Here is a 221,859-nt window from a genome sequence, read left to right as displayed (position 1 = left end):
GAAGCGGCTCTGCTCCTTGATGTGCTCCAGGGCAGAGAGCTTCTTGTTCTTGGTGATGGTCAGGGTATCGGTCATGAAAAGGGTGCAGGCTTCCTCGCGAGGGCGTGTTTCGCCTTCGCGGAGCAGGTTCAAAAAAGGGCGGATGGGGCGGATGCAGGCGTTCGCGGCCGAGGCCGCTCCCACAGCGCGGGCGGTCAATCAGTACACGTCGCGGGCATAGCGGCCTTCCAGCAGCAGGGTCTTCACCCACTGCGCGGCGTCTTCGGGGCTCTTGCCGCCATGTTCCGCCGCGATGTCGGCCAGTGCCCGCTGCACGTCGCCCGCCATGCGCTCGGCGTCGCCGCACACGTAGAAGTGCGCGCCGCCCTGCAGCCATTGCCAGACCTCGGCCCCCTGCTCGCGCAGGCGCTGCTGCACGTAGATTTTTTCGGACTGATCGCGTGAGAAGGCGACATCCAGGTGCGTGAGCGCGCCGTCCTTGGCCGCCTGCAGCCATTCGGTCTGGTAGAGGAAATCGCTGTGGCGGTGCGGGTTGCCGAAGAACAGCCAGTTGCGGCCCGTGGCACCGTCGCTCTGGCGCTGCTGCACGAAGGCGCGAAAGGGTGCCACGCCGGTGCCGGGGCCCACCATGATCACGTCGCGCGCGCCGTCGGCGGGCAGGCGGAAACGCTCGTTGGCCTCGATGAATACCGGCACCTGCGCACCTTCCTGCGCGCTGCACAAATAGTGGCTGCTGGCGCCCCAGCGGGTTTCCTCGTCCTTTTCGAACTGCACCAGCGCGATCGTGAGGTGCACCTCTTCATCCACCTGGGCCTGGCTGCTGGCGATGGAATACATGCGCGGCGCGAGCGGGCGCAGGGCCGTCACCAGGGCGTTGGCATCCCACGCCGTGGGCCAGGCGCGCAGCAGGTCCATGAGCTGCTGGCGGTTGAGCAGCGGTGCCAGTTCGGCATTTTTTTCCGGCTGCAGCAAGGCCTTGAGCGCCTCGTGGCCACCGCGCTCGGCCAGCGCAGCGACGAAGGGGCGCGTGACCAGCGTGAGCTCGCGCCGGTGCGTGAGCCATTCGGCGAGCGGCAGGGTCTCCTTGCCTTGCGTCACGGGCGTGCTGCCGTCGAGCTGCAGCAGTTGCAGCACGCGGTGCACGAGTTCGGGGGCCTGCGTGGGCCATACGCCCAGCGCGTCTCCGGGCTGGTAGTGCAGGCCGCTGCCTGCCAGCGAGAGCTCGATGTGGCGCACATCTTTTCCGCTGTGGCTCCCCACGATGCGCTGGTTCACCAGTACCTCGGCGAGGAAGGGGCGTTCACGCGACCACGAGGAATGCGTGGGGCGCAGCGTGAGCACTTCGGCACCGGGTGCCGGAACGACCGTTTGCTGTTGTGGTGCAAGCAAGTTGCGCGCTTGCTGCAGCGCGGTTTCGGCCCAGGGCGTGACGACGTAGTCCAGGTCCACATCGGCATCGGCGCGGTCCAGCACGCGCTTGGCACCCAGCGCGGCCAGGCGCTCGTCGATGCGCCGGCCTATGCCGCAGAAATCGACGTAGCTTGAATCGCCCAGCGCCAGCACGCTGTAGGAGAGCTCGGGCAGTTGCGGTGCGCGCTTGCCCATCAAAAATTCATAGAAGCCGCGTGAGTCGTCCGGCGGCTCCACGTCGTCGCCTTCGCTGTGCGTGCTGATCACGAGGTAGAGGAATTTCTCTTTCTTCAGCTCGCTCGTGCGGTAGGCATCGGCGCGCACGGTGCGCACCGGCAGGCCCGCGGATTTCACCTCGGCGGCAAGCTTTTCGGCCACACGCTTGGCGTTGCCCGTCTGGCTGCCATAGACGATGGTGAGCTGCTGCTGTACTGCCGTGTTGGCAGCGGCGGCCACCGGTGTGGCGGTGTGGGGTGTGGCGCTGCGCCCGCGTGCGGCGGCGCCCGCCATGAAGCCCGCCAGCCATTCCAGCGCCGGGCTGTCCAGCCCCCGCACCAGGTCCGCGGCGGTTTGCGCTTTCTCGCGCGAGATCGGCAGCACGTCGGGCAGGACGTCGGCAATCTGTGTCATGGAAACCCTCTCTGAGTCAAGCAAACGAGGCCCGCAATGCAGGCGTTTTCACAAATGTAGGCAAGCTCTTCTGCAATGGGAAGAATTGATTTTTCATAACTTAAGCAGTGGATCGAATAAAGAAAATTTCTAGCTGCTCGCGCTTGCCCATCAAGCGTTAGAGCCGAAAAACACCCTCGCTCTGGAAGGCCGCGCAATGAAGTGCCGGCAGCCGCGCGCGCGCAGGCGGTCGAACTCCTGGCTGGGCATCACCACCTCGATGATTTCCTGCGTGTCCTCGCGTGTGAGTTCAAGCTGCGCCAGCGGCCCCAGCGCCTGCGCACGCAGCAGGTTCACGCGCAATTCGCTGGCGTGCGCGGGGCGGTATTGCGGTGCGCAGGGCTCGATCTGAATCTCGTGCGGGCGCACGTAGGCGGTGCCTGGTGCATCGTGCGATGCGTCGCCGCCCGGCAGTGCAAAGTGCATGTTCCCCGAGCGCAACTGCCCGCCCTGCACCCGGCCATGAAACAGATTCATGTGCCCGAGAAAGCCGCAGACAAAGGCCGTGGCCGGTTCGTCGTACACCGCCTGCGGGCTGCCGCGCTGCTCTACCTGGCCACGGTTCATGATGACGATTTCATCCGCCACTTCCAGCGCCTCTTCCTGGTCGTGCGTGACGAAGATGCTGGTCACATGCAGCGTGTCGTGCAGGTGGCGCAGCCAGCGGCGCAGTTCCTTCCTGACCTTGGCGTCCAATGCGCCAAAGGGTTCATCGAGCAGCAGCACGCGCGGCTCCACGGCCAACGCGCGGGCCAAGGCGATGCGCTGGCGCTGCCCGCCCGAGAGCGCGGCGGGGCGGCGGTCGGCCAGCCAATCGAGCTGCACCAGTTGCAGCAGGTCCATCACCTTGGCGCGGATGGCGGCTTCGCTCAGGCGCTCGCGCGGGGGCTTCATGCGCAGGCCGAAGGCGACGTTGTCGAACACCGTCATGTGCCGAAAGAGCGCGTAGTGCTGGAACACGAAGCCCACCTGGCGCTCGCGCACATCGGCGTGCGAGGCGTCTTCGCCGCCCAGCAGCACCTGGCCGCTGTCGGGCTGCTCCAGCCCGGCGATGATGCGCAGCAGCGTGGTCTTGCCGCAGCCCGAGGGGCCGAGCAGGGCGGTGAGGTGCCCATCAGGGAAGGTAAGGGACACATCGTTCAGCGCCGCGAAGCTGCCGAAGCGTTTGTGGATGGAGCGCACTTCCATGCTCATGCCAATTCCTTTTGCAGCAGCGTGGCCTGTGCGCGCAAGCGCCATTCGGCCAGGGTTTTGAGCGCCAGCGTGGCCAGCGCCAGCAGCGCCAGCAGCGCGGCCACCGAGAAGGCGGCTGCGCCGTTGTATTCGTTGTAGAGAATTTCCACGTGCAGCGGCAGCGTGTTGGTCAGCCCCCGGATATGGCCCGAGACGATGGAGACCGCGCCAAACTCGCCCATGGCCCGCGCATTGCACAGCACCACGCCGTAGAACAGCCCCCAGCGGATGTTGGGCAGCGTCACATGCCAGAACACGCGCCAGCCGCTGGCGCCCAGCACGACGGCGGCTTCTTCCTCCTCGCTGCCCTGCGACTGCATCAGCGCGATCAGCTCGCGCGCCACGTAGGGGAAGGTGACGAACACCGTGGCCAGCACGATGCCAGGCACGGCAAACAGAATCTGCAGATCGTGTTCGTCCAGCCATGCGCCGAACCAGCCCGCGCTGCCAAACAGCAGCACCCAGGCCAGGCCCGCGATCACCGGCGAGACGGAAAACGGCAGGTCGATCAGCGTGGTGAGCAGCCCCTTGCCGGGGAAGTCAAAACGCGCAATCGCCCATGCCGCGCAGATGCCGAGCACGAGGTTGAGCGGCACCGCGATCAGGCTGGCGGTGAGCGTGAGGCGGATGGCGGAGAGTGCATCGGGCTCGGTGATGGCGGCCAGGCTGGCAGCCCAGCCCTTGGCCAGCGCCTCGCAAAAGACGGCGGCCAGCGGCAGCAGCAGAAAGACCACCAGAAAGCCGAGGCTGAGCGCAATCAGCCCCCGGCGCAGCCAGATGCCCCGCCGGTTCATGCCGCCCTCCGGCCCAGCGCGTGCGTGCGGCTTGCGCCCTGCAGCAGATTGATCGCCAGCAGCAGCGTGAACGAGATCGCCAGCATGGCCACGGCAATCGCTGTGGCACCGGCCACGTCGTACTGCTCCAGGCGTGTGACGATGAGCAGCGGCGCGATCTCCGACACCATGGGCATGTTGCCCGCGATGAAAATCACCGAGCCGTATTCGCCCGCCGCCCGCGCAAACGCCAGCGCAAAGCCGGTGAGCAGCGCGGGCAGCAGCGCGGGCAGCACCACATGCCAGACCACCTGCGCACGGCTGGCACCCAGGCTGCGCGCGGCCTCTTCGTATTCGGGCGCAAGGTCTTCGAGCACCGGCTGCACCGTGCGCACCACGAAGGGCAGGCCGATGAAGATCAGCGCCACGACGATGCCCGCAGGCGCAAAGGCAATCTGCAGGCCCAGCGGCGCGAGCCAGCGCCCCAGCCAGCCCTGCGGCGCGTACAGCGTGGCCAGTGCAATGCCCGCCACGGCGGTGGGCAGCGCAAAGGGTAGGTCCACCAGCGCGTCAATCAGCTTCTTGCCGGGGAAGGGATAGCGCACCAGCACCCAGGCCGTGAGCCCGCCAAAGACCAGATTCACCAGCGCCGCCAGCAGTGCGCTGCCAAACGAGAGGCGGATGGACGCCAGCACCCGCGGGCTGGAAATGCTGTGCCGGAACGCCTCCCAGCCGGGGCTGGCCGCATTCAGCACCACGGCCGCCAGCGGCAGCAGCACCACGAGGCTGAGCCAGGTGATGGTGAGCCCCAGCGTCAGCGCACGCCCCGGCAGCACGGCGGGCGCGCGGCGGGTGAATCGCATCAAGCGGGGCAGGGCAAGCGCGGCCATGGTCATGCTGCCCGCCAGATCTGATCGAACACGCCGCCCTCGGCAAAGTGCCGCTGTTGTGCGCTGGCCCAGTCGCCCGCCACGTCTTCCAGCGTGAAAGTGGCAAGCTGCGGCAGCCCCGTGCCGGATTGCTGCACAGTGCGAAAGTAGTGGCGTGCCGCGAGCTGCTGCGCCTTGGGTTGGTAGAGGGCTTCAAGATAGGCACGGGCGATCTGCCCCGTGCCGCGCCGCTCGGTCACCTGCTGCACCTGCGCCACGGGCAAGGTGGCCAGAATGCTGTCCGGCGGCGTGACCACTTCTATCGCCTGATCGCCAAACACCTGCAGCGCCAGATGCGCCTCGCTCTCCCACGCCAGCAGCACATCGCCCATGCCACGCACGATGAAGCTCATCGCCGCCGAGCGCGCGCCCGTGTCAAGCACCGGCACACGCGCAAAAAGCTGGCGCATGAAACCCTGCGCCGCCCGCTCGCTGCCACCGGTGCGCAGCGCATGGCCCCAGGCGGCAAACCAGTTCCAGCGCGCACCGCCGGAAATTTTGGGGTTGGGCGTGATCAGCGTCAGGCCGGGCAGCAGCAGATCGTCCCACCCGCGAATCCCGTGCGGATTGCCCTTGCGCACCAGAAACACGATGGTCGACGCCATGGGGCAGGCCTGCTGCGGCAGCGCCTCGCGCCAGCGGCCATCCACCAGACCTTGCCGTGCCAGCCGGTCCACATCGGGCGCCAGCGCCAGCGACACCACATCGGCGCGCAGGCCATCGAGCACCGCACGCGCCTGCGCGCCCGAGCCGCCGTGCGACTGGAGGATGGCAAGCGGCTCGCCCGTCCGCTCCTGCCACTGGCGTACAAACAGCGCGTTGTAGTCCGCGTAAAACTCCCGCGTCGCGTCGTACGCGGCGTTGAGCAGCGTGCGCTCACCCGCCAGCGCCTTGGCGAAGGGCGCGAGGGCGAGGGGCAGGGTAAGCCAGTGGCGACGCAGCATGCACGGAGGGGCTGTGGTGAAGGTCCGTGAGCTTAGAAAGCGCCGCCTGCAAAACCAACAACATGTTTGCTTGAACCATATGCGCCGTCGGCCTTAGAAAAAGCCGCAATATGCGTAAGCGCGCCACCCGGCGCGGCCTGGCATCAGATGCCGACCCGCGGCCAGAGGTAGATGAGGCCCGCGGTCATCACCAGATAGCGTGCGAATTTGCCCACAGCCATATAGGCCACGCAGGGCCAGAACGGCAGGCGCAGCCAGCCGGCCACGGCGCACAGCGGATCGCCCACCACGGGCAGCCAGCTGAGCAGGCAGGCGCGCGGCCCAAAGCGCTTGAGCCAGGCCAGCGCCTTGCCCTCGCTGCGCTTGCCGCGCCAGTGCTCCACCGCCTCGTGCGTGCCCAGGCCCATCCACCAGGAAATCGCGCCGCCCGCGGTGTTGCCCGCCGTCGCCACGAGGATCGCGGGCCAGAACAGCTGCGGGTTGATCTGCACCAGCGCAAACACCGCAGGCTCCGACCCCAGCGGCAGCAGCGTGGCGGAAAGCAGCGCGATCAGGAACACCGTGGCCAGGCCGTTGTGCGGCAGCGCAAGCCAGTGGGCGAGGGCGAGCATCCAGGGTTCCATGGGGCTGGAAGTGTAGGTGGGATGGTCGCGGGGTTGCCCAAAAAACAGGCAACTACAATCACCCCCTTCGCAGGCCACTCACCCTGCCTGCCGCGCCCCCATGAACCCGCTCACCCTCGGCCCCGTCACCTTCCCGAACCGCGTTTTTGTCGCGCCCATGGCGGGGGTGACGGACCGGCCCTTCCGGCGCCTGTGCCGCGAGCTCGGTGCGGGCCATGCGGTGAGCGAGATGGTGACCTCGCGCAAGGATCTGTGGGACAGCCTCAAGACCTCGCGCCGCGCCAACCACGAGGGCGAGCCCGGCACCATCGCGGTGCAGATTGCGGGCACCGATGCGGCCATGATGGCCGAGGCGGCGGCCTACAACATGGATCGTGGCGCGCAGCTCATGGACATCAACATGGGGTGCCCGGCCAAGAAGGTGTGCAACAAGTGGGCCGGTTCGGCGCTGATGCAGAACGAGGCGCTGGCGCTGGAGATTGCCGAGGCGGTGGTTGCGGTGTGCGCGCCGCGTGGCGTGCCCGTCACGCTCAAGATGCGCACCGGCTGGTGCGATGCGCACAGGAATGCGGTGCAGCTTGCGCGCCAGTTTGAAGGCGCGGGCATCCAGATGCTGACGGTGCACGGCCGCACGCGCGAGCAGGGTTACCGGGGCGAGGCGGAATACGCAACGATTGCCGCGGTCAAGCAGGCGGTGCGCATTCCCGTGGTGGCCAATGGCGACATCACCGGCCCGCGCAAGGCGCAGGCGGTGCTGGCCGCCACCGGTGCCGATGCGCTGATGATCGGCCGCGCAGCCCAGGGCAGGCCGTGGATTTTTCGCGAGGTGGTGCATTACCTGGATACTGGCGAAGAACTCGCGCCGCCGCTGGTGGCCGAGGTCAAGCGCCTGCTGCTCGCGCACCTGGAGGAGCATTACAGCCTCTACGGCGAATCGACCGGCGTGCGCAGCGCGCGCAAGCACATTGCCTGGTATGTGCACCAGCTTCCCGGCGGCGACGCGCTGCGCCGCCACATCAACACCGTGCAGGACAGTGCCACGCAGTGGGCGGCCGTGCGCGCCTATTTCGAGCTGCTGGAGCAGCAGATGGAGCGCCTGCCGCAAGCGGGCGAAGCAAGCGAATTGACGACCAACGAGAGCGCGGAGGACGTGCACGCATGAGCCCCGCCAACACCAACATCGAAAGCTGCGTGCGCGAAAGCCTGCTGCGCTACTTCGAAGACCTGGGCGGCGAAGCGCCCGAGGACATGTACGACATGCTGCTGCGCCTGGTGGAAAAGCCGCTGCTGGAAGTGGTGATGCACCACGCGGGCCACAACCAGTCGCGCGCGGCCGAGTGGCTGGGCCTGAACCGCAACACACTGCGCAAGAAGCTGGGCGAACATCGCCTGCTGTGAATGCCTTTTGCTGACCTGATGGGCGATGTGTCTCGGGCTCCTTCCCCCTCTGGGGGAAGGCAGGGATGGGGGCCTGGTTTCGCAGACCAAAGAGTTGGTTCAGGTGCGCGGTTGGCCCCCACCCCAACCCTCCCCCGGAGGGGGAGGGAGTTGAATAGTTTGATAGCTGCCAACGCTTGATGGATAAGCGATGGAGCCGGATTTTGTTTTGAAAATCGGGAGTATTGAAAGTGACGACTGCGTTGATTTCCGTCTCGGACAAGAGCGGCATCGTGGACTTTGCCAAGGCGCTGCACGCGCTGGGGGTGAAGCTCGTTTCCACCGGCGGCACGGCCAAGCTGCTGGCGGCCGAGGGCCTGCCGGTCACCGAGGTGGCCGAGGTGACGGGTTTCCCCGAGATGCTGGACGGCCGCGTGAAAACCCTGCACCCCAAGGTGCATGCCGGGCTGCTGGCGCGCCGCGATCTGCCCGAGCACATGGCGGCAATCCAGGCGCACGGCATCAATACGATTGATCTGCTGGTCGTGAACCTCTACCCGTTTGAAGCCACGGTGGCCAAGGCGGGCTGCACGCTGGCGGATGCCATCGAGAACATCGACATCGGCGGCCCCGCCATGGTGCGCAGCGCGGCCAAGAACTGGAAGGACGTGGGCGTGGTGACCGACGCGGGCCAGTACGCTGATGTGCTGGCCGAGCTGAAAGCGCAAGGCAAGCTCTCGGATGCGCTGCGCTTCAAGCTCTCGGTGGCCGCGTTCAACCGCATCGCGCAGTACGCCGGGGCGATCAGCGATTACCTCTCGTCGGTTGAATTCGAGCCGGAAAAGCTCTCCGAGAGCTACGTGCCGCAGCGCGCGCGCTTCGCTGCCCAGAGCAACGGCATCTTCACCAAGGTGCAGGATCTGCGCTACGGCGAGAACAGCCACCAGAGCGCGGCGCTGTACCGCGACCTGTACCCGGCGCCTGGCGCCATCGTCACCGGCGAGCAGTTGCAGGGCAAGGAACTCTCCTACAACAACATCGCCGATGCCGATGCCGCCTGGGAATGCGTCAAGAGCTTCAAGCTGCCCGCCTGCGTCATCGTCAAGCACGCCAACCCCTGCGGCGTGGCCGTGGGCACGAGTGCGCGCGAGGCCTATGCCAAGGCCTTCCAGGCCGACCCCACCAGCGCCTTCGGCGGCATCATCGCCTTCAACCGCCCCGTGGACGGCGCGGCGGCCGAGCAGGTGGCCAAGCAGTTCGTCGAGGTGCTGATGGCCCCGGACTTCACGGCCGAGGCGCTGGCGGTGTTCAAGGCCAAGGCCAACGTGCGCCTGGTGAAGATCGCGCTGCCGCCCGGCGGCGACACGGCCTGGACGCAGGGGCGCAACGCCGTGGACGCCAAGCGCGTGGGCTCGGGCCTGCTGCTGCAGACCGCGGACAACCACGAGCTGCAGCTCGCCGATCTCAAGGTCGTCACCACGCGCCAGCCGACGCAGGAGCAGATCCAGGACCTGATGTTTGCCTGGAAAGTCGCCAAATACGTCAAGAGCAACGCCATCGTGTTCTGCAAGGGCGGGATGACCATGGGCGTGGGCGCGGGCCAGATGAGCCGGCTCGATTCCGCGCGCATCGCCAGCATCAAGGCCGAGGCCGCGGGCCTGTCGCTCAAGGACACGGTGGTCGCCAGCGACGCCTTCTTCCCCTTCCGCGATGGCCTGGATGTGGTGGTGGATCACGGCGCGAGCTGCGTGGCGCAGCCCGGCGGCTCGATGCGGGACCAGGAAGTGATAGACGCAGCCAACGAGCGCGGCGTGGCCATGGTGTTCACGGGAGTACGCCATTTCCGCCACTGAAGCCGCCGCACAACCCGCCGCGCCCCGCGTGCGGCAGGTCATCACCCTCAACCACCTGCTCCTGGGGCTGCTCGTCGTGGCCATCTGGGGCAGCAACTTCGTCGTCATCAAGGTGGCGCTCGCGTCGTTTCCGCCGCTGTTGATGGCGGCGCTGCGCTTTGCCACGGCCACGCTGCCCGCGATTTTCTTCTTCCGCCGGCCGCCGGTGCCCTGGCGCAACCTCGCGGGCTACGGGCTCCTGATCGGCGGCGGGCAGTTCAGCCTGCTGTACCTGGCGATGCAGTCGCAGATCTCGCCGGGCCTGGCCTCGCTCGTGGTGCAGGCGCAGGTGCTGTTCACCGTGGTGCTGGCGGTGCTGCTGGAGGGCGAGCGCGTGCGCTGGTTCCAGCTCGTCGCGGCGGCGCTGGCGCTCTCGGGCTTTGCGGTGATCGGGCTGCACACCGATGGCAGCACCACCTGGCTGGGCATCGCGATGACGCTGGGCGCCGGCCTGTGCTGGGCGCTGGGCAACATGGTCGGGCGCCAGGCCGGGCGGGTGAACATGGTGGCCTACATGGTCTGGACCAGCGCCTTCTCGGTGCCGCCGCTCATCGTGCTGGCGCTGCTGTTTGAAGGCGGCCCGGTGCCGCTGTGGCATTCGATAGAGGCCGCGCCGCTGCTTGCCTGGGGCGCCATCCTCTGGCAGTCGATGGCCAACACCATCCTGGGCTATGGCCTCTGGGCCTGGCTGCTGTCGCGTTACGACGCCGCCACCGTCACGCCGATGGCGCTGCTGGTGCCGGTGTTCGGCATGGGCAGTTCGGTGGCGCTGCTGGGCGAGCCGTTTCCGCCGTGGAAGGGCGCGGCGATGCTGCTGGTGATGGCGGGCCTGAGCATCAACGTACTCTGGCCGCGCATCCGCCAGCGCCTGATCCGGGGCTGACGGCTCCGGGTTTTTGAGTCAAATCGGGCCGTGACGACCGGCTGGCGGGCGCTGGCAGCTATCAGTTTGCGAGTTCACGAAATACCTCGCGCGCCGCGGCCACGGTGGTGGCGATGTCTTCCCCGGTGTGCGCGGCGCTCACGAAGCCCGCCTCGTAGAGCGCCGGTGCGGTGTAAATGCCGCGATCGAGCAGCCCGTGGAAGAAGCGGTTGAAGCGCGCCCCGTCGCTCTGCAGCACCTCGGGGTAGTTGCCGGGCAGCGCGGGCAGCAGGAAGTAGCCCATCATGCCGCCCTCGCTGTCGCCGCAAAACGGCACGCCTTCTGCCTTCGCGGCCTGCGCGAGACCGGTGATCAGCGCGCGGGTGCGCTCTGCCAGTGCCGCGTAAAAGCCCGGCTTGCCCACCTCGCGCAGCGTGGCGAGGCCGCAGGCCGTGGCCACCGGGTTGCCCGAAAGCGTGCCCGCCTGGTAGACCGGCCCCAGCGGCGCGAGCTGCTCCATCACGTCCCGGCGCCCGCCGAAGGCCGCCAGCGGCATGCCGCCGCCCACCACCTTGCCGAGCATGGTGAGGTCGGGCTGGAAGCCCGCGATTTCTTTGGCATACAGGCTCTGCGCACCGCCGAGCGCCACGCGAAAGCCGGTCATCACCTCGTCGATGATGAGCAGCGCGCCGTGCTTGGTGCACAGCGCGCGCGCCGCGCGCATGAAGGGCACGCTGGCGCGCACGAAATTCATGTTGCCCGCGATCGGCTCCATGATCACGCAGGCAATCTTGTCGCCGTGCAGCGCGAAGGCGGCTTCGAGCTGCGCCACGTCGTTGTATTCGAGCACCAGCGTGTCCTGCACCACCACCTCGGGCACGCCGGCGCTGGTGGCATGGCCGAAGGTGGCCAGGCCCGAGCCGGCCTTGACCAGCAGCGCGTCCGCATGGCCGTGGTAGCAGCCGTTGAACTTGACGATCTTGCTGCGCCCCGTGGCGCCGCGCGCCAGGCGGATGGCGCTCATGCCGGCCTCGGTGCCCGAGCTCACCAGGCGCAGCCGCTCGATCGATGGCACATGGCGCATGATGGCCTCGGCGAGTTCGCTCTCGCGTTCGGTCGGCGCGCCGAACGACAGGCCCAGAGCGACGGCGCGGTGCACCGCTTCGAGCACGGCCGGGTGGCCGTGGCCCAGGATCATCGGGCCCCAGGAGCCGATGTAGTCGATGAGCCTGCGCCCGTCGGCGTCCCAGAGGTAGGCGCCCTGGCCGCGCGTGATGAAGGACGGCGTGCCGCCGACGGCCCGGAAGGCGCGCACGGGCGAATTGACGCCGCCGGGAATCAGCGCCTGGGCGTGGTGAAAGAGCGAGAGGTTGTGGTCGGTGGTATCGGTCATGGCCTGCATTTTGAACGGTGTCGGCGGGCCCGCGGCTGCGCCGCGGGGATGAAAACTGTTGCGCATACCAAGCGTGCTCCCATTTTTGTGCCATCTGCTCCTTAGAATCGTTGCATTCAGGGCAAAGCGCCTATAAGCTTGCCCGGACAGGGACTTGGCGCGGCTTTTGAAAGATGCGCGCAGCAGAACACTACAGGAGCGGGACAAATTGGCGACAGCGACTACCGGTCCCACGATCAAGGTGCTCGTGGTGGACGACAGCAACACGATCCGGCGCAGCGCCGAGATTTTTCTCAAGCAGGGTGGGCATGAGGTGCTGCTTGCCGAGGACGGGTTCGACGCGCTGTCCAAGGTGAACGACTACCAGCCGCAGCTCATCTTCTGCGACATCCTCATGCCCAAGCTCGATGGCTACCAGACGGTGGCCATCATCAAGCGCAATCCGCAGTTTGCCGGTACGCCGGTGGTCATGCTGTCCTCCAAGGATGGCGTGTTCGACAAGGCGCGCGGGCGCATGGTGGGCTGCCAGGATTACCTCACCAAACCGTTCACCAAGGACCAGCTGCTGCAGGCGGTGCAGCAGTTCGGCCGCGCGCAATCAGGAGTTCAATGATGGCAATCAAGAAAGTATTGGTCGTGGATGATTCCAAGACCGAGCTGATGTTTCTGACCGATCTGCTGCAAAAGGAAGGCCTGCAGGTGCAGACGGCGGAGAACGCGGACGAGGCCTACCAGCGCCTGGCCCAGGACAAGCCCGACCTCATCCTGATGGATGTGGTGATGCCGGGCAAGAACGGTTTTCAGCTCACGCGGGCGCTGACGCGCGATCCGCTCTACGCGGACATTCCCATCCTCATGTGCACCAGCAAGAACCAGGAAACCGACCGTGTCTGGGGCATGCGCCAGGGTGCGCGCGGCTACATCACCAAGCCGGTGAATGCGGCGGAGTTGCGCGAAAAGATCGGCGCGCTCGCCTGATGCGCCGCGGCACCCGACATGGCTGAACGAGAAACACTCAGGGAAGTCCAGATGCGGCTGCTCGCGCGCTTGCGGGCCGCGGAGGGGGCGGATGTGGCCGTGGCGTCCTGGCTGGCGGTGGAGTGCGCGGGCCAGCGGCTCCTGCTGCCGCTGGCGCAGGCCGGGGAGATCTTTTCATGGTCCGGGGTGCAGCCGGTGCCGCACGCGCGGTCGTGGTTCCTCGGCGTGGCCAACCTGCGCGGCGTGCTCAACGGCGTCATCGACCTGGCCGTGTTGCTGGGCTCGCCGCAGCCGCGGACGGAGCAGGCGCTGGCCGGCTGCGCGCTGCTGACGTTGGGCGCGGTGCTGGAGGTGAATGCCGCGTTGCTGGTGGACCGTTTCATAGGCTTGCGCGGCACGCAGGATTTCGCCGGCGACGAAGAGCCGGTGCCGGGTGCCGCGGCCTGGATAGGCGCGTGCCGTCTCGATGCGCAGGGTGAACGCTGGCAGATCATCGATTTGCAGACGCTGGCGCGCGATGCCGCATTTTTGAACATCAGCGCCTGAGTTTCGGGCGCTTTTTGCTTGACTGGAAGAAAGACTATGGCCTTGGTAGATGCGTTGAACCGGCTGGTGCGGCGGGCGCCTGCGGAGACGGAGGCGGAGCCCAGCCGCATCGATCTGGGGGTCGATCCGCAGCATGGCGAGGGGCTGTCCATGGTGTTCCAGGCCGATGGCGTCGAGAGCGTGCAGGGCGGACTGCCACCCGCTGCCGGCGAGCCGGCACAGCCCGCGCAGGACGACGAAATCGCGCTTCCCCTGATGGGCCGTGCCTCGGTCGCGGTGCACCAGCGGCGCCTGCTGGTCCTGCTGGGGCTGGGGGTGCTGATTCTGGCGATCTTCGGCGGCTGGCTGGCGCAGCGCGCGCAGACCTCGGCACGCCAGCTCACGGCGGTGGGCGAGGCCTTGATGCAGTCACAGCGCATGGTCAAGGCCTTTGATGCGGCCCTGCTGGGCCAGCAGACGGCTTTCGCGGAACTGGCCGACAGCGCCAAGGTGTTTTCGCGCAACGTCCAGGCGCTTTCCGCCGGGGATGCGCAAGCCGGCATCAAGCCGCTGGGCGCGAGCTTCCGCGGTGAGCTCGATGACCTGCGGCCGGTGGTCGAGCGGGTCGAACGCTATGTGGCGGCCATCCAGGGCCAGGCGGCCACGCTGGTCGACGCCCGCAAGGCGGTAACCGCTCTCAATGGCGACAGTGGAGAGTGGCTGCGCGCCGCGCGCGCCCTGGTGGCGCGTGCGCATCAGGGTATCGATGCGGGCGGGCTGGATGCCTCCAATCGCCTGGCGGTGCTCACCCAGCGCACGGCCCTGGATGCCAACCTGGTGTACGGCGGCGCCGGTGTCGGCCTGCAGGCCCAGCTGGAGCAGGATGTGACCGATTTCAAGGTGCTGCTGCAGCGCGTGCCCGAGCTCTCGAGCGGGCCGGGCCGGGTGCTGACGGAGCTCTACCAGGCCAATGAGCCGCGGGTGCTGCAGTTGCTCAAGAGCGCCGATGCGCTCTCGGCGTCGCGCGCGGCGCAGGCGGTGCTGGCGCGCGACAGCGAGCCCACGCGCGAGCACCTGCAGACCATGCAGACCCGGCTGGCCGCGCAGTCCGGCTACGGCCCCGGTGAACTGGCGCTGCTGTTCGTGCTGGCGCTGTTCGTGCTGGCGTGCGGCGTGGGCATCGCGTATGTGCAGGTGCTCGGCGGCCGCCAGCGGCAGCAGCGGGCCGAGGCCGAGCAGGAAGCGGCGCGCCAGCGCGAGCAGGAGGCCAAGCGCATCAACGATGCCAATCAGGCGGCCATCCTGCGCCTCATGAACGAACTGCAGACGGTGGCCGAAGGCGACCTTACACAGGAAGCGACCGTGACCGAGGACATCACCGGCGCGATTGCCGACTCCGTCAACTACACGATCGAGGAGCTGCGCGTGCTCGTGGGCAGCGTGCAGAATACCGCCGCAAGCGTGGTCCGGACGACGACCGACGTGGAAGGCACGTCCACCGAACTGCTGGCGGCATCGAGCGAGCAGCTGCGCGAGATCAGGGAGACCGGCCAGTCGGTGCTGGACATGGCGGCGCGCATCAACGGCGTTTCCGGCCAGGCGCAGCAGTCGGCGGCCGTGGCGCACCAGTCGCTGCAGGCGGCCGACCAAGGCCTGAAGGCGGTGCAGAACGCCATCGGCGGCATGAACACCATCCGCGACCAGATCCAGGACACCTCCAAGCGCATCAAGCGCCTGGGCGAATCCTCGCAGGAAATCGGCGAAATCACCGAACTGATTTCCGACATCACCGAGCAGACCAACCTGCTGGCGCTCAATGCCGCCATTCAGGCGGCGTCCGCCGGCGAGGCGGGGCGCGGCTTTTCCGTGGTGGCCGAGGAGGTGCAGCGGCTGGCCGAACGCTCGGGCGATGCGACGCGGCAGATCGCGGCGCTGGTGAAGGCGATTCAGACGGACACGCAGGATGCCGTGGCAGCCATGGAGCGCTCGACACGCGGTGTCGTCGAAGGCGCGCGCCTGTCGGACAGCGCGGGCACGGCGCTTACTGAAATCGATAGCGTCTCGCGCAAGCTGGCTGAGCTTATCGAGAGCATTTCGGGCGCAGCACTGCAGGAAGCCAAGCTGGCCAACGGGGTGGCCGAGAACATCCAGCACATCTTTGCCGTGACCGAGCAGACCGGCGAGGGCACGCGGGCCACGGCCCACCAGGTCAGGGAGCTGTCCCGGATGGCCGAAGAATTGCACCAGTCGGTGGCGCGCTTCAGGATCGCCTGAGCCCGCCGGACCTGCTTCAGACCAACACACTCGGAGGGCCAGCGATGCCACCCACGGGGACAAGCAACATGCCGGTGCGCGACGTTCATCACGAAGAACAGGACCTCGGGCCGCTGGCGTGGGTGCATGCCGAGCTGCGCAAGACGCTGGACAGCGCCGTCAAGCAGTTGCAGCACTTCGCGCACGAGCTGGAGAGCGCGGGCCAGTCCGATCTGGCGGCCTCCGATCCGGCGGCCTTGCGCACCGTGCGCCAGATGCTGCACCAGTGCGCCGGCGCGCTGGTCATGGTTGGCATGGCGCAGACGGCGGTGGTGCTGCAGGCGATGGAAGCGGCCGTGCACCGCTTCGTGCAGGAGCCCGAGCGTTGCGACGGCGCTGCGGTAGCGGTGCTTGAAAGCACCAGCTTTGCGGTCGTTGAATACCTGGACAGCATCCTTGCCGGCAAGCTGATTTCCCCGGTCGCGCTGTTCCCGCAGTACCGCCAGGTGCAGGCGCTGGCCGGCGCTGCCAGCGTGCATCCCATGGACCTGTGGCCCGCGGAGCGGCGCGTGCGCGAGCCGGTGTTCCCGGGCAGCGTGCTGCCGCTGCCCTACGGCACGGAAGTGCGCTCGCGCATGGATGCGGCGGTGCTGCGCATCGTCAAGAACGGTGACGCAGCCGCGGCGGTGGAAATGCAGCACCTGAGCATGGGGCTGGCGGCAGCCCAGCAGGAAACGCCGCTGCGCATCTTCTGGAAAGTCTGCGCCGGATTCTTCGAGGCGCTGGGCCGCGGGTGGCTGGGCATGGATGCCTATGCCAAGCGCACCACCTCCCGCGTGCTGATGCAGTACGCGACGCTGGCCCGCGGCGGTGCGGCGGTGGACGAGCGGCTGCAGCAGGAGCTGCTGTTTTTCTGCGCCCAGGCGCGCATGCCCGACGATGCCGCCGGCGTGACCGCGCTGCGCTCGGTGCGCAGCGCCTGGGCCATGCAGCGCCAGGCGCCCGTGGACTACGAATCCGCGCGCTTCGGGCTCTTTGACCCGACCTTGCTGGCGCAGGCGCGCAAGCGCATCGCCGCAGCCACCGAAACCTGGTCGGCGCTGGCGGGTGGCGATACCCACAAGATCAAGCAGGCGGTGGACCAGTTCAGCCTGGTCTGCGATTCCCTGCGCAAATTGCAGCTGGACAGCGAGCCCCTGGCCGCCGCGCTTCTGCGCGCCGTGGCCGTGCCGCTGCATTCCACCCAGGCGCCGCCCGCGCCGCTGGGGATGGAGGTGGCGACGGCCGTGCTGTACCTGCAGGCGTCCTTCGAAGAGCTGGACGCGGCACGCGAGCACATGGCCGATCGCGCCGGCCGCCTGGCGGCCCGGCTGGATGGCGTCGTGCTGGGTGGCCAATCCCAGCCGCTCGAGCCCTGGATGGAAGAGCTGTACCGCCGGGTGAGCGACTATCAGACCATGGGCAGCGTGGTCGGCGAACTGCGCATCACGCTGGCGGACATCGAAAAGTCGCTGGACGACTTCTTCCGCAATCCGTCCGAGACGGCGCCGCTGAATGCGGTCCCGGGCGGCATGCAGCAGATGCGCGGCGTGCTGTCGGTGCTGGGGCTGGACCAGGCTTCCACCGCCGTGCTGCGCATGCGCGATGTGGTCGAGCGGCTGTTGACCGGCGGGGTGGAGGAGGCAGACCGCCCGGGCGTGTTCGAACGCCTGGGCAACAGCCTTGGCGCGCTGGGTTTTCTGGTGGATATGCTGGGCTACCAGCGCACCATGGCCGCCAAGCTGTTCGTCTACGACGAGGCGCTGGGTGAATTCCGCTTTGTCGCGGGGCCTGGGCCGCGCGCCCGCATGGAAGATGAGCCCCACGAGGTGCCGGAGCTGCTGGCCGCGCGGGCACCGGAGCCGGCGGCGGCGCCGGTCGTGCAGGCCGCGGCGCCCGAGGCGGCTGCGCCGCTGGCCGAGGCAGCCGTGCCAGAGCCCTCCGGATCGCCGGCCGCAGCCGAGCCTGAGCCGGATGCCGCACCCCTGGATGCTGCGCCGCTGGCTGAGACAGCCGATCGGGCGAACGCCCCGGCAGGGGTGGCCTCGGAGGCGCCGGCCGCTGCCGCGCTGGACCCCGAGCTGCTGGAAATTTTCATCGAAGAGGCGCGCGAGGTCGTGGCCAACGGCCTGGCAGCGGTGCAGGCCCTGCAGCAGGAACCGGGTGACATGGGCGCGCAGGCGGCGCTGCGGCGTGCCTACCACACGCTCAAGGGCAGCTCGCGCATGGTCGGGCTGGATGCGTTTGGCGAGGCCGCCTGGGCCATGGAAGAGGTGTTCAACGATTGGCTGGTGCATGAAAAGCCGGCATCCGCACCCCTGCTCACGTTGTCGCACGACACGCTGACGGCCTTTGGCGGCTGGGTGCAGGACCTGTCCGCAGGCGCCGCGGGTGCCTGGAGCGCCGAAGGCTTTCGCACCGCGGCCGACGCCATGCGTTCCGAGGGCGTGCTGGTGCCATGGTCGCGTGCAATGCCGTCGGAGCAGGCAGCAGTCCAGGTGCCGGCCGAGCCGGCGGCCCGCGACTCCGGGTTCGGCTTCGCCGATACCGTCATCGATGAGGACCTGGCGTCCAGCGTGCTGGATGTCACGCAGGCACCGCCGCCGGGCCGGCCATTGCTGCCCGAGGACGCGTTTGCGCCCGGTGCCGCGGAGCCCCAGGCCCTGGAGCGCTCCGCCGAGGCGCCCTCTGCGCCGCTGGAGTCGCTGGAGCAGGATGCGCTGCCCGCGATGGCTGAGCACGATGCCAGGCAGATTGGCGAGCTGCGCGTTCCGGCGGCGCTGTACAACGTCTATCTGAACGAGGCGGACAACTGGTCCGCGCGGCTGGTGTCCTGCGTCCAGGACTGGGCCGACGCACCCGCCTCCCCGGTGCCGGAAGACGCGGTGGCCTTGGCGCATTCGCTGGCGGGCAGCTCGGCAACGGTGGGCTTCATGGCCTTGTCGCACCTGGCGCGCATGATGGAACACGCGCTGCAGCATCTGCAGCTGCTCGGCGGCGGCCAGCCCGAGCATGTGCGGGTCATGACGGGAGCGGCCGACGAGATTCGCCGCCTGCTGCACCAGTTTGCCGCCGGTTTCCTCAAGGATGTGCATCCGCCGGTCGTCGAACAGCTCGAGGCCGTGCTCGGAATGGAGCTTTCGAGCGGTGCGCAGCCATTGGATGCGGATTCCGTGCAGGACGACCCCGAGTTCGAAGCCACGCTCATCAGCCGGCTGCAGGAGTGGCGCGATTCGCAGAACAACGAGCACTCACAGCCTGCGGAGCCGGCGCCCGAGCCGCTGGCCGCCGAGCCGTCCCTCCCGTCGCCTGCGCAGGCTGCGGATGCCCAGGCGCAGGACGATCCTTTCCTGCAGGAACAGGCGATCGACGATGCCATCGCCCAGGCCATCGCGGCCGATGCCGACGAGGATGACATCGACCTGATCGACACCATCGATCCGGATCTTTTCCCGATCTTCGAGGAAGAGGCGCAGGAGCTGCTGCCCCAGCTCAGCGGTGCCTTGCGCCAGTGGTCCGGCCATGTGGACGATCTCGATGCGCGGCGCGAGCTGCTGCGCGCGCTGCATACGCTCAAGGGCAGCGCCCGTCTGGCGGGCGCGCTGCGCCTGGGCGAAATGGCGCACCGCATGGAATCGGCGGTCGAGGCCATCGACATCGAAACCGCGGCGGCGGTGGATGTCGAGCCCTTGATGGCGCGGCTGGATGCGCTGCAGACGACGTTCGATGCCTTGCGCGCCATTGGCGCGCAGGGGCTGGCCGAGCCCGCCGCCGCCGAGGCATCCGCTGCCGCGCCTGACGGACAGGGCCCGGCACCAGCGCAGGGCGACGCGCTCTTGGCGGCGCCTCTGGTGGCGCCGGTGGCGGTCGTGCGGCCGGTCGAACTGGTGCGCGGCACCGCGCGGGCCGCCGGTCAGCAGGTGCGCGTGCGCTCGCAGCTGCTGGACCGCATGGTGAACGATGTGGGTGAGGTGCTGATTGCGCGCTCCCGGCTTTCCACGCGCATCGAGCAGATGCGTGGTTCGCTGGACGATCTGAGCGGCAATCTTGAACGCATGCGCGCCCAGTTGCGCGATGTGGAGCTGCAGGCGGAGTCGCAGATGCAATCGCGCCAGGCCCAGGCGCGCGACAGCACGGCCGGGTTCGATCCGCTGGAGTTCGACCGCTTCACACGCATGCAGGAGCTCACGCGCATGATGGCCGAGTCGGTCAACGACGTGGCCACGGTGCAGCGCGCCCTGCAGCGTTCCATAGAGGGAGCCGAGGACGACCTGATTGCCCAGGGCAGGCAGGCGCGCGAGCTGCAGCGTGAGCTGCTGCGCACGCGCATGGTCGAGTTCGATTCGGTGGCCGAGCGGCTGTACGCCGTGGTGCGGCAGGCGGCGCGCGAAACCGGCAAGCAGGTGCGGCTTGACATCGTCGGCGGCGCCCTGGAGCTGGATCGCGGCGTGCTTGAGCGCATGGTGCCGGCGTTCGAGCACTTGCTGCGCAACTGCGTGGGGCACGGCATTGAAGAAGGCGCGGTGCGCGAGGCGGCGGGCAAGCCGGCGGCGGGCGCCATCGCCATCACCGTGGGCTACGAGGGCAATGACGTCTCGGTGGAATTCCGGGACGACGGCGCCGGCCTGGACATCGAACGCATCCGCGAGCGCGCGTTGGCCCAGGGGCTGATAGAACCGCAGGATGCCGTCGATGCGGCGCGCGCGGCCGAGCTGATCTTCCTGCCGGGGTTTTCCACGGCGACGGAATTGACCGGGCTGTCGGGCCGGGGCATAGGCATGGACGTGGTGCGTGCCGAGATCCAGGGCCTGGGCGGGCGCATCGAAACCACGACCACGCCAGGGCAGGGCTCGTCGTTTCGCATGGTGCTGCCGCTCACCACGGCGGTCACCCAGGTCGTGATGGTGCGCGTCGCAGCCATGTCCCTGGGCATCCCGGCCAACGTCATCGAAGTCGTGCGCCGCGCGCCCGCGGCAGAGCTTGCGGCCGCCTACGCCTCGGGCCAGTACCAGGATGCGCCGCTGTACTGGGCCGGCGCGCTGCTGCAGATCTCGGCCGGCAGTGTCGAGGTGGCCGACAAGACGCGCCCTGTGGTCATCGCCCGCAGCGCGTCGCAGCGCCTGGCATTGCATGTGGATGAGGTGCTGGGCAACCAGGAAGTGGTGGTCAAGAGCCTGGGGCCCCAGCTCTCGGGCCTGCCGGGGCTGACCGGCATGACCGTGCTGGCGTCGGGCGCCGTGGTGCTGATCTACAACCCGGTGGCGCTGGCCAATGTCTACGGCGAGCAGGCACGCGCCAGCATGCGGGCTCCGGGCGCCGCGGTGGCGCAGGCGCAGGCGGGACTGGCCGCGCCGGCGGCGTTGCAGTCCACGCAGGCTGTGCCGCTGGTGCTGGTGGTGGACGATTCGATCACCGTGCGCCGCGTGACCCAGCGCCTGCTGCAGCGCGAGGGCTACCGCGTCGCGCTGGCGGCCGACGGCCTGCAGGCGCTGCAGCGCCTGCGCGAGGAGCGCCCGGTGGTGGTGCTCTCGGATATCGAGATGCCGCGCATGGACGGGTTCGACCTGGCGCGGGCCATCCGGGCCGATGGCGCGCTGGCGAATCTGCCCATCGTCATGATCACCTCCCGCATGGCCGAGAAGCACCGGGAGCACGCGGTGGAACTGGGCGTCAGCCACTATCTGGGCAAGCCTTACTCGGAGGAAGAGCTGCTCGGGCTGGTGCGGCGCTATGCGGAGGTGGAAACCGTGCCTTGAGGCGCTGACGTCCGGCCGGGCGATGCCGGACATGCCCTGCCGGCAAGCGCCACAAGGGCCAATGAGAGAGAGGGGAAACCATGGCAAATCCAGCAGGCGTGCCTGACGAACGGCTTCTGACCTGGCTCGCGATGACCGCCAAAAGCGGCGCGTCCGATCTCTTCCTGCTGGCCGGCGCGCCGCCGACGGTCAAGCACCGAGGGGAGTTCCACCCCTTGAGCCCGCAGCCTCTGGAGGCGCAGCAGGTCCGCGCGCTGGCGCTGTCGCTGCTCACGCCGGAGCAGCGCCAGGAGTTCGAGCTCAAGCAGGAGCGCGATCTGGCATTGGAGGTGCCGGGCGTCGGGCGCTTTCGGGTCAATTTGCTGTTTCAGCGCGGCAGCGTGGGCCTGGTGGCCCGGCATGTGCCGGCCACGGTGGCGCCACTGCGGGAACTCGGGCTGCCGGCGGTGCTGGGCCAGCTCGTGCAGCACAAGAGCGGATTGATCCTGGCCGTGGGCGCGGCGGGCTCGGGCAAGACGACGACGCTGGCCAGCATGATCGACCAGCGCAACCGCACGGCGACGGGCCACATCCTGACCATCGAAGACCCGATCGAATACCTGCATGCGCACCGCAAATCGCTGGTATCCCAGCGCGAGGTGGGCACCGACACGCATTCCTACGACGAGGCGCTGCGCCATGCGATGCGGGAGGCGCCCAACACCATCATGATCGGCGAGATCCGCGACCGCAACTCGCTGCAGCATGCGATGCACTATGCCGAATCCGGGCATCTGTGCCTCTCCACGCTGCATGCCGCCAACGCCAGCCAGGCCATCCACCGCATCCTGAATTTTTTCCCCGATTCGGCGCATCGGCAGGTGCTGATGGACCTGTCGCTGAATGTGCGCGCCATCATCGCCTTGCGCCTCATCCGCAGCGCCGCGGGCGCGCTGGTGCCGGCGACCGAAGTCATGCTGCAGACGGCGCGCATCGCCGACCTGATCCGCAATGGCGAAATTGACGAACTGCGCGGCGCCATCAGCCGCGGCGGCGAGCCGGGCATGGGCAGTTTTGACCAGTCCCTGTTCGAGCTCTATCGCCAGGGGGTGATTTCCGAGCAGGATGCGGTGGCCAATGCCGACAGCCGCACCGACATGACGGTGCGCATCCGGCTGTCGCAAGGCCATGACCCGGGAGCCAGCCTGCCGGGGGACACGGGGCTGCTGGCGGCGTGGTCGGCCGAGCAGGGTCAAAAGCAGAAGGGGGCGTGACTGCCTGGCGCTTGCGCGCTGCCAGGAGGCAGGTGGCGCCTGCGCGCGTGGTGCAAACCGTAAAATGCCCGGCATGCCCGACGCAGCGTTCACCGACCTCACGAACCACTTTCTCATCGCCATGCCGGGTATGCGCGATGCGACCTTCGCGCACAGTGTCGTTTACCTGTGCGAGCATGGTGAGGATGGCGCCCTCGGGCTGGTCATCAACAAGCCGAGCGACCTGGACATGGGCGATTTGTTCGCGCGCGTCGACCTGTCATTGGGGCGGGCGGATCTGGCGCATCAGCCCGTGTTCCATGGCGGGCCGATACAGGTGGAGCGCGGCTTTGTGCTGCACGATGTGATGCCGACCGAGGAATTCGAACCGGCGCACCCTGCCGAGAGAGGGCCGGAGCTGACCGACGCGCCGACGCCCTACGCCTCCACGCTGGCGATTCCCGGGGGGCTGGAGATGACCACCTCGCGCGACGTGCTCGAGGCGCTGGCGCAGGGTGCGGGTCCGCGCCGCGTCCAGGTGATGCTGGGCTATGCCGCCTGGGCCGGCGGGCAGCTGGAATCGGAACTGGCCGGCAACGCCTGGCTGACCGTCGCGGCCGATCCGGACGTGATCTTCGATACGCCGATAGCGCAGCGCTACGACAGCGCCCTGGCCTTGCTCGGGGTGCAGGCCTGGATGCTGTCCCCGCAGGCCGGGCGCGCATGATGGCCACCACCGCGGCGGCGGACTGCCAGTCGTTTTTGGCGTTCGACTACGGACTCAAGCGCACCGGCGTGGCGGTGGGCACGCGCCTGCTGGGCACGGCATCACCGCAAAAGAGCATCCATGCCGAAGGCAAGGCGCGCTTCGTGCAGGTGGCCGAGCGCATCCGCGAATGGCAGCCCGACGCGCTGGTGGTGGGCGTGCCGTTTCACCCCGACGGCGCCGAGCACGAAAACACCCTGCGTGCGCGCCGCTTTGTGCGCCAGCTGCAGGGGCGCTTCGGCCTGCCGGTGTTCGAAGTGGATGAACGCTACAGCACCACCGAGGCCCTGGCCAGCGGCGCACGCGATGCCGATGCCGCGTCCGCCTGCATCATCCTGGAGCAATTCCTGAGGAGCCTTGAATGAACCATGCCACCGGCCATCTGGCGCTGGATGCGGAGGCGCTGTATGCGCAATTGCTGGCCGGCGTGCGGCCCGCGCTGCGCCCGGACACGCGGCTGGCCGGCATTGCCTCGGGCGGTGCCTGGCTGGCCGGGCGGCTGCAGCGCGACCTGAATCTGCCGGGCAGCGCCGGCGTGCTTTCCTCGGCCATGCACCGCGACGACTTCGCCCAGCGCGGGCTTGCCAGCAGCGCGCAGACGCAGCTGCCCTTTGACGTCAACGGCGCCGACATTCTGGTGCTCGATGACGTGCTCTACACCGGCCGCACCATTCGCGCGGTGCTCAATGAGCTGTTCGATTACGGCCGTCCGGCCCGTGTGCGCCTGGCGGTGCTGGTCGATCGCGACGGGCGGGAGCTGCCGGTGGCGGCCGAATTCGCCGCGGCGCGCATTGCGCTGCCCGCCAGCCAGCACCTGGCATTGGCCCGCAGCGATGCGGGCATGTTTCATTTCGACGTGAAAGAGGTCTGAGCGTGCCCAGCGTTCGCAATCCCCAGCTCAACCGGCATGGCGAGCTCATCCATCTGCTGTCGCTTGACCAGCTGCCGCGCGAGATCGTGACGCATATCCTGGATACCGCCACGAACTTCGTCAGCGTGAACGACCGCGAGGTCAAGAAGGTGCCGCTGCTGCGCGGCAAGAGCGTGTTCAACCTGTTTTTCGAGAACAGCACGCGCACCCGCACCACCTTCGACATCGCCGCCAAGCGCCTTTCGGCGGATGTCTTCACGCTGGATATCGGGCGCTCGTCCACCTCCAAGGGCGAGACGCTGCTCGATACCGTGGACAACCTCTCGGCCATGGCCGCCGACATCTTCGTCGTGCGCCACAGCCAGTCGGGCGCGCCCTACCTGATCGCGCAGCATGTGGCGCCGCACGTGCACGTGGTCAATGCGGGCGATGGACGGCATTCGCACCCGACGCAGGGGCTGCTGGACATGTACACCATCCGCCACTACAAGAAGGATTTCTCCAGCCTGGCGGTGGCGATCGTCGGCGACGTGCTGCATTCGCGCGTGGCGCGCTCGGACATCCACGCGCTCAAGGTGCTGGGCTGTCCCGACGTGCGCGTGGTCGGGCCGCGCACGCTGGTGCCGGGCGATTTCGCCGCGATGGGCGCGCGGGTGTTCCACGACCTGGAAGAGGGCATACGCGACGCCGATGTGGTCATCATGCTGCGGCTGCAGAACGAGCGCATGAGCGGCGCGCTGCTGCCCTCGAGCCAGGAATATTTCAAGACCTTCGGCCTCACGCCGCAGAGGCTGCGTGCCGCCAGGCCGGATGCCATCGTGATGCACCCGGGGCCGATCAACCGCGGCGTGGAAATCGATTCCGCCGTGGCCGACGGCCCCCAGGCCGTGATCCTCTCGCAGGTCGGCTTCGGCATCGCCGTGCGCATGGCGGTGATGGCCATCGTCGCCGGGAACGAAGCATGAGGTTTCCTGTATTGATAGCTGTCAGCGCATGCTGGACAAGCGCTAGTGGCCTATTTCGTTCAAAACCATGAAGATGCTCATTCAGAACGGCCGGGTGATGGATCCGGCCACTGGCCTGGACAAGGTCTGCAGCATTGCGCTGGCCGCCGGCCGCATCATTGCGCTGGATCGCGTGCCCGAAGGCTTTGCGCCCGCGCGCGTGATCGATGCTGGCGGCTGCCTGGTCCTGCCCGGCCTGGTGGACCTTGCCGCGCGCCTGCGCGAGCCGGGTTACGAGCACGAAGGCATGCTGGCCTCGGAGATGGCGGCGGCCGTGGCCGGCGGCGTGACCAGCCTGGTCTGCCCGCCCGATACCGATCCGGTGCTCGATGAGCCTGGCCTTGTGGAGATGCTGAAGTTTCGCGCCGAGAAGCTGCACCAGGCACGGCTCTTCCCGCTGGGGGCGCTCACGCGCGGGCTCAAGGGCGAGGTGCTGACCGAGATGGTGGAGCTTACCGAGTCAGGCTGCATCGGCTTTGGCCAGGCCGAGGTGCCGATGGCCCGCACCCAGGTGCTGCAGCGCGCGCTGCAGTACGCGGCCACGTTTGGCTACACCGCCTGGCTGCGCCCGGTGGACATGTACCTGGGCGGTGGTGTCGCGGCCAGCGGCGCGATCGCCATGCGGCTGGGGTTGTCGGGCGTGCCGGTGGCGGCCGAGACCATTGCGCTGCAGGCCATCTTCGACCTGGTGCGCGCCAGCGGCGCTCATGTGCATCTGTGCCGGCTCTCCAGCCGCGCGGGCGTTGAGCTGCTGCGCGCCGCGAAGGCCGAAGGACTGCATGTCAGCGCCGACGTCAGCATCAACTCGCTGATGCTGACCGACGAGGCGATCGGCTATTTCGACAGCCGCGCGCGCGTCACGCCGCCGCTGCGCCAGGAGCGCGACCGCGCCGCGCTCTCGGACGCACTGGCCGACGGCACCATCGACGCCCTGGTGTCCGACCATGCGCCGGTCGACGAAGACGCCAAGATGCTGCCGTTTGGCGAGGCCGAGCCGGGCGCCACCGGCCTGGAACTGCTGCTGCCCGTGGCGCTGGCCTGGGCAGCAAAAGAGCGTGTCCCGCTGCCGCGTGCGCTCGCCGCCATCACGGCAGGCGCGGCCGGTGTGCTGGGCCCCGCGCTCGGCACCCTGCAGGCCAGCGTGGGCCGCATCGTCGAAGGCGGCGTGGGCGATCTGTGCATCGTCCAGCCTGATGCGCGCTTTGAAGTCTCGCGCGCTGGCCTGGTCAGCCAGGGCAAGTACACGCCGTTTGAAGGCCAGACCTTGCCCGGCCGGGTGCGCTGCACCCTCGTGGGCGGGCAGGTCGCGTTCGAGCGCTGATGGCGCGGTTTCCGATTCCCTTTGTCTGGCTGCCATGAACGTCACCATCTACCACAACCCCCGCTGCAGCAATTCGCGCGGCGCGCTGGCCTTGCTGCGCGAGCGCGGCGTCGAGCCGGTGATCGTCGATTACCTCGGGCACCCCCTGGACGCCGCGCGCCTCAAGGCGCTGGTTCAGCGCATCGGCGTGCCGCTGCGCGAACTGTTGCGCACCAAGGAGGCTGCGTATGCCGAGCTCGATCTGGGCAACCCGGCGCGCACCGAAGACGAGCTCTACGCCGCCGTGGCGGCCCACCCCATCCTGCTCAACCGCCCCATCGTCGTGACGTCCAAGGGCGCACTGCTGTGCCGCCCGCCCGAGCGCGTGCTGGAGCTGCTGTGATGGATCAGCTCACGATCCGCCGCCCCGACGACTGGCATCTGCACGTGCGCGATGGCGCGCAGCTGGCAGCCGTCGTGCCGCACAGCGCCACGCAGTTCGGCCGCGCCATCATCATGCCCAACCTGCGTCCGCCGGTGACCACTGCCGCGCAGGCGCTGGCGTACAAGGAACGCATCCTGGCCGCCGTGCCGCCGGGCGTGCGCTTTGAACCCTTGATGACGCTCTACCTCACGGACAAGCTACCGGTGGATGAAATTGCCCGCGCGCAAGCGGCGGGCATCGTTGCCTGCAAGCTCTACCCGGCGGGCGCCACCACCAACAGCGATGCGGGGGTAACGGACATCCGCAAAATCGAGCCCGTGCTGGACGCCATGCAGAAGGCGGGGCTGCTGCTGCTGGTGCACGGCGAAGTGACCAGCCCCGAGATCGACATCTTCGACCGCGAGGCGGTGTTCATCGAGCGTCAGCTGATCCCGCTGCGCGCGCGCTTTCCCGAGCTGAAAATCGTCTTCGAGCACATCACCACGCGCGAGGCGGCGCAGTACGTGGCTGACAGCGATGCATACACCGCCGCCACGGTCACCGCGCACCACCTGCTCTACAACCGCAATGCCCTTTTCACCGGCGGCATCCGCCCGCACTACTACTGCCTTCCGGTTCTCAAGCGTGAAGTGCACCGGCAGGCGCTGGTGCGGGCCGCCACCAGCGGCAGCGGCAAGTTCTTCCTTGGCACCGACAGTGCGCCGCATCCGTCGCTGCTCAAGGAACACGCCAGCGGCTGCGCCGGCTGCTACACCGCGCATGCCGCGGTCGAGCTGTATGCCGAGGCGTTTGACGCGGCCGGGGCCCTGGATCGGCTGGAAGGCTTTGCCAGCCTGCATGGCCCGGCGTTCTATGGCCTGCCGGTGAATGCCGGCACCATCACGCTGCGGCGTGAATCCTGGGCCGTGCCCGAGCGCTTCGCGTTTGGCGATGGTGAACTCAAGCCGCTGCGCGCGGGAGAGCAACTACCCTGGCGCGTTGTCGCGCAGGCGACATTCGAGGCGACTTTGCTTGCCTGACCAAGGGGAAACCCGCAAGCCGACAGGCTAGGCGCCGCAGCGCCAGCAGGCACAATGGCCGCATCCGGCCTTCCACGCTTGAATCCACAAGATTTTTCACTGGGCGCGCCGGTACCCTTTGTTGACATTACTGGAGTTTGCTTATGAAGAAACTGTTGCTTGCGGCTGCTGTCTCCTTTCTGGCTACCGGCGCCGCATTCGCGCAGGCGACCGATACGCTGGCCAAAATCAGCGAGCGCGGCGCCGTGAACCTGGGTGTGCGCGATTCATCCGGTCTGGCGTTCACGCTGGGCGGCGGCAAGTACGTCGGCTTTCACACCGAGATGGCCGAGCGCATCGTGGACGACATCGGCAAGCAGCTGGGCAAGCCGCTCAAGATCAACTACCAGGTCATCACCTCGCAGAACCGCATCCCGCTGATCCAGAACGGCACCATCGATTTCGAGTGCGGCTCCACCACCAACAGCGCCGCGCGCCAGAAGGACGTGGACTTTGCCTACACCACCTACGTGGAAGAAGTGCGCATCGCCGTGAACAAGAAATCCGGCATCCACTCCATCAAGGATCTGAACGGCAAGACCGTGGCCACGACCACGGGTACCACCTCGGTGCAGACGCTGCGCAAGAATGAGCGCGCGCAGGGCATCGACTTCAAGACCATTCAGGGCAAGGACCACGCCGACAGCTTTCTGCTGCTGGAATCGGGCCGCGCGGACGCGTTCGTGATGGACGGCTCCATTCTGGCCGCCAACATCGCCAAGGCCAAGAACCCCAAGGATTTCGAGCTCACGGGCGAGGTGCTGTCGGTCGAGCCGATTGCCTGCATGCTGCCCAAGGGCGATGCCAAGCTCATGAAGGCGGTGGACGATTCCATCGAGCGCCAGGTCAAGGATGGCTCGCTGGCCAAGCTCTACGACAAGTGGTTCATGCAGCCGATTCCGCCCAACAACGTGAACATGAACATGCCCGCTTCCGAGAGCACCAAGAACGCCTGGGCGCACCTGAACAACAAGCCGATGGAAGACTACGGCAACAAGTGATGGCCGCTTCACGCATGTGAGATGAGCTGTACGACGCCCACCTGGCCTTGAGGCCGGTGGGCGTTTTGTCCAGGCTGGGCAAAGCATGGGGAGAATGAAAACATGGCAATGGACTGGCAGGTGTTCTGCAAGGACACGCTCGATCAGAACGTCATAGCCGGTTGTTTTGGGCATGGCAAGGAATACACCTACCTGGACTGGCTGCTCAATGCCTGGGGCTGGACGGTGTCCGTCTCCCTCACGGGGCTGGCCATTGCGCTGATCGTCGGCTCCATCGTCGGCGTCATTCGCACCCTGCCGGACAGCCCCTGGCTCAGCCGCTTCGGCAACGCCTGGGTGGAGCTGTTTCGCAACATTCCGCTGCTGGTGCAGATTTTTCTCTGGTATTTCGTGGTGCCCGCCCTGGTGCCGCCGATGAAATCGTTCCCGCCCTTCATTCTGGTGGTGCTGGCGCTGGGCCTCTTTACCTCGGCGCGGATCGCCGAGCAGGTGCGCGCCGGCGTCCAGGCCCTGCCCAAGGGGCAGCGCTACGCCGGCATGGCCATGGGTTTCACCACGGTGCAGTACTACCGCTATGTGCTGCTGCCCATGGCGTACCGCATCATCATTCCGCCGCTCACCAGCGAGTCGATGAACATTTTCAAGAACTCGGCCGTGGCGTTTGCCGTCTCCATCCCCGAGCTCACGCAATACGCCCTGCAGGTGGGCGAGGAGACGGCCCGCCCGATCGAGGTCTACCTGGCCGTCACCGTCCTCTACGCCATATCGGCCTTCGTGATCAACCGCATCTTCGCCTTCATCGAGAAGCGCTCGCAGGTGCCCGGCTTCGTGGCCGCCGGCACCGGCGCGGGAGGCCATTGACATGCTCAATCTCGACTTCTCATTCGTCAACTGGGGCTTCATCCAGGGCTTCATCCTCCAGGGCCTGTGGTTCAGCATCATCCTCACGGCCGTGGCCACCGCGGGCGGCATCTTCTTCGGCACGCTGCTGGCGCTGATGCGGCTGTCGGGCCAGAAGTGGCTGATCCTGCCGGCGGCGTTCTACGTGAACGTGATGCGCTCGGTGCCGCTGGTGATGGTGATCCTGTGGTTCTTCCTGCTCGTGCCCTTCATCATCGGGCGGCCGGTGGGGGCCGAGTATTCGGCCTTCATCACCTTCATCGCGTTCGAGGCGGCGTATTTTTCCGAGATCATGCGCGCGGGCATCCAGTCGATTCCGCGCGGGCAGGTGTTCGCCGGCATGGCCGTGGGCATGAGCTATGCGCAGAACATGAAGCTCGTGATCCTGCCGCAGGCGTTCCGCAACATGGTTCCGGTGCTGCTCACGCAGACCATCATCCTGTTCCAGGACACCTCGCTGGTGTACGCCATCGGCGCCTACGACCTGCTCAAGGGTTTCGAGACCGCGGGCAAGAATTTCGGCCGGCCGATCGAAACCTATCTCATGGCCACGGTGGTGTACTTCGCCATCAGCTATTCGCTCTCTTCGGCGGTCAAGCGGCTGCACAAGAAGATCGCCATCATCCGCTAAAGGAGTCCGGCATGGCCGACAACATGATTCAGCTGAAAAACGTCTCCAAATGGTATGGGCCCGTCCAGGTGCTGCACGATTGCAACCTGAACGTGGACAAGGGCGACGTGGTGGTGGTCTGCGGCCCCTCGGGCTCGGGCAAGTCCACGCTCATCAAGACCATCAACGCGCTGGAGCCGGTGCAGCAGGGCGAGATCGTCGTCAACGGCACCAAGGTGACCGATGCCGCCACCAACCTGCCCAAGCTGCGCAGCAAGGTGGGCATGGTGTTCCAGCACTTCGAGCTGTTCCCGCACCTCTCGGTCACCGAAAACCTGACGATTGCGCAGGTGAAGGTGCTCGGGCGCAGCCAGGACGACGCCCGCACGCGCGGCCTGAAGATGCTCGACCGCGTGGGCCTGATGGCGCACAAGGACAAATTCCCCGGCCAGCTCTCGGGCGGCCAGCAGCAGCGCGTGGCGATTGCGCGCGCGCTGTCGATGGACCCCATCGTGATGCTGTTCGACGAACCCACCAGCGCGCTCGACCCCGAGATGGTGGGCGAGGTGCTGGACGTCATGGTCAAGCTCGCCAGCGAGGGCATGACCATGATGGTGGTCACGCACGAGATGGGTTTTGCCCGCAAGGTCGCCAGCCGCGTGATCTTCATCGACGTCGGCGGCCATATCCTGGAAGACTGCTCAAAGGACGAATTCTTCGGCCACCCCGAGAACCGCCAGCCGCGTACCAAGGACTTCCTCAGCAAGATCCTGCAGGGTTGATATCTCCTGAAAAGAGAGCCGCCCCCGCTTGCTGAGTAAGGTCTGGAGCCGGTTTTTGTTCTGAATTGCGCGCGCAACAGGCCGGCGGCGTCATCATCCCTCATCCAGATCGGACAGCAGCGGGGTCGTAGGCACATTGCTGACGTCCTGGTGCAGAAACGCGATCAGGAACTGCACGCCGATCAGCAGTGGCAGCGCCGCCAGCATCACCGTGCCGCTGGACGCCACCCGCCCTGTCACCACGCTGTGCACCCACTCGGCGATGCCAAAGGCCAGGCCCAGCACGGTCAGCAGCGCGCCCATCAGGCTGTACAGGCTGCCCAGGTTGAAGTCGCGCACCAGGTAGAGGTAGACATAGCGCTTGCCGAAGCGCTGGAGGTGCTTGAGCAGAAACTCGGGCAGCACCTTGGACACCTTCAGGTTCGACTGTTCGTCGGCGTACACGGCGGCCATCGGCACGTCGCGCACCACGGCGCGCGCGATATTGAGGCGGAAAAGCATGTCGCTCTCGAAGAAATAGCGCTGCTCGATCTTGTCCAGCGGCAGCCGGCGCAGCGTACCCGCGTGGATCGCGGTGTAGCCGTTGGTCGGGTCCATGATCGGCCAGTAGCCCGCGCTCAGCTTGGTGATGAACGACAGCGCCGCGTTGCCGAACAGGCGCAGGCGGGGCATCGATCCGAGTGATTCGGGCTGATAAAAGCGGTTGCCCTTGGTGTAGTCCGCCAGGCCCCGCTCGATCGGGCGGGTGAAGTGCGGGATCAGCGCCGGGTCCATCTGCCCGTCGCCATCGACCTTGACCACGATGTCCATGCCCTCGTCGAGTGCCGCGCGATAGGCCGTGACGATGGCACCGCCCACCCCACGATTCTCGGCATGAAACAACACGCGCACGCGCGGATCGGTGCTGTTTGCCTCGATGTAGCGTCCGCTGCCGTCCGGGCAGGCATCATCCACCGCATAAATGGCCTCCACTTCGGGGCCGATGGCGGCGATCACGCCCAGCACGTGCTGCGTGACCTTGTAGCAGGGAATGGCGACGGCGATGCGCATGGCGGGCCGCCTCACGATTGCGCGGCAAGCGCTACGCCAGCCATGATGAGCGCTCCGCCCGCGAGGGTGCGCCAGTGCAGCGGCTCACCCAGGAAGGCCCAGGCCAGTGTCGGCACGATCAGAAAGGCCAGGCCCATGAATGGGTAGGCCAGGTGCAGCGGGGCGTGTCGAAGGATCCAGATCCAGCCCAAGGTGGTGATGCCGTACAGCGCAAGGGCGGTGATGAGCCAGCCGTTTTGCAGCAAACTGGAAAAGGAAAAAACCGCAGGTAGAGCAACTGCGGCCTTTTTGAACAAAAGTTGGCCGACAGATATTCCCAATACGCATATCAAAGTGTATATGGCAAGTGTTATTTGCATGGCTAAATGAATTTTCAGTGACGCGGCGGCGCATGAATCCGCCATGCTATAGATTTTTGGTTTCTGGTTTTATATTTTTGATTGGTGCATAAATCGCTGGCAATAACGCAAGTGGAGCCGTGAAGAAGGCTAATAAATACCTGTATTCTCCTGCGATAGAAAAACTGAAAACCGCAATTAATTGCAATAATAAGGTTGTGCATATTGTGAAACCGGCCATATCGCGTGCGCGCCATGTCCTTGAGATGCCGATTGCAATAAGCCAAAGCCCCAACCATGGTGTCCAAAAAATGACGCGATATTTGAAAGTGAAATCAAACCATTCGGATAAATATTTGTGCAAAATTCCATTACGAAATTTGACTATGGATTTGGATTTTGTTTGTGGCAATATATGCTCAGCATTTTTTATGCCTGGAAAGCCGCCATCGGCGAATGCTGCGTATAGAAAAATATTAACACGACTCGCGGCAAATGCCGGGAAATTGTGCCAAAGATTATATTTAAAAAATTCGTGAACAATAATTTGCTTTGCGCTTTTTGGAAGCGCCATCAGTGCGGGGCCTTTTGGGAAAAAAACCAATGGATCCCAGTAATAGTGATCATAATATTTCAGAATATTTTCAACCGTTTCCCCGTGGGAGCGGAGTGCATCGATGGTTTTATTGGTTACTCGAGGTTCGTTGTTTTCCCATAGCCCCATGGGGCGATTTTCGAGAAAACCAACTGTCTCATACAAAGCAACAGGAAATACAGTTCCTATTTTTCCCCATTGTTTTACGGCCAATTGTGCATATAATGCGACCATAAGCCAAGGTATAACAATCATTGCGAGCTTGATTCGTTCACGACGCGAAAGGATATATGCCAAAACCAATATTGCGATGATATTTATAATTCCATTTGGTCGCGAAAACAAAGAAAATGGGATCGTGATTAGCAGTATGCAGGCCGCGGCGCTATCAATTTTCTTGTTTTGATGGATGCGCCAGATTTCAAATAGCATTGCTGCTGTACTGATCGCATAAATACCGTCGGAATACAGGCTGGAAGCGTAATACACAACGCTTGGTGCCAATGCCACGAAAAGCAAACAATACAAGAAACTCTTGTACATCATCTTTTGGAGCATCCAACTCAAAACGCGTGCGCACACGATGGCACAGAGCAGAAGTTGTATGGCTATCGGAATCTCTACTAATCGCCAAGGCCCGTATGTCGCTATTGCATAGAGGGCCCAAAATGCAGGCTTCCCGGATTGGAATTCCTGGTTGCTCTCGACTTCTAAAATTGTCGCGAGGCTATCTTGTCCAAGAATTCCCGGCCACGAGGCTATCCACCATGCAACATACAAGATGGACAAGAGGAAAAACAGCACGCAAAAATGCTGAAATTGCGTGAGTCGGAAAAATTTCTTCAGTATCGCTTGTGTCAATGGTTTTTCTCCGGAATTTTTGACTTGGACGGTTTCCACTTCAAAGCCTGTTTTTCGATTCCGTGCCAGCTTGTGTAGGCAAGTACAGTAGTTACTCCTAGAGCCAGCATGAGAGTCCCCGCGAAGCCGAGTGTGGGCCACGTATAGAAAGTGACGGTTTGCTGTACCGGGAATGCAATCAGGTACGCGCCGTACGATGGATCTCCCCACCGGCCGAAGCGGCGGATCACCGGCGTAGAGCGGGTGCCCATGTACAGAATCACCAGCGGCAGCGTCGCGAGCGTGGCGGTGTAGCGCCACCTCGCCCACCAGAGGAGCAGCCCCAGTGCGCCCAGGCCAAGCAGCCACGCCAGCGGGCGGCGCTCCCAGCGCTGCTTGAGCAGGAACAATGCCGAGCCGCACAGAAAGAACGCGCTGAGTTCTCGCCCGTAATGCACATGCCCGGTTACGTCGGCGCTGCTCTTGAACAGGAACCAGGCCAGGTAGACGGCGATGAGCGCCAGCCAGATGGTGCGCCAGCGCAGCAACTGCAACAAGCCGGCAAGAGCCAGCACCACGTAGCAACGCACTTCCAGCGGAATGGTCCAGAGTGAGCCATTGACGCCCCCCGCATAGGGGTTATTGGTGAAGACGCCGGGCAGCACGTAGTGAATCTGCATCTTGAGGATGCGCAGATAGTCGAGCGTGGCGGGATGTTTCCAGTAGTCCCCCAGGGGCAGCGCCGTCACCCAGGCCCCCAGGCCGTAGGCAGTGAGCACCACAATGACCGTCAGCGCGGGCCACAGTCGCAGAATGCGCCGGGCGGCGAAGCGCAGAACGTTGGGGTCGTTGTACCAGCTGCTGGTGACGAGATAGCCGCTGACCACGAAAAACACGATTACCGCCAGGCCACCCCAGCTGTGCAGCCCGAGGAAGGAGGGCTCGGGCCGGCCGGTCAGCGCGAACTGGTGGCTGTAGAGCACCAGGAACGCGGCGACGATGCGTATGGCATCGAAGTTGTTGTAATGGCTGCGGTCTGCGCGGGCACTGCTTTCAGCCCTCGCATCGCGCACCGAGGGCGCCACATCCATCATCAGCCCGCCTGCAGCGCCAACCCCGCGTGTTCCCTCAGCGGATGAAAGTGAATCTTCGGAAATCGCTCCTGCGCCAGCCGCACGTCATACGGGCTGGTGCACAGGTAGGCCAACGCATCGGCCGCGTCGTGCGCCATGCGCAGCGGGTAGGCGTTCTCGAACTCGCGCAGCTCGGCGGGCGTGTTGGCCGTGATCCAGCGCGCGCCGGTGTACTGGCAGCCCTCCAGGCGCACGTCGCAGTCGTATTCGGTCTTCAGGCGGTGCTGCACCACCTCGAACTGCAGCTGGCCGACGGCGCCCAGCAGCATGTTGCCGCCGGCGTCGGGCTTGAAGACCTGGATCGCGCCCTCTTCGCCCAGCTGCATCAGGCCCTGCTGCAACTGCTTGGTGCGCAGCGGGTTCTTGAGCACCACGGTGGTGAACATTTCGGGCGCGAAGAAGGGCAGGCCGGTGAACTGCAGGTTGGGACCGTCGGTGATCGAGTCGCCCAGCTGCACGCCGCCGTGGATGGTGAAGCCGATGATGTCGCCGGCGTAGGCCTCGTCGACGGCCTCGCGCCGCTGGCTCATGAAGGTGACGACGCTGGTGGGGCGCAGCTCCTTGCCGGTGCGCTGCACCTTCATCTTCATGCCGGGGGTGTATTTGCCGCTGGCCACGCGCACGAAGGCGATGCGGTCGCGGTGGTTGGCGTCCATGTTGGCCTGCACCTTGAAGACCACGCCCGAGAAACTCTCGTCCTCGGGGCGGATGGTGACTTCCTCGCGCTGGCGGTTCACCTCCTGCCAGGCCTTGCGCGGGCCGGGCGGGGGCGACATGTCCACCACCGCGTTGAGCACTTCCTGCACGCCGAAATTGTTCACGCCCGAGCCGAAGAACACCGGGGTGAGCTGGGCGGCCAGGAATTGTTCGTGGTTCCATGCGGCCGATGCGCCGACGGCCAGCTCCATGCTCTCCAGCGCTTCGTCGAAGGCGCTGCCGAAGCGCTGGCGCAGCGTCTCGGTTTCGGTGAGCGGGATGACCTCGAAATCCTGCGGGCGCTTTTCCGTGCCGGCCTGGAACACCGTCATCGTGCGGGTGCGAAGGTCGATGATGCCGCCAAAGGTCTTGCCGTGGCCCACGGGCCAGGTGATGGGGCAGCAGGGCATGCCCAGTTCGCGCTCCACTTCGTCCAGGATGTCGAGCGCGTCGCGCACTTCGCGGTCCATCTTGTTGACGAAGGTGATGATGGGCGTGTCGCGCTGGCGGCAGACCTCGATCAGGCGGCGCGTCTGCGATTCCACGCCGTTGGCGGCGTCGATCACCATCAGCGCCGAATCGACGGCCGTGAGCACGCGGTAGGTGTCCTCGCTGAAATCCTTGTGGCCGGGGGTGTCGAGCAGGTTGATGACGTGCTCGCGGTAGCTCATCTGCATGACCGACGAGGCCACTGAGATGCCGCGCTGCTTCTCGATCTCCATCCAGTCGCTGGTCGCGTGGCGGCTGGCCTTGCGACCCTTCACCGCTCCGGCGATCTGGATCGCGCCGGAAAAAAGCAGTAGTTTTTCGGTCAGCGTGGTCTTGCCGGCGTCGGGGTGGGAGATGATGGCAAAGGTGCGGCGGCGCCGGGTTTCAGAGGCAAAGGACACGGGGTTCTCGGTGGATCAATTCAGGTGGTGGGGCAGGTCGGACGACTGATGCAGCACGCGCACTACGGTGATGTGGTCGGGGTGTTCGGTGTAGAAGATGGCGAAGGGGAATCGGCGCAAAGTCCAGAAACGCAATGGTGTGGCATCACCTTGAAGCGCGTATCGGGTGGATCCGGTGCCCGGATGCTCGGCAATATGGTTCAGCGCAGCATCTACTTCATCCCTGAAACGCTCGGGCAGGGCCAAATTTGCGACATCGAAGTAGTAAACAAAGGCTTGCTCCAGGTCTCTGGTGGCCTGGGTAGATAGAGCAACAGGCGTCACAAACTCGCCGTGGCCTTGATGGCACGGGCTGCAGCGATGCGGGCAGTCCAGTCATCGCGCAGTTCGCTCCAGGGGCGTGGATCGATACCTGAATCAACACCCTCCTGAATCAGTGCCCGAAACCGCTCCTCGGATGCGCGCTCTTCGTCGCGGCGCACCAGGTCGCGCATGTATTCGCTGGTGCTGCTGTAGCCGCGCGCCTGCACGCGGGCATCTACAAAGGCCTTCAGCTCATCGGAAAGCGAGATGTTCATGGTGACGGTGCTCATGGCGCTCCATTGTAAAAGCTTGGCAAGGTTTGCCAAAACATGCGCCGGTATAATTTGCGCCTCATTTCCGAGGAGCGTTGCAGCACCCCAAGCCGGGTGCGAGGCTCGGAAATCCTTTCCTCTGCAACGACGCTCACCCACGCTGTGCCGGTGCGGTGATTGCTCTTGTCGGTGCCCGGTGGCGTGGTTCAACTTCTACCGTGAAGGACCCCACCATGAGCGCTGTTCCCGTTTCCCACCCCGATCAGGCGATTGCCGATATCACGCTGGCCGCCTGGGGCCGCAAGGAAATCGCGATTGCCGAGACCGAAATGCCCGGCCTGATGGCCATCCGCGAGGAATTTGCCGCGAGCCAGCCGCTCAAGGGCGCACGCATCGCGGGCAGTCTGCACATGACGATCCAGACGGCGGTGCTGATCGAAACGCTGAAAGCCCTGGGCGCCGACGTGCGCTGGGCCTCGTGCAACATCTTCTCGACGCAGGACCACGCGGCCGCCGCGATTGCCGCAGGGGGCACGCCGGTGTATGCGATCAAGGGCGAATCGCTCAAGGATTATTGGGACTACACCCACCACATCTTCGAGTTCGGCGCCAAGGGCGCGAAGGGCGAGGGCCCGAACATGATTCTGGACGATGGGGGCGACGCCACGCTGCTCATGCATCTGGGCCAGCGCGCGGAGAAGGATGCCTCGGTGCTGGCGCATCCGGCGAGCGAGGAAGAGCGCATTCTGTACGCCGCCATCAAGGCCAAGCTGGCGCAGGACGCCAGCTGGTACACGCGCAAGAGCGCCGAGATCCTCGGCGTGACCGAAGAGACGACCACGGGGGTGCACCGCCTCAATGAAATGTCCGCCAAGGGCACGCTGCTGTTCCGGGCGATCAACGTCAACGACTCGGTGACGAAATCCAAGTTCGACAACCTCTACGGCTGCCGCGAATCGCTGGTGGACGGCATCAAGCGCGCCACCGACGTGATGATCGCCGGCAAGGTGGCGCTGGTGGCCGGCTACGGCGACGTGGGCAAGGGCTGCGCGCAGGCGCTGTCGGCGCTGCGCGCCCAGGTCTGGGTGACCGAGATCGACCCGATCAACGCGCTGCAGGCGGCGATGGAGGGCTACAAGGTCGTCACCATGGAATACGCCGCCGCCAAGGCCGACATCTTCGTGACCACCACCGGCAACAAGGACGTGATCCGCCACGAGCACATGGCGGCGATGAAGAACGAGGCGATCGTTTGCAACATCGGCCACTTCGACAACGAGATCGACGTCGCCTCGCTGGAAAAATACCAGTGGGAAGAGATCAAGCCGCAGGTCGATCACATCATCTTCCCCGACGGCCACCGCATCACGCTGCTGGCCAAGGGGCGCCTCGTGAACCTGGGCTGCGCGACGGGTCACCCCAGTTATGTGATGAGCAGCAGCTTTGCCAACCAGACGCTGGCGCAGATCGAGCTCTTCACCAAGCCGGCGGAATACGAGGCGGGCAAGGTCTACGTGCTGCCCAAGCTGCTCGATGAAAAAGTGGCGCGCCTGCAGCTGAAAAAATTGGGCGTGCAGCTCACCACGCTCACGCCCGAGCAGGCGGCTTACATCAATGTGCCGGTGCAGGGGCCCTACAAGGCCGACGCCTACCGTTATTGAGGCGGGGGCGTGATGGCTGTCCCTGTCAGTTTTGAATTCTTCCCGCCCAAGACGCCCGAAGGCGTGGGCAAGCTGCGCGTGGTGCGCGAGCAGCTCTATCGGCTCCAGCCCGAGTTCTGCTCGGTCACCTACGGCGCGGGCGGCTCCACGCAGGCGGGCACCTTTGCCGCCGTGCAGGAGATTCTGGCCGAAGGTGTGCCCGCGGCCTCGCATTTTTCCTGCATAGGCGCCACGCGCGAGAAGGTGCGCGAGCAGCTCGCCGAGCTCAGGGCCATGGGGGTGAATCGCCTGGTGGCGCTGCGCGGCGACCTGCCCAGCGGCTACGGCATGGGGGGCGCGTTTCAGTACGCGAGCGACCTCGTGGCCTTCATCCGTGAAGAGACCGGCAGGCATTTTCATATCGAGGTGGCGGCCTATCCCGAGACGCATCCGCAGGCGCGTTCGCCCGAGGCCGACCTCAAGGCCTTCGCGGCCAAGGTGCATGCCGGGGCCGATGCGGCGATCACGCAGTATTTCTTCAACGCCGATGCGTATTTCCGCTTCGTCGATGAAGCCCGCCGCGCGGGGCTGGATGTGCCCATCGTTCCGGGCATCATGCCCATCCTCGGCTCCACCCAGCTGCTGCGCTTTTCGGATGCCTGCGGCGCCGAGGTGCCGCGCTGGCTGCGCCTGCGGCTGCAGGGCTTTGGGGATGATGTGGCCAGCATTCGCGCCTTTGGCCTGGATGTGGTGGCGCGGCTGTGCGAGCAGCTGGTGGCTGGCGGCGCGCCCGCGCTGCACTTCTACACCATGAACCAGAGCGCGGCGACGCTGGAGCTGTGCCATCGTCTGGGAGTGGGGCCCGCGTGATGCGTGCGCCGCGCCTGGCGTCTGTCTGTGCCTTGGTCCTGTTGCTGGTGGCCTGCGCGCTGCCGGTGCCTGAGAGCACCGATGCTGCGCCGGACGTGCCGCGCCGCGCGGTACGGCTGCCTGAGCAGACGGCGCAGCCTGTGGAGCGGCCATTCACGCCGCCAGCGTCTGAAGTGGCACAGGCCCCTGCGCCGGCTGCGCCGCCCGAGGTTGAATCGGCAAAGCCGGAGTACCAGTTGCTCGACCAAGGGCTGGCTTCGTGGTACGGCCCTGGCCTGCACGGGCGGCGCACGGCCAGCGGCGAGCGGTTTGATCGCATGGGTTTCACTGCCGCGCACCGCACGCTGCCGTTTGGCACCAGGGTGTGCGTGCGCAGCCTGGTCACCGGCAAGACGGTGATGGTGCGCATCAACGACCGCGGGCCGTTTGGCGGTGCGGGCGATCGTGTGGTGGATCTGAGCCAGGCGGCTGCGCAGGAGCTGGGCATGATCGGCCTCGGCATCAAGCCCGTGGAACTGTGGCTGGTGGACGACGACGGCGAGGATTGCGTGCCCGCGCTGGGCGAGGACGTCGGGGCGCAGCAGGCGGAGCGCAGTCTGGAGCCCGCGAGCCGCTCGCCTTCGCCTGCTGCTGCCCCGCTGGGGCTCAAGAAGGCATCCGGCCAGGGGCTGAAACGCAAGTAGCCACAGGGGGCGGCCTTCAGCCCGTTTCCAGCAGGTGGCTGGCGTGGTCGTCCTGCGCCAGCAGCTCGGCCATCTGCGGCAGCGCCGCCTGCAGCTGCTCCTGCAGCAGATACGGCGGGTTCACCAGAAACATGCCGCTGCCCGGCAGGCCCGGGCGCTGCTCGCTGCCGTCTTCGAGCTTGCGCACGCGCGCCGATTTCACGGTGAGGGTGGCATGCAGCCAGGGCTTGCCCGCGCGCGCGGCCAGCGCCTTCAGGCGCCGGGGCAGTTCGTGCGCTTCGGGCCGGGCGATCACGGGGTACCACACGGCGTAGCAGCCGGTGGCAAAGCGCTTGATGGCTTCCTGCAGCAGGGCGTGCACGCGGGCGTAATCACTCTTCAATTCATAGCTTGGATCGCAGAGCAGCAGGGCGCGGCGGGGCTGTGGAGGCAGTAATTTCTTGATGCCCTCAAAGCCGTCTTCGGAGTACACGGTGATTTGCCTGTCCGCCTCCAGCTGCGCCACGTTGCGTACCAGCGTAGGCAAATCGCTGGGGTGAATTTCAAACAGCCGCAGCCGGTCTTGCGGGCGGAGAAGCCGCTGGGTGATGAAGGGTGATCCTGGGTAAATGCGCAGCGCGCTTTTGCTGTTGAAGCTGCGCACCACCTCCAGATAATCCTGCAAGGCGGGCGCCAGATCGGCAGCCCCGGAGAGGCGCTGCACGCCCTCGAGCGCCTCGCCGCTGGTGCGGGCGTAGTCGCCATCGAGCCGGTACAGGCCCGCGCCCGCGTGCGTGTCGATCACGGTGAGCCCCGTCTCCTTGAGCGTGAGGTGGCGCAGGCAGGCAATGAGCACGGTGTGCTTGAGCACATCGCCGTGGTTGCCGGCGTGAAAGGCGTGGCGGTAACTGAACATGGGCGGCAATGGTAGCCGCACGGGGACATGCGTTCTGTGCCATGCTTGAACTCCTGACGAAAGAGAACCATGCGCAGTGCCATCCTGAACCTTGAAGCCTCCAAAATCCGCGAAGTCGCCAATGCGGGCATGGGCCGCGCCGATGTGCTGCCCTTCTGGTTTGGCGAGAGCGACGAAACCACGCCCGAAGTGATTCTCGCCGCGGCAATAGCCTCGCTGCAGGCGGGCGAGACGTTCTACGCGCACAACATGGGCCTGCCCGAGCTGCGCGAGGCGCTGGCCGACTACAGCTCGCGCCTGCATGGCGGCGCGGTGGCGGCCGAGCGCATCGCGGTGACCTCGGGCGGCGTGAATGCGCTGATGCTCGCGATGCAGGTGCTGGTGGATGCGGGTGATGAGGTCGTGGTGGTCACGCCCGTGTGGCCCAACCTCACCGGGCAGCCGCAGATCATGGGCGCGCAGCTGCGCTGCGTGGCCCTGCAGCCGCAGGAAGACGGCGCGTGGACGCTGGATCTGGCGAAGCTGCTGGCGGCCATCACGCCGCGCACGCGCCTCTTGGTGCTCAACTCGCCCAACAACCCCACGGGCTGGACGCTCACGCGCGCCGAGCAGCAGGCCATCCTGGACCATTGCCGCGGCACCGGCACCTGGATTTTGTCCGACGAGGTGTACGAGCGGCTGTACTACCGGGACGACACCGAGAGCCGCGCCGCGCCGTCGTTTCTGGACATCGCGGCGCAAGACGACCGGCTGGTGGTGGTGCAGAGTTTTTCCAAGGCCTTCCTCATGACCGGCTGGCGCCTGGGCTGGATGGTGATGCCGCCCGCGATGGCGGCGCAGATGGGCAAGGTGATCGAATTCAACACTTCGTGCGCGCCGGTGTTTGCGCAGCAGGGAGCGCTGGCGGCGCTGGAGCATGTGGCGGAGATCACGCCGCGCATCGTCGCCCACATGCGCGCCTGCCGCGATGCGCTGGTGCCCGCGCTGCAGGCCTTGCCGGGGGTGCGCACGAGCCGTGCGCCGGGCGGGATGTACGCCTTTGTCCGCATCGATGGGTTTGCCGATTCACTGCAGCTGGCCAAGCGCCTGGTGCTGGAGGCAGGCCTGGGCCTTGCACCCGGCGCGGCATTTTCCGCCGAGGGGGAAGGCTGGCTGCGCTGGTGTTTCGCCTCCAAGGACGCGGCACGGCTGGCGCTGGGGGTGCGGCGGCTGGACGATTGGCTGGCGCGCGGCCGTACGTAGCCGGGACGAGGCGCTGAGCAGCGTAGCTGACCTGTAGCTGGATCACCCAGCGGCCTTGCGCAACGCCGCATCGGCCCCGATGCGGGGCGGCTCAGCGCGCGAGCAGCCCGAGTTCTCGCAGCCGCCGCGCCAGGCCGTCCGCGAACTGACGGTAGCCCTCGGCATTGGCGTGCACCCGGTCGGAGCGCAGGCGCGCGTCGCCGAGCACTTCGGACCAGCCGCCCGCGTACAGGGGCATCTCCAGCTCGCTCGCCAGTTCGGCGTAGAGCGGGTGATCGCTCAGCTTCCCGGTGCTGGCGGCGAGCAGCGAGAACTGCGGCACCGCGATCAACACCACCTGCGCGCCGCTGTCCAGCGACATTCGGCAGGCGGCGCGGAGATTGTCCTTGGCGGCGCTGGCGCTCGTCTGGCGCAGGAAATCATTGCCGCCCAGGCCGATCAGCACCAGCGCCGGATGGTGCTCGACCAGCAAGTCGGGCAGGCGTGCGAGCGCCTGCGCGCTGGTGTCGCCCGAGACGCCGGCATTGACCAGGTTCCAGCCGCTGAGCTCCCGCAGCACGGCGGGATAGGCGTGCTGCGGATCGGCGCCCACGCCCTGCGTCAGCGAATCCCCCAGCGCGAGCACCGTGGCGCCCGCGGGGACGGCCTGCGCCTTGGGTGCGCGCCGGCCGCAGGCGGCCATGGCGCCGAGCGCCAGCGCGGCCAGCAGCAGGCGGCGCCGGTCGGCGGGGATGGGTGTACGGATGGTTTTCAAGCCAAATCGGGCTCAAACGCTTATGCAGAAAGCGTGAGCAGCTATGCTTTTCAATGAATCCGCATGCCGGGCTCGGCACCCGGGAAGGGTTCAAGCACGTAGATGCCGGGGTGCGATTTTTCATCCGCATGGCTGGCGGCAAGCACCATGCCCTCGCTCACGCCGAATTTCATCTTGCGCGGCGCGAGGTTGGCCACCAGCACGGTGAGCTTGCCTTGCAGCTGCTCGGGCTGGTACATGCTGGAGATGCCCGAGAAGACATTCCTCAGCCGCCCTTCGCCCGCGTCCAGCGTGAGCCGCAGCAGTTTGGTCGAGCCCTCCACCGCCTGGCATTCGACGATCCTGGCGATGCGCAGATCGATCCTGGCGAAATCGGCGATCGTGATCGTGGGGGCGATCTCCTCGCCGCCGGGCAAGACCTTTTCCGGCTCGGGCAGGGCAAACAGCGCATCGAGCTGCTCCACCGTCACGCGCTGCATCAGATGCTGGTACTGGCCAATCGCGTGGCCAGTGCCCAGCAGGCTTTGCGCGTCGGCGAAGGAGAGTGGCGCAATCTGCAGGAAGCCTTCCACCTGCGCCGCCGTGGCGGGCAGCATGGGTTTCAGGTAAATGGTGAGCAGGCGGAAGGCCTCGATGCAGGTGGTGCAGACATCGTGCAGGCGCGCGTCCTGCCCTTCCTGCCTCGCGAGTTCCCAGGGCTTGTTGGCGTCCACATAGCTGTTCACCCGGTCGCACAGCAGCATGGTGTCGCGCGCCGCGCGGGCGCTGTCGCGGTCTTCGTAGGCCTGCACGATGGCGGCTTGCTGCGCGTGCAGTTCGGCCAGCAAGGCCTGCCCGTCGCTGCCCACGCTGCCAAGCCTGCCACCAAAACGCTTGGCGATGAAGCCTGCGGCGCGTGACGCAATATTCACGTACTTGCCGATCAGATCGGCGTTCACCCGGGCCATGAAGTCCTCGGGGTTGAAGTCGATGTCCTCGTTGCGCCCGTTGAGCTTGGCGCCCAGGTAGTAGCGCAGCCACTCGGGATTCATGCCCAGCGCCAGGTACTTGAGCGGATCGAGGCCGGTGCCGCGGCTTTTGCTCATCTTCTCGCCGTTGTTCACCGTCATGAAGCCGTGCACGCAGATTTTGGTCGGCGTCTTGCGGCCGCTGAATTTCAGCGTGGCGGGCCAGAACAGCGTGTGGAAGGTGATGATGTCCTTGCCGATGAAGTGGTACTGCTCCAGGGCCGGGTCGGCCATGTAGGCGTCGTAATCCTCGCCGCGCTTGTCCAGAAGGTTCTTGAGTGATGCCAGATAACCAATGGGCGCATCCAGCCAGACGTAGAAATACTTGCCTGGCGCATCCGGGATTTCGATGCCGAAATAGGGCGCGTCGCGCGAGATGTCCCAGTCGCCCAGGCCCTCGCTGGTGCTGCCATCGGGGTTGGTGCGCGTGCCGAACCATTCCCTGATCTTGGCGGCCACTTCGGGCTGCACGTGAAAGCCGTCCTGCGTCCACTCTTTCAAAAACTGCACGCAGCGCGGGTCCGAGAGCTTGAAGAAGAAGTGCTCCGAGGTCTTGAGCTCGGGCCTGGCGCCCGAGAGCGCGGAGTAGGGGTTGATGAGTTCGGTGGGCGCATAGACCGCGCCGCAGACCTCGCAGTTGTCGCCGTACTGGTCCTTGGCGTGGCAGCGCGGGCATTCGCCCTTGATGAAGCGGTCGGGCAGGAACATGTTCTTCTCCGGGTCGAAGAACTGCTCTATGGTGCGGGTTTCGATCAGGCCGTTGGCCTTCAAATCCAGGTAGATCTGCTGCGCGAGCGCGTGGTTTTCCGGCGCGTCGGTGCTGTGCCAGTTGTCAAACGCGATGTGAAAGCCGTCCAGGTATTCCTTGCGCCCGGCGGCGATGTCGGCGACGAACTGCTGCGGCGTCTTGCCGGCCTTCTCGGCCGCGATCATGATGGGCGCGCCGTGCGCGTCGTCGGCGCCGACGAAATTCACCTGCGAGCCCGCCATGCGCTGCGCCCGCACCCAGGTGTCGGCCTGGATGTATTCCATGATGTGGCCGATGTGGAACTTGCCGTTGGCATACGGCAGCGCGGTGGTGACGAAGATCTTGCGGGCGGACATGGGTGGCGACTGGCTTTGCGAAACCGGTCATTGTAGGAAACGCTGCCGCGTGCTGTTCAAGGCTTGCTGGCCTGTACGGGCAGCGTCCAGCCGAAGAACGCCAGCACCTCATCGCGCCGCGCCGCCACATCGGCCCGGCCCAGCGCCATCAGCTCCTGCGTGTAGTGCTCCTCGAACAGCAGATAGCTGGCCAGTGCGGCGCTGCGCACTTCCTGTTTTTTTGACGACACGCCTATGGTTCCCAGCAGCGTGCGCAGCGCCACCGGCAGCCGATCGACGTGGCGGGTGGCGATGGCGTCCAGGCGCTGGGATGGCGCGATCACCAGCAGTTCCAGCGGCTTCAGCGCGCTGCTGGTGCGCGCTTGCGGGGGGATCAGCGACAGCGTCTTGTTGATGCGCTGCATGCGCTCCACGTCCACCCAGAGGGCGTCGAGGAAGATGTTGGAGAGCGCATGGCCGGCGATCTGCGCGAGCGACGGATAGCCGCTGGAGGGCGCGGCCGTCGGATCGCTCCCGGATTCGTGCATGCGCCCCGCGCCGATCACCAGGATGCGCTCCGCGCCAAGATGGATCGCCGGTGCGATCGGGGCGGACTGGCGCATCGAGCCGTCGCCAAAATACTCCGTGGCGCCGTCGATGTCTATGCCCTGGGCGGGAAAGATGAAAGGAATGGCGGACGATGCCAGCAGGTGCTCGTGGCGTATCTCGTCGCGCACCGAACGCCGCTGGGTGCGCACCCAGGGCACGAGCCGGTCGCTGGCTTCGAAGAAGGTGATGTGCTCGCCCGAGCTGTAGCTGGACGCCGTGATGGCCAGCGCGTGCAGATGGCCTTCGCGCATCAGCAGGGGCAGGCGGATGAGGGGCACGAGCTGCTGCAGCAATTGCAGCAGCGGGCCGTTGTCCAGCAATGAGCGCGGCCGTAGGCGATGCCAGCGCGCGACCACCCAGCCGAGCGACAGCAGCGACAGCCAGCTGGCACCGCTGCGCAGCATGCTGATCGAGTCCGAGCGGTAGACGTTGTGCGGATGAAAATGGCTCCAGACGCGCGCCAGACGCCGCACCGCGCGATCGAACTGGTCCGCCCCGCAGGCCAATGCGGCCGCGTTGATCGCCCCGGCCGAGGTGCCGGTCATGACGGGGAAAGGGTTGGCGTGGTTGTCCGGCTCGCATTGGCGGCGCAGGTCCGAGATCGCCTGCAGCACCCCGACCTGGTAGGCCGCCCGGGCTCCGCCGCCGGTCAGCACCAGCCCCGTCAGTGGTGGCGCGGCGCTGGCGTTGGAAAGAGGCGGGGCTGGCATGGAGGGCGGCGCGGACGCCGTGCTGTCACGGTGCAGCGGTTATAGAAGATTTTGCGCTCGCCGGACCCCGGGGTTACCCCGAGTAAAATTCCGGCTTCTCGCGGTTCGCACCACACCAAGCGCGGCCCGCTGCCTCACAAGTCCTTCCCACCAGGAGCCTGCATGCTGTTTGGAAAATTATTGCCCCGCGAGGGCAATTTTTTCGAGATGTTCAACCAGCATGCCGATCGCATCGTGGAGGCGGTGGAGGCGTTTTCCTCATTGGTGGCGGACTATGCAAACCCGCAGCAGCGCGAGCGCCACCAGCAGGAGGTTGACGATGCCGAGCGCGCCGCCGACCGCGTGACGCACGAGGTGAACCGGGCCTTGCACCGCACCTTCATCACGCCCATCGACCGCGAGCAGATCCATTCACTCATCAACACCATGGACGACGTGGCCGACCTGCTGCAGGACACGGCCGAAGCCATGGCGCTCTATGACTTGCAGCATGTGACCGAGGAAATCCGGCACCTCACGGAGCTGTGCGTCACGTGCTGCGGCCTGGTGCGCGATGCGGTGCGCATGCTGGGGCGCATCGCGGAGCCGGCGGTGACGGAGCGCGCGCTCAAGGTCTGCGAGGAGATCGACCGTGTCGAGGGCGAGGCGGACCGCGTGCTGCGCAGCGCGATGAGCAAGCTGTTTCGCGAAGCGGTCGATGCGCGCGAGATCATCAAGCTCAAGGAAATCTACGAGCTGCTCGAAACCGTGACGGACAAATGCGAGGACGTGGCCAACCACATCGAGGGCGTGATCCTCGAAAACTCCTGAAGCATCGCTTCTTCATCACTTTCCCTGCACCATGGAAACCGTTCAGGCCGCCCTCTGGGTCGTGATTCTGCTGGTTGGTCTGGCCGTCGCGTTCGATTTCATGAACGGCTTTCACGACGCGGCCAATTCGATTGCCACCGTCGTCTCCACCGGCGTGCTCAAGCCGTCGCAGGCGGTGGTGTTTGCGGCGTTCTTCAACGTCATTGCGATTTTCGTGTTCCACCTGAGTGTCGCGGCCACCATCGGCAAAGGCATTGTCGACATCCATGTGGTGGACACGCACGTGATCTTCGGCGCGCTCGTCGGCGCGATCAGCTGGAACATCATCACCTGGTACTACGGCATTCCCAGCAGCTCCTCGCATGCGCTGATCGGCGGCATCGTCGGGGCCGTGATCGCCAAGACGGGCGCGGGCGCGCTGGTGGCCAGCGGCATCTTCAAGATCGTGGCGTTCATCTTCATCTCGCCGCTGCTGGGCTTCATCCTGGGCTCGATGATGATGGTGCTCATGGCCTGGCTCCTGCGGCGCGCGCGTCCGCAGCGCATCGACCGGTGGTTCCGGCGCCTGCAGCTCATCTCGGCCGGCGCCTACAGCCTGGGGCATGGCGGCAACGATGCGCAGAAGACCATAGGCATCATCTGGCTGCTGCTGATCGCGACCGGCTATGCCTCCGCCGGGGATGCCGAGCCGCCCATCTGGGTCATTCTGGCCTGCTACAGCGCGATGGGACTGGGCACCATGTTCGGCGGTTGGCGCATCGTCAAGACCATGGGGCAGAAGATCACCAAGCTCAAGCCCGTGGGCGGGTTTTGCGCCGAGACGGGCGGGGCGCTGTCGCTTTTCCTGGCCACCTGGCTGGGCATTCCGGTCTCGACCACGCACACCATCACCGGAGCCATCGTGGGCGTTGGCTCCACCCAGCGTGCCAGCGCCGTGCGCTGGGGCGTGGCGGGCAATATCGTCTGGGCCTGGATACTCACCATCCCGGCGAGTGCATTCATCTCCGGCATCGCCTACTGGGCGAGCCTGCAGATGTATTGATCTCTCAATATGATAGCTGCCCGCGCTTTGGCGAAAAGCGCTGGAATGCTTTTTACTGCGATATCTTGCGAGCCTCTTCGAGCTGGTATTCCCAGAAATGCTCGAAGCCGAAGGCAATCGTCGCCATCAGCACCCCCGCACCCACCAGCAGCGCGGCGGCAACGCCCATCACCGTCAGCCAGTAGGTGCGTCCAGCCGGATGGTCCGGCGCCGCGCCGGGGTTGAAGCGTGCGTTCCATCGGTCCTGCGGCATCAGGCCGTACACGATGGCCGTCAGCGCGCACACGGCGATGATCAGGCCCAGCAGCGGAATCAGCGCCCAGCTGAGCTGGTCATCCACGCCGAGCTGCTGGATGCGTTCGACGCCGACGATTCCGAGAGCGGTCGGGATAGGGAACAGCCAGCCGAGCCAGTCGCCCAGGCCGCGCAGATAGAAGCGGTGCAGTCCGAGCGGACCGCCCAGGAAGGCAAGCCAGGTGGTGAGGGTCTTGTTTTTCATGGGTGTGATTATTCCTCCGAAATCATCCCGCTATAATGCCGGGCTTTGCAGCGTGTCGCTGGCCGGGTGGCCAGTCGCGTGTCTCAAGCGCAGCAAGAACTGCCGCAATGTCAGCGGCAACCACCCGAAGGATTCAACCATGGTCGTGATTCGACTCTCCCGCGGCGGCGCCAAGGGCCGTCCGTTCTTCAACATCGTCGTTGCCGACAAGCGCGTGCGCCGCGACGGCAGCTTCATCGAGCGCGTGGGTTTCTACAACCCCTCCGCCAAGGGCGGCGAGGAAGGTCTGCGTCTGGTGCAGGATCGCATCACCTACTGGAAGAGCGTGGGCGCGCAGGCGTCTCCCACCGTGGATCGCCTGATCCGCCAGGCCGCCAAGCAGGCTGCCTGATCACTCCTGGCGCCAGCCAGCACGGGCTTCGTCGGGCGCACTGACGGGCCCGTTTTGTTTTTCAACGCGCATGATCGATTTCCCCGAACTGCCCTTTGCCGAACTGCCGCACGACGCCATAGAGGTTGGCCGTGTCGGCGAGGCCTGGGGCGTCAAGGGCTGGTTCAAGGTGGTGCCCTTCAGCAGCGCGCCAGAGGCCTTGCTGGCGGCGCCGCAGTGGTTCCTGCTGCCCGCAGAGCGCGGGGCGAAGAGCCCGTTCGGGCGTTGCGTGAGCCTCGGCGTGCAGCAGGCGCGTCCGCACGGCGATGCGGTCGTGGCGCAGGCGCAGGAGGTGCAGGACCGGGCGCAGGCTGAATTGCTGCGCGGCGCGCGCATTTTCATTCCCCGTTCGGCGTTTCCGCAGACGCAGGACGACGAATACTACTGGGTTGACCTGATCGGCCTTGCGGTCGCCAACCGCGAGGGCGTGCAGCTGGGCACGGTCCGGGATTTGCTCGCCTCCGGGCCGCAGACCACGCTGGTGCTGGCAGGCGAGCAAGGTGGCAAGCCCTGTGAGCGCCTGGTTCCCTTTGTTTCCGCCTTTGTTGATCAGGTGGATCTCGCGGGCCGGCGCATCACGGTCGATTGGCAGCCGGATTACTGAAGAGGTCTCGGCGTGCGTTTTGATCTCATCACGCTGTTCCCCGAGCTGTTCGCCCCTTTTCTCGCAAGTGGCGTCACGCGCCGCGCCTATGCCTCGGGGCAGGTGGCGGTGCACCTGTGGAACCCGCGCGATCATGCCGAGGGCAACTACCGCCGTGTCGATGACCGTCCGTTTGGCGGCGGCCCGGGCATGGTGATGATGGCGGAGCCCCTGGCGCATTGCCTCGCGGCCATCCGCGCCGATCGCAACGAAGCACGCGAGGTACAGGCGCCGATGGTGCTGTTTTCTCCCGTGGGAGAGCGGCTTGGCCAGGCGGGCGTGCAGGCCTGGGCGGCCGGCAGCGGCGCCATTTTGCTCTGCGGCCGCTACGAAGGCATCGATCAGCGCTTCATCGATGCCCATGTCCAGCGGCAAATCAGCCTGGGTGATTTTGTCCTTTCCGGCGGCGAGGTGGCCGCCATGGCGCTGCTCGATGCCGTGGCGCGCCTGCAGCCGGGCGTGCTGCACGACGAGGACAGCGCCAGGCAGGACAGCTTCAGCCCGCAGCTTGACGGTTTGCTCGATTGCCCGCACTACACCCGTCCTGAAGCGTGGCGGGGGCGCGAGGTGCCGGCGGTGCTGCTTTCGGGCAACCACGCGCAGATTGCGCAGTGGCGCCGCGGCCAGCGGCTGCGCCTGACGCGGCAGCTGCGCCCGGACCTGCTGGATGCGGCGCGCGCCGATGGGCTGCTGACGGAGGATGACGAAACCAGCCTTCGCTTGCTATAATCAGCGGCTTTTCGATCCTCTACCCGGCCGTCATGGCAATGGCCATGGCCTACAAGGCGCCAATCGGGGCGCCGCTGCCAATCTTGGCGCGGGCATGATCGATGGATGACACCATGAACCTGATCCAGACCCTTGAGCAAGAGGAAATTGCCCGCCTCAACCGCCAGATCCCTGATTTTTCCGCCGGCGATACGCTGATCGTCAGCGTGAACGTCGTCGAAGGCACGCGCAAGCGCGTGCAGGCGTACGAAGGCGTGGTGATTGCCAAGCGCAATCGCGGCCTGAACAGCAGCTTCATCGTGCGCAAGATCTCCAACGGCGAAGGCGTGGAGCGCACCTTCCAGACCTACAGCCCGCTGATCGCCAAGATCGAAGTCAAGCGCCGTGGCGACGTGCGCCGCGCCAAGCTGTACTACCTGCGCGGCCTGAGCGGCAAGCGCGCGCGCATCAAGGAAAAGCTGCCTTCGCGCGTCAAGGTCAGCGACGCTCCCCAGGCCTGATGGGCCTGGCTGCCACGACCATGCTGGCAGAGCACCCAAAGCCGCTACAGCGCGCAGGCCTGTAGCGGTTTTGTTTTCCCGAGAGCCCGTGCAGAAGTCCGCCGCTCCTTTCACGCTCCCGCGCTTTGATCCGCGCAGGCTGCCATTCGTGGGGGAGCCGGATGCGCTGCCCCCGGTCGCTGACGCGGCGCAGACCGTGGCGGCGTTGCGCCAGCGCTTTGCGGCACCGCCGGCCTGGGTGCCGGAAATTCAGCGCGAGCCGAAATTCCTGGACCGCGCGCCGGCCCATGCGGCCGTGCTCGTGCCCATCGTGCTGCACGCGCGCCCCACGGTGCTGCTGACGGAGCGCACCCAGCATCTGTCCACGCATTCGGGACAGGTGGCCTTCCCGGGCGGACGCAGCGATCCGCAGGACCGGGATGCCGCTGCGACTGCGCTGCGCGAGGCGCGCGAAGAAGTGGGGCTGGACAGCGGCGGGGTCGAGGTGCTCGGCAGCCTGCCGGACTATGTGACCGGATCGTCCTTCATCGTGACGCCGGTCGTGGCGCTGGTGAGGCCCGGTGCGCGCCTGCACGCCAACCCGGACGAAGTGGCCGATATCTTCGAGGTGCCGCTGCAATTTCTGCTTGATCCCGCGCACCACCGGCGCCAGGCGTTCGAATGGCAGGGGCAGCGCCGCGAGTGGTATGCGATGCCCTACCAGGATGGCGGCAGGACACGCTTCATCTGGGGTGCCACGGCGGGCATGCTGCGCAATTTCTATCGATTCATGAGCGCCTGAAGGGCGCGTTCGGCGGGCGCGGCTCGCTATCATTGTCCGCATGAGTTTTTTTGCCATCCTGCTGGCCCTGCTGATCGAGCAGGCGCGCCCCCTGGCGCGCAGCAATCCCATCCATGAAGGATTGCGTGCCTGGGCGCTGTCGGCGCGGCGCAATTTCGACGCTGGCAGCCCGCCCCATGGCTGGCTCACCTGGGCGCTGGCGGTGGGCGTGCCGCCGCTGGCGGTGCTGGCGGTGTATTGGGCGCTGCTGCATTTCGTAGGCTGGCCGCTGGCGCTGGTCTGGAATATTGTGGTGCTCTACATCACGCTGGGTTTCCGCCAGTTCAGCCACCATTTCACCGCTATCCGTGATGCGCTCGAAGAGGGCGACGTGCAGCGCGCGCGCGAAGGCCTGGCGCGCTGGAAACAGGTGGAAGTGGATCAGCTGCCGCGCAGCGAGATCGTGCGCCACGTCATCGAGTACTCGGTGGTCGCTGCGCATCGCCATGTGTTTGGCGTGCTGGCGTGGTTTGCCGGATTTGCGGCGCTGGGGCTGGGACCCAGCGGGGCGGTGCTCTATCGCATGGCGGAATTCGCGGCGCGCCACTGGGGCGCGGGCGCACCGTTGCCTGAACACCCGCCCAGCCAGGCGCTGGTGAGGGCGGCGGAGCGGGCATGGATGGTGATCGACTGGCTGCCCGCGCGCCTGACCGCGCTGTCCTTCGCCGTCGTCGGCAGTTTCGAGGATGCGATCGAAGGCTGGCGCTTTCACGCGCAGCGCTTTCCCGGTGACAACGATGGCGTGGTGCTGGCGGCGACGGCCGGTGCGATCGGCGTGCGCCTGGGCGGCGTGGCGCTGCGCGGGCGTGGTGCCGCGAATGCCGGTTTTGAAGCCGGTGGCGCGTTGGGTGACAGCGATGCCACGCCCGGCCAGGAACCGCAGGTGGCGCACCTGCGCAGCGTGGTGGGGCTGGTGTGGCGCTCGGTGGTGGTCTGGATGCTGCTGCTGGCGCTGCTCACGCTGGCGCGGCTATTGGGCTAAAAATATAAGAAAAAACAGTCTCAAGCGCTTATGCAGCAAGCGCTGTAAGCTATGAAAACAGGAATTTCCCGCATGTCCATCCCTTCGCTGTGCAGCCCCGTCGTGGAGCGGCTCGAACCTTATGTGCCCGGCGAGCAGCCGCGCATCGCGGGCCTGGTGAAGCTCAACACCAACGAGAACCCCTATCCGCCGTCGCCGCGCGCCATCGCGGCCGTGGAGGCGGCCGCACGCGAGGGCCTGCAGCTCTACCCTGATCCGCAATCGCTCGCGCTGCGCGAGGCGCTGGCGGCAGCCCATGGGTTGCAGACGGATCAGGTCTTTGTCGGCAACGGCTCGGACGAAGTGCTGGCGCATGCCTTCTTCGCATTCTTCCAGCATGCGGGCGAGCGGCTTCTGATGCCCGATATCACCTACAGCTTCTACCGCGTGTACTGCGGGCTGTGGGGCATCGGCGCCGAGCTGCAGCCACTCGATGCCGGGCTGGCGGTCGATGTGGGCGCCTTGGCCGCGCGTGCTGCGCAAGGGCCGTGCGCAGGCATCGTGCTGGCCAACCCGAACGCGCCCACGGGCATGGGTTTGCCGCTGGCGCAGATCGAGCGGCTGCTGGCGGCTTGCCCGCAGCGCGTGGTGCTGGTCGATGAAGCCTATGTGGATTTCGGCGGCGAGAGCGCCGTGGGGCTCATTGCACGCCATCCCAACCTGCTGGTGGTGCACACGCTGTCCAAGTCGCGCTCGCTCGCCGGGCTGCGGGTGGGCGCGGCCTTCGGGGCGCCGCCGCTGATCGACGCGCTCACACGCGTGAAGGACAGCTTCAACTCCTACCCGCTGGACCGCCTGGCCCAGGCCGGCGCGTGCGCTGCCGTGCAGGACGTGGCGTATTTCGACGCAACCCGCCACGCCGTGATGCACAACCGCGACGGTCTGGCGCGCGCTCTCCAGGAGCTGGGCTTCGAGGTACTGCCCTCGCAGGCCAATTTCCTTTTCGCGCGCCATCCGGGGCGCGACGGCGCGCAACTGGCCGCGCTGCTGCGCGAGCGCGCGGTGCTGGTGCGCCACTTCGCGCGGCCCGAGCGTATTGCGCCCTACCTGCGCATCAGCGTGGGCACGCCCGCGCAGTGCGATGCGCTGGTGCGGGCGGTGGCGGCCATCCTGGCGTCAAACCGGTAGCGCCACCAGCGGGTTGCCGTTCATCGGATCGTCCTTCTTCGACGCCAGCGCCTTTTTCAAGTCCAGCCCCAGCGCCTTGGCCACGCCCGCGCCGTAGGCCGGGTCGGCCGCGTTGCAGTTGCGGATGTGGCGGAATTTGACGAACTCGGGCGCGTCGCCCATGGCGCGGCCGGTGTTGCCGAACAGCGCTTCTTTCTGTGCATCCGTCATCAGGCGGAACAGGTTGCCCGGCTGCTGGAAGTAGTTGCTGTCGTCCTGGTGGTAGCTCCAGTGCTTGGCGTCGCCGTTGATCTTGAGCGGCGGCTCTTCAAACTGCGGCTGCGCCTGCCACTGGCCGAAGCTGTTCGGCTCGTAGTGCGGCAGGCCGCCGTAGTTGCCGTCCACCCGGCCCTGGCCGTCGCGGTGGTTGCTGTGCACCGGGCAGCGCGCCTGGTTGACCGGGATCTGCTGGTAGTTGGCGCCCAGGCGGTAGCGCTGCGCGTCGGCGTAGTTGAATAGGCGCGCCTGCAGCATGCGGTCGGGCGAGGCGCCGATGCCGGGCACCAGGTTGCTGGGCGAGAACGCCGATTGCTCCACGTCGAGGAAGAAGTTCTCGGGGTTCTTGTTCAGCTCGAACACGCCGACCTCGATCAGCGGGTAGTCGCCATGCGGCCAGACCTTGGTGAGGTCGAAGGGGTGGTAGGGCACCTTCTCGGCGTCCGCCTCCGGCATGACCTGCACGTACATCGTCCACTTCGGGAAGTCGCCGCGCGCTATGGCCTCGTACAGGTCGCGCTGGCTGCTCTCTCTGTCCTTGCCGACCAGGGCCTCGGCCTCGGCGTCCGTCAGGTTTTGGATGCCCTGCTGGGTCTTGAAGTGCATCTTGACCCAGAAGCGCTCGCCCGCATGGTTCCAGAAGCTGTAGGTGTGCGACGAGAAGCCATGCATGTGGCGGTAGCTGGCCGGGATGCCGCGGTCGCTCATCACCACGGTGACCTGGTGCAGGGCCTCGGGGATCAGCGTCCAGTAGTCCCAGTTGTTGCTGGCCGAGCGCAGATTGGTGCGCGGGTCGCGCTTGACGGCCTTGTTCAGGTCGGGGAACTGGCGCGGGTCGCGCATGAAGAACACCGGCGTGTTGTTGCCCACCATGTCCCAGTTGCCCTCTTCGGTGTAGAACTTGAGGGCAAAGCCGCGGATGTCGCGCTCGGCGTCGGCCGCGCCGCGCTCGCCGGCCACGGTGGTGAAGCGGGCGAACATCTCGGTCTGCTTGCCCACCTTCTCGAAGATTTTGGCGCGGCTGTATTGGGTGATGTCCTTGGTCACGGTGAAGGTGCCGAACGCGCCCGAGCCCTTGGCGTGCATGCGGCGCTCGGGGATCACCTCGCGCACGAAGCCGGCCAGTTTTTCATTCAGCCAGTTGTCCTGCGCCAGCAGCGGGCCGCGCGGGCCGGCGGTCAGGCTGTCGCGGTTGCTGACCACGGGGGCGCCGAAGTCGGTCGTCAGGTGGGTCACGGGGCACTTGGGGGATTTATCCTGCATGAGATGCTCCAACAGAAGGGTTTGCAAAGATCGGCGAAACCGATGGGAGCATCGTAAGAAAAATCGTGTGCCTGGTGTTTGAGTATTCTTGATCGCGGCGATAGGCAATGGCACGTTCGCGCCCGGCGTACCGCTGTCCCTGTCAATAGGGCCGTGTGCTCAGCTCTGCGAACAATTCGCGGTAGATGCGATGGCGCGGCGGGCTGATGAGGCCGGGCGCCCGCCCCTCCGCCACCTGCGCCAGCACCGCGCAGCCGGGCTCATGCAGGTGGGTGCAGTTGTAGAAGCGGCAGCCCCCCAGGTGCAAGGCCATGTCAGGCATCAGCCGCGCAAGATCCGTGGCTGCGATGTGGTTCAGACCGAAGGACTGAAAGCCCGGCGAATCGATCAGCGCGCTGCGCCGCGCGTCCTCCAGCCAGTACAGCGTGGTGGTGGTGGTGGTGTGCCTGCCCGAGCCGAGGGCCTGCGAGATCTCGCCCGTCTGCGCCGCCGCGCCCGGCACGAGCAGATTCACCAGCGTGCTCTTGCCCACGCCCGAAGGGCCGAGCACCAGCGTGGTCTTGTCCGCGAGCAGCGCCAGCAGGGCGCCGCGATCGACCGCGCCCGACTGCGTGAGCGAAAGCGGCAGCACGCGGTAGTGGTGCGCGCCCTGGCCATCGCCGCCCATGTGGCGGTAGGGCCAGAGCCGCTCCCAGGCGCTGGCGAATGGCGTGACCAGATCGCTTTTGTTGAGCGCGATCAGCGGCGTGACGCCGGCCGCCTCGCAGGCGATCAGCGCGCGCGCCAGCAGGCTTTCGGAAAACACCGGTTCCGCGGCCAGCAGGATCAGCACCTGATCGAGGTTGGCGGCGAACGATTTGCTGCGTACCTCGTCCTGGCGGTAGAGCAGGTTGCGGCGTTCGAGTACCTGCTCCACCGTGCCTTCACCGTCCCCATGGCGGGCACTTTGCCAGAGCACTTGATCCCCGACCACGGCCTGGCTTTTCTTGCCGCGCGGGTGGCAGATGCGCCGCTCGCCGTCGGGCGTCTCCACGACGCAGTGGCGGCCGTGCGCGGCCACCACCAGGCCGGGCGCGGCAGTCACGTGAGCAGGGCGTCCATCTGGCGGGCGCACGCGATGTCGGTCGCCGAAATGCCGCCGACATCGTGCGTGTTCAAGCACACGACGCAGCGGTTGTAGTGCACGGAAAGGTCAGGATGGTGGTCCTGCGCATGCGCGATGAAGGCGATGGCGTTGACGAAGGCCATGGTCTCGAAGTAGTTGGCGAAGTGGTAGGTCTTGGCAATCGCCACCTGCGCGCCGTCGCCTTGCAGTGCCCAGCCGCTCAGATCTGCCAGCTGCGTTACGATTTCCGTAGCTGTCAGCGCACGCCTGGTCTGCGCTGACCAGTCCTTTTTAGGGAAAGAAGACGTCATGGTGTTGCCGGTGCGAGATGTGCCAGACGCTCGCTGGCCGGTGGGTGGGAGTAATAGAACGAAGCGTACACCGGGTCGGGCGTGAGCGTGGAGGCGTTGTCCTGGTAGAGCTTGAGCAGCGCGCTGCGCAAGTCGTCGCGGCTGGCCTGCGCCGCCGCATAGGCATCGGCCTGGAACTCGTCGCGGCGCGAGAGCTGGGCCAGCAGCGGCGTGACGAAGACGGTGAACACCGGCAGCGCCAGCATGAACAGCAGCAGCGCCAGCGCGTCGTTGGGCGCGCTGCCATCGAGCGTCAGGTTGGGCTGCACGCCCAGGCCGGTGTAGAACCAGGCGCGCGTGCACAGCCAGCCCAGCAGCGCGAAGCCGAGCAGGCTGATGACGAACAGGCCGACCATGCGGCGCAGCACATGCTTGTGCTTGAAGTGTCCGAGCTCGTGCGCCAGCACCGCCTGCACCTCGTCGGGCGAGAGCTGCTTGAGCAGCGTGTCGAAGAACACCACCCGCTTGGCGCGACCCAGCCCGGTGAAATAGGCATTGGCGTGCGCACTGCGCCGGCTGCCGTCCATGACGAAAAAGCCGCTGGCCTTGAAACCGCAGCGCTGCATCAGTGCCGCGATGCGGCTCTTGAGACTTTCGTCTTCCAGCGGCTGGAAGCGGTTGAACAGCGGTGCGATCCACAGCGGATAGGCCACCATCATCACCAGATTGAAGGCCACCAGCACGCCCCAGGCCCAGAGCCACCACAGCGTGCCCGCCGCCCGCATGAGCCAGAGAATCAGCGCGGCCAGCGGCAGACCGATCAGCGCGCCCACCAGCGTCGATTTGGCGAGGTCCGAAAGCCACAGCCCCGGCGTCATCTGGTTGAAGCCCCAGCGCTGCTCGACCACGAAAGTCTTGTACCAGCCCAAGGGCAGGTCGATGAGCCCGCCGATCAGGGCGAAGCACGCAAGCAGCGCCAGCTGCTGCCACATGCCGCCGCCCAGCCAGCCGAGCAGTGCCTGGTTGAGCGCATTCAGGCCGCCCAGCAGCGTCCAGCCCAGCAGCACGCAGCTTCCGACGGCCAGCTCCTGCAGGCCCAGGCGTGTCTTGGCAATGGTGTAGCCCGCCGCACGCCGATGGGCCGCCAGGCTGATGTGGCCGGCGAACGCCGCCGGCACTTCGCCCTGGTGCCGCGCCACCGATCGTATCTGGCGACTGGCAAGCCAGACCTTGAGCAGCAGCCCGGCGACGAGCGCCGCGGCGAACAGGTAGGTGAACAGCAGCGAAGGAGAGAGCAGTGACGGCATGGGGGTGCCAGTGTAGGGCATGGGCTGCAAGGCATTGGGCAAGGCATTGGGTGTGTGGCCCCAAGACAGTAATGTCCCCTTTGCCCCAAGTAGAAGTGTCCCCTTCGATGCTGTTGGAGGACGCAGGTGCAGGCACAGGACAAGCTGATGAGTCACAAGGAAGTGCAGCGTCTGCAGGTGCTCAAACGCCTGCAGCATGAGGGACTGACGCAATCGCAGGCAGCCCAGCAACCGGCGCATCGACGAGGCGCAGCAGGCGCACTACGTGCAGCTGGTGCGCACGCATTACGCCGGCTTTGGCCCGCAACTGGCCCACGAGTACCTTGCGCGTGAACACGGCTCTGGCTTCAGCGTGGCGCGGCTGCCGAGCAGGGTTTTCTTGGTAGATTTTTTCGATCGCGTTTTCTGATTTCATATGGTTTCACCGTTGTTTACCCCTCAATTCAACAGTTAACTGGTAGCACTGGCTGCCGATAATCCAACGTAAACAACCATTCATCCGCGGCACTTACGTGTGCGGTGCAGACTGTGCCTCCACCTTCTGTTCTGGTCGATATCGAAAGGCTCCGCGTGGGCATGTTCATCCAGCTCGAAATGGGCTGGATGAACCATCCGTTCCCGACGAGCAACTTTCGCATTGCTTCCGTGGAGCAGATTCAGATATTGCGCGGCCTGGGGGTGACCCAGTTGCGTTACGTGCCGTCCAAGAGTCTGGTGGTGGATTCGGACGAGCGTCCGGCACCCGACGATGCTTCGTTGCCGATGCAGGCGGGGCCATCTTCGGCTGCTGGCGCGCAGCAGGACGCCGAAACCCTGGAGCCGATGCTGGATTCTCCCGATCGCCATGAAGTCGTGCAGGCCAGGTGCCGGACACGCTTCAACCAGGCGGCGTCGCTTTATGCGGAGGTGGCGGAGACGGTGGATTCCGCCCCCGTCGCCGCGCGTGCTCAGGTCGAGGCGCTGGCGCGGGCGGATGTGGCAGAGTTGCTGCAATCGGAAAACTACACCGTGCATTTGCTGACGGGCATCATCGGTCAGCACCAGGGCAACCATTGCGTCAATGTGATGGTGCTGTCCCTGCTCCTGGGGCGGGCTCTCGGCCTGGGGGCGCAGGCCCTGGAGCATCTGGCGGCGGCCGGACTGCTGCACGACATCGGCAAGATTCACTTGCCGGCGCACATTGCGCAACCGGGTGCCCCGCTGTCGGCGAGTGACAAGCGGATCTATGAAGAACATGTGATTCGCTCGGTTGCATTGGCACAGCGCATGGGGTTTGGTGCCGATGTCCTGCTTGCCATAGGGCAGCACCACGAGATGGCGGATGGCAGCGGCTATCCGCGGCGGGTCGAGGCGGCGCAGATGGGCCAGTTCGGGAAAATCCTGGCGCTGGTCAACCGTTATGACCGGCTCTGCAACCCCCTGCACGGCGAATCGTCCCACACGCCGCATGAGGCTTTGGCGCGGCTGTTCGCGCAGGAGCGCAAACGCTTTGATGCCACGACGGTGCTGGCTGCCTTCATTCGCCTGATGGGGGTGTATCCGCCGGGCTCGCTGGTGCAGCTCAACGACGGGCGCTATGCGCGCGTGGTTGCCAGTAATTCACAGTCCCCGCTGCGGCCCCATGTGCTGCCGTTTGTGGTGGGTGTGTCGCGGCGTGACGCGCGGGTCGTCGATCTTGGCAGTCATCAGGAGCAGGGAATACGCCGTAGCGTGAAGTTCGATGCCTTGTCGGATGAGGCGCTTGAATTTTTCTTGCCGGGTCAGCAGCTGTGCTACTTCTTCGATCGCGTGCAGCCCGTTGATACGGTGCGGGAGGGGGTGGCATGACCGCTCAGGCTGCCTTGGTCACCTGGAAGTCCGTGGCGGATGCCCTGGACCTGGCGGCATGGCTGGTGCATGGTCCCTCGCTGCGCATCGTCCACGCCAATGCGGGCGCTGGCCGTCTGGTGGGCCGCGATCCCCAGGCCATGGTTGGCAGCCTGGTGCTGGAGCTCGCGTGCACGCCGGAAGACCAGATATTCTGGGGCCAGAGCGTCCAGGACCTTGCGCTCGGGATTGCGTCGCGCTCCAGCGTCCAGCAGGCCGGCCGCGACGAGCTGATTGCGGTGGATCGCCATGTCACGGCGCTGCGTGGCGAGGGGACGCAGGATTTGCTGCTCATGACGATGCGCGATTGTTCGCGCGAGGAAGCGGCGGAGCGCGCATTGCTGGGTCAGATTGCGCAGTTGGGTTCAACCTTGGACGCTGCGGCCGATGGGATGCTCAGCTGCGATCTGCAAGGCGGCATTCGCGCTTTCAACCACGCCTGGGCAAGGATATGGCAGTTGCCCCGGAGCTTGCTGATTCAGCGCAATGACGCCGCGATCGCCGCACACATGCAATCGCTGGTACAGGATCCGGCGGCCTATGGAGAGCGCCTGAGCGCGCTCGCGCAGGACCCGATGCATGAGGCGCGCGATGTGCTGCATCTGGCTGATGGCACGGTGCTGGAGCGGCGCGCGGTGCCGCAATGGACCAACGGTCATCCCAGCGGTCGCGTGTTCACGTTCCGCGATATCACGCTGCAGGTGCGGCAGCAAGCCGAGCTGCGCCTGGCGGCGCAAGCCTTCGAATCCAGCCTGGATGCCATTTTTGTGGCCGATCAAGCCGGCGTGGTGGTTCGGGTCAATCCCAGTTGCGAACAGCTGTGGCTGACGGACAGCGCTGCGGTGGTGGGCGTTCCTGTGCTGCAGTTCCTCAGCGCGCTGCCTGAACGCGGACGGCTGATGGAGCAGGTGCGTCAAGCCTGGAGCCAGGGCAATGTGTGGGAAGGCGAGCTTTTTCTGCCCCGTCCGGGTGCCGGCACCACGGTGGTGCGGCTGTCATGGGTGGCGCTGCGCGATGCCGCTGGCGCGCTCACGCAGTCGATTGGCTTCATGCAGGACCTGACGCCGCAGCATGCGGCCGAGAGGCGCGTCGAGGAGCTTGCCTATCGTGATGTGCTGACGGGCTTGCCCAACCGGCTTTCGTTCGGGCAGCGGGTCTCGCAGGCGATTGACGAGGCCCAGGGCAGCGGCACGGGCTTTGCCATCATGCTGCTCGATCTGGATCGGTTCAGGAACATCAACGATTCCCTTGGCCATCCGTTTGGCGACCGGGCCTTGCGCGTGGTGGCGCATCGGCTGCAGGATTGTCTGCACCATTCGGACATGCTCTGCCGCATCGGCGGCGACGAATTCGTCGTCTATCTGCATGCGGCCAACGCGGGAGGCGCGGAGGCGGTGGCGCGGCGCGTGATGGAGGCGGTTGCGCGCCCGTGTGTGGTGGATGATATGACGCTGTCCCTGCAGTGCAGCATCGGCCTGACGCTGTTTCCGCAGGATGCGCGCACGGTAGACGAACTCATCAGCCAGGCGGATGCCGCTATGAACCGTGTCAAGGAGCGCGGCCGAGGCAGCTTTGGTTTCTACCAGCCACGCATGAGCGCCGATCTGCTGCCGCGCATGAAGCTAGAGCATGCGCTGCGCCAGGCTTTGCAGCAGGGGCATATGGCGGTGCATTACCAGCCGCAGGTTGACCTGGAAAGCGGCGCCATCGTGGGGGCCGAGGCGCTGGTACGCTGGACCGATCCCGAGCTCGGGGCGGTGCCCCCATCCCAGTTCATTCCCCTGGCGGAAGAGACCGGCTATATCGCCACGCTGGGCGCCTGGGTCATGGACAGGGCGATCGATGACGCCGCGCAGTGGGCGGCGGCGGGCGAGCAGCTCAGCGTGGCGGTGAATGTCTCGGCCATCGAGTTCCGGCAGGCCGGCTTCATCGAGCGGGTCACTTCCCTGCTGGCACGCCACGGGCTGGCGCCGCACCTGCTGGAACTGGAGCTGACCGAAAGCGTGCTGCTCAACGACGTCGAGGAAATGGAGGCGCGCATCGCCGCCCTGGCTGCGATGGGCGTGTCGCTGGCCATCGATGATTTCGGCACCGGCTACTCCAGCCTGGCCTACCTCAAGCGCCTGAAGATCCACAAGCTCAAGATTGACCAATCCTTTGTGCGCGGCTTGCCGCAGGATGAGGGCGATCGGGCGATCGTCCAGGCCATCACGAGCATGGGCAGCGCCCTGCAGATGAAGGTGCTGGCCGAGGGTGTGGAGACCGAGGCCCAGCGCCAGGCCTTGCGGCAAATGCCTTGCGCCTATTACCAGGGGTTCCTGTGTTCCCCGGCGCTTCCCGCGGATGAATTTCGCACCCTGGCGACACTCAGGCACACGCTGCGCGGCTGACAGTGCAGGGGTGGAGGAAAAGGGTGGGGGGTGTCTGCGGCACGCCGCCGAGCCGTCATCCTGAACCGGGGTTCAGGTGGGCCAGGGCAACCAGGCATTGGGTTCATCTGACGCGAGATGATCACGCCTGCCGGGTGATGTACCTAGTCCGTGCTCTACGAGCATTGGTTCAAGGCAATATAAAGCCCGGCGGCACCGCAGACACTGCCATTGTAGGCGTGCCGCGGCCCTTGTCCAGCGCTGTTCAGATCAGTTGTCCGTCGCTGCCCAGCGCATCGTCCAGGCGGGCGGCCAGCCCTTGCAACGTCGCCGTATCGGCGGCATTCGCCGGCTCCGTGGCCGGTGGCAGCGGGGCTGCGCTGCCGGTCACCTGGTCGCCCAGCTCGAATGCGAGGTTGAGCGCGGCCAGTACCGCGATGCGCTCGCGGGCGCGTACCTTGCCGGCGTCGCGGATGCGCGTCATGGCGGTGTCCACGCGCTCCACGGCCTCCAGCAGGCGTGCTTCCTGCCCTTCGGGGCAGGCCAGCAGATAGGTCTGCTGCAGGATCTGCACTTCCAGCTGCTTGCTGCTCACGGCTGCTCCTTGTTCTTGGCGGAGGCTGGCAGGCGGTCCAGCAGCGATTCGATGCGCGCGCGCGCGGCCTGCAGCCGTGAGCGCAGTGAATCACGCTCCTGCGTGAGCTCCTGCACCTGCTGGTTCAGCAGTGCATTGGTGCGCTGAAGTTCGGCATGGCGCAGCAGCAGCCGGTCAACGCGCTCGGCGATCTGGGAAATGGAAGGGTTGCCCATGGGGCGCAGATTGTAAAGACCGCGGGTCTGCTCCGCTAAAATCCGCTCCTGTTGGTGCTCGCGGTCGTGGTTCGCACGCCGCAGTTCAACGGGAAGCAGGGAGGCGTCCTTCGCCATGAAGGGCTTGCCCAGCCTGCGCTGCCCCCGCAACGGTCAGCGGACGAATCGATTCGATTCACTCTTGCAGCAATACAGCCACTGGGCGCCTTGAACAAGCGCCTGGGAAGGCGCTGCGAGGGCGCTCCGCCAGCCCGGATACCGGCCAACGAGGTGGCTGCGCGCGCTTCTGGCGCGCCAGCCGTGATCGCTCAGAGCCGGCGGGGAAGCTGGCGGAGCTGCCTTTGAAGCTTTTTCATCATGAATCGTTTGAATATGGGGCGCGCCTGCGCGCGCGCCGGCCTGTCCCTGGTGGCAATGGCGTCGCTGTCCGCATGGGCGCAGTCCGGCGCAGAGCGGTTGGCGCTGGCGGCCGCTGCGCCGCGACTCTCCGAGGTGGTGGTCACCGCCGTGCGGGCGCCGCAGCCCCTCACGGATGTGCTGGCGGATGTGACGCTGATCGACCGGGACCAGATTGCGCAAAGTGGCGCGGTGACGATCGCCGATCTGCTGGCGCGCCAGCCTGGCGTCGAGCTCTCCCGCAGCGGCGGACCGGGGACGGCGACCAGCTTGTTCCTGCGTGGCGCGGAGACGCGTTTCACCGCCGTCTACATTGATGGTGTGCGCGTCGATTCGCAATCGACCGGTGGCGCGCCGTGGGAGGCGATTGCCCTGGGCCAGGTGGAGCGCATCGAGATCGTGCGCGGCCCGGCAGCCGCGGTCTATGGTTCGGATGCCGTGGCGGGCGTGGTGCAGATCTTCACGCGCCAGGGCGATGGGCCCTTCACGCCGTACGTGGGCATCGGCGCCGGCAATCGCCGCACCGGCAAGCTGGAGGCCGGCTTTTCGGGCAAGCAAGGTGCGCTGGATTATTCGCTGGGCCTGCAGCGCGACATGAGCCGAGGCCATGACTCGCACCCCGGCTCCAACCCCGACCGCGATGGCTACCGCCAGACGGCGGCGAGCGGCCGCATTGGGCTGCGGCTGAACGAGGCGCATCGGGTGGATCTCACCGGCACCTACACTGACATGGATGCGCAATACGATGGCTTCCTGCCCGGGCTTGATGACCACGGGCTGAACCGTCTCGCCACGCTGGGCGCGAGCTGGACGGCGCAGTGGAGTCCGGCCTACAGCACGCGTTTGAGCGTGAGCGAATCGCAGCAGCGCTACGAGATGGTGCCCACGCCGCCCTACCTGTCCAGGACCCGGCTGCGCAATTACCTGCTGCAAAACCAGTGGAAGGAGGGGGCGCACACCTTCACCGGCACGCTGGAGCGCCGCGAGGACCATCTTGTCAACGCCCCCATCGACCAGGGCCGCCATCAGGATGGCCTGGCGCTGGGCTACGGTTACGTGGCCGGAGCACACACCGTCCAGCTGAACCTGCGCCACGATCGCGACAGCGAATTTGGCGGGCAGACCACCGGCGGCGTGGCCTACGGCTTCGCGTTTGCGCCGGGCTGGCGCGCCACCGCGGCGGCCGGCACGGCGTTCCGCGTGCCGACCTTGTACCAGCGCTTCTCGGAATACGGCCAGCCGGCACTGCTGCCGGAGAAGGGGCGCAACGTGGAGATCGGGTTGCACTGGGGGCAGGCGGCCAGCCGCCTGGGCGTCACCCTGTACCGCAACCGCGTCAGCAACCTGATCAATTTTGGCGCCCCCGGCGCATGCCTGAGCCCCTTTGGCTGCTTTGAAAACGCGGGCAAGGCGCGCCTGCAGGGCCTGACATTCATGGCGGCCCACCAGGTGGCCGGCGTGAACCTGAGCGCATCACTGGATCTGCAGCAGCCGAAGAACCTGGCGACCGGCACGCTGCTGGCGCGCCGCGCCCAGCGCCTGCTCAAGCTGGCCGCCGATACCCGGGTTGCGCAGTGGCGGCTGGGCGCGGAGTGGCACCTGGCGAGCCACCGGTGGGAGAACGCCGCCAACACCAGCCGTCTGGGTGGTTATGGGCTGGTCAATCTCTATGCCAGCACCACGGTTGCCCGCCAGTGGGATGTGCTGGTGCGTGTGGACAACGTGGGCGATAGAAGCTACCAGCTTGCGCAAGGCTATCCGGCGCTGCCGCGCAGCTTCTTTGTCGGCCTGCGCTGGACGGGGCGCTGACCGGGCAGCGGCTTGACCCGATGGGCGGAGGCAGTTTGATGAACGTCTGGAAATGGTGGTGCGGTGCGGCGCTTGCGAGCGTGCTGCTGGCGGGCGCGGCGGCGCATGCCTACGAGATCACGGATGACGCGGGCCGCACCACGCGTTTCGAGCGCCCGCCGATGCGCATCGTCAGCCTGCTGCCGTCGCTGACGGAAACCGTATGCGCGCTCAAGGCCTGCGACCGGCTGGTCGGCGTGGACCGCTACTCCAACTGGCCCGAGGCCGTGCGGGCGCTGCCGCAGGTGGGCGGCGGGCTGGACCCGGGCATCGAGGCGGTGGTGGCGCTCAAGCCCGATGTGGTGCTGCTCGCGTCCTCCTCGCGTGCCAGCGTGCGCCTGCGCGAGCTGGGCCTGAAGGTGCTCGCCCTGGAGCCCAAGACCCGCGCGGCGATGCGCCGCACCACCGTGCTGCTGGGCGAGCTGCTGCAGGTCGATGGCGCTGATCGGCTGCTGCAGGAGATCGATGCCGGTGTGCGGCAGGCCGCCCACCGCGTGCCGGCCGCGGCGCGCGGAGAGCGCGTCTACTACGAAATCACGCCCGAGCCGCGCGCCGCGGGGCGCGGCACCTTCATCGATGAATTGATGCAGGCGCTGGGCCTGGTGAATGCCATGGATGCGGATCTGGGGCTGTACCCGCGCATCAACCCCGAGCTGGTGGTGCGGCTGGACCCGGACCTCATCATGGCGAGCGAGCAAGGCGGCGCCGATATGGCGCGCCGCCCGGGCTGGGGCCGTTTGCGTGCGCTGCGGCTGGGCAGGGTGTGCGGGTTCAACAGCGCCGAGCGCGATATTCTGGTGCGCCCCGGCCCGCGCATGGCCGAGGCGGCGTGGCTGATGGCCGATTGCGTCATCCGCGAAAACGCTTCTGAAAAATGAGCTTTATGTGCTTATGCAGTAAGCACTACAAGCCAATTTGATTGAATATATTGGTATGAATACCTTGGCCGGCCCCGCAGCCGGGATCTTTCCCCAGGCAGGATCGCGCGTGCGCTGGCTCGCTGCGCTGCTGCTGGCGCTCTCGCTGCTGGCGCTGGCCTGGGGAGCGAGCGTGGGCAGCACCGGGCTGGACAGCTTGCTGCGCGTGCGCGATGACCCGGCGGCGGCGCAGATCGTCTGGAACATCCGCCTGCCGCGCACCCTGGGGGCATGGCTGGCCGGCGCGCTGCTGGCCTTGGCGGGTGCCGTCGCGCAAGGCTTGTTTCGCAATCCGCTGGCGGATCCGTTTTTGCTGGGCAGCGCTTCGGGCGCCGCGCTGGCGGTGGCGCTGGTCTATGCGGCGCTGGGGGCGGGCGGGTTGGCGGCAGGCGGCGGCAGCGTTCTGCTGCTGCAGGCGGCCACGCCCTGGCTGGCGCGGCTGGGCTTGACCGGCGCCGCCTTCCTGGGCGCGCTGGGCGGCGTGCTGCTGGCACTGGCACTGGCGCGCGGCGTGCAGCAGACCTTGCGCTTGCTGCTGGCGGGTGTGGTGGTGGGTTTTGTGCTGGGCGCCGTGCGTGATCTGGTGCAGTTGGCGCAGCCCGATGTGCTGCAGGCCATGCAGGGCTTCACGCTGGGGATGACCGGCTTCGTCGGCTGGGAGGGCTGCGCCGTCATGGCGTCGGTGCTGGCGCCGCTGCTGCTGCTGTCCTGGGCGCTGGCGCGCGTGCTCGATGCCCTGACCCTGGGGGAGAGCACCGCGCTCAGCCTGGGGTTGCCGCTGGCGCCTCTGCGTGCCTTGCTCGTGGGTGTGCTGGCCTTGGCCACTGGCGCCGCGGTGGCGCAGACCGGATTGATTGGCTTCGTCGGACTGGTGGCGCCGCACCTGGTGCGTTCTATGGTGCGCTGCACGCACGGGCCGCTGCTGCTGCTCTCCACCCTCGTGGGCGGGCTGCTGCTGGTGCTGGCCGATATCGCCGCACGCCTGCTGGTGGCGCCGCAAGAGCTTCCGGTGGGTGTGTTGACGGCGGTGCTGGGGGGTGTTTATCTGCTGTGGCTGATGGGGCGACGCTCGGGCGCGGGGGCTGCAGCGTGAGCGCCATGGCGTTGCAGGCGCGGATCGCCAGGGCGCGCATGGGCGCTGGGTTCACGTTGCATGGCCTGCAGCTGGATTTGGCGCCTGGCCGCTGGTGCGCCATCGCCGGTCCCAACGGAGCAGGTAAATCGACACTGCTGCGCGTGCTGGCTGGCCTGCTGCCGTGCGAAGGGGTGGTGCGCCTGCTGGGGCGGCCACTGGCCGATTGGCCCACGCGCGAGCGTGCTCGCGCCTTGGCGTGGATGGGCCAGCAGGAGGGGGGCGGCGATGATCTGCTGGTGTGGGATGCGGTGATGCTCGGGCGCTTGCCGCACCGGGCCTGGCTGGCGCCGCCAGACAACGGTGACCTGGCCGCGGTGCGCACGGCGCTGTGCCGCATGCAGTGCTGGGAGCTGCGTGGCCGGCGCCTCGGGGAGCTCTCGGGCGGCGAGCGCCAGCGGGTGCTGCTGGCGCGCCTGCTGGCGGTGCAGGCACGGGTGCTGCTGATGGATGAGCCGCTGGCCCACCTCGATCCGCCGCACCAGTCCGATTGGCTGGCCGCGGTGCGCACCCTGGTGGCGGGCGGCGCCACGGTGGTGAGCGTGCTTCACGAGCTGAACATGGCGCTGCAGGCGGACGACCTTGCCATTGTGCGCGACGGGCGGCTGAGCCATTTTGGCGCCAGCCATGAGGCCGCCACGCACCAAGCGCTGGTGGCCGCCTTTGGCCAGCGCATCGCCATCCATCCGGTGCAGGGGCAGTGGATAGCGCTGCCGCGGGAGCTCCGGGGCGCTCCGACCGCGGGCCGCCATGCCCAGGCCGGTGGCGCCGCATGGCGCGATTAACGTAGGATCATGGCCGCACTGACGCGCGAGGATGCCATGAGCCTGATATCCCACACCTATTCCACCCCTTTGGGAGAAATGACCGCCTTGCTCTCCCCCAAGGGGTTGTGTCTTCTGGAGTTCACCGAGCGCACCAAGGGCCTGGCGCGCGAGATCGCCCAGGTGGAGGCGGCCCGCGGTGGCCCGCCGGTACCGGGCGAGAATGCGTTCACGCGCCAGCTCGGGAAGGAACTGGCGCAGTATTTCGCCGGCAAGCGCAACCAGTTCGATATCCCGCTGGACCTGGTGGGCACGGCCTTTCAGCAGACCGTCTGGCGGGCGTTGCTCACGATTCCCCACGGCCAGACCCGCAGCTATGGCGAGCAGGCGCGCCAGATCGGCAAACCCACGGCCACGCGCGCCGTCGCTGCGGCCAACGGCGCCAACAAGATTGCCTTGATCGTGCCCTGCCACCGCGTGATCGGCAGCGATGGCAGCCTCACCGGCTATGGCGGCGGCGTGCCGCGCAAGGAATGGCTGCTGACGCTGGAGCGCAGCGCGTAAGGTCGAAAAAAGCCTGGCGGGCTCCATGCCCGCCAGGCCCTTGGCTGGAAAACCGCCAGTGCGAGGCCTTGCGGTTCTCGCAGTCTCGCGAGCTCAGTTCGCCTTGGTGGGGAACTGCTTGGCGATGCCGTCCGCCAGCACGTCGGCGATCGCGTTCATGTGGTCCTGCATGGCTTGCCATTCGGCATCCTGGTCGGCCTTGGGCGCCTTGGCCGCCATCATGTCCACCTGCTTCTTGTGGTGTCCGCCGTGGGCGATCAGGCCGGCATTGAGGTCGGCCTCTTTCCAGTTCGGGTTGGCACCGGCCAGGAACTTGGCGATCTGCCCGGCGTTGGCGACGGCGTCATTCAGCGCCTTGTCTTCAGCGGCGGCATTGCCAGCGTGTGCGGCATCGGTCAATGCCTTGACGGCGCCCCAGTGCCCCGCGAGCAGCTTGAGCAGTGCGTCGCCGGCCGGCTGACCGTAGAAACCGGCAACTGCGCCGCTGATCTCCTTGGCATTGGCCACGACGGCATCACCCGCTTTGGTGGCGCCGGCCTGGTCGCCGGCAAACACGGCCATCGCGTAATCGCGCGTGGTGACCACGTGTCCATGCCACAGCGCGCGCATGGCCTTGTGCAGATTGGGGGCCGTCTGCGTCGCGGCAGTGGCGGCGTGCGCATGGCCTTGCGCCAGCGCCGGCGTGGAAACCGTAAAGCCCAAGCCCATCAAGGCCGCGCAGGCGATCGACAATGCTTGCAATTTCATCTTCATGGCGAACTCTCCAAATCGTTGATGACGCCGTGGTGAACCACTCATCCCGGCCACTCGTTCTTTCAGGAAACTACCCGAGCTGTCCATTGGATGGGGTCGCGCGCCGCCGCGTTTCAGGTTTTTATCCACGGCGCCCGGTTACGCTGTTGCCCGTGGTGTGTGCTTTCGATTTTTCTGGATTTTCCGTATGAGCCAAGTTTTGATCCAACGGGTGCTGGCGGGGCGTTCGGCATGACCGCCCGCTGCGTCATGGTGCTGGGCACCAGCAGCGGTGCCGGCAAAAGCTGGATCGCAACCGCCTTGTGCCGCCACTATGCCAACCAGGGGCTCAGGGTTGCGCCATTCAAGGCGCAGAACATGAGTAACAACGCCCGCGTGGTGCCCGCATCGGATGGCGCGCAAGGCGAGATTGGCAGCGCACAGTATTTCCAGGCGCTCGCCGCGCGCGCGCAGCCGGATGTGCGCATGAACCCGCTGCTGCTCAAGCCCGAGGCGGATACGCACAGCCAGGTGGTGCTGATGGGGCAGGTCGATGAAGCGCTGTCGCGCCTGCCCTGGCATGGGCGCGGCGAAGCGGTGTGGCCGCGGATCGCCGCGGCACTGGATGCGCTGCGCGCTGAAAACGATGTGGTGGTGGTGGAGGGTGCCGGTTCGCCCGCGGAAATCAACCTGATGGCGACCGATGTGGTGAACCTGCGCGTGGCGCGCCATGCCGACGCGCGCTGCCTGCTGGTGACGGACATCGACCGGGGCGGCGCCTTTGCGCACCTGTACGGCACCTGGGCCTTGCTGCCCGAGGCGGACCGCGCGCGCATTCAGGGCTTTGTGCTGAACAAGTTTCGCGGCGATCCCGCGCTGCTGGCGCCTGCGCCCGAACAATTGCGCGAGCTGACCGGCATACCGACCGTGGCCGTGGTGCCGATGCGCCACGGGCATGGCTTGCCCGAGGAAGACGGTTGGTTTGGCGATGGCACGGCAGCCACTGCCGAGTCGCCGGGCGAGCGCATGACGCGCATTGCCATCGTTGCCTACCCGCGCATCAGCAACCTGGACGAGTTCCAGCCCTTGCGCAGCGTGCCGGGTATCCGGCTCGTCTGGGCGCGCGACGCGGCCCAGCTGGAAGGCGCCGACTGGATCATTCTGCCCGGCAGCAAGGCGACCGCATCCGATCTGGCGTGGCTGCGCGCCCAGGGCCTGTCAGGCGTGATTGCCCGGCATGCGGCGCGGGGCGGCCGGGTGCTGGGCATCTGCGGCGGGCTGCAGATGCTGGGCGAGGCCGTGATTGACTTGGACGGCATCGAGCCGGCCGGCAGCGGCCCGGGACTGGGTCTGCTGCCCCTGGTGACCCAATTTGCGCGGCGCAAGACCGTCTCTCGCGGTGCCTGGCGGTTCGGTGCGCTGCATGGGGCTTGGGCCGCCTTGTCGGGCGTGCCGGTCAAGGGCTATGAAATCCACAGCGGACGCACGGTGCAGCACCCGGGCATGGCGGCCAAGGGGGATGTGGCGCGGGTGGCCATCCCGGGCATGGCGTGGCACAACGCCGCGGGCAATGTGCTGGGCCTGTATCTGCACGGGCTGTTTGAAGATGCCGATGCGCTGCGCGCCTTGTTCGGCGTGGACGCGCCGCCGCTGGAGGCCGCGTTCGAGCAGCTCGCCGCCGCCGTGCGGCAGGCGTTTGCGCCCGGCACGCTCGCCGCCCTGGTGGCGGGTTGAGCGGCAGTTCAGCGGTTGGCCGAGGCCGGGCCGCTCAGCTGGCGCAGGATTTCGGTCTTGAAATCGCTGCCTTCGCCCGCCTTGGCCATGAAGTCGGCAATCGAACCATCAAAGTGCGCCTTGCCCTGGTGCAGCAGCATCAGCCGGTCCGCGTTCTGCACCTCTTCGATCAGATGCGTGGTCCAGAGCACGCCTATGCCTTCGCTGTGGCACAGGTGATTCACATGGGCGAGCAGTTGCTGGCGCGACGCGGGGTCCAGGCCCACGGTGGCCTCGTCCATCAGCAGCACGCGCGGCGCGTGCAGCAGGGCGCGCACCAGCTCCACCTTGCGCCGATTGCCGCCCGACAGGTTGCGCACCTGGGCCTTTTCCTGACCCGAAAGACCCAGCGCCGGCAGGTGGCGGGCGATGCGCTCGCGCGCCACGGCGCGCGGCAGGCCATGCAGATCGGTGTGAAACAGCAGGTTGGAGATCACGCTCAGGTCCATGTCCAGCGCGCTTTGCTGGAACACCACGCCCAGGCCGGCCAGCGCCTGCGCCGGGTGGCGGCGCATGTCCTGGCCCAGCACCTCGATCTCGCCCGCGTCGGGCGTGAACAGGCCGGTCAGCAGTTGCAGCAGCGTTGACTTGCCTGCGCCGTTGGGACCCAGCAGTGCCAGCATTTCGCCGGCGCGCAGCTGCAGGTCCACGCCTTTGAGGGCCGGCTTGCTGCCATAGGATTTTTTCAGTCCGCGTGCCTGCAGCAGCAGGGGGTGTTCGGTGGTCATGTCGTCGGTACCGGGCAGGTTTGGCTCAGCAGGTGCATGCGGTCGAGCAGTTTGCATTCGTGGGCCACGCTGGCGCGCAGCGCCTTGGCGTAATCGGCGGTGTCAAGATACTCCAGATCCTGCTCGAACCGGGCCAGCTCCTGCAGGTGGCGCGGCGTGTGCACCGCGCGCGCCAGCGCGGATTGCAGCTTCTGGATGATTTCGGGGGGCGTGCCTGCCGGCGCCGCGATGCCCCAGGGCGATGTGTACACGGCATTCGGGTAGCCCAGTTCGCGCATGGTGGGTACCTCGGGCCAGCGCGGGTTGCGCGCCGCGCTGAATACCGCCAGCAGGCGCATCTTGCCCTGCTCAAGCCAGGGCGTGAACCCGGTGGAATTCACGCCCGCCATGATCTGCCTGGTGGCAATCGCCAGCATCTGGTCGGTCGTGCCCTTGTAGGGCACGTGCACATATTTGATCTGGTTCTGAAGCAGGATTTCTTCCATCGCCAGATGCGCGGTGGTGCCTATGCCGGTGGAGCCCAGCAGCAGCTCGCCCTGGTGCGCCTTGGCCCACTGCAGCATGTCGCCAAAGGTTTTCCACGCGCTGTCGGCCGGCACCAGCAGCCCGAAAGTCGTTCCCGCCACCTGCAGGATGGGGCTGAAATCCTTCAGTGGGCTCCACGCCACCTTGTTCATCAGCGCATAGCGGTACACGGTGATCGGCATCTGGCCGATGGTGTAGCCGTCGGGTTCGGCCTGTTTGAGCAGATTGGCCACCTGCGTGCCGGCGGCACCGGGCTTGTTGATGATCACGATGGTTTCGCCGAGGAAGGGCTTGGCCTCCTCGCACAGCACGCGCAGCGTCAGGTCGGTTGCGCCGCCGGCGGGCCAGGGAACGATGAGTTGCAGTGGCTTGGCGGGCCAGTGGGCAGACCCTTGCGCGCGTGCTGCCAAAGGTACTGCAGCGGCGAGCGAGGCAGCCGCCGCGCCGCGCAACCATTGCCGCCGTCCGGTGTTCATCTGTTCCTTGCTGGAACAGATGGAACTCGCGCAACCTGGACCGGAAACTGGGTCTCGCATGAAAAATCCTGTGAAATCAACGCAATCAGCTGCTTTTGGCAGCGTTTGGCCAAGCGATGCAGGCAAATTTCATTCCTGTATTCGCGGCACCTTTTTTGCTTGATTGTGCGGCGAAGGTTTTTGAGTTTGGTATCTTTGGGCAACAAGGAGACAAGACATGGTGCGGGCGGTGCGAAACAGCGTGTGGAGCGGGCGAGGGGGGCGGTCCTGCTGGGTGGCCCTGGCGGGCATGGCAATCGTGGCGTCGGCGCAGGCAGCGCCGGTGCCTGACCGGGTCTACGTGTCGAGCGAGAAGGACAACGTGCTGCAGGTCTTCAACACCAGGGGCGACCGCCTGTCGGCCATTGAAGTGTGCAAGCGCCCGCGCGCCATGATGTTCACCGAACAGCACAGCAAGATCGTGGTGAGCTGTGGCGACAGCGACCAGCTGGGCATCGTCGACGTTGCCAGCGCCAAGCTGGTCGATACCGTGCCGGTGGGCGAGAGCCCGGAAATCTTCGATCTCAGTCCTGACGGCAAGACCGCCTATGTCTCGATCGAGGACGACAACGAACTGGCCGCCTACGACCTGGCGAGCAAGAAGCCGCTGTTCACCGTCAAGACGGGCGGTGAGCCCGAGGGCGTGCTGGTCACGCCCGACGGCAAGTTCGCCTACGTCACGTCCGAAGTGGCGAATTCGGTCCACTACATCGATCTGGCCCAGAAAAAGGTGCTCAAGTCCATCAAGGTGGGCAAGCGCCCGCGCCGCCTGGTGCTGGTGGCCGGCGGGGCAGAGCTGTGGGTGACGAATGAGCTCGATGCCTCGGTGACGGTCATCGATACCGCGAACCACACCGTCAAGGCCAGCATCAAGTTCGCCGTGGACGGCTTGCGTGCTTCCGACATCACGCCGGTGGGCATGGTGGCCACGCAGGACGGCAAGACCGTCTGGGTGGCGCTGGGCCGCGCCAACCGCGTCGCACAGGTGGATGCGGCGAGCAGAAAGGTGCAGCACCAGGTGCTGGTGGGCAAGCGCGCGTGGGGCCTGGGCCTGCACCCGGACGGCAAGACCCTGTACGTGACCAACGGCCTGTCTGACGACATGACCCTCATCGATACCGCAGCCGCCAAGGCCCTGCGCACCGTGCCCGCGGGCCGGGTGCCGCACAGCGTGCTGATTGAGCCATGAAGCGTGCGCTGCTGGCTCTGGCGGTAGGCCTCTGGTGGCTGCTGGGGGCGCCGCTGTCGGCCTGGGCCGCGCGCACGGTCGGTGTGGCGGTCATTTCCGTCGCGGACGATCCGCGCTACGCCAGCCGGCGCATGGAGCAGGGCTATCCCGGCCAGCCGCAGGGGCGCGCCGTGGAAGCGGTGCAGCTGGCCGCGAAGGATGCGGAATTCGAGCTGGGGGAATCCGATCTGGCGCTGTCCGTCAAGGACGTGGTGCTGCCCACGGCTGCCGATCTGCCCAAGGCGCTGGCGGAGCTCAAGAAGGCCGAGGTGCATTACGTGGTGGCTGATCTGCCGGCGCCGGCGCTGCGCGAACTGGTACGTACGGCGCCCGCCGCGCTGGGCGACGTCATCGTGTTCAACACCGGTCTTCCCGAAGACAGCCTGCGCGCTGAAGCCTGTTCCGCGGTATTGCTGCACACCTTTCCCAGCCGCCAGATGGAGATGGATGCCATCGCCCAGTACCTCGCCGCGCGCAACTGGCGCAAGGTGCTGATGCTGCAGGGCCCCCGTCCGGGCGATGCGCTGATGCAGCAGGCCTTTACCCGATCGGCCAAGCGCTATGGCCTCAAGATCGTGCAGACCAAGCCCTTCAAGCTCAGTGGCGACCCGCGTGAGCGCGATCTGGCGAACGTGCGGCTGCTTACGAGCGACAAGGAGCACGACGTGGTGGCCGTGATGGACAGCGATGGCGAATTCGCCCGCACCGTGCCGTACGCCACCCAGTGGCCGCGCCCGGTGGTGGGGGCCTCGGGCCTCACGTCCCTGGCCTGGCACCCGCAATGGGAGCGCTATGGCGGTCCGCAGCTCACGCGGCGCTTTCGCAAGCAGTTCCAGCGTTTGATGCAGGGCCAGGATTGGGCTGCCTGGATGGCTGGCAAGGCGATTGCCACCGTGCTTGCGGACGATCCCAAGGCCGGCGTGGCCGAGCAGTTGCGCAAGCTGCGCACAGCCGCCGTGTTTCTGGATGGCTTCAAGGGCCAGCGCCTGTCGTTCCGGCCGTGGGATGGGCAGCTGCGCCAGCCCGTGCTGCTCAGCGACGGCGACGGTGTCATCGCCACGGCTCCGGTGGATGGCGTGTTGCATCCCAGGGAGGTGCTGGATACCTTGGGCGTGGATGAACAGGAGAGCCAATGCAAGCAGCGACCATGACGGCGCGGGTTCCGGTCGGCCTGCCCGTGCACCTCTTGCGCGCCTTGCGTGCCGTGGTGGGGCGCGAGATCTGGCGTTTTCTGCGCCAACCTACGCGTTTGATCTCTGCCCTCGTGCGCCCATTGCTATGGTTTTTGGTATTTTCCGCAGGCTTTCACAACGTCTTTGGCGTTGCGATCGTCCCGCCGTACGAGACCTATATCGAATACAAGGTCTACATGGTCCCCGGGCTGCTCGGCATGGTGGCGCTGTTCAACGGCATGCAGAGCTCGCTTTCCATGGTATACGACCGTGAAATGGGTGTGATGCGGCTGCTGCTCACCGCGCCGCTGGCGCGCAGCTGGCTGCTGGGGTTCAAGCTGCTGGCCAGCACCGTGCTTTCCATCCTGCAGATGCTGGTCTTCCTGCTGATCGCGCTGGCCTTCGGCGTGGAGGTGCCGCTCACCTATCTGCCAGCGGCGCTCGCGGCCATGGTGCTGGGCGCGGCCATGCTGGCGGCGCTGGGGCTGATGCTGTCGGTCTATGTCAAGCAGCTGGAAAATTTTGCCGGCGCCATGAATTTCGTGATCTTTCCGATGTTTTTCATCAGCTCGGCGCTCTATCCCCTGTGGAAGCTGGAGGAGTCGGGCGCGCTGTGGCTTTTCAACGTGGCCCAGGTGAACCCGTTCACTTATGCCGTCGAGGCCATGCGCTTTGCGATGAACGGCCAGGCCAATCCGCTCGCCTGGGCGGTGGTGGCGGTCTGTGGCGTGGTGTTTTTCCTGCTCGCGCTCTGGGGCTACGACCCGCAGCGCGGCTTCATTCGTCAAAAAGGGGGTGGCTGATCATGCTGGGACGCAGACAGATCATTGGGGCAGGCGTGCTCGCCGGCATGGGGGCCGCGGCGTGGGCGGCCGAAGAGGACCATACCGGCGGGGATCCGCTGGGGTCAATGCAATGGCCCGTGCTGCGCAAGAAATACATGGGCGATGCGCCCATGCAGTTCACCGACAAGGTGGTCGTGCGCACACCGGCATTTGCCGATGATGCGATGAACGTCCCGCTGCAGGTGGATGCGCGCGCGCTCGGCGGCGTGGGTGGCGGCATCAAGAGCATGCTGGTGATGGCGGATCGCAACCCGATTCATGAAATCCTGACGTTCGAGCCCTTGCGGGCAGAGCCGCTGCTGGCCTTTCGCATCAAGCTGGAGCAGGGGTCGCCCGTCCGCGCATTGGTGCAGACCAAGGACGGTATGTGGCATGTCGGCGGCTCGTTCGCGCAGGCTGCTGGCGGTGGCTGCACGGTGCCTGGCGTTACCCGTGCCGATGGCTCGTGGAGCAAGACGCTCAATCAGGTGCATGCCAAGTTCTTTTCCAACGTGCTTGACGGCCCGAACAACCGGCGTTTGCGGGTGCAGATCATGCACCCCATGGATACCGGGCTGGTGGCCGGCATACCCGCTTTTCATCTCGAACGCCTGGAACTCCTCGACAGCACGGGGCAGGCGTGGTGGCGCATGGGGCTGTACGAACCCATTTCCGAAAACCCCTTGATCACCTTTGAAATGCCCAAGGAAGGCCCCGGAAATTTCACCCTCAAGGGGCGGGACAACGGCGGCAACCGTATCGAGGTGGAGGTCAGGGCATGAAGTCATCGGTTCTATGCGCGCTGGGCCTGCTGTGCGCCGCGGGTGCGCTGGCCCAGTCTGCGCCGGATATGAAGACGCTGAATTACGACCTTCAGCCGCGCCAGATTGCCGAGGGCACCTGGGTGATCGAAGGCGCGGTGGCCGATCTATTGCCTGCCAATGGCTGCAATATCATCAACACCGCCTTCATTGCAACCGGTGACGGCGTGGTGGTCATCAACACGGGCGCTTCGCGCCTTTATGGCGAGCAGCAGCGCAAGGCCATCGCCAAGGTGACGGCCGAACCGGTGCGCCGGATCCTCAATCTGAATCTGCACCCGGACTATTTCTTCGGCAATCAGGCATGGAGCGACGTGCCCACCCAGGCGCTCCAGGGAACGATCAACGGCATGCGCGCCGAAGGCGGCGCTTATGCCGACAACCTCTACCGCCTGTGCGGCGATTGGATGAAGGGCACCGAATCGACCCCGGCGCGCGAGGCGATAGAGCCGCAGACGATCACGTTGGGCAAGCACCAGCTGGTGCTGCGCCAGCTCAAGGGCCATACCGACGACGACCTCGTGGTGCTGGACAAAACCACCGGCGTGCTGTTTGCGGGAGGTCTGGTCTTTGCCGATCGTGTCCCCACCACTCCGCATGCCGACGCCGCGACATGGCAGGAAAGCCTTGCCACGCTGGAGCAGTGGCGCAAGGCGGGCGAGTTCACGCAACTGGTTCCCAGCCATGGCCCCGTGCCGCGTGGGATGGAGGGCATTGCGCAGACACAGGACTGGCTTCAATGGGTTACCACGACGCTGCGGCAAAGCGCGGCCAGCGGCGTGGACCTGAGCGAACTGATGCGCCAGCCGGTTCCGGAACGCTTTGCCAAATGGGCCGCGCAGCCAGCCGAATGGCAACGCACCCTGGTGCATTGGTACCCGCGCTACGAGAGGGCAGCGCTTGACGGCCCAGGCAAGTGATCGCACCCGATACGATTTTGCGGAATTTGTTCCGCAACTGAACATCCTGCAACGATCCGCGCAATGAGACTGTTCCATGCGGCCCTCAGCCAAGGGCGACCAATGCCCCTGTTGCCGGGAACGGATTGGCACGCGTTTTGCAATAAGCCGTAGCGCGTGATGGGTACCGCCGTGAAGACGGCATCACGGGGCTGGTGCATGGTGCACTGGCGAATTTTTCTCATGTTTGCAGGAGACATAGATGAAACGCAAGTTATTGAGTCTGCTGGTGATGATGGCTGCTGCACAGGTTGCCACGGCCGGCGTGACCGACAAGATGCTGGCCGACGACGCCACGACCCCGGGCGATGTGCTGACCTGGGGCCTCGGCACGCAGGGCCAGCGCTATTCCCCGCTGACGGACATCAACGAAAAGGACATCAATCGCCTGACCCCGGTGTGGGCCATGTCCTTTGGCGGTGAAAAGCAGCGCGGCCAGGAAAGCCAGCCGCTGGTCTACAACGGCAAGATGTTCGTCACGGCCTCGTATTCGCGCATCTTTGCGGTCGACGCCAAGACCGGCAAGAAGCTCTGGAAGTACGAGCATCGCCTGCCCGAAGGCATCATGCCCTGCTGCGATGTGGTCAATCGCGGCGCCGCGCTCTACGACAACCTCGTGATCTTCGGCACGCTGGATGCGCAGATCATTGCCCTGGATCAGGACACCGGCAAGATCGTCTGGAAAGACAAGATCGCCGATTACCAGGCCGGTTACAGCTACACGGCCGCTCCGCTGGTGGTCGACGGCCTGGTCATCACCGGCAATTCGGGGGGGGAATTCGGCGTGGTCGGCGAAGTGCAGGCGCGCGACGCCAAGACCGGCAAGATGGTCTGGACACGCCCGACGGTCGAAGGTCACATGGGCTACCTCAATGGCAAGGAGAACGGCATTTCCGGCACGCTCAACGCCACCTGGCCGGGCGAGACGTGGAAGACCGGCGGCGGTTCCACCTGGATGGGTGGCAGTTACGACGCGACCACGGGCCTGGCCTATTTCGGTACCAGCAACCCTGGCCCATGGAACAGCCATGTGCGCCAGGGGGACAACCTGTTCACATCGTCGACGGTGGCCATCAACGTCAAGACCGGCAAGATCGCCTGGCACTACCAGGGTACGCCCAATGACGGCTGGGATTTCGACGGCGTGAACGAGTTCATCACTTTCGACATGGACGGCAAGCGCATGGGCGCCAAGGCGGACCGCAATGGCTTCTTCTATGTGATCGACGCGAAGACCGGCAAACTCCAGAATGCTTTCCCGTTCGTGACCAAGCAGACTTGGGCCACTGGCGTCGATCTGAAGACCGGCCGTCCGAACTTCGTGCCGGAGAACCGCCCGGGCGACCCGACCGCGCCTGATGCCGATGGCAAGAAGGGCAAGGCCGTGTTCGCAGCCCCCGGCTTCCTGGGTGGCAAGAACCAGATGCCCATGGCGTACAGCCCCAAGACCGGCCTGTTCTATGTGCCTAGCAACGAATGGGGCATGGAAATCTGGAACGAACCCATCACTTACAAGAAGGGCGCCGCCTTCCTTGGTGCGGGTTTCACGATCAAGCCCTTGTATGACGATTACATCGGCTCGCTGCGCGCGATCGATCCCAAGACCGGCAAGATCGCCTGGGAAATCAAGAACGAAGCCCCGCTCTGGGGAGGTGTGCTGGTGGCCGGTGACCTGGTGTTCTGGGGCACGCCCGAGGGCTATCTGAAGGCGGCTGATGCGAAGACCGGCAAGGAAGTGTGGAAATTCCAGACCGGTTCGGGCGTCGTTGCGCCTCCCATCACCTGGACGCAGGATGGCGAGCAATACCTCAGCGTGGTCTCTGGTTGGGGCGGTGCTGTGCCCCTGTGGGGTGGTGAAGTGGCCAAGAAGGTCAACTTCCTCGAACAGGGCGGCACGGTCTGGACCTTCAAACTCATGAAGTAATCCTCTCTGGTGGGAGCGAGCGGTGCAGCTAGCCTGCATCGCTCTTTTTTAATAGCTGTATATCGAGGTGGGACATGCGTTGTGCCCTGTTTTTAATGTTGGTGATGACTGCGGGTGCTGTGGCGCCTGCGTGGGCTGTGGATGCAGCCGCGGCGCAGGAGCTGGCCAAGGCCAATGGCTGTCTGAGCTGTCATGCCATGACTGAAAAGGTTGTGGGCCCGGCCTACGTCAAGGTGGCGGAAAAATATGCGGGCGAAAGCGACGCGGCCGCCTCCATTGCACAGTCCATCCAATATGGGTCCAAGGGGAAGTGGGGGCGCATACCCATGCCGGCACACCCGAGCCTGAGCGCCGATGACCTGAAGACCCTGGCAGAGTGGATTCTGGCCGCCAAGCCCTGAACGAAGGACCGCGTCGGCAGCCGGAATCGGTCGTGGGCAAGCGGTATTTCGTTATCTTTATCAACGCCATTGTGTGAAGGAGCGAAGCATGGCGAAATACCGTTTGAAGCCGACGAAGAGCTGGCTGGTGCTGGCGTCGGCATGTCCGATGCTGGCGCTGGCGCAGCAGGTGGACATGGACAAGGTGCGGGCGCTGCCGCAGGTGAATGTGATTCAGCAGACGCCGCTGCCCGGTCTGGATGTGCCCAAGGATGAATACCCTGGCAACGTTCAGACGGCGACCGATGCGGACATCGAGCGTTCCGGCGCTGTCAATCTGGGAGATTTCCTCAACCGCAGCATTCCCGGCGTATCGACGGCCGATGTGCAGGGCAGCCCTTACCAGATTGACCTGAGCTACCGTGGCCACCGCCTGTCGCCGCTGCTGGGTTCTCCCCAGGGCCTCTCGGTCTACATCGACGGCGTGCGCGTGAACCAGCCGCTGGGCGATGTGATGGACTGGGATCTGGTGCCCGAAATGGCGATCTCCGACATGGCCCTGATCCCGGGATCGAACCCCCTTTACGGCCTGAACACGCTGGGCGGGGCCCTGGTATTGGGCACCAAATCCGGTCTCACGCACCCAGGCACCGAAATCGATGCCTCCATCGGCAGTTTTGGCCGCAAACGCGTCGAGTTCGGACATGGCGCGCGTTGGAGCGAGGGCTGGCACGGTTACGTCGCAGGCACCTGGTTTGACGAAAAAGGCTGGCGCGAGCGCTCGCCCGGCAATTTGGGCAACCTGTTTCTCAAGCTGGGCCGCGACATGGGTGATACCGCCTGGTCGCTGAGCTACACCTATGGACGCAGCAATCTGATCGGCAATGGCCTGCTGAACCAGAGCCTCTACGACATCAATCCGCGTGCCGGATATACCTTCTACGATCAGACGTGGAATCGTGGCGATCTGCTCAATTTCCAGCTGAGCCATGCGCTTTCCCCGCGTGACCAGATCGCCGCGGTGGCCTGGTACCGTTCATCCAGGCGGCACGGAAGCAATGGCGATGTGAACGAAGATTGGGAAGAGTGGGTGGAGGACTGCGAGGATTCCGGCGCGCCGCAATGCGTGAATCCGAGCGATCCCGGTTACATCCACAACAACGCTGTGTTCAATGACAGCAGGGCGAAATATTCAGAGGTCGGTGCAACCGTGCAATGGACGCACGAGGCGGGCGCGCACAAGTTTGCCTTGGGTGCCGAGGTGGCGCGCAGCACGTCGCGTTATGACCAGTTTGACCAGGAGGCGGTTTTTGATGCCAATCGCATCACCCGGCCACTGGCCGGCGAAGCACTGGAGCACGAAGTGTCCTTGCGCGGAAGCAGCAACCGGTTCAGCCTGTTTGCCGCGGACACCATCAAGCTGTCGGACCAGACCCGTCTTGATATTTCGGCGCGCTGGAACCGCAGCCGCGTGCGCAATGACCTCGGCCATCCCGACGATTATGAGCGCGAGAGCTTCAGCTACAGCAAATTGAACCCCGCGATCGGCATCACGCATGCCTTCGGCAAGTCCTTGATTGGCTTTGCCAACTGGTCGCAAGGTACGCGCATGCCGTCAGCGCTTGAGCTGGGCTGCGCTGACCCGGCCAATCCCTGTACCTTGCCGGTGGGCCTGCAGGCCGATCCCTACCTCAAGCAGGTGGTGACCCGCACCCTGGAGATTGGCGCCCGTGCTCGCCCGATGGAGGGTGTGGAGATCTCGGGGGCCTTCTTCCGCTCGGTCAACAACGACGATATCGCCTTCATGCGTGCAGGGATTTCGCAAGCAGGCTTCTTCGACAACATCGGCAAGACACGGCGCCAGGGTTTTGAACTGAGCGCCCGCGTGCGCCGTGGCGACTGGGATTGGCGCGCAAGCTATGGCTATCTTGATGCCACCTACCAAAGCAGCGGTGTGTTGTTCGGGCCACTGAGTACGGCCAAGAATCCAAACGCCTTCCATCCGGGCACGCGCATGGCTGCGCTGCCGCGCCATGTGTTCAAGCTCTCCGCAGATTGGCGTGCCGCCCCGCGTGTCGTCATTGGCGGTGATTGGCTCATGGTGGGCTCGTCGGTGGCTGCAGGAAACGAGAGCGGTACGCGCCCCAAGCTTGGCAATGTGGCAGGTTTCAGTCTATTCAACGCCCGTGCCAGCTGGCAGTTCAACGAGCGCTGGAAAGCCTATGTACGGGTGAACAATCTGCTCGACAAGCGCTATGCCACCTACGTGGTGGGGAGCGAGGATGCCTTTCCGGGCGGAGTCATCGTGAGTCCGGGAGATGACATGTCTTCTGCACGCTTCCTCGCACCTGGAGCGGGCCGCAGCATTGTGGTGGGGCTGCGTTACGAGTGGAAGTAAGGCAGGATGGGGCGAGGCTCCGGGCGCTGAGCAATGGGCTCAGCGATCCCAGATGTCCTTGCTGATGGCTGCGTACCAGGAGGCTCCATAGCGCGCCTCGGCCGCCCTGAATGCCAAGTCCGCATCCAGCGGGCTGGTGGCGTTCGAGCCGTGGATGTCCACCACCCGCCCCTCCCTGGCCTCGTAAACGCCCGATACTGCTATTCCGTAGCCTGGGCCGATCAGGCTGTAGCAGGTGTTGGCGTACCACGCCGTGGGCACCGGCTTGCCCAGCAGCTCTGCGGCAACGACGGCTGCTACCAGCTTGCCCTGGTTGTTGGCTGAGAACCCGGATTTGGGCATGGGCCCCGCAAGGCTTGCATCACCGACGACGTGGACGCCGGGCACCTGCACGGATTCAAAGGTCTCGCCCTTGACAGGTACCCAGCCGCTGCGGTCCGTGACACCGGCGCGGCCGGCGATGAAACCTGCCTTCTGCGGCGGAATGACGTTGAGCACGTCAGCCTTGTGGCGCCCGCCGAAGAAGGTTTCCACCTCCAGCGTGGCGGGATCAACGCGCACGACCTGACCGTCTTCCGCCAGGCTCACCCATTCGATCATGTCGCCGTAGAGTGCTTTCCAGCCCTGCAGGAAAAGAGCCTTCTTGGAAAAATTGTTCTTGGCGTCCAGCAGCAGAATCTTGCTGCGCGGCTTGTGTTGTTTGAAGTAGTGCGCCACCATGGCTGCGCGCTCATACGGCCCGGGCGGGCAGCGGTAGGGCGTGTCGGGGATCGCCATGATGAAGGTGCCGCCATCCGGCATGGCCTCCATCTGCCGGCGCAGCAGCAGCGTTTGCGGGCCGGCTTTCCAGGCGTGGGGCGCTTTTTCGGCGGCAGCCGCGTCGTAGCCCTGAATCGCGTTCCAGCGCATATCTACGCCGGGCGAGAGGACGAGCTTGTCCCATGCCAGGGTGCTTCCATCCGACAACTTGAGCGTATGCGCATGGGCATCCACGTCTTGTGCCGTGGCATGCACTATTTGCACCCCCGCGGCATGCAGTCCGTCGTAGCCGTGCCCAAGGCTCTCCCAGGTGCGCAAGCCGCCGAGGAACAGATTGGAATAGGGGCAGGTATAGAAGCGCGTGGCGGGTTCGACCAGAGTGACGTGGATGCTCGGTGCGTACTGGCGCAGGTAGCGTGCGACGGTGGCGCCACCGAAGCCTCCGCCCACCACCACCACGCGTGCCGCGCCCGCCTGTGCCCGCGCCAGTGTGGGCGCACCGACGGTTGCCGCGGCGCACAGGGAGCCAGCCAGCCAGGTGCGGCGCTGCATCATGGCGTTTCCTTTGCAAACCATTGCGCCAGCGCCTCGATCTGCGTGGCGCTGTAGCCCTGCATCATCAGGGGCATCACGGTGGCGCTGGCGCCGGTGACCCGGTGGTCCTTGAAGGCCAGCATGCGCTCGGCAAGCTGCGTGGCCGGGCGACCGCGCAGGGCGGGAATATCTCCACTGCCGCGCCCTTCCACCCCGTGGCAGGTGGTGCAGTTGGCTGCGAGCACGGCGGTGTCGTTCAATGGGGTAAGGGCCGCGACCCCTGACCCCGGCGGTGTGTTGGAGCAGGCGGCGAGTGCCAGCGGCGCCAGGAATGCCAGCCGTGCGTGCGTCATGACCGGGCGCGCGACTCTGCGTCGGTACGAAAGACGATGTGCGCATCCTTGCGATGGCGTGCCTTCTCGACGATGTCCAGGACCTTGCCATGGTGCGGCGATTTGTCGCAGACCGGGTCGGTTGCCGCGGCATCGCCCGTCAGCAGCCAGGCCTGGCAGCGGCAGCCGCCAAAATCCTTGTGCCGCTCGTCGCAGCTGCGGCAGGGCTCCTGCATCCAGGATTCACCACGGAAGGCGTTGAAGGCAGAGCTTTGGTACCAAATGTCGGAAATGGATTGCTCCGTGACCCTGGGAAGGTTCAGGCCGGGCAGCTCGCGTGCGTTGTGGCAGGGCATGGCCACGCCGTCAGGCGCAACGCTCAGAAACACCGAACCCCAGCCATTCATGCAGGGCTTGGGGCGGTTTTCGAAGTAATCAGGCACGACGAACAGGATACGGCAGCGGTTGCCGATTTTTTCGCGGTAGCGCTGCACGACGGTTTCGGCTTCCTGCAATTGCTCGCGGGTGGGCATGAGCTGGTCGCGGTTGACCCAGGCCCAGCCGTAGTACTGGGTGTTGGCCAGCTCGAGGTATTCGGCCCCCATCTCCAGCGCCATGTCGATGATCTTGTCGACATGCGGCAGGTTGTGGCGGTGCAGCACGCAGTTCATCACCATGGGCCAGTCGTGGTCCTTGATGATGCGCGCCACTTTTCTCTTGAGCTCGAAAGTCTTGGTGTGGCTCAGGAAGTCATTGAGTTGGCGCGTGCTGTCCTGAAATGAGAGCTGCACGTGGTCTAGCCCTGCGGCCTTGAGCCGGCCGGCGCGCTCGGCCGTCATCCCGACGCCGGAAGTCAGCAGGTTGGTGTAGAAGCCCAAGGCATGCGCTTCTCGCACCAGCTCTTCCAGATCGTCGCGGTTCATCGGCTCGCCGCCAGAGAACCCGATCTGCGCTGCGCCCAGGGCGCGCGCCTGGCGCATCACGTCCACCCACTGCGCGGTCGTCAGCTCCTTGCCCACGCCGGTGTAGTTGGTGGGATTGAAGCAGAACACGCAGTGCAGTGGGCAGCTGTACGTCAGCTCCAGCAGCAGCCACAGTGGGGGAGCAATGTCAGTCGAGCCAGCCACGCTTCGTGCCTTCCTCGATCAGGGAACGTACCTGCGGGGCAATCCCCTGGACGCTGAACAGGGTTTCCAGCTCATCGATGATGGTGGAGACAGGTTTTGAACCGTCGCAACGCCGCAGAATTTCGGCGGCGCTGTCGTTGAGCTGCACCATGCCCTCCGGATAGAGCAGCACCCAGCGGGTCTGCGCCGGCTCGTATTGCAGCCGCATGCGGCGGGACAGGCGCGGAGACTCTGCGGCCTGTGCGGAATCTTCAGTGTTCATGGCAGGCCTTTTCCACGGCGTCCAGCATGCTCCAGAGCACGCTCAGCTTGAATTGCAGAATGTCCAGTGCGCGCTGTTGTGCTGCGCGGGTGGTGAAATGTTGCAGGGTGACACGCAAGCCGTGGTCCACATCTCGCGTGGCCAGCGGAATGCGGGTGCGGAAATAGCTCAGGCCCTCGGCGTCGATCCACGGATAGTGCGTCGGCCAGGTAGCCAGGCGATCCTTGTGGATCTGTGGCGCGAACATCTCCGTCAAGGACGAGCAAACAGCTTCCTGCCAAGGGGCGCGGGAGGCGAAATTCACGTAGGCGTCGCAGGCAAAACGCACGCCCGGGACCACGCGCTGCAACGACCACAGTTCTGCGCGCGGTATGCCTACCGCCTCGCCCAGGTGCGTCCAGGCTTCGATGCCGCCGGCTCGGTCGCCTTCGTGGTCGCCATAGCCATCGTGGTCCAGGATGCGCTCCACCCACTGGCGCCGCTGTGCGCGGTCGGGCATGTTGGCGATGATGGCCGCGTCCTTGCGCGGAATGCAGATTTGGTAATAAAAGCGGTTGGCGACCCAGCAGCGCAACTCATCCGGGCTGCAGCCGCCCGCATTCATCCGTACGTTGAACGGGTGGTGGATGTGGTAGGACTGGCCCTTGTCGCGCAATCGCGCTTCGAATTCTTCGCGGGTCCAGGCCGGCAGAGACGGGTCCGGCAGGGGACTGGTGGCAATATCCATCATGGTGGCGGTGTTTAAAAGCTGATCTCCAGGCCATCGTATGCAACTTCAATGCCGTGCCGCGCCAATTCCATCCGCTGCGGCGAGTCTTCCACCAGAATGGGATTGGTGTTGTTGATGTGAATCAGGATTTTGCGCGTGCTGGTGGGCAGCCTGTCCAGTTGTTCGATCATGCCGCCTGCGCCGCTTTGTGCCAGATGCCCCATGTCTGCCGCCCGTTTGGCGGAAAGGCCCAGGCGCTGCATTTCATCGTCTGTCCAGAAGGTGCCATCGATCAGTACCACGTCGCACTGGGCCATGCGCGCCAGCAGGCCCTCGGTGATCTCCCCGAGGCCAGGCGCATAGAACACGCGGGCGCCACTGGTGGGGTTTTGCATCAGCAAGCCAATGTTGTCGCCTGGTCGTGGTGCATTGCGCCAGGGCGAGTAGGGCGGTGGCTTGGAAGACAGTGCTATGGCTTCAAGATGCAGCCCGGGTAACTGCTCCACGGTGAAGCGGCTGCCATCCGAGGGAATGGTCTGTGCAGCCAGGCCGCAGTAGTGCGAGAGGATGCGCGTCAGCGGGAAGCCATCCTCGATGTCCGACAGCACTTCCTTGGTGGCCAGCAGCGGCAGCGGCCCCGCATGCTCGCGCAGCATCAGGAGGCCCGTGACATGATCGATCTGCGCATCCATCAGCAGGACGGCGGCGATGCCGGTGTCCCGCCGGGCGCGCGCTGGCTGCAGCTGCGGTGTCTGGCGGATCTGCGTGAGGATGTCGGGCGAGGCATTGACCAGCAGCCAGTTCTGGGCGTCGGCACTGACAGCGATCGAAGACTGGGTGCGCGCAAGCGCCTTGAGGCTGCCCGAGCGCACGCCGGTGCAGTTGGGGCAGTTGCAATTCCATTGCGGAAAACCACCGCCGGCCGAAGAGCCGAGAACACGCAGAAGCATGGTGGGAGCAGTTCCATAAAGCAAAAAGGCGCATCCAAGATGCCTGGATGCGCCTCGGGGTTGACAACTGGGTCAACCGCCAGACCTCAACGGTTGGCGATGTACATCGTGATTTCAAAGCCGAAGCGCAGGTCGGTGAAAGCGGGGGCGGTCCATTGCATGGAGATCTCCTTGGGTAAAAATAAAAGAAACAATGTGCACAGGCCACAAGAGCATCATCGCGCGATTGCTCCAACGCACCAATGGCTGGTACATGTTATGCAAAATCAATGCCATGAGAATTAACCATTCATGGAGCAAGCCCTTTAGTCTGCCGCGCCCTGGCCTGCACCGCATGGCCTGGCGCGATTTCGGTCCGCCGCATGCGCCAGCGTGGCTGGTGGTACACGGCGGGCCCGGCGGCGCTTGCCAGCCGGGCATGCTGGCGCCGTTTGATCTGCAGCGTGATCGGGTGATTGCGCCGGATCAGCGTGGTGCCGGGAGCTCGCGCCCCAGGGGGGTGCTCGCGCGCAACGATACAGCCGCCTTGGTGGCGGACCTGGAGGCCTTGCGGGCGCACCTGGGCATAGAGCGATGGTCGATTCTTGCGGGTTCGTGGGGATCCGTGGTTGCTTTGGCCTATGCCGCACGCCATCCCCACCGCGTGCAGCGTCTGGTGCTGCGCGGATCGTTTCGCCTGACGCGTCGCGAAATCGCAGGCTTGCTGCAGCCTTCCACGCAAAAAGGCAAGCGTCTGGGCGGGGCGGACGCTGGATGGCCGCTTGGGCGCTCTCTGCCATTGCCAGTGGCATTGGGCCGGGCAGCCCGATTGCTCCAAAAGAGAGCAAGCGGTGCAACAGCCTTGGCACTCATGCGCGGATGGCAATTGCGCGAATTGCGCGATGCGGCCACCGGCGTGCGCCGCAGCCTGGGGCGGCAGCCCGCCGTGCTGGCGGCGCAGCAGCGGCGTGACTGGAGGGCATTGCGCCGTCAGATGCGCCATCTGGAGGCGAACCTGCCCCAGCCGTGCTGGAGTCCGCAGGACGAACAACGCTGGTCGCGCTACCGTATTCAGGCGCATTACCTGGTGCACCGCGGCTTCATCGGCCCGCAGGGTCTGGATGCCGCCGTTCGGGCGGTGTTGACGCACCGCATTCCGATCGATTGGGTGCATGGCCGGCTGGATGCCATCTGCCCCCCCGCGAACAGCCGTCGCTGGATGGCTGCGGCGCACGGCGCGCCGTGGGTGCGGCTGCACCAGCCCGTGGCCGGGCATCTGTCCGGTGAGCGGGCGATGCAGGTGTGCCTGCGCGAATGCGTGGCGCAGGACAGGAGCATCAGTCGATGAGTCCCTGCGGCAAGATGTGCTTCTTGCGGTAGATCGTGTTGCGTGAGACGCCCAGCGCTTTCGCGGCGGCCGAGATGTTGCCCTTGTGCTGGCGCAGTATCTGCACCATGGTTTGCAGGGTCACATCCTGCAGGCGCTGGTTTTCCGTGTCTGGCGGAGGCGGCAGCGCGGATGGCGCTGCGGCAGGATGGGGGTCGGGAGTATCGACGTCAGCGGCGGCAGCGGGCGTGACCGCGCCAGAAACTTCCATCAAAAAGTCGTCAGGCAGGTGTTCGCGCTCAATGCAGCCCTCGTCGCTGGCCATGACCACCGCCGTGCGCAGCAGATTGTGCAGTTGCCTCAGATTGCCCGGCCAATGGTGGCAGCGCAGCAGGGCCATGACGTTGCGGGATACGGCGACTGCGGGGCCGGTTTTGGACAGCGATTGCAGGATTTTTTGTACCAGTGACTCAAAGTCCGATCGGTCGCGCAGCGCCGGCAACTGGACGACCATGCCATTGAGGCGGTAGTACAGGTCTTCCCGGAATTGGCCGCGGGCAATCATTTCCTTGAGATTCTTGTGGGTTGCGCTGACCACGTAGATATCCACGTTCAACTCGCTCGCAGAGCCCAGGGGGCTGACTCTGCGCTCTTGCAAAACCCGTAGCAATCGGGCCTGAAGGTGCGGCGGCATATCCCCGATTTCATCTAGGAAAAGCGTGCCGCCATGTGCCTGCAAAATCTTGCCGGGCGATCCCTTTTTGCGGGCCCCCGTGAATGCGCCCTCCTCATAGCCGAACAGCTCGGCTTCAATCAGCGTGTCGGGGATGGAGGCGCAGTTCACGGGGACGAAAGGCTTGTTCGCGCGCTGGGAATCGTCATGGATGGCGCGGGCCATAAGGTCCTTGCCGGTACCGGTCTCGCCAAGAATCAGCACGGGGATATCGTGGTTGGCCACCTTGCGCAACTTTTGAATCACCGCATGGATCTGCTTGTCCCCTGTGTCCAGCCCGTCAAGCGCGCTCGTGCTGCGCCGGGCGCCGTTGCGCGAACGTGTCATCGCCGGCTCTTCTGGCGCTGGCGCCGTCAATGGCTGCGAGGGTGCTCCTGTCGTACTGCTTTCCTGTGTGGCGGAAAACAATGGGGCGATCCAGGGACCCGTGGGTCTGATGTCCGCCTGGCACCATACGTTGACGCCGTTGTGCATGCACAACTGCTTGGGAGCCGCCGGCGCGTTGCCGAACAGTTCGACGAGTGCCGATATGGGAAGATCAAAAAGCGATGAGAAGGTGTGGGCCTTGAGGGCGTTGAGCGACATGCCCAGCTGAAATTGCGCGCAGCGATTGGCCGAGAGAAAACGCCCGTCCCGGGTAAATGCCACGAGTCCTTCGGCGAGAGTGCCCAGAAATTCGGCGCCTGCATGGAAACGAAGCTGAATGGCTTTGGGGAAGTTGTTTTTCAGCATGCGGTTTTCCATCATCTGGACCGACATGCGTACCAGCGCCAGCGTGTGCGGGTGGTGACTGCGGTAGTCCCCGGTGACGTCCAATGCGCCGAGCAGCCCTCCTTCTGGATCAAAAATGGGAGCGCAGGAGCACGCCAATATCTTGTTGGCAGTCAAATAGTGCTGTTTGCCGTGGACAGTCACGGGTTGCTGCTCACTCAAGGCCGTGCCAACGGCGTTGGTGCCCTTGGTCCGCTCCGACCAGTCGACCCCTGGCAGCAGTGCCACTTTGGATGCTTTTTCTTCGAAGTCCGCATCTCCCAGCGTGCGCAGAAGCACGCCCCGGGCGGAGCTGAGTACCACGACGTTGCCGGTATTGGCGATCTGGCCATACAGCGTTTGCATCGCCGGAAGGGCGTGGTCGAGCAGCAGCCGGTTTTCGTCCAGGGCGTGTCTTAGCTGGGTGTGTGTCAGGCTGGAAAAGTCCGGGTCGTCGGTGGCGGCAACGCCAAAGGCCTGCGATCGCTCGTGGGCCTTGAGGAGAGAGTCCTCGCCTGGGGGCGGGATTGCTCCGGTGTTTGCCGCAGATGAAATTTGCATGGCTGATTCCTGCTTGGTCTGCATGGTGCTCCGGAAGGCAGCATCAAACAAAATGTGTCCTGATGGTGATTCATAGTGTGACAAAAGGCCGATTTTTGGCGACCTATGGTTTTCCCTAGCCCCTGTTTCTCTGAGAAAGTGAGCTGTTTTGGAACACATCAATGGACTCGGGTCACTATTTCCCCAAATTGGCACGCAATTTGCCTGCCTGCTGACACGCACGTTTTTTCATCTGGAGACTCCACCATGGTTTTTGTTTCTTCGTTTCTGCCCAAAATGGGCGTCCGCGGGCTGCTGGCGCTGGCGCTGGTCTGCGGCGCGTCGGTGGCGCTGGCGCATGGGGACGTGACCCCTCAGCCGGTAGACACCCATACCTTGCCAAAACTCGGCGATAAATGGCTGGAGGACAACCCTTACAGTTCCGGACCCCAGCATGATGAGGCGCTGCGCATCGGCGCTTCGGGCTACAACCAGAATTGCGCCCGTTGTCATGGGCTGGAAGCGATTTCTGGCGGGATAGCGCCCGATCTGCGCAAGCTGGACGACGAGTGTGTCGGCTACGCCGACGACGCCAAGAAAAAGGCCTGCTTCAAGGAAATGAACGATTACTTCATCAGCACTGTGCGCCATGGCCGTACGCGCGATGGCCGCGTGTACATGCCGCCGTTTGAAGGTATGCTGTCGCAGGAAGCCCTTTGGTCCATCAAGACCTATCTCGAATCGCGGCGTGGTGCGGAATGACAAAAATGCTTGAAAAGACCATCGGCCTGGGTCGTCGGCAATGGCTGCTGGGCGCCTTGCCGGCGCTGGTATTGGGTGCGCAGGGCGCGCAGGCGCAGGAAGAACTGACGGGCATGGCGCGCATCCGCGCCAGTGGCGCGTTGAAGGTGGCGGTCTATAACGCCTTCGCACCGTTTTCTTACCGTGCCGGCAAAGGGATGCAAGGCTTGGACGTTGAGCTGGGCAGGGCGCTGGCGCAGCAGATGGGGCTGCAGATGACGCTGCTGCCCTTTGACGCCGACGAAAACATGGGCGACGACCTGCGCAACATGGTCTGGAAAGGGCATTACCTGGGCTACGGGCCGGCGGACGTGATGCTGCATGTGCCGGTGGACAAGTATTTTCAGCAGAACAACAAGCAGGCGGTGATTTTTGCGCCGTACCTGCGCGAGCAGGTGGTGCTGGCGCGGGACACGCGCCAATTGCCAAAGGTTGGCAAGGCGGAAGATCTCAAGGGTGTTCCTTTGGCGGCCGAGCGCGGAACGGGCGCTGCCAGCGCGCTGATCGGGCATGAAAACCACATGCTCAGCAGTCAGGTGCAGATCTACGACGATGGCATCAAGGCGATGCAGGCCGTGCTTGACGGCAAGGCGGCTGCGGCCTATGTCACCCGCGCTCAGGCGGAAACGGTCATTTTCCAGGCCAACCCCAGGCCGGACCATATAGAGATCAGCGATTTGCCGTTGCAGGGAGTTCCCAAGGATGGCTGGCCGGTAGGCATGGCCATCAAGTCAGGCAACGACGAACTGGGCAAGGAACTGGTGCAGGCATTGGCGGCCTTGCGCAGCAATGGCCAGTTGCTGGCGCTGTTCAAGCAGCATGGCTTGACGCTGGTGACACCCTGAGGCAACCGCGCCGCAGGCGCCAAGCGGACCCGGGTGCTGCACGGCCCCGGGTTTTTTCGTTTTCAGAACCTGTAGGCCAGACTGGCGCCCGCCATCCACTGGCGCCCCGGTGCCGCCTCATAGTAGCGGCCGTTGGATTCATTGACGATGACCGAGCCGACGTAGCGCCTGTTGGTGAGGTTGTCGATGCGGGCGAACACGTCCAGTGTCCAGCGCCCCCAATCCCTGGCGTAGCCCGCACTGAGCGCCGCCACGCTGTAGGCCGGCGCATAAACGCTGTTGCTGTCGTTGGCGGCGACCTTGCCCACATGGCGCCAGTCAATGCCTATGCGTGCGCCCGGCAGCGGATGCCAGTTGGCCGCAAGGTAGGCCTGGCCGCGCACCGTGCCCGCCAGGCGGTTGCCGGCGGCGACGCAATCGCCCTTGGTGTCGCAATACCCTTGGGTGACACGGGCGTCCAGCAGGGTGAGCGCGAGGTTGAATTCCCACTGCTGGTCCAGCCAGGTGGTGCTGGCCAGCTCAAACCCCTGGCGGCGGGTGTTTCCGGCATTCTGGAACACGGTGCGCCCGCCGGAATTTTCGGCGGCGACGATTTCGTCCTTGGTGCGGGTGTGAAACAGCGCCGCGCTCCAGTCGCCGCGGATGGTCTGCGTGGCGTAATGCTGGCGCACGCCGATCTCGACGCTGCGTGATTTGGCCGGCTGCAGGCCGAAGTTCAAGCCGCCAAGTCCGCCAGAGCGGTAGGAGATTTCGTTGAAGGTAGGTGTTTCGAAACCGCTGCCCAGCGCGGCATAGACGAGGGTATGGGCGTTGAATGCATGCTGCAGCGAAACCACGGGAAGCGCGCGCCGGTACCGGGCGCTGCCGCTGTCGTCGCCATTGCCCGGGGCGATGTACTCGTCGCGTGAGTCAAAGCGCACGTTGCTCCAGCGCAGACCGGCGTCCAGTGCCCACTGTGGCGCGAAGGCCCAGGAGGCCTGGGCGTAGGGGTCAATGTTGCTCAGCGTGTTGCTTTCGCTGCGGCGCAGGTCGCCGCGCACGCCCAGTGTCGATCCGATGAAATTGTTGTAGCCCTTGCGGTCTTCCCGCACGGCATTGGCGGTGAGCCCGGCGACCACATGCAGGGTATTGGTGCCGATGCTGCGCTCGTGCGACCAGCGCATGTCCAGCCCGCCGTAGTTGCGGCCCAGGTCAATCACCCCGCCGGCACTGGTGGGCGGCTTTTGCGCTGCCGCCGGTGTGGACTGGAATTGCACGATGGCGCGCGTGCCGATGTAGCCTACCGCTTGCAGGGCGTTCTGGGCATCGATGCGGTTTTCGTATTTCAGCCCCAGCTGCGTCTGGCGCTGGCTCTTGCGGGCATTGAAATCCAGCGGCCCCTGCGCCACGGCGCGCGGGTTGGCCAGCCATTGCGCAGGCGTGACGCCGCCGGGATCGAGCGCATCGACGTTGATGTGGTTGACGACCAGCATGAGGTGGCTGTCATCGGACGGCTGGGTGTCAAGGCGTGCGTTCAGCAGGTTTTTGTCGGCGCGGCTTTGCCCGCGGTAGCCATCGGTCAGGAATCGGCTTGCCGATACCACGTAGCCGACCCCGTTGGCTTCACCGGTGGCCTTGAGTCCGATGCGCTTTTGTCCGTTGCTGCCGATCGCAAGGCGGCTTTCCAGGCGTGGCGCACCCTGGCCGCGTTCGGTGTAGGCGTTGATCACGCCGCCGGATGCGTTGCCATACAGCGCCGAGTAGGGCCCGCGCAGCACCTCGATGCGCTCGACGGAGGAAAGATCGATGTGGTTGCTCTGCCCCTGGCCGTCAGGCATGGTGGCGGGGATATCGTCCACATAGATCTGTATCCCGCGCACGCCGAAGGTGGAGCGGGCGCCATGCCCGCGGATGGAAAGCTGCAGATCCTGCGCATAGTTCTGGCGGTTTTGCAGCAGCAGGCCCGGGGTGGAGGAAAGCGATTCCGAGAGATTGACCTGCCACTGCCGGTCGCGGATGCCGTCCCCGTCCACCACGGTGACCGAGGCCGGTACCTGTTCAAGCGGCGAGGCCAGCAGCGTGCTGCGTATGGTTTGCTCCGGCAGCGATCCAGGGGGAGGCGCGGGCTGCGCCGCGGCGGGCAGTGTGCTCAGCGCAAGGACCGCTGCACAGGCAAATGGGCGATGGGTGGGCATAAGGGGCAAATTTTGTCGGGAGGCAGTGAATTCAGCAAAAGGCATGCCCGCTCGCGTAGCATGCTGGTTTTGATCCAGCATAGGAGATTGTTGTGCAAAAGACCTTTTTCGCCCTCTTGATGGGTGTGGGATTGATCGCCGGTGCGCAGGCGGCGTGCCTGACCCAGGCCCAGGTTCAGACCATGGCGGACGACTATTTCGCCAAGAAGCCCACGCCGAACTTTGCTGCGCAAAGCGACAAGGATGCGGCCTGCACGCGGGCCCGATTCAACAAGCTGCTGGCGGCGCACTACGGCAAGGTGGTGGGCTACAAGGCGGGCCTGACCAACCCGGCCACGCAAAAGCGATTCAACACCAGCCAGCCGACCTGGGGAGTGCTGTACGACGGCATAATTCAGCCCAATGGCTTCAGCACCGTGCCCAATTTCGGCGCGAGGCCGCTGTTCGAAGCGGACATGCTGGTGCGGGTGAAGGACGCAGGCATCAACAACGCCAGGACGCCCGAGGAGGTGATGCAGCACATCGATCAGGTGATTCCCTTCATCGAGCTGCCCGATCTGATCGTGGAGGCGCCGCCCAAGCTCAACGGCGCGGCGATCAACGCCATCAACGTCGGCGCGCGCCTGGGTGTGGCCGGCACGCCCATGCCGGTGCCGGCCGACCGCATGGATCGCTTCGTGATGCTGGCGCAGCTGGCCAACATGCAGATCAAGGTGGCGGACCAGACGGGCAAGCAGATCGGCGCGGGCAAGGGCAGCGACATTCTGGAGCACCCGCTGAATGCCGTGGTGTGGCTGACGCAGGCGTTGCACAAGGAGCATCTGCGCATGAAGCCGGGCGACCTGATCAGCCTGGGCTCGTTTTCCGCGCTCATGCCACCCAAGCCAGGGTTGTCGGTCACGGTGAGCTATGAAGGCCTGGCGGGCGCACAGCCGGTGACGGTGCATTTCAAGTAAGGCGAAGGTGCGCGGGGTGACAGCCTGGCGGCAGCCGGTGGTGGGGCTTTTCGAGGTGCGGCGCGTGCTCCAGAAGAACGCAGCGATGCCGATGAAGGAGTGATGCGTGCAGCAGTGGTTGGAGCAATCGAGTTGGCTGGGACATACGGCGCTGTCGTGGGGAGTGGCGCTGGCGCTGGCGCTGCTGGCGTATGGGTTGGTGTACGGTCTGGCGGTAGTGCTCGGCAGGCATCTGGCTCGGCTGGCACGGGCCTACCCCCAAGGCCCGTTGCTGAATATTGCGGCAGCGGTCGTCAAGGCCACGCGCGGCTGGGTGCTGCTGCTGCTGTCGCTGGCCATTGCCTTGCGTGTGCTGCACCTGCCGGACGATGCCCATGCTGCGCTGGGGCACCTCATTTACGTGCTGGTCGGTGTGCAACTGGCGCTGTGGATCGCGCGCCTGCTGGTGCGCTCGCTGGAGCATCTGGCCGAGCGCGAGGGCGCACAGCGCAATCCCGTCATGCTGGGGATCGTCAAATGGAGCACGCAGCTTGTGGTCTGGGTGGTGCTGCTGCTGGCGGTGCTTTCGAATGCGGGGATCAATGTCAATGCCTTCATCGCCAGCCTGGGCATAGGCGGCGTGGCCGTGGCCCTGGCTGCGCAGAGCGTGCTGGGAGACCTGCTTGCGTCCATCAGCATCGGGCTGGACAAGCCATTTGAAGTCGGTGAATACATCGCTTTCGATGCCGTGGAAGGCACCGTGAGCCACGTGGGCATCAAAAGCACGCGCCTGCGTTCGCTTTCGGGCGAAGAAATCGCGATAGGCAATGCGGCGCTGTTGGGCAAACTGGTGCGCAATTACACCCGCATGCAGGAGCGGCGCGTGGCCTACCGGCTGAGCATCGCGATCGACACGCCACGCAGCAAGGCGGAGCGCATCGTGGAGGAGGTGCGCCAGCGCATCGTGGCTGAACCGAAGGTGCGTTTTGACCGCGGCCACCTGATTGGCTTTGGGGATGCCTCGCTGGACTATGAATTCGTCTGGTATGTGCTGACTCCGCAATTTGTTCAGCATCGCGATACCCAGCAGCACATCACGCTCGCCATACTTGCCTTGGTCGAACAGCTGCAAGTGCGGCTCGTCACGCCGACGCGCGTGCTGCACGCTTCCGATGATGGCACCGCCCTTTGAGGCCCGCGCATGAACCACGCACCTGCCGTATTCCCCGATTTGCCCCTGGCGCCACAGATGCGCGCTGTGGTGCAGGGCATGGCCCGCGCTGCGCGCCCGCCGTTGCACACATTGACACCACAAGCTGCGCGCGCTGCGTACGCGGCAGGCTCTGGCGTGCTGGAAATCACGCCGGCAAAACTGGCGCGGGTGGAGGAACTCGCCATCCCGGCGCGCGATGGTGCACTGATGCCTGCCCGGCTGTATGGCGGCGCGCAGGAGGGCGTGGCGCCAGTGCTGCTGTACCTGCATGGCGGAGGATTCACGATAGGCAGCATCGCCACGCACGACGTGTTGTGCCGCGAACTGGCCCATCTGAGCGGCGCTGCGGTGTTGTCGCTGGAGTACAGATTGGCGCCGGAGCACCGCTTTCCGGTGGCGAGCAACGACACCTGGGATGCGCTGGCCTGGCTGTCAGAAAGCGCCCGGAATTTGTGGCTGGACCCGGCGCGCATTGCCATCGGCGGCGACAGTGCCGGCGGCACGCTGGCGGCCGCCGGCGCCCTCATGGCGCGCGATGCCGGGCTCCAGCTGGCGTTGCAACTGCTTTTCTATCCCGGCACTGCGGCGCACCAGGAAACCGCCTCGCATGCCCGTTTTGCGCACGGTCCCATTCTGGGCAAGGCCGAGATTGACTGGTTCTTTGCCAATTACATCGACGAGAGCCAGCGCGAGGATTGGCGTTTTGCCCCCCTGCTCGCGCCCGATGTCGATGGCGTGGCGCCCGCGTGGATCGGTCTGGCGGAGCTCGATCCGCTGGTCGATGAAGGTATTGCCTGGGCGGATCGGCTGCGGATGGCAGGCGTGGCGGTGGACCTGGACATCTACCGCGGCGTGACGCACGAATTCATCAAGATGGGCCGCGCGCTGCCTCAGGCGCGCCAGGCGCATCGCGATGCCGCGCGTGCGCTGCGCAAGGCTTTTGGACTGGAGCAAGCACCATGAAAACCCCTCGCGATTACCGTTGCCACCTGCGTCTGCGCGTGCGTTGGTCTGAAATCGACCAGCAGCGCATTGTTTTCAATGCGCATTACCTCACTTACGCGGACTGCGCCATGACCGAATACTGGCGCGCGCTGGCACTGCCCTATGAAGCCACCATGCATGCTCTGGGCGGCGATGTATACCTGAAGAAGGCGAGCGTGGAATACCACGCCTCGGCGCTGCTGGATGACATCATCGATGTGGGCATGCGCTGCGTGCGCATCGGAGCGAGCTCCATGGTGTTTGAATGCGGCATCTTTCGCGGTGCTGCGCTGCTGGTCGCGGTGGAGCTGATCTACGTCTTTGCCGACCCGGCCACGCAGACCAAGAAGGATGTGCCGCCCGCGCTGCGTGCGGTGATCGAGAGTTTTGAAGCCGGCAACGAGATGGCCGAGCTGCGTGTCGGTAGCTGGCAGGAACTGGGCGCGGCTGCCACCCCGCTTCGTACGGCTGTTTTCGTGCAGGAGCAGGGGGTTGCGCCCGAGGTCGAAATGGATGCACTTGATCGTGTGGCGGTGCATGCGGTGGCCTTCAATCGCCTGGGCGTGGCCGTTGCTACCGGACGCCTGCTGCCCGCGCAAGACGGCGAAGCCCGCGTCGGCCGCATGGCCGTGGCGCGTGCCTTGCGTGGCCAGCGCTGGGGACGGCTGCTGCTGGAGGCGCTGGTGCGGGCCGCGCAGGGACGGGGCGATGCCAGTGTGCTGCTGCATGCCCAGTGCCATGCGGAAGGCTTTTATCGGCGTGCGGGTTTTGTCGCTGAGGGCGAGGTGTTTGACGAAGCGGGCATAGCCCATATCACCATGCGCAAAATGCTGCGCTGGGACGATCGGGTAATCCAGCATTGACGGTGCGATGTGACGGCAGATACTGCGTCCGTCTGCCACTGGGACTTTCCAGCGTGTGGGCACGGCATGGGGCGCACACGCCCAATCAGCGTGCACACCTCTTCACATGAACCATTCAATGGATCGGAGAAGACACATGAGCATGGACAAAGCCTCTTTTGCAGCCATCACGCGCCGCAAAATCCTGCAGACCACGGCAGCCCTGGGTGGCATGTCTATGGGTTTCCCGGCCATCGTGCAGGCCCAGGGCGACCAGCCGGTGAAGCTCGGGGTGGACAACCCGCTGACAGGCACCTATGCCATCACGGGGCGCAATGAACTGCATGGCATGGAACTCGCCGTCGAGCAGATCAATGCCAAGGGCGGCATTCTTGGGCGGCCGGCCAAGCTGATCGTCGAAGACTCCACCAGCGGTGACGCAGGCGTCGCCGTGCAGAAGGCGCGCAAGCTGATCGATCGCGACAAGGTGGATTTTCTGGTGGGCAACGTCAACTCGGGGCTCACCATGGCGATGTCGGCCGTGGCCTATGAAAAAGGGGTTTTCCTGATGGACCCGGGCGGCCACGCCGATCCGATCACCGGCAAGGAATGCCACTGGAACGTGTTTCAGGTGGACCCCTCCACCACCCTGCTGGTCAACGCGATTGCGCCGTCGCTGGTCAAGCGCTTTGGCAAGAAGTTCTACTTCCTCGTGCCCGATTACGCCTTCGGCCACGGGCTGCTGGAGGCCTACAACGTCAACCTCAAGAAACTGGGCGCGACCAATGTGGGCACCGACCTGATCCCATTGGGAACCACCGAATATTCCTCCTACCTGATCAAGGCGCAGGCGGCTAGCCCGGATGTCATCGTCATCCTGCAAAACGGCGAAGACCAGACCAATGTGCTCAAGCAGGCGGTGCAGTTCGGGCTGGACAAGAAATTCCACATCGCTGGCGCCAACATCGAGCTGGAAACGCTGGAGGCGCTGCCGGAGAACGCGCGCATCGGCAACTGGGTGATCGAGTGGTACTGGAACCAGCCCGGCGTGGCGCATGTGCAGGCGTTCACGGAGGCCATCAAGAAGAAGACCGGCCGCGTGCCTACGGCGCGTACCTGGTTTGGCTTCACCGCCATCCATGCCTGCGCGCTGGCGGCCAACACCGCCAAGTCCCTGGTGCCGGTGAAGATGGCAAAGGCGTTGAACGGTTTCACGTTGCCGCCGGAGGTGGCGCTGCAGCCGCATCCGGCCACCTTCCGTGCCGATCAGCATCTCCTGATCGGCACGCTCTGGGCGGGGCATGCGCAGGCCACGGGCAGCGCGCCCGACGATCTTTTCAAGATCGATGAAGTCATCGAGAGCAAGACCATTGCGCCGACGGTCGAGGAGACCGGATGCCGGATGACCTGGCCCAGTTGAGCGCCACAAGCCATTGAGCCGACGGCTCCCGCGCCGATTGCCGCGCGGGAGCCGTCTTGTGCCGCAGCGAATCTGCCGGATGCATGGCAGGCCGCACGCGGCGTGGTCGGATGGAGAGCCCGCGTGACCCAACTGGTACTTCTGAACATCTTCAATGGCCTGGTGATCGGCGCCTTTTATGCGCTGATGGCGCTGGGCTTGTCCCTCATCATCAACCTGACGAATGTCATCAATTTCGCCCACGGAGGCTTCCTGGCCGTCGGTGCCTACCTGGGCTATACGCTGCAGCCCTACCTGGGGTTCTGGGGTGCTCTCCTCATATCTCCGTTCCTGACGGCCTTGATAGGCATTGTGGTGGAGCGGGTGCTGATCCGGCCACTCTACAGCCGTGACCCGCTTTACGGCCTGCTGCTGACCTTTGGCCTGGCGTTTGTCATCCAGGATTCAGTGCGCATGATCTGGGGTGCGCAGGGCTTGCCTTTCAAGGTGCCTGAGGTGCTGCAATCGCCACTCAGCTCGACGCTGTTCTTCCTGACCGGCTACCGGGTCTTCATGGTGGTGCTGGTTGCGGTGGTGGTGGCTGCGCTGTTCCTGATCCTGAAGAAGACGCGCCTGGGCATGCGCATCCGGGCCGGTACGCTGGATCTTGAAATGGTCTCGGCGCTGGGCGTGGATGTGCGCATCCTGCGCAACCTCAATTTCGGCCTGGGCATCTTCTTTGCGGGGCTGGCCGGAGTGCTCGCGGCCGGCATGCTGGGGCTCACGCCGACGATCGGCGACCAGCTCATCATGCCCAGCTTCGTGGCGGTCATCGTAGGGGGGCTGGGCAGCCTGGTCGGCACGCTCTTCGGCGGCTTGCTGATCGGCGTGGCGGCGGGCGTGGTGACGGTGTTCTTTCCGTCCGCGTCGGAGGCCACCATCTACGTGATGATGGCGCTGGTGCTGCTGTTCCGCCCCTACGGCCTGTTTGGCGAGGAAGGCGGGACCAAGCTGTGATCCACCGTCCGAACTCCCCCAATCTCGTCCTGGTAGCCCTGCTCTGGCTGGTGCTGCTGACCATACCGCTATGGGTGGCGGCCGTGGGTGGCTATGTGGATCTTGCCTCCCGCGTGCTGGTGATAGGGCTGGCGGCCATGGCGACCAATCTGCTGGTAGGGCATTCCGGCATCAACGCGTTCGGGCATGCCGCCTACTTTGGCGTGGCCGCCTATGCCACCGGGCTCATCATGAAACACCTGGTGCCCAGCACGCCCGTGGGGCTGCTGGCGGGCATCATCGTGGGCACGGCCGCCGGGGCGCTGATCGGCTATCTGCTGTCGCGCCTGCGCAAAATCTACTTTGCCCTGGCGACGATCGCCTTCGGGCAGGTGTTTTTCTTCATCGCGTTTCGCTGGAATGCCGTCACCGGCGGCGACAACGGGCTGACTTTTCAGCGATTACCGATCAACTTCGGCTTCGGCCAGATCGACTTGCCGTCGAGCGCGACCTTCTACTACTTCGTGCTCGCCGTCTTTGCCAGCGCCGCCGTGCTGATGGGTATCGTGCTGCGTTCTCCGTTCGGCCGTTCCATGCTGGCCATGCGCGAGAACGAGCGGCGCGCCACCTTTCTGGGCATTCCCGGCAATCGCCATGTGTGGATCGCCTACACGATTTCATGCCTGTTCGTCTCGGTGGCGGGCTCGCTCTATGGCCTGCTCAACAACTTCGTCAACCCGCACGATCTGCACTGGACGCAATCGGGCGACTTCGTGCTTATGGCGGTGATCGGCGGCATGCGCTCCTTCTGGGGGCCCTTGCTGGGCGCGGCGATTTTCGTGGTGGCCCAGGATTCGCTCTCCAGCATCACCGACAACTGGATGTTCTACATCGGCCTGCTGTTCGTGCTGGTCGTGCTGTTCCTGCCGCGCGGCATCGCCGGGCTCCTGCAGAGGAAAGCATCATGAGCCTGCTTGAAGTGCGCAGCGTCACGCAACGCTTCGGCGAGCTGGCCGCCGTCAAGGATGTCTCCCTCAGCGTCGAGCCCGGTGAGCTGCACGCCATCATCGGCCCCAACGGAGCGGGCAAGACGACGTTCTTCAACATGATCAGCGGCTTTTACCGGCCGACGGCCGGCAGCATCTGGTTTGATGGCGTCGATGTCACGGCAGTACCGCCGAACGAACGCGTCGGCATGGGCATGGCGCGCACCTTTCAGATCACCGAAGTGTTTCCTGAGCTTTCGGTGCGCCAGAACCTGCGCATCGCGGTGGAGATCACGCAGGGCCTGCGGCTGCAGCTGTTCAGCAGGCGCGGGCAGACCGCGGCCACCGAGGCGCGTGTGGACGAACTGCTGGAGCTGGGTGCCCTGGGCGCCAATGCCGACCGCAATGTGGGCGAGCTGTCGCATGGCGATCAGCGCACGACGGAAATCATGATGGCGCTGGCGACCAACCCCAAGCTGCTGCTGCTCGATGAGCCCGCGGCGGGGATGGGAACCAAGGAGACCTTCGACACGGCGGTGCTGATCCGGCGGCTGCATCGCAAGCACAAGCTCACCATTGTTCTCGTCGAGCACGACATGCGCGTGATCTTCAATCTGGCTGACCGCATCACCGTGCTGGCAGAGGGCGAAGTGCTCGACCGGGGCACGCCGGACGAAATAGCCGCAAGCGAAAAGGTGCAAGTGGCCTACCTTGGGGAAAAGCGTGAAGGCACTTGAAGTCCATCAACTGAACACCTTCTACGGCAAGAGCCATGTGCTGCATGGCGTGGACCTGGAAGTCGGCGAGGGCGAGCTGGTGACGCTGCTGGGCCGCAATGGCGCGGGCAAGTCCACCACCCTGCGCAGCATCATGGGGCTCACCCCGGCGCGATCGGGCCAGGTGAAGATATTCGGGACCGAATCCACGCAGCTACCCTCGTTTCGCATTGCCCAGCTGGGCGTGGGGTTCGTGCCCGAAGGGCGGCGCGTGTTTTCCCATCTGACGGTGGAGGAAAATCTGAAGGTGCCGATGGATCGGCCAGGGCACTGGAACATTGCCCGCGTCTACGAGTTGTTCCCAAGGCTCGCGGAGCGCAAGCGCCACATGGGGCGGCAGCTATCAGGAGGCGAGCAGGAAATGCTCTCCATCGCCCGTGCGCTGCTGCTCAATCCCAGGCTGCTGCTGCTCGACGAGCCTTCGCAGGGGCTGGCGCCCATCATCGTGCAGAACGTCTTCAAGGTGATTGTCGCGGCGCGCAACGCCGGCACCTCGGTGCTGCTCATCGAGCAGAACGTGCGTGCGGCCACCGAGATTGCCGACAGGGCTTACGTCCTGGATCGCGGCACCATCACGTACAGCGGCCCGGCCGCGGAATTCGGCCGGGACGAGAAGCGCGTGCAGGAACTGGCGGGCGCCAGCGCGCAGAAGTGGGAGTTCCCCGACGATTGAGACCGTGCCGTCAGAGGCCGGCTGCCAAGGTGTAGGGCAGGGGCTTGATCTGCAGCAGCGCACCGTTGGATGGCGCAGTGCGCAGTTCGCCCTCCGTGCCATCGATTGGCAGCACGACCAGGGCAGCGTGGCCGCCATGGGGCGATGGGGCTGCCTGCACCACCGTGCCTACGCTGTCCTCTGCGCGGAAAATGGTGTCGCCCACGGCGAGCGCGCCCTGGCTGTGTGCCAGATAGGTGCGGCGCTTGACGCTGCCGCGAAACTGGCTGCGCGCCACCACCTCCTGCCCGGGATAGCAGCCTTTGTGAAAATCCACGGCGCCCACGGATTCGAGGTTCAGCATCTGCGGCACGAAGGCATTGGCGACCGGCTGGCTGATCGTCACCACCCCGCTGCGCACTTCGCTCCAAAGCCACTGCGCCGCATCGCCAGCAGGTGCCGCAGGAGGAGGTTTGCCAGCGGGTGCGAGCCACAGCGCACGCATGCAGCCATCCGCTGGATGCAGCGCCACAGCGTGGGCGCTGCCAAGCGTTTGACAGAGGCCGGGATTGGCACCGGCAGGCAGCAGCGACTGTGCGGTGCCGCCCAGCAAGCCCAAGAGCTGCATGCCTTCCGTGGCGTCGTGCAGCGTCAGCTGTGCGTGCAGCGTAAACAGCGCAAGGCGCTTGAGCGTGCTGGCCAGCACGCTGCGGTGGCATACCAGCAGGAATTCCTGCGGGTCCGTGCGCAGCACGAGGAAGCTGGCGAGCACACGGCCTTTGGGAGAGAGGTAGGCGGCCAGGCGCGCCTGGCCGGCGCCCAGATGCAGCATGTCCTGCGTCAACTGGCTGTGCAGAAAATCGGCCGCATCCGGCCCTCTCGCTTGGATAACGCCCAAGTGGGTCGGCAGGGTGGCGTCTTCGACAGGCGCGGGCGTAGCGTGCGGCATGTGTCCATTATGATGACCGATTGCCTCTTCGCCCGCTGATGCGCGATGCGCCGTTTTTTTCTCGTGCTGATTTTCGTTGCCGCTGCCGTGGCGGGTGCAGCCGCTTGGTGGCTGCATGCGCCAATGGCGTCGGGCGGCGCAGCAGCGATCGAACTTGAAGTGGAGCCTGGCGCCACGCCGCGCGCCGTCGCTCAGGCGGCGGCGCAGGCGGGCCTGCAGGTGCCGCCGCGCCTGCTGTGGCTGTGGTTTCGGCTCTCAGGCGAAGATCGGCAGATCAAGGCGGGCAATTACGAGATTCCCGCCGGGACGACGCCGGTGCAGTTGTTGCAAAAGCTGGTGCGCGGCGATGCCACCATGCGCACCGTCATGCTGATCGAAGGCTGGAACATGCGCCAGGTGCGCGCGGCGCTGGCGCATGCCGACAGCCTCAAGCCGGATACGCGGGGCATGGATGACGCCGCGCTGATGGCTGCCCTGGGGCGTGCGGGTGTGTCGCCCGAGGGCCGGTTCTTTCCCGACACCTATGCCTACGCCAAGGGCAGCAGTGATATCGCGGTACTGCGCCGCGCGATGCGGCAGATGGACAAGCGCCTGGATGCCGCGTGGGCGGCGCGCGCGCCGGGCCTGCCGCTCGCATCGGCTGATCAGGCGCTCATCCTGGCCAGCCTGGTGGAGAAGGAGACCGGCCGCGCGCAAGACCGCGCGCAAATCGCCGGCGTCTTCATCAACCGGCTGCGCGCGGGCATGCTGCTGCAGACCGACCCGAGCGTGATCTACGGCTTGGGCGCGCAGTTCGATGGCAACCTGCGCAAACGCGATCTGCAGACCGACACGCCCTACAACACCTACACGCGCGCCGGCCTGCCGCCGACGCCGATTGCGATGCCGGGCCGCGCGGCGCTGCTGGCAGCCGTGCAGCCTGAGTCCACGAAAGCGCTGTATTTTGTAGCGCGTGGTGATGGCAGCAGCCAGTTCAGCGCCACGCTGGACCAGCACAACAAGGCGGTCAATCGCTACCAGCGGGGCGGCAAATGAGCCGGGGGCTCTTCATCACCTTCGAGGGCATCGATGGTGCGGGCAAATCCTCGCATATCGCGCTGCTCGCCGACGCCTTGCGCAGCGCCGGGCGCGAGGTGGTGCTGACGCGTGAGCCCGGCGGTACGCCGCTGGCCGAAAAGCTGCGCGAACTGCTGCTGCACGAACCCATGGATGCGCTGACCGAGGTGCTGCTGGCCTTTGCCGCGCGGCGCGACCATCTGCGCCAGGTCATTGGCCCGGCGCTGGCCAAGGGTCAGGTGGTGTTGTGTGACCGGTTCACGGACGCCACCTTTGCTTATCAGGGCGCAGGGCGCGGGTTTGATGGTGAAGTACTATCATATATGGAGCTATTGGTACAGACTGGTATTGGGCTAAATGGCGATTTGATGTTGAGCCCGGATGTGACGCTATGGTTTGACCTGCCCCCCATGGTGGCCGCAGCGCGGCTGGCGGATGCACGCGCGCCGGATCGGTTTGAGTCCGAGCCGCTGGCGTTTTTCAGCCGTGTGGCGCAGGGCTATGCCGATCGCGCAGCGCAGGCACCGCAGCGCATTGCCCGCATCGATGCTGCACTGGAACGCGAGCAGGTGGCTGCGCAGGTGCTGGCGGCCGTTGCGGCACGCGGCTGGCTGGGAGCAGGTCCGCATGGCTGAAGCGGCCCCCTGGATTGCGCGCCAGCGCGGCCAGCTGCTGGCGCAGCGCGGCCATGCCTGGCTGCTGCATGGCCCTTCGGGGCTGGGGCAATACGCACTGGCGCTGGAGCTGGTGCGCGCCTGGCTGTGCGATGCACCCACATCCCATGGCGCCTGTGGCCAATGCGCCAGTTGTCACGGCATCGCGGTGCGCACCCATGCCGATCTGCGCGTGCTCATGCCCGAGGTGCAGATGCAGCAGCTGGGCTGGCCACTGCCGGAAAAGGCCCAGACTGACATCGACGAAAAAAAGCGCAAACCCAGCCGAGAAATTCGCGTCGATGCAATGCGCGACGCAGTGGAGTTTGCCCAGCGCACCAGCGCCCGCGGGCGCGGCAAGGCGGTGCTGGTGTACCCGGCCGAGCAGATGAATGCCGTCACGGCCAATGCCTTGCTCAAAACCCTGGAAGAACCGCCGGGCGACGTGCGTTTCGTGCTGGCGAGCGAGGCCGCGCACCAGTTGCTGCCCACGATCCGCAGCCGCTGCCAGGCCCATGCCCTGCAGTGGCCTGCAGAGGCCGAAGCGCGGGCCTGGCTGGTCGCGCAGGGCGTGGCGGCGGATGCTGCGCCGGTGTGGCTGCGTGCTGCAGGTGGGCGGCCGGCGGATGCACTGGTGCAGGCGCAGGCCGGCGGCAGTCCGCAGGTATGGGCGCGCCTGCCGCAGGCGCTCGCGCGCGGCGATGCGACGGCGCTGGCCGGCATGGAACCGCCGCGGGCGGTCGAGGTGCTGCAAAAGCTTTGCCACGATGCGCTGGCGCAGCGCGTGGGCGCCGCGCCGCGCTACTTCGCCGCCGCGGACCTGCCGCCGCCCGCGCGATTGCCCTCCATCTCCGTGCTCACCCGCTGGGCCGCGCTGCTGCGCGAGCAGGCACGCACGGCAGAGCATCCTTTCAACGCGGGCCTGATGCTCGAAGCCCTCACCGCCCAGGCGCGCGAAACTCTGGGCCATGCCCTAAACTCCGATCACTCGAACCGCCGCTGACACACACCGACATGGCTACCCCCGCCAATGCACCGCGCCCCAGCGTGATGCAGCTCAACATCAAGGACAAGGCGATGCTGCACGCGTCGTTCATCCCGCTGTTTGCCGAAGGGGGCATCTTCGTGCCGACCACGCGCGAATACCGGCTGGGTGACGATGTCTACGTGCTGCTCTCGCTGCCCGAGCAGCCGCAGCGCTACCCCATTGCCGGCAAGGTGGCGTGGGTCAACCCCGCGCGCGCCGGCGGCGGCCGCACCCAAGGCGTGGGCGTGCGTTTTCCGGACGACGACAAGGCGCGTCAGCTCAAGCTCAAGATCGAGGAAATCCTCGGCGCGCTGCTGGGTTCGGACAAGCCGACGCAGACCATTTGAATGCCCTTGCCACCTGGCACGCAGCCTGCGTGCGGCGTGAACCATGTTTGTCGATTCCCACTGCCATTTGAACGACCTCGGGCTGCGTCCGCAGCTGAGCGCCATCCGCGCGGCGATGGCGCAGGCACAGGTGGACCGTGCGCTGTGTATCTGCACCACGATGGAGGAATTCCCTGAGGTGCACCAGCTCGCGCTTGACCATGACAACTTCTGGGCCAGCGTGGGCGTACATCCCGAGACCGAAGACATGACCGAGCCCAGTGCCGAGGCACTTGCGCGCCTGGCGGTGCTGCCGCGTGTCGTCGCGGTGGGAGAAACCGGGCTGGACTACTACCAGCTCGATGAACGCAAGGGCGGCCGCAGCGTGGCAGACCTTGAATGGCAGCGCGAGCGCTTTCGCATGCACATCCGCGCCGCGCGCAGGGCGGACCGACCGCTGGTGATCCACACGCGCAGCGCGAGCGAAGACACGCTCGCCATCCTGCGGGACGAAGGCGAGGACGGCGGTGCGGGCAGTGCCGGCGGCGTGTTTCACTGCTTCACCGAAAGCATGGAAGTCGCGCGCGCCGCACTGGATCTGGGTTTCCATATTTCGTTTTCCGGCATCGTCACCTTCAAGAAGTCGCAGGATCTGCGCGAAGTGGCGGCCTTCGTGCCGATCGACCGCATGCTGATCGAGACCGACAGCCCTTACCTGGCACCCGTACCCATGCGCGGCAAGCCCAACAGCCCCGCCTATGTGCCGTATGTGGCGCAGCAGGTGGCGCAGGTGCGCGGCGTGGACATCACCGAGATTGCGCAGGCCACCAGCCGCAACTTCGAGCGGCTTTTCCTGAAAGGCACGGCGGCGTGACGGCGCGCAGGCGTCTGCTGCTCCTGGCATCGCTGGCATCGCTGGCGCTGCTGGCACCGGTCGCCAGCGCAGGCGCGTATGAAGACTTTTTCAAGGCCATCGAACTGGACGACGACCGCACGATCGCAGACTTGCTGCGCCGCGGGTTTGATCCGAACGCGCGCGACTCCCACCGCCAGCCGGCAATCATCGTTGCGCTGGACAAGGATTCACGCAAGGTGGCAGCCGTGCTTCTGGCGAATCGCAAGCTCAAGGTCGAAGCGCGCAATGCCAAGGACGAGAGCGCGCTGATGATGGCGGCGCTGCGCGGCAATCTGGAGGCGGCACGCACCTTGATCGCGCGCGACGCCGACGTGAACAAGACGGGCTGGACGCCGCTGCACTACGCCGCCAGCGGCAGTGCGGATACCGCCCAGGCCATGGTGCGTCTGCTGCTGGAGCATTCGGCCTACATCGACGCCGGCTCGCCCAACGGCACCACGCCGCTGATGATGGCGGCGCAATACGGCGAGATCGACGTCGCCCGTCTGCTGCTGCAGGAGGGGGCCGATCCCACGATCAAGAACCAGCTGGGCCTCACGGCTGCCGACTTCGCGCGCAAGGCCGAGCGCGACGGCCTGGTGCAGGACATCGTGCGCGCCCTGCAGCAGCAGCGGCCCAACAAGGGGCAGTGGTAGTGGCTACGGGTGCCCAGCCGACCTGAGCCGCGCATACAGCCCGCCAGCGGCCAGCAACTCGGCATGCGTGCCCTGCTCGGCGATGCGGCCATGCTCCATCACGATGACGCGGTCGGCATGCTCGATCGTGGAGAGGCGGTGCGCGATGATCAGTGTCGTGCGCCCATGCATCAGCCGCTGCAGCGCCTGCTGCACCAGGCGCTCCGACGTCGTATCCAGCGCCGAGGTCGCCTCGTCCAGGATCAGGATGGGCGCATCCCTGTAGAGCGCGCGCGCAATCGCCAGCCGCTGGCGCTGTCCGCCCGAGAGCTGCGTGGCGTTGTGCCCCACCTCGGTATGCATGCCCTGTGCCAGCGTCGCCACATGCTCGGCCAGGTTGGCCGCTTCCAGACTGCGCTGCACGCGTGCTTCGTCAATGGTCGTGCCCAGCGCCACGTTGGCGGCGATGCTGGTGTTGAACATCACCACGTCCTGGCTCACCAGCGCAAATTGCTGGCGCAGGCTGCGCAGGGTCCAATCCTGCAGCGCCACGCCGTCCAGCGTGATGCTGCCGCCATCGGGCGTGATGAATCGCGGCAACAGGTTGACCAGCGTGCTCTTGCCCGCCCCCGATGGGCCTACCAGCGCCACCACTTCACCCGGCTTCACGGCAAGCGTGATGCCGTCGAGCGCGAAGATCTGCTTGCCGCCGTAGCACACGCGCACGTCTCGCAGCTCGATCGCGCCGCGGGCTCGCCCGCCTTGGTAATTGCCTTCGTCTTCAGGCTGTGTCTTGTCCAGCAGGCTTTGCCCGCGTTCCAGGGCCGCAACGCCGCGCGTGATCGGATTGGCGATATCGGCCAGGCGCTTGATGGGAGAAATCAGCATCAGCATGGCCGCTATGAAGGCCGCAAAACCGCCGACGCTCACGGCTTGCGCGCTGTTGCCGCGCCCCTGCCACAACGCAATGCAGATCACGGTGGACAATGCGGCGGCGGCCAGCAGCTGGATGGCCGGCGTCATGGCGCCCGAGGCGACGGTGGATTTCATCGCCAGCTGCCGCAGCCGCTCGCTCAGCAGCCCGAAGCGGCTTGCTTCCTGCGCCTGCGCACCGTGCAGCCGCACCACGCGGTGCGCGAGCACGTTTTCTTCGACCACATAGGCCAGGTCGTCGGTGGCGCCCTGGCTGGCGCGGGTGATGCGGTACAGGCGTTTGGACAGCGTCGTCATCACCCAGGCCACCGCTGGCACCATGAAGGCGACGATCAGCGTCAATTGCCAGTTCAGGTAGAGCAGGTAGCCCAGCAGCGCGATCACGGTAAACCCGTCGCGCGATGCGCCCAGCACCGCCTGCACCAGCACGGTGAAGCCGTTCTGCACTTCATACACCACGGTGTTGGAGAGCGTGCTGGCCGATTGGCGCTCGAAGATGTCCATGCGGGCAGCCAGCAAACGGTCGAAGAGTGCCGCGCGCAGGCGCACCATGCCCTCGTTGGCGATGCGCGCCAGTGCGTACTTGCCCGTGAACTGCGCCACGCCCCGAATCAGGAACACGCCGATGATGGCCACGGGCACCAGCCACAGCGGCAGCGATCCTTCGGTGAATCCCTCATCCAGCAGGGGCTTGAGCAGTGCCGGGATCAGCGGTTCGGTAGCCGCCGCCACCATCGTGGTGAGCAGGGCCACGATCCATTCCAGACGCTGGTCGCCGAAGTAGGGCCGCAGACGCCTGAGGCGCATGCCTAGCGGCTGGGCCGGCGGCGCCAGCGGGCTCGCAGTAGAATCATGGTCTTGCATTGATTGCAAATTTTACGTTGGGGTGGTTGCTGAGCGGCACAGTTTGTCACATGGTTTGCTACGCTATGTGTAACATTCAACGCTTTGTCTGAAGGCTTTTGCGAGTCACTGCTTGTGATGATTTCTGCCCCCCCCTCCCAGCTCTCCCCTTCCAGGCGCCAGTGGCTGGCTGCTGCGGCGCTCGCTGCCGCGGCACCGGCAATGGCGCAATTTCGCGTTGAAATCACCGGTGTAGGCCTGACCCAGATGCCGGTCGCCGTCCCGCCATTGCGGGGCGAGGAAGCCTCGCCGCAGAAAATTTCGCAGATCGTCCTGGCCGATCTGGAGCGCAGCGGGCGCTTCATCGGTGTGGATGCGTCCGGTGCCCAGCTGGATGAAACCTCCCGCCCCGATTTGTCGCAATGGCGCGAGCGCAAGGCCGATGCGCTGAGCGTGGGCAGCATCACCCAGTTGGCCGACGGACGCTGGGATACGCGCTTTCGCCTCTGGGATGTGGTGCGCGGGCAGGATCTGAGTGGTCAGAGCTACACCGTCACCCGCGCCGATCTGCGCCTGGTGGCGCACCGCATTGCGGATTACATCTATGAAAAACTCACTGGCGAGCGTGGCATTTTTTCCACCCGCATCGCCTACGTCACCAAGGTGGGCAATCGCTACAGCCTGTGGGTGGCCGATGCCGATGGCGAGAATGCGCAGTCGGCGCTTTCCAGCCCCGAGCCCATCATTTCGCCCGCCTGGTCGCCTTCGGGTACCCAACTGGCCTACGTGTCGTTCGAGTCGCGCAAGCCCGTGGTCTACGTGCACGATATCGCCACCGGACGGCGGCGGCTGATCGCCAATTTCCGCGGCTCCAACAGCGCGCCGGCCTGGGCGCCGGACGGCCGCACGCTGGCCGTCACGCTCAGCCGCGATGGCGGCTCGCAGCTCTACACCATCAGCAGCAGCGGGGGAGAGCCCACGCGGCTGATGCAGAGCGCCGGCATCGATACCGAACCGATCTACTCCAGTGACGGGATGATTTATTTTGTGAGCGATCGTGGCGGTTCGCCGCAGATCTACCGCGTCGGTGCCAACGGCGGCAATCCCGAGCGCATCACCTTCCAGGGCAATTACAACATCTCGCCCGCCATCAGCCCCGATGGGCAGTGGCTGGCCTACATCGCGCGCGTCAATGGTGCGTTCAAGCTGCATGTGATGGACCTCAAGTCGCACACAACAAACGCCATCACCGATACCACCGAGGACGAGAGCCCGAGCTTTGCGCCCAATGGCAAGCTGATCGTCTATGCCACGCGCCAGCAGGGCAAGGAGATGCTGATGACGACGACGCTGGACGGCAAGATCAAGGCCAGGCTTGCCGGGCAGAGCGGGGATATCCGCGAGCCGGCGTGGGGCCCTTTCCAGAAGCAATGATTTCTTTTTCAAACAAGCGAGAGTTCAACGTGAAAAATTTTGGTATCAACCGCATGTCTCTGGCCCTGGTGGCAGCTGCCCTGGTGGTGGGCTGCAGTTCGGGCGTCAAACTCAATCAGCCGCCGGTTGAAGACAAGGGTGCGGCATCTACCAGCGGCAGCAACGGCGCAAGCCAGAGCGGCGTGGCTCCGGTCGATCTGAACGCCACGCAAGGCACGGCGCAGGGGCCGGTTGGCGTGGCGCGCATCCTCTATTTCGGCTTTGACAGCTATTCGGTCAAGCCCGAATACCAGTCCGTGCTCGATGCCCACGCGCGCTACCTCAAGAGCCACACGGCCACGCGCGTGACGCTGGAAGGCAATACCGACGATCGCGGAGGGCGCGAGTACAACCTGGCGCTGGGCCAGAAGCGCGCCGACGCGGTGCGCCGCGCGCTGGGCTTGCTGGGTGTACCGGAATCGCAGATGGAAGCGGTGAGTTTCGGCAAGGAAAAGCCGGCGGTGCAAGGCTCTTCTGAAGAGGCCTTCGCCAAGAACCGCCGCGTTGAGCTGACCTACCACTGAAAGGAGCGGGTGCATGCAGCGATTGACCCTACGCTGGTGGCTGGCCGTCGCATGCGCGCTGCTGGCGCTGGGCGCATCGGCGGCGCATGCGGCGCTGTTTGAAGACGATGAAGCGCGCCGGGCCATTCTGGAGATGCGCCAGCGCATCGATCAGCTGCAGCAGGGCAGCCAGCGGTCGGGCGATGACTCCGCGCAGTTGCGCCGCAGCCTGCTCGACCTGCAGGCGCAGATCGAATCGCTGCGTGGCGATCTTGCCGATCTGCGCGGACAGAACGAAAAGCTGCGCCGCGACGTGACCGATCTGCAGCAGCGCCAGAAAGATGTCGCCAAGAGCGTTGACGACCGACTGCGCAAGTTCGAACCCGAAACCGTGCAGGTGGACGGCCGCGAATTCAAGGCGGAGCCCGCAGAAAAGAACGACTACGAGGCTGCCTTGGCGGTTTTCCGCACCGGCAAATTTGCCGATGCCGCGACGGCATTCCAGGGTTTTGTCGGCAAGTACCCGCAGTCCGGCTACCTGCCCTCGGCGCGTTTCTGGCTTGGCAACGCGCAATACGCCACGCGCGCCTACCAGGCGGCCATCGATAACTTCAAGGCGCTGCTGGCCAGCGCGCCTGACCACGCGCGCGCTCCGGAAGCGGCGCTGTCCATTGCCAATTGCCAGGTCGAACTCAAGGACACCAAGGGCGCGCGCAAGACGCTGGAGGACCTGATCCGCGTCTACCCGCAGTCCGAGGCGGCAACTGCGGCCAAGGAACGGCTGTCGCGCCTGAAGTGACGGCCCCTGCCTTCGAGCCCGAGGTGGATCTCACCCGGCGTTTTGCCGGGCTGGAGCGTCTGTACGGTGCCGTCGGCGCAGCCCGCATCCAGGGTGCGCACGTCGTGGTGGTGGGTATCGGGGGCGTCGGCTCGTGGGCAGCAGAGGCGCTGGCGCGCAGCGGGATCGGGCAGATCACGCTGATCGACTTGGACCATGTGGCCGAGTCCAACATCAATCGCCAGGTGCATGCGCTGTCCACCACCGTGGGTCAGGCCAAGGTTTGCGCCATGGCCGAGCGCATTGCACTGATCCACCCCGGGTGCACCGTGCATTGCGTGGAAGACTTCGTCGAGCCCGACAACTGGCAGTTGCTGCTGCCGGACGCCGTGAACGCCGTCATCGATGCTTGTGATCAGGTGCGCGCGAAGACGGCCATGGCGGCCTGGGCGCTGCAAGAGTCCGTGCCCTTCATCACCGTCGGCGCCGCTGGTGGCAAGCAGCAGGCCGAACGCGTGGAGGTGGACGACCTTGCGGCTGTCACGCACGATCCGCTGCTGGCCAAGCTGCGCTACGCCCTGCGGCGCCACCATGGCGCGGCGCGTGATGGCCACCCGATCGGCATTCCCTGCGTCTTCAGCCGCGAGAGCGTGGCACCGCCAGATGCATCGTGCGCAGTGGCGGCGCCTGATGGCACGCTCAATTGTCATGGCTATGGCTCCAGCGTTGCGGTGACGGCCACGTTTGGCATGTGCGCTGCAGGCTGGGCGATGCGGGCCCTGGTAGCCAGGAAAGAGCGAAAAGCCACTTATAATCGCAGGCTTGGTTGAATTTGGGTCGTTAGCTCAGTCGGTAGAGCAGCGGACTTTTAATCCGTTGGTCGCGTGTTCGAGTCACGCACGACCCACCAATACAGACAAGGAAAGCGTGCTATGTTTTGCATAGTGCGCTTTTTTCTTGGTGACAGTCTGGTGACAGTTTTAGGCGCGATGCCCTCCTTTAAGCCGACATTCACCGCCGCGCCATGTCGTTGAACCTGCGCATATCGGCCAGTTCCTGGCGCAAGTCCTAGGAAAGCTGGCGCAGTTGCTGACGGTAGCCACCCTTCCAGGCGTTGCGTGAGGATCGCGTTTTACCCTCGGCGGATTGCGGGCCGGTGCTTTGCTCCCACGGTTGCCATTGCCGGATCAGCTCGGCCTGCCGTTGCCTGCGTTCCACAGTCCAGCCGTTTGCCATGGTGGTGCTCCAATAGTTCGTTTGGTTTGCTTTGTGTTTCTCCCGCGCTCGCGGGAGCGCCGTTGTTGACCTGCTGCGGCCCCTGCGCAATGTTCGCCTGCCGGATATAGGGCATGGGTTCTTCAGCAGCGCCAGAGTCTCCGCCGTCGTGCGTGCCTGAGACTGCGCTTTCAGGGCCAGGCGCAGCAGCACCTCGATACCCTTGAAAGACTCCTGCCGTCCTGAGCGCTGCGCCAGATTGTTGAACAGCGCGTCCAGTGTCATGAACTGGTGTGTGAGCATGCGCTCGATGCGGCCAAAGTTTCCGGCAACTGTTTCAGCTCCCGCCTTGCGCATCGCTGCCACCAGTTCGGTGATTCCAAGCTCGGGGCCTGCGCCAGCATAGGTTTGCAGCGTTGCAGCGGTGGATGTGCCATCCGTCACCAGCTTTGCCAGCGCCACGGAATGATTTTCGTCAGGCACTTCCACAACCTCCAGAACCTTCGGGTCACTTGCTGGTTTTTTCTTGGAGGTGAGTTTGCTGGTTGCCATCTTCATGCCCCTTCAAAAATCTCACGCCACTTGCTGAAACATCCGTCCATGATCTTCATCATTCACCGAAAATTTCCCTGATGCTGAGAGCGTTGCCCAGCATTGGCAAACCCTAGACGGTTTTGGTCGATTTGGCGCTGTACCAACTTTCAATCCTGCCCATGCAATCAACACCACGCTGATGGAGACACCGATGTCAGACACCATAGAAATCCTTGCGGATGACCACGACCGCCTGATGGCCGCCGTGCGTGTCAGTGCCAAATCAGATTTATCCCGGTTAGTTGATGCTGTGATTGCAGCCTTGCAGGACATGGATACCGTCGGCCTGTTTGGCGATGTTGCAACCCGCCATTTGTGGGATGAATACTGCTGGCAACTGCAAGAGGGCCCGTTTGACGAGGACGGCACCGGCTTTGGCTCCATCACCAGTGCGTTTGATGGCACGGTCAACACCGTTATCAATGCAGCGCTGGACAAGCTGCCTTCTCACACTTTGCTGTTTCTGAGTATCGCTGTGGGACAAGACTGTAGGCACCATGCGCAACCTGGCGAGCGGGTGCCGCAGTTCAAGCCGGTGTTCGAGGCTGCGCAGCGCTTTGGCGGATTCAAGTACGGGGTGCACCACGTCAACCCCGGCGTGCAGCGCTCAAACCAGCGAAACCGTAGCCTGCACCTGCTCCCACGGCGCGGTCAGCTTGCCGCCCTCGCGCACCAGCAGCCCGGCGGCCTCCAGGATGGCCACGTCGCCATGCACGTTCTTGTAATCGCGCCCCAGCGCCTGGGCCAGCTCACGCACATTGGCTGCGGCCTGCCGGTGCACGTGGCGCAGCAGTTCCAGGCGTTTGGGTGTCAAGGTGTCGAGCATGGTTTGCACGTCCAGAAAGGTGACGTGGTTTTCATTCACCTGCTCGCCAGCCGCCGCACGGTTCCACGCGCCTGCAAAGCGCGCGCCCATGTCGGCCAGATTGCCGACGTGTACCTGTACTTTGTTCATGATGCACCTCCATTGGCCTGCTGCACGTCCGCCAGAAAATCGGCCACCAACTGCTCCACGCTGGTGAAGTGGTAGGGGCTCTCCACCGCGCCGATATGCTTGTGGTCACCCTTGCCGCGCTCGTTGTCGTAAGCTACGATGCGCCGCCCATCGCGGCCATAGAACAGGCTGTATTTCAGTCCATGCGGGCGCTCGGGCGATGGTGCAGGCAACTGCCATATGACCATTTCCACAATCGCCCCATCGGGCAGCAGCGCCTTGTCGTAAAAAATGCGCCGTGCCTTCATATGGTGTATGAAACCATAATTTGCATGGTGGTGTCAAGGGGCCTGTTCAGGCCGTTTTGATATGCACCACATTGGCGCTTTGTTCTTGCAGCAGGTGCAGCAGCAGCGCCAGGGCTTCGCGCTTTTCATCAAGGTAGTCGTGCCCGTCGTAGTGCCGCGCCTGCACCCCGGCGATACCGTGGGACTGCAGGCGGCCTCGAATGTCTGAGCTCACGCGGGCGCTGGCCAGCAGGGTTTCCACGCCGGATCGGATGCGCTTGGTCTGGAAACCATCAATGCCTGCTGCGGCCTCTACCCTACCGCCCACGCGCTCAGGGTGGTCGCGGCCAGGTGGGTGTTTCCGCCATCGGTGCTGATTGCGTAGGTGCCCCGGGGCTGGCAGGCCAGCAGCGCCGCCGCCGCCTCGGGGATCAGTGGGATGGTGTGCGGCCTCGCCGGTTTGCCCGGTCTGCCCTTGCCGTCGTAGAGCGTGATTGCGCCCTCGGCAATATCGGCAGTGCGCAGGTTCACCAATTGCTCGATGCGCTGCCCGCCCGTCAGCAGGTGCAGGCGCAAGACTGCGCCCTTGAAACCGTCCATGCCCATGATGGCCTGCCAGTAGCTGCGCAGCTCCTGCACGCTCAACGGGTTTTTGTCCGCGCAATTGGCCGATTCATCAGGCTCGGTATCTGCCGCCGGGTTATGCGTGATGTGGTACGCCTTGAACCGAAGAGGAATACTCGCCTTGGAGCGCGCAGCCTTCGCAGTCTGGTATGCCGCCCGAACGTAGCTGCGCAATTTGTTGGCAGTGCGATCCTTGTCCAGCTCCACTACGCGCCGCATCATGTCCGCAATCTGCTCGCCAGAGACTTGATTGGCGGGCAGGCTGGTCACCCTGGGCCAGGGCTTCACGACGTGCAACTTGACGATGCTGCGCACGTCGGCATGGGATCGACGGCCTTGGAATTCCAGGTGGTCGGCATAGTCGCCCAGCAGGTGTTCCAAGGTGAATTGCCGCGCCTCGACCTGGGCTTGCGCCGCTGCTGCTTTGGCCTGCTGCGCCTCGGCCTTGATGGCGAGGATGCCGCCATCGTCCCGGCGGGCATGGTACTGCTCGGCCAGCGCCTCACCTGTGTTGCAGGTTCTTCACGCGCTCCTGCATCTTGGCAAGTATCCGGCTTGGTGCGGTGGATCTGTTGCCCGCAAGGCTGCCGTAATCGTGGGCCATCGCCTCGTCTCAGGCCAGCAGCGCCTGCGCAAACTCCCGTGCACTGAAGGTCTCCAGGTCTTGCACCTTCTCGCCCACGCCGATGAAGTAGACCGGCACCGGGCGCTCCTGCGCGATGGCGGCGAGCACGCCACCCTTGGCCGTGCCGTCGAGCTTGGTGACGATCAGGCCGGTGAGTTGCAGCGCATCGTCGAAGGCCTTGACCTGCGCCAGCGCGTTCTGGCCGGTGTTGCCGTCGATCACCAGCAGCACCTCGTGCGGTGCGCTGGCGTCGGCCTTGGTGATGACGCGCTTGATCTTCTGCAGCTCCTGCATCAGGTGCAGCTGCGTCGGCAGGCGCCCGGCGGTATCGACCAGCACCACGTCCTTGCCGCGGGCCTTGCCGGCGCTGACGGCGTCAAAGCTGACTGCGGCCGGGTCGCCGCCTTCCTGGCTGACGATTTCCACCGTATTGCGCGTGGCCCAGACGCCGAGCTGCTCGCGCGCCGCGGCGCGGAAGGTGTCGGCCGCCGCCAGCAGCACGCTTTCGCCATGGTCGGCTAGGTGCTTGGTGAGCTTGCCGATGGAGGTGGTTTTGCCCGCGCCGTTCACGCCTGCCACCATGATCACGGTGGGCTGGTGGGCGCCTATGGCCAGGGATTTTTCCAGCGGAACGAGCAGCTCGGTGAGGCAGTCCGCGAGCAGCGTTTTGACGGCCGCCGGGTCGGTGGCTTTTGTCTCCTTGACGCGGCGCTTGAGCGCTTCGAGCAGTTGTTGCGTGGCTTTGACGCCGGTATCGGCCATCAGCAGCGCGTCTTCCAGCTCTTCGTAGAGCGCATCGTCAATGCGCGTGCCGGTGAAAACGCCGGTGATGCTGCTGCCGGTCTTGCGCAAGCCAGCGGAGAGGCGGGCGAGCCAGCCTTTGCGCTCCGGGGCGGCAGCGGGTTCTGGTGCAGGCGTGGGCGCGGGTTCAGGCGTGGGAACCGGTGCAGGCGTGGGCGCTGCAGCGGCTGCAGGAATGACGGCGACGACGGGTGCCGGCTCAGGTGTTGCCGCTGGCGTGGGCTCTGTGGCGGCAGCGACCGGAGCTGGCGACGGCGCCAACGCCGGGGCGGCAACGGAAGGCGCGGCGGGTGGGGTTGGCGGTGCCGGCTCTGCCCCAGGGGCAGCGGTCGGCTCAGGGACAGGGGTGGGCGCCGCCGGGGCGGTCTTTTTTCGGAAAAAGCTGAACATTGCGAAGTTTCTAGAATCGCAGGCATTCTATGAAACACACCCTTCTTTTTTGCGCGGCTTTCCTCGCTGGCTGCAGCACCGTCGCGCCGCCGCAGCCCGCCGCGCCCTCTGGCGGTGCGGCACCGCTGGTCACCACCGCGTCCGGCGCGCAGGAATTTCGCCTCGCCAATGGCATGCCGCTCATCGTGCAGCCGGACCATCGCGCGCCGACGGCGATCCAGATGCTCTGGGTGCGCACTGGCAGCATGGACGAGGTCAATGGCACGACGGGCGTGGCGCATGTGGTGGAGCACATGATGTTCAAGGGTTCCGCCAAGCTTGCGCCCGGCGAGTTTTCGCGCCGTGTGGCGCAGCTGGGCGGGCAGGAAAACGCCTTCACCACGCGCGACTACACCGGCTATTACCAGCAGATTCCGGCCAGCCGCCTCAAGGACGTGATGGCGCTGGAGGCCGACCGCTTTGCCCACAACCAGTGGCCCGATGCAGAGTTCCGCAAGGAGATCGAGGTCATCAAGGAAGAGCGGCGCATGCGCACCGATGATCAGCCGCGTGCGGCACTGATGGAGCAGCTCAACGCCGCCACGTTCATGGCATCGCCCTACCACCACCCGGTGATTGGCTGGATGAACGATCTGGACAATCTGCAGCCCGATGATGTGCGTCAGTTCTACCGCACCTGGTACACGCCGGCGAATGCCGCGCTGGTGATTGCCGGCGACGTCGATCCGCAGCAGGTGCGCGCCTGGGCCGAGGAGATTTATGGCCGGCTGCCGGTGCAGGTATTGCCGGCGCGCAAGCCCCAGCTGGAACCCGGGCAAAAGGGCATGCGGCGCATCAGCTTGAAGGCGCCGGCCGAGCAGGCCTATGTGGCGCTGGCGTTTCATATCCCCGCGATGCACAGGCTGCAGGACCTTGGTGCCACGGACAGGGACGCACTTTCGCTGCTCGTGCTCTCGGCCGTGCTCAGCGGCTACGACGGCGCGCGGCTCGATCGCGCGCTGACCCAGGGACCTGACCGCGTGGCCGACAGCGCCGGGGCCTGGGCTTCGGTGTTCGGGCGCGGGCCGGCAACGTTCATGCTGAGCGGCGTGCCGGCGCAGGGCAAGAGCGCGGCCGACGTGGAATCCGCCTTGCGCGCCGAGGTGGCGCGGGTGGCGAAGGACGGCGTCAGCAGCGCCGAGCTCGCGCGTGTGAAGGCGCAATGGGCGGCATCGACGATTTACGCCCGCGATTCCCTGCGCGGCCAGGCCAGCGACCTGGGCAGCAACTGGATTCAAGGGCTACCGCTGGATGCGGACGACCGCCTGCTGGCGCTGCTGCAGCACGTCGCGCCGGCCGACGTGCAATCGGTGGCCGAGCGCTATTTCGGCGATGACCAGCTCACCGTCGGTACCTTGGTGCCGCAGCCCGTGGCCGCGGGCGCCAAGCCGCGCGCAGCCGCTCCAGGCGGCACCCAGGGCGGCGCTCAGGGTGCGATACGGTAAAGGAAGCGGGCCATGCTAAAAACAATCAAAAAGATAGCTTTCAGCGCTTTATTTACGGGCGTTACAGGCATTTTTTATGCACAAAATGCGTTTGCCTTGCTGCCGATCGAGCACTGGACGCAGGCCAACGGCGCCGAGGTCTGGCTGGTGCAGAGCCCGGCGATTCCCATGGTGGATGTGCAGCTGGATTTCGATGCCGGCAGCCGCCGCGACCCGGCCGCGCAGGCCGGCCTTGCCAGCGCCGTTGCGCTGATGAGCGCCAAGGGCGTGCAGGCAGCCGATGGCCTGCCGGCGCTGGATGAAAACCAGCTCGGCGAAGCCTGGGCCGATCTGGGGGCCAGCCTGGACGCCGGCGCGGGGCGCGATGCGCTGAGCTTCTCGCTGCGCTCGCTCACCAAGCCTGATCTGCTGGATCGCGCGGTGCGGCTGGCCGCGCGCCAGATAGCCCAGCCCAGCTACCCGCAGGACGTGTGGCAGCGTGAGCGCGCGCGCTGGCAGGCGGCGATTGCCGAGGCCGATACCAAGCCCGGCACCGTGGCGGGCAAGGCGTTTGCCAAGGCGGTGTACGGCAGCAACCCCTACGGCCAGCAGACCACGGCGCAGACGCTGGATGCCATTCAGACCGCTGATCTGCGCGCGTACCACACACGCTATCTGCAGCGCTGCCGCGCCCGTGTGGCGGTGGTGGGGGCGGTGAACCGCGCACAGGCGCAAAGCCTGGTGGATGGCCTGCTTGCGCGGCTGCCGGCAGGTGACGCGCAGAGCTGCGCCGCGCTGCCGGCGCTCGCGCCGCTGCAGCCGCTGGCGAAGGCACAGGAGCTGGATATCCCGTTCCAGTCAGCGCAGGCGCATGTGCTGATCGGCCAGCCCGGTTTTGTACGCGGTGACCCGGATTTCCTCGCCCTGCTGGTGGGTGACCATATCCTGGGTGGGGGGGGCTTTGCCTCGCTGCTGACCGAGGAGGTGCGTGAGAAGCGCGGGCTTTCCTACAGCGTTTTCAGCGAATTCACGCCCGGTCTGTCGGCGGGCGCCTTCGTTGCCGGCCTGCAGACGCGGCCGGATCAGGCGATGGAGGCCATCAAGGTCACGCGCGCCGTGATCGCCGATTTTGTGCAAAACGGCCCGACCGAGGCGCAGCTGCGCGCGGCCAAGGACAACCTGATCGGCGGCTTTGCGCTGCGCATCGACAGCAACCGCAAGCTGCTGGGCAATGTGGTGAACATTGCGCGCAACGGCTTGCCGCTGGATTACCTGGAGCATTGGACGGACCGCGTGGAAGCGCTCACCGCGCGGGACGTGAAGGCGGCGCTGCAGCGCAAGCTCCAGCCCGACCGCATGGTGACCGTGGTGGTCGGCGCCCAGCCCGCAGCCAAGCCGTGAGCAAGGCCGCCGCCCGCCCCGCTGGCGCGGTGCGCATCATCGGCGGGCAATGGAAGCGCACCAGGCTGGCGGTGCCGGACCGCCCCGGTCTGCGCCCCACGCCAGACCGTGTGCGCGAAACGCTGTTCAACTGGCTGGGGCAGGACCTGACCGGCTGGCGCGTGTTCGATGCGTTTGCCGGCACGGGCGCACTGGGGCTGGAAGCCGCTTCGCGCGGCGCGGCCCAGGTGCTGTTGGTGGAACAGGACGGTGCGCTGGTGCAGGGCATCGCGCGCCTGGCGGAGAAGCTGCAGGCCAGCCAGCTGCAGGTGCGCCGCGGCGATGGCGTGGCGCAGCTCGCGCAGTGCGCGGCGCAGAGCCTGGATCTGGTGCTGCTCGATCCACCGTTTGACGCTGCGGCGCTTTTTGTGCCCGCGCTGCAGGCGGCTGCTCGCGCGGTGGCGCCGCAGGGCTGGGTTTACCTGGAGGCGCCCAGGCGCTGGGATGGGGCGGCGCTGGCGCCCCTGGGCCTGGCGTGCCAGCGCTACCTCAAGGCGGGCGCGGCGCATGCGCATCTGCTGCAGCGCCTGCCAGTGCACTCCTGAAAAAGAAGCTGATGGCACATGCCAGTCAAGCGCTAAAGGCCTGTTTGACCTGAAATCGCACCATAATGGCTGGCGTTGCCCCTGCAGGAGTGCCCCTCATGTCCGCCACGATCGCCGTCTTTCCCGGAACCTTCGACCCCATCACCCTGGGGCATGAAGACATGCTGCGCCGTGCGGCCGCGCTGTTTGGCACGGTGATCGTCGCCGTGGCGATGGCGCACCACAAGAAGACGTTGTTCACGCTCGATGAGCGGCTGCAGCTGGCGCGCGATGCGCTGGCGGACCGGCCCAACGTGCAGGTGCTGGCCTTTGACGGCCTGGTCACCGAATTTGCCGTGGCGCACGGTGCGCAGGTGATGGTGCGCGGCCTGCGATCGGGGACCGATTTTGATTACGAATTGCAGCTTGCCGGCATGAACCGCCACCTGCGTCCGGAAGTGGACACCGTCTTCCTCACCCCCGATGCGCGCTGGCAATCCATCAGCAGCACGCTGGTGCGCGAGATTGCGCAACTGGGCGGCAAGGTGGATGGGCTGGTCAGCAGCACGGTGCTGCCGCACCTGCTGGCCAAGGTGGGGCGGGCATAGAAAGGTTCTGATTTGATAGCTGTCAGCGCTTTATCATCAAGCGCTGGAGCCGTATTTCCCTGTTATTGAGGCCCTACGGATTCCGTCCACTCTTCGGGCACTTGCGAGGCTGATGCGGCGGTTTGCTTTGCGCGCGCCTGTTCGGGCACGATGGCACTGAGTGGCGCCGGGTGCGGTGCGTGCCTGCGTGTGAGTGCCTCGGCGATCTGCACCGCCGATGCAGGGCGGCCGGCCACGGTGGGGCGCAGGATATCCGGGTCGCCCTGCAGCTCTTGCTGCGTCGGCACATGCGGCGCAAAGCTGTGCGCATCAGCCAGCGGCCAGTACAGGCGGTAGGTGTTGTGCTGGTGCGCCAGATCGTCCAGGATGGCGCGCCGCTCCATCGTCGGCATCAGCGCCGAGAGCAGGCGGATGCGCGCGCTGTCCAGGCGCCGCACGATGTGGTGGGTGCTGAGCTGGTCGGGGTGCATCAGGCCCGCGGCCTGCAGCAATTCTTTCAGCGCATGCAGCGTGTTGGCGTGGTATTGCGCCACGCGCGGCGCCTTGTCCGAGATGACGAGTGCCTTCTCGCGCACCGGGTCCTGCGTGGTGATGCCGGTGGGGCAGAAGCCCGTGTGGCAGACCTGCGCCTGAATGCAGCCCAGCGCCATCATGAAGCCGCGCCCGGAATTGCACCAGTCCGCGCCCAGCGCGAACATGCGCGCCAGATCGAATGAGGTGATGACCTTGCCCGCGGCGCCGATCTTGATGCGTTCGCGCAGCCCCACGCCGATCAGCGTGTTGTGCACCAGGTGCAGGCCTTCCTGCACCGGCGCGCCCATGTGGTCGGCGAATTCGATCGGCGCCGCGCCCGTGCCGCCCTCGGCGCCGTCGACCACGATGTAGTCAGGCGTGATGTCGGTCTCCAGCATGGCCTTGACGATGCCGAACCACTCCCAGATGTGGCCTATGCAGAGCTTGAAACCCACGGGCTTGCCACCCGAGAGTTCGCGCAGGCGGGCGATGAAATGCATCATTTCCACCGGCGTGGAGAAAGCGCCGTGCGAGGAGGGCGAGACGCAATCCTCGCCCTCGGGCACGCCGCGCGCGGCGGCGATTTCGGTCGTGACCTTGGCGCCCGGCAGGATGCCGCCGTGCCCGGGCTTGGCGCCCTGGCTGAGCTTGATCTCGATCATCCGCACCTGCGGGCTGGTCGCCTGCTCGGCGAAGCGCTCGGGGTTGAAGCTGCCGTCGGGGTTGCGGCAGCCGAAGTAGCCTGAGCCGATCTCCCAGATCAGGTCGCCGCCGTTCTGGCGGTGGTAGCGGCTAATGCCGCCTTCACCGGTGTCGTGCGCGAAATCGCCCATCTTCGCGCCCAGGTTCAGCGCCAGGATGGCATTGGCCGAAAGCGCGCCAAAGCTCATCGCCGAAATGTTGAACACGCTGGCGTTGTAGGGCTGGGTGCAGGGCGAGACGCCGGCGCGCGCCGTGCCGGGCTGCCCGCCGATCCAGATGCGGAAATCGTGCGAATCGATCTTGGTGGTCTGCAGCGAATGGTTGATCCACTCATAGCCCTTGGCGCCCACGTCCAGCTTGGTGCCGAACGGCCGCACATCCGGCACACCCTTGGCGCGCTGGTAGACCACGGTACGCTGAGCGCGGGTGAAGGGCTCGCCCTTGTCGATGTCGCCCTCGATGAAATACTGGCGGATTTCGGGGCGGATGAACTCCAGGAAAAAGCGCATGTGCCCGAGGATGGGGTAGTTGCGCAGTACCGCGTGGCGCGTCTGGCGCATGTCGTACAGGCCGATGGCGATCAGCGCGCAGGCGATCACGAAGACGGCCAGCGGCCAGGCACCCGGGCGCATGGCCATCCACGGCAGGCTGACGACGGCTGCCAGCGCGCACAGCGCGAGGGTGGTGTAGCGCACATGCGTGGCCACGAAGTGGGGATGAGACATTACCGCTGGTTTCCGAAAGGAGGTGCGCCATGCTAGCCCACTGCGGTGCTTTTGGGCACCGGGTTTTCAGCGATGCCTCGGTGCACGCTCGGGTGCTGGAAGAGGGCGGTCAGCGTGATGGCGCGCCTGACCTTGGAGCGGGCACTGCCGGCGCAATGGATCGACGAGGTGTTTGAGCAACCCCGCCGGGCCACACGCTGGTGGTCCACGTCCCGGACAGCGCCCTGGTGTGCGGCATCGCAGCCTGCGAGGACGCGCACGAGAGCGAGGAACTGTCGTGATGCCATTGCTGGAGCACGCCCAGCCCAAGCAGGTATGGATGGGAGAGCGGCACTTCTGTACCCACGCCATCTTGCAACGCCTGAACCAGGCGGGTGCTGGCTTCATCGTGCGCGAACATTCGCGCCATCCGCGGCTGGCGGAGTTCGGACGGTGCAGCCGCTACGAGCGCATCGAGACCGGCCGGGTACGCGAGCAGCGCATCGGCTTCGCGCTTCAGGGCGATGCCCAAGCCGGGCAAGGCGGCACGTCCTGGCGACGCATCGAGATCGAGTTGGATGGGCCCACCGAATCGGGCGAGCACGCGATTGGCCTGTGGAGCAACCTGCCTGCGAACATTGGTGCGGCCACGAGGGCTATGTGGATGGCAAGACCGCTCGATCTCATGTCTCGGCCGACCATGTGCTCAAGGGGAAAGTCACACCTTGAAAGGGGTGGCTCTTAAGCCTCTTTTCAGCCAGCGCCCGCATAGTCAATCCAAACTGATTGAGCATGCCGCAATGAAACCATTGGCACGCCTGCGCCGCGCGCTGGCCGTGGCGCCCCAGGCCTGGGCCCTGGCCGCACCGTACTTTCGCTCCGAGCGCCGCTGGATCGCAGGCGGCCTGCTGTTCGCCATCGTGGCGCTGAACCTGGCGGCCGTGACCATGCTGGTGCAGATCAACAGCTGGAACCGGCTGTTCTACGACGCGCTGCAGGAGCGCAACGCCACGGTGTTCTGGCAGCAGCTCGGGCACTTTGCCTGGCTGGCGCTGGGCTACGTGGTGATTGCGGTGTACCGCTTCTACCTCACGCAGCGCCTGCAGATCGACTGGCGGCGCTGGTTGACCGAGCACATGCTGGCGCGCTGGCTGGCGGGCAAGGCCTTCTACCGGCTGGAGCTGGCGCGCTTTCAGGACGGCAAGGACGGCCAGGAGGGCGCCACCGCCATGCCCGACAACCCGGATCAGCGTATCCAGGAAGACTTGAACCTGTTCACCGGCGCCAGCGTCGGCCTGTCCATGGGCCTGCTCAACGCCGTAGTGACGCTGGTGAGCTTCGTCGGCATCCTGTGGGGTTTGAGCACCAGCGTGGGCCTGCCGCTGCCCGCGGCCCTGGGAGGGCCGCGCGAGTTTCCGGGCTTCATGGTCTGGATGGCGGTGCTGTACTGCGTGGCCGGCAGCGCCATCACCTTCTGGGTCGGGCGCCCGCAGATGCGGCTGAACTACCGCCAGCAGCGCCTGGAGGCCGATTTCCGCCACCGCATGGTGCGCGTGCGCGAGCACAGCGAGGCCATTGCGCTCGACGGCGGCGAGGGCGTGGAGGGGCGCCAGCTCGGCGGGCGCCTGACCGATGTGCTGGCCAACTACCTTCAGCTGGTCAAGGCGCAGAAGAACTTGGTCTGGTTCACCAGCTTCTTCGGCCAGGCGGCCGTGGTGTTCCCCTTCATCATCGCCGCGCCGCGTTTCCTGAGCGGCGCGATCCAGCTGGGCGAGTTGATGCAGATCGCATCGGCCTTCGACCGCGTGCAGGGCTCGCTGTCGTGGATCGTGGACAACTACGCCGACCTTGCGGCCTGGCGCGCCACCACCGAACGTCTGGGCGGCTTCGAGGCCAGCCTGACGGCCCAGGCGCGTGCTGCCGGCCTGCAGCCCGAGCCCGCTGCCGAGCTGGCCGTGCGCAACCTCAGTGTGGCGCTACCCGATGGCCGGCCGCTGCTGCAGCAAGCCACGCTGTCGGCCGCGCCGGGCCAGGCGGTGCTCATCAGCGGCCCGTCGGGCGCGGGCAAGTCCACGTTGTTGCGCGCCCTGGCGGGCATCTGGCCCTGGACGCAGGGCAGCGTGCAGCTGCCGCAGGACGCCATGTTCATCCCGCAAAAGCCCTACTTCCCCGACGGCCCGCTGCGCGACGCCCTGGCCTACCCCGAGCACCCCGGCCGCTACGGCGACGCCGAGCTGCGCCGCGCCCTGGTCGAGGCCCGGCTGCCGGCGCTGTGCAAGCGCCTGGACGAGGCCGGCGCCTGGAACGCCCAGCTCTCGGGCGGCGAGCAGCAGCGCCTGGCGATCGCGCGCGTGCTGCTCAAGCACCCGGCCTGGGTGTTCGCCGACGAGGCCACGAGCGCCCTGGACAGTCCCACCGAGGGCCTGCTGTACCAGCGCCTGCGCGACCTGGTGCGCGGGCGCGGTGCTCTCGTATCCGTAGCGCACCGGGACAGCGTGCAGCAGTTCCACGGCACGCGCTGGCGGCTTGATCCGCAAGCGGCGCAAATCCATGTGGAGCCGATGAAGACCGCCTCCGCCACATGAGGCGCGTCACCGCCTGCGGCAGACCGTGCAATCGGGATCGCGCGCCAGGCGGATTTCGCTCCAGCGCATGCTGCGGCCATCGAGCATCAGCAGCCTGCCTGTCAGGGACTCGCCGGTGCCCACGATGTGCTTGAGCGCCTCGGCTGCCTGCATGGTGCCTACGATGCCCACCATGGGCGCGAACACGCCCATGGTGGCGCAGGCCACCTCCTCGAACGCGGCATCGGGCGGGAACAGGCAGGCGTAGCAGGGGGATTGCGCATCGCACGTGTCGTAGACCGCGATCTGCCCGTCAAAGCGGATCGCCGAGCCCGAGACCAGCGGCTTGCGCGCGGCCACGCAGGCGGCATTGATGGCGTGGCGCGTGGCATAGTTGTCGGTGCAGTCCAGTACCACGTCAGCGTGCTCGACGAGTGGTGCCAGGCGGGCCTGATCGACCCGCTCGCGCACGCGGTGCACCCGTACCTCGGGGTTCAGGGCGTGGATCGCAACAGCGCAGGAGTCCACCTTGGCCTGGCCGACGCGCGCCGTGGTGTGGGCGATCTGGCGCTGCAGGTTGGTCAGGTCCACCACATCGTCGTCCACCAGCGTGATCCGCCCCACGCCGGCCGATGCCAGAAACAGCGCCGCGGGCGAACCCAGGCCGCCCGCGCCGACGATGAGTGCGTGCGCCGCGAGGATGCGCTCCTGTCCCTCGATGCCGATCTCGTCGAGCATGATGTGGCGCGAGTAGCGCAGCAGTTGGTCGTCTTCCATTGCGTTCTTGCGGCATGAAAAAGGCCGGACGGGCCGGCCTCGGGGTGGCGCTTTGAAGGCGCTCAATCGTCCTTCCTGGCTTCCTTGCGCTCGGTCAGCGTTTTGCTGGCCTGCACCGGCTGGCCCTTGAGCTGGTTCAGTGCCTGCACCAGCGGGAAGTCCTTGTCGGAGCCGAATTCGGGCAGCTTGCGTTCGACTTTGGCATTCTTCGCTTCTTCTTCCAGCTTCTTTCGTGCCTCTTCGCGCGCCTTTTCCAGCGCCTTGTCGGTCGCCGCCTCACCGCCCTGGGTGTTGTCCAGATGCTTGACCAGGTCGGATTCGCGCAGGCGCAGGGCGGCGAACACGTCGCCTTCGGCGGTTTCATCGACCATCACGTCCGGCACGATGCCGCGCGCCTGGATGGACTTGCCGCTGGGTGTGAAGTAGCGCGCGGTGGTCAGCTTGATGCCGGTGTCGGGGCCGAGCGGGCGCACCGTCTGCACCGAGCCCTTGCCGAAGGTCTGGCTGCCCATGATGGTGGCGCGGTGGTTGTCCTGCAGCGCTCCGGCGACGATCTCGCTGGCCGATGCCGAGCCTTCGTTGACCAGCACCACCATGGGCACCTTGCGGAAGACCTCCGGCAGGCGCTTGAGCGGATCGCCGTTGCCGCGGCGCACGTAGTTGGAGGGCGAGGCGGTGAAGATCGCCTTGCTTTCGGCCAGCTGCCCATCGGTGCTCACCACCGTCGCGCCTTCGGGCAGGAAGGCGGCGGAAATGCCGATGGCCGCATCGAGCAGTCCACCGGGGTCGTTGCGCAGATCGAGTACCAGGCCCTTGATATTCGGGTCCTTCTGGTAGATGTCTTCTGCCTTGCGCACGAAGTCGTCGAGTGTGCGGTCCTGGAACTGCGAGATGCGGATCCAGGCGTAGCCCGGCTCGACCAGCTTGGCCTTGACCGATTGCGTCTTGATTTCCTCGCGCGTGATCGTCACCGGGAAGGACCGGCTCTCATCCTTGCGGAAGACCGTCAGCGTGATCTTGGTGCCCGGCTCGCCGCGGATGCGCTTGACGGCATCGTTGAGCGGCAGCCCGCGCACCGCTTCATCGCCGATCTTGGTGATCAGATCGCCGGTTTTCAGGCCTGCGCGATCAGCCGGGGAGCCTTCGATGGGCGAGACCACCTTGATCAGGCCGTCTTCCTGCGTGATCTCTATGCCGACACCGACAAAGCGCCCCGAGGTCCCCTCGCGAAATTCCTTGAACGATTTCTTGTCGAAATACTGCGAGTGCGGATCCAGCCCGGCGACCATGCCGGAAATGGCATCGGTGATGAGTTTCTTGTCGTCCACCGGCTCGACGTAGTCGGTCTTGATGAGCCCGAACACCGCCGCCAGCTGCTGCAGCTCTTCGAGCGGCAGTGGCGCCATGGAGCCGCGCGCCACCGTCTGCAGCGACACCGTCGTCAGCGCGCCGGCCAGCACGCCAACCGAAATCCATCCTGCAATCTTGAGTCTCTGCCCCATAAACCACCTTTGTCGCGTCGCGGCAATATACACCTTGGAGGGGCGGGTTCTGCGGCGGTTCCCGCGTCAGGCCTTGCTTTGGCTGGCCACGGCGGCCGCTGCCTGCGCAGCTGCCTCGGCATCGCCGAGATAGGCCCGGCGCAGCGGCTTGAGCCCGGCGTCCAGTTCGTAGACCAGCGGTATGCCGTTGGGGATGTTCAGGCCCACGATGTCGGCATCGGAAATACCGTCAAGATACTTCACCAGCGCGCGGATGGAATTGCCGTGCGCCGCGATCAGCACCCGCTGTCCGCCGCGGATGGCCGGAGCGATCGCGTCCTGCCAGTAAGGCAGCACGCGCGCCACCGTGTCCTTGAGGCATTCGGTCAGCGGCACCTGGCCGGTTGCCAGGCCGGCGTAGCGCAGATCGCCGCGTTCGCAGCGGGGATCGTCGGCCTGCAGCGCGGGCGGCGGCACGTCGTAGCTGCGTCGCCAGATGTGCACCTGCTCGTCGCCGTATTGTCTGGCCGTCTCCGCCTTGTTCAGGCCTTGCAGCGCGCCGTAGTGGCGCTCGTTCAGGCGCCAGCTGTGCATCACCGGCAGCCAGGTGCGCTGCATCGCGTCGAGGCAGTGCCACAGCGTGTGCGTGGCCCGGGCAAGCACGCTGGTGTGCGCCACGTCGAATTCGTAGCCCTCCGCCCTGAGCAGGCGCCCGGCATTCCGTGCCTGGGCAACGCCGGTGGCCGTGAGCGGCACGTCGGTCCAGCCGGTGAAACGGTTTTCCAGATTCCAGGTGGATTCGCCGTGGCGGATCAGGACGAGCTTGTGCATGCGGTGTTCCAGTGCTTGAACAAACCGGCTATTTTAGAATCGGCATCTTTTCATCAAAGACTGGCGCGTGCCGTGAATTTCGTTCTGGAAAATTGGTATCTGATCGTCCTCGCCCTGGCTTCCGGCGGCTTGCTGGCCTGGCCGGTGGTTTCCGGCGGCGGTACGGGCGGCCTGTCAGCCATGCAGGCGGTGCAGCTCATCAACCGCGAGAAAGCGGTGGTCATCGATGTCTGCGAGGCAGCGGAGTTTGCCGCGGGGCATGCCAGCGGCGCCAAGAACGTGCCGCTTTCACGGTTTCGCGAGCAGCTGCCTCTGGCCGTCAAGAACAAGAGCGTGCCGCTGGTACTGGTCTGTGCCCGCGGCATGCGCGCACGCCGGGCCGTGGGCATGGCGCGCCGGCTGGGGTATGAAAAGGCGCAGGCCCTGACGGGCGGCATGCATGCCTGGCGCGAGGCCAACATGCCAGTTGAAAAGGCGTGAGCGCAGCCCCAGCTACCTCCCACGCCGTCGCCCAGGGAATGAAAGGAACCATGCCGTGCAAGCCGTGAAGATGTACACCACCGCCACCTGCCCCTATTGCGTGCGTGCCAAGCAGCTGCTCACGCAGAGGGGAGTGGACACGATCGAGGAAATCCGGGTCGATGCCGATCCGAAGGCGCGCCAGCAGATGATGGACATCACCGGGCGGCGCACCGTACCGCAGATTTTCATCGGCGGCCGCCATGTGGGCGGGTGCGACGACCTCATGGCGCTGGACGCAGAGGGCGGCCTGGCGCCGCTCCTGAACGGCTGAAAGCCTGCGGCGATGCTCGCTGCATAATGCACGGTTGACCTGCCCGCTGCGGGAACCTCCCGGGCGGGCATTTTCGTATTCACCACACTCAAAGACCGACACCATGGCCGACGAACAAGCAAGCCCCGTATTCCAGATCCAGCGCATGTACCTCAAGGATGTGTCGCTGGAGCAGCCCAATTCGCCCGCGATCCTGCTGGAGCAGCAGCAGCCCAGCGTGGACATCCAGCTCGGAGTCGGCGCGGAAACCGTGGCCGATGGCGTCTATGAAGTCACGGTGACGGCGACGGTGCATGCCAAGCATGGCGAGAAGACGGTGTTCCTCGTCGAGGCCAAGCAGGCCGGCATCTTCGAAATCCGCAATGTGCCGCAGGAGCAGATGGAGAATGTGGTGCGCGTGGTCTGCCCGCAGATCATCTATCCGTACGCCCGCGCCAACGTCGCCGATGTGGTGACGCGCGCAGGCTTCCCTCCGGTGCATCTGGCGGAAATCAATTTCCAGGCGATGTATGACCAACAGCAGTCGGCGGCGGCCGTCCAGGGCGCCAGCGGCACGCAGCAATAAGCGGCATTTCGGTACTCAGGGCAGATGGAGCAAGCGCCTCAAGCTCTTGATATCGTAGTGCTCGGCGCGGGTGCGTGGGGTACGGCGATCGCCATCCATGCCGCCAGCCATCCCGGCGGGCACCGCGTATGCCTTTGGGCACGCGACGCGGCGCAGGCGAGCGCCATGCAGGTGGAGCGCGAGAACCGGCGCTACCTGCCGGGGGCTGTGTTCCCCGCCACGCTGCGCGTGGCCAGCGCTGACTTTGCCGGTCTCGTGGCGCCGGCCGATCTGGTGGTGGTGGCCACGCCCATGAAAGCCTTGCGCGGCATGTTGCAGACCTTGGGCGGGACTGCGGCGCCCGTGGCCTGGCTGTGCAAGGGCCTGGAAGCCGAAACCGGCCTCATGCCCCACGAGGTATGTGCCCAGGCGGCTCCAGACCTGGCTGCGGGGGCGCTCAGCGGCCCCAGCTTCGCCTTGGAAGTCGCGCGCGGGCAGCCGACGGCGCTGGTGGCTGCGAGCCGCCACGCCAGCGTGCGCGAAGCCCTGGTGCAGGCGCTGCATGGACAGCATCTGCGGGTCTATGCCAACGATGACCTGGTCGGCGTGGAAGTGGGTGGCGCGGTGAAGAACGTGCTGGCCATTGCCACCGGCCTGTGCGATGGGCTGCAACTGGGCCTGAATGCGCGCGCCGCGCTGATCACGCGCGGACTGGCGGAAATGTCGCGCCTGGGGCTGGCGCTGGGCGCGCGCGCCGAAACCTTCATGGGGCTTTCCGGGCTGGGAGATCTGGTGCTGACGGCCACGGGGGACCTGTCGCGCAACCGCAAGGTGGGCCTGCTGCTGGCGCAAGGCCAATCGCTGGCACAGGTGCTGCAGTCGCTGGGCCATGTGGCCGAGGGCGTCTACAGCGCGCGCACGGTGGCCGCGCGTGCGCGCGGCCTGCGTGTGGATATGCCGATCACCGATGCGGTGGTGGCGTTGCTCGATGGTCAGTTGCGGCCTGGGCAGGCCGTTGCCACACTGATGGGGCGCGACCCGCGCAGTGAGGGCATCTGAGGTTCAAGGCGATACGGTGCCGGTGGATGCGCGCATGCGCAGCGCGCCATCGAGCACCAGCACGCCCACGGCCGCGAAGATCGGCGCGTAGGTCAGCCACTGCGCGCCGCTGAGGCGTTCGCCCAGCAGCAGTGCGGCCAGCGCCAGCAAGATGGGCTCCACATAGCTCAGCAGACCGAACAGCCCCAGCGGCAGCAGGCGGCTTGCGGCCATGTACAGCGCAAGGGCCACCGCGCTGACGGCGCCGAGCGCCGGCACCATGCCCCACAGGTGCGGGTGGCCTGCGAACAGGCTGGTCGACGCCGGCGTCCGCAGGACGTACCAGAGCGCTGGCGGCACCAGCAGTGCCATGTCGACCCAGTGGCCTGCCAGGTGGTCGGTGCCCAGCTTGCGCCGCGCCACGAAGTACACCGTGTAGCCCAGGGCGACCAGCCAGGTTTCCCAGGACAGCGCGCCGCTGAGAAGGATTTCGTGCAGCACGCCCAGGGCGGCGAGCAGCACCGCCGCCCATTGCAGCGGCGACAGGCGCTCACTGAACAGCAGGCGCCCGGCAATCACCATCACCAGTGGCAGCAGAAAGTAACCCAGGGAGACGGCCAGCGCCCGCCCCTGCAGCGGCGCCCAGAGAAACAGCCACAGCTGCACGCCCAGCAGCGCGGCGCTGGCGCACAGCGCCAGGCCCCATGCGGGATTGCGCAGTGCGTGCAGGGCCATCGTGTGTACGCGCGGCCATTGCTTGCGCGCCAGCAGGATCAGGCTGGTGAACGGCAGCGTGCACAGGACGCGCCAGCCAAAAATCTGCTCGCCGTCCAGCGGTGCGAGCCAGGGTGCGAGGTAGTACATCGCTGCAAACAGCACCGATGCACTGACGGAAACAAGAATGCCGGTCCACATGGCAATTGAAGCCAATCATCTGGCTGGCGTTCGGGCCGCCCGGATGCAAGGCTACTCGGTATCGTCGAAGACCAGCGAGGGGTTGTTGATCACGCGCGTGCTGGCGCCAGGCGCCAGGCGCCCGGTCCCGGGGTAGCCGAAGCCGGTGCCGGGCTCCAGGGCGGCGGCAGCCACATTGGCCAGGGGCTGGTTCATGCCGACGTAGTAGCTGCCGGCAGGGGCGTCCACCGTCTGGCGCAGGACTTCCGGCGCTGGTGTGCCGGCCGCGCCCGACGGGAAGGTCTCGGTCAGTATCGATCCCGCTTCGGCAACGCGCATGACCTGCAGTCCGAGCATGCGCAAAGGTTCGGCGACCGCCGAATCGCCAGCCAGCCAGTAGCCGCAGGGCCTGGGGCGCTCGACGCTGGTCTGCAACTGCAGCGTCGAGGTCCAGCTGACCTTGCGGGAGGTGAGCGCTCCGGTTTCCGCATCGATCAGCGACAGGTCACGCTGCGAGGTGGTGGGGCTGGCCTGGATTGCCACTGTGCCCTGGCAGGCCTTCGACGCGATGTCACGCGCGACGAAGGTCTGCACCTGCAGCAGGTCGCCGCCACGTTCGGCGGTGCTGCGCAGCACGCTGCTCAGCGCCAGCACCAGGCTGTGCACCCGGCGCTGGATGTGCGCCGTGCCCAGATTCGAGCCGCGGCTCGCGATCTCCAGGCTGACGGCATTCTGCAGCCCGCCCAGGTTGCGCAGCGTCTGGGGCAGCGCATCGCCGGTGACCGCGCTCAGGCCGTTGTCCGAAGACTCGAGCCGGTACAGCCATTCATGCGTCAGCTGGCTCGCATCCAGGGCCTTGAGCATGGGGCGCAGATACCATTCCTGCGCTGCCTTGGTGATGAAGCCGGGTACGTTGGGCGCCGTGGCGTACTGCAGCAGGACATCGTAGCCGGGCAGCCAGTCGCCCTCGGCGGTCTTGAGCGCCGCCACCGGGTATTCGTGCACATCGGCAATGACGTTGGGGCGGACGGTGTTGATGAGCCTGGCCAGCGCCTGGGCCTCCGGTGTGCGCAGATCGAGGTGATCGCGGTCGAGGTCGGTGCCGTTGGCCGTGGCATGGAAGTCGCTGGCGGCGCCGTCGGGATTGGCGCGCACGACGATGACGACGTTGATGCGTTGCAGCATGGGTTCCAGCAGCCCTTGTGCGAGCTCACGGGCGATCACCATCAGCGCTTCGCCGCCTGCCGGCTCATCGCCGTGCTGCTGGCCGACCAGCAATACCGTGGGGCGTCCGTTGGACTGCGGGGATTTGTCCCCGCCGCGTGCCCCGGCGTTCAGCGCCAGCGCCTGGATGGCGATCCCGCCTTGCGAGCGGCCCAGATCCATCAGCCGGGCATTGACGCCGCTCTGCGGTGCCCGCGCGAGATCCCCCAGCCAATCGGACACTTCTGCATTGGTGCTGAAGGCACGGCGCCCCGGCTGCAGGCCCGGTGTGTCGTATTGCACCGGTGGATCGGGGAAGTGGGCGGCAGCGGCTGCCGTTTCAAGCGGCGCAGCGCTTGTGCCGGCCGCTATCGGAACGGCGGTGGCCGCCACGGGTTGGTCCGCGGGCGTGGCGGCGCCAGATGGCAGCGGTGCGGCAGTCTGGGTCTTTGGCGGCACCACCTTGGCGCCGGGCGCGGGCCATGGCGGCAGTGGCGTGCTGGTGCAGGCCCCCAGCACCAGCGCGACGGCCAGCGGCAATGCCCGCGAAAGGCCTTGGCGGATACGGATGGTCGGCTGGCCGGGGGAGAGGCGGGGCAACGATGTCATGGGCGGTTCACCAAAGCGGGGTGCGCGATGCGAGAGTGCCGATAGCTTGCCACAAAGCTGGGCGCCTGCTCCACCCATTGCCGCCAGTCAATATCTGGGCGCGCCGCCGCGCGGACCGCGTGAACGGTTTGCGCCACCGCCGCCGCCGCCGCGGCGCCCGCGCTGGCCCATCATGTCCACGCTGGTGCGCATGGGGTCCGGCTGTCCGCCGTGCCCGCGGGCACCGCGCGGCTGGTCCATGCCCATGCGGCCCAGTTGCGTGCCCAGATGGGCGTTTTCCCCCCGGGGCTGGCTGTCATCCCTGCGCTGGGCGTGTTGGTCGGGGCGCCGCCGTTCCTGGGGCTGGGCGCTGTTGCCGCCGTCAGCGCGTGTGTGCTGGCCTCTGCCCGCCGTTTGGCCGGCGGGGCGTGGCGTTCCGCGCGCAGCCTTGTTGGCGCGCATGCGGTCCATCATTTCGGTGCGTGCAGCCTTGGCTGCGGCCTGCATCACGTCGCGGCTGGGCGGCTTGCCGGCGCCGCCCCAAAGTGTCTGGCGCCCCATGGCGATGGGCTCGGCCTGCTCGCCTTCGTCCGGGCCGAAGCCGTCAATCACCTGAACCGGAATTTCCTGGCGCGTGAAGCGCTCGATTTCCATCATGAAGCCTTCCTCGTCCATGCAGACGAGGCTCACGGCATGGCCCTCGCGCCCGGCGCGTCCGGTGCGGCCGATGCGGTGCACGTAGTCCTCGGGCACGTTCGGGATTTCGTAGTTGACGACGTGCGGCAGGTCATCGATGTCGATGCCGCGTGCTGCAATATCGGTAGCTACCAGCGCACGTATATGGCCAGTCTTGAAGCCTTCCAATGCCTGAGTGCGCGCACTCTGGCTCTTGTTGCCATGCAACGCCATGGCGCTCACGCCGTTCTTTGCCAAAAACTCGGCCACGTTGTTGGCGCCGAACTTGGTGCGGGTGAACACCAGTACCTGGCTCCAGTCGTGCTGCTGGATGATGTGCAGCAGCACCTGTTTTTTCTTTGCACGGCCCACGGGGTGGATGACCTGGCTGATGCGCTGCACGGTGGTGTTGCGCGGCGTCACCTGGATGCTCTGCGGGTCTTTGAGCAGGCCATTGGCCAGCTCTCGGATTTCGTCGCTGAAGGTGGCGGAAAACAGCAGGCTTTGCTTGTCGCGCGGCAGCAGGGCGAGAATTTTCTTCACGTCGTGGATGAAACCCATGTCCAGCATGCGGTCGGCTTCGTCGAGCACCAGGGTTTGCACCTCCGACAGCGTCAGCAGGCCTTGCTGCTGCAGATCGAGCAGGCGCCCGGGTGTGGCCACGAGAATGTCCACGCCGCGGCGGATGCGTTCGACCTGGGGGTTCATGCCGACGCCGCCGAAGATCACCGTGGAGCGGACGTCCAGGTACTTGGCGTAGGCGCGGATGGCTTCCTCGATCTGCGCCGCGAGTTCGCGTGTGGGCGTGAGGATCAGCGCGCGGATGGGCGGACGCTTTTCCGCGCCGCGATCGAGCTGTGCGAGGCGGTGCAGCAACGGGAGTGCAAAGGCCGCCGTCTTGCCGGTGCCTGTCTGCGCTCCTGCAAGCAGGTCGTGGCCTTGCAGCACGGCGGGGATCGCCTGTGCCTGGATAGGGGTGGGAGCGTCGTAGCCCAGCTCTTGCACGGCGCGGAGCAAGGCTGGCGCCAGGTTCAGTTCTTCAAAAGTCATGTAATGTGGTCTGCACCCATCCTGGGCGCGGGTATCAGCCTGATGCCGCAGGGTTGGGGCCTGCGGTCCAGTACAACAGTGCTGATGGTTGCGAAAGTGCAGGCCATGTCGCATGGCCCGTGCGCCAGGTGGTCAGGGCGCGGCTGCCGGCGTGCTGGAGTGCCCGGCAGCCTGCTATTGTCGCATGCAAGGATAATCGATGCATGCATGCGCGTGCATGCTGTTGTATTCGGACCGCATCTCAAGAAGGAAACCATGGCCCAGTATGTTTTTTCGATGAACCGCGTGACCAAGACGGTGCCACCCAAGCGGCAGATTCTGAAGGACATATCGCTGTCCTTCTTCCCCGGCGCCAAGATCGGCGTGCTGGGCCTGAACGGCTCGGGCAAATCGTCGCTCCTGAAGATCATGGCCGGCATCGACAAGGAGATCGAGGGCGAGGCCATTCCCATGCCGGGCCTGACCATCGGCTATCTGCCGCAGGAGCCGCAGCTCGACCCTGAGCGCACGGTGCGCCAGGAGGTGGAAGACGCGATGGCCGAGGTGAACAACGCCCGAGCCCGCCTGGAGGAGGTCTACGCCGCCTACGCCGAAGAAGACGCCGACTTTGATGCCTTGGCGGCCGAGCAGGGCAAGCTAGAAGCCATCATCGCCGCCGCCGGCACCGACAGCGAGCACCAACTGGAGATCGCCGCCGATGCGCTGCGTCTGCCGCCCTGGGACGCGGTCGTAGGCAAGCTCTCGGGTGGCGAAAAGCGCCGCGTGGCGCTGTGCAAGCTGCTCTTGTCCAAGCCCGACATGCTGCTGCTGGACGAGCCCACCAACCACCTGGACGCCGAATCCGTCGAATGGCTGGAGCAGTTTTTGCACCGCTTCACCGGCACCGTGGTGGCCATCACCCACGACCGCTACTTCCTCGACAACGCTGCCGAGTGGATTCTCGAACTCGACCGCGGCCACGGCATTCCCTACAAGGGCAACTATTCCGATTGGCTGCTGCAGAAGCAGAACCGCCTGGAGTCCGAAAACAAGGGCGAGGAGGCGCGCGCCAAGGCCCTGAAGAAGGAACTGGAATGGGTGCGCCAGAACGCCAAGGGGCGCCAGGCCAAGTCCAAGGCGCGCATCGCCCGCTTCGAGGAACTGAGCGACTACGAATACCAGCGCCGCAACGAGACGCAGGAGATTTTCATTCCTGTGGCTGAGCGCCTGGGCACCCAGGTGATCGAGTTCCACGGCGTCACCAAGAGTTTTGGCGACCGCGTGCTGATCGACAACCTGAGCATGACGATTCCCGCGGGGGCGATCGTCGGCATCATCGGCCCCAATGGCGCGGGTAAATCGACCTTGTTCAAGATGATTGCCGGCAAGGAGCAGCCCGACAGCGGCCAGGTCATCGTGGGCCAGACCGTGCAGATGGCCTACGTGGACCAGTCGCGCGACGCGCTGTCCGATGAGAAAACGGTGTGGGAGGATATCTCCGGCGGGCTGGACATCATCAACGTCGGTAAATTCCAGATGGCCAGCCGCGCCTATTGCGGGCGCTTCAACTTCAATGGCCAGGATCAGCAGAAGCTGGTGGGCAAGCTCTCCGGCGGCGAGCGCGGGCGCCTGCATCTGGCCAAGACCTTGATCAAGGGTGGCAATGTGCTGCTGCTGGACGAGCCGTCCAATGACCTGGATGTGGAAACCCTGCGCGCGCTGGAGGACGCCTTGCTGGAATACGCCGGGACGGTGCTCGTCATCAGCCACGACCGCTGGTTCCTGGATCGCATTGCCACCCACATTCTGGCGGCCGAAGGTGATTCGCAGTGGGTGTTCTTCGACGGCAATTACCAGGAGTACGAAGCCGACAAGAAAAAGCGACTGGGCGAAGAAGGCGCTGCGCCGAAACGGGTACGCTACAAGGCGCTCAAATAGGGATTTTTCGTTTTCTCAGCCTGTCGCAGCGATCTGCCATGTCGGTTTCACCCTCGGATTCGGCGGCCATTTATCGCGCCTGCATCGTCAATGCCGTCAAGCGCAGCGCTGCGCTGATGGCGGATTTGGTGCGCCAGGTACGCGAGCACTGGGGCGAAGAACCAGGAGCGGGCGCGCAGGCGCATGCCGCAGCGCTGAGTTCCCTGGCCGGCAGCAGCAGCAAACTGGTTGCCGAGTACCCGATGGCGTTGCTGGAGCTGGTGGCACAGGGCGCGGTGACGGCGCAAGGGCGTGCCAGTGCCGAGGCTAGACCGGGCCGTGTCGAGCCGGGCGAAGCCCGCGCGCGGATGGAAATGGTCCGGACGCGCCAGCAGGTTGCGCGTGAGGCGGCGCCAGCGCTGACGGAGCTTGATGGTCTGATGGGGGCGGTACAGGGCTTTGAACGCGCCCAGCCGGAGCGCAACCCTTTGCGCCCTGGCAACTACGTTCGGGCGTTGTACGTCGTGGTGGCTGGGGCAGGCGTGCCCGATGAGGTCAGCCGCCAGTGGCTGCCACGGATGCAGGAGCGGTTCGGTGCGCTGCTTTCGCGCGAATACCGGCGGATTTCCGATGAACTGCGCGGGCAGGGCATCTGGCCGGTGCACTACACGCCCACGGTGCGCAGCCGGCAGGGCGATCTGGGGGGAACCACGGGGTATGGGGATGCCTCGGGTGCATTCCTGGCACCCTCGGAATTGGGGGTGTTGCCAAGCATAGAGTCTTCACTGTGGGATTCTGTCCGACCCGCGGGTATCGCGCCCGCGGATGATCCCACCGTGTATGCGGCCCCATCGGCAGGCGTGCCGATAGGCCGGGACGGCGCACCATCGGCAATGAGCGGCGGGAGGGCTGCGGCCCAGCCCGATCTGGCCCGTGATGTGCTGTCGCAGATGGTGGAAACGGTCGTGCGGGACGAGCGCCTGATGCCTGTTGTGCGCCATGCCGTCATTAGGCTGGAGCCGATTTTGCGGCGATTGGTGCAGGTGGATTCGCTTTTTTTCTTTGATGCAACCCACCCTGCCCGCCGGCTGCTGGACCGTCTGACGGTCAAGGGCCTGGAGGGCGCTGTATCCAGCGCCCAGTGGCGCAGTCGGTTTGCGCGTTCGGTGGAAGGCGCGCTGGCCAGCCTGACGGGCGATGGCGTGCCGACTGCCGACATGCTCGAGCGCGCCTTGCGGTCTTTGGACGCCGAGCCGAAGGCCGTGTCCGCAGCGGCTCCAGCGGAGGCCGCGTTGCAACCGGATCAGCTGCCCCGTCCCGATACGGTGACGGAAGCTGTTTTGTCTACCGCCCCAGGGCAGGAAAGTGCATCCCTGCAGCTGGGTGATTGGGTGGAAATTGACGGTGCGCATGGCATGTCGCGAACCCAATTGACGTGGTGCAGCCCGCGCCAGACGCTGTTTCTCTTCACCCAGACCGATGGCAGCACGCAGAGCATGACGGCGCGCATGGTGGACAAACTGCTGCAGTCCGGCGCCATGAAGCGCGCGGCTTCTTCCTGAGCGGAAAACGCAAAAAGATGAGCCTGCGGGAGGCGCCCTCCCGCAGGCGCGCCCTTGTTCCGATGGTTAGACGCCCAGATAGCGCTGGATGACCTCGGGCTGCTTCTTGAGTTCCGCGGTCGAGCTTTCGTGCACGATCTGGCCGTTGTTCAGGATGTAGGCCCGGGTGGCGAGCGAGAGTGCGGCCGCCAGGTTCTGCTCGATCAGCACGATGGTCTGCCCGGCCTTGGCCAGATCGCGGCAGACGCGGATCAGATCCTGGACGATGACGGGCGCAAGCCCTTCGAACGGTTCATCGAGCAGGATGACCTTGGGGTCGCGCACCAGTGCCCGAGCGATGGCCAGCATCTGCTGTTCGCCGCCTGAAAGATCGGTACCACGGCTGGTCTTGCGCTCCTTAAGGCGCGGGAACATCGCGTAGATGCGTTCCAGCGGCCATTTGTTCGATGCGGTCAGCCCGGCGAGGATGATGTTTTCCTCGACGTTCAGGCTGCCGAAGATGCGTCGCTCTTCATGCACCAGCTGCAGACCCTGCATGGCGATTTCGTGGGCCTTCTTGCCTGCGATTTCGACGCCATCGAGCTTGATGCTGCCCTTCTTCGGTCTGACCACGCCCGCAAGACTCTTGAAGGTGGTCGATTTGCCGGCTCCGTTGCGGCCCAGCAGGGCGACCACCTCGTTCTTTTCGACACGCATGCCCACATCGAAGAGGATGTGGCTGTCACCGTAAAAGCTGTTGACTCCACTGACTTCCAGCAGGCTCATTGCGTCTCTCCATGTACGCCGCCGAGGTAGGCTTCCTGCACCTGGGCGTTGTTCTTGATTTCGTCGGGCGTGCCTTCCACGAGCAGGCGGCCTTCCTGCAGCACGGTGACGCGTTCGACCAGCTCGAACAGCGAATCCATGTCGTGGTCGATGATGACCAGCGTGCGCCCCTTGGCGATCGACTTGAGCAGCGCCACGGTTTCCACGCGCTCCTCGGCGCTCATGCCGGCGAGCGGCTCGTCGAGCAGCAGCAGAGTGGGCGAGGTGGCCAGCGCAAGACCGACTTCGAGGCGGCGTTTTTCGCCATAGGCCAGGTCCGCCACAGGCGCATCCAGACGGTGTGTCAGGTGCACCAGGGCGGCGGTGCTGTTGACCTGGTTGGCAAGCCCGCGGACCTTGCCCATGGACTTGAGCAGATCGAGCTTGAAGGTGCCGCGGATCTCGGCCAGTGCAGCAATCATCAGGTTCTGGCGCACGGTCAGGCGCTCGAACAGCTGGTTGATCTGGTAACTCTTGGTCAGGCCGATCTGGCAGGCTTCGACCACGCCCATGTGCGTGATGTCGCGGCCGTCGAACTTGATCGTCCCGGCTGTTGGCTGGACCTCGCAGGTGAGCATTTTGAAGAAGGTGCTCTTGCCGGCGCCGTTGGGGCCGATGATGCCGCGGATTTCACCGTAGTCCACGCTGAAGTCGATGTCGCTGTTGGCGGCAATGCCCCCGTAGTGCTTGGTAAGCCCCTTCACTTCGATGATGTGGCCGGTTTTGTTGCGGGTGCTCTTGAGGTGCAGTGCGCCAGAGGTTTCCGCGGCCGCGCCACGTGCCGCAGGTTCCGGCGCCGTGGCGGCCTTTTGGGTACCGAACGCCATGCGGTAGAGATCGATGAAGGCGCCTGCGAGGCCGCGGCGCAGGAAGACCACCAGCAGCACGAAAATGATGCCCAGCACCAGTTTCCAGGAAGCGCCCAGATTCAGTGTGATCTGGAAGAAGTCGCTCAGCAGCAGCCAGGTCGCAGAGCCGAGGATGGGGCCGAACAGGGTGCCGGCGCCGCCAATGGCGGTCATCATCACCACTTCGCCGGAGGTTGCGAACATGAAGGCATCCGGCGGCATGAAACCCTGCATGACGGCGAGCAGCCCGCCGCCAAAGCCGGCGTACATCGCAGCGACGATGAACACGACGAGCTTGTAGCTGTGGATGTTGTGGCCCAGGGCGGTTGCACGGTCCGGGTTTTCGCGGATGGCGCGCATCACCAGGCCGAAGGGGGAACGCACGATGCGCAGCGCAATCACCAGGCCGACGAACATCCAGAACGCGAAGAATGCGTATTGCTCCAGCTCGCTCTCGAAATGGATGGTGGTGAAACCCAGGCCCAGGCTGGCCTGCGGTACGCCAGGCAAGCCGTTCTCGCCGCCGGTGTACTCCGCGAGAGGGTTGAACTCCATGAAGAAGAACACCTGGGCAATCGCCACGGTGATCATCGCGAAGTAAATGCCGGTGCGCCGCAGAGCGATCATGCCGACGAGGTAGCCCGCCACCGCCGCCACCAGGGCGCCAAGAAGGAGCGCGAGCACCACGTTGGTGAACGATGTGTGCGTCAGTAGATACGCGGCGAACATGCCACCCGTGCCGAAGAACGCCGACTGGCCGAAGGAGAGCAGGCCGGTGTAGCCGAACAGCAGGTCAAAGCCTATGCCCACCAGGCCGAAGATCATGATACGGTTGATCGTCGCCGGCGTGAAGCCGAGCGGTGGCAGGACGAAAGGAATGGCAATCAGTACGAGCAGCGTCACCAGCTCGGTGAAGAATGGAATTTTTCTTGACATCTGGAACTCTGGGATTTAAGTGCGGCCGATGGAGCCCATGAGCCCGCGCGGACGGAAGACCAGGACGAGCGTCATCGCCACGAACAGCATGATCTCGGAGTAGGCAGGGTTCACCATCGAGGTGAGGCTTTGAATTTCACCGGCGATCAGACCACCCAGGACCGCCCCCGGAAACGAGCCCACGCCACCGATCACGACCACCACGAAGGTCATCACCAGAATCGAGTCGCCGCTGTCGGGCGACATCGCGACGACCGGCGAATAGACGATGCCCGAAAACCCGGCCGCCATGGCACCGATGCCGAAGACCAGCGTGAAGACCTTGTAGACATTGATGCCCAGGGAATCAACGGCTACCGCATCCTCGATCCCGGCGCGCACGATCATGCCGATGCGCGTGCGGTAGAGCACCCAGTAGAGCGCGAACAGCGCCACGGCGATGATGCCCAGCAGCGCGAGCCGGTAGTTGGGATAGATCATGAACCCCATGTTCGATGCGCCCGAGAAAATGTCGGGCGGCGGAATCTTCTTGGACAGGCTGCCGAAGAAGTAGCGGATCAGTTCCGCAAACACGATGCTCAGCCCGAAGGTGACCAGCAGCTGATCCTCGTCCGGTCTGGAATAGAAGCGCTTGATGATCAGCTGCTCCATGATGACGCCGACGATCATCACGAAGACAGCCCCCGCCAGCACCGCGAGGATGTAGGAATGTGAATACTCGAACGCCAGCCAGCCGGCATAGCCGCCCAGCATGAACAGGGCGCCGTGCGCCAGGTTGAGCACGCCCAGCGTGCCATAGATGATCGTCAGGCCGGACGAGATCAGCGCCAGCAGCGCCCCCAGTACCAGCCCGTTGAACAGCTGCGAGATGAAATTGGCCGTGTTAATCACATTGCCCCGCCATGGTGTTGTCTAGAAAACGTGGTTTCAAACATGCTGCGCGCCCTTGCGTGAAACCAGCATCACGCAAGGGCGCCTCTCGAAAAACTGGCATGAATGCACCGCGGTGAGCTACCCGGCGCATTGCCTGCCGGTCAGGTGTAATCGCCCAGCTTGCAGCCGAATTCATCCGGCTTCTGGATGACCGTGGCGCCATCGACCATGTCGATGACTTCCCAGAAGTCCTCGTCGTTCTTCATGTCCTTCTTTTCCTTGCCGCGCACGATCACGACCGGGCGCACGCACTGGTGGTCTTGCGGGCGGTAGTGCACGTCACCGAGCAGCGATGGGATGGTCTCGCCCTTTTCCCACTGCTTGATCACGTCGGGCGGATAGAAGCTGCCGGCCTCCGTCACCATGCGGGCCCAGTGCGCGAAGCTGACGTAGCCGTTTTCTGCGCCCCACTCGGGGCGGTAGCCGTACTTCTTGTGGAAGGACTCGACGAACAGCTTGGCCAGCGGGTATTTGTCTTCCAGCGTCCACCAGAAATCCGTCGCGGCCAGCACGCCGTGGGTGATGTCCACGCCCGCTTCCTTGGCGATGAAGGGGATCTGGTAGGGCAGCACCAGGGTCATCTTCGGGATCAGGCCGAACTGCTTGGCCTGCTGCGACGACAGCACCGCGTCACGGCCCCAGTTCACGTTGATCAGGAACTCGGCGCCGGAGTTGGCGATGTTGGTGAGGTATTGGCTGAAGTCCTGCGTGCCCAGCGGGGAAACCTGGTTGGTCACCATCTTCCAGCCGGCTTCCTTGGTCAGGTAGTTGTTGACCGATTCGGTGGTGGTGTGACCGTAGGTGTAGTCAGGCGTCATGAACGCGGCCTTGCGGTTCTTGCCGAACTGCTTGACCATGACCGGTCCGATCGCCCGGGCCGCCATTTCACCGTAGAAGCCCTGGCGGAAACCGTAGCGCACGCAGTCCTTGCCGGTGGTGTCGTTGGAGCCGGAGATGCCAGCCATGTAGATGATTTTCTGCTGCTGCGCGAACTTGTTCATCGCCACGGCCACGGCGGATGAGGTCGAGCCGATCATCGCGATGACCTTGTTCTTGGCAATGAAGTTCTGCTCCACCTGCAGCGCCTGGTTTGGCTTGGCCGCGGAGTCGGCGGAGACGAGCCCCACCTTCTTGCCGTTCACGCCGTTGTTCACCTTGGGCGCAAGCTTCTTCATCAGCTCGTGGTTGGTGTTCATGTGCTCGATGGCGAGTTCCATGCCCTTGAGCTCGTCGGCGCCCTGCACCGCATAGGTGCCGGTCAGCGGCACGGCGGCGCCGATGTACACGGTGTCGCCCTTTGAGCCTTCAGGCCAGGTGCCCATGGCTGGCTGGTCTGCGGCCATGGCCCAGTGCATGCCGCCGAGGCTGGTGGCTGCCATGCCGCCGGCTGCGCCCATCTGCAGCGCGCTGCGGCGCGAAACGCCATTGAGGGAATCAAACTTGGACATATATCTCCTTCGTGGTTGTCAACCAGGGGCTGAATCACTTTGCGGCGACCTGCCGCAAATCACTATGAAGCGTTGCGCCGCCCATCGCAGGCACTTTCATGCATGCGATTTCATGGCTCGCTTTGCGCGACAGTGAAAATATAGGTGCCATGCGCCGGTCTGCACAGGCACGAAAACCCCGAGAAAATCGGCCTGAAAATCACGTTGTTTGTCAGCGGCGCGTAAGAGACAGGTCGCAGCACATGGGCCGCAGTGCCCGCTTGGCAGGCGGGTTTCGGGTGTGGAAGCCACCAGCGGCGCCGCCGGCGTCCTGCACCATTACCGGACGCGGGCGCTGTGTATCTGGCGCGCCGAAGGCGAATAGCCGAGTGCGATGGAAATTTCGTGTGCGCTGGCCTGCAGTTTGGGCAGCCAGCCATCATCCAGGCGGTCGGCGGGCGCCGATATCGAGAGCCCGGCCACGAGATCTCCCTGATCGTCATAGATGCCGGCGGCGATGCAGCGCACACCCATTTCCAGCTCTTCGTTGTCCCGCGCGATGCCGTACTGGCGCGCCCGGGCCAGTTCGCGTTCGAGCCCGGAAAGCTGGGTGATGCTGTTGCGCGTATGGCCAGGCAGGCCGGTGCGCGTGGCATAGGCACGCACGCGCTGCGGATCTTCGGCGGCAAGAAAGAGTTTGCCGGTGGATGTCAGGTGCAGCGGTGCGTGGCCGCCAATGGCACGCACCACCTGCATGCCAGAGCGCTCGCTGTAGGCGCGTTCGATATAAACGATCTCATCGCCCTGGCGCACGCTCAGGTTCACCGGCTGCTGGATCATCTTGTGCAGATTGCGCATGGGCACGATGGCAGCATCGCGCACATTGAGCCGCGCCTTCACCAGGTTGCCCAATTCAAGCATGCGCATGCCCAGCCGGTAGCTGCCGGCTTCCGGCCGATCGACGAAACGCCCGATGGTCAGGTCATTGAGAATGCGGTGCGCCGTGGAGGGATGCAGCCCGGCTTTTTCACTGATTTCCTTGAGCGACATGGCTTCATCGCGGGCGGCCAGGATGTCGATCAGCGTGAACATGCGTTCGATGACCTGGACGCTGGGACGCGGTGGAATGTCGGTGAGGGTGCGTTTCATGGCGTGCCTGAGTGCTGCTGCGAGCGAATTTTATCTGGTGAAACAGCCAGGCGCAATTTGCGTTTCGGCCCGCCTGCCGCCATGGACTGCGACAATCGGTTCCATTTGTCTTGTGGGAGCGTAGCGATGTTGCTCGATGCCGAAGAATCCCAGTTGGTGCTGGTCGACTACCAGGAACGGCTGATGCCGGTGATTCACGATGGCCCGGCGGTGCTGGCGAATGCACGCCGGCTGGCGCAGATGGCGAAAATGGCCCAGGTGCCGATTTTCGGGACGGAGCAAAACCCCCGGCGTCTGGGCCCCAACGATGCTCAGGTGCGGGAGCTGTGCGACAGGACGCTGGCCAAGATGCATTTCAGCGCGGTGGCCGATGGCCTGGCCGAATGGTTGGCGCCGCCCCCTACCGCACCCAGGGGCAACGCACGCAGCCTGCCCAGGCACCTGCAGAAAAGCCAGCCCGCCTCCGGTGAGCGCCCGAGCATCGTGATCGCCGGCTGCGAAGCGCATGTGTGCCTGTTGCAGACGGCGCTGGAACTGATCGACGAAGAATTTGAAATCTGGGTGGTGACCGATGCCTGTGGCTCGCGCACTGAGCGCAGCAGGGATGCCGCATTTGACCGGCTTGCCGGCGCAGGCGCTGAATTGGTGACTGCTGAAATGGTGGCGTTTGAGTGGCTGCGGACTTGCGAGCATCCATCGTTCAAGCCCATGCTTGGGCTGATCAAATGAATCGGGTGCCCAGTCGCTGTCAGATAATTGATGTTTGTTGACACATAGGAGACACGTATGAGTGCATTGGGTTCCGGCAATTACGCGAAGACGCGGGCTGTGGCTGAAGCCGATCCGCAGGGCTTCTGGGCAGGCATTGCCGAGGGTATCGCCTGGGACAAGCGCTGGGACACGGTCATCGATGACGCACGCAAGCCCTTCTACCGCTGGTTCGCGGGGGGCGTTCTCAACACCTGCTACAACTGCGTGGACCGGCACGTGGAGGGTGGCCGCGGCGACCAGCTGGCGCTCATCTATGACAGCCCGCTTGCGGGTACTCAGCGCAAGTTCACCTACCGCCAGTTGCAGGACGAAGTCGCGCGCTGCGCCGGCGTGCTGCGCGACATGGGCGTGGGCAAGGGCGACCGGGTCGTCATCTACATGCCCATGGTCGCCGAGGCGGCGATCGCCATGCTCGCCTGTGCCCGCATCGGCGCGGTGCATTCGGTGGTCTTCGGCGGTTTTGCGGCGCCCGAGCTTGCCAAGCGCATCGTGGATGCCAAGCCCAAGGTGATGATGTCCGCCTCCTGCGGCTTGCTGCCGGGCAAGGCCGTGCCCTACAAGCCGCTGCTGGATGAAGCCTTGGACATTGCCGGTGCGCCCGATACCCCCTGCCTGATCCTGCAGCGGCCCGAGCTGCACTGCGACATGGTGGCCCGGCGCGATGTGGACTGGAACGATGCCGTTGCCAAGGCGCAGCCGGCCGCTTGCGTGCCGCTGGCTGCGACGGATCCGCTGTACGTGATCTACACCTCGGGTACCACCGGCAAGCCCAAGGGCGTGGTGCGTGACAACGGCGGGCATGCCGTGGCGCTGCGCTGGTCCATGGATGCTGTTTTCGGCGTCAAGCCCGGCGATGTGTACTGGGCCGGCTCGGATGTGGGCTGGGTCGTCGGCCACTCCTACATCGTCTACGGCCCGCTGCTGCAGGGCTGCACCACCATTGTCTATGAAGGCAAGCCCGTGGGTACCCCCGATGCGGGGGCGTTCTGGCGCGTATGCGCCGAGCATGGCGTGAACGTGTTTTTCACCGCGCCGACGGCCTTTCGGGCGATCAAGAAAGAAGATCCGAATGGCGAGCTGGTCAAAAAGTACGACCTCTCCAAATTCCGCACGCTGTTTCTCGCGGGCGAGCGGGGCGACCCTGACACCATTGAATGGGCGCAAAACATCCTCGGCGTGCCGGCGATCGACAACTGGTGGCAGACGGAGCTGGGCTGGCCGGCCATCAGCAACTGCATGGGCCTGGAATACCTGCCGGTGCATCCGGGCTCGCCGACCAAGCCGGTGCCGGGCTTTGACATCCGCATTCTTGACGAAGAAGGTAAGGAAAAGGCGGCTGGCGAGATCGGCAGCCTGGTCATCAAGCTGCCCATGCCGCCGGGTACGCTTTACACGCTCTGGAACAACGAAGCGGGCTACGAGGAGACCTATCTCTCGCGCTACCCGGGCTATTACCTCTCGGGCGATGCGGGCTACATCGATGCCGAGGGCTACGGCTGGGTGATGTCACGCATCGACGACATCATCAACGTGGCAGGACACCGGCTCTCCACCGGGCAGATGGAAGAGATTCTGGCCTCGCATCCCGACGTGGCAGAGGCGGCGGTGGTGGGCGTGGCCGATGCGCTCAAGGGCCAGGTGCCGCTGGGCTTGGTGGTGCTCAAGATGGGGGTGCGGCACACCGATGAAGAAATCTGCAAGGACCTGATTGCCCGCGTGCGTGCGCAGCTTGGCGCCGTGGCGGACTTCAAGAGCGTGCATGTGGTGGCGCGCCTGCCCAAGACGCGTTCGGGCAAGGTGCTGCGCGTCACCATCCGTACCATGGCGGATGGGGGCGAGGTGAAGGTTCCGGCAACCATCGAAGATGATGCGGTGCTGCCGGAAATTCAGGAGGCGCTGACGGCGCTGGGCTACCCGCGCAAGCCGTGACGTCGCATCGCGCGCGGGGGCGGATCACCCGGCCCGCGCGCTCTCGCGGCTGGCGACGCGGTCGCGCCAGGCCTGCAGGGCGGCAAAACCCTCGGCGCCTGGGTTGAACTTCATCAGTTTGGCAAACTCCAGCGCGCAGAAGGCGGTGATGTCGGCGATGGTGAAGCGCTCGCCGGCCATCCAGGGCTGGCGGGTCAGCGTTGCATCGAGCCAGCGCGCGCTTTCGCGCACCTTCTCGCCTTGCGAGGTGCCGAAATCCGGGAACTGCGGCTGCTCCAGCGTGGCCAACCCGGGATGGGTGTGGCGTATGCAGTTGGCAATCGGCAACAGCCAATACCACTCGACGCGCCGGTCGTGCATTTCGATGAAGGCACGCTCCTCGAAGTCCTCGCCCATCAGGTTGTTCTGGGGGTGGGCGCCCTCCAGCCAGGTGCAGATGGCGCGTGTCTCGCTGAGCACGCGGCCGTCGTCGAATTCCAGTGCCGGCACGCGCGAGACCGGCACCTTGGCGTGGTAGCTGGCCGCCTTGTGCTCGCCGGCATTGAGGTCGATGGTGACGAAATCGATGCCGGTGATGGCTTTTTCGGCCATGAACATGAGCACGCGGCGGGGGTTGGGTGCGCGGGTGGCGGTGTAGAGTTTCACGGGGCTGTTTCCTGGATAAGTCCTGCAAGAGTCCGGATGGTACGGCTTCCGCCAGGCTGAGGTGCAGCCTCGGAGGCGCGATTGCAATCAAGGCAGTCGGTAGAATCCCCAGCTTGGCGCGCGGGTGGCGAAATTGGTAGACGCACCAGGTTTAGGTCCTGACGCCCTCACGGGCGTGCCGGTTCGAGTCCGGCCTCGCGCACCAGCCAGGAAAATCAGAATTCCAGGTTGTCGATGAGCCGCGTCTTGCCCAGGCGGGCAGCGCCCAGCGCTACCAGTTGTCCGGCTTGCGGCTTTCCTTCGGGCGCTTGCAGGTCGGCACGCTGGCGCACGGTCAGGTAGTCCACTTGCCAGCCTCGTGCGCCCAGCACCCGCGCTGCGTCGCTCTCCAGTGCTGGCAGCGGCTGGCGCAAGGCCAGCGCAGCCTGTGCAAGCGCCTGCAGCGCGCGACCTAGCTGCACGGCTTCGCCGCGCTCCTCGGGGCTCAGATAGGCGTTGCGCGAACTCAGCGCCAGGCCGTCCGTCGCGCGGCTGATGTCGGCGGTGGCGATGTCGATCGGCAGCGCGAACTGGCGCACCATCTGCCGGATCACCATTTGCTGCTGGTAGTCCTTGCGTCCGAAGACGGCAGTGCCCGGGTGGCCGCCGAAGACGCAGCCAAAGAGCTTGAGCACCACTGTGCAGACGCCGGCGAAAAAACCGGGGCGAAAATGCCCTTCGAGGACATCCGCGAGCCGCGGATCGGGTTGTACCCGGAAGGTCTGCGGCTGCGGGTAAAGATCGCTCTCGCGCGGGGCGAAGACGATGTCGCAATGTTCTGCTTCCAGAAGCTTGCAATCGGCTTGCAGCGTGCGTGGGTAGCTATCAAAATCTTCGTGTGGCAGAAATTGCAGGCGGTTGACGAAGATGCTTGCCACCAGCACATCGCCCAGTGGCCTGGCCTGGCGCACGAGTGCCAGATGCCCTGCGTGCAGGTTGCCCATGGTGGGAACAAAGGCCGGGCGGCCACGCCCGGCAAGTGCTGCGCGCAGATCGGCAATGGTATGAACGACTTGCATGGACGCGGTGGCGGTTACCAGGCGTGGAGACTGTCGTCGGGGAAGCTGCCGTTTTTCACGGCCTGCGCGTAGGCGTGCATGGCGTCCTTGATGCTGCCGGCGTCTTCCATGAAATTGCGCACAAAACGCGGCATCTTGCCTAGGTTCACGCCGAGCATGTCGTGCAGCACCAGCACCTGGCCGGCGGTGCCTTTACCGGCCCCTATGCCTATGGTGTGGCAGCGCGGCAGTTCCAGGGTGAGGCTGGCGGCCAGTTGCGCCGGCACCATCTCCAGCACCAGCATTTCGGCGCCGGCATCCTGCAATTCCAGCGCATGGCGGCGCAGCGTGGCGGCGGCTTCGTTCCCCTTGCCCTGCACGCGGTAGCCACCCAGCGCATGCACGGTCTGCGGCGTGAGCCCGAGGTGGGCGCAGACGGGGATGCCGCGCTCCACCAGAAAACGCACGGTCGGGGTGATCCAGCCACCGCCTTCGAGCTTGACCATGTGCGCGCCCGCCTGCATGAGCTGGGTGGCGCTTCTGAGCGCCTGCTCGGGCGATTCGCCGTAGCTGCCGAAGGGCAGGTCGCCGATCAGCCAGGCGGTACCCTGCACGCGCCGCACGCCGCGCGAGACACTGGCCATGTGGTAGCACATGGTCTCCAGCGTTACGCCGACGGTGCTGGAAAGCCCCTGGCAGACCATGCCGAGCGAATCGCCCACGAGGATGCACTCCACGCCCGCCGCATCGGCCACGGCGGCAAAGGTGGCGTCGTAGGCGGTGAGCATGGTGATCTTCTCGCCCGCTTCGCGCATTTGGGCGAGGCGCGGCAGGCTGATCGGCTTGCGCTGCGGCAGCGGCGAGGCGGGGGGCAGCGTGCCGTAGGGCGTGCCCGGGGTGGTGGCAGGAATGTTCATTGCGAGGCTCTGCTGAAAAAACCGGGGGCAAGTCTATGCCATGCAGCGCGGTGCAGCCTTGCCCAGCCATAAAAAAGGCCCGCTTGCGCGGGCCGTGAAACTGCGAAAAATCCGCTCGCCTCAATCCAGTGCAGTCTTTTTGCCGTCGACGAATTTGCTCAAGGTGTAGGTGGGATCCTTCATCTCGCCGTTGGATTCGAAGCGGATCTTGGAGGTCACGCCCTGGTAGTCGGTCTTCTGCAGGAACGGGATATAGACCTTGGGATCCCAGGAGTTGGCCCGCTTCATCGCGTCGGCCAGGATCATCACGCCGTCGTAGAAATACGGGCTGTAGACCTGGAACTGGCCGGGGAACTTGGCGTCGTAGCGTGCCTTCCAGTCCTTGCCACCGGGCATTTTCTCGATCGTCGAGCCGCCATCTGCGCAGACCACGTTGGCCAGGGTCTTGGCCTGGGCCGCGACGTTGGCAAGATCGGGAATGCACAAACCGTCGCCGCCAAAGACTTTCACATTGTTCATGCCCAGTTGCTGCATCTGGCGCAGCATCGGGCCGGCCTGGCCGTACATGCCGCCGTAGAAGATGGCATCGGGCTTCTTGGCCTTGATCGAGGTCAGGATGGCCATGAAATCGGTGGCTTTGTCGTTGGTGAATTCGTTGGCGACAACTTTCACGCCGAGCTTTTCGACCGTCGCCTTGTAGACGCTGGCAATGCCCTGGCCATAGGGCGTGCGGTCGTCCACGACGGCAACCGTCTTGAGTTTGGCGGTTTTCACGGTGTAGTCCGCCAGCGCCGCGCCCAGTGCGTTGTCGTTGGCGATCACGCGGTAGGTGGTATCCCAGCCCGGCTTGGTCAGGTCGGGGTTGGTGGCGGCGCCGGTGATCATCGGAATGCCGCAGTCGTGGAACACCTTGGATGAGGGGATGGCCACGCCTGAGTTCAGGAAGGTGACCGCGCCTGCGATTTTTTCATCGCAGAGCTTTTGCGATGCGGCCGTGCCCTGCTTGGGATCCGCTCCGTCGTCCTCCGCGACGAACACGAATTTCACTTTCTTGCCGCCGATTTCCATGCCCTTGGCGTTCAGTTCATCGACCGCCATGCGTGCACCGTTTTCATCGTCCTTGCCCATGTTGGCCTGCGGGCCGGAAACCGGGCCGATATGGCCGATCTTGATCACCTGCTCCTGTGCGAATGCGCCGGTGCTGACACCGATCGAACCCATGCCGGCCACGACGGCGGCGATGAACAACTTGCGCGAAATCTCCATGGATTGCTCCTGCGTTTGAAAATGCAAAGCGCAACCTTAGGGGGGTGCAGCGCTCGTGGCAATGGTGAAAACACGGGGATTTGCGCTTTTCACCACATGCATTCGAGCGGGCAGAAAAAAGGGCCGCACGAGGCGGCCCTTGATTGTGAAAGCACGGAGCTTTCGCGGCGGGATTACATGCCCATGCCGCCCATGTCGCCCATGCCGCCGGGCATGGCAGGCGCTGCGGATTCGTCCTTGGGCGCTTCGGTCACCGTGGCTTCGGTGGTGAGCAGCAGCGACGCGACGGAGGCGGCGTGCTGCAATGCGGCACGGGTCACCTTGGTCGGGTCCAGAATGCCCATCTCCAGCATGTCGCCGTAGGTGTCGTTGGCGGCGTTGAAGCCGTAGTTGCCCTTGCCGCCCAGCACCTGGTTGGCCACCACGCTGGGCTCGCCACCGGCGTTGGCGACGATCTCGCGCAGCGGCGCTTCGATGGCCTTCATCACCAGCTTGATGCCGGCGTCCTGCTCGGGGTTGTCGCCCTTGAGCTTGTCGCCCAGAGCCTGCTTGGCGCGCAGGTAGGCCACGCCGCCGCCGGCGACGATGCCTTCTTCAACGGCCGCGCGGGTGGCGTGCAGCGCGTCTTCCACGCGGGCCTTCTTTTCCTTCATCTCGACTTCGGTGGCAGCGCCGACCTTGATCACGGCCACGCCGCCGGCCAGCTTGGCCACGCGCTCCTGCAGCTTCTCGCGGTCGTAGTCGCTGGTGGCTTCCTCGATCTGGATGCGCACTTGCTTCACGCGTGCCTCGATGTCGGCTGCGGCACCGGCGCCATCGATGATGGTGGTGTTTTCCTTGGCGATTTCGACGCGCTTGGCCTGGCCGAGGTCGGCCAGCGTGGTCTTCTCCAGGGTCAGGCCCACTTCCTCGGCGATGACCTTGCCGCCCGTCAGGATGGCGATGTCTTCGAGCATGGCCTTGCGGCGGTCGCCAAAGCCCGGCGCCTTGACGGCGACGACCTTCAGGATGCCGCGGATGGTGTTGACCACCAGCGTGGCCAGGGCTTCGCCTTCGACGTCTTCGGCGATGATGAGCAGCGGACGGCTGGCCTTGGCGACTTGCTCCAGCGTGGGCAGCAGGTCGCGGATGTTGCTGATCTTCTTGTCGTAGAGCAGCACGAAGGGGTTTTCGAGCAGCGCGACTTGCTTTTCGGGGTTGTTGATGAAGTAGGGCGAGAGGTAGCCGCGGTCGAATTGCATGCCTTCGACGACTTCGAGTTCGTTCTCCAGGCTCTTGCCGTCTTCGACGGTGATCACGCCTTCCTTGCCGACCTTGTCCATGGCCTTGGCGATGATTTCGCCCACGGATTCGTCGGAGTTGGCGGAGATCGAACCCACCTGGGCGATTTCCTTGGAGGTCGTGGTGGCCTTGGAGGCCTTCTTCAGTTCTTCCACCAGGGCCACGACGGCCTTGTCGATGCCGCGCTTGAGGTCCATCGGGTTCAGGCCGGCAGCCACGTACTTGGTGCCTTCGCGCACGATGGCCTGGGCCAGCACGGTGGCGGTCGTCGTGCCGTCACCGGCGATGTCGTTGGTCTTGGACGCCACTTCCTTCACGAGCTGGGCGCCCATGTTCTGCAGCTTGTCCTTGAGCTCGATCTCCTTGGCCACGGACACACCGTCCTTGGTCACCGTGGGGGCGCCGAAGGAGCGCTCCAGCACCACGTTGCGGCCCTTGGGACCGAGGGTGACCTTCACTGCGTTGGCGAGGATGTTCACGCCTTCGAGCATGCGGGCGCGGGCTTCGCCGCCAAAAATTACGTCTTTTGCTGCCATTTCAAATTTCTCCGTTGGGCGTTGAGCGTCGGGCGTTCAGCGTGAACGAACCGCGCTCAACAAGAATCTGGGGTCTCGGGCTTCCACGTTCAACGCCATACGCCGAACGCTCAACCCAAGAATTATTTCTCGACGACCGCGAACAGGTCGTCTTCCTTCATCACCAGCAGTTCTTCGCCGTCGACCTTGACGGTCTGGCCGCTGTACTTGCCGAACAGCACGCGGTCGCCGGTCTTCACGCCCATGGCGACGAGTTCGCCCTTGTCGTTCTTGCGGCCGGGGCCAACGGCCAGCACTTCACCTTGGTCGGGCTTCTCGGCGGCGTTGTCGGGGATGACGATGCCCGAGGCGGTCTTGGTTTCGTTTTCGAGGCGCTTGACGATCACGCGATCGTGCAGAGGACGAAGTTTCATAGCATCTCCTGGAGGCTTACAAAGAAAATTGCATCGCAAAAACGGCCCAATGCGAGCCGTTTCATCGGTGGGTGGAGCGGTGTTAGCACTCAACTCCAACGAGTGCTAATGATATAGGCGTTTTGGCGTATTTCAAGGCGCAGGGCCGCGCCTCTTGCAAAAAGAAGAGGCGCGCGCGGGTTCAGGCGCCCGCGCCATCGGGGAGCAGCCCGAGGCAGCGGTCGAGGATGTGGAAGTGGTCTTCGAAAAAATCCGCTTCCATCGCGGGCAGATCGCTGATGGGTCGCCACTGGGCGCTGGCTGCGTCGTCGCCGCCACGGACAGGGGGCAGGGGTGCGTTGCCCAGGTCGAAGTGATGGACATGCGTGATCGTGCGCCCGCGCTGGCTGCGCCCGGGGTGATCGAACACCCGTACCTGCCGCAAAGCGGCGCGCAATTGCGCTTCGGTGGCGCCGCACTGGGTTTCCTCGCGCAGTTCGCGCAGGCAGGATTGCCACAGCGTGTCGTGCGGCTCCAGAAAGCCGCCGGGCAGTGCCCACAGGCCCTTGCCGGGGGCATGGCCGCGTTCTATCAGCAGCACCCGACCCTGGCATTGCAGCAGCGCGTCCACGGTGACGAAGACCGGTGGCCAGGGGGCGCTGGCCCACGCGGCGCGGTAGTCGCGCAGCATCTGCCATTCCTGCGCCAGCGCGCCATGGGCGGGCGTCTGGGCAAAGGCCTTGAGCCATGCCAGCGTCGCAGCGGGCGCTTCCGGGATGAAGGGCGCCAGTGCCGCATCGATGGATGGGCCTGCCGCACCGAACCACGCATCGCGCAGCAGGGTGGAGTCCATGCGCCCGATGCGCGGCATGTCGATGCGCGACCAGCCAGGAAAGGCGGCAAGGTAGCCGCTGCTGGTGTCCTTGAAGTGGCCAACCAGCGCGACGGTGTCGCGATCGCCGGAGATCGAAGCCACCGCCGTGCGCACCGCCCGGGCCCAGCGCGGTTCGTCGTAGTAGTCGCGCACCGGCAGGACGGTCAGGCGTTCGGCGAGCGACGCGTCCACGCTGGCGCGCAGCAGGTCGGCACGCTCCTGCCAGGTGAACGGGTTTTTCGGCGAGCGCGCCTGAAACGCCGAGCCGACCACGACGATCACCATGCGTGCGCTGCGGAAAGCCTCCTGCAGCAAGGCCAGATGGCCGTTGTGCGGGGGCTGGAAGCGTCCGATCAGGACAGCGACGTCATGCATCACCGGTGCCTTTCCCGCAAAACGCTCAATGCTCAATGCTCAACCATTTCATAGCCCTGCCGCCGCACGCAGCGCTTGTGCTTTATCCGTCCGCTCCCAGGTGAACTCGGGTTCGTCGCGGCCGAAGTGGCCGTAGGCGGCGGTCCTGGCGTAGATCGGGCGCTGCAGATCCAGCATCTGGATGATGCCCTTGGGGCGCAGGTCAAAGTGGTCGTTGACGAGCTGTGCGATTTTCTCGTCCGCGATGACGCCCGTGCCTTCGGTATAGACCGTGACGTTCATCGGGCGCGCGACGCCAATCGCATAGGCCACCTGGATCTGGCACTGGCGCGCCAGGCCCGCGGCGACGATGTTCTTGGCCACGTAGCGGCAGGCGTAGGTGGCGCTGCGGTCCACCTTGGTCGGATCCTTGCCGGAAAACGCCCCGCCGCCATGCGGGCAGGAGCCGCCGTAGGTGTCGACGATGATCTTGCGTCCGGTCAGGCCGCAGTCGCCCTGCGGGCCGCCGACGACGAAGCGCCCGGTGGGGTTGATGAGGTACTTGGTGTTCCTGAGCCATTCCCTGGGCAGCACCGGCTTGATGATCTGCTCGACCACGGCCTCGATGAAACTGGCCTTCATCTTCGTCGGTGTCTCGGATTGATCCGGGCTGTGCTGGGTGGAGAGCACGACGGTGTCGATGCTGTCCACCTTGCCGTCGATGTAGCGCATCGTCACCTGGCTCTTGGCGTCCGGGCGCAAAAAGGGCAGGGCGCCGCTCTTGCGCTGCTGCGCCTGGCGCTCCATCAGGCGGTGGGCGTAATAGATGGGCGCGGGCATCAGCGTATCGGTCTCGTCGCAGGCGTAGCCGAACATCAGGCCCTGGTCGCCGGCGCCGGTGTTCAGGTGGTCGTCGCTCGCCTGGTCCACGCCCTGGGCGATGTCGTTGCTCTGCTTGTCGTAGGCCACCAGCACCGCGCAGCCCTTGTAATCGATGCCGTACTCGGTGTTGTCGTAGCCGATGCGCTTGATGGTGTCGCGCGCGACCTGGATGTAATCGGGCGCCGGTGCGTCCGAGCGCAGGCTGATCTCGCCGGCGAGCACGACCAGCCCGGTGTTGGTCAGGGTCTCGGCGGCGACGCGGCCGCGCGGATCGACCTGCAGGATGGCATCGAGGACGGCGTCGGAGATTTGATCCGCCACCTTGTCGGGATGGCCTTCGGAGACGGATTCGGAAGTGAAGAGAAAGTCGCTCGCCATTTGTGCATAAACTCCATGTATCAAAGCATCTGGGGCGCTGCCCAGGCTTCCGAAGGAGCCATGTGGCGAACGCTTTAGCAGTGGTATTTAACGTCGCCCTGCAAGTTGCTCGGTTAACTCGGCGACGCTTTCATTGTAGTCATGTCCCTCTTCCTGCGCTTCTTGGCTGTGCTGCCGTTGTGGTTGCTCCATCCGCTGGGGGCGGCGATGGGCTGGCTGGCATTTGCCCTCTCGCCCACCTACCGGCGCCGCTTTCTCGCCAATGCCGCCGTTGCGGGCTATGGCTTTGGCGCGGTGCGGGCGGCGGTGGGGCATGCCGGGCGCATGGTGGCGGAAACGCCGCGGCTCTGGCTGTCGCGCCGCCTGCCGCGCTGCGAGGTGCATGGGCAGGATTGCGTGGAACAGGCCTGGGCCGCGGGGCGCGGCATCGTGTTTCTGACGCCGCACATCGGCTGCTTTGAGCTCTCGGTGCAGGAGGGCGCACGCCGCTGGGCGGCCGAGCACGGTGACTTCACCATCCTCTACCGCCCGGCGCGCAAGGCCTGGCTGGCGCCCATCGTGGCGCAGGCGCGCCAGCGGCCCGGCATCCAGGCGGTGCCGACCAACCTGCAGGGCGTGCGCCAGATGATCAAGGCGCTGCGCCAGGGGCGTGCCGTGGGGCTGCTGCCCGACCAGGTGCCGCCGCAGGGCCTGGGCGTCTGGGCGCCGTTCTTCGGCCGCGATGCCTACACGATGACGCTGGCGGCGCGCCTGGTGCAGCAGACCGGCGCCGCCGTGGTGCTCGCGCGCTGCGAGCGCCTGCCCCGGGCGCGGGGCTATGCGCTGCATCTGCAGGGTCTGGCCGGACCGCTTTCTTCCGATCTGCAGGTGGCCGTGGGCCAGATCAACGGCGCGATGGAACTGCTGATCCGCGCCTGCCCGCAGCAGTACCTGTGGGGCTACGGGCGCTACAAGCAGCCGCGCGGCGTGGCGCCGCCCCGGCAGGAGCCCGCCGCATGATGGCGCGCATCGGCATTGCCTTGCTGAATGCGCTCGGGCGCCTGCCGCTGTCCTGGCTGCGCGCGCTCGGGGCCCTGGTGGGCCGCCTGCTGTTCGTGCTGGCGCGGCAAAGGCGCAAGGTGGCGCTGCGCAATCTGGAACTGTGCTTTCCCGAGATGCCTCTGGCGCGGCGCCATGCGCTGGCGCGCGAGACCTTCGAAGTGTTCTGCCAGACCTTTCTCGACCGCGGCTGGCTCTGGAGCGGCCCCGAGGCGCTGGTGCGTTCGCGCCTCCAACTCACCGGCGCGGTGCACGAGCTCGACGGCGAGACGCCGACCATCGTCTTCGCGCCGCATTTCTACGGCATGGACGCCGGCGGCCTGGTGCTGCCGCTGTTGAATACCACGCGCGAGTTCACCTCGATCTTCGCCACCCATCCCAACCCCGTGCTTGATGGCTGGTTCATGGCCGGGCGCCAGCGCTTTGGCAACGTGGCCATGCTCAACCGTGCCGACGGCGTCAGGCCCATCATCCAGTGCCTGCGCAAAGGGGGGTTGCTGTACCTGCTGCCCGACATGGATTACGGGCCGGCGGACTCGGTCTTCGTGCCGTTTTTTGCGGTGCCCGAGGTGGCGACGATTCCCTCGCTTCCGCGCTTTGCCCGTTTGGGACGCGCCAAGGTGATGGCGCTCTACAGCCGCATGACGCCCGAGGGCTACGAGGCCCATCTGACGCCCGCCTGGGAGCATTACCCCACCGATGACCCCGTCGCGGATACGGCGCGCATGAACCGCGAGCTGGAGGCGGCCATCCGCCGGGCGCCAGCGCAGTACTACTGGGTGCACAAGCGCTTCAAGACGCGGCCAGCAGGGCAGGCGTCTTTGTATGGGGAAGGTGAGGGGTGAGGGGTGAGGGGTGAGGGGTGAGGGGTGAGGGGTGAGGGGTGAGGGGTGATCCTCGAATAATCATTACTCAGTAAGCGAAATTAGCTATCATTTTTCGCGCTTCACGCTCCAGCCAAGCGCCCAAGGCGTCGATCACGGCGGCGGGCTGTTCGTGCACCAGCCAGTGCGAGGCGCCCGCCACCGGCTGTACCTGAAGCTGCGGCACCCAGTCGCCCAGGCCATCGAGCAGCGCCGGCTGCAGCGCCACGTCATCGAGCCCCCAGAGCACCCGCGTTGGTACGGTGGTGCGGCCCAATTCGGGCGGCAGCTGCACGGCGGCGGCGCCCAGGTCGCCGGCGCGCGGCGGGCGCAGCGGGCTGGCGCGGTAGTAGTTGCAGGCGCCCGCCAGACCCTGTTGCCACAGCGCGCGGTACTGGGCGCGCAGGCCGTCGGTCAGCCAGGCGGGCGGCTTGCCATCCGGGGTTTGGAAAAAGGCCGACAGGCGGCGGAAATCGTCTTCGGCCAGCAGCGCCTCGGCGTCGGGGCGGCAAAGGAAGTGCATGTACTGGCTGGCGGCCTGCTGCGCCGCGTTGTGCGCCAGTTCGCGCGCAAAGGCGCCGGGATGCGGCGCGTTGATGATCAACAGGCGCTGCAGCAGTTGCGGGTGCAGGCTGGCCAGGTTCCAGGCGATGGCGCCGCCCCAATCGTGGCCGACGAGGCAGGCCAGGGGCGAATCAGCACTCTCGTGGGCGATCAGCGCGGCGATGTCCTGCACCAGGTGCCTGGGGCGGTAGGCGGCGACGTCCGCAGGTCGGCTGGAGGCGCCGTAGCCGCGCAGATAGGGCGCGACGCAGCGGTAGCCGCCGTGCGCCGACTGCGAGAAATGGGCCAGCAGCGCGTCCCAGATGAAGGCACCTTCGGGGAAGCCGTGCAGAAACAGCAGCACCGGGCGGCCGCGCACACCCTGCGCATGGCAGCGCAGGCGGATGCCATGGGGCAGGGCGATGTCTTCCAATGTGGGGTGATTGCTCATGAAATCGGAGCTGCAAGCGCTTGCCAGCAGTGCGGTAGAGCCCTGAAACGCATCAGATTTGCAAAAGAGTGTCGGCGGCCTTCGGTGCGGCAGGCGCCGGGTGGCTCCATTGCCACAGCAGCTGTGCCACTTCCTCCACGCCTTGCCGTTTGAGCGCGGAGAACAGCCGCACCTCGCCGCCGCCGGCGTTGAGCCGCGTGATGGAAAGCGCCTTGGCCTGCTCCGCGCGGGTGAGCTTGTCGGCCTTGGTGAGCAGCACGAGGAATGGCAACCCCGCCTCCACGCGCGGGCGCAGGGCATCGAGCAGCGCTTCATCGAGCTCCGTCAGGCCCAGGCGTGGATCGCACAGCAGCACGAAGGCGCTCAGGCTCTTGCGCTGCACCAGGTAGTTGAGCATCACGCGCTGCCAGCGCAGCTTGTCTTCGCGCGAGACGGCGGCGTAGCCGTAGCCCGGCAGGTCGGCCAGCACGGCATCCGTCACGCCCTGCTTGCCGAGCGCGAACAGGTTGATGTGCTGCGTGCGTCCGGGTTTTTTCGAGGCGAAGGCCAGCTGGCGCTGCTGCGTGAGCGTATTGATGGCGGTGGATTTGCCGGCGTTGGAGCGCCCGACGAAGGCGATTTCCGGTACGTCAACCGCAGGCAGCTGGTGCAGCTGGGCGGCGGTGGTGAAAAAGCGCGCGGTGTGCATCCAGGCGAGCGCCGCCTTGCCTTCGATGCTGGCGTGCGCGGGCGTGGCGGGTGGGGCGGCAGGGATGGAAGGCATGCGGCGGGGCGGTTGGCACAAGCGGGCATTGTAGAATCCAGCGGTTTTTGCGCCCACAACTCCCAGAGTTCCGATATGAAGTTGATAGCCTCCTTGCTGATGTCAGCCGCCTTGGCGGTTACCGCAGTTTCCGCATTGGCGGAGGGCGCGACGGCCAAACCCGATCCTGCCAAGGGCCAGGCCACGTACGGCACGACCTGCGCCGCCTGCCACGGCGCTGATGGCAACTCCATGATTCCCGTCAATCCGACGCTGGCGCAGCAGTTTCCCGAATACCTGGCCAAGCAGTTGCGCGAATTCAAGGATGGCAAGCGCGTGGATGCGGTGATGCAGGGCATGGCCTCCACCCTGGACGAGGAAGCGATCCTGAACGTCGCCGCCTGGCTGGGCACGCAAAAGGCCCGCCAGGGCTTTGCCAAGGACAAGACGCTGCTGGCGACGGGCGAGCGCCTGTACCGCGGCGGCGCGCAGGACCGCGGCATTGCCGCCTGCGCGGGCTGCCACAGCCCCAATGGCGCCGGCGTTCCGGCCCAGTTCCCGCGCCTGTCGGGGCAGCATGCGGAATACACCGCCAAGCAGCTGGCCGATTTCCGCAGCGGCACGCGCGCCAACAGCACCATCATGCACGACGAGGTGAAGTACCTCACCGACCACGAGGTCCAGGCGCTGGCCGATTACATCGCCGGCCTGCGCTGAAAGCGCTGCGGAACCTCGGCGGCTGTTTTGCGATCCATGAAGGCGGGCAGGCCCCAGGGCTGCCCGCCTTTTTTCATGGACGAGCGGAGACCGAGCATGCAGCACGCAGGGCGCAACGGCAAGGATTTCAACCACCCCATTCCCAGCGAGATCACGCCTTCCGAGGTCTATGCGCGCCGGCGCGACTGGTTGCGCATGGCGGGTGCGGCGGCCGGGCTGGCGGCGCTGGCGCCGTGGGCGGCGCAGGGCGCGATGGCCGGAGAATCGGGCGGCACGCTGGCTCCGCTGGCGGCCCCGCTCTCCAAGGTCGATGCGGCGGTCACCATGGAAAAGCCCACGAGCTACCAGGACGCGACCAGCTACAACAATTTTTACGAGTTCGGCACCGACAAATCCGATCCGGCCGAATACGCCCATGCGCTCAGGACGAGCCCGTGGACGGTGGAAATCGGCGGCCTGGTGAACAAGCCGCGCACCTGCGACCTGGACGATCTGCGCAAGCTCGGTGCGCTGGAAGAGCGCATCTATCGCCTGCGCTGCGTCGAAGGCTGGTCCATGGTGATTCCGTGGGTCGGGTATTCGCTCTCCGCGCTGATCCAGCAGGTGCAGCCGCAGGGCAGCGCCAAGTACGTGCAGTTCGAAACCCTGGCGGACAAGGCCACCATGCCCGGTGTGCGCGGCTCCGTGCTGCAGTGGCCCTACACCGAAGGCCTGCGCCTGGACGAGGCCATGCACCCGCTGACTTTGCTCACCCTGGGCATGTATGGCCAGGTGCTGCCCAACCAGAACGGCGCGCCGGTGCGCGTGGTCGTGCCGTGGAAGTACGGCTTCAAGAGCGCCAAGAGCATCGTTCGCATCAATTTCGTCGAAAAAGAGCCGAGCACGGCCTGGAACATTGCCGCGCAGCATGAATACGGCTTTTATTCCAACGTCAACCCGGACGTGCCGCACCCGCGCTGGAGCCAGGCGACGGAGCGGCGCATCGGCGAGGGCGGGCTGTTCGCCAAGCGCCGCAAGACGCTGATCTTCAACGGCTACGGCAACCAGGTCGCCCAGCTCTATGCCGGCATGGACCTGAAGAAATACTACTGATGGCGGCGGGCACCGTACGCGGCCGCTGGCTGCTGCACCCGGCGGTCAAGCCGGCACTCTTCCTGCTGTGCCTGCTGCCGCTGGCATGGCTGGTCTGGGGCGCGGCAACGGATGGGCTGGGAGCCAACCCGGCGGAAAAATTGATCCGCGCCACCGGCGACTGGACGCTGCGCCTGCTGTGCGCCACGCTCGCCATCACCCCCGTTCGCAAGCTGCTGCACGTGCCGGCGCTGGCGCGCTTTCGGCGCATGCTGGGGCTGTTTACCTTCAGCTACGCCCTGCTGCACCTGCTGTGCTATGCCGGGTTCGACATGGGGCTGGAACTGGCGGATATTGCCGCCGATATCGCCAAGCGCCCCTTCATCCTCGTGGGCATGAGCACCTTCGCCGTGCTGCTGGTGCTGGCCATCACCTCGTTTCAGCCGCTGGTGCGCTGGCTGGGTGGGCGGCGCTGGCAGCAGTTGCACCGGCTGGTGTATCTGGCGGCGGGCCTGGCCATCCTGCATTTTTTCTGGATGCGGGCGGGCAAGCGCGACTTTGCCGATGTGCTGCTCTACGGCGGCGTTCTGGCCACGCTGCTGCTGGCGCGGCTGGCATTGCGTTGGCGGGAGGCGCTCCCAAAATCAGCTAAAAAGATAGCTGTCAGCGCTTGATGGATAAACGTTGATGCTGTTTTTGATCAAATTTTTGCAGGCACCAGCCGCTCGCTGCGGAAGATGTCGCTGACCGATTCGCGCTCGCGGATCAGGTGGGCTGCGCTGCCATCCACCAGGATCTCGGCAGGCCGCGCACGGGTGTTGTAGGTGCTGCCCATGGCGCTGCAGTAGGCGCCGGCGGACAGCACGGCGAGCAGATCGCCCGGCTGCACCGCCAGCGTCCGTTCGCGCCCCAGCCAGTCGCCGCTCTCGCAGATCGGACCGACCACGTCGTACACCTGCGTTTCGCCGGCACGCTGCTGCGCCAGCGGCACGATGCCGTGGAAGGCCTCGTACATCATGGGGCGCGGCAGGTCGTTCATCGCCGCGTCAACGATGCAGAAGTTCTTCTGCTCGCCGGGCTTGAGGTACAGCACCTCGGTGAGGCAGACGCCGGCGTTGCCCACGAGCGAGCGGCCCGGTTCGATCATCAGCATGCGATCGCCCTGGCCGCGCGCATCCAGCCTGGCCAGCAGCTGGGCCCAGAGCGCATCGGCGGCGGGCGGCGCATCGCCCTGGTAATCGATGCCCAGGCCGCCGCCGAAATCGATGTGCTCGATCGCGATGCCTGCGGCTTCGATGGCCTGCACCAGATCGAGCACGCGGTCCATCGCATCCAGGTAGGGCGTGGCTTCGGTGATCTGCGAACCGATGTGGCAGTCGATGCCCTTGACGTGCAGCCCCGGCAGGCTGGCCGCGCGCCGGTAGGTGGCGAGCACGCGCTCATGCGCGATGCCGAACTTGTTGCCCTTGAGCCCGGTGGAGATATAGGGGTGTGTCTTGGCGTCCACGTTGGGGTTGACGCGGATGCTCACCGGCGCGCGCAGGCCCAGGGCCTGGGCCACGCTGCTGAGCACTTCCAGCTCGGCTTCGCTCTCGACGTTGAAGCACCCTATGCCGGCCTTGAGCGCCTGCCGCATCTCGCCGCGTGTCTTGCCAACGCCGGAAAACACCACGGTGGAGGGATCGCCGCCGGCCGCCAGCACGCGCTCCAGTTCACCACCGGAAACAATGTCAAACCCGCAGCCCGCCTGCGCGAACAGCTGCAATATCGCGAGCGAAGAATTGGCCTTCATCGCATAGCATATGCGCGCCTTGCGGCCCTTGAAACCGCGCTGGTAGGCAGCCAGCGCATCCAGCATGGCGGCACGCGAATACACGTAGAGCGGTGTGCCGTGCCGGGCCGCGAGATCGGCCAGGCGAACGCCTTCGAGCTGCAGTTGTCCCTGGGCGTAGTGCAGGTGGGGATGTCCGGGCAGGGGGGGGATGTTCATCATGGTTGGGCAGTGGCGGGTGTTGCGGCCTTCTTGCCGTCAGTGGCGTGGTCTGGCGTGGCAGGGGTGGCGGCGGCAGGCGGTGCGGCCGGCGGTGCGGGCAGGCGCAGCGGCCCGCGCTGGCCGCAGGCGCTGAGCAGCAGCGTGCTGGCGGCGAGCGCCATGGCGGGCAGAAAGGCTTTGGTCATGGATCGCGTACGGGTGGTCAGCGGCGGAAAAGGTCCAGGATGCGGTTGCGCTCTTCAGCCGCGGGCGGGGGCGGGGCCTCGTTGCCCATGGGCGCGCTGCCGGCGCTGGCATCCGGCGCCAGGCTGGTGACGCCGGCGCCGCGCGCGTATTCGTCGTAATACCACTCGCCGCCCACGTTGGTCACGCCCGGCGGCACCGCCGGCTGGGTCACGGGCGCGCCCTTGAGGGCGTATTGCATGAAATTGATCCAGATCGGCAGGGCCAGCCCGCCGCCGGTCTCGCGGCTGCCGAGGTTGCGCGGCTGGTCATAGCCCACCCAGGTGATGGCGGTCACCGTGGGCTGAAAGCCGGCAAACCAGGCGTCCTGCGAATCGTTGGTGGTGCCGGTCTTGCCGTACAGGTCGGGCCGCTTGAGCGTCGCCTGGGCGCGCGCCGCCGTGCCCGTGCGAGCCACTTCGTTGAGCAGGCTGTCCATCACGAAGGCATTGCGCGGGCTGATGGCCTGCGGCAGGGTGCCGGCGGCGGGGGGCTGGTACTCTGCCACCACGCGGTCCTTCTGGTCCGTGATGCGCGTGATGAGGTAGGGGCTGACCAGATGGCCGCCGTTGGCGAAGACGGAATACGCAGCCGCCATCTGCAGCGGCGTGACCGAGCCTGCGCCCAGCGCCATCGTCAGGTAGGCCGGGTGTTTGGCCGCGTCAAAGCCGAAATGGGTGGCCCAGGTCTGCGCCGTCTTGGGGCCTATGGCCTGCAGCACCCGGATCGAGACCATGTTCTTGGATTTGGCCAGGCCCGTGCGCAGCGTCATCGGGCCGTCGTACTTGCCGTCGTAGTTCTTCGGTTCCCAGGGCTTGCCGCCGGTCTGCTCGGCGCTGAAGAACAGCGGGGCATCGTCGATCACGGTGGAGGGCGTGAAACCCTTTTCCAGCGCCGCCGAATAGATGAAGGGCTTGAAGCTGGAACCCGGCTGGCGCCAGGCCTGGGTGACGTGGTTGAACTTGTTCTTCTGGAAATCAAAGCCGCCCACCAGCGCCTGGATGGCGCCGCTGCGCGGATCGATGGCGACGAAGGCGCCCTCCACCTCCGGCAGCTGCGTGATCTCCCAGGTCTGCCTGGGCGTCTGCACGATGCGCACCACCGCGCCGCGGCGCAGCTTGATGGCGGGGGGCGCCTTGTCGGCCAGGCCGGACTGCACCGGCTTGAGCCCGTCACCGGTGATCTCCATGGTCTGGCCGTCGGCGCGCGACACCACCACCTTCCTGGCACTGGCCTCCAGCACCACCGCGGCCAGCACCTCGCCGTTGTCGGGATGGCTGGCCAGCGTGTCGTCGATCACGTCTTCAGCGGCCTGCGCCGCCGCCGGCAGGGCCACGAAGGCCTCGGGCCCGCGGTAATGCTGGCGCCGCTCGTAATTCATGATGCCCTGGCGCAGGGCGGCGTAGGCGGCATCCTGTTCGCCCGCGCGCAGCGTGGTGTAAACGTTCAATCCGCGCGTGTAGGCATCGCTGCCGTACTGGGCATACACCAGCTGGCGCGCCATTTCCGCGGCGTACTCCGCATGCACGCGCGTGCTCTCGCCCGGCGTGCGCAGCTTGATCGGCTCCGCCTTGGCCGCCTGGGCCTCGGCGGCGGTGATGAAGCCGTTTTCCAGCATGCGGTCGATGATGTAGAGCTGGCGCGTGCGTGCCCGCTTGGGGTTGCTGATCGGGTTGTACGCCGAGGGCGCCTTGGGCAGGCCCGCGAGCATGGCGGCCTCGCCGATGGTGATGGCCTTGAGCGGCTTGCCGTAATAGGCTTCTGCCGCCGCGGCGAAGCCATAGGCGCGGTTGCCCAGATAGATCTGGTTCATGTAGATCTCGAGGATCTGGTTCTTGGTCAGCAGATGCTCCAGCTTGAAGGTCAGCAGCAGCTCATAGATCTTGCGTGTGTAGGTTTTCTCCGACGATAGATAGACGTTGCGCGCCACCTGCATCGTGATGGTCGACGCGCCCTGGCTCTTGATCCGCCCCAGGTTGGCCAGCGCCGCGCGCAGCACGCCCTTGTAGTCCACGCCGCCATGCTCGAAAAAGCGCGCATCCTCCACGGCCAGCACCGCGTTGGTCATGACGGGCGGGATGTCCTTGATGGGCGTGAGGGTGCGGCGCTCTTCGCCGAACTCTCCCAGCAGCGCGCCTTCGACCGAAAAAATCCGCAGGGGCAGCTTGGGGTGGTAATCGGCCAGATCCGAAATATCCGGCAGATGAGGGTAGGCAATGGCCAGACCGATGCCGATCAGCAGCGCGCCCGCCGCGACGCCGGCAAGGGCCAGCCCGGCGAGCCATGCGAATGCACGGACCAGCCAATGGGTCGCGGAGGGTTTTTTGGCGGGGGGAGTGGAGCGAGCGGATTCCGAAGGCATAAGGGGCTCGTTGGCGCGAACCGGGCATTATAGAAATCACACCCCCAAGCCCGTTTCTGAATGCAAACGGCCCGGAATCCACTGGTGCGCCGGGCTGCATCCGCGTCGGCTTTTGACAACGTTTGGGCGGTGAAAACCGGCTAAATCTCTTTCCTGCAGAACAACTTTGCTGCTAGCATGCAAGTGACGTGTCAACTTTTGTTGCATTGTTTTTAAAACATCCACGGGGGGTCACTTGATTTCATTGGGCTCGTTGTTCAGTCGCCAGCCGGCCCCTTTGCTGGGGATTGACGTGAGCTCGTCCAGTGCCAAATTGGTCGAGCTCAGTCGTGATGCGGCTGGCGCATGGGTGCTGGAGCGGTGTGCCATCGAACCCCTGGAGCAGGGCTGGATCACCGACGGCAACATCGAAAAATTCGACGAGGTGGCCGACGCCGTGAAACGCCTGGTCAAGAAGAGCGGCTCGCGCACCAAGAACGTCGCGCTGGCGCTGCCTACCTCGGCGGTGATTTCCAAGCGCATCACGCTGCCTGCCGACATGACCGATCAGGAAATGGAAGTGCAGGTCGAATCCGAGGCCAATCAATACATCCCGTTTTCGCTCGACGAGGTGAGCCTGGATTTCTGTGTCATCGGCCCGAGCAAGGCGGCGCCGGGCGACGTGGATGTGCTGATCGCCGCGTCACGGCGGGAGCGGGTGCAGGACCGGGAGGGCCTGGCCGAGGCCGCGGGCCTGAAGTCCGTGATCGTCGATGTGGAGTCGCATGCCGCGAGGCTGGCCGCCGGGCGCCTGGTGCAGGAGATGCCGAACAAGGGCCAGGACGCCGTGGTGGCCCTGTTCGAGGTCGGGTCCATGACCACCAGCATGCAGATCATGCGCAACGACGAGGTGCTGTACGAGCGCGACCAGGGCTTTGGCGGCGCGCAGCTGACCCAGCACATCGTGCGCCAGTATGGCTTCTCGCTCGAAGAGGCGGAAGCCAAGAAGCGCAACGATGACCTGCCCGAGGACTACCGCGGCACCGTGCTGCAGCCCTTCGTCGAAGGCATGGCGCAGGACATTGGGCGGGCCTTGCAGTTTTTCTTCACCAGCACCCCCTACAACCGGGTGGACCGCATCCTGATCGCCGGTGGTTCCGCGGCGCTGCAGGGGCTGACCGAGGCGGTGACGGCGGGCACGGGTTTTGCCGCTTCCATCGCCAATCCGTTTGACGGCATGGAAGTCGGCGGCGCGGTGCGCGCCAAGAAGATGGCGCGCGAGGCACCCGCCTACCTGACGGCGTGCGGCCTGGCCATGCGGAGGTTTCTGCAGTGATATTGATCAACCTGCTCCCGCACCGCGAAGCCGCGCGCAAGCGCCGCCGCGAGTCGTTCCAGGCCGTCATGCTGCTGTCGGCCATCGTTGGCCTGCTGATAGCCGGCGGCATCTACCTCTGGTTCCAGAACATGATTCAGAACCAGCAGGAGCGCAACAATTTCATCAAGAGCGAAACCGCCATTCTTGAAAAGCAGATCGCCGAAATTGCCAATATCGAAGAGGAAATCGCGGCCCTGAGCGCGCGCCAGAAAGCCGTCGAGGATTTGCAGGCGGACCGCAATTTGCCGGTGCACATGCTCAATGAACTGGTGCTGCAGCTGCCCGACGGGGTTTATCTCACGAATCTTGCACAGACCAACCAGACCGTCAGCCTGAAGGGAATGGCGCAATCCAACGAACGCGTCTCCGAAATGCTGCGCAACCTGTCGGACAACACGCCGTGGTTCTCCAAGCCGCAGCTGGCGGAAATCGTGGCGGCCAACGTCTCGCTTTCGCCGCGTGACCAGCGGCGCGTGGCGGCGTTCACCCTCAGTTTCAACCTTGCGCGCAGCGCCGAAGCCAAAAAAGCGGCTGAAGAAGCGGCTGCGGCCACCGGGAAGAAATAGCCATGGCGACGAAAAATAAAAAACCGGGGGTGGATTTCACCAAAATCCAGGGGGATTTGCGGCGGCAGTTCCAGAACCTCGATCCCAAGGATCCCTCGCTCTGGCCCCAGCTTCCCAAGGTTCTTCTGTGCATCGCCATCGCGGCCGCGGTGGCGGCGGCCCTCTGGTTTGCCAAGATCAATGAATACCAGGATGAATTGACGACCGAACAGGCGAAGGAGCAGACGCTCAAGGACGATTACCAGAAAAAACTGGTGAAAGCCGTGAGCCTGGATGCGCTCAAGAAACAGCGCGAACAAATCCAGCAATACGTGATTCAGCTCGAAAAACAATTGCCCAGCAAGGCCGAAATGCCGGCACTCCTGTCCGATATCAACCAGGCCGGGCTGGGGCGGAGCCTGCAGTTTGAATTGTTCCGTCCGGGGCAGATCATCACGCGTGATTACTACGCGGAGCTGCCGATTGCCATTCGCGTGACCGGGCGCTACCACGACATGGGTGAATTCGCCTCGGACGTCGCCAAGCTGTCGCGCATCGTGACGCTCAACGATCTGAAAATTGCGCCCGCCGACGCCAAGGAGGCCCCTGGAGGCATGCTGAGAATGGATGCCACGGCGCGCACCTTCCGCTACCTTGATGCCAGCGAGATCGAGGCGCAAAGACAGGCCGCAGCGGCCAAGGACAAGAAAAAATGATGATGCGCCAATCAGCATTTCTTGCACTTGCCTGCGCCGCCGCGGTGCTGACCGGGTGCCAGCCGTCCGGACAGGATGACCTGCGCCAATGGATGGCGGACCTGAAGGCCAACACCAAGCCGCGCGTCAAGCCCCTGAAGGAGCCGATTCAATTCGTGCCCCAGGCGTACGTGGCGGAGAGCGGCACGGACCCGTTCAACCAGCAGAAACTCACCCAGGCCCTGCGCCGCGATTCCCAGGATGTGGCGAGCAACGCGTCGTTGATCGCGCCTGAGCTCGCACGGCGCAAGGAGCCGTTGGAGGCCTATCCGCTGGACACCATCAGGATGGTGGGCAGCATGACCAAGAGCGGCAAGCCAACCGCCTTGGTGACGGTCGATAAATTGCTGTACCAGATTCAGGTGGGCAACTACCTGGGGCAGAACTACGGAAAGATTCTGGCTATTACAGAGACAAACATGCAGATAAGAGAAATTGTCCAGGACCAGACAGGGGATTGGGTGGAGCGCATGACGACGCTTGATTTGCAAGAGGGAACCGGGAGTAAAAAATGATGACGCGTAATGCCCATGTTGTTGCCAGATATTCCCGGGCGGCTGTTGCGGCCTTGGCGCTTGGCTGGGTGGCTGCCAGCGCCCACGCTGCCGGCGCCATCGAATCCGTGACCGGATTTTCGCAAGGGGGCTCGGACGTATTGCGCATCGAGTTGTCCGAGGCTCCGACGCAACTGCCCACCGGCTTCGCCATCCAGAACCCGGCCCGCATCGCGCTGGATTTTGCCGATGTCACGAACGCCATGGGGCGCTCCCTGGTTGAAATCAACCAGGGCAACGTCCGCACGGCCAACGTGGTGCAGGTGGGCAATCGCACGCGCGTGGTGCTCAACCTCAAGCAGGCCACCACCTACCGCTCGGAGGTGCAGGGCAAGACGGTAGTGGTTTCGCTGGAGCCGGTGGCGGGCGCCTCGGCCGCCATGACGCCGGTGGCGGCGCAGGCCGCGGCCGCGCCCGTGGCGGCAACGGCCGATGTGACGGCGCTCAAGGACCTCGATTTCAAGCGCACGGCGGATGGCGCTGGCCGGGTCGTGCTGCAACTGGGCAGCAGCGATGTCGGCGTGGATGTGCAGCAGCATGGCAAGGACCTGGTGCTGGACATTCCGCGCACCACGCTGCCGGAAGGCCTGCGCAGGCGCCTGGATGTCACCGATTTCGGCACGCCGGTGCAGACGATCAGCGCGGCCCAGCAGGGCGAACGGGTGCGCATCACCATCAAGGCCGTGGGCGACTGGGAGCACAGCGCCTACCAGAGCGACCAGCAGTTCGTGGTTGAAGTGCGCACGAAGAAGGTGGATTTGAACAAGCTTGCGCAAGGCCCGAACTACACCGGTGAAAAGCTTTCGCTCAACTTCCAGAACATCGAGGTGCGTTCGCTGCTGCAGGTGATCGCCGACTTCACCAACTTCAACATCGTCACCTCCGACACGGTCACGGGCGCGCTGACCCTGCGCCTGAAGGACGTTCCCTGGGACCAGGCGCTGCAGATCATCATGGATGCCAAGGGCCTGGGCATGCGCAGGACCGGCACGGTGCTGTGGATCGCGCCCAAGGACGAACTCGACGAACGCGAGAAGAAGGACCTGGAGGCGCTCAAGGCCAAGCAGGGGCTGGAGCCGCTGCGCTCGCAATCCTTCCAGCTCAACTACGCCAAGGCGACCGACCTGATGACCCAACTCACCGGGGGCACCCTGCCGGGCGTGAACACGTCGTCTGGGTCCAGCGGCAACAACAACCGCTTCCTCTCCGAGCGCGGCAGCGTGATGGCGGAACCGCGCACGAACCAGCTGTTCGTCACCGACATTCCCAGCAAGCTCGAAGCAGTGGCAAAGCTGATCCAGTCGCTGGATGTGCCGGTGCGCCAGGTGATGATCGAGGCGCGCATCGTCGAGGCGCGCGATACCTTCGGCCGCTCCCTGGGCGTGCGCCTTGGCGGCGGCGACCTGCGGGCGCAGCGGGGCGGCGACGGCGGCTACGGCCTCTTCGGCAACAACCGTGTGGCGCTGGGTACGGATTACGCCAACGCCACCAATTCCGCCGGGTTCGGCGGCCCGGTGAACGTGGGCGGGAATTTCGTCAACCTGCCGGCGTCGCTCTCGGGCATGACGGCTGGCGGCTCCTTCGCGCTGTCCATTTTCAATGCCGCGGCCAACCGCTTCCTTTCCCTGGAACTGTCGGCGATGGAGGCGGACGGCCAGGGCAAGATCATTTCCAGTCCGCGCGTCATCACCGCGGACCAGACGAAGGCGATCATCAAGCAGGGCACGCAAATACCGTACTCGCAGACGGCGCCCAATGGCGCCACGACGGTGGCATTCAAGGATGCCGTGCTGCAGCTGGACGTGGCGCCGCAGATCACGCCGGAAGGGAATGTCATCCTCCAGCTGGACGTGCATAAGGACAGCGTTGGGCAAATGACCGATACCGGCGTTCCGGCCATAGATACCAAGCAGATCACCACGCAGGTACTGGTGGAAAACGGCGGCACCGTGGTCATTGGCGGCATCTTCGAGCTGGAAGAAACCAACCAGGTCAACAAGGTGCCTTTCCTGGGCGATGTGCCGGTCGTCGGCAATCTGTTCAAGAGCACCACCAAAACCGCGGACAAGCGCGAGATGCTGGTCTTCATTACTCCCAAGGTCATTTCCGACCGCGGGCCGGTACGTTGATTCGTGACAGTGGGGAAACCATGAAATTATTGAAAGTTGCAAGCTTGTCTGCGGTCTGCGCAGCGATGTTGACGGCGTGCGGAGGGGGCGGGGGAAGTCCGGGCGAGACCCATGGCGCCTACCAGATCACCCTGCGCGCCGAAAGGACGGAGCTTCCGCTCAATCTGAACAATGCAGGTCCGGGGATCGGGGGGAACGCGCACTACACCACGGTCCTTTACGTGCAGGCGACAGACAATGGCAACCCGATCCCGGGCGGTGAAGACATCTTCGGCTGCAACACGGCGTATGGCCTGTCCTCCGGGCCGTTGTACTACCTCGATGGCAAGGACGAGCATTCCACGGACGTGACCCAGCCTGACGGCAGCGTCGTCAAGGTGCCCAATGCGTACCGATCGATTACCTTGCCCTCCAATGCGGGCGGCGCATCGTTCCACTTCCATGCGCTGGACAAGGCCGGCACGGCCACCATCACCTGCTCGGTGCAGGACCCGCGGGACAAGAAGAACGTCAGCGCCAGCGTCAACATCACCGTGGGCGCCGCCACCGGCAAGGCGGCGAGCATCTTGGTGGAGCAGACCAATCCTGATCTGGGGACGCAGGGCAACACGAACAATATTTCCACCAGCACCGCCATCAATGCGCTCGTGCGCGACGATGCGAACCAGCCGGTGAACGGCGCGACCATGCAGGTGGAAATCGTGGGGGGCACGGCCAGCGCCGGCGCCCGCCTGCTGTACGGGGCGCAGTCCGGCAGCGTGGTGCGCGTTGGCACCACGGCGGGCATGGGGCTGTTCAGCGTTTCCAGCGGCGGCAGCGAAGGTTCCATCCTGCTGCGCATGACGACCGACCGGGCGGATGGCGACGTGGCCAACGGCATCCAGGACCCGATCACCCAGCTCTTCCCGGTAACGGTGTCCAACCAGGTGGCCAGCAGCAATCTGGTGATCTCGGCCGCCACCTTGCCGGAGGCGCCCTATGGGATTTCGTACGCGGCGCTGTTGAGCGCGACCGGCGGCATGCCGCCGTACCAGTGGTCGGTGCTGGGCGGATTGCCGACCGGGCTTACCCTGAGCAGCAATGGCCTGATCTCGGGCACGCCGAGCGGGGCCATGGGTGGAACGTCGAATTTCGTCGTCAGGGTCACGGACAGCCAGGGCAAGACGACCCCCGCCAATATGGCGATCACGGTGGGCGATCCGCCGGCCCCGCCGCCAGCGCCGGAGCCGGTACCAGTGCCGCCCCTGGCGATCGGGGGATGCTCGGGCGCATCCTGCACGCTTCCTCCTGCGGAAGCGAACGTTCCATATACCTATACCTTCTTTGCGACAGGCGGTTCTGGGGGCACGCCGGCGTGGACCTTGATGGGGGCGGCAGTGGCTGGCTTGACCTTGGACGCCGCAAGCGGGACGCTGAATTGGGCCGGCCCAAGTGTGATATGTCCGGGTCCGCGCACCGTGTCAGTCCAATTGACCAGAGGAACTGGCACCGTGATTCAGGCAGTCACGATACCCGTGACCCAGTCCGGAGGCACTGCCTGCCCGTGATCTTCGCACCGATAGCGTGATGCACAACCCCCGGTACGCAGGTACCGGGGGTTTTTTGTCGGCTACGATCCAGCCCTCTCTCCATGCGGAATTTGATCCCGCCCCCGACCGTCATGCCCGATTTCCACGCGTCCGTCCGTATTCCCTTGCACGATCGAAGCTATGACATTGCGATTCTTGGCGCGCTGAGCGGGATCGGTACGGGTATCGCGGCGCCGCCGCCCGGTTCCGCCGCGATGGTCGTCACCAACGACGTCGTGCAGCCGCTGCATGCGCACGCGCTGCTGCAATGGCTGCAGCCGCATTACCGCCAGGTGCATGTCGTGGTGCTGCCCGATGGCGAGGCGCACAAGGACTGGCAGACGCTGAACCTGATCTTCGACGCGCTGCTCACCCACGGCTGCGACCGCAAGACGGTGCTTTACGCGCTGGGCGGCGGTGTGGTGGGCGACATGACGGGCTTTGCCGCCGCCAGCTACATGCGCGGCGTGCCCTTTGTGCAGGTACCCACCACGCTGCTGGCGCAGGTGGATTCCAGCGTGGGCGGCAAGACGGCCATCAACCACCCGCAGGGCAAGAACATGATCGGCGCGTTCTACCAGCCCAGGCTGGTGCTCTGCGACCTCTCCACGCTCGATACGCTGCCGGAGCGCGAGCTGTCAGCCGGCCTGGCAGAGGTGATCAAGTACGGGCCGATCGCCGACATGGCTTTCTTCGCCTGGCTGGAGGAGCACATGGAGGCGGTGCGCGCGCGCGACAAGGCGGCGCTGGCGCAGGTGGTCCGGCGCTGCTGCGAGATCAAGGCCGAGGTGGTGGGGCAGGACGAGCGCGAGGCCGGACTGCGCGCCATTCTCAACTTCGGCCACACCTTCGGCCATGCGATGGAGACCGGCATGGGCTATGGCGTCTGGCTGCATGGCGAGGGGGTGGCGGCGGGCATGGTGATGGCGGCCGAGCTCTCGCGCCGGCTGGGCATGGTCGATGAGCGCTTCGTGCAGCGCCTGCGTGCGCTGCTGGCGCGTGCCGGGTTGCCCACGCGGGGAGCGGTGATTGACCGGCACGACAATGCCGGGCGCTACCTGGAGCTGATGCGCGTGGACAAGAAGGCCGAGGCGGGCGAGATCCGCTTCGTGCTGCTGGCCGGGCCGGGCAAGGCCGTGGTGCGTGCCGCGCCGGATGCGCTGGTGCGCGAAGTCATCGACGCGTGCTGCGCGGGTTGAAAAATATCAATAAGATAGCTGCCTGCGCTTGTCTGTAAAGCGCTGTAGCCTGTTTTCACCATGATTTTTGAACTTGCGCCCTACGCCTGCCATCCCGAGCAGACGCGTGGCAGGCGCCACCCGGTTGCGCCGGACGCCACGCGCAGCGACTACCAGCGCGACCGCGACCGCATCGTGCATTCGTCGGCGTTCCGGCGGCTGGAATACAAGACGCAGGTGTTCGTGAACCACGAGGGTGATCTGTTCCGCACCCGGCTCACGCATTCGCTGGAGGTGGCGCAGCTCGGGCGCTCGATTGCGCGCTCGCTGCGGCTCAACGAAGACCTGGTGGAGGCGATCTGCCTGGCGCACGACTTGGGGCACACGCCGTTTGGCCATGCGGGGCAGGAGGCGCTGAACGGCTGCATGCGCGAGTGGGGCGGCTTCGAGCACAACCTGCAGAGCCTGCGCGTGGTCGATGCGCTCGAAGAGCGCTACCCGGCCTACGACGGGCTGAACCTGAGCTTCGAGGCGCGCGAGGGCATTCTCAAGCACTGTTCGCGCCGCAATGCCGAACGGATCGAAGCGCGCGAGCCGGGCGGCGTGGCGGCGCGCTTTCTGCACGGCGGGCAGCCCAGCCTGGAGGCGCAGCTGTGCAATCTGGTCGATGCCATTGCGTATTGCGCGCACGACGTGGACGATGGCGTGCGCTCCGGCCTGATCATGCTGGCGCAGCTGCGGCAGGTGCCGCTGGTGGCGCGGTGCATGGCGCAGGTGCTGGCGCAGTACCCGCGGCTCGATGAACGGCGCCTGCGCCACGAGACGATTCGGCGCCTGCTGAGCAGCCAGGTCTATGACGTGATCGCCACCACGCGTGCGGCGCTGGATGTGGCGCGGCCGGCGCATGTGCAGGCGGTGCGGCAACTGCCCCGGCTGGTGGCGTTCTCCGGCGACATGCAGGCGCGCATGGGTGAGCTGCGCGAGTTTCTCTTCGGCCAGCTCTACCGCCACCCGCGGGTGGTGCAGACCATGGCGGCGGCGCAGCAGGTGGTGCGCGAGCTGTTCGGCATTTATCAATCGGATGCCGCGCAGATGCCCGCGGCGCAGGCGGCGAAGGCGGCCGGGGCAGGGCCGGCGCGGCACGCGCGCGCGGTGGCGGATTTCATCGCCGGCATGACGGACCGCTACGCGCTGCGCGAGCACGAACGCCTGACCGGGCGCAAACTGCTGGCATGAATTCCCGCGCCGATCCGGGCATCCGCATTGCGCTCATCGTCGTTCTGGCGGGGGTGGCGGCGGCGCTGCACATCGCCAAGCTGCCGCCCGCGGTGCCGGTGCTGCAGCGCGAGCTGGGCATCACGCTGGTGCAGGCGGGTTTTTTGCTGTCGCTGGTGCAGCTGGCATCCATGGGCCTGGGCATCGTCGCCGGGCTCACGGGCGATGGCATCGGGCTCAGGCGCAGCATGCTGATCGGGCTGGCGCTGCTCACGCTGGCGGGGTTTGCCGGCGGTTTTGCGCACACCGTGGGCGTGCTGCTGCTGCTGCGCGCGGTGGAGGGCCTGGGTTTTTTGATGACCACGGTGCCGGCGCCCAGCCTGATTGCGCGCAGCGTCAAATCCACGCAGCGCACGCGCATGCTTGGCGTGTGGGGCAGCTTCATGCCTTTTGGCACGGCGCTGGCGCTGCTGGCCGGGCCGGGCATCATGGGCCTGATCGACTGGAATGGCTGGTGGTGGCTGATTGCATCGGTCTCGCTGGCCATGCTTTTCTGGCTCGCGCGCAGCGTGCCGCACGACCCGCCGCATTTCGCCGGCGGCGGCCCGGCCTGGCGCGCGCGCCTCACGCAGACGCTGGGCGCTCGCGGGCCGTGGCTGGCGGCGCTCACCTTTGCGGTGTATTCGGCGCAGTGGCTCTCGGTCATCGGCTTTCTGCCGGCGCTCTACCAGGCCTCGGGCTGGACGGGCACGCTGGGCGCGGTGCTCACGGCGACGGTGGCGGGCGCCAACATGATCGGCAATATCCTGGCGGGCCGTCTGCTGGCGCGCGGCGTGGCGCCGCAGCGGGTGCTCTGGGGCGCGTTTGGCGCGATGGCGCTGGGCGCCTTTCTGGCGTTTGCCAGCGTGACCGAGCAGGCCCCCGTGCTGCGCTACGGCGGGGCGCTGCTGTTCTCTGCCCTGGGCGGGATGATTCCAGGCGGGCTGTTTGGCCTGGCGCCGCGCCTGGCGCCGAGCGATCAGACGATCTCCACCACCATGGGCTGGATACTGCAGTGGTCCGCCATCGGCCAGTTCATCGGCCCGCCGGTGGTCGCCTGGGTGGCGAGCCAGGCCGGCAACTGGCAGTGGACCTGGGTGATTCTGGGCGGCTGCAGCCTGTGCGGCGCGGTGCTGGCCTGGGCGATCGAGCGGCACCTCAAGCGGGTTGCGGTCTAATTCGGCATGGACCAAGCGCTCGAAGACACCGTGATTGCCGATACCCGCCGCTGGCTGGAGCGGGCGGTGATCGGTCTCAACCTCTGCCCTTTCGCAAAAGGCGTGGAGGCAAAAAATCAGATCCATTTTGCCGTCAGCGGCGCGCAGGACGAGCGCGGCGTGCTCTTGGATTTGCAGCGCGAACTGGAGGCGCTGGCAGAGGTCAATCCAGAGCGGCGCGACACCACGCTGCTGATGCTGCCGTTCGCCTTCCCCGATTTCCTCGCGTTCAATGATTTTCTCGAAGCGGCCGACGACCTCGTCGAGGCCATGGACCTGGCGGGCATCCTGCAGGTGGCGCCGTTTCATCCGCGCTTTCAGTTCGAGGGTACCGGGCCGGAGGACACCAGCAACAACACCAACCGCGCGCCGTATCCCACGCTGCACCTGCTGCGCGAGGAAAGCATCGACCGCGCGGTGGAGCAGTTTCCCGAGGCCGAGGCCATTTTCGAGCGCAACATCGAAGTGGTCGAAAAACTGGGCGCCGAGGGCTGGAAGGCGCTGGACGTGGGCGCGCGCTGCCCGTTGCATGCGGCCGGCGATCAGGATCAGGAGCCGCAATGAGCCAGCGGCGCGCGGGCGCGAGCCCGGAAGCGGCCCGCGCGGCGGTGCTGGCCGAGCTGCGTCCGGGGCAATCGGTGGAGCTGCTGCAGGAACTGCACATCCTCACGCGCGATGCGCTGATGAACCAGGACTCGCGGCGCAAGCTCAAGCAGGTCTACCACCTCTACCAGTTCATTGAACCGCTGCTGCAGGAGCTCGCGCGGGAGGGGCACGCGCCCTTGCTGGCGGACCATGGCGCGGGCAAGTCCTACCTGGGTTTCATCCTCTACGACCTGTTCTTCAAGCCGCTCGCGCGCGGCGAGGTCGTCGGCATCGAATGGCGCGCCGAGCTGGTGCGGCGCTCGCGCGAGCTCGCGGCGCGCCTGGGCTTCACGCGCATGCGCTTTCTGGACATGGCGGTGGCCGACGCCGCCGCGCAGGCCGATCTGCCCGAGCGCTTTGACATCATCACCGCGCTGCACGCCTGCGACAGCGCGACGGACGACGCGATCGACTTTGGCCTGGCCAAACAGGCGCGCTATATGGTGCTGGTGCCCTGCTGCCAGGCCGAGGTGGCCCGGGGCCTGCGGCAAAACAAGGCCTTCAACCTCGCGCGCACGCCGCTGGCCGAGCTCTGGCGCCACCCCATCCACACGCGCGAGATCGGCAGCCAGATCACCAACGTGCTGCGCTGCCTGCGCCTGGAGGCCAGCGGCTACCAGGTGACGGTGACCGAGCTCGTCGGCTGGGAGCACAGCCTGAAGAACGAGCTGATCGTGGCGCGCCATACCGGGCAGAAAAAGCGCAGCGCGCAGGAGCGCCTGGTGGCCATCCTCGATGAGTTCGGCCTGCGCCAGGCGCTGGGCGCGCGCTTCGGGGTGAACGATCCGAGCCATTGATCCGGCTCGATGCAGTCTCGGGTTGTGGGAGCGGCCGCTCCCACAGTCGGTTCAAACTTCAAACGGCTTCGTCACTGGAACGACACCCGCAGGCCGACGGCGATGTTGCGCCCCATGAGCGGCGCGGCGTTCTTGATGAACGAGGTGTGGGCGTAGGCCAGGCGGTTGGTGAGGTTGCTCGCGCGCACATAGAACTGCCACGGCGTGCCATCGCTGAACTGGCTGTTGTAGGTGGCGCCCAGACTGAGCATGCCGTAGCCCGGGGTGGCGGTCTCGAAGTCGGCGATGCGGTTTTGCCGCGCCACCTGCACCCATTCGATCCGCCCGTCCCAGCGCTGCCACGTGGTGTCCAGCCGCACACCGGCGCGTGCGGCCGGAATGCGCGGCAGGTTGCCGCCGGCGCCCAGGCGCGCGCGCACCAGGTCGCCGAACAGCGTCACCCCCAGGTTGCGCGTCAGGCGCTGGCGCACCTGTGCCTCCAGGCCGCGGAAGGTGACGTTCTGCTGGCTGTATTGCAGCAGCTGCAGACCGTCCAGCTCGTCGAGCGTGCGGCCGTAGATGTAGCCCTTGACGCGGTTGTGGAACAGGCTCACGCCAAATGTCGTGTCGCCCGCGGTCTTGCGCAGCGCCAGGTCGATGGATTGCGCCGTCTCGGGCTTCAGGTCGGGGTTGCCGCGCTCGTAGGTGCTGGTGGCCATGTGCAGGCCGTTGGCGTAGAGCTCCTCGGCGGTGGGCATGCGCCGCGCGTGCGTGAGCGAGGTCGAGAGCTGGTAGCCGGGCGTGAATTTCCACACCGCGCCGAGCGATGCCGAGGTGCCGTTGTGCCGGCTGGAGAGGCCGGATTCCAGCGCGTCCACGCTCTGGTGTTCCTGGCGCAGCGCGCCTTCGAAGCGCCATTGCCGCCACTCGTATTGTTCCAGCACGAACAGGCTGGTGCGCCGCGTGGTGGTCGGCTGCACGTAGGCTTCCTCGCCCAGGGCGCTGAAGCGGCGCTCGCTGGTCTGCAGGCCGAACACGCCGCGCCAGCCGCCGATCGACTCTTGCTGCAGTTCGATGCGCAGGTCGCGCGCCTTGTTGCGGAAGGTGGTGGCGATGCTGCCGTCTTCCACTTCATCGTGGCGGTAGCCGGTCACGCCGGCGCGCAGGCGCACGGCGGCGATGCCGGCAAACGGCTGGCGCATCTCGCCGCGCAGGTCCCAGCGGTGGCTGCGCAGGTTCACCACCGGTACGTCGCCGGGCGAGTGCTCTTCCTCGTCGCCGTGGCCATGGTCATCGTGGTCATGGCCGTCATGGTCGTCATGGCCGCCGCAGTGCAGGTGGTCGCCATGGGTATGGCAGTCCTCGTAGGCGTGGTTGTGCCCGGGCAGGCCGTAGCGCGCGGTCTGGCGCGTGTACGCCAGGCCGAGGTAGCCGCGGTCGGCGATCCACGACAGGCCCAGGCTCCCGTCATCGCCGCGGTTGAAGCTGCCGGGCACGCTGTTGCCGCCGCTCCAGCCGCTGCCGACGCGGTAGTCGCCCGCATCGCGCGCCAGGCCCTGCACGTGCACGGCGAACTGGCCCGCGCCGCCGGTGAGCTCGAAGGCGCCGGTCTTCTCGCGCGCCGCCGTGGCGCCGCGCAGCTCGGCGCTGCCTGCGATGCCCTTCTCGGGGAGGGCCGTCGGGATCTTGTTGTCGAGCACGTTGACCACGCCGCCGATGGCGCCGCCGCCGTGGATCAGCGCCGAGGGGCCGCGCAGCACCTCGATCTGGCGCGCCAGCATGGGCTCGACGACGACCGCGTGGTCCGGGCTGACGGAGGAGGCGTCCTGTACCTCCGAGCCGTCGGTGAGTATCTGCACGCGCGGGCCGTCCATGCCGCGGATCACCGGGCGGCTGGCGCCGGCGCCGAAGTGCGTGGCCTGGATGCCGGGTTCGCTGGACAGCGTGTCGCCGAGCGTGGCCTCGCGCCGGCGCACGAGTTCGTCGCCCTCGATCACGCTCACGGGCGTGGCCATGTCGCCGGTGGCCTGCTCCAGGCCGCTGGCCGAAACGGTGACGGGGGGGAGCGCTGCGGGTGCTGCGTCCTGGGCCTGCGCATGGTGCAGGCTGCTGCCGAGCAGCGCGGTGGCAAGCAACGCCAGGCGTAGCTGCGCGGGTGGGGGAAAGGTGTAAGGCATGAAAACGTTCCTGAAATGGCCGTGCCGCGGGTGCAGGCACGGCCCGCTCTGAAACCGGAAGTTCCAAAGCAAAAATCAGCCTCAGCGCTTGCCCAGCAAGCGCTTTCAGCTATCAGAATAGGAATTTCAGGCCCGGGGTGGGGCGCGCGCCAGAAACGGCAGCGCCGCCTGGGCGCGTGGCGTCTGCGCCGCGGGTGCGGGTGGGCACGCGGGTGCTGCGTGCGTGAGGGGCGGCACCCACGCCGCAGCAGGCGCGCCGCCGTGGATGAGCTGGTCGAGCAGCTGGCATTCGGCTGCGTCGTGGCCCAGGAACAGTGCGCTCAGCCCCTTCGCGGCCACCTGGGGCGCGGCCGTGCTGACCGCCACGGGCAGATGCAGCATGCGGTGCATGCCGACCAGCGCCGGGGCCAGCACCAGCGCGAGCGCCAACGCCCACAGCAGGCTGCGGCGGGACGGGCTGGGGCGACGCGATGGGAAGGGCGAGGACATGGCGCTGAACCGCGAAGAATAGCCCAAGTGCGATCAATGGGACAATACGAAGCTTTGCCGCATATCCCATTCGAGGACCCAGACCATGAAGAAATTTGCCTCCGTTGCCCTGTTGAGCCTGGGCGTGCTGCTGGCCGGCTGCTCCAGGCAGGAGAGCGCCGCACCGGCGGCTGCGCCCACACCCGCCGCCGCCGCGCCTGCCGCCGTCACCAAAATTGTCGTCGGCCTGGACGACAACTTCCCGCCCATGGGTTTCCGCGACGAGAAGAACGAGCTGGTGGGCTTTGACATCGACATGGCCAAGGAGGCTTCCAGGCGCCTGGGTCTGGAGGTGGATTTCAAGCCCATCGACTGGAACGCCAAGGAGGCCGAGCTGTCGGGCAAGCGCGTCGATGCGCTGTGGAACGGCCTGACCATCACCGAAGAGCGCAAGCGGAATATTGCCTTCACCGCGCCCTACATGGAAAACCACCAGATCATCGTGGTGCCGGCCGATTCGGCGATCAAGACCAAGGCCGACCTCGCGGGCAAGGTCGTCGGCGCGCAGGAAGGCTCCAGCGCGGTCGATGCGGTCAAGAAGGAGGACGCGGTGTTCAAGTCGTTCAAGGAATTCAAGACCTTCGGCGACAACGTGACCGCGCTGATGGATCTTTCCGCCGGGCGCCTGAACGCCGTGGTGGTCGATGAGGTGGTGGGGCGCTACTACGTGGCCAAGAAGCCGGACCAGTACGCGGTGCTGGATGAGAACTTCGGCACCGAGGAATACGGCGTGGGCCTGCGCAAGGAAGACACCGAGCTGCTGGGCAAGCTCGACAAGGTGCTGGCCGACATGAAGGCCGACGGCGCCGCCGCGAAGATTTCCGAACAGTGGTTCGGCAAGAACATCGTCAAATAAGTCCATTGGCTCTGTCGGCAATTTGCGGGCCGCGTTGCCGACCATTTTCGCCATAGGGCATGGACTATTTCCTCTCGCTTCTGGGGCCGCTCGCGCAGGGCGCGCTGGTCACCCTGAAGCTCTTCTTCATCACGGTGGCGCTGGCGCTGCCGCTGGGCCTGTTCCTGGCGCTGGGGCGGGTGTCGCACCTGCGCCCGCTGGCCGCGGCGGTGAATGGCTACATCTGGCTGATGCGCGGCACGCCGCTGATGCTGCAGATGCTGTTCATCTACTTCGCGCTGCCCTTCGTGCCGGTGGTGGGCGTGCGGCTGCCGGATTTTCCGTCGGCCGTCGTCGCCTTCACGCTCAACTACGGCGCCTATTTCGCCGAGATTTTCCGCGCCGGCATTCTTTCGGTCGATCGCGGCCAGTACGAAGCGGCGCGCGTGCTGGGCATGAACTATCCCCAGACCATGCGCCGCATCGTGCTGCCGCAGATGGTGCGCAACATCCTGCCGCCGCTGTCCAATGAAACCATCACCTTGGTGAAGGACACCTCGCTGATCTACGTGCTGGCGCTCAACGACCTGCTGCGCGCGGCGCGCGGCATCGTGCAGCGGGATTTCACCACCTCGCCCTTCATCGTCGCCGCCGCCTTCTACCTCATCATGACGCTGGTGCTCACCTGGGGCTTTCAACGGCTGGAGCGCCACCATGCCCGCTATGACCAGTGACACCCCGATGATCGCCGCCGAGGGCGTGAAGAAGCGCTTTGGCGCCAACGAGGTGCTGCGCGGCGTGTCGCTGGCGATCGCGCGCGGCGAGGTGGTGGCGCTGATCGGGCCCTCGGGCTCGGGCAAGAGCACCTTTCTGCGCTGCCTGAACCAGCTGGAGACGATGGATGCGGGCGAGGTCCGCATCGCCGGCGAGGTGCTGGCCAGCACCGATGCCCAGGGCCATTGCCGCTACGCGCCCGAGGCCGAGGCCCGGCGCCTGTGCCGCAAGAGCGGCATGGTGTTCCAGCATTTCAACCTGTTCCCGCACCTGACGGTGCTGGAAAACCTGATCGAGGCGCCGATGGTGGTGGCCGGCGTGGCGCGCCCCGAGGCGCTGGCGCGGGCGGAAAAACTGCTGGCCAAGGTGGGCCTGTCCAGCAAGCGCGACAGCTACCCCGCGCGCCTGTCGGGCGGGCAGAAGCAGCGCGTGGCGATCGCGCGCGCGCTCTGCATGGAGCCCGAGATCATGCTGTTCGACGAGCCCACCTCGGCGCTCGACCCCGAGCTGACCGGCGAAGTGCTGCGCACCATGCGCGAGCTGGCCGAGGAGCGCATGACCATGCTGGTCGTCACGCACGAAATGGGCTTCGCGCGCGAGGTGGCGCACACCGTGGCTTTCATGGACGAAGGCGCCCTGGTGGCCAAACGCCCTGCGCGGGAATTTTTTGCCGATCCGGGACACGAGCGTGCGCGGGCCTTCCTCGACCATATGCTGTGAGCCGGCCCGCGCACGGGTGCCGCAGTGCTGCGCCGGGAGGCGGTGGTATTACAGTGCAGCGGCGTATGCCTGTCGATAACCCCTTGCTGGCGCGCTGCTGCCTTGCCGTTTTCTTGCTGCTGAGTGCGCCGCTGCATGCCCAGGGCAGTGCGGAGGTGCTGGGCTGGAACGACGAGCCGCCCGTCGTCATGCGCTGGCTGGATCAGGGTTATGCGGCCGAATTCCGTGGCGACCGTGCTGCGGCGCAGGAGCGCTACTGCGCCGCGGCGCGCGAAGGCAGCCTGGAAGGACAGTACCGCCTGGGGCGGCTGCTGTGGGCGACCGGCGTGCCGGCCGACCATGTGGTGGCGGCCACGCTGCTGGCCCTTGCGGCGCAGCGCGGGCACGAAAAGGCGCGAGTCCTGCTGGCGGGCGAGCCCTCGGGCGACCAGTTGCCGGATTGTCTGAAACCGGACGTCAGCCCGGCAGAACCGGCGCCGGAGGCCGTGGTGCCTGCCGAGGTGGTGGAGCGCTACGTCGCCGGGCTGTCGCCGGCGCAGCGGCGCCAGGCCCGCCTGGTGGAACGCCTGGCACCGCGTTTCGCGGTCGATCCGCGTCTGGCGCTGGCCATCGTGAAGGCGGAATCGAATTTCGACCCATTCGCGCTGTCGGCGCGCAACGCCCAGGGGCTGATGCAGCTGATCCCGGAAACCGCCGAGCGCTACGGTGTGCGCGACGCCTGGAACGCGGAACAGAATGCGCGCGGCGGGCTGGCGCATCTGCGCTGGCTGCTGCAGCGCTTCGAGGGGGACATAGCCCTCGTGGCCGCGGCCTACAACGCCGGCGAAGGTGCGGTGAAGCAGTATGGCGGGGTGCCGCCGTTTGCCGAGACGCGCGCGTATGTCAAGCGCGTACTCGGGTTCTATCGGGCCAGCCACCATGTGGCGCCGGACACGCGGGCAGTGGCCGGCAGGCGCCCCTGAAAACGGGCGCCACCACGCCCATCAGCTGAAAAAGCTGCGCTTGAGGCGTTCCGTCCAGCTCTCGGTGGAAGGCGAATGCTTGGCGCCGCCCTTCTTCAGCGATTCTTCCAGCTCGCGCAGCAGCTTGCGCTGGTATTCGGTGAGCTTGACCGGCGTCTCGACCACGATGTGGCAGTACAGGTCGCCCGGGTAGCTGGCGCGTATGCCCTTGATGCCCTTGCCGCGCAGGCGAAACTGCTTGCCCGCCTGCGTGCCCTCGGGAATGTCGATGGCGGCCTTGCCCACCAGCGTCGGCACCTCGATCTCGCCGCCCAGCGCGGCGGTGATGAAACTTACCGGCACCTCGCAGTGCAGGTCGTCGCCGTCACGCTCGAAGATGTCGTGCTTCCTGGTGCGGATTTCGATGTACAGATCGCCCGGCGGGCCGCCATTGGTGCCGGGCTCGCCATTGCCGGTGGAGCGGATGCGCATGCCGTCGTCGATGCCGGCCGGAATCTTCACCTCCAGCGTCTTCTGGGTCTTGACCTTGCCCTGGCCGTGGCAGGTGGCGCAGGGCTCGGCAATGATCTTGCCGGTGCCGCGGCAATGCGGGCAGGTCTGCTGCACGCTGAAGAAGCCCTGGCGCATCTGCACCACGCCCGAGCCGTTGCAGGTGCCGCAGGTCTTGGGGCTGGTGCCGGGCTTGGCGCCGCTGCCGTGGCAGGTGTCGCAGTTGTCCCAGCTCGGGATGCGGATCTGCGCATCCTTGCCGCTGGCCGCTTCCTCCAGCGTGATTTCCATGGCGTAGGAAAGATCGCTGCCGCGGTAGACCTGCCGCCCGCCGCGCTGACCGCCGCGCTGGCCGCCGAACATGTCGCCGAAGATGTCGCCAAACGCCTCGGCAAAGCCGCCGAAACCCTCCGCTCCTGCCCCCGGTCCGCGCATGTTGGGGTCCACCCCGGCATGCCCGTACTGGTCGTAGGCGGCGCGCTTCTGGCCGTCGGAGAGCATCTCGTAGGCCTCCTTGGCCTCCTTGAATTTCTCTTCGGCGCTCTTGGCGGCATCCCCCTGGTTGCGGTCCGGGTGGTACTTCATCGCCAGCTTGCGATAAGCCTTCTTGATCTCGTCCTCGCCGGCGTTCTTGGGAACGCCCAGGATTTCGTAGTAGTCGCGTTTGGTGGCCATGGGTCAGATCTTCAATTCACAGCGTCGGTAGCAGTGTGTGCCCTTCATCAGCGCAAAAGGCGGCAAGGCACGGATGCCTGCCGCCTTGAGGCGTTTTCGGTGTCGCTCAGCCCTTCTTGACTTCCTTGACCTCGGCGTCCACCACGTTGTCGTCCGCAGCCGCCGAGGCCTGCGGCTGCTCCGCCCCGGGCGTTGCGCCTGCTGCACCTGCGGCTTGTGCTGCCGCTGCCGCATCGGCGTACATCTTCTCGCCGAGCTTCTGGCTGGCGCTCATCAGGGCGTTGGTCTTTTCCTCGATCGCGGACTTGTCCTCGCCCTTGAGCGCGGCTTCCAGATCCTTGACCGCGGCCTCGATCGCTTCCTTCTCGCCCGCATCCAGCTTGTCGCCGTGTTCGGTCAGGGCCTTTTGCGTGCTGTGCACCGCGGCTTCGCCGGCGTTGCGCGCCTGCACCAGTTCCAGCTTCTTGTGGTCCTCGGCGGCATTGATCTCGGCGTCCTTCACCATCTTCTGGATTTCTTCCTCGGACAGGCCCGAAGACGCCTTGATGGTGATCTTGTTTTCCTTGCCCGTGCCCTTGTCCTTGGCGCCCACATGCAGGATGCCGTTGGCGTCGATGTCGAAGCTCACCTCGATCTGCGGCGTGCCGCGCGTCGCGGGCGGAATGCCTTCAAGATTGAATTCACCCAGAGCCTTGTTGGCAGCGGCGATTTCGCGCTCGCCCTGAAACACCTTGATCGTCACCGCCGGCTGGTTGTCCTCGGCGGTGGAGAAGGTCTGCGCGAACTTGGTCGGGATGGTCGTGTTCTTGGCGATCATCTTGGTCATCACGCCGCCCAGGGTCTCGATGCCCAGCGACAGCGGCGTCACGTCCAGCAGCAGCACGTCCTTGCGGTCGCCCGAGAGCACCTGGCCCTGCACGGCGGCACCGACGGCCACGGCTTCATCCGGGTTCACGTCCTTGCGCGGTTCCTTGCCGAAGAATTCCTTGACCGTGTCCTGCACCTTGGGCATGCGCGTCATGCCGCCGACCAGGATCACGTCGTTGATGTCGCCCACGGCGATGCCCGCATCCTTGATGGCGGTGCGGCAGGGCGCGATGGTGCGCTCGATCAGGTCCTCGACCAGCGATTCGAGCTTGGCGCGCGTGAGCTTGATGTTCAGGTGCTTGGGGCCCGACGCATCGGCCGTGATGTAGGGCAGGTTGATGTCGGTCTGCGCGCTGTTGGACAGCTCGATCTTGGCCTTTTCCGCCGCTTCCTTCAGGCGCTGCAGGGCCAGCACGTCGGCCTTCAGGTCAACACCCTGGTCCTTCTTGAACTCGCCGATGATGTAGTCGATGATGCGCTGGTCGAAATCCTCGCCGCCGAGGAAGGTATCGCCGTTGGTGGCCAGCACCTCGAACTGCTTCTCGCCGTCGACATCGGCGATCTCGATGATGGAGACGTCGAACGTGCCGCCGCCCAGGTCATAGACGACGATCTTGCGGTCGCCCTTGCCCTGCTTGTCCAGGCCAAAGGCCAGGGCCGCGGCGGTGGGCTCGTTGATGATGCGCTTGACTTCCAGTCCGGCGATGCGGCCGGCGTCCTTGGTGGCCTGGCGCTGGCTGTCGTTGAAATAGGCCGGCACCGTGATCACGGCCTCCGTCACCGGCTCGCCCAGGTAGTCCTCGGCGGTCTTCTTCATCTTGCGCAGGGTCTCGGCGCTGATTTGCGGCGGTGCCAGCTTCTGGTCGCGCACCTGCACCCAGGCGTCGCCGTTGTCGGCCTTGATGATGGAAAACGGCGCCAGGCCCAGGTCTTTCTGGACTTCCTTGTCTTCGTACTTGCGCCCGATCAGGCGTTTGACGGCGTAGATCGTGTTCTTGGGGTTGGTGACGGCCTGGCGCTTGGCCGAGGCGCCGACGAGGATTTCGCCGTCATCCTGGTAGGCGACGATGGACGGCGTGGTGCGCGCGCCCTCGCTGTTTTCGATCACGCGCGTGGCGTTGCCTTCCATGATCGCCACGCACGAGTTGGTCGTGCCCAGGTCGATGCCGATGATTTTTCCCATGTTGTTCTCCGCGAATGGTGGTGGATTCAGATAGGCCGCAAATGGTGGAGGTATCCGGGGTTTTCAAGATGACGCGCCATGCGGCGCATGACTTCGCTGCACATCAATGACGGCGCTGGCGCGCCATGACGCGGAACGCCCGTCGTTGGTCATTGGGTCGCGCAGCGATGCAGTCATGCGCCGAAGGCGCGGTCATTTCGGTCATTTGGACGCTGCCACGGTGACCAGCGCCGGGCGCAGCACCCGGTCGAAAATCAGGTAGCCCTTCTGCAGCACCGTGACCACGGTGTTGGCGTCCTGGGCGGAAGGCACCATGCTGATCGCCTGGTGCTGGTGCGGGTCGAATTTGTCGCCCGCGGCCGGGTTGATGACCGTCACCTTGTTGCGCTCCAGGGCCGAGATCAGCTGGCGCAGCGTTGCGGTGCTGCCTTCGCGCAGTTGTTCGGCGGTGGCGTTTTCCAGCGCCAGGGCGGCGTCCAGGCTGTCGCAGACGGCGAGCAGGTTTTCGGCAAAGCCCTCGATGCCGAACTTGCGTGCCTTGGCGATGTCCTCCTCGGCGCGCCGGCGCGCGTTATCGGCCTCGGCCTTGGCGCGCAGGTATTGATCGGCCAATTCGGCGCTCTTGGCCTTGAGCTCGGCCAATTCGGCCTGCAGGCGGGCGATTTCATCCAAGGTATCGGCACCCATCGTGGATGCCAGGTCTTCGCCGGTTGGCTCGGCGGCAGAGGGCTGTGGCGTGGTGTGGTTGGGCATGTCTGGAAATACGGATGACGAATGACAAACGCTGTCCATGTGGGGTTGGCAGGCAGCGATTCAAGGCCGCTTTGCGACACGGCATGGCGCATCGCACAAAGCCAAGTAGTGTACGCGCGCCTGTTTCATTCGTATAATTGCCGGTTTTCCTTGCCACACCGCCGGGCGTATTCACAAGGTGTATTTGTGCCTTGGCGCCCAATCGAGACGCAGCGGGTGGCTTTCAACCACAAGGAGGTTGCATGCGTCATTACGAAATCATTTTGCTGATCCATCCGGACCAGAGCGAGCAGGTTCCGGCCATGCTCGAGCGCTACAAGGGCATGATCACCGCAGGCGGTGGCCAGGTGCACCGCGTGGAAGACTGGGGCCGCCGCCAGCTGGCCTACATGATCAGCAAGCTGGCCAAGGCGCATTACCTGTGCCTGAACATCGAGGCCGATCAGGCCGTGATGGCCGAGCTGGAGCACGCGTTCAAATTCAACGACGCCGTGCTGCGCCACCTGACGGTGCAGAAGAAGAAGGCGGAGACCACTGCCTCGACGATGATGAAGACTGTGGAGCGCGAGGAAGCGCGCAAGGCCAGCCAGGCCGAGGCCGTCGAGCGCTGAGCGCCGGCCGGTGCCATCCACGGGAGATGTGAACACGCCCAAAAATACGCCCAACAGCCTGACCCTGAGCGCCCGCGTTGCAGAGCTGCAACCCCTGCGCTACACCCCGGCGGGTTTGCCGGCACTGGATGTGACGCTTGAGCACATGTCGGTGCAGCAGGAAGCCGGAGGCGAGCGGCAGGCGGTCTTGAGGCTGAAGGCCGTGGCCTTTGGCACGCAGGCCGAGCGGCTTGGGCGCCAGGCCCTGGAAAGCCTCTGGACTTTCCAGGGCTTCCTGGCCCAGGGGCGCAATGGCAAGGGCGTGGTGTTTCACATCCAGCAGTTTCAACCGCAATAGTTTTCAGAAGGTTTTGACCATGTTCAGGAAATTCAACAAGAATGGCAAGAACGGCAAGCGCAACACGCAATCGCTGCTGTTCAAGCGCAAGCGCTTCTGCCGCTTCACCGTCGCTGGCGTCAAGGAAATCGATTACAAGGATATCGACACGCTGCGCGATTTCATCGCCGAAAACGGCAAGATCATTCCCGCCCGCCTGACCGGCACGCGTGCGATCTACCAGCGCCAGCTCAACACCGCCATCAAGCGCGCGCGCTTCCTGGCCCTGCTGCCCTACAGCGATCAGCACAAGATTTAAGGAGCACATCCCATGCAAGTCATCCTGCTCGACAAGGTGGTCAACCTCGGTGTGCTTGGCGATATCGTCAAGGTCAAGGACGGTTACGCCCGCAATTACCTGATCCCCACCGGCCGTGCGCACCGTGCCACCGCTGCCGCCAAGGCGCAATTCGAGGCCCGGCGCGCCGAACTGGAGAAGGCCGCCACCGACAAGCTGGCCCAGGCCCAGGCGCATGCGGAGCAACTGGCCAGCGCCACGCTCAAGCTGACGCAGAAGGCCGGCGTTGATGGCCGCCTGTTCGGTTCGGTCACCAACTTCGACATCGCCGAGGAACTGCACCGCCAGGGCGTGAAGGTGCACAAGGCGCAGATCCACATGCCCAATGGTCCGATCAAGACCGTGGGCGAGAGCACCGTCATCGTGGTGCTGCACACCGACGTGTCGGTGGAGCTGCCCGTGACGGTGTACGGCGAAACCGCCTGACCGGGGGGGCGCCTCAGGCCCCGCTGCAAGAAAGCCGCCTTCGGGCGGCTTTTGCTTTGGCTGGCAATCGCCGCCGGTTCAGTGCCCGGCGCTCAGTTCCGCCAAGTCGCGCTCCAGCAGCCTGGGGTCGCCCAATTGCAATTCGATCAGGCGGCGCAGATGGGTGACGCTATCGATATCCACGCTCAGGCAGGAGACGCCTATCTGCTGCCCTTGCAGGTGCGCGACCTGCACGGTCATCGCAATGTATTCCCGAGGCGCCAGCGGCACGGTGAGCTCGCAGCGCTGGCCGGTCTGCAGCGCAGCGGTGTCGGTGGCCTGCAGCAGTGCGCCCTTGAGCGAGAGATCCAGCACGCGCACCGCCACGGCCTGGCCGGGCCAGCGCAACTGGCCAGGGCTATCGAACTGGACGCGGACGAAGTGGCGGCGCTCGTGGGGCATGGGGTTCCTTCTGGCGGACGGGTGAGCGATGCTAACGCCTGAACACCGGTCCGCAAACCTGCCAGGCACGCAGCCTGGATTGTCGTGCACAGCTTTGCCTGTGCTTGTGCACCTGTTGTCCACAGACTTGTGCGATGACGTTCCAAGGGGAGCCCGCTAGGATGTTCCCCTTGGTTTTGGATGGATGGGTTTTTGCATGTCTGCCGTGATTTCGTCGCCGCTGGAAACGTTTTTGCCCAGTGGCTTTGTGGACCAGGATGTGGCGCAGCTGCGCGTGCCGCCGCACTCGATCGAAGCTGAATCGAGCGTGCTGGGCGGCCTGCTGCTGGACAACCTTGCGTGGGACCGCGTGAGCGATCTGCTCAAGGAGGGTGATTTTTACCGCCATGAGCACCAGCAGATTTATGCGGCGGTGAGCACGCTGGTCGGCGCGGGCAAGCCGGCCGACGTGATCACGGTGTACGAGCGCCTGCAAAGCATTGGCCGCGCCGAGGAAACGGGCGGCCTGGCCTACCTCAACAGCCTGGCGCAGTACGTGCCCAGCGCGAGCAACATCCGCCGCTACGCCGAGATCGTGCGCGAGCGCGCGATCCTGCGCAAGCTGGTGAGCGCCAGCGACGAGATTGCCACCAACGCCTTCAACCCGCAGGGCCGGCCGGTGAGCGGCATCCTGGATGAGGCTGAGCAAAAAATCTTTGCCATCGGCGAGGAAGGCTCGCGCATGAAGCAGGGCTTCCAGACCATGGAATCGCTGGTGGTGACGCTGCTCGATCGCGTGCAGGAGATGGTCGACAACCCGGTGGACGTGACCGGCGTGCCCACGGGCTTCATCGACCTGGACCGCATGACCTCCGGCCTGCAGGCGGGCGACCTGATCGTGCTGGCGGCGCGCCCGTCGATGGGCAAGACGTCGCTCGCGGTGAACATCGCCGAGCATGTGGCGCTCAACGAGGGCCTGCCGGTAGCGGTCTTCTCGATGGAAATGGGCGCCGCGCAGCTGGCAGTGCGCATCGTCGGCTCGATAGGGCGCATCCACCAGGGGCATCTGCGCACCGGCAAGCTGACCGACGAGGAATGGCCGCGGCTGACGGAAGCCATCGAGCGGCTGCGCAACGTCTCGCTGCACATCGACGAAACGCCGGGGCTGACGCCCGCCGAGCTGCGCGCCAATGCCCGGCGCCTGGCGCGCCAGTGCGGCAAGCTCGGGCTGATCGTGGTGGATTACCTGCAGCTGATGAGCGGCTCGGGCGGCTCCCAAGGCGAAAACCGCGCGACCGAACTGGGCGAAATCTCGCGTGGCCTGAAGATGCTGGCCAAGGAACTGCAATGCCCGGTGATTGCGCTCTCGCAGCTCAACCGCAGCGTGGAGACGCGCACCGACAAGCGCCCGATGATGAGCGACCTGCGCGAATCCGGTGCGATCGAGCAGGACGCGGACATCATCATGTTCATCTACCGCGACGACTACTACAACAAGGAAAGCAAGGAGCCCAACGTCTCCGAGATCATCATCGGCAAGCAGCGCAACGGCCCCACGGGCACCGTCAAGCTCTACTTCCAGAAGGACCAGACGCGTTTTGAAAACCTTGCCGTGGATGGAGGCGACGACTTTTGAGTTTCAAATTTGATAGCCGCTGGCACTTCATGGAAGCGCATCGAAGCCTGTTTTTGCTTGTATTTCCATGACCGATTCATGCGCGTACCTGCAGGCCGTCCTGCCATCCCTGGGACTGGACCTCGCGCGCTGCGCAGGGGTCGATCTGACGGTCCGTGCGCCGCGTGATGGCGCCCTGCTGGCGTCGCTCCAGGTTGCCACCACGGAGAAGGTGCAGGCAGCGGTCGCCGAGGCCCACAGCGCGTCGCAGGCATGGCGCGAGGTCCCGGCCCCCGTGCGCGGCGAGCTGGTGCGCCGCCTGGGCGAGCTGCTGCGCCGCCACAAGGCGGCCCTGGGCGAGCTGGTGTCGCTGGAGGCGGGCAAGATCGCCTCCGAAGGCCAGGGCGAGGTGCAGGAGATGATCGATATCTGCGACTTCGCAGTCGGCCTCTCACGCCAGCTGCACGGCCTGACCATTGCGAGCGAGCGTCCCGGCCACCGCATGATGGAAGCCTGGCATCCCATGGGCGTGGCGGGCATCATCTCGGCCTTCAATTTTCCGGTGGCGGTCTGGTCGTGGAACGCGGCGCTGGCCCTGGTCTGCGGCAATGCCATCGTCTGGAAGCCCTCGGAGAAGACGCCGCTCACGGCGCTGGCCTGCCAGGGTCTGCTGCGCCAGGCCATGGCCGCATGCAATGCCGACAGGCCGGGTACCGTGCCCGGGGGGCTGAGCCAGGTCCTGGTCGGCGGGCGCGAGGTGGGCGAGGCGCTGGCCGCCAGCGCGCAGGTAGCGGTGCTCAGCGCAACGGGCTCGGTGCGCATGGGCCGCCAGGTGGCGGTGAAGGTGGCGGAGCGCTTTGGCCGGTCGATTCTGGAGCTGGGCGGCAACAACGCGATGATCGTCACGCCGGCGGCCGATCTGGAACTGGCGGCGCGCGCCATCACCTTTGCTGCCGTCGGTACCGCAGGCCAGCGCTGCACCACGCTGCGGCGCCTGATCGTGCATGCCTCGGTGGCTGACGCGCTGCTGGCGCGGCTTCAGACGATCTACACCCGCATCGCCGTGGGCGATCCGCTGCAGGAAGGCACGCTCGTCGGTCCGCTGATCGACCGCGCTGCGTTCGATGCGATGCAGCAGGCGCTGGAACAGGCACGCGCCGAAGGCGGCAGCGTCACGGGCGGCGAGCGGGTGTGCGAGGCGCTGGGCGCGGATGCCTGGTACGTGCGTCCGGCGCTGGTGCGCATGCCCGCGCAGACGCCTGTCGTGGCGCAGGAAACCTTCGCGCCCATCCTCTACGTGCTGCGCTACGACGCTGGACTGGAGGAGGCCATTGCGCTGCAGAACGCGGTGCCGCAGGGATTGTCATCGGCCATCTTCACGCAGGACCTCGGCGAGGCAGAGCGCTTCATGGCCGCATCGGGCAGCGACTGCGGCATCGCCAACGTGAACATCGGCACCTCGGGCGCGGAGATCGGCGGTGCCTTCGGCGGCGAGAAGGAAACCGGCGGCGGGCGCGAATCGGGCTCGGACGCCTGGAAGAGCTATATGCGCCGAGCGACCAACACCATCAATTACAGCGGTGCGCTGCCGCTGGCGCAGGGCGTGCGCTTTGATACGGGTTTGCCTTCAGTCGTCTAACTTCGTTGGTTCGCCTTGCCGTGCGCCAGCACTGTCTTCGGCTTCCCGCCTCGTTATCCGACCGAAGGCAAACCCGTAGGATCTGTGATTTGCAATGAAAAATGGCTGCAACGCATGATGGACAAGCGCTTGCAGCTATTGTTTTCGATGTCAGAGTACTTCGCTCGCGAAATCCGCCAGCCGCGAGCGCTCGCCGCGCGCCAGCAGGATATGGCCGCTGTGCGCCCAACCCTTGAAGCGATCGACCGCGTAGGTCAGGCCCGATGAGCCTTCGGTAAGGTAGGGCGTGTCGATCTGGCTGAGGTTGCCCATGCAGATGATCTTGGTGCCGGGGCCGGCGCGCGTGATCAAGGTCTTCATCTGTTTGGGCGTGAGGTTCTGCGCCTCGTCGATGATGACGTACTTGCTCATGAAGGTGCGCCCGCGCATGAAGTTCATGCTCTTGATCTTGATGCGGCTTCGGACCAGGTCATTGGTGGCCGCGCGGCCCCATTCGCCGGCATTGCCGCCATCGCCCTTGGCGAGAAATTCCAGGTTGTCGTCCAGCGCACCCATCCACGGGCCCATTTTTTCTTCTTCGGTGCCGGGCAGAAAGCCGATGTCCTCGCCCACGCTGACGGTGGCGCGGGTCATGATGATCTCGGTGTAGCGGCGCTCGTCCAGCACCTGGGTCAGGCCCGCGGCCAGCGCCAGCAGTGTCTTGCCGGTGCCGGCCTGGCCGGTGAGGGTGACGAAATCCACCTCCGGGTCCATCAGCAGATTCATCGCGAAGTTCTGCTCGCGGTTGCGCGTGTTTACGCCCCAGACGGCGTTCTTGGCCGAGCCGTAGTCCCTGAGCGTCTGCAGCACGGCGGTGTGCTCGCGGATTTCGGTCACGCGCGCGTGCAGGCTGGGTTCGCCCGGCGCCTCGAAGAACACGTACTGGTTGATCATCATCTGCGCCACCTGCGGGCCGCTCACGCGGTAGTAGGTGTGCGCGCCGCTTTGCCAGCTTTCGACCTTCTTGCCGGCCCTGGCCCAGAAGTCGGACGGCAGCGCCAGGTAGCCCGAATACAGCAGGTCGCCGTCGTCCAGCACCTTGTCGTTCTGGTAATCCTCGGCCGCCAGGCCCAGCGCGCGCGCCTTGACGCGCATGTTGATGTCCTTGGAGACCAGCACCACCTCGCGCGGCGCATGGCGCTCGCGCAGCGCCTGCACCACGCCCAGGATCTGGTTGTCGGCCTTGCCCTGCGGCAGGCTGGTGGGCAGCTGGTAATCCAGCGGCGCCGTCTGGAAGTAGAGCTGGCCGGTGGCGGCGCGCTGGCCGGTGCCGTTCAGCGCCACGCCATGGGCGATATCCGCCCCGGCGGCGGCCACCAGCGCGTCCAGCATGCGGCTGGCCTGGCGGCCGTTGCGCGCCACTTCGGTGGTGCCGCGCTTGTGGCCGTCGAGTTCCTCCAGCACGATCATGGGCAGGAAGATGTCGTGCTCCTCGAAGCGGAACAGGCTGGAGGGGTCGTGCAGCAGCACGTTGGTGTCGAGCACGAACAGCTTGGCCACGCCGCTGCGTTTGGCGCTCTTGCGCGCGGGCGTCTTGCGCGGCTGTGCCGGTGCCGCTGGCGCTGGCGCCGCGTTTGGCGGGGTGCGTGCGGCGGGGGCAGTCGGAACGGCGGTTACGGCTTTGGCTGGCGCGGGGCCGCGGGCTGCGGGCGCCGGCGCCGCGGGCGCCGCAACGCCGGCGGTTGGCGTGTCGGCCGATGGATTGGCAGCGGTGTAGGCGGATGCGGCGAGCAGCGAGGCGCGCTTGGCAGGTGCGGGAGGCAGGGGCATCGTTGGAAGCTCAGAAATGAAAAAGCCGCCCGGGTTGCCAGGCGGCTTTCGATGGTTGGCAGGTGCGGCACGGACCCATGGGGCCATTATGCATGCCGTCCGGGGCGGTGCCCGGCGGCCTTCTGTGCCTCAGGCGACCTTTTTCACCGGCGACTTGAGCGCCTTGACAGCCTTGAGGACTTCATCCACATGCCCGGGCACCTTCAGGCCGCGCCATTCCTGCGCTACCAGGCCATCGGCGCCGATGAGGAAGGTGGAGCGCTCGATGCCCTTGACCTTCTTGCCGTACATGATCTTGTTCTTGACCACGCCGAACATGTGGCACATTTTTTCTTCGGTGTCGGCGATGAGTTCGAAGGGCAGTTCGAGCTTGGCCTTGAAGTCGTCGTGCGACTTCATGTTGTCGCGCGAGACGCCGAACACCTCGGCGCCGAGCTTGACGAATTCCTTGTACTTGTCGCGAAACTGCATGGCTTCCGTCGTGCAGCCGGGCGTGTTGTCCTTGGGGTAGAAGTACAGGACCACGGCCTGACCCAGATGCGAGACGTTGGTGACCTGTACCTCGCCGGTTGCTTTGGCTTCGAATTCGGGAAGGGGCTTGCTGACAACAATCGCCATGGCGTTCTGATCTCTCTTGTGGTAGGGTCCGTGAATAGTCGGGGGTATAAGGCTGTAGGCGCTCCCGACCGCAGTCCCGTATTTTACCGTGTAACAGGCAAAATTGCCAGTGCGGCGGGTGGCTGCGCGTCGGCTATTGTTCGGTGAGCAGCAGTGCCGCGAACACCTTGCGGCCTTCGCCGGCCAGGATGTTGTAGGTGCGGCAGGCGGCATGGGTGTCCATGGTTTCCAGTCCGATGTGGCGCGCCATCAGGGGCTTGAGCCAGGCGGGCGAGACGAACCGCCCGCGCTGGCCGCTGCCGAAGATCACGACCTCCGCGTCCAGCCGCGCCAGCCGCTCGAAGTGCGATGCGCTCAGATCCTCGAAGCGCGCGCATTCCCAATCCAGGCGCTCGCCGCCGCTGCCGATGATCACGCTGTGCGTCAGGCGATCGGCATTGACCGCGATCCAGCCGGGGCCATAGCCGGTGATGGTTTGCGCGTCGCTGCGGTCGGGCTGGAATTTCATGGTGGTGGCGCTTGCCTGCATGCGGACGAGCTGCGTTGGCAAATGTGGTCAAATTATAGGTTTCGCCTTGATTGCTGGTTGCCCGCCATGAAACCTCTGTACAAATCCACCAAGCTGAGCAATGTGCTCTACGATGTCCGCGGCCCCATCGTGGACGCTGCGCGCCAGATGGAAGAGGAGGGGCAGAAGATCATCAAACTCAATATCGGCAACATGGCGCCGTTTGGCTTCGACCCGCCCGATGAAGTGGTGCAGGACATGATCCGCAATCTGCCCGATTCGGCCGGTTATTCGGACAGCAAGGGCATCTTCGCGGCGCGCAAGGCGGTGATGCACTACACCCAGCAGCAGGGCATCGCCGGGGTGGCGCTGGACGACATCTATCTGGGCAATGGCGCGAGCGAACTGATCGTGATGGCGACCAATGCGCTCTTGAACGATGGCGACGAGCTGCTGCTGCCCGCGCCCGACTACCCGCTGTGGACCGCGGCCACCAGCCTGGCCGGCGGCAAACCGGTGCACTACCTGTGCGACGAGGGCAACGGCTGGATGCCGGACCTGGCCGACATGCGCGCCAAGATCACCGACAGGACCCGCGGCATCGTCGTGATCAACCCGAACAACCCCACGGGCGCGCTGTATTCCAACGAACTGCTGCTGGGCATCGTGCAGCTGGCGCGCGAGCACGATCTGGTGCTGCTGGTCGATGAGGTGTATGACAAGGTGCTGTACGACGGCGCCAGGCACACCGCGATGGCGAGTCTTTCGACCGACGTGCTCACGCTCACCTTCAATTCGCTCTCCAAGGCCTACCGCTCGTGCGGCTACCGCGCCGGCTGGATGGTGGTCTCGGGCGACAAGACGCAGGCGCGCGACTACGTCGAAGGCCTGAACATGCTGGCCAACCTCAAGCTTGGCTCCAACGTGCCGGGCCAGTGGGCGATCCAGACCGCGCTCGGCGGCTACCAGAGCATCAACGATCTGATCCGGGAAGGTGGGCGCCTGAAGGTGCAGCGCGACCTGGCGTATGAGCTGATCACGCAGATTCCCGGCGTGACCTGCGTCAAGCCGCAGGCGGCGCTGTACATGTTCCCGCGCCTGGACCCTCAGATGTACCCGATCGAGGACGACCGCCAGTTCTTCATGGAAGTGCTGCGCGCCACGCGCGTGATGCTGGTGCAGGGCACGGGCTTCAACTACCCGGACCAGCAGCACTTCCGCATCGTTTTCCTGCCGCACAAGAGCGATCTGCGCGAAGCCATCGCGCGCCTGGCCAAGTTCCTCGAACAGTACCGCCAGCGCCATGCCAAACGTGCTGCCGTGCTGCCCATCGGTTCAAAAAAAGAAGCTGCCAGCGCTTGACAGGCAAGCGCCAGCGACATTTTTCATTCAAAAATCAACCATGAAACCCATCCAAGTCGGTCTGCTCGGCATAGGCACCGTCGGCAGCGGCACCTTCCAGGTGCTCACGCGCAACCAGGAAGAAATCAGCCGCCGTGCGGGCCGGGCGATCCAGATCACCATGGTGGCTGATCTGGACACCGCGCGCGCGCGTTCCCTCGTCGGGGAGAACGTGCGCGTGGTGGGCGATGCGCGCGAGGTGATCGCCAACCCCGAGATCGATATCGTCATCGAGCTCATCGGCGGCTACGGCATTGCACGCCAGCTCGTCATGGAGGCGATTGCCGCGGGCAAGCATGTGGTGACGGCCAACAAGGCGCTGCTCGCGGTGCATGGCGCCGAAATCTTCAAGGCAGCCGCCGCCAAGGGCGTGATCGTGGCCTTCGAGGCGGCGGTGGCCGGCGGCATTCCCATCATCAAGGCGCTGCGCGAAGGCCTGACGGCCAACCGCATCCAGTGGGTGGCGGGCATCATCAACGGCACCACCAACTTCATCCTCAGCGAGATGCGCAACAAGGGGATGGATTTCGACGCAGCGCTGAAAGACGCGCAGCAGCTGGGCTATGCCGAGGCCGATCCGACCTTCGACATCGAAGGCGTGGATGCGGCGCACAAGGTGACGCTCATCAGCGCCATCGCCTTCGGCATTCCGGTGCAGTTCGACAAATGCCATACCGAGGGCATCACCAGGCTGGCTTCCGCCGACATCAAATACGCCGAGCAGCTGGGCTACCGCATCAAGCTGCTGGGCATCACCAAGCGCACCGACAAGGGCGTGGAGCTGCGCGTGCACCCCACCCTGATCCCGGCGCGCCGCCTGATCGCCAACGTGGACGGCGCGATGAACGCCGTGGTGGTGCAGGGCGACGCCGTGGGCACCACGCTGTACTACGGCAAGGGTGCGGGCAGCGAGCCCACTGCCAGCGCGGTGATCGCCGATCTGGTGGACATCGCGCGCCTGGATGGCGCCGATCCGGCGCACCGCGTGCCGCCGCTCGCCTTCCAGAGCAACACGCTGGCCGCGGCCGGCGGCGATCTGCCGGTGCTGCCCATGGCCGAGGTGGTGACCGGCTACTACCTGCGCATCCGCGTCGCCGACGAGGCCGGCGTGCTGGCGCGCATCACCGGCATCCTGGCCAATGCGGGCATCAGCATCGACGCCATCCTGCAGCGCGAGGCTGACGAAGTGGGCGGCGAGGGCAGCACGCAGACCGATCTGATCATCCTCACGCACGACACGCGCGAGGGCGATCTGGACGCCGCGCTGGCGCAGATCCAGCCGCTGCCGACGGTGCTCGCGACTATCACGCGCATCCGCAAGGAAGAGCTGAACTGATGCGCTACCTCTCCACCCGTGGCGACACGACACCGCGCCAGTTCTGCGACATCCTGCTGGAAGGCCTGGCGCCCGACGGCGGCCTGTACCTGCCGGAGCACTACCCGCGGATCGACACCGGCGAACTGGCCCGGCTGCGCGCCGTGCATGCCGGCGAAGGCTACGCGGCGCTGGCGTTCGAGATCCTGAGGCTCTACATCGCCGACATCCCCGAGGCCGACTTGCGCGCCATCTGCCGCAAGACCTACACGCGGGAGGTCTTCGGCACGCGGGAAATCGTGCCGCTCAAGCCGCTGGAGCCCGGCCTGTTCCTGCTCGGCCTCTCCAACGGCCCGACGCTGGCCTTCAAGGACATGGCGATGCAGCTGCTGGGCCACCTGTTCGAATACGAACTGGGGCGGCGGGCGGCAGAGCTCAACATCCTGGGCGCGACCAGCGGCGACACCGGCAGCGCGGCCGAGTACGCCATGCGCGGCAAAACGGGCATCCGCGTCTTCATGCTCAGCCCCCATGGACGCATGAGCCCGTTCCAGCAGGCGCAGATGTTCAGCCTGCAGGACGCCAACATCCACAACATCGCCATCGAGGGCGTGTTCGACGACTGCCAGGACATCGTCAAGGCGGTGAGCAACGATCTGGCGTTCAAGGCCAAATACCGCATCGGCACGGTCAATTCGATCAACTGGGCGCGGCTGCTGGCGCAAGTGGTGTATTACTTCGCGGGCTACTTCGAGGCCACCAGCCCTCACCCCAACCCTCTCCCAGAGGGAGAGGGAGAAATACCGAAAGTCAGCTTCACCGTGCCCAGCGGCAATTTCGGCAATGTCTGCGCCGGCCATGTGGCGCGCATGATGGGCCTGCCGATCGCGCATCTGGTGGTGGCGACCAACGAGAACGACGTGCTCGACGAGTTCTTCCGCACCGGCATCTACCGCGTGCGCGCCGCCGCCGATACGCTGGAAACCTCCAGCCCGTCCATGGATATTTCCAAGGCCAGCAATTTCGAGCGTTTCGTCTTCGATCTGCTGGGGCGCGACGGCGCCGCCACACGCGCGCTTTTCGGCGAGCAGCTCGCGCGCCAGGGCTTTTTTGACCTGAGCGGCGATGCGCGTTTTCAGGACGCCGCCCAACGCTACGGCTTTCAGAGCGGGCGCAGTACCCATGCCGATCGCCTGGCGACCATCCGCGACGTGCACCAGCACTGCGCGGTGACGATGGATACCCACACCGCCGACGGCGTGAAGGTGGCGCGCGGGCACCGTGCGGCCGGCGTGCCTATGATCGTGCTCGAGACCGCGCTTCCGATCAAGTTTGCCGAGACCATCACCGAGGCCCTGGGCCACCCGCCCGAGCGCCCGGCGAAGTTTGACGGCATCGAGGACCTGCCCAAGCGCGTCAGCGTGCTGCCGGCGGATGTGGCGCAGGTCAAGGCATTGATCGCCCAGCAGACAAAAATTTGAATGAAACAGGGCTCTGACGCTTATCCAGTAAGCGTCAGCAGCTATCAAAAAGAGGTATTGCATGAAGGTCGTCGTCTTTGCCGGTTTCTCCGGGGCCGGCAAGACCACGCTGCTGGAAGCGGTGATTGCACTCCTGAAGGCGCAGGGCCAGCGGGTCTCGGTGCTCAAGCATGCGCACCACCGCTTTGACATCGACCAGCCGGGCAAGGACAGCTGGCGCCACCGCCAGGCGGGCGCGCACGAGGTGCTCGTCGCCTCGGACCAGCGTCTGGCGCTGATCCATGAATATGAAACCCGGCATGAACCCGACGTGCACGACCTGCTGGCGCGCCTGCGTCCGGTGGACTGGGTGCTGGTCGAGGGCTTCAAGACCGTCCGGCTGCCCAAGATCGAGGTCTGGCGCGCCGCTGAACCGGGCCAGGATGGGCGCGCCGTGCTCTATGCCGATGACCCGCGGGTGCTCGCCGTCGCCACCGTCGATGCGGCCCGCCTGCCGCAGCCGCCGCACCGGCCGGTGCTGGATCTGAACGACCCGGCACGGATCGTGCACTGGCTTACCGAACAGGCCGCCCGTTTTGAATACCGGCGGCCGCAGGAGATGCAATGACGAGACCCCCCTTGAAACCGCTGGACGACGCGCTGGCCGAGCTGCTCGCGCATGCCGCGCCGCTGGCGCAGACCGAAACCCTGTCGCTGTTCGATGCCGACCACCGCGTGCTGGCGCAGGACGTGGTTTCGCCGCTGCAGGTGCCGCCGCGCGACAACAGCGCGATGGACGGCTACGCGCTGCGCTGTGCCGATGTGGCGCAGGCGGGCGCCGTGCTGCCCGTCTCGCAGCGCATCCCGGCCGGGCATGTGGGCCAGCCCTTGGCCGCGGGCACGGCGGCGCGCATCTTCACCGGCGCGCCGGTGCCCGAGGGCGCGGATGCCATCGCCATGCAGGAGGACTGCACGCCGCTGGAGGATGGGCGCGTGCGGATCAATGCCGTGCCGAAAGCCGGTCAATGGGTGCGCCGCAGCGGCGAGGACATCGTGCGCGGCGCCACCGTGCTCACGGCCGGCACGCGCCTGGGCCCGGCCGAGCTGGGCTTGGCCGCCAGCGTGGGCCTGGCGCAGGTCGCCGTGGCGCGCCGCCCGCGCGTGGCGCTGTTTTCCACCGGCGATGAACTCATCATGCCCGGCACCGTCGCGCCCGGGCAGATGCGCGAAGGCACCATCTACAACAGCAACCGCTTCTTCCTGCGCAGCATGCTTGAGCGCCTGGGCTGCGAGGTGCTCGATCTGGGCGTCGTCGAAGACACCTTGGCCGCTACCGTGGCCGCGCTGCAGCGTGCGGCGGCGGAGTGCGACGTGATCGTCACCAGCGGCGGCGTGTCGGTGGGCGAGGAAGACCATGTCAAGCCCGCCGTGCAGCAGCTGGGCAGCCTCGACCTGTGGAAGGTCGCCATCAAACCCGGCAAGCCCTTCGCCTATGGCCATGTGCAAAGCGGCGCCCGGCGCGCGCATTTCATGGGGCTGCCGGGCAACCCGGTCTCCAGCTTCATCACCTTCGTCTGGCTGGTGCGGCCCTTCTTGCTGCGGCTGCAGGGCGCGACGGCGATTGCTCCCAGATCGGTAGCTGCCACCGCAGGGTTCGACTGGGCAAAAGCCGATTCCCGCCGCGAATTCCTGCGCGTGCGCTGGGGCGCGGATGGGCGCCTGGAGCGCTATGCCAACCAGAGCTCGGGCGTGCTGACCTCCACCGTCTGGGGCGACGGCGTGGTGGACAACCCGGCGAACACCACCATACGCGCGGGCGATGTGGTGCGCTACATCCCGTGGGCGGAACTGCTGTGATGGCTGGCAAGAACATTACCGTGCGCTATTTCGCCTCCATCCGCGAGGCGGTGGGGCAGGGCAGCGAGGAGCTGGCCACGCAGGCCGCCACCGTGGGCGCGCTGCGCCAGGAGCTGATCGCCCGCGGCGCGCCCTGGGCCGAATGCCTTGCCGAAGGCCGCGCGGTGCGCATGGCCGTCAATCAGCTGATGGCCAGGACCGATGCGCCGCTGGCCGAGGGTGCCGAGGTGGCGTTTTTCCCGCCGGTCACGGGCGGGTGATTTCGGCGGCCTGCAGCGGCGGGCTGACCCAGTTCAGCAGCTCGGCCAGGCGCAGCACCACCCAGCGCGCCTCCACCTGGCGCAGGCCGGTCGCCGGCTGGTTCAGCGCGGCGTGGAACGCCTGCAGCACGCCGGCTTCCGAGGGGTGGTCGTGGATCACCTGCAGCGCGCGTTCCGTGAGGCTGCTGGCCATGTCCTCGCACAGCTCATAGCGCTCGCGCACCGTGGCGGGCAGCTCCTGCAGCCGCCCGCGCCCATCCTGAAACAACGCGATGAACGAGGGCGGCACGACGATCTGGTTGTCCGCGTCCATCGTCAATCGGGCGTGAAGCGCGCCTCAAAGCGCACGCGATCGGTTTCCAGTTCAAAGCTCACCAGCTGCCCCATCTTGCCGTCGGCGATGCGGTGCGCGGCAAACAGGCTGGTGCGGCCTGCAAGCGCCATGCTGGGCAGGTCGATGATGGCGTAGGGATGGGGCACGAACAGGTGGAATTCGAACACCGTGCGGTGCGCGCTTTGCGGCGAGGGATAGAGCGTATAGCCGTGGGCGGTGAAGGCGAGGGTGGCCATCGGTGGGGAGCGGTACAGTAAGCGCTTCACTGTAGCAAAACGGCGACGGGTTCATGTCCAGCGAGGTTTCCATCCAGACCGAGGATTTCGATGTGTCGCGCGAGATCGCCCGCCTGCGCGCCGAGGATGCGCGCGTGGGCGCGGTCTGCTGCTTCGTCGGCACCGTGCGCGACCGCAGCGGCAGCGGGCAGGTGAGCAGCATGGAGCTGGAGCATTACCCCGGCATGACCGAAAAATCCATCGCCGCGATGATCGACGAGGCGCGCCGGCGCTTTGACTTCTACGGCGTGCGCGTGATCCACCGCGTGGGCCTGTTGCAGCCCGAGGACCAGATCGTGCTGGTGGCCGTCACCAGCGCGCACCGCGGCGAGAGCTTTCAGGCCTGCGAATTCCTGATGGACTACCTCAAGACCCAGGCGCCGTTCTGGAAGAAGGAAGCCACCCCCGAGGGCACGCAGTGGGTGGATGCGCGCGAGAGCGACGATGCGGCGCTCAGGCGCTGGGGGATTCAGGCGGGCAATGCGCAATGAAGGATGACGCCGCTGCGCGGGCATGACGCGCCTTGCGGCGCATGACGGGGGTTGCGGGTCATTGCGTCATTGCGAAGGGCGCCGCACCGACACCTTGTCGCTGTAGACGGCGACGGTCTGGCCGTTGATTTCCACGCGCAGCGCGCCGCTTGCATCGATGCCGCGGCCCTTGCCGTGCTGCGCGCCCTGTGCACCGTGGAGGGTGAGCGGTTGGTCCAGCAGGCAGTCCAGGCGTGAAAAATCATCGGCAAAGGCGGCCAGGCCCTCGCGCTCGAAGCGCAGCAGGCCCGCGCGCAACTGGGCAATCAGCCGGGCTGCCAGCTGGTTGCGATCGGGTAAAAGCCCCCCGCACTGGCTCGCCAGATCCGTGGCAGGCTGATCGAGCTGCGCCTGCAGTTCCGGCCTCAGGCGCAGGTTCAAGCCCAGACCGACGCGCGCGATGCAGGGACCGTCGTATTCGCCATCGACCTCGATCAGGATGCCCGCGAGTTTTTCGCCCCCCGCCACCAGGTCGTTGGGCCACTTGAGCCGCAGACTGGGCGCGGTGGCGAGGCTTTGAATCGCCTGCGCCGCGCACACGCCCATGGCGATCGAAAGGCCTGTCAGCGCCGCCGGCCCGCTCTCAAACCGCTTAACAATCGAGAGCATGATGCCCATGCCTGGCGGGCACTGCCAGCCGCGACCGCGTCGGCCACGCCCTGCGCGCTGGGTTTCCGCCAGCACGGCGGTCAGGTCTGGCGCATCGGCCATGGTGCGCGCCAGTTCGTTCTGGGTGGAATCCAGCTCCCAGTGCACGTGGACCGGCGCCTGCGCGGGTCCTGGCGATGCGGCCGGCAGGGCGGTGGTGATGGCCTGCGCATCCAGCAGCTCGATGGCCCAGGGCAGGCGATAGCCCGAACCCGTGCGCGCCTCGATCGGCAGGCCGAGCGCGCGCAGTGCCGCGATCTGCTTCCAGATCGCCGCGCGGGTGACGCCCAACTGCTCGGCCAATGCCTCGCCCGACAAGGCTTCACCGTTGGCGAGGCGCTGCAGCAGACCCTGTGTCGAAAGCCCTGGTTTCATGGCCTGAGTGTGCCTCAGCCCGCTGGGAGGAGCGTGGCAGCGCCATCGTCAACTGAATTTGATGATTTGAAGTTGACAATACGGCGAGCCTCCTGGATACTTCGCCGCTGTTGCTTGCTGCAGCCGCATGGCGGCAGCGATCCGGATCATTGTTGTTCAGGGGTATTCATGTCTCAATCCGCTTCTCTTGCCTTGCCTTCGTCCCGCTCTCCTTCGCTTGCGCGCCAGGTTTTGATGGTGCTGGGCGGCACGGCGGTGCTGACCGCGTCGTCGTACATCAGCATCCCGCTGCAGCCGGTGCCGGTGTCGATGCAGACCTTGGCGGTGCTGATGATTGGCGCGCTCTACGGCTGGCGCCTGGGCGGCATCACGGTGCTGGCCTGGCTGATGGAGGCGCTGGCGGGCCTGCCGGTGCTGGCCGGCGGCGCCGGGGGGTTGGCGCCCTTCATGGGCAAGACGGCGGGGTATCTGCTGGCCTTTCCGCTGGGCGCGATGCTCATGGGCTGGCTGGCCGCCCGTGGCTGGGATGGTGCAAAACCGGTGCGCGCCTTCCTGGCGATGTTCCTGTGCACCACGCTGATCCTGCTGGCGGGCGGCACCTGGCTGGGCATGCTGATCGGCATGGACAAGGGCTGGCAGTTCGGCGTGCTGCCCTTCCTGCTGGGTGATGTGCTCAAGTCCGCTCTGGGCGCCGCCACGCTGGCGCTGTGGCACGGGGTGCGCCGCCGCGGCGCGTGACCATCACCCTGCGCGCGCACCATCTGCTGTGCGTGCTGACCTACTCGGGCAAGGGCTACAGCCCGGCGTTCGTTCGCAATTTCGATAGCGTCGTCCGCAGGCTGGACAAGCGCGAAGGGCTTGAACTGGTATCAGGCCCTGATACCCTCTGCGCGCCGCTGTGCGCAGAAGAGGGGGATTGCGCCCACTGCCACGGCATGAGCGTGCAGGAGCGCGACCGGCGCGCGCTGCGGGACCTGGCCCCTTTGCTGGGAGACATTGCCAGCGGCAGCCGCCTGGTGCTGGATGCGGCGCGGGTCGCGCGCATGCGCCACGCCTTTGCCCAGGGCACCATCCGCGGCGCCTGCACCGACTGCCCCTGGCACGCGATGTGCACCCATGTGGCCGCGAGCGGCTATGCCGGGGCGCGGCTGCGCCAGCGGCTTTCAACATAGCTGCCCGTTTTTTGAATCCCTGCCGGCGCTCGCCTGAGCGGGCATGAAGAGGGCGTAGCGACGTTCCCGGGGCCCGCGCCACCCCGCTCACCTCCAGAACCAGGCGGTCTGTTTCGAGGCCGCCCGCACCATTGCTGCGCTGCAGCAGTTTCAATATTGCGAATCAAAGTCGCAGTTTTGGTGTTTACGCTCTGTTTTTGACCTAGAACAATAGCCGACAGGCAAGTGAGGTATTTGGTATTCCCACTGGATGAAGCGCTTGCCCCGGCATTGGATGCCGGAATGAAACCCAGGAGACAAAATGAGCAAGAAATTCATTGAATTGCATGGGCTGTGGTCGGATGCCCAAAGGGCGGCGGCAGCCGAGGTGTTGCAACAGATCGAAAAGGCGGGCCTGCAGATGGTGCGCCTGTCCTGGCCGGATCAATATGGCCTGCTGCGCGGGAAAATGCTGTCGGTGGCTGCGCTCAGGTCGGCCTTTGCCAGCGGCTCCGAAATCACCATGGCGCCGTTCTTCTTCGACACCGCCAGCGCCATCGTCTTCAACCCCTTCTCCGCCGACGGCGGCTTCGGCAGCGCCGAACTGGCCGGCAGCCCGAACGTGGTGATGGTGCCGGACCCGACCACCTTCCGCATCCTGCCCTGGGCGGATCGCACCGGCTGGATGCTGGCCGATCTGTACATGACGAGCGGACGGCCCTTCACGCTCAGCCCGCGCGCCATCCTCAAGAAAGCGCTGGGCGAGCTGCGGGAGCTGGGCTACGACTACCAGGCGGGCCTGGAGGTGGAGTGGTATCTGACCCGCATCGTCGATCCCTGCCTGGAGCCCGAGACCCTGGGCGGACCTGGCACACCGGCGGCGCCGCCCAGGGTGATGCCGGTGGCCAAGGGCTATTCCTACCTGCTGGAAAACCACCTGGACGAGGTCGAGCCCATCATGGCCGAGGTGCGCCAGCACCTGCTCGCCCTGGGCCTGCCGCTGCGCAGCATCGAGGACGAGTGGGCGCCAAGCCAGATGGAAACCACCTTCGACGTCATGTCCGGCCTGGACGTGGCGGACGCCATGGTGCTGTTCCGCAATGCGGTCAAGCAGATCTGCCGCCGCCGCGGGTATCTCGCGAGCTTCATGTGCAAACCCGCCATCCCGGGGTTCTATTCCTCGGGCTGGCACCTGCACCAGTCGCTCAGCGCGCGCGGCAGCAGCGCCAATGCGTTCGTGCCGCAGCCGGGCGAGCCGCTGTCGGCGCTGGGCCGGGCCTACGTGGGCGGTCTGCTGGAGCATGCCTGCGCGGCGTCGAGCTTCACGACCCCGACGATCAACGGCTACCGCCGCCGCCGCCCGTACTCGCTGGCGCCCGACCGCGTGAGCTGGGCCAAGGACAACCGCGCGGCGCTGGCGCGTGTCATCTCCGCGCCGGGCGATTCGGCCAGCCGGGTCGAGAACCGCGTCGGCGAGCCGGCCGCCAATCCCTATCTGTACCTCGCGTCGCAGGTGTTTTCGGGCATGGACGGGATTCGCCGCCAACGCGATCCGGGGCCGCTGCAGGAGACGCCGTACGCAGCCGACGTGCCCATCCTGCCGCACAACCTGGCCGAGGCGCTGGATGTACTGGAATCCTCGGCCTTCTTTCGCGAGGCCTTCGGTGAGGAGTTCATCCGCTATTGGCTGCATTTGCGCCGCAGCGAATGGGCCCGGTTCTCGGCGGCCGAGGGGCAGGTGGATTTCGCCGGAGACACGGTAACCGACTGGGAGCACCGTGAATATTTCGAATTGTTCTGACGCGACGACATGAAAAAATACGCTGTGATCTGGTGCGTCGACGCGCCAGGGAATGAAGAGTGGCAGGGAAAAATCATCTCGACCTTCGCCAGGAAAGACGAACAATGGGATGTTCTCCACCCTGCCCAGGCTGATTTTCCTGAACGGGCCACGGGTTATGCGGGCTACGTGATCAGTGGCAGCCCCCGGTCGGTGGTCGATGATGCGCAGACGCCGCTGGTACGCCGCTTGATGGCCTTTCTGCAGGCGCAGGCGCGGCGCGGCGATGCGCCGGTGGTCGGTCTGTGCTTCGGCTCCCAGGCCATTGCCGCGGCACTGGGCGGGCAGGTCGGGAAGAACCCCTCCGGCCGCTTCAAGCTCGGCGTGGACCAGCTGCGCTGGGGCGTGCAGGCGCAGGCCTTGATCGGCGGCCAGGCCGGCGGCGGCCCGACCTCCCTGGTGCAGAGCCATGGGGAATGCGTAACCCGCCTGCCGCCCGAGGCCGTCTCCCTGGCGTCCTCGGCAACCATCCCGCACGAGGTCTTTCTGGTGGACGGACGGTTCCTGGGCATCCAGGGGCACCCCGAGGTGGACCGGCGCTTTCTGCAGGAGACGTTCATGGCGTATCACCGGGCCCTGTTCGACGATGCGCAATGGGTGCGCGTGCAGGAAGAGTCGCGGCAGCCCCTGGATGCCGACCGCGTGGTTGCGCTGGGGCGGCGTCTGCTGGATGCAGGCAGGCTGCCTGCGGCTGCCACCGAAGCGTGATGCCCCGCCATTGACACAAGGAATTGCCCCATGACGAATACCGCAGGAATTTCGATCCTCCCGCACGAACCGCTGGCCGCGGGCGCCTGGGATGCTCTGGTGCGGGAAGACCGCGTGCACCGCCGCGTCTATACCGACCAGGACATTTTCGCGCGTGAGATGAACAACATCTTCGCCGCCACCTGGGTCTACCTGGCCCACGAAAGCGAGATACCGGAGCCCAATGATTTCAAGCTGGCCTGGATCGGCGTGCGCGAAGTCATCGTCGCGCGCGACGAAGATGGCGCGGTGCGCGTGTTCTCCAACCGCTGCTCGCACCGCGGCGCCAGTGTCTGCCGCGAGCACCGGGGAAACGCCGCGGACTTCACCTGCCCCTACCACGGCTGGCGTTTCGACAACCGCGGCCAGCTCTTTGGCGTCCCGGGCAAGAACGCCTACGGCCCCGCCTTCAAGTCGCGCGACATGCATCTGGCGCGGCCGGCGCAGGTCGATTCCTACAAGGGCTTCGTGTTCGCCACGCTCAACCCCGATGCGCCGCCGCTGGTACGGCATTTAGGCAACGCGGCGCGCTACCTGGACGCCTGGATCGAGCACAACGGCGGGCCCCGGCAGTTGTGCCTGGCCGGTGCGCAGCGCTTCCGGCTGGCGTGCAACTGGAAGCTGGTGTGGGACAACACCGGGGACGGCTACCACGTGCCGTTTTCGCACCAATCGCTTCTTGTGATGACCAATGAGCGCTACGGCGGCGGCGACATGGCCTATTTTGCCGATGCCGATCGCTCCAGGATGACCTGCAGCGCGCTGGACAGCGGTCACACCGTGATCGACCAGCGCCCGGAAATGCACGGCGAATCGGCCTGGCGCCAGCAGCGCCCGCAGCCGGGGCGCGAGCCTTTTGAAGACCATGTGGCCGCAACCCATGGCGAGCAGGCGCAGCGCGTGCTGGACACCACGGTGGGCGCGGGCATGAATCTCAACATCTTTCCCAACCTGGCGCTGATCGGCAACCAGGTGCAGGTGATCCAGCCGCTGGCCGTCGCCGCCACGGGGGTGCACTGGTACGCGACGCAACGCCGCGACGCCGACGCGCAGGTGAACACCATGCGCCTGCGTACCCAGGAAGATTTTCCGGTCATGGGCGAGATGGACGATGCGGCCAACTTCGAGGAATGCCAGCGCGGCCTGACCAACAGCCCCGAGGATGAATGGGTGGACATGAGCCGGCACCACGAGACGGGCAGGGACGTGCCGGCCGAGGATGGCATCGTCCGCGGACCGGTGACCACCGATCTGCACATGCGCAACTATTACGCGCAGTGGAAGCGCCTGATGAAGGCCGAACCCACGCTGCGCGTGGACAAGGGGAGGCTGGCATGAGCAGCACGGCACCTTCCACCGCGATTCCGGCGCAGGGCGCGCGCGCGTATCGCCACCAGCCGCCGTCGCTCTACGTCGTGCCCTCGTTCTACGACTGGCTGGTGGAGACATCGGCCGATCTGGCCGCACCTGCGGTACGCGCGCCCGGCGCCGTGGCGGCGGCGCGCGAGGCCGAGATGGCCCGGCTGCTGACGCTCGAGGCGCGCCTGCTGGACCAGGGCCCACGGGCGCAGGAAGCGTACGTGCGCTGGCTGGCGCTGTTTGACCAGGAGTGCGCCTACTGGATTCCGGCCAGCGCGCCCGCGGCCGATCCGCGCCAGGCGGTCACGCTGGAATTCCACGACCGCCGCCGGCTGCTGGATCGCGTCGCGCGGCTGGGCACGGGCCTTGCGTTCTCGCAGGCCCCGGCCTCGCGCACGGCGCGGCAGTACAGCGGCCTGGAGGTCTGGCCCAGCCCGGACCGCACCGACGAGTGGCGCGCGCGCTGCAGCTTTCTGCTGGCCGAGTCGCGCGAGGGCCATGGCCGCCTGCTCGCAGGCTGGAACGGTTTCGTGCTGCGCGCAACGCCGGAGGGTTTGCGCATCGTGCTCAAGCAGGTCAACTTGATCGATTGCGACCAGCCGCAGGGCAACAACTCCTTTTTTCTCTGAAAACGACGGCATGGCCACGCGAGCGCAATCACTCACCATCACTGACGTAGCCCCCCAGGGCAGCGACGCGGTCCTGCTCAGCCTGGGCGAGAGCGGCGAGCAGCCGCCGCTGTGCTTTCTGCCGGGCCAATACCTGACCCTGGCCGCCGAGGTGGACGGCGATGAGCTCTGGCGCTGCTACTCGATCACCAGCGAACCCGTGATCGGCCGGCCGATCAGCGTGCTGGTGCGCCGCGTGGCTGGCGGCAGGGTGTCCAACTGGCTGTGCGACAACGCCCGTCCCGGCGACTCGCTGCGGGCGTTGCCGCCCGCCGGGCGCTTCACCCTGGCACGGCCGGGGCGGCCGGTGCTGTTTTACGCCGGCGGAAGCGGCATCGCGCCGGTGTTCGCGCTGGCGCGCGAGGCGCTCGCGCACGGTGCGTCCCGCGTGCGGCTTTTTTACGCCAACCGCGACCGCGCCAGCGCCATGCTGCTGGCCGAGCTGCAGGCGCTGCAAACCGCCAGCGCAGGCCGGCTGGAGATCGAATACTGGCATGACGCCGAACAGGGCCTGCCGGCGCAGGCCGGGCTGGAGCGGCAGACGCATGGGCTGGAGCAGGCGGATGCTTATCTGTGCGGCCCCGAGCCCTTCATGCGCGCCGCCGCCGCCGCTCTGGCGGCTTGCGGGTTCGACGCCGCCCGCGTGCACCGGGAGGACTTTGGCGCTGCGGTGCAGGGCGCGCGGGAGGATGCCGCCGACGGTCCGGCGGCGACCCTTGCGGTGCAGATCAAGGGCCAGACCCACACCATCGCGGTGCAGCCCGGCGAACTGCTGCTGACCGCCATGCTGCGCGCCGGACTGCCTGCGCCGCATGCCTGCCAAGTCGGCGAATGCGCGTCCTGCATGTGCCGGCTGCAGGCGGGCGAGGTGCAGCGGCTGGACAACTCGGTGCTGGACGAGGACGATGTGGCCGCGGGCTGGCTGCTGGCCTGCAGTTCACGCGCTGCCAGCCCCGAATTGCGGCTGCGCTTTTCCTGACCTGCGAACCACGGACCACGCCACATGACCCGAGACGGCGCCGCTACACCGCCCTGGGACCTGATCCGGGCCTTCCTGGCGCTGGAGCGCCACGGCAGCTATGAAGTGGCCTCCGAACTGGAGGGCATCGACGATTCCACGCTGCGCCGGCGCATCCGCCAGCTGGAGCAGCACTTTGGCCGCGCCCTGTTCGTGCGGGCGGAAAGCGGCTGGCGTGCCTCGGCCGACCTGCACGCGCTCGTGTCGGCGGCGCAGCGCATGGAAGTCGCCGCGCGCAGCTTCTGCCAGGACCACCAGGCCGGCGCCGGCACCATCCGCATCAGCGTGATGGACATGTTCGCGCAGCGCTTCGCGCCGGTGTTCGCGGCGCTGAGCGAGAAATACCCCCGGCTGGTGCTCACCATCACCACCGAGGCGCATTTCGTCAACCTGGAGCAGGATCAGGTGGATATCGCCGTGCGCCTGGCGCGCCCGGAGCGCAACAGCAACTCGCTGCGTGTGCGCAAGCTCGGCAACGTCGCGGTCGGTGCCTATGCCAGCCGTGCCTATCTGGCGCAGGAACACCGGGAGCACCAATTGCTGGCGATGAACCTGCAGTTTTTCCATCAAGACCACGATTTCATCTACGCCCAGCAGGACTGGTCGCGCTTCGGCCTGGCCGGGCGGGTGCGGCTGCAGTCCGACAGCTTCACGCACCTGGCACGGTGGTGTGCGCTCGGCCAGGGTCTGGCGCTGCTGCCCCGGTTTCTGGCGCTGGAGCACCCGCAATTGGTGGCCAGCCCGGCGGACGTCTTCATCGATACGGAGCTGTGGCTGGTCAGCCGCTTCGACATGCATGCCGTCTGGCAGCGTGACCTGGCCGACCTGCTGCAGGCCGAGCTGGCGCGCTGGCCGCAGTGAGCAGGGCCGGGTCGCCGGTCTCTGAGGTTTGCTATCTATAGAGTAGCTATCAGCGCTTGGTGGTAAAGCGTTGCAAGCCTTTTTTGTCTAAAAAAACGGCTGGCATGAGAGGCGCCTCGGCACGCGCGTCCGGCTTGAAACCGCTCGGAATTGCCCTATCTGAAGGACCATTCGGAGGTTCCATGCGACTCGACAAACTCACCACCAAATTTCAGCAAGCCCTGGCGGACGCGCAGTCGCTCGCGCTCGGGCATGACAATGCCTACATCCAGCCCGAGCACCTGCTCGCGGCCATGCTGCAGCAGGAGGATGGCCCCAAATCCCTGCTGGCGCGCGCCGGGGTGAATGTGGCGCGTCTGGCGCAAGAAGTGAATGCCGCCATGAAGCGCCTCCCCAGCGTGCAGGGGCAGGAACAGGTGCAGCCCGGCCCCGATCTGCTCAAGCTCTTGCAGGCGACCGAGAAGGAAGCCATCAAGCGCGGCGACCAGTTCATCGCGAGCGAAATGTTTCTGCTGGCGCTGGCCGATTCCAATGGCGAGGCCGGCCGCATCGCCAAGGAAGCGGGCCTCACCCGCAAGGCGCTGGAATCGGCCGTCGAGGCCGTGCGCGGCGGTCAGGCGATGGATTCGGCCGAGGGCGAGGGCCAGCGCGAGGCGCTCAAAAAATACACGCTCGATCTGACCGAGCGCGCGCGCCTGGGCAAGCTCGACCCGGTGATCGGCCGCGACGACGAGATCCGCCGCACCATCCAGGTGCTGCAGCGGCGCAGCAAGAACAACCCGGTGCTGATCGGCGAGCCGGGCGTGGGCAAGACGGCGATTGTCGAAGGTCTGGCGCAGCGCATCATCGCCGGCGAGGTGCCCGAAAGCCTCAAGGGCAAGCGCGTGCTCGTGCTGGACATGGCGGGGCTGCTCGCGGGCGCGAAGTACCGCGGCGAATTCGAGGAACGCCTCAAGTCCGTGCTCAAGGAAGTGGCGCAGGACGAGGGCCGCATCATCCTCTTCATAGACGAGCTGCACACCATGGTCGGCGCCGGCAAGGCCGAGGGCGCGATCGACGCCGGCAACATGCTCAAACCGGCGCTGGCGCGCGGCGAGCTGCACTGCATAGGCGCGACCACGCTCGATGAATACCGCAAATACATCGAGAAGGATGCGGCGCTGGAGCGGCGCTTTCAGAAGGTGCTGGTCGATGAACCGAGCGTGGAAGACACCATCGCCATCCTGCGCGGCCTGCAGGTGCGCTACGAGGCGCACCACAACGTCGATATCACGGACCCGGCCATCGTTGCCGCGGCGGAGCTATCGCACCGCTACATCACCGACCGCTTTCTGCCAGATAAAGCCATCGACCTGATCGACGAGGCGGCGGCGCGCATCAAGATCGAGATGGACTCCAAGCCCGAGGTGATGGACAAGCTGGAGCGCCGCATGATCCAGCTCAAGATCGAGCGTGAGGCGATGAAGAAGGAGACCGACGAGGCCTCGCACAAACGGCTCGAATTGATCGAGGAAGATCTCGCCACGGCCGAGCGCGAATACGCCGACCTGGAGGAGGTCTGGAAGGCCGAGAAGGCCAGCGCCCAGGGCAGCGAGCAGATCAGGAAGGAAATCGACGCGATCCGCACGCAGATCGAGGACCTGAAGCGCAAGGGCGACTTCAACAAGGTGGCCGAGCTGCAGTACGGCAAGCTGCCCGAGCTGGAGAAAAGCCTCAAGGAAGCGCAGGACAGCGAGGCCGGCGGCAGCGCGCCCCAGCACAAGCTGCTGCGCACCCACGTCGGCGCCGAGGAAATCGCCGAAGTGGTGAGCCGCGCCACCGGCATCCCGGTCTCCAAGATGATGCAGGGCGAGAAGGACAAGCTCCTGCAGATGGAAGACAAGCTGCACGAGCGCGTCGTCGGCCAGGACGAGGCGATTGCCGCCGTGGCCAACGCCATCCGCCGCTCGCGCTCGGGCCTGTCGGACCCGAACCGGCCGCTGGGCAGCTTTCTGTTCCTCGGCCCCACCGGCGTGGGCAAGACCGAGCTGTGCAAGGCGCTGGCGGGCTTTTTGTTCGACAGCGAAGAGCACATGGTGCGCATCGACATGAGCGAGTTCATGGAAAAGCATAGCGTGGCGCGCTTGATTGGCGCGCCTCCGGGCTATGTCGGCTATGAAGAAGGCGGCTATCTCACGGAGGCCGTGCGCCGCAAACCCTACAGCGTGCTGCTGCTCGACGAGGTGGAGAAGGCGCACCCGGACGTGTTCAACGTGCTCTTGCAGGTGCTGGACGATGGGCGCCTGACCGACGGCCAGGGCCGCACCGTGGACTTCAAGAACACCGTCATCGTGATGACCAGCAACATCGGCTCGCACCGCATCCAGGCCATGGTCGGGCAGCCCGCGGACGAGGTGAAGGACGCGGTGTGGGAAGAGCTCAAGACGCATTTCCGCCCCGAGTTCCTGAACCGCATCGACGAGACCGTGGTGTTCCATGCGCTGGACGCCAAGAACATTGAAGCGATCGCGCGCATTCAGCTCAAGCTGCTGGAGGCACGCCTTGCCAGGATGGACCTGCATCTGGAGGTCTCGAACGCGGCGCTGGCCGAGTTGGCCAAGGTCGGGTTCGACCCGGTGTTTGGCGCGCGGCCGCTCAAGAGGGCGATCCAGCAGCGCATCGAGAACCCGCTCTCCAAACTGCTGCTGGAAGGCAGGTTCCCGCCCAAGACCAGGATCGGCGTCAGCGTCGATCCGATCAAGGCGCCGGGCGTGTTCGAGTTCAGCGGCGAGCCCGAGTGATCGTGTTTTTCGCTCCTTCCCCCTCCGGGGGAAGGCCGGGATGGGGGCTCGCGCCCAAGCAGGCCGACAATTTTTTGCAGGCGATGGAATAAAACGGCACTTGAAAGTGTTCATGCAGGTGTGTTCAATCCATTTCAGGAACCCCTTCCATGAAGCTGCTTTTCTCCTCCCTCGGCCTGGCCGCCGCGCTCTCCTTCAGCCTCGGCGCCTTTGCCGCGCCCCCGGTGCAGGCCAAGGGCGACGTGCTCACCGGCGCCAACGGCCACACGCTCTACACCTTCGACAAAGACCAGGCGGGCAGCGGCAAATCCGCCTGCAACGGCCCCTGCGCGGCCAACTGGCCGCCGCTGGCGGCCGATGGCGCCGCAATGGCCGAGGGCGACTACAGCGTCATCACGCGCGATGATGGCGCCAAGCAGTGGGCGCACAAGGGCAAGCCGCTGTACTTCTGGGTCAAGGACGCCAAGCCCGGCGACACCACCGGCGACGGCTTCAACGGCGTCTGGAAGACGGCCCGCCCGTGATTTGACGGCAGCCGTCGCGTGAAGCACGAACAGGTTGTCCAGCAACTGCCCGCGCTGCGCCGCTATGCGCGTGCGCTGACGGGCGACCGCTGGGCGGCCGACGACCTGCTGCAGGACACGCTGGAACGCGCCTGCGGCAAATGGCGGCTGTGGATCGCCGGCACCGATCTGCGTGCCTGGCTGTTCACCTTGATGCACAACCTTTATCTGAATGAATGCCGTACAGCGCAGGTGCGGTCTGCGGTGGTAGCTATTGATGATGTAGCAAACGAGCTCGTGGCGCCCGGCCGGCCGCTGGACGAAGCGATGGATCTCGACCGCTGCCTGCAGCGCCTGCCCGCCGAGCAGCGCGCGGTGCTGCTGCTGGTGACGCTGGAAGACCTGGATTACCAGGAGGTGGCGCGGGTGCTGAAGATTCCCGTGGGTACGGTGATGTCGCGCCTCGCGCGCGCGCGTGCCCGTTTGCGCGAGCTGATGCAGGCAGGCGCCGGTGCGCCGGCGCCTGCCGAACCGGCGCTGCGGCGCCTGAAATAAGGTGTGGTGCTGGAGCAGAGATGGCAAACGATTTTCCCCAACCCAGCGCAGCCGGTGCGCCGGACGAAGCCACGCTGCATGCGCTGGTCGATGGCAGGCTGGCACCCCGGGCGCGCGCCGCTGCCGAGGCGGCGCTGGCTGCAGACCCGCAGGCCGCGGAGACCGTGCGCCGCTGGCGCGCGCAGCGCGAGGCACTGGGAAAGCTGCACCGCGAGGTGCTGGATGAACCCGTGCCGCCCACCCTTCAAGCCGCTGCCCGGCGCGTGGCAGGCCAGCGCCGCAGCGCCAATGACTGGTGGTGGCGCGCGGCGATGGCGGCCTCGGTGCTGGTGGCGTTTGGCGTCGGCTGGCTGGGGCGCGAGCTTTGGCCCTCGATGCAGCCCGGCGCGGCGCAGTCTGCGCAATGGGCGCAGGGGGTGGACCAGCGCTTCGCGCGGCAGGCCTCGCTGGCCTATGCGGTCTATCAGCCGGAAAAGCTGCATCCCGTCGAAGTGCCGGCGGCGCAGCAGGACCATCTGGTGCGGTGGCTCTCCAAGCGCCTGAACCGCCCGCTGCAGGTGCCCGATTTGAGCGCTGAAGGCTATGCGCTGGTCGGTGGGCGGCTGCTGCCGGGTGAAGCCGGGGCGCGGGCGCAGTTCATGTTCCAGGATGCCGCGGGTGAGCGCATCACGCTCTATCTGGGTGCCGTGGCGCCGCAGGATGCGCTGGCGCAGAGTAGCGCATTTCGCTTCGAGAGCGACGGGCCGGTCTCCAGCTTCTACTGGGTGGACGGCGGCTTTGGCTACGCGCTCTCGGGGCAATTGCAGCGTGCCCGGTTGCAGGCGCTGGCGACCGACGTGTACCACCAGCTGGAGCCGCGCCAGGCGCGTTGAATGGCAGCCAGATTCCCGCCCGGGACGAAGATCGCGCCGTCTGCACGCCTGGTGCCAACGGTATACGGTACACGCAACTTTTTTTTCCATGCCCGCTCCAATCGCCATGAAACCCCTGCCCCAGCGCCGCATCCCCCGCATCCCCCGCATCCTGCTGGCCATCGTCGTGCTTTCGCTGCTGTTCGCCTACCTCGGAACGCAGGCGGCCGTGGGCCAGGCCACCCCGCTCCTGGGTCAGTTGCAGCAGCTGCCGCAGGCCGATGCACCATCCGACGGCGATTTGCTGGTGCGCGGCCAGCCGACGCTGGTCAAGTTCTGGGCCAGCTGGTGCCCAGTCTGCCTGGCCACGCTGGAAGAAACCGGCCAATGGCGGGGCAGCGAGGCCTTCAAGGGGGTCAACGTCGTCACCGTCGCAGCGCCGGAATACCTGGGCGAACGTGGCCCGGAGGCATTTCGCCGCTGGTACGCCGGGCTGGCGCTGAAGACCGCGCCCACGCTGCTGGACCGGGGCGGGCGCCTGGCCCATGAGCTGGGCGTTGCCGTGTACCCGAGCTGGGCGCTGCTGGATGAGCGGGGCAATCTTCAGCGCATCGTCAAGGGCGGCATGAGTGAGGCCGATGCGCTGGCGCTGCTGCGCAATCCCCGGCACGAGATCGGCAGCCTCAGCCAGGCCTTCTACAAGGCCGGGGATGCCGGCAGGCAGGCCGCGAGGCCCGTGCAAACCCGCGAAATTTACCTGGCCGGTGGCTGCTTCTGGGGCGTGGAGGCTTATTTCGAGCGCATCCATGGCGTGGTCGAGGCCGTCAGCGGCTACGCCAACGGCAAGTACCGCAAGCCGAGCTACCAGGATGTCATGCGCAACAACACCGGCCACGCCGAGACCATCAAGCTCGCCTACGATCCCGAGCAGATCACGCTGGAGCAAATTCTGGAGCACTACCTGCGCATCATCGATCCCACCGTGCTCAACCGCCAGGGCAACGATCGCGGCACGCAATACCGCACCGGCATCTACTACACCGACCCGGCCGACCGGCCCGTGATCGCCGCGGCGCTGGCCAGCGAGCAAAGAAAGCATCGCCAGCCCGTCGTGGTTGAAAACCAGCCGCTCAAAGGCTTTGACCCCGCCGAGCAATACCACCAGGATTACCTGGCCAAGAACCCGAACGGCTACTGCCACGTGGACTTGTCCCTGGCCGAAAAGCCCCTGGAGAGCGCGCAGAAGGCCAGTTCCCGGAAGGCCGTGCCGAACCCGGCCAGCCCCGCCGTACCCGATGACGCCACGCTCGGGGCAAAAGCTCAGCCGCCTGTCCTGTGACGTGACCCAGCGCAATGCCACCGAGCGCGCCTTCGGCAGCCCGTACTACAGCATCAACGGCGCCGGGCTCCAACCCGTTGCGCATGCTGCTGAAATATCCGGGCTAGGAGTCTGCGCGGCAGACGCCACGCGCTCGGAATGGTGAAAGAGAATGACGCGCATGACCGCGAGCTACATACCGTACGTTCCTGAGCAATCGCTCTTGTTGCCGCCGACGCTGCAGGAGTGGCTGCCGCAGGGGCATCTGGCCTACTTCATCAGCGATACGGTCGACGCGCTGGATCTGTCGGCGTTTCATGCGAGGTATGCCAAGGGTGGGCCGCGCAATCAGCCGTTCCATCCGGCGATGATGGTCAAGGTGGTGGTCTACGGTTATGCCACTGGGGTGTTCT

The 221,859-nt window shown here is 65.8% G+C and carries 217 protein-coding genes, 2 tRNA genes, 1 pseudogene and 2 riboswitches (1 of these 222 only partly in view); of the genes and pseudogenes, 135 read left to right on the top strand and 85 right to left on the bottom strand.

The features are described from left to right. The 7 genes from K320_RS0114075 to K320_RS0114045 form a co-directional block, all read right to left on the bottom strand. Positions 1–75: the 5' end (the start) of an NADPH-dependent assimilatory sulfite reductase hemoprotein subunit gene (locus K320_RS0114075; protein ID WP_051384947.1), read on the bottom strand. It extends 1,641 nt beyond the left edge of the window; only the first 75 of its 1,716 coding nucleotides appear in the window; its start codon is at positions 73–75; its stop codon lies off the left edge, out of view. A gap of 123 nt (positions 76–198) precedes the next feature. Then, positions 199–2,040, bottom strand: a complete 1,842-nt coding sequence (locus K320_RS0114070) for an assimilatory sulfite reductase (NADPH) flavoprotein subunit (RefSeq protein ID WP_024539471.1) — start codon at positions 2,038–2,040, stop codon at positions 199–201. A 150-nt stretch (positions 2,041–2,190) separates the two neighbouring features. Next, a complete protein-coding gene (locus tag K320_RS0114065; protein WP_024539470.1) occupies positions 2,191–3,273 on the bottom strand; it encodes a sulfate/molybdate ABC transporter ATP-binding protein in 1,083 nt (360 codons plus the stop codon). Next, positions 3,270–4,106 (bottom strand): sulfate ABC transporter permease subunit CysW, encoded by an 837-nt coding sequence (gene cysW, locus K320_RS0114060; protein WP_024539469.1) that lies wholly within the window; start codon positions 4,104–4,106, stop codon positions 3,270–3,272. The genes K320_RS0114065 and cysW overlap by 4 nt, the downstream gene beginning before the upstream one ends. Further along, entirely contained in the window at positions 4,103–4,981 is an 879-nt protein-coding gene (gene cysT, locus K320_RS0114055) for a sulfate ABC transporter permease subunit CysT (protein WP_024539468.1), read from the bottom strand. The genes cysW and cysT overlap by 4 nt, the downstream gene beginning before the upstream one ends. Further along, on the bottom strand, positions 4,978–5,958 hold the full coding sequence (locus tag K320_RS0114050) for a sulfate ABC transporter substrate-binding protein (RefSeq protein WP_024539467.1): 981 nt from the start codon (positions 5,956–5,958) through the stop codon (positions 4,978–4,980). The genes cysT and K320_RS0114050 overlap by 4 nt, the downstream gene beginning before the upstream one ends. Before the next feature lie 143 nt (positions 5,959–6,101). Continuing rightward, positions 6,102–6,581 carry a YqaA family protein gene (locus K320_RS0114045; protein ID WP_024539466.1) on the bottom strand — a complete coding sequence of 160 codons (480 nt, stop codon included), beginning with the start codon at positions 6,579–6,581 and terminating at the stop codon, positions 6,102–6,104. Between the two features lie 100 nt (positions 6,582–6,681). On the opposite strand from K320_RS0114045, the gene dusB reads away from it, so the two are divergent. The 4 genes from dusB to K320_RS0114025 all read left to right on the top strand — a co-directional run bounded on the left by dusB (position 6,682) and on the right by K320_RS0114025 (position 10,733). Beyond that, the gene (dusB, locus tag K320_RS0114040; RefSeq protein ID WP_024539465.1) at positions 6,682–7,743 is read left to right on the top strand and encodes a tRNA dihydrouridine synthase DusB; all 1,062 of its coding nucleotides are present in this window, start codon (positions 6,682–6,684) and stop codon (positions 7,741–7,743) included. Next, on the top strand, positions 7,740–7,979 hold the full coding sequence (locus tag K320_RS0114035) for a helix-turn-helix domain-containing protein (RefSeq protein ID WP_024539464.1): 240 nt from the start codon (positions 7,740–7,742) through the stop codon (positions 7,977–7,979). Before dusB ends, K320_RS0114035 begins: the two co-directional genes overlap by 4 nt. Before the next feature lie 230 nt (positions 7,980–8,209). Beyond that, a complete protein-coding gene (purH, locus tag K320_RS0114030; RefSeq protein WP_029696171.1) occupies positions 8,210–9,811 on the top strand; it encodes a bifunctional phosphoribosylaminoimidazolecarboxamide formyltransferase/IMP cyclohydrolase in 1,602 nt (533 codons plus the stop codon). A 28-nt stretch (positions 9,812–9,839) separates the two neighbouring features. Then, positions 9,840–10,733 (top strand): EamA family transporter, encoded by an 894-nt coding sequence (locus K320_RS0114025; RefSeq protein ID WP_024539462.1) that lies wholly within the window; start codon positions 9,840–9,842, stop codon positions 10,731–10,733. Between the two features lie 61 nt (positions 10,734–10,794). Here K320_RS0114025 and hemL read toward each other — a convergent pair whose 3' ends face one another. Beyond that, positions 10,795–12,105: a glutamate-1-semialdehyde 2,1-aminomutase gene (hemL, locus tag K320_RS0114020; protein WP_024539461.1), complete on the bottom strand. Its 1,311-nt coding sequence runs from the start codon at positions 12,103–12,105 to the stop codon at positions 10,795–10,797. 208 nt (positions 12,106–12,313) lie between these two features. On the opposite strand from hemL, the gene K320_RS0114015 reads away from it, so the two are divergent. From K320_RS0114015 to K320_RS0113935, 17 genes are all read left to right on the top strand, one after another. Then, a complete protein-coding gene (locus tag K320_RS0114015) occupies positions 12,314–12,718 on the top strand; it encodes a response regulator (RefSeq protein WP_024539460.1) in 405 nt (134 codons plus the stop codon). Further along, entirely contained in the window at positions 12,718–13,083 is a 366-nt protein-coding gene (locus tag K320_RS0114010; protein ID WP_024539459.1) for a response regulator, read from the top strand. Before K320_RS0114015 ends, K320_RS0114010 begins: the two co-directional genes overlap by 1 nt. A gap of 18 nt (positions 13,084–13,101) precedes the next feature. Continuing rightward, positions 13,102–13,629, top strand: coding sequence for a chemotaxis protein CheW (locus K320_RS0114005; RefSeq protein WP_024539458.1), 528 nt, complete (start codon positions 13,102–13,104; stop codon positions 13,627–13,629). Between the two features lie 36 nt (positions 13,630–13,665). Beyond that, positions 13,666–15,882: a methyl-accepting chemotaxis protein gene (locus K320_RS0114000; protein ID WP_024539457.1), complete on the top strand. Its 2,217-nt coding sequence runs from the start codon at positions 13,666–13,668 to the stop codon at positions 15,880–15,882. A gap of 44 nt (positions 15,883–15,926) precedes the next feature. Continuing rightward, positions 15,927–21,656 carry an Hpt domain-containing protein gene (locus K320_RS0113995; RefSeq protein ID WP_024539456.1) on the top strand — a complete coding sequence of 1,910 codons (5,730 nt, stop codon included), beginning with the start codon at positions 15,927–15,929 and terminating at the stop codon, positions 21,654–21,656. A gap of 80 nt (positions 21,657–21,736) precedes the next feature. Beyond that, positions 21,737–22,909, top strand: a complete 1,173-nt coding sequence (locus tag K320_RS0113990) for a PilT/PilU family type 4a pilus ATPase (protein ID WP_084301265.1) — start codon at positions 21,737–21,739, stop codon at positions 22,907–22,909. Positions 22,910–22,982: 73 nt separating this feature from the next. Next, positions 22,983–23,615 carry a YqgE/AlgH family protein gene (locus K320_RS0113985; protein ID WP_024539454.1) on the top strand — a complete coding sequence of 211 codons (633 nt, stop codon included), beginning with the start codon at positions 22,983–22,985 and terminating at the stop codon, positions 23,613–23,615. Beyond that, entirely contained in the window at positions 23,612–24,019 is a 408-nt protein-coding gene (gene ruvX / locus K320_RS0113980; protein WP_024539453.1) for a Holliday junction resolvase RuvX, read from the top strand. Before K320_RS0113985 ends, ruvX begins: the two co-directional genes overlap by 4 nt. Continuing rightward, entirely contained in the window at positions 24,016–24,525 is a 510-nt protein-coding gene (pyrR, locus tag K320_RS0113975; RefSeq protein ID WP_024539452.1) for a bifunctional pyr operon transcriptional regulator/uracil phosphoribosyltransferase PyrR, read from the top strand. Before ruvX ends, pyrR begins: the two co-directional genes overlap by 4 nt. A gap of 2 nt (positions 24,526–24,527) precedes the next feature. After that, a complete protein-coding gene (locus K320_RS0113970; RefSeq protein ID WP_024539451.1) occupies positions 24,528–25,490 on the top strand; it encodes an aspartate carbamoyltransferase catalytic subunit in 963 nt (320 codons plus the stop codon). A gap of 67 nt (positions 25,491–25,557) precedes the next feature. Then, on the top strand, positions 25,558–26,850 hold the full coding sequence (locus K320_RS0113965) for a dihydroorotase (RefSeq protein ID WP_024539450.1): 1,293 nt from the start codon (positions 25,558–25,560) through the stop codon (positions 26,848–26,850). A 34-nt stretch (positions 26,851–26,884) separates the two neighbouring features. Continuing rightward, positions 26,885–27,232 carry an arsenate reductase (glutaredoxin) gene (gene arsC, locus K320_RS0113960; protein ID WP_029696167.1) on the top strand — a complete coding sequence of 116 codons (348 nt, stop codon included), beginning with the start codon at positions 26,885–26,887 and terminating at the stop codon, positions 27,230–27,232. Beyond that, complete coding sequence (pyrC, locus tag K320_RS0113955) at positions 27,232–28,293, top strand: dihydroorotase (RefSeq protein ID WP_024539448.1); 1,062 nt, start codon at positions 27,232–27,234, stop codon at positions 28,291–28,293. Before arsC ends, pyrC begins: the two co-directional genes overlap by 1 nt. A 143-nt stretch (positions 28,294–28,436) precedes the next feature. Further along, positions 28,437–29,333 carry a transporter substrate-binding domain-containing protein gene (locus tag K320_RS0113950; protein WP_024539447.1) on the top strand — a complete coding sequence of 299 codons (897 nt, stop codon included), beginning with the start codon at positions 28,437–28,439 and terminating at the stop codon, positions 29,331–29,333. A gap of 102 nt (positions 29,334–29,435) precedes the next feature. After that, entirely contained in the window at positions 29,436–30,194 is a 759-nt protein-coding gene (locus tag K320_RS0113945; RefSeq protein ID WP_024539446.1) for an amino acid ABC transporter permease, read from the top strand. A gap of 1 nt (position 30,195) precedes the next feature. Beyond that, complete coding sequence (locus K320_RS0113940; protein ID WP_024539445.1) at positions 30,196–30,864, top strand: amino acid ABC transporter permease; 669 nt, start codon at positions 30,196–30,198, stop codon at positions 30,862–30,864. A gap of 23 nt (positions 30,865–30,887) precedes the next feature. Beyond that, entirely contained in the window at positions 30,888–31,625 is a 738-nt protein-coding gene (locus K320_RS0113935; RefSeq protein WP_024539444.1) for an amino acid ABC transporter ATP-binding protein, read from the top strand. A 93-nt stretch (positions 31,626–31,718) separates the two neighbouring features. On the opposite strand, the gene K320_RS0113930 is transcribed toward K320_RS0113935, so the two are convergent. From K320_RS0113930 to K320_RS0113905, 7 genes are read right to left on the bottom strand one after another with little or no spacing between them, the layout of a single operon-like run. Then, entirely contained in the window at positions 31,719–32,675 is a 957-nt protein-coding gene (locus K320_RS0113930; protein WP_029696166.1) for a glycosyltransferase family 2 protein, read from the bottom strand. Between the two features lie 11 nt (positions 32,676–32,686). Further along, on the bottom strand, positions 32,687–33,034 hold the full coding sequence (locus K320_RS0113925; protein ID WP_024539443.1) for a DMT family transporter: 348 nt from the start codon (positions 33,032–33,034) through the stop codon (positions 32,687–32,689). A gap of 46 nt (positions 33,035–33,080) precedes the next feature. After that, complete coding sequence (locus K320_RS19110; RefSeq protein ID WP_156913993.1) at positions 33,081–34,508, bottom strand: hypothetical protein; 1,428 nt, start codon at positions 34,506–34,508, stop codon at positions 33,081–33,083. Continuing rightward, positions 34,466–35,542, bottom strand: a complete 1,077-nt coding sequence (locus K320_RS0113920) for an acyltransferase family protein (RefSeq protein ID WP_024539442.1) — start codon at positions 35,540–35,542, stop codon at positions 34,466–34,468. Before K320_RS0113920 ends, K320_RS19110 begins: the two co-directional genes overlap by 43 nt. Next, positions 35,542–37,167 (bottom strand): peptide chain release factor 3, encoded by a 1,626-nt coding sequence (locus tag K320_RS0113915; RefSeq protein ID WP_024539441.1) that lies wholly within the window; start codon positions 37,165–37,167, stop codon positions 35,542–35,544. Before K320_RS0113915 ends, K320_RS0113920 begins: the two co-directional genes overlap by 1 nt. A 15-nt stretch (positions 37,168–37,182) precedes the next feature. Then, a complete protein-coding gene (locus tag K320_RS0113910; RefSeq protein ID WP_029696164.1) occupies positions 37,183–37,491 on the bottom strand; it encodes a type II toxin-antitoxin system RelE/ParE family toxin in 309 nt (102 codons plus the stop codon). Beyond that, entirely contained in the window at positions 37,488–37,760 is a 273-nt protein-coding gene (locus K320_RS0113905) for a type II toxin-antitoxin system ParD family antitoxin (protein ID WP_024539440.1), read from the bottom strand. Before K320_RS0113905 ends, K320_RS0113910 begins: the two co-directional genes overlap by 4 nt. 63 nt (positions 37,761–37,823) lie before the next feature. Next, a riboswitch (S-adenosyl-L-homocysteine riboswitch) is annotated at positions 37,824–37,902 on the top strand. A 73-nt stretch (positions 37,903–37,975) separates the two neighbouring features. Between K320_RS0113905 and ahcY the strand changes: the two genes are divergently transcribed. The 3 genes from ahcY to K320_RS18205 are packed head-to-tail and all read left to right on the top strand — an operon-like array spanning position 37,976 to position 40,935. After that, positions 37,976–39,403 carry an adenosylhomocysteinase gene (gene ahcY / locus K320_RS0113900; RefSeq protein ID WP_024539439.1) on the top strand — a complete coding sequence of 476 codons (1,428 nt, stop codon included), beginning with the start codon at positions 37,976–37,978 and terminating at the stop codon, positions 39,401–39,403. Between the two features lie 12 nt (positions 39,404–39,415). Then, positions 39,416–40,252 carry a methylenetetrahydrofolate reductase [NAD(P)H] gene (metF, locus tag K320_RS0113895; protein WP_024539438.1) on the top strand — a complete coding sequence of 279 codons (837 nt, stop codon included), beginning with the start codon at positions 39,416–39,418 and terminating at the stop codon, positions 40,250–40,252. Positions 40,253–40,284: 32 nt separating this feature from the next. Then, positions 40,285–40,935 carry a septal ring lytic transglycosylase RlpA family protein gene (locus tag K320_RS18205; protein ID WP_245593892.1) on the top strand — a complete coding sequence of 217 codons (651 nt, stop codon included), beginning with the start codon at positions 40,285–40,287 and terminating at the stop codon, positions 40,933–40,935. Positions 40,936–40,951: 16 nt separating this feature from the next. Here the strand turns inward: K320_RS18205 and K320_RS0113885 are convergent, their stop codons facing one another. Beyond that, complete coding sequence (locus K320_RS0113885; protein ID WP_024539436.1) at positions 40,952–41,830, bottom strand: 23S rRNA (adenine(2030)-N(6))-methyltransferase RlmJ; 879 nt, start codon at positions 41,828–41,830, stop codon at positions 40,952–40,954. A 69-nt stretch (positions 41,831–41,899) separates the two neighbouring features. Between K320_RS0113885 and K320_RS0113880 the strand changes: the two genes are divergently transcribed. After that, entirely contained in the window at positions 41,900–43,072 is a 1,173-nt protein-coding gene (locus K320_RS0113880; RefSeq protein WP_024539435.1) for a pyridoxal phosphate-dependent aminotransferase, read from the top strand. Positions 43,073–43,163: 91 nt separating this feature from the next. Here the strand turns inward: K320_RS0113880 and K320_RS0113875 are convergent, their stop codons facing one another. From K320_RS0113875 to K320_RS0113865, 3 genes are read right to left on the bottom strand one after another with little or no spacing between them, the layout of a single operon-like run. Then, positions 43,164–43,826 (bottom strand): GDSL-type esterase/lipase family protein, encoded by a 663-nt coding sequence (locus tag K320_RS0113875; protein WP_342667234.1) that lies wholly within the window; start codon positions 43,824–43,826, stop codon positions 43,164–43,166. A 50-nt stretch (positions 43,827–43,876) separates the two neighbouring features. Further along, entirely contained in the window at positions 43,877–45,937 is a 2,061-nt protein-coding gene (metG, locus tag K320_RS0113870; protein ID WP_024539433.1) for a methionine--tRNA ligase, read from the bottom strand. 56 nt (positions 45,938–45,993) lie between these two features. Next, positions 45,994–47,235 carry a patatin-like phospholipase family protein gene (locus tag K320_RS0113865; RefSeq protein WP_024539432.1) on the bottom strand — a complete coding sequence of 414 codons (1,242 nt, stop codon included), beginning with the start codon at positions 47,233–47,235 and terminating at the stop codon, positions 45,994–45,996. 162 nt (positions 47,236–47,397) lie between these two features. Between K320_RS0113865 and K320_RS0113860 the strand changes: the two genes are divergently transcribed. Both K320_RS0113860 and K320_RS0113855 read left to right on the top strand, forming a co-directional pair. Further along, positions 47,398–48,045 (top strand): DUF47 domain-containing protein, encoded by a 648-nt coding sequence (locus K320_RS0113860; protein ID WP_024539431.1) that lies wholly within the window; start codon positions 47,398–47,400, stop codon positions 48,043–48,045. 31 nt (positions 48,046–48,076) lie between these two features. After that, a complete protein-coding gene (locus K320_RS0113855; RefSeq protein WP_024539430.1) occupies positions 48,077–49,087 on the top strand; it encodes an inorganic phosphate transporter in 1,011 nt (336 codons plus the stop codon). Between the two features lie 52 nt (positions 49,088–49,139). Here K320_RS0113855 and K320_RS0113850 read toward each other — a convergent pair whose 3' ends face one another. Then, positions 49,140–49,586, bottom strand: a complete 447-nt coding sequence (locus K320_RS0113850) for a TM2 domain-containing protein (RefSeq protein WP_024539429.1) — start codon at positions 49,584–49,586, stop codon at positions 49,140–49,142. Between the two features lie 139 nt (positions 49,587–49,725). Between K320_RS0113850 and rpsP the strand changes: the two genes are divergently transcribed. From rpsP to hisC, 7 genes are all read left to right on the top strand, one after another. Next, complete coding sequence (gene rpsP / locus K320_RS0113845; protein WP_024539428.1) at positions 49,726–49,977, top strand: 30S ribosomal protein S16; 252 nt, start codon at positions 49,726–49,728, stop codon at positions 49,975–49,977. Positions 49,978–50,047: 70 nt separating this feature from the next. After that, positions 50,048–50,620, top strand: coding sequence for a ribosome maturation factor RimM (rimM, locus tag K320_RS0113840; protein WP_024539427.1), 573 nt, complete (start codon positions 50,048–50,050; stop codon positions 50,618–50,620). A gap of 12 nt (positions 50,621–50,632) precedes the next feature. Continuing rightward, positions 50,633–51,388: a tRNA (guanosine(37)-N1)-methyltransferase TrmD gene (gene trmD, locus K320_RS0113835; RefSeq protein ID WP_024539426.1), complete on the top strand. Its 756-nt coding sequence runs from the start codon at positions 50,633–50,635 to the stop codon at positions 51,386–51,388. 113 nt (positions 51,389–51,501) lie between these two features. Next, positions 51,502–51,888, top strand: coding sequence for a 50S ribosomal protein L19 (rplS, locus tag K320_RS0113830; protein ID WP_024539425.1), 387 nt, complete (start codon positions 51,502–51,504; stop codon positions 51,886–51,888). A gap of 88 nt (positions 51,889–51,976) precedes the next feature. Beyond that, positions 51,977–52,669 carry a CoA pyrophosphatase gene (locus tag K320_RS0113825; RefSeq protein ID WP_024539424.1) on the top strand — a complete coding sequence of 231 codons (693 nt, stop codon included), beginning with the start codon at positions 51,977–51,979 and terminating at the stop codon, positions 52,667–52,669. A 40-nt stretch (positions 52,670–52,709) separates the two neighbouring features. Continuing rightward, entirely contained in the window at positions 52,710–53,690 is a 981-nt protein-coding gene (locus K320_RS0113820) for a CobD/CbiB family protein (RefSeq protein ID WP_024539423.1), read from the top strand. 72 nt (positions 53,691–53,762) lie between these two features. After that, entirely contained in the window at positions 53,763–54,857 is a 1,095-nt protein-coding gene (gene hisC / locus K320_RS0113815) for a histidinol-phosphate transaminase (protein WP_024539422.1), read from the top strand. On the opposite strand, the gene K320_RS0113810 is transcribed toward hisC, so the two are convergent. From K320_RS0113810 to K320_RS19105, 5 genes are all read right to left on the bottom strand, one after another. Beyond that, positions 54,846–56,375 carry a catalase gene (locus K320_RS0113810; RefSeq protein ID WP_024539421.1) on the bottom strand — a complete coding sequence of 510 codons (1,530 nt, stop codon included), beginning with the start codon at positions 56,373–56,375 and terminating at the stop codon, positions 54,846–54,848. The two genes, hisC and K320_RS0113810, sit on opposite strands and share 12 nt — an antisense overlap. Positions 56,376–56,517: 142 nt before the next feature. Then, positions 56,518–57,459, bottom strand: a complete 942-nt coding sequence (rsgA, locus tag K320_RS0113805; RefSeq protein ID WP_024539420.1) for a ribosome small subunit-dependent GTPase A — start codon at positions 57,457–57,459, stop codon at positions 56,518–56,520. Then, positions 57,456–57,791 carry a 4a-hydroxytetrahydrobiopterin dehydratase gene (locus K320_RS0113800; RefSeq protein ID WP_024539419.1) on the bottom strand — a complete coding sequence of 112 codons (336 nt, stop codon included), beginning with the start codon at positions 57,789–57,791 and terminating at the stop codon, positions 57,456–57,458. Before K320_RS0113800 ends, rsgA begins: the two co-directional genes overlap by 4 nt. Continuing rightward, positions 57,788–59,077: a M48 family metallopeptidase gene (locus tag K320_RS0113795; RefSeq protein WP_051384945.1), complete on the bottom strand. Its 1,290-nt coding sequence runs from the start codon at positions 59,075–59,077 to the stop codon at positions 57,788–57,790. Before K320_RS0113795 ends, K320_RS0113800 begins: the two co-directional genes overlap by 4 nt. 181 nt (positions 59,078–59,258) lie before the next feature. Further along, positions 59,259–59,492: a hypothetical protein gene (locus K320_RS19105; RefSeq protein ID WP_156913991.1), complete on the bottom strand. Its 234-nt coding sequence runs from the start codon at positions 59,490–59,492 to the stop codon at positions 59,259–59,261. A gap of 104 nt (positions 59,493–59,596) precedes the next feature. Between K320_RS19105 and K320_RS0113785 the strand changes: the two genes are divergently transcribed. Further along, the gene (locus tag K320_RS0113785; protein ID WP_342667232.1) at positions 59,597–60,904 is read left to right on the top strand and encodes an HD-GYP domain-containing protein; all 1,308 of its coding nucleotides are present in this window, start codon (positions 59,597–59,599) and stop codon (positions 60,902–60,904) included. Continuing rightward, entirely contained in the window at positions 60,901–63,333 is a 2,433-nt protein-coding gene (locus K320_RS0113780) for a sensor domain-containing protein (protein ID WP_034343526.1), read from the top strand. Before K320_RS0113785 ends, K320_RS0113780 begins: the two co-directional genes overlap by 4 nt. A 244-nt stretch (positions 63,334–63,577) precedes the next feature. Here K320_RS0113780 and K320_RS0113775 read toward each other — a convergent pair whose 3' ends face one another. Both K320_RS0113775 and K320_RS0113770 read right to left on the bottom strand, forming a co-directional pair. Then, positions 63,578–63,907, bottom strand: coding sequence for a cell division protein ZapA (locus tag K320_RS0113775; RefSeq protein ID WP_024539415.1), 330 nt, complete (start codon positions 63,905–63,907; stop codon positions 63,578–63,580). Beyond that, positions 63,904–64,122: a cell division protein ZapB gene (locus K320_RS0113770; protein ID WP_024539414.1), complete on the bottom strand. Its 219-nt coding sequence runs from the start codon at positions 64,120–64,122 to the stop codon at positions 63,904–63,906. The genes K320_RS0113775 and K320_RS0113770 overlap by 4 nt, the downstream gene beginning before the upstream one ends. A 35-nt stretch (positions 64,123–64,157) precedes the next feature. Next, a riboswitch (cobalamin riboswitch) is annotated at positions 64,158–64,403 on the top strand. A 76-nt stretch (positions 64,404–64,479) separates the two neighbouring features. On the opposite strand from K320_RS0113770, the gene K320_RS0113765 reads away from it, so the two are divergent. Genes K320_RS0113765 through K320_RS0113745 form a run of 5 tightly spaced genes read left to right on the top strand, consistent with a single transcriptional unit; the run spans position 64,480 to position 69,743 of the window. Continuing rightward, positions 64,480–66,327, top strand: coding sequence for a TonB-dependent receptor domain-containing protein (locus K320_RS0113765; protein ID WP_024539413.1), 1,848 nt, complete (start codon positions 64,480–64,482; stop codon positions 66,325–66,327). Positions 66,328–66,365: 38 nt separating this feature from the next. Further along, a complete protein-coding gene (locus K320_RS0113760; protein WP_029696160.1) occupies positions 66,366–67,244 on the top strand; it encodes an ABC transporter substrate-binding protein in 879 nt (292 codons plus the stop codon). A 55-nt stretch (positions 67,245–67,299) separates the two neighbouring features. Further along, positions 67,300–68,376 (top strand): FecCD family ABC transporter permease, encoded by a 1,077-nt coding sequence (locus K320_RS0113755; RefSeq protein ID WP_051384933.1) that lies wholly within the window; start codon positions 67,300–67,302, stop codon positions 68,374–68,376. Beyond that, positions 68,373–69,200, top strand: a complete 828-nt coding sequence (locus K320_RS0113750; RefSeq protein WP_024539410.1) for an ABC transporter ATP-binding protein — start codon at positions 68,373–68,375, stop codon at positions 69,198–69,200. The genes K320_RS0113755 and K320_RS0113750 overlap by 4 nt, the downstream gene beginning before the upstream one ends. A 36-nt stretch (positions 69,201–69,236) precedes the next feature. After that, on the top strand, positions 69,237–69,743 hold the full coding sequence (locus K320_RS0113745) for a methylated-DNA--[protein]-cysteine S-methyltransferase (RefSeq protein WP_029696158.1): 507 nt from the start codon (positions 69,237–69,239) through the stop codon (positions 69,741–69,743). Between the two features lie 93 nt (positions 69,744–69,836). On the opposite strand, the gene K320_RS0113740 is transcribed toward K320_RS0113745, so the two are convergent. After that, positions 69,837–70,496, bottom strand: coding sequence for a hypothetical protein (locus K320_RS0113740; RefSeq protein WP_034343522.1), 660 nt, complete (start codon positions 70,494–70,496; stop codon positions 69,837–69,839). 231 nt (positions 70,497–70,727) lie between these two features. Here K320_RS0113740 and K320_RS0113735 point away from each other — a divergent pair, with 231 nt between their 5' ends. After that, positions 70,728–72,209: a cobyric acid synthase gene (locus K320_RS0113735; RefSeq protein ID WP_024539408.1), complete on the top strand. Its 1,482-nt coding sequence runs from the start codon at positions 70,728–70,730 to the stop codon at positions 72,207–72,209. A gap of 8 nt (positions 72,210–72,217) precedes the next feature. Here the strand turns inward: K320_RS0113735 and K320_RS0113730 are convergent, their stop codons facing one another. Both K320_RS0113730 and K320_RS0113725 read right to left on the bottom strand, forming a co-directional pair. Further along, complete coding sequence (locus K320_RS0113730; RefSeq protein WP_024539407.1) at positions 72,218–72,976, bottom strand: ATP-binding cassette domain-containing protein; 759 nt, start codon at positions 72,974–72,976, stop codon at positions 72,218–72,220. Next, positions 72,973–73,977 (bottom strand): tripartite tricarboxylate transporter substrate binding protein, encoded by a 1,005-nt coding sequence (locus K320_RS0113725; RefSeq protein ID WP_024539406.1) that lies wholly within the window; start codon positions 73,975–73,977, stop codon positions 72,973–72,975. Before K320_RS0113725 ends, K320_RS0113730 begins: the two co-directional genes overlap by 4 nt. A gap of 289 nt (positions 73,978–74,266) precedes the next feature. Between K320_RS0113725 and K320_RS0113720 the strand changes: the two genes are divergently transcribed. The 8 genes from K320_RS0113720 to K320_RS0113685 all read left to right on the top strand — a co-directional run bounded on the left by K320_RS0113720 (position 74,267) and on the right by K320_RS0113685 (position 83,722). After that, the gene (locus K320_RS0113720; RefSeq protein WP_024539405.1) at positions 74,267–75,205 is read left to right on the top strand and encodes a PQQ-dependent catabolism-associated beta-propeller protein; all 939 of its coding nucleotides are present in this window, start codon (positions 74,267–74,269) and stop codon (positions 75,203–75,205) included. Beyond that, entirely contained in the window at positions 75,202–76,395 is a 1,194-nt protein-coding gene (locus tag K320_RS0113715) for a type 1 periplasmic-binding domain-containing protein (protein WP_024539404.1), read from the top strand. Before K320_RS0113720 ends, K320_RS0113715 begins: the two co-directional genes overlap by 4 nt. After that, positions 76,377–77,219 (top strand): ABC transporter permease, encoded by an 843-nt coding sequence (locus K320_RS0113710; RefSeq protein ID WP_245593891.1) that lies wholly within the window; start codon positions 76,377–76,379, stop codon positions 77,217–77,219. The genes K320_RS0113715 and K320_RS0113710 overlap by 19 nt, the downstream gene beginning before the upstream one ends. Positions 77,220–77,221: 2 nt before the next feature. Beyond that, on the top strand, positions 77,222–78,022 hold the full coding sequence (locus K320_RS0113705; RefSeq protein ID WP_024539402.1) for a quinoprotein dehydrogenase-associated SoxYZ-like carrier: 801 nt from the start codon (positions 77,222–77,224) through the stop codon (positions 78,020–78,022). Further along, positions 78,019–78,981: a quinoprotein relay system zinc metallohydrolase 1 gene (locus K320_RS0113700; protein ID WP_024539401.1), complete on the top strand. Its 963-nt coding sequence runs from the start codon at positions 78,019–78,021 to the stop codon at positions 78,979–78,981. The genes K320_RS0113705 and K320_RS0113700 overlap by 4 nt, the downstream gene beginning before the upstream one ends. A 241-nt stretch (positions 78,982–79,222) precedes the next feature. Further along, positions 79,223–80,944 carry a PQQ-dependent methanol/ethanol family dehydrogenase gene (locus K320_RS0113695; protein ID WP_024539400.1) on the top strand — a complete coding sequence of 574 codons (1,722 nt, stop codon included), beginning with the start codon at positions 79,223–79,225 and terminating at the stop codon, positions 80,942–80,944. Between the two features lie 74 nt (positions 80,945–81,018). Beyond that, on the top strand, positions 81,019–81,345 hold the full coding sequence (locus K320_RS0113690) for a c-type cytochrome (RefSeq protein WP_024539399.1): 327 nt from the start codon (positions 81,019–81,021) through the stop codon (positions 81,343–81,345). A gap of 88 nt (positions 81,346–81,433) precedes the next feature. Continuing rightward, a complete protein-coding gene (locus K320_RS0113685) occupies positions 81,434–83,722 on the top strand; it encodes a TonB-dependent receptor (RefSeq protein ID WP_024539398.1) in 2,289 nt (762 codons plus the stop codon). A gap of 39 nt (positions 83,723–83,761) precedes the next feature. Here K320_RS0113685 and K320_RS0113680 read toward each other — a convergent pair whose 3' ends face one another. The 7 genes from K320_RS0113680 to pqqA all read right to left on the bottom strand — a co-directional run bounded on the left by K320_RS0113680 (position 83,762) and on the right by pqqA (position 88,556). Continuing rightward, a complete protein-coding gene (locus tag K320_RS0113680; RefSeq protein WP_029696151.1) occupies positions 83,762–85,036 on the bottom strand; it encodes an NAD(P)/FAD-dependent oxidoreductase in 1,275 nt (424 codons plus the stop codon). Then, positions 85,033–85,368: a c-type cytochrome gene (locus K320_RS0113675; protein WP_024539396.1), complete on the bottom strand. Its 336-nt coding sequence runs from the start codon at positions 85,366–85,368 to the stop codon at positions 85,033–85,035. Before K320_RS0113675 ends, K320_RS0113680 begins: the two co-directional genes overlap by 4 nt. Further along, positions 85,365–86,474, bottom strand: coding sequence for a pyrroloquinoline quinone biosynthesis protein PqqE (pqqE, locus tag K320_RS0113670; protein ID WP_024539395.1), 1,110 nt, complete (start codon positions 86,472–86,474; stop codon positions 85,365–85,367). Before pqqE ends, K320_RS0113675 begins: the two co-directional genes overlap by 4 nt. Then, complete coding sequence (gene pqqD, locus K320_RS0113665; protein ID WP_024539394.1) at positions 86,458–86,736, bottom strand: pyrroloquinoline quinone biosynthesis peptide chaperone PqqD; 279 nt, start codon at positions 86,734–86,736, stop codon at positions 86,458–86,460. The genes pqqE and pqqD overlap by 17 nt, the downstream gene beginning before the upstream one ends. Continuing rightward, complete coding sequence (gene pqqC, locus K320_RS0113660; protein WP_024539393.1) at positions 86,726–87,463, bottom strand: pyrroloquinoline-quinone synthase PqqC; 738 nt, start codon at positions 87,461–87,463, stop codon at positions 86,726–86,728. The genes pqqD and pqqC overlap by 11 nt, the downstream gene beginning before the upstream one ends. A 14-nt stretch (positions 87,464–87,477) precedes the next feature. Continuing rightward, entirely contained in the window at positions 87,478–88,395 is a 918-nt protein-coding gene (gene pqqB / locus K320_RS0113655; RefSeq protein WP_024539392.1) for a pyrroloquinoline quinone biosynthesis protein PqqB, read from the bottom strand. Between the two features lie 86 nt (positions 88,396–88,481). Then, entirely contained in the window at positions 88,482–88,556 is a 75-nt protein-coding gene (gene pqqA / locus K320_RS0113650; RefSeq protein ID WP_084301274.1) for a pyrroloquinoline quinone precursor peptide PqqA, read from the bottom strand. 173 nt (positions 88,557–88,729) lie between these two features. On the opposite strand from pqqA, the gene K320_RS0113645 reads away from it, so the two are divergent. Next, positions 88,730–89,722, top strand: a complete 993-nt coding sequence (locus K320_RS0113645; protein WP_024539391.1) for an alpha/beta fold hydrolase — start codon at positions 88,730–88,732, stop codon at positions 89,720–89,722. On the opposite strand, the gene K320_RS0113640 is transcribed toward K320_RS0113645, so the two are convergent. Continuing rightward, the gene (locus K320_RS0113640) at positions 89,712–91,769 is read right to left on the bottom strand and encodes a sigma-54-dependent Fis family transcriptional regulator (RefSeq protein WP_024539390.1); all 2,058 of its coding nucleotides are present in this window, start codon (positions 91,767–91,769) and stop codon (positions 89,712–89,714) included. The two genes, K320_RS0113645 and K320_RS0113640, sit on opposite strands and share 11 nt — an antisense overlap. A gap of 222 nt (positions 91,770–91,991) precedes the next feature. Between K320_RS0113640 and pedF the strand changes: the two genes are divergently transcribed. Together pedF and K320_RS0113630 are read left to right on the top strand one after the other, a co-directional pair. Beyond that, a complete protein-coding gene (pedF, locus tag K320_RS0113635; protein WP_024539389.1) occupies positions 91,992–92,486 on the top strand; it encodes a cytochrome c-550 PedF in 495 nt (164 codons plus the stop codon). A 5-nt stretch (positions 92,487–92,491) separates the two neighbouring features. Next, positions 92,492–93,370 (top strand): substrate-binding periplasmic protein, encoded by an 879-nt coding sequence (locus tag K320_RS0113630; protein ID WP_169730052.1) that lies wholly within the window; start codon positions 92,492–92,494, stop codon positions 93,368–93,370. A gap of 62 nt (positions 93,371–93,432) precedes the next feature. Here K320_RS0113630 and K320_RS0113625 read toward each other — a convergent pair whose 3' ends face one another. Next, entirely contained in the window at positions 93,433–95,544 is a 2,112-nt protein-coding gene (locus K320_RS0113625) for a TonB-dependent receptor family protein (protein ID WP_024539387.1), read from the bottom strand. Between the two features lie 86 nt (positions 95,545–95,630). On the opposite strand from K320_RS0113625, the gene K320_RS0113620 reads away from it, so the two are divergent. The 9 genes from K320_RS0113620 to K320_RS0113575 all read left to right on the top strand — a co-directional run bounded on the left by K320_RS0113620 (position 95,631) and on the right by K320_RS0113575 (position 104,348). Continuing rightward, positions 95,631–96,500 carry a 2-keto-4-pentenoate hydratase gene (locus K320_RS0113620; RefSeq protein WP_024539386.1) on the top strand — a complete coding sequence of 290 codons (870 nt, stop codon included), beginning with the start codon at positions 95,631–95,633 and terminating at the stop codon, positions 96,498–96,500. Positions 96,501–96,606: 106 nt separating this feature from the next. Beyond that, positions 96,607–97,671, top strand: coding sequence for a mechanosensitive ion channel family protein (locus K320_RS0113610; RefSeq protein WP_024539385.1), 1,065 nt, complete (start codon positions 96,607–96,609; stop codon positions 97,669–97,671). Positions 97,672–97,680: 9 nt separating this feature from the next. Beyond that, positions 97,681–98,655 carry an alpha/beta hydrolase gene (locus K320_RS0113605; protein ID WP_051384930.1) on the top strand — a complete coding sequence of 325 codons (975 nt, stop codon included), beginning with the start codon at positions 97,681–97,683 and terminating at the stop codon, positions 98,653–98,655. Further along, positions 98,652–99,539: a YbgC/FadM family acyl-CoA thioesterase gene (locus tag K320_RS0113600; protein WP_024539383.1), complete on the top strand. Its 888-nt coding sequence runs from the start codon at positions 98,652–98,654 to the stop codon at positions 99,537–99,539. The genes K320_RS0113605 and K320_RS0113600 overlap by 4 nt, the downstream gene beginning before the upstream one ends. A gap of 136 nt (positions 99,540–99,675) precedes the next feature. Next, the gene (locus K320_RS0113595; protein ID WP_245593889.1) at positions 99,676–100,938 is read left to right on the top strand and encodes an ABC transporter substrate-binding protein; all 1,263 of its coding nucleotides are present in this window, start codon (positions 99,676–99,678) and stop codon (positions 100,936–100,938) included. Positions 100,939–101,061: 123 nt separating this feature from the next. After that, a complete protein-coding gene (locus tag K320_RS0113590; RefSeq protein WP_024539381.1) occupies positions 101,062–101,934 on the top strand; it encodes a branched-chain amino acid ABC transporter permease in 873 nt (290 codons plus the stop codon). Next, positions 101,934–102,881 (top strand): branched-chain amino acid ABC transporter permease, encoded by a 948-nt coding sequence (locus K320_RS0113585; protein WP_051384943.1) that lies wholly within the window; start codon positions 101,934–101,936, stop codon positions 102,879–102,881. The genes K320_RS0113590 and K320_RS0113585 overlap by 1 nt, the downstream gene beginning before the upstream one ends. After that, positions 102,878–103,636, top strand: a complete 759-nt coding sequence (locus K320_RS0113580) for an ABC transporter ATP-binding protein (protein ID WP_024539379.1) — start codon at positions 102,878–102,880, stop codon at positions 103,634–103,636. Before K320_RS0113585 ends, K320_RS0113580 begins: the two co-directional genes overlap by 4 nt. Beyond that, positions 103,623–104,348, top strand: coding sequence for an ABC transporter ATP-binding protein (locus K320_RS0113575; protein ID WP_024539378.1), 726 nt, complete (start codon positions 103,623–103,625; stop codon positions 104,346–104,348). The genes K320_RS0113580 and K320_RS0113575 overlap by 14 nt, the downstream gene beginning before the upstream one ends. Positions 104,349–104,358: 10 nt before the next feature. Here the strand turns inward: K320_RS0113575 and ygfZ are convergent, their stop codons facing one another. After that, the gene (ygfZ, locus tag K320_RS0113570) at positions 104,359–105,276 is read right to left on the bottom strand and encodes a CAF17-like 4Fe-4S cluster assembly/insertion protein YgfZ (protein ID WP_024539377.1); all 918 of its coding nucleotides are present in this window, start codon (positions 105,274–105,276) and stop codon (positions 104,359–104,361) included. A gap of 45 nt (positions 105,277–105,321) precedes the next feature. Between ygfZ and mltG the strand changes: the two genes are divergently transcribed. The 6 genes from mltG to K320_RS0113540 are packed head-to-tail and all read left to right on the top strand — an operon-like array spanning position 105,322 to position 109,889. Further along, on the top strand, positions 105,322–106,311 hold the full coding sequence (mltG, locus tag K320_RS0113565; RefSeq protein ID WP_024539376.1) for an endolytic transglycosylase MltG: 990 nt from the start codon (positions 105,322–105,324) through the stop codon (positions 106,309–106,311). Beyond that, on the top strand, positions 106,308–106,967 hold the full coding sequence (gene tmk / locus K320_RS0113560) for a dTMP kinase (RefSeq protein WP_024539375.1): 660 nt from the start codon (positions 106,308–106,310) through the stop codon (positions 106,965–106,967). Before mltG ends, tmk begins: the two co-directional genes overlap by 4 nt. Beyond that, the gene (locus K320_RS0113555; RefSeq protein ID WP_024539374.1) at positions 106,960–107,988 is read left to right on the top strand and encodes a DNA polymerase; all 1,029 of its coding nucleotides are present in this window, start codon (positions 106,960–106,962) and stop codon (positions 107,986–107,988) included. Before tmk ends, K320_RS0113555 begins: the two co-directional genes overlap by 8 nt. Before the next feature lie 11 nt (positions 107,989–107,999). Continuing rightward, positions 108,000–108,359, top strand: a complete 360-nt coding sequence (locus K320_RS0113550; RefSeq protein WP_024539373.1) for a PilZ domain-containing protein — start codon at positions 108,000–108,002, stop codon at positions 108,357–108,359. Positions 108,360–108,402: 43 nt separating this feature from the next. Beyond that, positions 108,403–109,212, top strand: coding sequence for a TatD family hydrolase (locus tag K320_RS0113545; protein ID WP_024539372.1), 810 nt, complete (start codon positions 108,403–108,405; stop codon positions 109,210–109,212). Further along, on the top strand, positions 109,209–109,889 hold the full coding sequence (locus K320_RS0113540; RefSeq protein WP_024539371.1) for an ankyrin repeat domain-containing protein: 681 nt from the start codon (positions 109,209–109,211) through the stop codon (positions 109,887–109,889). The genes K320_RS0113545 and K320_RS0113540 overlap by 4 nt, the downstream gene beginning before the upstream one ends. Before the next feature lie 3 nt (positions 109,890–109,892). Here K320_RS0113540 and msbA read toward each other — a convergent pair whose 3' ends face one another. Next, a complete protein-coding gene (msbA, locus tag K320_RS0113535) occupies positions 109,893–111,665 on the bottom strand; it encodes a lipid A export permease/ATP-binding protein MsbA (RefSeq protein WP_024539370.1) in 1,773 nt (590 codons plus the stop codon). A 117-nt stretch (positions 111,666–111,782) separates the two neighbouring features. Here msbA and tolB point away from each other — a divergent pair, with 117 nt between their 5' ends. The 5 genes from tolB (at position 111,783) to K320_RS0113510 (ending at position 115,308) form a co-directional block, all read left to right on the top strand. Beyond that, positions 111,783–113,078 (top strand): Tol-Pal system beta propeller repeat protein TolB, encoded by a 1,296-nt coding sequence (gene tolB / locus K320_RS0113530; protein WP_024539369.1) that lies wholly within the window; start codon positions 111,783–111,785, stop codon positions 113,076–113,078. A gap of 53 nt (positions 113,079–113,131) precedes the next feature. Continuing rightward, positions 113,132–113,641 carry a peptidoglycan-associated lipoprotein Pal gene (gene pal / locus K320_RS0113525; protein ID WP_029696142.1) on the top strand — a complete coding sequence of 170 codons (510 nt, stop codon included), beginning with the start codon at positions 113,132–113,134 and terminating at the stop codon, positions 113,639–113,641. Between the two features lie 13 nt (positions 113,642–113,654). After that, positions 113,655–114,419 (top strand): tol-pal system protein YbgF, encoded by a 765-nt coding sequence (gene ybgF / locus K320_RS0113520; protein WP_024539367.1) that lies wholly within the window; start codon positions 113,655–113,657, stop codon positions 114,417–114,419. Further along, on the top strand, positions 114,416–115,228 hold the full coding sequence (locus tag K320_RS0113515; protein ID WP_024539366.1) for a tRNA threonylcarbamoyladenosine dehydratase: 813 nt from the start codon (positions 114,416–114,418) through the stop codon (positions 115,226–115,228). Before ybgF ends, K320_RS0113515 begins: the two co-directional genes overlap by 4 nt. A gap of 4 nt (positions 115,229–115,232) precedes the next feature. Then, a tRNA-Lys gene (locus K320_RS0113510) sits at positions 115,233–115,308 on the top strand. 158 nt (positions 115,309–115,466) lie between these two features. Here the strand turns inward: K320_RS0113510 and K320_RS18200 are convergent. The 7 genes from K320_RS18200 to ftsY all read right to left on the bottom strand — a co-directional run bounded on the left by K320_RS18200 (position 115,467) and on the right by ftsY (position 119,868). Next, entirely contained in the window at positions 115,467–116,171 is a 705-nt protein-coding gene (locus K320_RS18200; RefSeq protein ID WP_051384927.1) for a hypothetical protein, read from the bottom strand. 274 nt (positions 116,172–116,445) lie between these two features. Next, the gene (locus K320_RS0113500; RefSeq protein ID WP_024539365.1) at positions 116,446–116,793 is read right to left on the bottom strand and encodes a hypothetical protein; all 348 of its coding nucleotides are present in this window, start codon (positions 116,791–116,793) and stop codon (positions 116,446–116,448) included. Between the two features lie 21 nt (positions 116,794–116,814). Then, positions 116,815–117,162 carry an HVO_A0114 family putative DNA-binding protein gene (locus tag K320_RS0113495; RefSeq protein ID WP_024539364.1) on the bottom strand — a complete coding sequence of 116 codons (348 nt, stop codon included), beginning with the start codon at positions 117,160–117,162 and terminating at the stop codon, positions 116,815–116,817. Then, complete coding sequence (locus K320_RS0113490; protein ID WP_024539363.1) at positions 117,159–117,449, bottom strand: toxin-antitoxin system TumE family protein; 291 nt, start codon at positions 117,447–117,449, stop codon at positions 117,159–117,161. Before K320_RS0113490 ends, K320_RS0113495 begins: the two co-directional genes overlap by 4 nt. A gap of 46 nt (positions 117,450–117,495) precedes the next feature. Next, on the bottom strand, positions 117,496–117,690 hold the full coding sequence (locus K320_RS18425) for a site-specific integrase (protein ID WP_051384926.1): 195 nt from the start codon (positions 117,688–117,690) through the stop codon (positions 117,496–117,498). A 50-nt stretch (positions 117,691–117,740) separates the two neighbouring features. After that, positions 117,741–118,433, bottom strand: a complete 693-nt coding sequence (locus K320_RS18195; protein WP_051384925.1) for a site-specific integrase — start codon at positions 118,431–118,433, stop codon at positions 117,741–117,743. A 232-nt stretch (positions 118,434–118,665) separates the two neighbouring features. Continuing rightward, positions 118,666–119,868: a signal recognition particle-docking protein FtsY gene (gene ftsY / locus K320_RS0113480; protein ID WP_024539362.1), complete on the bottom strand. Its 1,203-nt coding sequence runs from the start codon at positions 119,866–119,868 to the stop codon at positions 118,666–118,668. Between the two features lie 29 nt (positions 119,869–119,897). Here ftsY and K320_RS0113475 point away from each other — a divergent pair, with 29 nt between their 5' ends. The 4 genes from K320_RS0113475 to coaD all read left to right on the top strand — a co-directional run bounded on the left by K320_RS0113475 (position 119,898) and on the right by coaD (position 123,903). After that, on the top strand, positions 119,898–121,352 hold the full coding sequence (locus K320_RS0113475) for a M16 family metallopeptidase (RefSeq protein ID WP_024539361.1): 1,455 nt from the start codon (positions 119,898–119,900) through the stop codon (positions 121,350–121,352). A 12-nt stretch (positions 121,353–121,364) separates the two neighbouring features. Beyond that, the gene (locus K320_RS0113470; RefSeq protein WP_024539360.1) at positions 121,365–122,732 is read left to right on the top strand and encodes a M16 family metallopeptidase; all 1,368 of its coding nucleotides are present in this window, start codon (positions 121,365–121,367) and stop codon (positions 122,730–122,732) included. Then, positions 122,729–123,316 carry a 16S rRNA (guanine(966)-N(2))-methyltransferase RsmD gene (gene rsmD / locus K320_RS0113465; RefSeq protein ID WP_024539359.1) on the top strand — a complete coding sequence of 196 codons (588 nt, stop codon included), beginning with the start codon at positions 122,729–122,731 and terminating at the stop codon, positions 123,314–123,316. Before K320_RS0113470 ends, rsmD begins: the two co-directional genes overlap by 4 nt. 98 nt (positions 123,317–123,414) lie before the next feature. Continuing rightward, entirely contained in the window at positions 123,415–123,903 is a 489-nt protein-coding gene (gene coaD, locus K320_RS0113460) for a pantetheine-phosphate adenylyltransferase (protein ID WP_024539358.1), read from the top strand. A gap of 62 nt (positions 123,904–123,965) precedes the next feature. On the opposite strand, the gene K320_RS0113455 is transcribed toward coaD, so the two are convergent. Then, complete coding sequence (locus K320_RS0113455) at positions 123,966–125,843, bottom strand: FMN-binding glutamate synthase family protein (protein WP_024539357.1); 1,878 nt, start codon at positions 125,841–125,843, stop codon at positions 123,966–123,968. A gap of 283 nt (positions 125,844–126,126) precedes the next feature. Between K320_RS0113455 and K320_RS0113445 the strand changes: the two are divergent. Beyond that, positions 126,127–126,480, top strand: a pseudogene (locus K320_RS0113445) (hypothetical protein); the annotation flags it as partial. A 142-nt stretch (positions 126,481–126,622) separates the two neighbouring features. Then, positions 126,623–128,407, top strand: coding sequence for an ABC transporter ATP-binding protein/permease (locus tag K320_RS0113440; protein ID WP_024539355.1), 1,785 nt, complete (start codon positions 126,623–126,625; stop codon positions 128,405–128,407). A gap of 6 nt (positions 128,408–128,413) precedes the next feature. Here K320_RS0113440 and K320_RS0113435 read toward each other — a convergent pair whose 3' ends face one another. From K320_RS0113435 to gpmA, 3 genes are all read right to left on the bottom strand, one after another. Continuing rightward, positions 128,414–129,163: a HesA/MoeB/ThiF family protein gene (locus K320_RS0113435; protein WP_024539354.1), complete on the bottom strand. Its 750-nt coding sequence runs from the start codon at positions 129,161–129,163 to the stop codon at positions 128,414–128,416. A gap of 62 nt (positions 129,164–129,225) precedes the next feature. Further along, complete coding sequence (locus K320_RS0113430) at positions 129,226–130,665, bottom strand: S41 family peptidase (RefSeq protein ID WP_024539353.1); 1,440 nt, start codon at positions 130,663–130,665, stop codon at positions 129,226–129,228. Between the two features lie 66 nt (positions 130,666–130,731). After that, entirely contained in the window at positions 130,732–131,475 is a 744-nt protein-coding gene (gene gpmA, locus K320_RS0113425) for a 2,3-diphosphoglycerate-dependent phosphoglycerate mutase (RefSeq protein ID WP_024539352.1), read from the bottom strand. Between the two features lie 72 nt (positions 131,476–131,547). Between gpmA and K320_RS0113420 the strand changes: the two genes are divergently transcribed. The 4 genes from K320_RS0113420 (at position 131,548) to K320_RS0113405 (ending at position 133,871) form a co-directional block, all read left to right on the top strand. After that, the gene (locus tag K320_RS0113420; RefSeq protein WP_024539351.1) at positions 131,548–131,955 is read left to right on the top strand and encodes a rhodanese-like domain-containing protein; all 408 of its coding nucleotides are present in this window, start codon (positions 131,548–131,550) and stop codon (positions 131,953–131,955) included. Positions 131,956–132,010: 55 nt separating this feature from the next. Then, positions 132,011–132,268 carry a glutaredoxin 3 gene (gene grxC, locus K320_RS0113415; protein WP_024539350.1) on the top strand — a complete coding sequence of 86 codons (258 nt, stop codon included), beginning with the start codon at positions 132,011–132,013 and terminating at the stop codon, positions 132,266–132,268. Between the two features lie 103 nt (positions 132,269–132,371). After that, positions 132,372–132,833 carry a protein-export chaperone SecB gene (secB, locus tag K320_RS0113410; protein ID WP_024539349.1) on the top strand — a complete coding sequence of 154 codons (462 nt, stop codon included), beginning with the start codon at positions 132,372–132,374 and terminating at the stop codon, positions 132,831–132,833. 24 nt (positions 132,834–132,857) lie between these two features. Then, positions 132,858–133,871, top strand: coding sequence for an NAD(P)H-dependent glycerol-3-phosphate dehydrogenase (locus tag K320_RS0113405; protein WP_024539348.1), 1,014 nt, complete (start codon positions 132,858–132,860; stop codon positions 133,869–133,871). A gap of 3 nt (positions 133,872–133,874) precedes the next feature. On the opposite strand, the gene rarD is transcribed toward K320_RS0113405, so the two are convergent. From rarD to K320_RS0113390, 3 genes are all read right to left on the bottom strand, one after another. Beyond that, positions 133,875–134,765, bottom strand: coding sequence for an EamA family transporter RarD (gene rarD / locus K320_RS0113400; protein ID WP_024539347.1), 891 nt, complete (start codon positions 134,763–134,765; stop codon positions 133,875–133,877). Positions 134,766–134,816: 51 nt separating this feature from the next. Continuing rightward, on the bottom strand, positions 134,817–136,556 hold the full coding sequence (locus K320_RS0113395; protein WP_029696138.1) for a M14 family metallopeptidase: 1,740 nt from the start codon (positions 136,554–136,556) through the stop codon (positions 134,817–134,819). A gap of 87 nt (positions 136,557–136,643) precedes the next feature. After that, the gene (locus tag K320_RS0113390) at positions 136,644–138,260 is read right to left on the bottom strand and encodes a DEAD/DEAH box helicase (RefSeq protein ID WP_024539345.1); all 1,617 of its coding nucleotides are present in this window, start codon (positions 138,258–138,260) and stop codon (positions 136,644–136,646) included. Between the two features lie 255 nt (positions 138,261–138,515). On the opposite strand from K320_RS0113390, the gene ettA reads away from it, so the two are divergent. Together ettA and K320_RS0113380 are read left to right on the top strand one after the other, a co-directional pair. Then, entirely contained in the window at positions 138,516–140,177 is a 1,662-nt protein-coding gene (ettA, locus tag K320_RS0113385) for an energy-dependent translational throttle protein EttA (protein WP_024539344.1), read from the top strand. Between the two features lie 38 nt (positions 140,178–140,215). Beyond that, positions 140,216–141,718, top strand: coding sequence for a DUF1631 family protein (locus tag K320_RS0113380; RefSeq protein ID WP_024539343.1), 1,503 nt, complete (start codon positions 140,216–140,218; stop codon positions 141,716–141,718). A gap of 66 nt (positions 141,719–141,784) precedes the next feature. Here the strand turns inward: K320_RS0113380 and K320_RS0113375 are convergent, their stop codons facing one another. The 5 genes from K320_RS0113375 to K320_RS0113350 form a co-directional block, all read right to left on the bottom strand. Beyond that, on the bottom strand, positions 141,785–142,483 hold the full coding sequence (locus K320_RS0113375; protein ID WP_024539342.1) for an ABC transporter ATP-binding protein: 699 nt from the start codon (positions 142,481–142,483) through the stop codon (positions 141,785–141,787). Beyond that, positions 142,480–144,306: a branched-chain amino acid ABC transporter ATP-binding protein/permease gene (locus K320_RS0113370; RefSeq protein ID WP_024539341.1), complete on the bottom strand. Its 1,827-nt coding sequence runs from the start codon at positions 144,304–144,306 to the stop codon at positions 142,480–142,482. Before K320_RS0113370 ends, K320_RS0113375 begins: the two co-directional genes overlap by 4 nt. Before the next feature lie 15 nt (positions 144,307–144,321). Then, complete coding sequence (locus K320_RS0113365; RefSeq protein WP_024539340.1) at positions 144,322–145,197, bottom strand: branched-chain amino acid ABC transporter permease; 876 nt, start codon at positions 145,195–145,197, stop codon at positions 144,322–144,324. 143 nt (positions 145,198–145,340) lie between these two features. Next, positions 145,341–146,687: a substrate-binding protein gene (locus K320_RS0113360; protein WP_024539339.1), complete on the bottom strand. Its 1,347-nt coding sequence runs from the start codon at positions 146,685–146,687 to the stop codon at positions 145,341–145,343. A 318-nt stretch (positions 146,688–147,005) separates the two neighbouring features. Next, on the bottom strand, positions 147,006–147,815 hold the full coding sequence (locus tag K320_RS0113350) for an IclR family transcriptional regulator (protein WP_024539338.1): 810 nt from the start codon (positions 147,813–147,815) through the stop codon (positions 147,006–147,008). A 126-nt stretch (positions 147,816–147,941) separates the two neighbouring features. Between K320_RS0113350 and K320_RS0113345 the strand changes: the two genes are divergently transcribed. Together K320_RS0113345 and K320_RS0113340 are read left to right on the top strand one after the other, a co-directional pair. Further along, the gene (locus K320_RS0113345; RefSeq protein WP_024539337.1) at positions 147,942–148,544 is read left to right on the top strand and encodes an isochorismatase family protein; all 603 of its coding nucleotides are present in this window, start codon (positions 147,942–147,944) and stop codon (positions 148,542–148,544) included. A gap of 57 nt (positions 148,545–148,601) precedes the next feature. Next, entirely contained in the window at positions 148,602–150,515 is a 1,914-nt protein-coding gene (locus K320_RS0113340; RefSeq protein ID WP_024539336.1) for an acetate--CoA ligase, read from the top strand. A gap of 24 nt (positions 150,516–150,539) precedes the next feature. Here the strand turns inward: K320_RS0113340 and K320_RS0113335 are convergent, their stop codons facing one another. Then, on the bottom strand, positions 150,540–151,160 hold the full coding sequence (locus K320_RS0113335) for a glutathione S-transferase family protein (RefSeq protein WP_024539335.1): 621 nt from the start codon (positions 151,158–151,160) through the stop codon (positions 150,540–150,542). Between the two features lie 118 nt (positions 151,161–151,278). Between K320_RS0113335 and K320_RS0113330 the strand changes: the two genes are divergently transcribed. After that, positions 151,279–151,365: transfer RNA gene (locus K320_RS0113330), tRNA-Leu, on the top strand. A 10-nt stretch (positions 151,366–151,375) separates the two neighbouring features. Here the strand turns inward: K320_RS0113330 and panC are convergent. From panC to metK, 7 genes are all read right to left on the bottom strand, one after another. Then, positions 151,376–152,218 (bottom strand): pantoate--beta-alanine ligase, encoded by an 843-nt coding sequence (gene panC, locus K320_RS0113325; protein ID WP_024539334.1) that lies wholly within the window; start codon positions 152,216–152,218, stop codon positions 151,376–151,378. Between the two features lie 14 nt (positions 152,219–152,232). Continuing rightward, complete coding sequence (gene panB, locus K320_RS0113320) at positions 152,233–153,114, bottom strand: 3-methyl-2-oxobutanoate hydroxymethyltransferase (protein ID WP_024539333.1); 882 nt, start codon at positions 153,112–153,114, stop codon at positions 152,233–152,235. A 120-nt stretch (positions 153,115–153,234) separates the two neighbouring features. Continuing rightward, a complete protein-coding gene (locus K320_RS0113315; protein ID WP_024539332.1) occupies positions 153,235–154,380 on the bottom strand; it encodes a branched-chain amino acid ABC transporter substrate-binding protein in 1,146 nt (381 codons plus the stop codon). Positions 154,381–154,553: 173 nt separating this feature from the next. Next, positions 154,554–156,197 (bottom strand): chaperonin GroEL, encoded by a 1,644-nt coding sequence (gene groL / locus K320_RS0113310; protein WP_024539331.1) that lies wholly within the window; start codon positions 156,195–156,197, stop codon positions 154,554–154,556. Positions 156,198–156,319: 122 nt separating this feature from the next. Next, positions 156,320–156,610 carry a co-chaperone GroES gene (gene groES, locus K320_RS0113305; protein WP_024539330.1) on the bottom strand — a complete coding sequence of 97 codons (291 nt, stop codon included), beginning with the start codon at positions 156,608–156,610 and terminating at the stop codon, positions 156,320–156,322. A gap of 181 nt (positions 156,611–156,791) precedes the next feature. Beyond that, on the bottom strand, positions 156,792–157,838 hold the full coding sequence (locus tag K320_RS0113300; protein WP_024539329.1) for a bifunctional nicotinamide-nucleotide adenylyltransferase/Nudix hydroxylase: 1,047 nt from the start codon (positions 157,836–157,838) through the stop codon (positions 156,792–156,794). Between the two features lie 48 nt (positions 157,839–157,886). Beyond that, entirely contained in the window at positions 157,887–159,077 is a 1,191-nt protein-coding gene (gene metK / locus K320_RS0113295) for a methionine adenosyltransferase (protein WP_024539328.1), read from the bottom strand. 141 nt (positions 159,078–159,218) lie between these two features. Between metK and K320_RS0113290 the strand changes: the two genes are divergently transcribed. Next, positions 159,219–160,076: a lysophospholipid acyltransferase family protein gene (locus K320_RS0113290; protein ID WP_024539327.1), complete on the top strand. Its 858-nt coding sequence runs from the start codon at positions 159,219–159,221 to the stop codon at positions 160,074–160,076. After that, the gene (locus K320_RS0113285; RefSeq protein WP_024539326.1) at positions 160,073–160,960 is read left to right on the top strand and encodes a lysophospholipid acyltransferase family protein; all 888 of its coding nucleotides are present in this window, start codon (positions 160,073–160,075) and stop codon (positions 160,958–160,960) included. The genes K320_RS0113290 and K320_RS0113285 overlap by 4 nt, the downstream gene beginning before the upstream one ends. A gap of 67 nt (positions 160,961–161,027) precedes the next feature. On the opposite strand, the gene K320_RS0113280 is transcribed toward K320_RS0113285, so the two are convergent. After that, on the bottom strand, positions 161,028–161,972 hold the full coding sequence (locus tag K320_RS0113280) for an alpha/beta fold hydrolase (RefSeq protein WP_029696137.1): 945 nt from the start codon (positions 161,970–161,972) through the stop codon (positions 161,028–161,030). Positions 161,973–162,024: 52 nt separating this feature from the next. Then, on the bottom strand, positions 162,025–162,735 hold the full coding sequence (gene yihA / locus K320_RS0113275; RefSeq protein ID WP_024539324.1) for a ribosome biogenesis GTP-binding protein YihA/YsxC: 711 nt from the start codon (positions 162,733–162,735) through the stop codon (positions 162,025–162,027). 75 nt (positions 162,736–162,810) lie between these two features. Here yihA and K320_RS0113270 point away from each other — a divergent pair, with 75 nt between their 5' ends. The 3 genes from K320_RS0113270 (at position 162,811) to K320_RS0113255 (ending at position 165,176) form a co-directional block, all read left to right on the top strand. Then, positions 162,811–163,431, top strand: coding sequence for a c-type cytochrome (locus tag K320_RS0113270; RefSeq protein ID WP_024539323.1), 621 nt, complete (start codon positions 162,811–162,813; stop codon positions 163,429–163,431). Positions 163,432–163,527: 96 nt separating this feature from the next. Next, positions 163,528–164,523 carry a protein-methionine-sulfoxide reductase catalytic subunit MsrP gene (msrP, locus tag K320_RS0113260; RefSeq protein WP_024539322.1) on the top strand — a complete coding sequence of 332 codons (996 nt, stop codon included), beginning with the start codon at positions 163,528–163,530 and terminating at the stop codon, positions 164,521–164,523. Beyond that, positions 164,523–165,176, top strand: coding sequence for a protein-methionine-sulfoxide reductase heme-binding subunit MsrQ (locus K320_RS0113255; RefSeq protein WP_024539321.1), 654 nt, complete (start codon positions 164,523–164,525; stop codon positions 165,174–165,176). Before msrP ends, K320_RS0113255 begins: the two co-directional genes overlap by 1 nt. A 26-nt stretch (positions 165,177–165,202) precedes the next feature. Here K320_RS0113255 and lysA read toward each other — a convergent pair whose 3' ends face one another. From lysA to K320_RS0113240, 3 genes are read right to left on the bottom strand one after another with little or no spacing between them, the layout of a single operon-like run. Then, positions 165,203–166,492: a diaminopimelate decarboxylase gene (gene lysA / locus K320_RS0113250; protein WP_024539320.1), complete on the bottom strand. Its 1,290-nt coding sequence runs from the start codon at positions 166,490–166,492 to the stop codon at positions 165,203–165,205. Further along, complete coding sequence (lptM, locus tag K320_RS0113245) at positions 166,492–166,680, bottom strand: LPS translocon maturation chaperone LptM (RefSeq protein WP_024539319.1); 189 nt, start codon at positions 166,678–166,680, stop codon at positions 166,492–166,494. The genes lysA and lptM overlap by 1 nt, the downstream gene beginning before the upstream one ends. Positions 166,681–166,697: 17 nt before the next feature. Continuing rightward, a complete protein-coding gene (locus K320_RS0113240; RefSeq protein ID WP_029696136.1) occupies positions 166,698–169,079 on the bottom strand; it encodes a penicillin-binding protein 1A in 2,382 nt (793 codons plus the stop codon). A gap of 235 nt (positions 169,080–169,314) precedes the next feature. Here K320_RS0113240 and K320_RS0113235 point away from each other — a divergent pair, with 235 nt between their 5' ends. The 11 genes from K320_RS0113235 to K320_RS0113185 all read left to right on the top strand — a co-directional run bounded on the left by K320_RS0113235 (position 169,315) and on the right by K320_RS0113185 (position 181,078). Beyond that, positions 169,315–170,394, top strand: coding sequence for a pilus assembly protein PilM (locus tag K320_RS0113235; RefSeq protein WP_024539318.1), 1,080 nt, complete (start codon positions 169,315–169,317; stop codon positions 170,392–170,394). Further along, positions 170,391–171,002 (top strand): PilN domain-containing protein, encoded by a 612-nt coding sequence (locus K320_RS0113230; RefSeq protein WP_024539317.1) that lies wholly within the window; start codon positions 170,391–170,393, stop codon positions 171,000–171,002. Before K320_RS0113235 ends, K320_RS0113230 begins: the two co-directional genes overlap by 4 nt. A 2-nt stretch (positions 171,003–171,004) precedes the next feature. Beyond that, complete coding sequence (locus tag K320_RS0113225; RefSeq protein WP_024539316.1) at positions 171,005–171,697, top strand: type IV pilus inner membrane component PilO; 693 nt, start codon at positions 171,005–171,007, stop codon at positions 171,695–171,697. After that, complete coding sequence (locus K320_RS0113220) at positions 171,697–172,251, top strand: pilus assembly protein PilP (RefSeq protein WP_024539315.1); 555 nt, start codon at positions 171,697–171,699, stop codon at positions 172,249–172,251. The genes K320_RS0113225 and K320_RS0113220 overlap by 1 nt, the downstream gene beginning before the upstream one ends. Next, the gene (gene pilQ, locus K320_RS0113215; RefSeq protein WP_084301273.1) at positions 172,251–174,419 is read left to right on the top strand and encodes a type IV pilus secretin PilQ; all 2,169 of its coding nucleotides are present in this window, start codon (positions 172,251–172,253) and stop codon (positions 174,417–174,419) included. The genes K320_RS0113220 and pilQ overlap by 1 nt, the downstream gene beginning before the upstream one ends. Before the next feature lie 20 nt (positions 174,420–174,439). Further along, positions 174,440–175,966, top strand: a complete 1,527-nt coding sequence (locus K320_RS0113210; RefSeq protein ID WP_024539313.1) for an Ig domain-containing protein — start codon at positions 174,440–174,442, stop codon at positions 175,964–175,966. Between the two features lie 113 nt (positions 175,967–176,079). Then, positions 176,080–177,186, top strand: coding sequence for a 3-dehydroquinate synthase (aroB, locus tag K320_RS0113205; RefSeq protein ID WP_024539312.1), 1,107 nt, complete (start codon positions 176,080–176,082; stop codon positions 177,184–177,186). A gap of 60 nt (positions 177,187–177,246) precedes the next feature. Beyond that, positions 177,247–178,401 carry a deoxyguanosinetriphosphate triphosphohydrolase gene (locus tag K320_RS0113200; RefSeq protein WP_029696135.1) on the top strand — a complete coding sequence of 385 codons (1,155 nt, stop codon included), beginning with the start codon at positions 177,247–177,249 and terminating at the stop codon, positions 178,399–178,401. Further along, complete coding sequence (locus tag K320_RS0113195; protein ID WP_024539310.1) at positions 178,398–179,597, top strand: MFS transporter; 1,200 nt, start codon at positions 178,398–178,400, stop codon at positions 179,595–179,597. Before K320_RS0113200 ends, K320_RS0113195 begins: the two co-directional genes overlap by 4 nt. Positions 179,598–179,603: 6 nt before the next feature. Further along, on the top strand, positions 179,604–180,200 hold the full coding sequence (locus K320_RS0113190) for a DUF1415 domain-containing protein (protein WP_024539309.1): 597 nt from the start codon (positions 179,604–179,606) through the stop codon (positions 180,198–180,200). Then, entirely contained in the window at positions 180,197–181,078 is an 882-nt protein-coding gene (locus K320_RS0113185; protein ID WP_024539308.1) for a class I SAM-dependent methyltransferase, read from the top strand. The genes K320_RS0113190 and K320_RS0113185 overlap by 4 nt, the downstream gene beginning before the upstream one ends. 71 nt (positions 181,079–181,149) lie before the next feature. Here the strand turns inward: K320_RS0113185 and K320_RS0113180 are convergent, their stop codons facing one another. Together K320_RS0113180 and K320_RS0113175 are read right to left on the bottom strand one after the other, a co-directional pair. Beyond that, positions 181,150–183,234 carry a TonB-dependent receptor domain-containing protein gene (locus K320_RS0113180; protein WP_051384923.1) on the bottom strand — a complete coding sequence of 695 codons (2,085 nt, stop codon included), beginning with the start codon at positions 183,232–183,234 and terminating at the stop codon, positions 181,150–181,152. Positions 183,235–183,360: 126 nt separating this feature from the next. Then, the gene (locus K320_RS0113175) at positions 183,361–183,723 is read right to left on the bottom strand and encodes a hypothetical protein (protein ID WP_051384922.1); all 363 of its coding nucleotides are present in this window, start codon (positions 183,721–183,723) and stop codon (positions 183,361–183,363) included. An 85-nt stretch (positions 183,724–183,808) separates the two neighbouring features. Here K320_RS0113175 and K320_RS0113170 point away from each other — a divergent pair, with 85 nt between their 5' ends. The 4 genes from K320_RS0113170 (at position 183,809) to K320_RS18190 (ending at position 187,053) form a co-directional block, all read left to right on the top strand. After that, positions 183,809–184,618 (top strand): amino acid ABC transporter substrate-binding protein, encoded by an 810-nt coding sequence (locus K320_RS0113170; protein ID WP_024539305.1) that lies wholly within the window; start codon positions 183,809–183,811, stop codon positions 184,616–184,618. Positions 184,619–184,677: 59 nt separating this feature from the next. Next, positions 184,678–185,331: an amino acid ABC transporter permease gene (locus K320_RS0113165; protein ID WP_024539304.1), complete on the top strand. Its 654-nt coding sequence runs from the start codon at positions 184,678–184,680 to the stop codon at positions 185,329–185,331. Next, positions 185,312–186,091: an amino acid ABC transporter ATP-binding protein gene (locus K320_RS0113160; RefSeq protein WP_024539303.1), complete on the top strand. Its 780-nt coding sequence runs from the start codon at positions 185,312–185,314 to the stop codon at positions 186,089–186,091. Before K320_RS0113165 ends, K320_RS0113160 begins: the two co-directional genes overlap by 20 nt. 65 nt (positions 186,092–186,156) lie before the next feature. Next, positions 186,157–187,053, top strand: a complete 897-nt coding sequence (locus tag K320_RS18190) for a lytic transglycosylase domain-containing protein (RefSeq protein WP_051384921.1) — start codon at positions 186,157–186,159, stop codon at positions 187,051–187,053. 21 nt (positions 187,054–187,074) lie between these two features. On the opposite strand, the gene dnaJ is transcribed toward K320_RS18190, so the two are convergent. The 3 genes from dnaJ to grpE form a co-directional block, all read right to left on the bottom strand. Beyond that, positions 187,075–188,217 (bottom strand): molecular chaperone DnaJ, encoded by a 1,143-nt coding sequence (dnaJ, locus tag K320_RS0113150; RefSeq protein WP_024539301.1) that lies wholly within the window; start codon positions 188,215–188,217, stop codon positions 187,075–187,077. A 106-nt stretch (positions 188,218–188,323) separates the two neighbouring features. Then, positions 188,324–190,267 (bottom strand): molecular chaperone DnaK, encoded by a 1,944-nt coding sequence (gene dnaK / locus K320_RS0113145; protein ID WP_024539300.1) that lies wholly within the window; start codon positions 190,265–190,267, stop codon positions 188,324–188,326. A gap of 201 nt (positions 190,268–190,468) precedes the next feature. After that, positions 190,469–191,020 (bottom strand): nucleotide exchange factor GrpE, encoded by a 552-nt coding sequence (gene grpE, locus K320_RS0113140; protein WP_024539299.1) that lies wholly within the window; start codon positions 191,018–191,020, stop codon positions 190,469–190,471. A gap of 242 nt (positions 191,021–191,262) precedes the next feature. On the opposite strand from grpE, the gene rpsF reads away from it, so the two are divergent. Genes rpsF through rplI form a run of 4 tightly spaced genes read left to right on the top strand, consistent with a single transcriptional unit; the run spans position 191,263 to position 192,731 of the window. Continuing rightward, a complete protein-coding gene (rpsF, locus tag K320_RS0113135) occupies positions 191,263–191,631 on the top strand; it encodes a 30S ribosomal protein S6 (RefSeq protein WP_024539298.1) in 369 nt (122 codons plus the stop codon). Between the two features lie 28 nt (positions 191,632–191,659). Then, on the top strand, positions 191,660–191,968 hold the full coding sequence (priB, locus tag K320_RS0113130) for a primosomal replication protein N (protein ID WP_034343503.1): 309 nt from the start codon (positions 191,660–191,662) through the stop codon (positions 191,966–191,968). A 13-nt stretch (positions 191,969–191,981) separates the two neighbouring features. After that, complete coding sequence (rpsR, locus tag K320_RS0113125) at positions 191,982–192,266, top strand: 30S ribosomal protein S18 (protein WP_156913980.1); 285 nt, start codon at positions 191,982–191,984, stop codon at positions 192,264–192,266. Positions 192,267–192,278: 12 nt separating this feature from the next. Then, positions 192,279–192,731 carry a 50S ribosomal protein L9 gene (gene rplI / locus K320_RS0113120; RefSeq protein ID WP_024539297.1) on the top strand — a complete coding sequence of 151 codons (453 nt, stop codon included), beginning with the start codon at positions 192,279–192,281 and terminating at the stop codon, positions 192,729–192,731. A 78-nt stretch (positions 192,732–192,809) separates the two neighbouring features. Here the strand turns inward: rplI and K320_RS0113115 are convergent, their stop codons facing one another. After that, positions 192,810–193,172, bottom strand: a complete 363-nt coding sequence (locus tag K320_RS0113115) for a PilZ domain-containing protein (protein WP_024539296.1) — start codon at positions 193,170–193,172, stop codon at positions 192,810–192,812. Between the two features lie 196 nt (positions 193,173–193,368). On the opposite strand from K320_RS0113115, the gene dnaB reads away from it, so the two are divergent. Beyond that, a complete protein-coding gene (gene dnaB / locus K320_RS0113110; protein WP_024539295.1) occupies positions 193,369–194,787 on the top strand; it encodes a replicative DNA helicase in 1,419 nt (472 codons plus the stop codon). A 67-nt stretch (positions 194,788–194,854) separates the two neighbouring features. After that, positions 194,855–196,405, top strand: coding sequence for an L-piperidine-6-carboxylate dehydrogenase (gene amaB / locus K320_RS0113105; protein WP_024539294.1), 1,551 nt, complete (start codon positions 194,855–194,857; stop codon positions 196,403–196,405). A gap of 150 nt (positions 196,406–196,555) precedes the next feature. Here amaB and K320_RS0113100 read toward each other — a convergent pair whose 3' ends face one another. The 3 genes from K320_RS0113100 to K320_RS0113090 all read right to left on the bottom strand — a co-directional run bounded on the left by K320_RS0113100 (position 196,556) and on the right by K320_RS0113090 (position 199,340). Continuing rightward, complete coding sequence (locus K320_RS0113100) at positions 196,556–198,214, bottom strand: PhoH family protein (protein WP_024539293.1); 1,659 nt, start codon at positions 198,212–198,214, stop codon at positions 196,556–196,558. A gap of 129 nt (positions 198,215–198,343) precedes the next feature. After that, on the bottom strand, positions 198,344–198,832 hold the full coding sequence (locus K320_RS0113095) for a peroxiredoxin (RefSeq protein WP_024539292.1): 489 nt from the start codon (positions 198,830–198,832) through the stop codon (positions 198,344–198,346). Positions 198,833–198,965: 133 nt separating this feature from the next. Then, a complete protein-coding gene (locus K320_RS0113090) occupies positions 198,966–199,340 on the bottom strand; it encodes an Mth938-like domain-containing protein (protein WP_024539291.1) in 375 nt (124 codons plus the stop codon). An 87-nt stretch (positions 199,341–199,427) separates the two neighbouring features. Between K320_RS0113090 and K320_RS0113085 the strand changes: the two genes are divergently transcribed. The 6 genes from K320_RS0113085 (at position 199,428) to moaD (ending at position 205,633) form a co-directional block, all read left to right on the top strand. Then, positions 199,428–200,702, top strand: a complete 1,275-nt coding sequence (locus K320_RS0113085) for a pyridoxal phosphate-dependent aminotransferase (RefSeq protein WP_024539290.1) — start codon at positions 199,428–199,430, stop codon at positions 200,700–200,702. 40 nt (positions 200,703–200,742) lie between these two features. Further along, a complete protein-coding gene (locus K320_RS0113080; RefSeq protein ID WP_024539289.1) occupies positions 200,743–202,077 on the top strand; it encodes a homoserine dehydrogenase in 1,335 nt (444 codons plus the stop codon). Continuing rightward, a complete protein-coding gene (thrC, locus tag K320_RS0113075; RefSeq protein WP_024539288.1) occupies positions 202,077–203,537 on the top strand; it encodes a threonine synthase in 1,461 nt (486 codons plus the stop codon). Before K320_RS0113080 ends, thrC begins: the two co-directional genes overlap by 1 nt. A gap of 61 nt (positions 203,538–203,598) precedes the next feature. Continuing rightward, positions 203,599–204,144 (top strand): molybdopterin-guanine dinucleotide biosynthesis protein B, encoded by a 546-nt coding sequence (gene mobB, locus K320_RS0113070; RefSeq protein ID WP_024539287.1) that lies wholly within the window; start codon positions 203,599–203,601, stop codon positions 204,142–204,144. Beyond that, positions 204,141–205,373 carry a molybdopterin molybdotransferase MoeA gene (locus tag K320_RS0113065; protein WP_029696130.1) on the top strand — a complete coding sequence of 411 codons (1,233 nt, stop codon included), beginning with the start codon at positions 204,141–204,143 and terminating at the stop codon, positions 205,371–205,373. The genes mobB and K320_RS0113065 overlap by 4 nt, the downstream gene beginning before the upstream one ends. After that, positions 205,373–205,633, top strand: coding sequence for a molybdopterin converting factor subunit 1 (gene moaD / locus K320_RS0113060; RefSeq protein WP_024539285.1), 261 nt, complete (start codon positions 205,373–205,375; stop codon positions 205,631–205,633). The genes K320_RS0113065 and moaD overlap by 1 nt, the downstream gene beginning before the upstream one ends. Here the strand turns inward: moaD and K320_RS0113055 are convergent. Together K320_RS0113055 and K320_RS0113050 are read right to left on the bottom strand one after the other, a co-directional pair. Further along, positions 205,620–205,946, bottom strand: coding sequence for a hypothetical protein (locus tag K320_RS0113055; RefSeq protein ID WP_024539284.1), 327 nt, complete (start codon positions 205,944–205,946; stop codon positions 205,620–205,622). The two genes, moaD and K320_RS0113055, sit on opposite strands and share 14 nt — an antisense overlap. A 2-nt stretch (positions 205,947–205,948) precedes the next feature. Continuing rightward, positions 205,949–206,203, bottom strand: a complete 255-nt coding sequence (locus tag K320_RS0113050) for a hypothetical protein (protein WP_024539283.1) — start codon at positions 206,201–206,203, stop codon at positions 205,949–205,951. Between the two features lie 53 nt (positions 206,204–206,256). Here K320_RS0113050 and moaE point away from each other — a divergent pair, with 53 nt between their 5' ends. After that, complete coding sequence (gene moaE, locus K320_RS0113045) at positions 206,257–206,733, top strand: molybdopterin synthase catalytic subunit MoaE (protein ID WP_024539282.1); 477 nt, start codon at positions 206,257–206,259, stop codon at positions 206,731–206,733. Between the two features lie 66 nt (positions 206,734–206,799). Here moaE and K320_RS0113040 read toward each other — a convergent pair whose 3' ends face one another. Beyond that, positions 206,800–207,795 (bottom strand): biotin--[acetyl-CoA-carboxylase] ligase, encoded by a 996-nt coding sequence (locus tag K320_RS0113040; protein ID WP_024539281.1) that lies wholly within the window; start codon positions 207,793–207,795, stop codon positions 206,800–206,802. A gap of 168 nt (positions 207,796–207,963) precedes the next feature. Between K320_RS0113040 and K320_RS0113035 the strand changes: the two genes are divergently transcribed. The 14 genes from K320_RS0113035 to K320_RS0112970 form a co-directional block, all read left to right on the top strand. Continuing rightward, positions 207,964–208,533 (top strand): biotin transporter BioY, encoded by a 570-nt coding sequence (locus K320_RS0113035; protein WP_024539280.1) that lies wholly within the window; start codon positions 207,964–207,966, stop codon positions 208,531–208,533. Further along, entirely contained in the window at positions 208,530–208,967 is a 438-nt protein-coding gene (locus tag K320_RS0113030; protein ID WP_024539279.1) for a DUF1284 domain-containing protein, read from the top strand. The genes K320_RS0113035 and K320_RS0113030 overlap by 4 nt, the downstream gene beginning before the upstream one ends. A 301-nt stretch (positions 208,968–209,268) precedes the next feature. Further along, the gene (locus K320_RS0113025; protein WP_024539278.1) at positions 209,269–210,747 is read left to right on the top strand and encodes a glutamine synthetase family protein; all 1,479 of its coding nucleotides are present in this window, start codon (positions 209,269–209,271) and stop codon (positions 210,745–210,747) included. A 9-nt stretch (positions 210,748–210,756) separates the two neighbouring features. Beyond that, positions 210,757–211,494 carry a type 1 glutamine amidotransferase gene (locus K320_RS18420; RefSeq protein WP_024539277.1) on the top strand — a complete coding sequence of 246 codons (738 nt, stop codon included), beginning with the start codon at positions 210,757–210,759 and terminating at the stop codon, positions 211,492–211,494. A 30-nt stretch (positions 211,495–211,524) separates the two neighbouring features. Then, on the top strand, positions 211,525–212,871 hold the full coding sequence (locus K320_RS0113015) for an aromatic ring-hydroxylating oxygenase subunit alpha (protein ID WP_024539276.1): 1,347 nt from the start codon (positions 211,525–211,527) through the stop codon (positions 212,869–212,871). Beyond that, positions 212,868–213,521, top strand: coding sequence for an aromatic-ring-hydroxylating dioxygenase subunit beta (locus K320_RS0113010; protein ID WP_024539275.1), 654 nt, complete (start codon positions 212,868–212,870; stop codon positions 213,519–213,521). Before K320_RS0113015 ends, K320_RS0113010 begins: the two co-directional genes overlap by 4 nt. Before the next feature lie 10 nt (positions 213,522–213,531). Continuing rightward, on the top strand, positions 213,532–214,539 hold the full coding sequence (locus K320_RS0113005; protein ID WP_024539274.1) for a ferredoxin--NADP reductase: 1,008 nt from the start codon (positions 213,532–213,534) through the stop codon (positions 214,537–214,539). 24 nt (positions 214,540–214,563) lie between these two features. After that, positions 214,564–215,439 (top strand): LysR family transcriptional regulator, encoded by an 876-nt coding sequence (locus K320_RS0113000; protein ID WP_024539273.1) that lies wholly within the window; start codon positions 214,564–214,566, stop codon positions 215,437–215,439. Between the two features lie 182 nt (positions 215,440–215,621). Further along, positions 215,622–218,219, top strand: coding sequence for an ATP-dependent chaperone ClpB (clpB, locus tag K320_RS0112995; protein ID WP_024539272.1), 2,598 nt, complete (start codon positions 215,622–215,624; stop codon positions 218,217–218,219). A 149-nt stretch (positions 218,220–218,368) separates the two neighbouring features. Further along, the gene (locus K320_RS0112990) at positions 218,369–218,743 is read left to right on the top strand and encodes a COG4315 family predicted lipoprotein (RefSeq protein ID WP_024539271.1); all 375 of its coding nucleotides are present in this window, start codon (positions 218,369–218,371) and stop codon (positions 218,741–218,743) included. Between the two features lie 18 nt (positions 218,744–218,761). Next, complete coding sequence (locus K320_RS0112985; RefSeq protein WP_024539270.1) at positions 218,762–219,277, top strand: sigma-70 family RNA polymerase sigma factor; 516 nt, start codon at positions 218,762–218,764, stop codon at positions 219,275–219,277. A gap of 20 nt (positions 219,278–219,297) precedes the next feature. Further along, a complete protein-coding gene (locus K320_RS0112980) occupies positions 219,298–220,149 on the top strand; it encodes an anti-sigma factor family protein (protein WP_024539269.1) in 852 nt (283 codons plus the stop codon). A gap of 106 nt (positions 220,150–220,255) precedes the next feature. Next, entirely contained in the window at positions 220,256–221,467 is a 1,212-nt protein-coding gene (gene msrA, locus K320_RS18185) for a peptide-methionine (S)-S-oxide reductase MsrA (protein ID WP_051384920.1), read from the top strand. Between the two features lie 160 nt (positions 221,468–221,627). Next, positions 221,628–221,859 (top strand): transposase (locus tag K320_RS0112970; RefSeq protein ID WP_407059766.1); only part of this gene is annotated, 232 nt, incomplete at its 3' end.

Origin of the sequence: Comamonas badia DSM 17552, from assembly GCF_000484635.1 — a bacterium.
Taxonomy (GTDB): Bacteria; Pseudomonadota; Gammaproteobacteria; order Burkholderiales; family Burkholderiaceae_C; genus Comamonas_C; species Comamonas_C badia.
This window is presented reverse-complemented; position numbering and strand designations above follow the sequence as displayed.

What these genes read in the sequence shown, in the direction of transcription:
- K320_RS0113395 (WP_029696138.1), bottom strand. Translation starts at nt 136,556, where the DNA reads ATGACATCGTTGCCCCGCCTCTCCCCCGGCCAGCCGACCATCCGTATC.
- K320_RS0114010 (WP_024539459.1), top strand. Translation starts at nt 12,718, where the DNA reads ATGGCAATCAAGAAAGTATTGGTCGTGGATGATTCCAAGACCGAGCTG.
- rarD (WP_024539347.1), bottom strand. Translation starts at nt 134,765, where the DNA reads ATGTGGACCGGCATTCTTGTTTCCGTCAGTGCATCGGTGCTGTTTGCA.
- mobB (WP_024539287.1), top strand. Translation starts at nt 203,599, where the DNA reads ATGAAGGTCGTCGTCTTTGCCGGTTTCTCCGGGGCCGGCAAGACCACG.
- K320_RS0113730 (WP_024539407.1), bottom strand. Translation starts at nt 72,976, where the DNA reads ATGACCACCGAACACCCCCTGCTGCTGCAGGCACGCGGACTGAAAAAA.
- K320_RS0113755 (WP_051384933.1), top strand. Translation starts at nt 67,300, where the DNA reads ATGAATACCTTGGCCGGCCCCGCAGCCGGGATCTTTCCCCAGGCAGGA.
- K320_RS0113990 (WP_084301265.1), top strand. Translation starts at nt 21,737, where the DNA reads ATGGCAAATCCAGCAGGCGTGCCTGACGAACGGCTTCTGACCTGGCTC.
- groES (WP_024539330.1), bottom strand. Translation starts at nt 156,610, where the DNA reads ATGAAACTTCGTCCTCTGCACGATCGCGTGATCGTCAAGCGCCTCGAA.
- K320_RS0113280 (WP_029696137.1), bottom strand. Translation starts at nt 161,972, where the DNA reads ATGAGCAATCACCCCACATTGGAAGACATCGCCCTGCCCCATGGCATC.
- K320_RS0113710 (WP_245593891.1), top strand. Translation starts at nt 76,377, where the DNA reads ATGCAAGCAGCGACCATGACGGCGCGGGTTCCGGTCGGCCTGCCCGTG.
- dusB (WP_024539465.1), top strand. Translation starts at nt 6,682, where the DNA reads ATGAACCCGCTCACCCTCGGCCCCGTCACCTTCCCGAACCGCGTTTTT.
- K320_RS0113000 (WP_024539273.1), top strand. Translation starts at nt 214,564, where the DNA reads ATGACCCGAGACGGCGCCGCTACACCGCCCTGGGACCTGATCCGGGCC.
- K320_RS0113370 (WP_024539341.1), bottom strand. Translation starts at nt 144,306, where the DNA reads ATGTCAAGAAAAATTCCATTCTTCACCGAGCTGGTGACGCTGCTCGTA.
- ruvX (WP_024539453.1), top strand. Translation starts at nt 23,612, where the DNA reads ATGATGGCCACCACCGCGGCGGCGGACTGCCAGTCGTTTTTGGCGTTC.
- tmk (WP_024539375.1), top strand. Translation starts at nt 106,308, where the DNA reads ATGAGCCGGGGGCTCTTCATCACCTTCGAGGGCATCGATGGTGCGGGC.
- K320_RS0113430 (WP_024539353.1), bottom strand. Translation starts at nt 130,665, where the DNA reads ATGGGGCAGAGACTCAAGATTGCAGGATGGATTTCGGTTGGCGTGCTG.
- K320_RS0113255 (WP_024539321.1), top strand. Translation starts at nt 164,523, where the DNA reads ATGGCGGCGGGCACCGTACGCGGCCGCTGGCTGCTGCACCCGGCGGTC.
- rpsP (WP_024539428.1), top strand. Translation starts at nt 49,726, where the DNA reads ATGGTCGTGATTCGACTCTCCCGCGGCGGCGCCAAGGGCCGTCCGTTC.
- K320_RS0113015 (WP_024539276.1), top strand. Translation starts at nt 211,525, where the DNA reads ATGACGAATACCGCAGGAATTTCGATCCTCCCGCACGAACCGCTGGCC.
- K320_RS0113715 (WP_024539404.1), top strand. Translation starts at nt 75,202, where the DNA reads ATGAAGCGTGCGCTGCTGGCTCTGGCGGTAGGCCTCTGGTGGCTGCTG.
- ftsY (WP_024539362.1), bottom strand. Translation starts at nt 119,868, where the DNA reads ATGTTCAGCTTTTTCCGAAAAAAGACCGCCCCGGCGGCGCCCACCCCT.
- K320_RS0113850 (WP_024539429.1), bottom strand. Translation starts at nt 49,586, where the DNA reads ATGAAAAACAAGACCCTCACCACCTGGCTTGCCTTCCTGGGCGGTCCG.
- metG (WP_024539433.1), bottom strand. Translation starts at nt 45,937, where the DNA reads ATGTCCGCCCGCAAGATCTTCGTCACCACCGCGCTGCCGTATGCCAAC.
- K320_RS0113220 (WP_024539315.1), top strand. Translation starts at nt 171,697, where the DNA reads ATGATGCGCCAATCAGCATTTCTTGCACTTGCCTGCGCCGCCGCGGTG.
- tolB (WP_024539369.1), top strand. Translation starts at nt 111,783, where the DNA reads ATGATTTCTGCCCCCCCCTCCCAGCTCTCCCCTTCCAGGCGCCAGTGG.
- K320_RS0113860 (WP_024539431.1), top strand. Translation starts at nt 47,398, where the DNA reads ATGCTGTTTGGAAAATTATTGCCCCGCGAGGGCAATTTTTTCGAGATG.
- K320_RS0113725 (WP_024539406.1), bottom strand. Translation starts at nt 73,977, where the DNA reads ATGAACACCGGACGGCGGCAATGGTTGCGCGGCGCGGCGGCTGCCTCG.
- K320_RS0113920 (WP_024539442.1), bottom strand. Translation starts at nt 35,542, where the DNA reads ATGATGGATGTGGCGCCCTCGGTGCGCGATGCGAGGGCTGAAAGCAGT.
- K320_RS0113640 (WP_024539390.1), bottom strand. Translation starts at nt 91,769, where the DNA reads ATGCAGACCAAGCAGGAATCAGCCATGCAAATTTCATCTGCGGCAAAC.
- msrP (WP_024539322.1), top strand. Translation starts at nt 163,528, where the DNA reads ATGCAGCACGCAGGGCGCAACGGCAAGGATTTCAACCACCCCATTCCC.
- K320_RS0113380 (WP_024539343.1), top strand. Translation starts at nt 140,216, where the DNA reads ATGTCGGTTTCACCCTCGGATTCGGCGGCCATTTATCGCGCCTGCATC.
- K320_RS0113200 (WP_029696135.1), top strand. Translation starts at nt 177,247, where the DNA reads ATGATTTTTGAACTTGCGCCCTACGCCTGCCATCCCGAGCAGACGCGT.
- thrC (WP_024539288.1), top strand. Translation starts at nt 202,077, where the DNA reads ATGCGCTACCTCTCCACCCGTGGCGACACGACACCGCGCCAGTTCTGC.
- K320_RS0113435 (WP_024539354.1), bottom strand. Translation starts at nt 129,163, where the DNA reads ATGGAAGACGACCAACTGCTGCGCTACTCGCGCCACATCATGCTCGAC.
- K320_RS0113885 (WP_024539436.1), bottom strand. Translation starts at nt 41,830, where the DNA reads ATGTTCAGTTACCGCCACGCCTTTCACGCCGGCAACCACGGCGATGTG.
- K320_RS0113405 (WP_024539348.1), top strand. Translation starts at nt 132,858, where the DNA reads ATGGAGCAAGCGCCTCAAGCTCTTGATATCGTAGTGCTCGGCGCGGGT.
- panB (WP_024539333.1), bottom strand. Translation starts at nt 153,114, where the DNA reads ATGAACATTCCTGCCACCACCCCGGGCACGCCCTACGGCACGCTGCCC.
- ettA (WP_024539344.1), top strand. Translation starts at nt 138,516, where the DNA reads ATGGCCCAGTATGTTTTTTCGATGAACCGCGTGACCAAGACGGTGCCA.
- K320_RS0113720 (WP_024539405.1), top strand. Translation starts at nt 74,267, where the DNA reads ATGGCAATCGTGGCGTCGGCGCAGGCAGCGCCGGTGCCTGACCGGGTC.
- K320_RS0113810 (WP_024539421.1), bottom strand. Translation starts at nt 56,375, where the DNA reads ATGCAGGATAAATCCCCCAAGTGCCCCGTGACCCACCTGACGACCGAC.
- K320_RS0113375 (WP_024539342.1), bottom strand. Translation starts at nt 142,483, where the DNA reads ATGAGCCTGCTGGAAGTCAGTGGAGTCAACAGCTTTTACGGTGACAGC.
- K320_RS0113645 (WP_024539391.1), top strand. Translation starts at nt 88,730, where the DNA reads ATGGCCTGGCGCGATTTCGGTCCGCCGCATGCGCCAGCGTGGCTGGTG.
- K320_RS0113005 (WP_024539274.1), top strand. Translation starts at nt 213,532, where the DNA reads ATGGCCACGCGAGCGCAATCACTCACCATCACTGACGTAGCCCCCCAG.
- pal (WP_029696142.1), top strand. Translation starts at nt 113,132, where the DNA reads ATGTCTCTGGCCCTGGTGGCAGCTGCCCTGGTGGTGGGCTGCAGTTCG.
- K320_RS0114050 (WP_024539467.1), bottom strand. Translation starts at nt 5,958, where the DNA reads ATGCTGCGTCGCCACTGGCTTACCCTGCCCCTCGCCCTCGCGCCCTTC.
- K320_RS0113625 (WP_024539387.1), bottom strand. Translation starts at nt 95,544, where the DNA reads ATGCCCACCCATCGCCCATTTGCCTGTGCAGCGGTCCTTGCGCTGAGC.
- K320_RS0113240 (WP_029696136.1), bottom strand. Translation starts at nt 169,079, where the DNA reads ATGCCTTCGGAATCCGCTCGCTCCACTCCCCCCGCCAAAAAACCCTCC.
- K320_RS0113065 (WP_029696130.1), top strand. Translation starts at nt 204,141, where the DNA reads ATGACGAGACCCCCCTTGAAACCGCTGGACGACGCGCTGGCCGAGCTG.
- K320_RS0113300 (WP_024539329.1), bottom strand. Translation starts at nt 157,838, where the DNA reads ATGCATGACGTCGCTGTCCTGATCGGACGCTTCCAGCCCCCGCACAAC.
- K320_RS0113025 (WP_024539278.1), top strand. Translation starts at nt 209,269, where the DNA reads ATGAGCAAGAAATTCATTGAATTGCATGGGCTGTGGTCGGATGCCCAA.
- K320_RS18200 (WP_051384927.1), bottom strand. Translation starts at nt 116,171, where the DNA reads ATGAAGATGGCAACCAGCAAACTCACCTCCAAGAAAAAACCAGCAAGT.
- K320_RS0113600 (WP_024539383.1), top strand. Translation starts at nt 98,652, where the DNA reads ATGAAAACCCCTCGCGATTACCGTTGCCACCTGCGTCTGCGCGTGCGT.
- coaD (WP_024539358.1), top strand. Translation starts at nt 123,415, where the DNA reads ATGTCCGCCACGATCGCCGTCTTTCCCGGAACCTTCGACCCCATCACC.
- K320_RS0112980 (WP_024539269.1), top strand. Translation starts at nt 219,298, where the DNA reads ATGGCAAACGATTTTCCCCAACCCAGCGCAGCCGGTGCGCCGGACGAA.
- K320_RS0113210 (WP_024539313.1), top strand. Translation starts at nt 174,440, where the DNA reads ATGAAATTATTGAAAGTTGCAAGCTTGTCTGCGGTCTGCGCAGCGATG.
- moaE (WP_024539282.1), top strand. Translation starts at nt 206,257, where the DNA reads ATGTCCAGCGAGGTTTCCATCCAGACCGAGGATTTCGATGTGTCGCGC.
- K320_RS0113090 (WP_024539291.1), bottom strand. Translation starts at nt 199,340, where the DNA reads ATGAAATTCCAGCCCGACCGCAGCGACGCGCAAACCATCACCGGCTAT.
- pedF (WP_024539389.1), top strand. Translation starts at nt 91,992, where the DNA reads ATGGTTTTTGTTTCTTCGTTTCTGCCCAAAATGGGCGTCCGCGGGCTG.
- K320_RS0114065 (WP_024539470.1), bottom strand. Translation starts at nt 3,273, where the DNA reads ATGAGCATGGAAGTGCGCTCCATCCACAAACGCTTCGGCAGCTTCGCG.
- K320_RS0113350 (WP_024539338.1), bottom strand. Translation starts at nt 147,815, where the DNA reads ATGAAACGCACCCTCACCGACATTCCACCGCGTCCCAGCGTCCAGGTC.
- K320_RS0113740 (WP_034343522.1), bottom strand. Translation starts at nt 70,496, where the DNA reads ATGAAGATGAAATTGCAAGCATTGTCGATCGCCTGCGCGGCCTTGATG.
- K320_RS0113950 (WP_024539447.1), top strand. Translation starts at nt 28,437, where the DNA reads ATGAAGAAACTGTTGCTTGCGGCTGCTGTCTCCTTTCTGGCTACCGGC.
- pyrR (WP_024539452.1), top strand. Translation starts at nt 24,016, where the DNA reads ATGAACCATGCCACCGGCCATCTGGCGCTGGATGCGGAGGCGCTGTAT.
- lysA (WP_024539320.1), bottom strand. Translation starts at nt 166,492, where the DNA reads ATGAACATCCCCCCCCTGCCCGGACATCCCCACCTGCACTACGCCCAG.
- K320_RS0113340 (WP_024539336.1), top strand. Translation starts at nt 148,602, where the DNA reads ATGAGTGCATTGGGTTCCGGCAATTACGCGAAGACGCGGGCTGTGGCT.
- K320_RS0113855 (WP_024539430.1), top strand. Translation starts at nt 48,077, where the DNA reads ATGGAAACCGTTCAGGCCGCCCTCTGGGTCGTGATTCTGCTGGTTGGT.
- gpmA (WP_024539352.1), bottom strand. Translation starts at nt 131,475, where the DNA reads ATGCACAAGCTCGTCCTGATCCGCCACGGCGAATCCACCTGGAATCTG.
- K320_RS0113770 (WP_024539414.1), bottom strand. Translation starts at nt 64,122, where the DNA reads ATGGGCAACCCTTCCATTTCCCAGATCGCCGAGCGCGTTGACCGGCTG.
- K320_RS0113690 (WP_024539399.1), top strand. Translation starts at nt 81,019, where the DNA reads ATGCGTTGTGCCCTGTTTTTAATGTTGGTGATGACTGCGGGTGCTGTG.
- ahcY (WP_024539439.1), top strand. Translation starts at nt 37,976, where the DNA reads ATGAGCGCTGTTCCCGTTTCCCACCCCGATCAGGCGATTGCCGATATC.
- K320_RS0113580 (WP_024539379.1), top strand. Translation starts at nt 102,878, where the DNA reads ATGAGCCTGCTTGAAGTGCGCAGCGTCACGCAACGCTTCGGCGAGCTG.
- K320_RS0113080 (WP_024539289.1), top strand. Translation starts at nt 200,743, where the DNA reads ATGAAACCCATCCAAGTCGGTCTGCTCGGCATAGGCACCGTCGGCAGC.
- K320_RS0113945 (WP_024539446.1), top strand. Translation starts at nt 29,436, where the DNA reads ATGGCAATGGACTGGCAGGTGTTCTGCAAGGACACGCTCGATCAGAAC.
- aroB (WP_024539312.1), top strand. Translation starts at nt 176,080, where the DNA reads ATGCCCGATTTCCACGCGTCCGTCCGTATTCCCTTGCACGATCGAAGC.
- moaD (WP_024539285.1), top strand. Translation starts at nt 205,373, where the DNA reads ATGGCTGGCAAGAACATTACCGTGCGCTATTTCGCCTCCATCCGCGAG.
- K320_RS0113285 (WP_024539326.1), top strand. Translation starts at nt 160,073, where the DNA reads ATGATGGCGCGCATCGGCATTGCCTTGCTGAATGCGCTCGGGCGCCTG.
- K320_RS0113055 (WP_024539284.1), bottom strand. Translation starts at nt 205,946, where the DNA reads ATGGACGCGGACAACCAGATCGTCGTGCCGCCCTCGTTCATCGCGTTG.
- K320_RS0113100 (WP_024539293.1), bottom strand. Translation starts at nt 198,214, where the DNA reads ATGCCCCTGCCTCCCGCACCTGCCAAGCGCGCCTCGCTGCTCGCCGCA.
- K320_RS0113440 (WP_024539355.1), top strand. Translation starts at nt 126,623, where the DNA reads ATGAAACCATTGGCACGCCTGCGCCGCGCGCTGGCCGTGGCGCCCCAG.
- cysW (WP_024539469.1), bottom strand. Translation starts at nt 4,106, where the DNA reads ATGAACCGGCGGGGCATCTGGCTGCGCCGGGGGCTGATTGCGCTCAGC.
- K320_RS0113880 (WP_024539435.1), top strand. Translation starts at nt 41,900, where the DNA reads ATGCGCAGTGCCATCCTGAACCTTGAAGCCTCCAAAATCCGCGAAGTC.
- K320_RS0113700 (WP_024539401.1), top strand. Translation starts at nt 78,019, where the DNA reads ATGAAGTCATCGGTTCTATGCGCGCTGGGCCTGCTGTGCGCCGCGGGT.
- rplI (WP_024539297.1), top strand. Translation starts at nt 192,279, where the DNA reads ATGCAAGTCATCCTGCTCGACAAGGTGGTCAACCTCGGTGTGCTTGGC.
- mltG (WP_024539376.1), top strand. Translation starts at nt 105,322, where the DNA reads ATGCGCCGTTTTTTTCTCGTGCTGATTTTCGTTGCCGCTGCCGTGGCG.
- K320_RS0113185 (WP_024539308.1), top strand. Translation starts at nt 180,197, where the DNA reads ATGAGCCAGCGGCGCGCGGGCGCGAGCCCGGAAGCGGCCCGCGCGGCG.
- K320_RS0113175 (WP_051384922.1), bottom strand. Translation starts at nt 183,723, where the DNA reads ATGTCCTCGCCCTTCCCATCGCGTCGCCCCAGCCCGTCCCGCCGCAGC.
- K320_RS0113745 (WP_029696158.1), top strand. Translation starts at nt 69,237, where the DNA reads ATGAGCCTGATATCCCACACCTATTCCACCCCTTTGGGAGAAATGACC.
- K320_RS0113595 (WP_245593889.1), top strand. Translation starts at nt 99,676, where the DNA reads ATGAGCATGGACAAAGCCTCTTTTGCAGCCATCACGCGCCGCAAAATC.
- pyrC (WP_024539448.1), top strand. Translation starts at nt 27,232, where the DNA reads ATGGATCAGCTCACGATCCGCCGCCCCGACGACTGGCATCTGCACGTG.
- K320_RS0113115 (WP_024539296.1), bottom strand. Translation starts at nt 193,172, where the DNA reads ATGCCCCACGAGCGCCGCCACTTCGTCCGCGTCCAGTTCGATAGCCCT.
- yihA (WP_024539324.1), bottom strand. Translation starts at nt 162,735, where the DNA reads ATGCCTTCCATCCCTGCCGCCCCACCCGCCACGCCCGCGCACGCCAGC.
- K320_RS0113995 (WP_024539456.1), top strand. Translation starts at nt 15,927, where the DNA reads ATGCCACCCACGGGGACAAGCAACATGCCGGTGCGCGACGTTCATCAC.
- K320_RS0113085 (WP_024539290.1), top strand. Translation starts at nt 199,428, where the DNA reads ATGAAACCTCTGTACAAATCCACCAAGCTGAGCAATGTGCTCTACGAT.
- K320_RS0113905 (WP_024539440.1), bottom strand. Translation starts at nt 37,760, where the DNA reads ATGAGCACCGTCACCATGAACATCTCGCTTTCCGATGAGCTGAAGGCC.
- K320_RS0113490 (WP_024539363.1), bottom strand. Translation starts at nt 117,449, where the DNA reads ATGAAGGCACGGCGCATTTTTTACGACAAGGCGCTGCTGCCCGATGGG.
- K320_RS19105 (WP_156913991.1), bottom strand. Translation starts at nt 59,492, where the DNA reads ATGAAATCAGAAAACGCGATCGAAAAAATCTACCAAGAAAACCCTGCT.
- K320_RS0113040 (WP_024539281.1), bottom strand. Translation starts at nt 207,795, where the DNA reads ATGAAACCAGGGCTTTCGACACAGGGTCTGCTGCAGCGCCTCGCCAAC.
- metK (WP_024539328.1), bottom strand. Translation starts at nt 159,077, where the DNA reads ATGGCGAGCGACTTTCTCTTCACTTCCGAATCCGTCTCCGAAGGCCAT.
- K320_RS0113315 (WP_024539332.1), bottom strand. Translation starts at nt 154,380, where the DNA reads ATGGAGATTTCGCGCAAGTTGTTCATCGCCGCCGTCGTGGCCGGCATG.
- lptM (WP_024539319.1), bottom strand. Translation starts at nt 166,680, where the DNA reads ATGACCAAAGCCTTTCTGCCCGCCATGGCGCTCGCCGCCAGCACGCTG.
- ybgF (WP_024539367.1), top strand. Translation starts at nt 113,655, where the DNA reads ATGCAGCGATTGACCCTACGCTGGTGGCTGGCCGTCGCATGCGCGCTG.
- K320_RS0113820 (WP_024539423.1), top strand. Translation starts at nt 52,710, where the DNA reads ATGAGTTTTTTTGCCATCCTGCTGGCCCTGCTGATCGAGCAGGCGCGC.
- amaB (WP_024539294.1), top strand. Translation starts at nt 194,855, where the DNA reads ATGACCGATTCATGCGCGTACCTGCAGGCCGTCCTGCCATCCCTGGGA.
- K320_RS0114045 (WP_024539466.1), bottom strand. Translation starts at nt 6,581, where the DNA reads ATGGAACCCTGGATGCTCGCCCTCGCCCACTGGCTTGCGCTGCCGCAC.
- K320_RS0113360 (WP_024539339.1), bottom strand. Translation starts at nt 146,687, where the DNA reads ATGTCCAAGTTTGATTCCCTCAATGGCGTTTCGCGCCGCAGCGCGCTG.
- K320_RS0113475 (WP_024539361.1), top strand. Translation starts at nt 119,898, where the DNA reads ATGAAACACACCCTTCTTTTTTGCGCGGCTTTCCTCGCTGGCTGCAGC.
- hemL (WP_024539461.1), bottom strand. Translation starts at nt 12,105, where the DNA reads ATGACCGATACCACCGACCACAACCTCTCGCTCTTTCACCACGCCCAG.
- hisC (WP_024539422.1), top strand. Translation starts at nt 53,763, where the DNA reads ATGTCCATCCCTTCGCTGTGCAGCCCCGTCGTGGAGCGGCTCGAACCT.
- K320_RS0113735 (WP_024539408.1), top strand. Translation starts at nt 70,728, where the DNA reads ATGACCGCCCGCTGCGTCATGGTGCTGGGCACCAGCAGCGGTGCCGGC.
- K320_RS0113165 (WP_024539304.1), top strand. Translation starts at nt 184,678, where the DNA reads ATGGACTATTTCCTCTCGCTTCTGGGGCCGCTCGCGCAGGGCGCGCTG.
- rpsF (WP_024539298.1), top strand. Translation starts at nt 191,263, where the DNA reads ATGCGTCATTACGAAATCATTTTGCTGATCCATCCGGACCAGAGCGAG.
- K320_RS0113495 (WP_024539364.1), bottom strand. Translation starts at nt 117,162, where the DNA reads ATGAACAAAGTACAGGTACACGTCGGCAATCTGGCCGACATGGGCGCG.
- K320_RS0113010 (WP_024539275.1), top strand. Translation starts at nt 212,868, where the DNA reads ATGAGCAGCACGGCACCTTCCACCGCGATTCCGGCGCAGGGCGCGCGC.
- K320_RS18190 (WP_051384921.1), top strand. Translation starts at nt 186,157, where the DNA reads ATGCCTGTCGATAACCCCTTGCTGGCGCGCTGCTGCCTTGCCGTTTTC.
- K320_RS0113605 (WP_051384930.1), top strand. Translation starts at nt 97,681, where the DNA reads ATGAACCACGCACCTGCCGTATTCCCCGATTTGCCCCTGGCGCCACAG.
- K320_RS0114005 (WP_024539458.1), top strand. Translation starts at nt 13,102, where the DNA reads ATGGCTGAACGAGAAACACTCAGGGAAGTCCAGATGCGGCTGCTCGCG.
- K320_RS0113050 (WP_024539283.1), bottom strand. Translation starts at nt 206,203, where the DNA reads ATGGCCACCCTCGCCTTCACCGCCCACGGCTATACGCTCTATCCCTCG.
- K320_RS0113180 (WP_051384923.1), bottom strand. Translation starts at nt 183,234, where the DNA reads ATGCCTTACACCTTTCCCCCACCCGCGCAGCTACGCCTGGCGTTGCTT.
- K320_RS0113685 (WP_024539398.1), top strand. Translation starts at nt 81,434, where the DNA reads ATGGCGAAATACCGTTTGAAGCCGACGAAGAGCTGGCTGGTGCTGGCG.
- K320_RS0113095 (WP_024539292.1), bottom strand. Translation starts at nt 198,832, where the DNA reads ATGGCGATTGTTGTCAGCAAGCCCCTTCCCGAATTCGAAGCCAAAGCA.
- K320_RS0113630 (WP_169730052.1), top strand. Translation starts at nt 92,492, where the DNA reads ATGCTTGAAAAGACCATCGGCCTGGGTCGTCGGCAATGGCTGCTGGGC.
- K320_RS0114000 (WP_024539457.1), top strand. Translation starts at nt 13,666, where the DNA reads ATGGCCTTGGTAGATGCGTTGAACCGGCTGGTGCGGCGGGCGCCTGCG.
- dnaJ (WP_024539301.1), bottom strand. Translation starts at nt 188,217, where the DNA reads ATGGCCACCAAACGCGACTACTACGAAATCCTGGGCGTTCCCAAGAAC.
- K320_RS0113290 (WP_024539327.1), top strand. Translation starts at nt 159,219, where the DNA reads ATGTCCCTCTTCCTGCGCTTCTTGGCTGTGCTGCCGTTGTGGTTGCTC.
- panC (WP_024539334.1), bottom strand. Translation starts at nt 152,218, where the DNA reads ATGCAAGTCGTTCATACCATTGCCGATCTGCGCGCAGCACTTGCCGGG.
- K320_RS18420 (WP_024539277.1), top strand. Translation starts at nt 210,757, where the DNA reads ATGAAAAAATACGCTGTGATCTGGTGCGTCGACGCGCCAGGGAATGAA.
- pqqC (WP_024539393.1), bottom strand. Translation starts at nt 87,463, where the DNA reads ATGGATATTGCCACCAGTCCCCTGCCGGACCCGTCTCTGCCGGCCTGG.
- K320_RS0113455 (WP_024539357.1), bottom strand. Translation starts at nt 125,843, where the DNA reads ATGTCTCATCCCCACTTCGTGGCCACGCATGTGCGCTACACCACCCTC.
- secB (WP_024539349.1), top strand. Translation starts at nt 132,372, where the DNA reads ATGGCCGACGAACAAGCAAGCCCCGTATTCCAGATCCAGCGCATGTAC.
- msrA (WP_051384920.1), top strand. Translation starts at nt 220,256, where the DNA reads ATGAAACCCCTGCCCCAGCGCCGCATCCCCCGCATCCCCCGCATCCTG.
- pqqD (WP_024539394.1), bottom strand. Translation starts at nt 86,736, where the DNA reads ATGAACACTGAAGATTCCGCACAGGCCGCAGAGTCTCCGCGCCTGTCC.
- groL (WP_024539331.1), bottom strand. Translation starts at nt 156,197, where the DNA reads ATGGCAGCAAAAGACGTAATTTTTGGCGGCGAAGCCCGCGCCCGCATG.
- rplS (WP_024539425.1), top strand. Translation starts at nt 51,502, where the DNA reads ATGAACCTGATCCAGACCCTTGAGCAAGAGGAAATTGCCCGCCTCAAC.
- K320_RS0113780 (WP_034343526.1), top strand. Translation starts at nt 60,901, where the DNA reads ATGACCGCTCAGGCTGCCTTGGTCACCTGGAAGTCCGTGGCGGATGCC.
- rimM (WP_024539427.1), top strand. Translation starts at nt 50,048, where the DNA reads ATGATCGATTTCCCCGAACTGCCCTTTGCCGAACTGCCGCACGACGCC.
- K320_RS0113555 (WP_024539374.1), top strand. Translation starts at nt 106,960, where the DNA reads ATGGCTGAAGCGGCCCCCTGGATTGCGCGCCAGCGCGGCCAGCTGCTG.
- K320_RS0113680 (WP_029696151.1), bottom strand. Translation starts at nt 85,036, where the DNA reads ATGATGCAGCGCCGCACCTGGCTGGCTGGCTCCCTGTGCGCCGCGGCA.
- K320_RS0113935 (WP_024539444.1), top strand. Translation starts at nt 30,888, where the DNA reads ATGATTCAGCTGAAAAACGTCTCCAAATGGTATGGGCCCGTCCAGGTG.
- K320_RS0113550 (WP_024539373.1), top strand. Translation starts at nt 108,000, where the DNA reads ATGGCTACCCCCGCCAATGCACCGCGCCCCAGCGTGATGCAGCTCAAC.
- K320_RS0113965 (WP_024539450.1), top strand. Translation starts at nt 25,558, where the DNA reads ATGAAGATGCTCATTCAGAACGGCCGGGTGATGGATCCGGCCACTGGC.
- K320_RS0113675 (WP_024539396.1), bottom strand. Translation starts at nt 85,368, where the DNA reads ATGACGCACGCACGGCTGGCATTCCTGGCGCCGCTGGCACTCGCCGCC.
- K320_RS0113925 (WP_024539443.1), bottom strand. Translation starts at nt 33,034, where the DNA reads ATGCAAATAACACTTGCCATATACACTTTGATATGCGTATTGGGAATA.
- dnaK (WP_024539300.1), bottom strand. Translation starts at nt 190,267, where the DNA reads ATGGGAAAAATCATCGGCATCGACCTGGGCACGACCAACTCGTGCGTG.
- grpE (WP_024539299.1), bottom strand. Translation starts at nt 191,020, where the DNA reads ATGCCCAACCACACCACGCCACAGCCCTCTGCCGCCGAGCCAACCGGC.
- K320_RS0113190 (WP_024539309.1), top strand. Translation starts at nt 179,604, where the DNA reads ATGGACCAAGCGCTCGAAGACACCGTGATTGCCGATACCCGCCGCTGG.
- pilQ (WP_084301273.1), top strand. Translation starts at nt 172,251, where the DNA reads ATGACGCGTAATGCCCATGTTGTTGCCAGATATTCCCGGGCGGCTGTT.
- K320_RS0113470 (WP_024539360.1), top strand. Translation starts at nt 121,365, where the DNA reads ATGCTAAAAACAATCAAAAAGATAGCTTTCAGCGCTTTATTTACGGGC.
- ygfZ (WP_024539377.1), bottom strand. Translation starts at nt 105,276, where the DNA reads ATGCCGCACGCTACGCCCGCGCCTGTCGAAGACGCCACCCTGCCGACC.
- K320_RS0113225 (WP_024539316.1), top strand. Translation starts at nt 171,005, where the DNA reads ATGGCGACGAAAAATAAAAAACCGGGGGTGGATTTCACCAAAATCCAG.
- K320_RS0114070 (WP_024539471.1), bottom strand. Translation starts at nt 2,040, where the DNA reads ATGACACAGATTGCCGACGTCCTGCCCGACGTGCTGCCGATCTCGCGC.
- K320_RS0113985 (WP_024539454.1), top strand. Translation starts at nt 22,983, where the DNA reads ATGCCCGACGCAGCGTTCACCGACCTCACGAACCACTTTCTCATCGCC.
- K320_RS0113865 (WP_024539432.1), bottom strand. Translation starts at nt 47,235, where the DNA reads ATGCCAGCCCCGCCTCTTTCCAACGCCAGCGCCGCGCCACCACTGACG.
- clpB (WP_024539272.1), top strand. Translation starts at nt 215,622, where the DNA reads ATGCGACTCGACAAACTCACCACCAAATTTCAGCAAGCCCTGGCGGAC.
- metF (WP_024539438.1), top strand. Translation starts at nt 39,416, where the DNA reads ATGGCTGTCCCTGTCAGTTTTGAATTCTTCCCGCCCAAGACGCCCGAA.
- K320_RS0113760 (WP_029696160.1), top strand. Translation starts at nt 66,366, where the DNA reads ATGAACGTCTGGAAATGGTGGTGCGGTGCGGCGCTTGCGAGCGTGCTG.
- K320_RS0113795 (WP_051384945.1), bottom strand. Translation starts at nt 59,077, where the DNA reads ATGCCGTCACTGCTCTCTCCTTCGCTGCTGTTCACCTACCTGTTCGCC.
- arsC (WP_029696167.1), top strand. Translation starts at nt 26,885, where the DNA reads ATGAACGTCACCATCTACCACAACCCCCGCTGCAGCAATTCGCGCGGC.
- K320_RS0113545 (WP_024539372.1), top strand. Translation starts at nt 108,403, where the DNA reads ATGTTTGTCGATTCCCACTGCCATTTGAACGACCTCGGGCTGCGTCCG.
- K320_RS0113160 (WP_024539303.1), top strand. Translation starts at nt 185,312, where the DNA reads ATGCCCGCTATGACCAGTGACACCCCGATGATCGCCGCCGAGGGCGTG.
- K320_RS0113940 (WP_024539445.1), top strand. Translation starts at nt 30,196, where the DNA reads ATGCTCAATCTCGACTTCTCATTCGTCAACTGGGGCTTCATCCAGGGC.
- K320_RS0113195 (WP_024539310.1), top strand. Translation starts at nt 178,398, where the DNA reads ATGAATTCCCGCGCCGATCCGGGCATCCGCATTGCGCTCATCGTCGTT.
- K320_RS0114035 (WP_024539464.1), top strand. Translation starts at nt 7,740, where the DNA reads ATGAGCCCCGCCAACACCAACATCGAAAGCTGCGTGCGCGAAAGCCTG.
- K320_RS0113345 (WP_024539337.1), top strand. Translation starts at nt 147,942, where the DNA reads ATGTTGCTCGATGCCGAAGAATCCCAGTTGGTGCTGGTCGACTACCAG.
- msbA (WP_024539370.1), bottom strand. Translation starts at nt 111,665, where the DNA reads ATGCAAGACCATGATTCTACTGCGAGCCCGCTGGCGCCGCCGGCCCAG.
- K320_RS0113035 (WP_024539280.1), top strand. Translation starts at nt 207,964, where the DNA reads ATGTCTCAATCCGCTTCTCTTGCCTTGCCTTCGTCCCGCTCTCCTTCG.
- K320_RS0113390 (WP_024539345.1), bottom strand. Translation starts at nt 138,260, where the DNA reads ATGACTTTTGAAGAACTGAACCTGGCGCCAGCCTTGCTCCGCGCCGTG.
- cysT (WP_024539468.1), bottom strand. Translation starts at nt 4,981, where the DNA reads ATGACCATGGCCGCGCTTGCCCTGCCCCGCTTGATGCGATTCACCCGC.
- K320_RS0113800 (WP_024539419.1), bottom strand. Translation starts at nt 57,791, where the DNA reads ATGACGTCTTCTTTCCCTAAAAAGGACTGGTCAGCGCAGACCAGGCGT.
- pqqB (WP_024539392.1), bottom strand. Translation starts at nt 88,395, where the DNA reads ATGCTTCTGCGTGTTCTCGGCTCTTCGGCCGGCGGTGGTTTTCCGCAA.
- dnaB (WP_024539295.1), top strand. Translation starts at nt 193,369, where the DNA reads ATGTCTGCCGTGATTTCGTCGCCGCTGGAAACGTTTTTGCCCAGTGGC.
- K320_RS0113170 (WP_024539305.1), top strand. Translation starts at nt 183,809, where the DNA reads ATGAAGAAATTTGCCTCCGTTGCCCTGTTGAGCCTGGGCGTGCTGCTG.
- K320_RS0113270 (WP_024539323.1), top strand. Translation starts at nt 162,811, where the DNA reads ATGAAGTTGATAGCCTCCTTGCTGATGTCAGCCGCCTTGGCGGTTACC.
- K320_RS0113705 (WP_024539402.1), top strand. Translation starts at nt 77,222, where the DNA reads ATGCTGGGACGCAGACAGATCATTGGGGCAGGCGTGCTCGCCGGCATG.
- K320_RS0113930 (WP_029696166.1), bottom strand. Translation starts at nt 32,675, where the DNA reads ATGCGCATCGCCGTCGCCATTCCCTGCTACAAGGTCACGCAGCACGTG.
- K320_RS0112990 (WP_024539271.1), top strand. Translation starts at nt 218,369, where the DNA reads ATGAAGCTGCTTTTCTCCTCCCTCGGCCTGGCCGCCGCGCTCTCCTTC.
- K320_RS0113695 (WP_024539400.1), top strand. Translation starts at nt 79,223, where the DNA reads ATGAAACGCAAGTTATTGAGTCTGCTGGTGATGATGGCTGCTGCACAG.
- K320_RS0113765 (WP_024539413.1), top strand. Translation starts at nt 64,480, where the DNA reads ATGAATCGTTTGAATATGGGGCGCGCCTGCGCGCGCGCCGGCCTGTCC.